The following is a 230,686-nucleotide window of genomic DNA, read 5'->3' as shown; positions in this document are numbered from 1 at the left end:
GCTGCCCATATCGAGCCTTTGACCACTCTTGAAGATTGGCATTCGCATCTTGGGCCTTCATCGAACCGTTTGATACTTCGTTTTTAAGCAAAGTAACTTGCTCGCTCATTTCGGATGTAAGCGTATCGTCAAGCTTAACCTTTGCCTCTTTCTCAGCCATTTGATTGTTAAATAGCTCTAATCGTTTGGCTGTTACTTCTGCTTCTCTTTGCTGTTCATCACGTGCTTGAACTACGCCACCAATGGATCGACCAATATCACTTAGACCTGTTAAAGGCGTTTGCTGTTGCAATGTGGGCTGTGGACCAACTCGACCCAGTGAACGAGGAATTAAAGCCATTATTTCCACCCTCCATAGGCTTGTGCAAAGGTGTCAATCACTGAACTTGTTGCTTTCAAGCCATAATTATTACGCTGCTGAGAACCTTGGCGGCGTATTTGTCTGGCTTGATTGGTTGCATCCTGCTCGGTCATTGATGCGTTATATGCCGCATCTGCTAAATGCTCGTCTTCAAATACAGTTGGAACACCGACATTCACATCTAAACCATTTTCAGCCGCAGCAGCACGAGCACTTGATGCATTCTTACGACCTTGATCTTTGATCTTTGCTGCATTGAGTCTAGCCATAGATTGCACGGTCTTTGCATTGCCCTTTGCTACCGCTTCCGCCGTAACCGCATTACTAAAGCCCTGCACAGCTTCCAGTGAACTAGAAATAGCACCACCTTTACACATGCTTATACCTCCATCTCTAAAACATAGCCGACCAATGAGAAGCCTAGACCTTCATAGAGACTGACAACTTTATCCGCATGAATGCCTGTCATAGTGCCAAGTTGAATACGATCTGCATTTTGAAGTTTCGCCCACTCAACAAAGGTATTAATCAAGCCTTTTGCTGTTTCGGAACGGCGATATTCAGGCAAAACGTAAACGCCTTGCTCAAAAGCAAGCTTATGGCCTGTGCGCCAATCTTTATCGATCACACCAATGATTGTGCCAATAGGGTTTTTATACTGGTCTACAGCTATAAATATTGATTCATACTTATTGATTAAATATGCGAATAAGTCCGCGGCGCTGTTCTCATCAAAGCCCTGTTTTAAAAACACTGGGGATTCTTGAGTTAGACGCTTGCCGAAATCAACAAGCGTAACCACATCTTCAAGTGTTGCTTTCCGTACTTGCATCTCATTTCTCATTAATAGAAACCATCATAGAAATAGATTGCATGTGAAAAGGCACAGGTTTGTCGTGTGTTATCTGCATCTTTAGATCATGAAGTTTTGACCAGCCTTGCAATTTTTCTGACGCATAACCTGTGTACGGAAGGTTTGTAAATGCACTTTGGTTATAAAGTTTTGTAGATAACTCCTTACCATTAATGAATCCACCAATTGAGCGATTTAAGAATATAGCCGCTTCATGCACGATGATTTTATGAAACATTGCCGTTGCTGGTACTTGGCTAAAATCAGGTGGCAATAAGTCAATTTCTGTTTGATATGGTTGCCCTAAATAGACTGTTTGACTTAAATCAGATACGGGTAAATTTATTTCTGTACCTGCAGTCGTATAGCTAGAATAAAAATACCCATCTTGGTTGTTGTAGCTAACCATTGGAGAATTGAGAACCTGAATATCTAAGTTAAGAATCGATCCAGTACCATTGATCACATCAATATCGAATTCACAATCACTCAAAGCTGCCTCGCTTAATTCTTCGAGCACTGTAGACCCATTGCGTTGTGTGAGCATGAAACACTGATCCTCTCCCAGCGCTGTAGGCAATGCACAGATTGAAAGAACACTACAACCAAAATCATGCTGTGCCCATGCATTCATTTCTTGATCACGATTTAAAGTAATACTGCAGACTGAACCATCACCGAGTACGCACCATACAATGCTATTTGGTGTTTGTTGGTAAGTAAGCTCTTTGATACCGCCGTGATCTTCTGGCACATGAGTAGCCACAGCCGAAAGCTCTGGCGATACAAGACCATCCACTTCATAGCGATAAGATAGCGCCCTTAGGCGTTCCCCACCGCGTTGCACGAACAATAATTCACTGCCTACTAAGCACGGACGCACATCTTTTTGTACGCCATAACTCGTATGCTGATCAATTTGCGCTGATGCTGGTGTTAATGCACCATTTGAGCTAATTAGAAACTCTGAACCACCTGTAAGCGCAACAACACCGCCACGCTGTGCAAGGTGCAAAATATTGTCTGATTGGGCTGAACTAGACGCGATACTAAAAGCATCTGCATCTTCTGTGGTTTCGAGAAAGTTTCCATCATCGCCAATTCGGCTAAACCACATTTGATTAGGACTAGTTTTTGTATTAGCAAACACTAAACGCTGTTTAAAGAAACATACTGCTTTCGGATAGCCAGCCGTTGCACTAAATGCAATGCTTTTTAGTGCCCAAGACTTAGCTATAGCCTGCACTGTAGAGGTCAGCTTAACCAAAACCTCACCATTCACTTTAGATGGATTGATGTATTCAGTTATTTTGACTTGTCCGCCGTTGATCTCGACAATTGATCCAACACTTGATGCTGTGAAAACACTTGCAGCTTCGTTGGTGACTTCTTCCCACTCTGGATTCGTCCCGCTCGGCTCCTTATCTTTATTGTCTATTGTGGCTAACCAAGTCTTACTAGCGTAAATAACACGCTCACCAGTGAGATAAGTTTCAGTGCTGACCCAATTTGGGAATGAAGCTGCAGTTAGAGATATAATCTTTCCAACGTCAGTACCAGAAGGCGTAAGCGCTACGTTAGGGCTACTGCCTAGCTCATCATTAGGGTGCACATTAAATGTGAACGACGCGAACTGCCAATTCGTAAAATCTGCTGAACAGATAAATCGGTGCACTGGTGAATCACCTTGCACAAAGAACATACGATATTTTGTATGGGCGAACTGGACCTCTTGAACTTTTTTTACTGTGTCATAAGGCGTAGAACTCTCAAACACAACCTCATGTGTTCTAGGGTTATAAACCTTCAAAAATGAAACACCAAGAATCAATAAATATGTGTTTTCTGAGTTAGCTATAAATGGGATTAGCCGTAGTGATCCAGCCAAAATAGATCTAAATTTAGTGCCTGGTCTTTTCTTTGCCCCACCCTCAACCAGAGGCAACGCATTAAGTAATTTCTTTGCCCCATTTGCATACTGCTGTACATCTGTACGAGTCCACAATAACGGCGATAGCTCCCCACTACTGAGATTGTTTTTTAATATCCAGCTTTTCATTAGTAACGATCTCCTAAATAGGAGGAGTCTGCATATTGCATATCTTGGCTTGGACGCTCTTGAGCATTAACAGATCGAGCACGCTTGATTAGTTTTTGATAGTTATATTCAGCCGTTTCACCTGCAGCATCACTACCTGTAATTGGCTTGCACATCTTCGATGCGAGTTTTAGGCTCATTGCTTCAGAAAGCATTGAATCCCAAGTGTCTTCGTTATCATTGTCAAATATATAAACCAATCTAATTTTATTTGTGTTGGCTAGAATGTGCCGACTTTCGACCTCATAGCAGTTCGTACCCGGATCGACTATAAGAATATAGTCCTTAGGCAAAGGGAATGCATGGTTATAACCAAAGCTTGGGTGTGTGGACACTGGCGATAGAATCGTGCGCTTGCGAGCACATGACCATGGATGGTCACGCAAAATGCTTCGACGCGTCTGATCGTAAATATCACGACAATGCTCAGCAAGTTCCGTATCTTCATCAAAACTAGCTATGACTCTTTCGCCTATCATGCGCAATGCGGCATTACAAATACTGACTCTTGTGACGGCCATAATAAAAAACCTCGGTAACTTTTGTTTATAGTTACCGAGGTTTTGATAGTGTTTGTTGGGTGTTAGAACTGTTTATCTAACTCAACTTGATGGAGATTTTCTTTCAATAGATAGCCTTCCAACTGCCAAATTTTTTCACGTGCATTTTGATAGGCAATTTTCTGCCCAATAATTCGATCAAAGTTTTCAGGGCTTGCACATGCAGACTCTCCCGTAACCGTGAACCCATTTTCAAGTGATAAAATGCAGATTGTTAATTGTGGTGACCCACATGTTTTATAATCATCTGCGCAGTAAGCTAGGTCGAATTTATCACCCGTACTGTAGCGAATTGCTTTGATTTTTTTATCAATAAGTTCAGGTGTTAATCGAGGAGCATTCAAACCTTTCTCTTGGATTTCTTGCTCGATTTGTTGTTCCGATTTGCTCATGATGATTCCTTAATTTTTGAGATAAAAAGCCCCACACCCTACCCAAGATGTGAGGCAAAACGATTAACGCAAGTAATCCAGTGCGATTACACATTCTTCAAGTGAACGTGCAGCACCATAGGATGCAATACCGCCGATTTGCTTAACGTTTGATTTATCAGCACGAACTGCAATATCAAAGTTGCTAATCATGTTGCGCCCAAAGTGAACCGCATTAGATGCTGTGAAGAATGTACGACCTTCAGTAGCACCACCAGCACCATCAGGCAATTCTTCATAAGGCAACCAAATAAAGCCTGCCCACTTCTTAGCAACATCGCCGTCTTGAATTGACTGAATGGTGTCACGATCCCATTTGGTTAGCTCGTCATCAATGAGGATTTGCTCAAGGATTTCCGAGTTATAAATCGCGTACATAGGACCGCGTTTATCCATTTTTGTTTTACGCATGATTGCACGCGCTTTAACAATCTTGACTTTGTTCATTGGCGTAGCACTTGCGCCAATGATCTGACTTGCTGGTAAAGGCGTTGCAGTATAGTCTTCACCGTCAGCGTTTTTACGCTGAACTGAAGCACCCAAAGCCTTAATGATCGTATTATCACGTTCATCATATTCAGCAGATAGACACGACTGCATATATTCAGATGTTGGATTAGCTGATAATTTAGGCTCATCACGTGGGTCGATAGGAACAAAAAGACCGAAGTCCTTCATTATCGCCAAACGTGTACCAGCCTCAGGAACAGACCAATCCGTGTCTTGGAATCGGCTTGTCATTTCCTTCATTTTAAGATCACCCATATCGTTGACCGTAAAAGAAGAACCGTTGATCATGCCGCGATCTTTCGCAAGAATCTGCAAAGTAGATGCAGTCGTACGAGCTTTAGTTTCAAAGGCTGTGTGAAACTCTCGCTTAAAAGCGGCGGTGATCATTTCATTATTGGTTGCAAAGTCTTGAGACATGCTTTAACCCTCATTCTGGTGTATTTTTTTGGAACCATTGACTTACACGCGCCGCCACACTCTTATGATCAGGATGATTAGCATTGCTGTACGCTTCTGTTAGCATTAATTGTTCTACCGTTTCAGCTCCATTTTGTTGGGTATTTGACGGCGGCAAATCTTCCTGTAGTTGCTTGCCAATCCATGCAGCCATCTTGATACCGAACATTGGACCATCGGCATCGTCCATATTCATGCCTGCCGCTTCGATTGCTTGCTTAGCAAAGCCGATATTTTTATTGAACTCTCCGCCCCATTCGGTTTGAAGTGATTCAACATTTACAGCATTGTTTGCTTCGTATGCTTCAAGAATTGCAGTCATTTGCTCGTTGGAAACACCCAAGCTGTGCGCCTTTTCAAGAAAAGCTTTATTGCCTTCATGAGCAGAAAACGCCTCCATATCAAAGCCTTCAAGCTCGACACTGTAAGCATCTGCATTTTCAGGAACAGTACCGCTAGGCTTTTCTTCTGTAGGTGGATTGCTATCTGCTGGTGGTTGTTGATTATCTACTGGCGGTTGCCCTGCATCATTAACAGGCACTTTCGTTTCTACTGGTGGCGCTTGCTCTACTAGTGGTGTGTTCGCCGTATCTATATTTTGATCTTCATTAGACATGTGTCTCTTTCTCCATAATTTCTAACTGTTCGCTATACCGTGGATCGTTAGCTGTGTTAATGCGGTTTAAAATGAAATCAACGACTTCGGCTCTACCGATACGCCTGCATGTTTCTCGCTCGTCATTGGTAAATACATTTCGTTTAAATCTCGCCGTCAGTTCTTCTAAAATTCGCTGGCCGTTTGGCTCAATATCGAAATGAATGCGATATGTCTGTGATGTAGGTTTCTTTGTCGAACGCCATTGAACATGGTTGCCAAAACCAAGCTCCTTACTTTGTTCAGTAGCCAAATCTCTGAAAGACTGCTTGAGTACTGTAATTTGTTCTTCAGCAATGTTTGCTCGTTCCCACTCATGATGCTTTTCATTTCGCAAAGCACTAGAAATGTCTAGTTCATTAAACCAACGTTGTTTAAACTTTTCTGAGCGACTGTGAAGCGAAAAAAGTCCAACGCAAGCGACAAATAAAGCAATTGTTAGGACTGCTAAAACTACAATCATGATCTAACCTCGCTAGTGATTTCGTTCTCGAGACCCTTAGCCATTGCCCCACCCATTTGCTGAGCCAGTACAGCCTCTTGTTCCTGAGCTGCAGCCTGTTGCTGTGCTTTTGCTTTAGCATCCCTAAATGATTTAAGTTGTTGATCAGTACGCATAACTGATGTCGGCACACCTAAGCGCTGTGCTAGGACCTGTGGAATAGCATCCATATTGACGTTATCCATTGCGTCAGGATCGGCCATAGTAATTGCCTCCATAGAACCCATAAAGCGTTCAATGGCTGCTACATCTTCAAGCTGTTGTGCTCGTGCTAAAGGAGAAGTGAATTTAAAAGACATATTGCGCTCTTGAAGTTCTTCAGGTGCTTCACCAAGCACACCTGCGCGATATGCAAGACCAAATGAGCGATCAAGAATGGGAACTAATAATTCAGCTTGTGAACGGCCATACAGCGGTCCAAGCTGCTGACGAATCATATCTACACGCGCGTAAATCTCTGCGGCGGTTGGAGGCGTGTTGTAGTGCTGAGTCAAACTATCCGCCATGAGCTTACGGCGTATGCCACTCTGCAAGCGATCTAAAAGATTTTCTGAGATTTGAAAGTTTGACCCTGAATCTAAGCGCTTCATTGAGTCAACGCTATCAGCCGTGATGATCTTCCCCCCACCTAAGCGCACAGTGCGAGGATTTAAGACGCCATCATCCTTTGCAATCCACATGCCTAGAACATCAATTTCAGCACTGCGCAAGGTATCTCGCATCAATGAATTAATTGTTTTTGCATCAGGTAATGCAATAGACATTAAACCTATGCCGTAAACGCTACCCGGTATTTTTCTAAATCGTGGCACTGCGCATGGGAACTCGTTATAACCTGAGGTTTTAAGAATATTCTTTTCCTGAACCTCAACATGGTATGAGGCAAAAGGCATATTCTTTGGCAATAAAACACGGCTATCACTTGGCTGTGTGCCTGTACGTGGCTCAATTACATGGACTAATTTAAAACGTTGATCAGGTGTTTTCTCAGATGCGTCTAGAACATTTTGACTGACTTTGTGCTTCCCAAATTGCTTAACTATTTGGGCTGCTGTCATTTCGTAATGACGATAAACCGTGTCCACAATTTGATCTTGACGAGTAGACGCAATAAAACATTCACCGATTGGCCATGTTTGGAACATGTATCCGCCGCCAGCTTCACGATTAATATCTTCGTAAAGCACACCCCAGCCAGCCACAGCGAAATCTAATATCAAATCAAATATTTCTGAATCAAAGTTAGCGCCGTGGATATTACGCCACATGAATTGACAGACTTGTTCAATCCAATGCTCTCCGGGTGTTAAGACGGCATCATCTCCCATTCCATCAATCATGCCTTTGAACCAAATCGCATTTGCTGGTGTTGTGCCAGCAATGAGACTTGATACAAACGTTAAAATTGACTCTGCGGCTGTAGAGTCTAGTAAATCTGCACGTTGTTTCTTACGAGTGTCTTGCAGTCCGCTACTACCACTGAACGATTGTTGACGCTCTGGCGCACCGTATTGATAGCATTCTGTCCAATGTGCCTCATACTTTGCACGTTCTGCTTTAAGCTCATCAAGCCGCTTACAAAGTCGGTCTGCTAGATCACTCATACATTAGCCCCCAAGTGTATTTTTCTTATCATCTTCTGACGTTGACGAAAGAACCTCTGAAGCCTTTCGCTTCTTACGTTGTGCTATTGAGACGTTCGCTTCTTCTTGGGCTTTTCGCTTTGCCTCCGAATCTGCGGCTTGAGCATCAAAACCCTTAGCATCGGCTTTGGTGTCTGTAAGACCAAATGCATTCGTCACAGAAGAAATAATTTTTCCAAATGATCCACCGCACATAGCTTATGCTTCCTTATATTCAAGACCTTTCTTGCCTTGTACCCAGCGTTTTTTAGTTGGCGCACTAATCCTACCAGCCGATAAGAGTTGATCTAATTTGTTTTCAATACGCTTCTGCCCTTCAAGAATTTTTTCTTGATTTTCTAAGATTGCTTCACTTGAGTGATTAAATTCAGGGAATGATTCTTGATCAGGCTCAACCTCTTGAATATCAGGCTGTTTCTCATCATCCGCATTGATTTGCGCCAACGCTTCATCAGCTTTTTCAGCAGTTGTTTTTGTTTCTTCGGGTGCAGCTTTAGCACCGGGTGTTTGTACTTGACGGCGAGTAGTCATAAAAAAGCCTCAATCGTTTTGATTAAGGCTTAGTGTGTTTGGTTATTTATCGGGGTTTGTTGGGTGTTTAATCTATCTTTCTTCAAAGAATTTAATAGCATCCTGTTCTAATTCTTGAATAACTCGATCTTTCTTCTCAATTTCCATGTCCATGTCCATGAGCCGAATATAATCTATGAACATCCATCGCAAGATGAAGAAACAAATAGTAATAATGACTGCATAATTGACTAATAAAATGGTCATAAGTCAACTCCGTTAATCTTTGCGACCGTGTAACAAATGACGCAAACGCTTAGGAATATGTAAAAGTATTTATCATTCATGACAACCACCCTTGAGCGCTTGCTCTCCCAACAGAATCTCTCTTAGATCGATAAACATTAAACCGCTCATACCATCACTTTCGTAATGTTCATTAATCGCATTGATCGCAGCATCCACTCGCTTTTGCAGCTCTGCATTTTTAACCAAGTAGTGTGCTACCTGTTCGCGCTGTCTGATTGTTTCGGTATTCAAAGCAACACTGATTTTATGAAGCTCACCCACTTTCGATTGTTGTTCCTTGAAGATTTCCCAAGCAAGCTGAACTGCTGCAATCTTGTATTTACCATCATCAAAGATAAAAAGGCGCTCACCGTGTTGATAAACAAGCTTTTCATAACTTGCAGACCACTTGATGCTGTTCTCAAATTCACTTCTCATGATCAATCACCTTGCAATTTTGGCTAATATGGTTTTCGGGATGGTCTAGCGTTTCGGTGTCGATGCGGTGACCTGCTGCGATTTCTTCTTCTGTAGCCAAGCGAATATCTTTTTTAAATACTGGACCAAATTGACCTGTAGCTAAAATCTTCACTCGGTGCATATTTGGTGTGTACATATGACTATCAATCTCTAGCAAGTAATCTTTAGTACCTTCACCAACAAGAACCACATTTTCCCCAACCTTAAACATGCTCACCTCCATAAATAGCCTCATAGTCTGCGATGGCTTGTACCAACCTTGGCTTGTTATCTACCCACGTTATTTGCTTTGCAGTCCTCAGTGAGCCGTACTCATTGACCAAATCCACGCTCTCAACTAAGCGCTTGAGGTCAGGATAAGTAAAACCATTAGCTGTGCGATGCCACATACCATTAATTACAGTGATTTGCATATCATCAGGACAACCAAGATTATGTAACCGAGCTAATAACTCCCTCGCCTTATCAACACCGTGCTGCTGAATGTATTTGATCGCGTTCATAGGCTTTGCTCCAAAAGTTCTTGATATCTTTCCTCGGTTACCTGAACAGAACGCTTAGCACTCTCCACAGCCCACTCAGCTCTCATCAGTTCCAATTTCTTAAAATCAAAGTCAATTAATTCGCCTTCATCATCAGGCTCAGTCATCACCAATGAGCCAGTATTTATCACTCGGCAAACCAGCATTCCAAAGCCATTAATCCCAGTGATAAAACACGCTGACGGCTCTTGAAACTTATTGCCTCTACGAATGCAAATCTTGCCTATGTAGTTTTTATTCATCACCCTTCTCCGTCACGGGTGGTCACGCCATCTAACTCACTAATCACTTGATCACACAGTCCGCCGTCTTCGAATATGTCGAGCTGCCCGATCTTGTATCTATACGTCAATTGCTCGCCCTCTCGTGGAAAACGATCAATACCTGTTTGATCTTGCCAAAGCATGATTAACTGCTCGCCATTCTCGAAAAACGGACGTGTACCAGTGGCCCATGCCGAAACTGTAGTCGAGCCGCTTACCTTCAAAAGCATGGCAATCTTCTCGTGTGAAAAATTTAAGTTACGCAGGTCCAAGAGCATTCGCCCGAAATCAGGTGCTTTGTAGTTGTTTCGCGCCTTAATGAATCTTTTGGCTTTTTTGTTAGCGTCAAAGAAACGCGCGCGCGCGCGAGGTGAGTCCTTGAAAACACTACTATCAACCGTTAAATCAAAACCTAAATTGCTCATAGACCAGCCCTCTTATAGTTCTAATACTTTGATTTTTACTAAGCCGCCTCTCACTACATTCCCACGTCTTACGATGAGTTCATCGAACTGTTCGTCATCAACGCATAGACCACATTTCACAAGACTGTCGATGGTTGCTTTCAGATAGTTGTCAATGTCTCGTGTTTGGTGGTTTGGAAAGTGAAAAGTGACATCAAGTTTTAATCTTGCTTCAGTCTGTTTCGGTGGTACTAACACTCGAACTAAGGCATGAAACGTTTTTGCTTTATCGCTCAAATATCGACGCTTACCTGAAACATCCCAATAGTGATTTACAGACGGCGGACAGGTTGCGATTTCACAGCTTAAAATTAGTTTTCCCTCATTATCGCCATTTAGCTCTGTATTGCGTTTTAATACACTGCCTTTAGCTTTACGTACCTTTGCATCATTTTCCGCTTTTAATCGCTCCTTGCTCAAATCTGCCCTGTTTCTGTGAGCATTTAAATGGGCTTCTAGCTGTTCTTGACTCCAACGCATGTTTTTATGCTCCCAACTCGAATAATTTATTCAAAAAGCTGTGATTCACTTTTCCAACGTATGTGGCCCATTTTTTAAAATGTGGGTTGTAGTGATACCAAGCGCCGTTTAAGTTCATCCAAAATGTGCCGTCAGATTCTCCATGTGTTGCGCCTTGTGGTTTTCTAAGTGATTGATTCGTCATATAGCTTTACCCCCACGCTTGCAGATCGATTTGAGCTGTGCAGCAAGTTCGGCTGGAATCGGTGTGCGCTTATGATGGCTTTGGGGTTGCTCTGTTTGGCTCTGCTGTGGCTTGATCCACATGACTTGAACACGACCAGCTTTTTTTGCTCTGTCGAGATAATCGTTGTAGATATCTCGGAATGCGAAATGAGCTGTTTTCTGCCCTTCTGTTTTCAAGATATGACGAACTTCATCAAGTGCTTGCTTTGCTAAAGTCGTGATTTTCTGTGTTTTATCAGCATCAAAATTTAAAGCTTTCGCCCATGCTTGTTCTGCCGTCCACCAGTCACCGTCATGCACACACCATGATCTAAATTCAGGAAGTGACGGACACCATTTTTCTGCGTTCATGCGCTCTAAGCCACGGCGTAGATCATTTGGGCTTAGTCCGTTCAACACCGTGCAAGCTGTTTGCTGTAGCTCAATTGCTTCGATTTCACCGTATTTTTTGTCGAATGCATCGCCGTACAGTTTTTGCATACGTGCCAAAACTTGATCAGCAACCTCAACTGGAAAATCAACTTCAAAAACTGATTTGAATTTAGAAATATTTCTCATGGGTTAATTACTCCCTGACCGTAGCGATGTACTTTTTTCGCTGCCGGTTTTGGTGAGTCAGCTTTCGGTTTTTTCGTCTCGATGTTCTTGAGCCAGTTCAACCAAGTCGTCATCCATTTTTGTGATGTGCGTTTTTCAGCCGTCACTGACCACTGTGCGAGTCTTTTGATCTCGTCCTCGATTTGAGCGACTGTGAGTTTTGGAAAGCTGATTTGAGCTTGTGCGATAAAATCTGATCGAACTGGGTAAGTTTGGGTAAGTTCTCTCAAAGTGAAATCAGAAAAGTTGTCAGCGTGGTATTCGATGAATTGCAACATCGAATTGTTTTGCGGTTCGAATTTTTCTTGCGCGCTATTCTTCTTATTATCTATATAATTCTTATTATCTATTGTGAGTGTAGTTACTACACTAGTTTCGGTGTAGTTAGTAAACTGGTTTTGGTGTACTAGGTGAACTGGTTTAGTTACTACACTAGTGTAGTTAGTAAACCGATCTATTAAAGAAATATCATTTAACTTGTATTTTTTTACGCCTTGTTTTCCTAATTCAGTGATGGAAATAACGCCTAAATCTAATAGCTCTTTTAATGCTTTTGAGACCGTTGGACGACTCATTAGGCGAGCATCCTGCAAGCTAGAATCACCTTGCAATTGAGAATAACTAACAAAATCTGACTCTTTATTGTGTCCGTTAATACGGTTTTCGAGTTCAGCATAAACATTACGTGCAGCATCGCTTAGAAACGGCCACACCTCTTTTCTATACAATCGGCTAGACATCACATAGCCATTTTCAAACTTATCGCTATACATGCTCTTTCCAGCCTCTTGTTTGGGCTGCGGATCAGTTTGTTTTGGAAACTGGATTACTTTTGCTGTATTCATTTCTTCACAGCCTCCGCAATACGTGTTAAATTCTTCATATCGATCTCGTTTACATATCTGTGTGAACGGCGAAAAAGCCCATCTGTTCCAGCAGTTGGGCTTTTTTCGTGCCTGTAGGTTTTGGGGTGACGTCAATCACTCTGTGGGGTGATACCAACTCGAAACTTGTATCTGACGTATCTGTGGTAAGACTGGTGAATGCTGCGAGAGAATTGATGTACTCCCGAACTTCAGTGATTTTTTTATTCATGCACTCCCGACTTAACTTTGATATATCCGTCTTTTCTGCACGTGCAATCGCTTCAAACTCTCGTTTTTCTTCATACGTGCATTTGAATGTGATGCTTTCGATTAATTTCTCTGACATGGCATCACCTAAGCGGAAGGTTGAACTTTTTGCTGATGAAGATTTATCAAACCCTGAGCGATTTGGTGCGAAAGGCGCTTGCCCTTCTTCCCTGTTTTTAAATCGCTGATGTAGTTCTGAGAGCAAGGAACGACTTTTGCAATTTCGTTTGCAATTTCTTGCTGGGTCATATTTCCTTTCTCTTTGTCCTGCAAATCATTAATTAATTGACTCCAAATAGTCATCGCAATCTCCAAAAAATTGTCATAGAGATAATTTATCGTGATTGCGATATTTAATCAACCGCCATTGCGATACTTTTTTAAATCACAATAGCGATATTCAGTAAAAGGAATATAGAGATGTCTGTAGGTGACCGTATTCGTTCATTGCGTAGAGAAAAGAAATGGTCTCAGCCAGTTCTTGCAAAGCAGGCTGGTGTTACTCAATCTACTATTTCAGATTTAGAAAATGATAAAAAAAGTACATCTGCTGCAAATATGCAGGCAATTGCAGAAGCTTTAGGCACAACATCAACTTATCTGATCAATGGTGGTTCTAAACCCAAATCCGTAAAGATAGAGGATTGGGATTCTATGACCCCACTTGAAGATGATGAGGTTGAGATTAAATTTTTTAAAAATTTTAAAGTAGCATGTGGTTCTGGAACGGTTGGAGAAGCATTGGAAAGTGAATGGCGTAGATTGCGTATTTCGAAATCTACTTTGAGAAATTTAGGGATAAGCAAAGATAATTGTGTTGCGATGACTGCTGAAGGCGGCTCTATGAAGCCAACTATCAATGACCGTGATACTGTCTATGTGGATTTGGGTAGAAAAATGGTAAAAGATGGCAAAGTTTATGCTATTTGTCACGGTGGTCTATTTAAGTTCAAGCGCTTATATAATCTGCCTTTTGGGGGTATTCGAGTAACAAGTGATAATCATGAAGAATATCCCGAAGAAAAATTGACTGCTGAACAAATTAAAGAAGAAGAATTTGAAATTATTGGCTGGGCATGGTCTTGGCAAACAACTGAGACTTGGTAAAAATTATGATTAATAAACTTCTTACGCAGGCTTTGGTTTTTAAACCCAAAAAACTTGTAAATACTTGGGAGCACAAACGGGGCTTTCAAGTAATTTTTGACTGTAATACAGCATTAAGGATTATTGAAAATAAGCGTTCAACTTTTGGACATGAAGAAGCCAAAAAAATGAATTACCACCTAGGTAAGGATTATGGAACACTAAGAGATTTAGCTGTAAAACGTCTATACAATATTGAATCAATTCAAAATAACTATATTGATTTTATTTGTTTGGTTTTTGGACTTATCATTTCCGTATATACTTTTGAACTTATGTATGAAATTTGGAATTACCCATCTCAATTTTCAGTTAGATTGTTTTTTATTTTGATTGCGATTTTAGTTTTCCTTCTATGGCTTTACAAAAGAAAATCAGCCCTAGAATCATATCTTGTTGTAGACTTTTTGAATATTGAAGATGCCCTTTTTTCTCTTGAAAATGGTGAAAGCCAATATCAAGTCAGACGAAAATAAATATTAAACCACCTTTGCGGTGGTTTTTTCATGTCAACTTGTATCATTTTAGCGATATTTTATCGCGATAACTATTGACACATAATATCGTTAATGCGATATTTACCTCGTAAGCAATAAAAAAGCACACCGACCCTTCTAACCTTCGATGTGCTTCAAACTACGAGGTCATTATGAAACAAAAGCCTATAAAGAGTCAAACGACTGCTCGTTTGTATCAGCACCCACCTGTGCCACGTATTCCACTTTGGGAACACTTCGTTGCAAATGTCATCGACACCCTAAAACTATTCGCATTTCTAGGCACTGGACTAGTGCTTTGGTATGTCCTCACCTTTTTTATTCACTCATTATTTTGGGGTAACTGACTATGAACTCATTAGTTACTATCGCTCAAGATAATCATTTAATTGCTGATATGAGCAATGATGAATATCACGCTCGCCCAGAGTACAGCTCAAGTCAGTTAAAAGACCTATTACGTAGTGCTGCACATTTTTACTCTTACAACATTGCTAAAGAGCATGAAAGAGAGTCAAAAAAACACTTAGATTTTGGAACACTTGCTCATACGTTGTTTTTAGAGCCTGAAAAGTTTGAAGCTGAGTTTGTTGTCTTACCTGCTGATGCACCAAAACCACCAACGGATGTGATGCGTAATGCTAAAAATCCATCTGCTGATTCGATTGCACGTGTCGAATGGTGGGATGCATGGGAAGCTCAAAACGGTCAGAAAATTACAATTTCAGATGAACAGTTATCAGGGGCACAACGCATTGTTCAAAGCTTACAAGCATTAAGCATGTATGCAGTGATGCAGAATAATCCTGGTATTCCTGAAGCAAGTATTTTCTTCACTGATCCAATCTATGATTTGCAGCTACGTGTGCGCCCCGATTATCACATTATTCCGTGTGACCGCTTTCCAAATGGACTGATTTTAGACGTTAAAACGGCGAATGATGCACGTCCTATGGCGTTCTCGAAAGCTTGTGGAAACTTTGCATACGATCTATCTGCGGCAATGTACCGCGAAGGCTTTCAACAGTATTACCAAACCGAAGATAAGCCCGACTTTATATATCTAGTTGGTGAGAGTGATGCGCCTTTTGTCGCTAAGCAATACAAGGCTTCTGACCTGTTTTTAAGCGTGGGTGAAGTACGTTATCGCAAAGCAAAAGAACTACTCGCTGAATCTCAATTAATGAACGAATGGCAAGGTTACTCACTCGAATTAGAAGAAATTTTCCTCCCTTCGTACATGACCAAACTCGCTCTACAAAACGATTTTAATTAATTTTAGGAATTTTTATTATGAATGCTCAAGCAAATCAAGTTGCTACTTCTTCTATCTCAGTTGGCTTATTGAATCTCGAAGCTTTCGAGTTATCTCAACGTGTAGCGAAGATGCTATCAAATTCAACGTTGGTACCAGAACAATATCGCGCAGTGACAAAAGTCAAGGCTGGCAAGGATAACAATGGCAATTGGCAATATCGTGAAGAACCAAACCCAAGCGGTTTATCTAACTGCATTATTGCTCTAAATATTGCTAATCGACTCGGTGCAGATGAATTAATGGTGATGCAAAACCTTTACATCATTGAAGGTCGTCCAGCTTGGTCATCACAATTTATTATGGCTGCAATTAATAGCTGTGGTCGCTTCACTTCATTACGTTTTGAGATGAAAGACTTGGGCGAAAAAGAAGTCGAGTATCAGGAAACTCAATGGAACAACGGACGTAAAAGCAACGTCACCAAAAAAGTTAAAATTCAAAACCTGTCTTGTTATGCATGGGTTGAAGAAAAAGGATCGGTTGACGAAAACGGCAAGCCTATCATTTTAAAATCTTCAACTATTTCTGTAGAAATGGCAGTGAAGGAAGGCTGGTACCAGAAGAACGGCTCTAAATGGCAAACCATGCCTGAGCAGATGCTGCGCTATCGTGCTGCTTCATTCTTTGGCCGTGTCTATGCACCAGAGTTATTGATGGGCCTACGTTCTGCTGAAGAAGAACAAGACCAGATCATTGACGTTACACCGGATCAGGAACTGGTAGTTAAGGCTGATACATCTCAATTAAAACGCGACATCCTTGCCGTTAAATCACCTGCCGAACTGAATGCTTTAGAAGAAAAAGTATTTGATATTACAGATGACTCGGCACGCAAAGAACTCACAAAACTGGTGAATGCTCAGGCTCAAAAGTTCCAGCCTAAGGTTGTCGAAGAAGTACCTGCAGAAGAAAAGCCAAAGCGCTCACGTCAACCTAAAGCCGTGGAAGACGCACCAGTAGAAGATATTCCGCCGGCTCAACAAGCTGAAAATGTCCAAAATCAAACATCAAATGATGTCGGAGATGGGGCGTTAAGCGTAGATGAATTGAAGCGCCTTCAAGCAGAAGCCGAAGCTATGGTTGAGCAGAAGAAACAGCCAAGCTCTGCGGAAATGAAAAAGGAATATGCCAAAGCTCTGAATGGTGCCAAGTCGCTGGCCGATGTACTAGATCTAGAAGAACAGATTGAGAATGACAGCGGATTGAATCAGACAGATGCCCAATACCTTCAAGCAAACATTGAGCAAGTACGTGCCAAGTTTGAGGCCTCACAAGCACCTGCTGTAGATCCTCTCAAAAGCGGATCAGTTAAAAACGGTCTTACCCTCCTGATCTCTGATGCCAAGAACGGTGAAGACATTCGACAAGTTGCACAGCAAATGAATGCAGCTAAGCCGAATTTGACCAATGAGCATCAACAGGAATTACTGCAAGCCTACGCGCAGAAAAAGAAATTGATCGAAGATCAGTTCGATATGTTCCAAAGCAACTAACACGGATCTGGCCACACCTTCGGGTGTGGTCTGAAATGGAACAATATTAGAGGAGTTAGTCTGATGGGGGCACTTAAGTACACCATTACTGTTGAATCTGATGCACCTCCGCAGCTTTTTTTAGGTGCAATCATTGGTGGTGCAACAGTAGTGGAAATGCGGCAGGAAAAGGTTGAATTGATTTCTGCTGCTGAGATTGCACAGCGTCATGGTGTTTCAGCTGCAACCGTTCGTAGAAAACTGGTAGCCATTAATCAGGGTACGGAAGGTAAATTTTTATATGATCCAACAGCAGCATCACAGATGCTCAAGGATTCAAAAACTAAGCGTGGAAGAAAGAGAGCTAACTAGGCTCTCTTTTTTTATGAATTGAACATTTCAACCAGTTCGGCTGCATCTGGATTGTAGTAAACATTTACCAGTACTTCGATTTTTCTGTGTCCAGTAATTTTAGCCAGCACCTCTACCGGTAATTTTCTTATCTTCACCATTCTTGAAATAGCTTCATGTCGGGTATCATGGAAGTGCAAATCTTCAATACCCGAATCAGCCTTTCTTCTTTCCCACAGCTTTCTAAATGCATCTGCTGACTGAGGAATAATTTTCTCATCTTCATGAGGAATCAATGCTATTAACTCTTTTGCGAATTTAGATAGGGGTACATTGCGCTTGGATCCGTTCTTGGTTCTAGGTAGATGCACATAACCATCATAAATTTCAGAACGCTTCATGCTGAGGATTTCACCCTTTCGCATAGCAGTCTCAATGGCAAATAAGAATCCCCATGCAACATAGTGTTGTGGCAATGTGGGTACCTGCCCTATTTCATACTCCAGTAGCTCAAGCATTTTATTTATTTCATGCTGAGCAATCCGTCGATATCGAGATTCAGGCTTAATTGGCTTAGTGATCTGCATCCATGCATTTACATCCAACAGGAACATTTCCTTTTGAGCATAAGTGAACATAGCGGAAAACAGTGAAATTTCCTTAAGAACAGTATTTTCTTTTACCTGGGTACTTCGCCTATTACGCCAAGCTGTTAAATCTTGGGGTGTGATGTCATAAATATTCTTATAAGCCAGTTCACCAAACTTATTTTCAAAAGTTTTGTATTGAACAAGGATCCAGTCTTTAGATTTTGAGTGGCGGCCTACTTTCTCGAAATATTCATCAAATAATTCTTTGAAGGTAAATACAGGCTTGGTTTCCTTTAATACGGATTCGCCAGCATTGGCCTTAAGTTCTAATATCTTTAAAGCAGCCCATTGCTCGCATTCTTTTGGAGTATCTCGGGTAGCTGAATAGCGCTTACCATCAAACATAAGTTCGATTCGGTAAGCATCACCTCTTTTTCTAGGTTTGGGTAATTTCATCGTATGGGTCTTGGCGTAATCTTGGCGTAAATTATGGCGTATTTTCACCAAAATGCACAACATTTGCGCCAACAGCGACAAATAGCAGATATTAAAAAAGGCCTACAAGTCATTGAATTGCTTGTAAGCCTTTGTTTTATCTTGGTAGGTATAAGCAGACTCGAACTGCTGACCTCTACGATGTCAACGTAGCGCTCTAACCAACTGAGCTATACACCTAGAATGAAAAGCATGATATGCATTTTTCTGACTGATCACAAGTTTTTTTGAGCCTGTTTGATTGCAATCGCACAGTCTTTAAGCAACTTCTTAAATTGCGCAAGATCTTTAGCATTGCCCTGCTCCAAAAATACGATTTTCTGATACAACACAACCACTTGTTCAAAAGCCTCATGATTTTCAAGATCAGCCGATAAACGTTGTATCCAAACCTGAAATGTCTCAGCGGGCATTTTCTGCATATGCTTGGGAACAGTTTTTTGAAATTTTAAAATCATTCGGTGGTATGGTGCTTGCTGTTGATTTCGTTGCCATAATGAGAAAAATATATAAAGAATTAATATTCCTGCTACGCCACAAATCAACATGACAACGTAACCATAAGTCGTATCTAATCCTATTTTAGATAACCAGTTTTTCTGTTTATCAACATCATAGCCGACAACTTTACTTTGCCATTGATAACCCAGATAATCGCTCCAAATACGGACATTCTTCAAAAATTTAAATTGTTGCATCTGCCAAGCTTTGGTCTGCTGATCTCCCCAGATCCGCTGATCCTGAGTTAAATAATCTTGCATACTGGTATCGAAGCGTTGTGGTGCGATGATTGCCGTTGGGTCTACCCGTTGCCACCGTCCATCCAGATACACCTCACTCCATGCATGTGCATCTAGCTGACGAACTTCCCAACTTTTTCCATCAAGAGCACGTTGTCCGCCTTGGTAACCTGTGACGACTCGCGCAGGAATACCCACATATCGCATCAACATGACGAAACTCGATGCATAATGCTCACAGAAACCTGTTCGACTAGAAAATAAGAATTGGTCGATGCGATTTCCGCTCAATGTACCGGGGGTTAAAGTATAAACAAAGCCATTTTGCCTATACCACGTCAATACTGCTCGAACGTATCGTTCAGGATGACGCTGACTCTGTTCAAACAATTCATTTGCTAATTCTTGCGCCTTTTTATCCAAATCCTCATTAAATCGAGTATTTAACTCAAATTGTTGGGCTGATAAAACGCGACGCTCTGCACTTGTACGACCCAACCATTGCATTTGTATAGGTTGGTTACGTTTGATCAATTTAATTGGACGAATACTATCATCGTGATAGAGCTGTAAATACCTTTCTTGCGGAATAGAATATTCCAACCCCATAATCCAGTTACTTTGCTCGTCTGCGGGTAAATATTGATATGTCACACTACGTGAACTGTTAGGTGTCCCTCTTATCTGTTGATTAACATAACTACTGGTCCAAGTTACACCATCATATTCATCTAGAACTAAAGCACGCCAATACAATTCTTGTCGTGTTGGAAGCTGCTGCATATCTGCAACAATCCGAAATGCCAACGCCGTAGATTGCGATAAACGTGCAATATCCCCAGGTGACATACGATCACTGATACCTGTTATCGCTTGGTCATTTTGAATCGGAATCGCCCAAAGTGGCGGAAGTCGAGGAAAGAAAATGAATAACAAAATAAAAAATGGTGTGGCAATACCAATGAACTTAAAAATCTGTTTAGCATCTTGCTTTAACTGATTTGAAGATAATCTATTTTGGTTAAACAAACCCGTTTGAATACGATATAACCCCATCAAACAAATGACAAATGTTACGAAGACAATCAAAGCCATCCAAAATGCTTGACTATGTAACAGCAAGCTTGCGCCTACAAATAAAGCAAAATTAAATACAATCAATAAATCACGTGTTGTTTTCGCTTCCAAACTTTTGGCAAATAAACACGTACTTAATAGAGCAACGCCGGGTTCCACTCCCAGCAAGCTTTTATAATGGAAATAAATTAGACCAAATGAGATGGCAATAAACCCAAGGAGGATAAGTTTAGATATCGGTGTTAAATCCTGCTTGTGATAACGCCACAACATTAATAGCCATACAATTCCCCAAAAACCACTCAAAGTGACAGGAATAAAAGCCAGTTGTCCAATCAAGATACAAATCAATACAGTCAAAACAGAAAAATAATTTTGCTTTGTCATCATGTCATTACGCCTGTGCCAACAAGCGTTTTGCTTGGATCAATTGCGTATTTCCCTGACCTCTATCCAAACGTACATGCGGCAAAATCACTGCATAATCATCACCATATTGCTCACATTGTTCGATCAAGCCCATCATAAAGCTCAGCTTCTCTTCGTGGCTCTGCGCAGGAATATGCTGATAATCAATTTCTAAATACTGTTGTGTTGCTTGTGCCTCAAACATTTTAATAAAAAATCCTTGCCCTCTAGCCACCTGTTTCCATGCAACATTTTGGTAAGAATCCCCATGCTGAAATGCTCTTAGCTCACGAAACTCATCTAAACGATCATGCGCAGCACTCGGCTGATTTTTATGTTCTTTTTGCCATTCATAAGCTTTGGGCGCAATCCAAACTTTTTCCATTAAATTTAAATATGTCCATGCACGCACCAATCCCAAAGGATAAGTCGAATAAATTTTAATTGCATCAAACTGATAAATGCCGCGCTGTTGTGGAAAAAATGCCAACTCAATACTCTGCTGAGTCTGATTTAAATAAAAGAGCTGTTGCTGTTGTTGCCATTGGATTTGTAAATATCGATTCGTCTTTGTTGGCTGTTTAAAGTTTAATTTCAATGTTAAAACCTGACCGACTTGCCCCACCTCTGCCGTTATTAGCTCAACATGTAGACCATATAATTGTTTAAAAGTGAGATAAAAACTAATGCATAAAATTGCACTCATTAAAAAACAAAGACCTAAAATCAGGTTATTTGCATAGTTAATGCCTGCAATAAAGGTAATCAGAATAAGAACGATATATAGCAGACCATGAGTATGAATAAATACCAAAACATCCTTTTGCAAGAAGGTTTTACTTTGTTCCACCTGAAATCGCTTTGATACCCACTGTTGTAGTCTGCGCTTTAATCTGTTCTGCATGTGTTCATTCTCGACTACAACACATTAACCGATTGCAAAATCCTTTCCACTTCTGCTTCCGACACCCCTAAACGATGCGTTACCACAGCAACAAATACAGCCTGCACATCGTCTGTACTCACAAAACTACGCCCCTCTACTAATGCATATGCTTGTGATGCAGCTTTCAAAGCCAGTACGCCACGCGTAGACAGTCCATGCGGTTGTTTTCTTGTTTCAGCAGCAAGATCTAAAATATATGTTAAAACAGCTTCACTAAGATAAACCTGCTGCGCAAGTTCACGTAACTGCAAAATATCGGCTTGATCAAAAACCGCATCTAATTGATGAATCAGCAATTGTCTTGAACTTTGCTGTAATAACAATTTTTCAGCCTGACGAGATGGATAGCCCAAAGATAAACGCATCAGGAAACGATCCAATTGCGATTCAGGCAAAGCATAAGTCCCACTTTGAAACAGTGGATTTTGAGTGGCCAAGACCCAAAAAGGTTGTGGCAATTCGTAATTGATACCATCAACCGTGACTGCGCCCTCTTCCATTGCTTCCAACAGCGCACTTTGCGTTTTGGGACTACAACGATTGATTTCATCACCCAACAATATCTGGGTAAAAACAGGTCCTTTTTTAAACTCAAAAACGTGTTCTTTTTGATTAAAAATATTAATACCAATCACATCACTGGCTAACATGTCATTGGTAAATTGAATACGTTGAAAATGCAGACCTGCTAGCCGTGCTAAAGCACTCGCCAATGTAGTCTTCCCCAATCCCGGTAAATCTTCAAATAGCACATGACCACCTGCCAATAAGCAAGTCAGTGCCAATTTGGTTTGTTGTGGCTTATCAAGAATCAGTTGATTCACTTCAACTAAAAAACGTTCGATTTTAGTGCCATAGCCCTGAATATCTTGTTTTATTTTTTGATGTTGCTGCATATGATCTTGAGCTGAAACTTTTTCCAGACCCCACATTATTCTATCTCCCCAAAAATAAAACAGTGCATGATTCAACATACACTGTTTTATAATTTTTTCAAAGAAATCAAATAATTTCTAGCAAGGACATTTTTTCATATTTCCCGAACTTGGGTAACGTGCATCGACACAATGACGATAAAACGTTTTTGCATCCATAGGGGTCAGATCTGGATGATGTGTTTTCATGTGCTGTAAATACGTTTCATAGTCAGGCACACCTACCATTAAACGAAAACTTTGCTGCAAACGTTGCCACAACACTGCGATCCGAGACCAATTTCGTGGGGATAACAACAATTGTTTTTGCGACATGATCGTAAATTTAATGATCTTTACAATGATCGAACCGCTTTTACGCGCTATCTTAAACTCCATCATGACCTCCTTTTAGACTATTTGCAGTCATTGGGGTTTCAGTAAATACCGCTGGCGCTTCTTTTGCTGTTGGCGTTGGGCTTGCCAAGGCTCTACGAACTGCACCAATTGACGCAATAATCATAACCACAGCAACAATCATAAAGAAGGCGCATAGTGCAGCATTGATTTGATTCGACAATACAATGGTTTGCATTTCAGCGATCGATTTTGCTGGTGCGAGAACTTCACCACGGGCGATCGCATCTGAAAAACGATTGGATTGAGCAAGGAAACCAATTTTGGGATTATCATGGAAAATCTTTTGCCAACCCGCAGTCATTGAGGTGATGACAAGGAAAATCGTTGGAATGATCGTCACCCAAACATATTTTTCCTTTTTCATCTTAAACAAAATCACCGTACCCAGAATCAATGCCATTGAGGCGAGGATTTGGTTACCGATACCAAATAATGGCCATAAGGAGTTAATCCCACCGAGAGGATCAACCACCCCTTGATAAACGAAATACCCCCATCCTGCAACAGCGACAAAAGTACCGATCAGATTTCCAACAAATGAACTTGAGTTTTTCACTGCTGGGACAACGATGCCCACTGTATCTTGAACCATGAAACGACAAGCACGAGTTCCAGCATCTACTGCTGTTAAGATGAATAGAGCTTCAAATAAAATCGCGAAGTGATACCAAAATGCCATCATCGAGCGATTATTGAAAATTTCTGAAATAATGTGCGCCATACCAATTGCAAATGTCGGTGCACCACCCGTACGAGATAAAACAGAATTTTCACCCACTTCTTGGGCCAAAACAGTCAACATTTCAGGCGTGACCACAAAGCCTAGATTGCGTACGGCCTCCGCAGCAGATTCGACACTTGTACCCAATACCGCAGCTGGTGCATTGATCGCAAAATAGATACCTGGATCTAAAACTGTGGCGCAAATCATTGCCATGATGCCGACAAAAGACTCCATCAACATACCACCATAACCAATCATGCGAATATTGACTTCGTTATCAACCAGTTTTGGGGTTGTTCCTGAAGAAACCAAAGCATGGAAACCAGAGATCGCACCACAAGCAATGGTAATAAATAAGAAAGGAAATAAACTTCCTGAAAAGACAGGTCCCGTACCATCAATAAAATGTGTTACCGCAGGCATCTTCAGTTCAGGCATTGCAAATAAGATACCAACAGCCAGACCCGCAATCACACCAATTTTAAGAAAGGTCGAGAGATAATCACGTGGCGCCAGTAACAACCAAACGGGCAACACAGAGGCAATAAAACCATAAATAATCAGTCCCCATGTGAGTTGCGTTCCAGTTAAGGTGAAAAACTCACCCCAATAAGGATGCTTTGCAACATCACCACCAAATACAATGGCAGCCATCATCAGGACAAAGCCGATAATTGAAACCTCTGCAATTTTCCCTGGGCGCAGATAACGCATATAAATGCCCATGAACAGAGCAATCGGAATAGTTGCTGCGATACTAAATACGCCCCATGGACTTTCAGCAAGGGCTTTGACCACAACTAAAGCCAGTACCGCAAGAATAATTACCATCACACCTAGCGTACCCAGCATGACGATCACACCTGCAAAGGTACCCAATTCCTGTTTTGCCATTTCACCCAATGAGCGACCATCTCGACGTGTTGAGATAAACAAAACAAGGAAATCTTGTACCGCACCAGCAATCACGACACCAACCAAAAGCCATATCGTTCCTGGTAAGTAACCCATTTGAGCGGCTAAAATTGGACCGACTAAAGGACCAGCTCCAGCGATTGCAGCAAAATGGTGTCCAAACAACACATATTTATTGGTTGGGACATAATCCAAACCATCATTTAAGCGATGCGCTGGGGTCAATCGCTTGGGATTTAATTCAAAAACCTTGTTGGCAATAAATAAACTGTAGAACCGATAAGCAATGCTATACACACAGACTGCAGCGAGCACTAGCCAAACTGCATTGACATGTTCACCTCGACTCACTGCAAGTATCCCAAATGAGATCGCACCTACAATGGCAACCAAACTCCATAAGAGCTTAGAGGGAAGTGATGATTTTGTTTGTGTTGTTTCCATTCAGAACCTCTCAAATACATAACTTTTCGTTAGCTGTTACATGGCTTTCCATACCTATATTTTCTCTTCGGAAATATCTTCGTAAGTTTATCGTTTTTAAAAGTTGATTTATCTAATACTTTGGCATAAAAAAAGGGATGATTTTTATCATCCCTTTCGATCATCGCATATTTAGAATCAATTATGCACGTTCTAAATAATCACCAGTACGAGTGTCTACGCGAACGCTTTCTTCTTGTTGTACGAATAATGGAACACGTACAACTGCACCTGTTTCAAGTTTCGCAGGCTTACCGCCACCGCCTGAAGTATCACCACGCACACCCGGATCAGTTTCAACGATTTTAAGCACAACGAAGTTTGGTGGGCTAACCGTTAAAGGTACACCGTTGAACAACATAATTGTACATTTTTCATTTGAATCATCTTTTAACCATTTCGCAGCATCACCCATCGCTGTTTTATCAGCAGCGATTTGCTCGAAAGTGACAGGATCCATGAAGTTCCACATTTCACCATCGTTGTAAAGGTAATCCATTTCAACTTCTACAATATCAGCAGCTTCTAAAGAATCACCTGATTTAAAAGTTTTTTCTAATACTTTACCAGAGCGAAGGTTACGCAATTTTACGCGGTTAAATGCCTGACCCTTACCTGGTTTTACATATTCATTTTCCATGATTGAACATGGGTTTCCATCAAGCATAACCTTAAGGCCAGCTTTAAAATCATTTGTAGAATAATAGGCCATGAAAGGCGCACTCCAAACTTAAAAATCAAATCTTATGGGCTTGTTTAACGTTCATATTTGGTTGCGACAGAGGAGATTTTTCAACGATACAAGGCATGGATGGTGAAATTTAGTTATTCTAAATGAACCATACATAACGCAGTAGCGACAAAAAGTCTCCCTGTCCCGTAGGGTTATGGCTAAAACTTCCTCATACTTCGTTATGAAACTTGGCAAGGGAATAGCCATTCCCTGCGTTTCACGCCTCGCATGATTAAATTTTAACCGATAACGCAATTCATATATGAACGTTAAACAAGCCCCAATGCTAGACTAAGCAAACAGCTGCGGCTAACACTATTTTAACGTATGGCATGATAAACTATTTACATCAAGAGCAAAACTGGCAATCACAACTCAGTGACCTAATTACTGATCCTTTAGAGCTGTTAAATCTGCTTAAGTTATCTACCGATCAACTATTATCAGGGGCAATCCTCGCCTCTGAACAGTTTAAATTGCGTGTCCCACGTGCATTCGTCGGAAAAATGAGCATTGGTGATCCACTTGATCCCCTATTACTACAAGTTCTACCGCATCATCTTGAACTGGAAGAACATCCCGAGTTTGTAACCGACCCTTTAGGCGAAGAAGCAGCCAATCAAATGGCTGGTGTTTTGCATAAATACCAATCTCGGTTTTTACTAACATTAACAGGTGCATGTGCGATTCATTGTCGCTATTGTTTTCGTCGTCATTTCCCCTACCAAGAAAACTTACCGAAAAACGATGATTGGGAAAATATAAAGCACTATATTGAACAAAATCCTCTCATCAATGAGGTAATTTTAAGTGGTGGCGATCCACTGACGCTGAACAATCGAAAAATTTCATTATGGTTAGAACGCCTAGCATCTCTCCCTCAAATTAAGATATTGAGAATTCATTCACGTGTTCCCATTGTTATTCCAAACCGCGTCGATGAAGAGCTGATTTCTATATTAGAAAACAGTAGGCTACGCATTATAGTAGTGGTACACTCAAATCACGCAGCTGAGCTTGATGATTTCACCTGCTCTAAGTTATTACAGTTATCATTACATCACATTACCGTGCTAAATCAGGCGGTTTTGCTCAAAGGTGTGAATGATTCTGCAAAAACTTTGACTGAGTTGAGTAACCGTTTATTTGATGCACGAGTAATGCCTTATTACTTACATGTTTTGGATAAAGTAAAAGGTGCTCAACATTTTGATCTAAGGTCTTCAGAGATAGACCATATATACAGTGATGTATTAGCAAGTTTGCCAGGCTATTTAGTGCCTAAACTTGTGAGGGAAATTGCGGGCGAAAAAAATAAAACACCGCTTTTTGGGGTTCAAACGTTCTGAGATTGATAACACAATGATGAATAATGCTTTTTCGGATATTTTTCAAATTCCAACTGTCTTAAGACGGGACAAACTCAGCTTTTGTGACACAAATACCAAAAGTTTAAATGAGTGGATTTCTAATCTATCGATTATGCAATTGGGTGATACATCAAAAGCCCTATTTGCCGCATTATTAGAACTCAGTGAGTTAGAGTGCTCTGAAACTTTACGTTTTGACTTGGTTCAAGTATTACATCCAACAATTGAAAATGTTCTAGGCAGTTTAGAGAAAAACTTTTTCAATCAAGGTGTGATTAGTTCTGATCGAAATGAACACATAATTGAGCTTGCGATGTTGTTAAGATGCTACTTCGCAGCAGTTTATATCAATATTGTCCGTCGCAGTAATGACCAACTTGATCAGCAAAAATTTTCGATTTTTGCATTGAGTCAAAAGAAGAACTTACAAACTGCGCGTACACTTGCGACCTTCCAAGCATTACAACAGTTGACTCAATTATTGTATCAACAGCATATGCTCTATAGTGAACCTGTTGCAGGACAATGGTTAATCGCTCATCAACTTTACGATGCCGCCGTTACACACAAATACCATCATAGTAATTTGGAGCAAGTTTTAGGCACACCTAATCCCTTGAGTACAATATCTCAGGCTTATGCTCAATTGATTCTGATGGATATTTTCAACACCAATCAAATTCGTCAATCTGAAATACAAGCTTTATTCCAATGTAGCTTTGATTGGGCAAAAATGGTTCAAGTTCTCTCTAAAGAAACTGAGTTAACCAAATATGTGATTGATACCAGTAAAGATCACCCACCCATTTATAATAAGAAACAAAGTTCTGGCTTTTTGCCTAATGTTTTTATCAGCACACATTCTTTATTAGATCATGTTACCGCTACACTGCATAAAAACCCTGAATATGTCTCTAAAAACGAGAAAATTTATTTAACACCTGCTTTAAAATTTCATGTGCAAACTATTTTAGGAACCATTGCCGAACGTCGCCATGAACGTTATGAATACAATGCTCAGCTACACATTTGTTTTGGTTTGCTCACCGCACATTTTTATTTATCAAAAGCAAAAAACTTTGCTGAAACTTTATTCTTAGAGCATAGCTATAATTTACAAAATGAATCACGCTTTATGTCTTCTTGGGATAAGAAAAATACAACTGAAAATCAAGAGTCTGCGATTCAACGCTTAAACCGCGAAAGTAAAACCGTTCATCAAGCCGATATACTCGATATTAGTGTCAACGGTTATCGTATTAAATGGTCAGGTGAAGCCCCTAAAAATTTAAGAACAGGAGAATACATCTTAGTTAAAGAAACATCACATGGGCATTGGCGCGGTGGTGTGATTCGTTGGCTGAAACAATCGACCGAGAAAAGCTTGGAACTCGGTTTAGAGGTTTTAGCACAAGAGATTTTCCCTTGTGCTGTTCGTATTCAAGCAGATCGACATATTAGTAATTATCACCCAGCGCTTTTATTAAAAAATCAAAATTTGGATGAAACCAAAACGACTTTAATATTACCAGGTTCACAAATTTTTCGAGAACACCAAGCTGTTCATTTAAGATTGGGGAAAGAGGAAGTAAAAGTGTATCTATTAAACGCACAATTAATCACCCAAAGTTTTGTTCAATTTGACTTTGAACTACTGAATGACGAAGAACAACCGGTTCTTCGCAAATTTATGGCACAAAGAAATATGGACAAAATTGATCAAGATTTATGGGAAGCATTAAAGTGAGAAATTCTTTACTCTCTAAAAAACTAAAACGGACTGAAACACGCTTATTAATTATTGATGATAACCAATTACGTTATAATCAAATTTTAGCTTTATTTTCGGCTCAAGATCATCAAGTTCAAGCGACTTTATTAGATGATCTAAAAACATTTGAAAAGCAGTTGAATTTACCTTGGGATATTGTGATTTTTGGACGTGCTTACGATTTAAAAATTGAACAAACCCTCTCTCTTATTCAAGCTTCGACTCAACCGAGCCTCCCAGTTTTATTACTTGAACCCGAAGATTTCAAAGCAGATCAATATCAGTCCTATATTCATAAAGGAATTTATGACGTATTAAATCTAGAATCATCTGAAAAGTTTTATATCCATATTGTTCGAGCACTTTCTTACAGTCGCTTGGTTCAAGGTGAACATCGCTTACTCAGCGAACTAGAAGCAGCTCAAACACAAGCGCAATCACTTGTCGCTGAAAGCCATAAAGCTGTAGCCATGCTTCAAGAAGGCATACATATCAGTGTAAATGCTGAATATGCGAATCTTTTTGGTTTTGAAAGGGCAGATGATCTGGTTGGTCTACCCATTCTTGATGTATTACAACCAGAAGACCTAGCCCAGTTTAAATTACGATTTAAAAAGATTTCACAAGGTCAATTTGATCAAGCACGTTTTGAACTTCGTACTCAAAATCCAACGATTCAAAACAATCCATTACAAGTTGAATTCTTACCTTCAGGCAACGAAGATGAAATACAACTCAATATTGAATGTGGAACTGCTAATCAACCTGCAATCGTTGCCAATACCGCATCGAATAGCACAGAGAAAAGTTCAAACTTATTTAATGCATTACAACAAATTAATCGCCAGATGCTGAATCATCCAGCCAATGACAATGCCTTGGTTTTATTTAGCTTGAATAACTTTCCAAATGAGGTGTTTCAAAAAGACTGGCGGGGCGCAAAAGCATATTTTTCTAGCATTCCTAACTTTATTAAAGAGCAGGTCAACGCCCCTGTCTATCAAATAGATACAGGTGTCTATGCGGGCTTATTTCAAGCTGAATCAAAAGCAGTTTTAAACTCATTATTGATCAGTCTGAACAACCTACAAAAACCCCAACTCCTCGCAACTGAACAATCTACATTTCCATTACATCTAAAATTAGGCTATTGCGAACTTAACAAGCAAATTCCTGATGAAGCTCATTTTGAGCAAATTATTTCTAAGGCATTCCTAAAATCACTGCCAGTCATCAATACGCCAAAAATTGATGCCAATATTGGTATAACCACGGAACACATTCCAAAGCAAGTTCAGTTGAGTTTATTACAAGATCTGAAACAAAAACTGGAAGCAGGTGATATCCATTTAAAATATCAGCAAACCTATGATAAACAGGATCAATATACGCACACTTATGAAGTTTCTAGCGGCTTTATACATAATAACCAATGGCAAGAAATCAGTGATCTTTCAGATTTAAAAGATGATCCTGAGTTATCAGTTCAATTGGATCGTTGGATCTTAGTCGAAGCGTGTAAACAGCTGCATAACTTCATTACGCAATATCCAAAAGCAAAATTGATTATTAATCTAAATCATCACATTTTGCTGAATGATAAGAAGTTACCTGAACTGGTTGCAAAGCTACTCACGATCATTGGTAGCAAACAGGCTCATCCAATTATCTTACAATTCTCCGAACAAGCACTCCAACAAAATCTATCTCAAGCTCAACCTCAAATCGCATTGTTACGTCAACATGGTGCTGAAGTTGCTATTCGTGGTTTTGGTAATTCTCTTTATAGCGACACGATCCTACAGCAAATCGATACGCAATATATTAGTTTTCATCCCAACCTTTCAAAGATGCTTTCTTCTGAGAAAGATATGGCCAACTTACAAGAGAAAGTTCTACATTTCATTGCACAGAAACCAATTGAAATATTCTTGACCGAATTGAACGATATGAATTTATTTGCCAATGCTTGGAATGTTGAAACACGCTTTCTGCAAGGAAATTACTTCCAGAAAAAACTCGATCGTCTAACAGATGTGCAAGATCAATAGAAAATCCTTCTCTACACAACTTGAAATGTTCCTCATCATTTATTAAATGGGTGAGGAACTCAGTAGGCATAAAAAAACGGGCATAAAGCCCGTTTTTTGTTTTTTGATATTAACGTTTGATAGAACGTGACATACCAGAAAAACGTTGTTTGAATTTGTCGATACGACCGCCAGTATCCACATTCTTTTGTTTACCAGTGTAAAATGGGTGGCAAGCAGAACATACATCTAGATAAAGTGTTTCTTTACCTAAAGCAGATTTAGTTTCGATAACGTTACCACATGAACAAGTAGCAACTAAAGTTTCGTATTTTGGATGAATATCGGCGCGCATGCTCGATGCTCCTAATAGTAAGAAAGGCTTAAGCTGTTATCGCAATTGATCACTCTCAAAATATGAGGAAGGCAAAGTGTTCTAAACTTGCAGACCAACACGACAACAGACCATTTCTTTTGACCCACCGAGACCCTAAAAGTCAGAGCAAAGCCAACAAGTGGCGAGTATTATACGCCAATAAATCAAATTTAGCGAATTATTCTTGTGTTGATTTTGACCAACGATTTGCAATTACACCACATACCATTAACTGGATCTGATGAAAAATCATGATCGGTAAAACAATCATCCCCAATGGTTGCCCAATAAATAAAATCTGCGCCATCGGCACACCACTGGCCAAGGTTTTCTTTGAACTGCAAAAGAAAATCGTAACCTGATCAGCTCGATTAAATCCAAACCATTTCGGGACATAAAAAGCCAATAGCATCACAATGGTCAATAACACTGAGCAAGCAATGATAAGGTAAAGTAAAGTTATACCACTGACCTGCTGCCACAATCCTGCAACGACAGCACTACTAAATGCGCCATAGACCACCATTAAGATCGACCCTTGATCAAATGCTTTAACTATACTCGGCACTTTGACCATATATGGAAAAATATAAGGACGTAATATCTGCCCGAGAATAAATGGGACTAATAATAGCAAGGTAATTTGTATAATTGATTTGGTAGGGTCAAAACCATGTTGACTCTGCCCTAGAATAAAAAAACTAACCAGAATCGGGGTAATAAACATCCCGATAATATTAGAAAAAGATGCACTACACACCGCACCAGCAACATTACCTTTAGCCATTGAAGTAAAGGCGATCGAAGACTGTACTGTTGATGGCAAGAAGCACATAAACAAAAAGCCCCAATACAATTGTTGCCCCAATAATGGTTCTAAAACAGGTTTAGCCATCAAACCAAGTACAGGGAAAATTAAGAAGGTAAAGGCAAAGACCAAGGCATGCATTTTCCAATGTAGCATTCCCTCCATCACAGCTTCGCGTGATAATTTTGCACCATGTAAAAAGAAAAGTATTGCGATAGCGACTGTGGTTAGGATATTGAAATAAGATGCTATTTGACCTGAAACGGGTAAAAATGTTGCAAGTACAACCATCGCCACCAAGAGAAGAGTAAAGCGATCCAATGCCAAAATTTTGAACATAACTTATTCCTATTCACCCATTAATTATGATAAAGCCCAATATGATATTGTTGACCATTTGATCGACACATCATACTGGGCTATATAAATAATACTAGCGCTTTTAAATGAGAAATCTTCAGCTTAAGATGAATTCAAATTAGTTATTACGAGCATTTTGATCCTGTTGAATGAGTTCAATTTTATAACCATCAGGGTCTTCAACAAAAGCGATAACCGTTACACCGCCCTTCATTGGTCCAGCTTCACGCACAACTTTACCACCACGCGCCTTGATCTCTTCACATGCTTTGTAAGCATCTTCTACACCAATCGCAATATGACCGTAGCCATTGCCTAAATCATAACTGCTGGTATCCCAGTTATGGGTTAACTCAAGTACGGTATTATTTTCTTCATCACCATAGCCAACAAAAGCAAGGGTAAAACGCCCCTCTTCATAATCACGTTGACGTAGCAATTTCATACCAAGTACCTCAGTGTAGAACTTTAAAGATTGTTCTAAATTACCTACTCGTAACATCGTATGTAACATGCGCATCGTTATTCACCTGTCTGCTGTTGTGTTGTTTGATTTTCATGATCACGTAATAATTTCGCGACCCAAACCACTAAAATTAAAATCGGAATACCAATTAAAGTCGTCATTAAAAAGAAATTCGGATAGCCCATATTGCTCACCATCGTACCCGAATAACCACCTAATAATTTGGGGGTTAAAGTCATTAATGAGCTAAAAATAGCATATTGAACCGCTGTAAAAGAGACACTGGTTAAACTCGATAAAAATGCAATGAATGCAGCACCAGCCAAACCTGCCGCAAGATTATCCACGATGATCGCGAAATATAGCCATAGCGAGCTGTATTGCTTGATCACTTTACCTGATAGCTCTGTATTACCTTGCTCATCTGGACTAATTGGTGCAATTGGCTGAATATCAACATCTAAAGTTGTCGCAACAGGAGTTGCTGACTCAACATAATACTGTCGCGTTGCGACGAAACTTTGTTCGCCAGAATTTTTCAAATTTGCGATTGCAGTGATCGTTTTACTGGTTGACGATTGTAGTATTTGCCCACTGATCACACCACTAAATAGGCCATACTGATCAACTTTAGCGATGAACTCTTGACCATCTAACTTCAATACAACAGGTCGTTCAACATCTAACTGATCGGCATCAATACCTGCCAACTGTCCTTTAATCACCAAACTCTGCTTTAATTCATTGATGTTAAGATGATCGTCATGACTAATCGGTAGCAATTGAATTTGAGGCTGCTGTGTTGCGATTAAGTATGGCAATTCTAGTTGAATTTTAGATTCAGCTTGGTTTTTGAATTGTGCAGCTACTTGCACCGAATCCGCCTGTACGAGTGCCTGTGTAGGCACATGGACTTTCCAATAACCGACTTCATCTGTTTCCGCTTGATAAGAATGTTGCCCAACCTGAATCTGAACCTGATCCAATGGCTTTCCAGATTTTACTAAACCAATAAAAATTAGATTTGTCGAACTTGCAAGTACCGCACCGATAAACATTAATTTCATAATGTTCATCCGTTGTGCAAGCAAGCCGCCTAAAAAGCCACCCAGTAAACTAAATAGTACGCCATATACTTTCACGGCTTCCGCTATTTGCTCTTTACTGAAATTCAGATCCTGATAGAACACATTGGAAATCACACCAGCAATAATATCGGATACGCGGAAGAAGCCGATCAACAGCAATAAAACTAATGCGAGTTTTACACCATAACGCTTAAAGAAATCTAGAATAGGCGCGACCCATGTTTCTTTTGCCATTTCTTGATTTACAACACCCATTTTAACAAGACTAAAGCCAATAAAAATAGCGGTTGCTGTCGCTGTCAAAAACCGCAGTGCTTCTAAACCAAAAAGTGCGGCAGTATCTTTAATCGCGGTTGCTTGAATCAATGCTTGTGTTAAATGACCAGAGTAAATATACGTCACTACAAAAGTTGTGACTGCTAGAAAAAATACCAATACCAAGCGGTAGTAATCAGTCTTCTTATAATCTTTATAGACACGATCAACTTTCGGTTCACGAACAACCAGTGTGGTAATAATCCCGACGACCATAACAGCCGCCATGGTCAAATAAGTATATTTCCATGCTTCGTATATATAATTACCTTTTGCTGTACCCAAATAGGCAGCTAAGAATAAAGCTCCAGCACCCGCGACAATCATCCCAATGCGATAACCTGCATTATAAGTTGATGCTAAAATGGTTTGCATCTCAGTTTCTGCTAGTTCAATACGATAAGCATCAATAACGATATCTTGGGTCGCAGCAGAAAAGCCCAATAAAACTGCACCAGCAGCCATTTGTACTAAATAACTTCGACCCAATGAAGGATCTGAAAATGCCATTATACAAATCGCACAGATAATCAAACACTGAGCAATTAATAACCATGCTCGACGACGCCCAAGCGTTCTGGTTAGAAATGGTACAGGTAGCTCATCGATCAACGGCGCCCATACAAATTTAAAAGAATAACCTAATGCCGCCCAACTAAAAAAAGTGACTGCTGTTTTATCGATTCCAGCCTCACCTAGCCATAAAGATAAGCTTGAAAAAATCAATAAAATTGGTATCCCTGCGGAGAAACCAAGAAATAACATAATCAGAGCGCGGCGGTCTAAAAATGCTTTAAATGCAGATGCCCACCCAGAGGCTTGTGTCGTCATTGCTTATTATTTTCCATGAACATGCGAGAATCTGCCTATTCAATCGTTTCTTGTCCTTGCTTGCAAGTTGCTTTATGCAACCATTGTTTTGTTTTGTCGATAAAAAACACAAGTTCGCTTGATCTTTGAGGTTAAACCCGTATAACGTTAATGACTTACATTTCGTTTTATTTGTTGGATAGCAACAGTGACCCAAAAACTTGATCAAATGACTGCAACAACTTTATCTTTAACACCAACAAACACGATTACAGCAAATATCACTGCAATTCCAAGTGCCTTTGAACAAGCAGATATACAAGCAACACTCACAAAAACAGCACTAAAAGCAAATCAGCTTACACATATTCCCGACTTGGCTAAAATTCCAAGCTCGACTAAACGGATCAAGCCGCTCAATAATTTTTTAGGGCAAGATCGCGCTCGGGCGTCAGTAGAGGCAGGTATCTCTTTACCTTATTCGGGCTATAACATCTTCGCAGTAGGAACGGCTGGTCTAGGCAAACGCACGATGATTAAACGTCTATTGCAACAGCATGCCAAAACCATGCAAACACCTGATGATTGGGTATATGTCAATAATTTCAAAAATCCAAGACAACCGATCGCCTTGCGTTTTCCAGCAGGACAAGGTTCAAAATTTCAAAATGCATTACAACAGACATGGCAAATCATCTTAAAACAGCTAGAACGTCGATTTAGTGCAGAAAGCTATCACAATCGCATCGAACGCATACGCCAAGCCACAGGTGAAGTACAACAACAAGCTTTAGCAGAACTAACAAAAGAAGGTGAAGGGCTCGACTTAAAATTAGTTTCTAGAAATGATAAGCATGTCTTTATTCCGATGTTACTTAAAGATGATGAGTATCATGAATTAACCCAACAAGACCTCAGTACGCTGAGTAGTAAAGAAAGATCTGACATTTCTTCCAATATTCGTTATATGGAGAAAAAACTTGAACGCTTAGGTCTTCATCTTGGTGATTTAGAAGATGATGCACGCGACCAAGTCTCCAGTTTAAATCGCGATATTGCTTCTCAGGTCGTAATGCCTCGTATTGAATCTATTCTAAATAAAAATAAAGAGGTCAAAGGTCTCGAATTATATTTAAAGCATTATGCTGAAGACATCATCGAAAATGTTGAATTAATTTTAGAACAAGAAGAGGATGACTTTACCCCTGCTTTGTTTAATCGCGTACCAGCTCGCTATCAAGCCAATGTCATCATTGCAAACAAACCAAATAGCGGCGCACCTGTCATTTTTGAAGACTTTCCAACCCACTACAATCTACTTGGACATGTCGAGCAACTCACGCACAACGGAACGATTACAACTGATTTCACACTAATTCGTCCAGGTTCCTTACATCGTGCGAATGGTGGTTTTTTGATGCTCGAAGCAGAGCAACTACTTGAACAACCATATGCATGGCAAGGCTTAAAGCGCGCATTAAAGTCAGGCCATCTAAAACTATCATCTTTAGAACATATGCTAACGTTGACGGGTAGTATTTCGATTGAACCTGCATCAGTACCATTAGAAATCAAAGTAGTCTTATTAGCTGAACCTGAGATTTATTATGAAATTTTAGAGGTAGAACCAGAGCTAGGCAGCGTCTTTAAAATACGTGCTGATTTCACTGATACATTACAACGTAATGACAGTAATGAACAAGCATATATGCAACTGATTGCTGACTACGTACAAGCAGATAAACTGTTACCATTTGATCGTTCAGCACTTGCTGCTTTGCTAACAGACTCAAGTCGTCAAGCCGAGGATCAAAGCTCCTTATCCTTACATGCCTCTACGCTGGGTGATTTAATTCGCGAAGCACATCATCATGCATTTAAAGCAGACGACAAAATTGTTACGCATGATCATGTTAATCAAGCATTACACCATCGCCAATATCGTTTAGGCTATTTACGCGAATTGTATTGGCAAGATTTATCTCGCGGTACACAACTGATCGAAACATCTGGACATCGTCTAGGACAAATCAATGCGCTTTCAGTGATTCATTATGCTGATGTAGAGTTTGGTTTACCTTCTCGTCTAACAGCGTCTGTCTACCAAGGTGGCGGCGATATTCTCGATATCGAGCGAAGTGTAGAACTTGGTGGTTCTTTACATGCCAAGGGTGTGTTATTGATGTCGAGCTTCCTTAAAGCACACTTTGGCCGAGAGCAAATCCTGCACTTCTCTGCTGCTTTAGCCTTTGAGCAAAGCTACGGACAGGTGGATGGTGACAGTGCCACCGTTGCTGAGTTATCTGCATTAATTTCTGCAATCTGCCAAATCCCAATCGACCAATCATGGGCAATTACAGGTTCAATGAATCAATTGGGTCAAGTCCAACCAATTGGAGGCGTCAATGCTAAAATTGAAGGCTTCTATGATGCTTGTAAACTTCAAGGATTAACAGGCAAGCAAGGTGTGATTATTCCACGTCAGAATATGCAACACCTCATGTTACGCCAAGATGTGATTGAAGCTGTAGAAGCTGGACAGTTCCATGTGCATGCGATTGATACAATTGATCAAGCATTAGAAATTCTGATGGCTCGACCAGTGGGAACACTCGATAAAAAAGGTCGATATAGTAAAAATTCCATCTATGCCGCAGTTATGGAGCAACTGGAATATTGGCAAGCAATTGAAGATGGCGAAGCTGTCGAAGATGATGAGCCTAAGAAAAAGAAAAAGCGTAAAAAAACCAAGAAAGACCAAACCGAGTCTAAATCTGTGGATGAAACAGTTGAAGTAAAATCACTTAAGTCTCATGCTAAAGTAAAAGCTAGACGCAAATAAGTAAGAAAGCCATGTTTCCAAGGAAACATGGCTTTTAAAATTTAGAGCGACATCTCGCTGATGACTAAGCAACTCCTTGTAAGGAACGTCCTCCTGGAAGTTGCGCAAAATATTGCTTCAGTGCATCAATGCAACGATGGACTTTGACTGGGTATTGTTCACGCTTTGAAGTTAATGCTTGTAATGTATACGTCGGTAATTGCCAATCAGGTAGAACTTCAACCAAAGAACCGCTCACTAATTCTTTTTGCACATCCATATACAGAATACGTGCGATCCCTAAGCCTTGCTGGCATAATGATTTAGCGACAAAAACATTATTTGTTCCTAAACGGGTTTGCATTTCCACATTCACATTTTCCCCACTCAAACCATGGCGAAAAGTGAAATGCTGAAAGTTCTGCATTAAAGTGACAGGCAGTAATTCATGGTGAATCAAATCTTCTGGTCGCGTAATCGGAGGCGATTGATTTAAATAGCTTGGGGAGGCAACCAAAATCTGATCTACACGTGCCAATGGAACGACCGTCAATTGTGGATCATCTACTTTAAGACTCATCCGAATCGCAATATCAATTCTTTCTGATATTAAATCAATATAGCGATGATCCGCTTCAAAATGAACCGCTAAACCTTTATGAGCGGACATCCAATGAGACAGCGCGGGAACCACATGCAATGCACCCAATTCTGGTGTTGTCGCAATACGTAAATCCCCAACAAGATCATCACGCAGCTCATTAATTCTAATTTTTCCACGCTCTGCTGCTGCCAACATTTCCTGACAACTTAAAAAAAATGCTTGTCCTGCCTCTGTTAAGCTCAACTTTCTAGTGGAACGATGAAGTAAGGTAACATCCATTTCTTGCTCTAATGAGCGAATTTGCTGGCTCACTGCGCTTGTTGTTATTCCTAAGTCTCTAGCTGCCCCGCTAAATGAACTTTTTTCTACAACGCAAGCAAAAACCCCCATTGCACGCAATTGATCTAACATACACATCCCTCTCAATTTATTAATATGCTTATTGTTCTAATAAAAGCAAACACATTGAGTATACAGAGAAGTCTATTGATAGACTAGTGATTATTAACAATTTGTTGAAAGTTTGTTAGGGCCTTTTAAAAGGCCCTAACAATAAAATTAGTTTGGTACAACCGTTGTTGGATTGATTGGTTTACCATCTAAACGGACTTGAAACTCTAGCATGACACGTGAAGCCCCAGATGACCCCATTTCGGCAATTTTTTGCCCTGCAGTCACATTATCACCGCTCTTGACCAACATTTTGCTGTTATGTGCATAGGCAGTGATGTAACCATCAACATGCTTCACCAAGACCAAATTACCGTATTCTTTTAAGCCGTCAGCAGCATAAACCACTTGTCCATTTGCAGCAGCAAACACAGGATCACCAACGTTGCCTCCATAGCGCGTACCTTTCACGTTACTCGCCAGATTAAATCCTTGAATCACTGGACCATTTGATGGTTTTACCCAACGTAGCCCACTTGCCAATGTTGATGGTGGTGTTACTGGAACAACAGGGCGTTGTTGTGTTGGGGTAACAGGTCTAACTGGTGGTGGCGCAACTTGCTGTTGTGTCGGAATATTAATACTTTGACGCTGAATAGGTGCTGCCTGATTCATTGCTTGTGTTGATGTGGTGCGTTGAGCGGCTGAACCTTTTAAACGTAAGGATTGATTAACATAAATTCGATATGGCGGTGCGATATCATTTATTGCTGCGATATCGAGATAGTTCATACCATAACGATTTGCAATCCCACTCAAAGTATCACCAGAACGAACTGTGTAATAGTTTGGAGCATTCACATGGCTCGCCCCACCACCACTTACTTGAGGTTTAGATGCACAACCGCTGACAATAGCCGCCGTAACAACAGCCATAGACAATACGATTGTTTTGACCATTTTTTTTGACTGAAAAATCGAGACGTGGTTTAAGTGCATCTTCGCCCTCATCGAAAAATCCTTAATCTATTTTCGCCTTAGAGTACCAAAAAAGTGAGAAAAAACGAGTATTCACGCACGATATTCACAAAGTTATAACATTCACATGACTAACCATTCACGTGATTATGCAAATTATCTAACACCTCATAGTTGGTTGCATCCATTTGAATCGGAGTAATACTGACATAGCCATTTGAAACAGCAAAAAAGTCAGATTGAATATGGCTGCTCGATGCAGGATGTCGCTCCAGTACAGCTTCTCCTGCCAAACCGATCCAAAATACTTGACGTCCACGAGGATCCACATGACTACTAATCGGCTTGGATTGTCCTCGGCGTCCTTGATAAGTTACTTTGGTGCCCTTAATTTGTTCAACATCAGGAATGTTGATATTAAAAATATGACGAGGCGGTAAAATCGGTAAGCCTTGGGCAATAAAATCATGTACCCATTGTGCAGCTCTAGCGTAATCTTGCGGCTGCTCATAAGAGCGTACATTTGAACCAGCAAGTGAGACAGCAATTGCAGGATGCTTCATTAAACGGCCTTCAAATGCAGCCCCTACTGTTCCAGAATACAATACATCATCACCCAAATTTGCACCGCTATTGATACCACTCACGACGAGATCAAATTCGAAATCAAATAAACCATTCATGGACAAATAAACACAATCTGCTGGTGTCCCATTTACTGCCCATACGTCTTTGGAAATCTGAACAGGTCGCAAAGGACGGTCGAGTGTTAAGGCACTTGAATAACCACTTCGCTCACTTTCAGGTGCAACTACAACAACACGGCCTAATGGTTTTAATGCATGAGCCAACGCTTGAAGCCCTGGGGCAAAAACACCATCATCATTTGCAATCAAAATATTCACTACGTTCTCATCTCTTCAATTTTGGGCGATTGCTACTTCAAACCTATCGGTAGAATATGTCAATAGCCCTTTTACTACTCAGTTTTCATAATTGAATTATTCCTTCAATTATATATATTTACCACTTCATAGTATTAGAAATTTATGCAGCCATGAGACATTTATCTAAATTTATTCGTATTATTGGGGTTAGCTTCTCACTTTTTACAGCTCAAGCAATTTTTGCAGAAGCAATTTCGGTTCAAGAAGCGGATGCGCTGATTAAAGATGATATCGCGAACGCTCAAGTTTTGATCGAGATGTGCCCAAAACTGATTGGGAAAAATGCTAAATTTGATCAAAACATCAATCAGATCATTGCATCGTATTTAGAAGGATATTCAAATAAATCAGCATCATTGCAAAGCCTTCAAACGGATAATGATTTTAAAATATCATTAAAAGAAGCACGAGCGGCAGCGAAAGAAGTTGATCAAGCTGAACAGAAGTCTGTTTGTGAAGATGTACTTAATTTTGAAGGTTAATTAACCTTGAATGTGGTAGCTTAGTTTAGCAATCTAAAACCAAGCTACCAATTTATATAAATAGAAAATCATATTTAAAATGCTTGATTATTTTTGATTCAGAATATTGAATCCAAGCCTTATTTATTCATCTCTTCAATTACCAAGCATTAGGTTCTCGAACCATGTGAATAATATTGGCTGGACTGCTAATCCATCCTCCTTTAAATCCTTCTGGCAAAGGTTCAATTTCATCACAGCGCGCAACGCCAGCATCATTAAGATATTTTGCAGCCTCTGAAAAATTATCAGTAAATAGTTCTAGCCAAAGCTCTGCCTGACTTATTTTAGGTGCCGTATCGATCCATAATTTTACTGGACCAAACTCAAAACCAATCTCTGATCCTTTATCCGTAATTGGTTTAAGACCAAGCACATCACGATAAAAAGCAACTGTTGCTTCAAATTGATGTGGTGGAAGCTTCAGTGCAATCAACACCACCACAAAATTTAGTTGTCATTATACTGCTCCTCATTAAGGTTTTTTTCTTGTTTTTACTAGGATTTGTCAATATCAAACGCCAAGATTGGATTTAAAATCACATTTCCTCCATTGTTCCTACAGCAAGTATACAATTTTATTTTTCGGCTATGCTAAGTTATGCAAACTATGTAAACCCTGATTTGAGTTTAGCTTGTTATGAAGAAAAATGTTTTTAAAACGCTAAGTTTGTCTTTGCTGATTGCGTCAAGTGCATTCGCATCAACTACTTTTGCAGCCAATGCAAAACAAGAGTCAGAAAATATTGATGTCACTTCAACGGTACAAAGTACAACGCAAGAAGAACTTGCAGCAATCTATGTACTTTCTGAAATTTGTCCAAAATTGATTGATGAGGATAAAAAATTTAGCCAAGGTTATGAACGCTTAGTTAAAGAATATTTACCTAAAGAATCTAAAGCTGTGGATGTATTAAATACACGAGCCAAAGCTAAAGATTTCCAAAAATTCCTCGTTGAAGCACGCAAAGATGCAAGTGCCGCAACTCAAGCGCAAAATCGTCAAATTTGCGAAGATGTTCAAAACTATAAATGAAATATTGATAACACCTTATCTGGAATCAGCGCTCCATAAGTCTTAGTTACAATACTGTATGAAAAAGCCGACTTCCCCCATAGAAGTCGGCTTTGCTTTGCCCTAAAATGCTAGGCTCATCTGCACCATATAAGATATTGGAACTACCTAGAATGACTCGAAAAAGCGCTCTTGCTGCATTATTACTTTTGCCAAGCTTTTCATATGCAGCGACTGTCCTATCTGCTCCACCAGAATTAAATAATAAATCCTATGTATTAATGGATTATGAAACTGGACAGATTCTCGCTGCAAAAAATGAAGATGAAAAACTTGCACCCGCATCTATGACAAAGATGATGACGAGCTTCATCATTGAACAAAAATTATTACAAGGCAAATTAACAGAAGACGAACATGTACGCATGAATGAATCAGCATGGTGCCGTGGCAGCAGCGCTGAATCTTGTATGTATGTTCCGTTGAATGGCACTGCGACTGTATTGGAAATGCTACGCGGCATTATCGTTCAATCTGGTAATGATGCATCAAAAGCAATGGCTGAACACATTGCGGGCAATGAAGGTACATTTGCTCACATGATGAACCAAGAAGCCAAACGTCTTGGCATGACCAATACCAACTTCGTGAACTCAACGGGTATGCCTGCGGAAGGTCATTATTCGACTGCTAAAGATATGGCGATCTTGGCTCAGCATATTATTAAAGATAGTTCGAAATATTACCCAATTTATTCTGAAAAAGAATTTACCTTTAATGGGATCAAACAAGGTAACCGTAACGCTTTGCTCTATACAGACCCAAGTGTTGATGGTTTAAAAACAGGTCACACCAGTGAAGCTGGCTTCTGCTTAACAACCTCAAGCAAACGTGGTCCGATGCGTTTGATCTCGGTGATCTTTGGTACACCAAGCATGAACGAACGTGCAAATCAAACACGTGCGTTGTTAGCTTGGGGCTTTGCGAACTTTGAAACTGCAAATGTCCAACCTGCCAACCAAGCAATCGCTAAAGCAAAAGTCTGGTTTGGTAAGGAAGATGAAGTACAGATTGGGCTAGCTGAAAACTTCAATGTGACGATGCCGAAAGGTCAAGCCGATAAAATCAAAACACAACTTGTGGTTCAACCTCAGCTCAATGCGCCTTTAGCACAAGGTCAAGTGATCGGGAAATTGGTTGCAAGTCTTGATGGCAAAGTCATCGCTGAAAAACCTTTGGTTGCACTAAAACCTGTTGAAGAAGCTGGCTTCTTTGCACGCATGATCGATCGTATCAAGCTATTCTTTAGCAGCTTTTTCTAAGCCCTGACTTTTGAATAGTTAATTTAAGCATTCAGGCTGTTTAGTCTGAATGCTTTTTTACTTTATAATTCCACTATCGTTTATCTTGGTTGATCCCATGACTAAAAACATTCGCTCTTATTTAGACCAAACACCAGATATTGATGCAAGCTGTTATATTGACGATATGTCTGTCGTGATTGGTGATGTCAAATTAGCTGAGAATGTTTCGGTTTGGCCTTTTGCGGTCATTCGTGGCGATGTGAACTCGATTCAGATTGGCAAAAATAGTAATGTACAGGATCATTGTATGTTGCATGTCAGCCATAAAAATCAATCTAAACCAAACGGTTCACCTTTAGTGATTGGTGAAGATGTGACTGTTGGGCATCATGTGACTTTACATGGTTGTACCATTGGTAATCGCGTACTAATCGGCATTAATACCGTAGTTTTAGATGACGTGATTATTGAGGATGATGTGATGATCGGTGCTGGCAGCCTAGTTCCTCCCCGTAAAGTTTTAAAAAGTGGTTATCTTTATGTTGGTAGTCCCGTGCAACAAGTTCGTCCTCTCACAGATAAAGAAAAAGCATTTTTACCCTATTCAGCACAGAATTATGTGAAAGTGAAGAATGATTATCTCTCAATAAAATAATTTTAGGCTAAATTAATGAATATTGGCAAAGAAGATTTTTATTTTTCTATTTTAGAGCAAAAAATTGAAAATAAATTCCTGTTTCCTATTAAAATTAATATTAATGGACTTTGTTTTGGCACCTTTGATTCACCTACATATATGCCGAGTTTTATTGCATCCTTAAAATCTTTAATTGAAAATAAATATTTATTAAACAATGAATTAAATAAAATCAACTTTTTAGATAAAATTTTTATAAACAATGATTTTATCGATAATTACTATTTTACTTTAGAAGAAACATTTGATGACTTCTCAAAAAGAGCAGCAAGAAATGACAGGTTTGTTTTCTTTCTATTTCAACTACATGAAGATCCTTTTTTTACATACCCTAACTTAGACGTTGGTAGAGTCTATGCCGAAAGTGTTCCAATCGATTCCGTTAAGTTTGCAGTTAAAGAGTTAATCAAATATAGAAATCAATATTTTTAGTTTTAATGCGCTAGTAGATTGAAAAGTTAATCAATACCATCCCGTAGCCAAAAACTCACAAATTTTGTAGAATACGTTTTTTAAAATCATGGTGCTTTCTATGACCGCTTGGACACCTCATGTCACAGTCGCCACTGTAGTCGAAAAAGACGGACGTTTTTTGTTTGTCGAAGAACACAGTGAGGGCTATGTACATACTGTGTTTAACCAACCTGCTGGTCATGTCGAATGCGGTGAAACCATTATCGAGGCAGCGATCCGTGAGACCTTAGAAGAAACAGGTCATCATGTTGAAGTTGATCACTTACTCGGTATTTATACCTATACACCTCCAATGTTTCCTGATCGTACCTATTACCGTTTTTGCTTTTTAGCACATGTCACTTCAGTTGAAGAAAATGCGCAACTGGATACAGGTATTGTCAGTGCAGTATGGATGAACTTGGATGAGCTACAAGAAACAGCTCGTGCACGTAGCCCATTGGTTTTAAAAGCTGTTCAAGATGCCCTCGCTGGCAAGAAATATCCTCTATCGCTTATTTATGAGCACCCTTTTTCTCCCTCATTAACTTCTCATTTGGATGCTTAATTAGATGCAACAACGTGTCATCGTCGGTATGTCTGGTGGTGTAGACTCCTCTGTTTCTGCCGCGCTTTTACTTCAACAAGGATATCAAGTTGAAGGTCTTTTCATGAAAAACTGGGAAGAAGATGATGGTACGGAATACTGCACAGCACTTGAAGACTTGGCGGATGCGCAAGCCGTAGCAGATAAAATCGGGATCAAACTGCATACAGCAAATTTTGCAATGGAATACTGGGATCGTGTATTCGAGCATTTCTTAGCAGAATATGCCGCTGGTCGCACGCCTAACCCTGATATTCTCTGTAATAAAGAAATCAAATTCCGCGCATTCCTTGATCATGCGATGACATTGGGTGCTGACTTCATTGCAACCGGTCATTACGCACGTCGTGGTACGAGTACGCAAAATTCACGTGGTGAAACTTACGCGCCATTACTACGCGGCGTTGATAATAATAAAGATCAAACCTATTTCTTACATGCAGTGCATGGCCGTGAAATCAACAAGACGCTATTCCCTGTTGGTGAAATTGAAAAACCTCAAGTTCGAAAAATCGCTGAAGAACTAGATCTCGCTACAGCCAAGAAAAAAGATTCAACAGGGATCTGTTTTATTGGTGAGCGTCGTTTTAGTGATTTCTTAAAACAATACCTCCCTGCTCAAGCTGGAAAAATTGTTTTAGACAATGGTAAAGAAGTTGGTGAACATCACGGCTTAATGTACTATACGCTGGGTCAGCGAGGCGGTATCGGGATTGGTGGTATGAAAGGTGCACAAGAAGGTGCATGGTTCGTATTACACAAAGATGTTGCCAATAACCGACTAGTGATTGGTCAAGGCCATGAACATCCATTGATGCAAAGTACGCAACTTTGGAGCGAGTCGATTGACTGGGTTGCTGGTGAACAGGAAATTCCAACATCAGGTTTCCGATGCACTGCCAAAACGCGTTATCGACAACCTGATCAAGCGTGTACAATTTACCGTGATGATCATAACGAAAATGGTATTCGTGTTGAATTTGACGAACCACAAAGAGCCGTTACTCCTGGGCAAAGTGTGGTGTTTTACTCAGGAGAGGTCTGCTTAGGCGGTGGCGTAATTCACCACACTAATGCACCTCAACCCGATTTTATCTAAGGATATTGGAAGCGTAGCATGGCGGAGTTCCCATTTCAGCCCAACCAAGCGTTGAATGTTCAACAAAACCGTGCTTTGGCATTGGCTGCAGTTTTTCAGGCAACCCAGTTGACACATATGACAGCCATGTCTGGTCAACAAAGTATTGGGGAAAGTGGTAACTTCTATTTTGAACTCCTCGTCAAAGCCAGCCTAAATATCCGTCCAACAAATAATAATGCAAAACAGACCTTAGATTTTTTTAACCAGCTTGCCGATATTTCCTTAGGATTAAAAACATTAGAAGGCTGTATTACCCAGCCTTTTAATACTGCACCAAAATCTCGAATTCCTAAACTTAGTAATACTAAACTGCCAATGTCTTATGCGATGGCATTGTTGCAGTTGGAAAAAAAGGTCTATAGCAATCCCGAATACGTTAAAATTATTGAAAAATCTCAACAAAAAATCCTCAAACAGTTGTCTTTTTTCGATAACAATTATTTGCATCCAAGTGTCATTGCCAGTTTGGCACAAACATATGTTGAAACTGCTGGGCAAATCAATCCACGTATTCTCGTTCGTGGTAATGCTGAAGCATTTAAAGATATTAATCATACCAATCGAATCCGAGCATGTTTGTTTACGGGCATACAATTGGCGCATTTATGGCGACAACTCGGTGGTAGTTCATGGACGATGGTTTTCAGAAAACGTAAGTTGTTGAACGATATTCAAGCTCTCGCTCGTTTGCAGTATCAGGTGGTTTAAACCGATGCTTCAACGAATTTATTTTTATGTTTATTCCAAGATTAAGGAATCTGTATGAATGCTTTAACCGCACTCTCACCACTTGATGGACGTTATGCAAGCAAATGCGATGCACTACGCCCTTTTTTGTCTGAGTTTGGTTTAATCCACGCTCGTGTCACTGTTGAAGTGCGTTGGTTACAAGCACTTGCAAATCGTGCAGAAATTATCGAAGTACCAGCTTTCTCTGCTGAAACCAATGCCGCTTTAGATGCGATTGTTGCTGATTTCTCTGAAGAAGATGCCAATCGTATTAAAGAGATCGAACGTACAACTAATCACGATGTGAAAGCAGTTGAATATTTCCTTAAGGAAAAAATTGCCAACATCGACGAATTAAAAAATGCAGGTGAATTTATTCATTTCGCATGTACTTCTGAAGACATCAACAACTTGTCTCATGCATTGATGCTTAAAAATGGTCGTGAAGTTTTAGTTGCAAGCATGAAGCAAATTCTGAATGCAATCTCTACTTTGGCAACCACACATGCTGAACAACCAATGTTGTCTCGTACACATGGTCAAACTGCTAGCCCAACAACTTTGGGTAAAGAAATGGCAAACGTTGCATATCGTTTAGCGCGCCAAATCAAGCAATTTGAAAATGTTGAATTATTGGGCAAAATCAATGGTGCTGTAGGTAACTACAACGCTCACCTTTCTGCTTATCCAGAAATTGATTGGGCTGCACATGCGCAAGCATTTGTTGAGTCTTTAGGTTTAAGCTTCAACCCATACACCACACAAATTGAGCCACATGATTACATGGCTGAATTGTTTGATGCATTGCGTCGTTATAACACGATCTTGATCGACTTTAACCGTGATGTTTGGGGTTATATTTCGCTTGGTTACTTCAAGCAAAAATTAAAAGATGGTGAAGTGGGTTCATCAACGATGCCTCATAAAGTAAACCCAATTGACTTCGAAAACTCAGAAGGTAACTTAGGTATCGCAAATGCGGTATTGGGTCACTTAGGTGAAAAACTTCCAGTTTCTCGTTGGCAGCGTGACCTAACCGATTCAACTGTTCTTCGTAACATGGGTGTTGGTTTTGCGCAAAGCTTGATTGCTTTTGATGCTTGCTTAAAGGGTATTGGTAAACTTGAACTCAATGCGAACCGTTTAAATGAAGATTTAGACCAAGCACAAGAAGTTCTTGCTGAGCCGATCCAAACGGTTATGCGTCGTTATAACGTTGAAAAACCTTACGAAAAACTAAAAGCGCTTACTCGTGGTCAAGCCATGACACGTGACATGATGGTGAACTTCGTAAATGGTGATGAGCTTCTTCAAGTTCCAGCTGATGAACGTGCTCGTTTAGCAGAGCTTACACCTGCAACATATACAGGTAATGCTGCTGAACAAGCAAAACAAATCAATGATTTGATCAGCAAAATCTAAGCTGACAACTCATTCATAAAAAAGCAAAGCCTCGGCTTTGCTTTTTTATTTTTCTATACTTAGGAAGTTTAAAAACTAAAACCAATATTTAAGTTGATACGATAAAGCCATTTATCACTGTTTGGAGAAACAGTTGAGGTAAAGCCCGTGGCATTGGTTGCACCACCGATAATATTGGCGTTTTTACCCCATGTATAATCCGCCCACACCATGAAAGGTGAAGCAATAAACATCATGCCAGTGGTATTCATTTGAGAATCTGACCAATCCTCACGTTTTTTATCGAAATAACTATAATCATTGTAGAAACGGATCGCTTTTAGTTTCCCCATGTCTTGTACAGGTAATGTATAAGCGAGGTTTAAACTCGCAATGGTTCCTTCGGAAGCAATGAAGTAAGCTGGCGTTAAACCATTCGCTCCCATTAAAGTCTTATCGTTGTTTACACCATCAGGATTTTTTGCATCATATTGATAATGAATCACTGAGCTTTGTAAATTAAAACGCTTGTAATTATTATCTGTATGCAGTCCCACAGCATAGTACTTACCATTTTTATCTGTGATCTTGTTGTGTAGCTGAGCAATAGCACCTGATACACCAAATTCTTGCTTGCCAAATTCGGTTTCTAACTTACGAACAATCCTTGTATTCACTTGATGACGTTTTTCATTTTGATAGCCTTGTTGTGTTGGGAATGCATTTTCAGCTAAATCATCATAGGTGGCACTTTCAGGAGAATAACGAAGATTGGTTGCGAGCATCTCAGGATAATAGCCTAGCTTCATGTCCCATTCTTTACTCTGAAAATTCCAATTCAAGCCTGGAGCGATGTTATTCCCATAACCCAAAAAGAATGGAATATGATAAGTCCAACCATTTTGTGGATAAGGATAAATTGCAAAGGGTTTATAGACAAAACCAGCTTCTATGCTGTTATTTTCATCCAAATGATAACCCACATAGGCTTTTTCTACCGAGCGCTTACCTTGATCTTGAAAGAGGTAACTGGCATTAAAATAGGCATCATCAAACTTGCCTTTCAGATCGACTCGGAAAATATCAAAATAGAGTTTTCCAAAACCACCATTTGGCCCCTCCCAATTTTCGTAACGTTGATTTAAACGCACTACGCCACCCAGTTTGACAGAATCCGTCCCATCTTCACTTTTCCATTCTAGTGCTGAACTTTGTGCAAATGCATGAGATGCTGTACCCAAATAACATGCAGTAAGCATCGCGACCATCATTGTCTTTTTCATATCATGTTCCTTCGCTTTGATACCAACCATCCTGTTGGTTCTGTTTTTTGTTTTACCTGTAAAACATAGTTTTTATCGATTTGTAGACAAAAATTTTTGCCTACAAATCATTCTTCAGCAGTGCTACTACCTAGCAATGCTGAGATGGATTAATACAATTTCTTCTGTGGAGGACCTGCAAAGTTGAGTGGCCCAATTGAATGCATATCCAGTTCAATCACACTTGGACCTTGGAAATCAACTGCTTGCTGAATCACTGTTTTAAACTCTTCTGCACTGCCGACTTTCCAGCTTTTCACGCCCATCGCCTCACCCAATGCTTGGTAATCAGGTGTGTGTAATTCGTTGAAATACTGACGACCACCGAAGTAATTATTTTGAATACCGCGCATAACCCCATAACCACCATCATTCATGACCATCAGCACCAAATTGGTATTTTCTTGCGCCATCGTCGCAATCTCACCAATACCCAACATCAAACCACCATCACCAACTAAACCGATCACTTTTTTGTCTGGATTGGCAATTGAAGCACCAATTGCTGTTGCTAAACCGAGACCAATCGCCCCTGCTAAAGAGTGAATATTTTGATTCGGTGCTTGCACTGGGAACAATCGACTGCCCCATGTACTACCTGACATCGTAATATCACGAACAAAAATTCCATCTTGTGGTAGTGCTGCACGAAGGTGATCACAGATCAACGCATATTGGTCAAGCTGTGTACGCAAAGCATTGATTGCTGCCTGTTTCGCATCGACAACAGCTGCATCATATTCAGTATCTATTTTAGATACACCTACTAAACCTGTGAGAATACGTTGCAATACATCTTTTGCATCACCACAAATGAAATTACGAATTTTGTAATTACGTTGTTGTGCAACAGGATTAGCATCGACCTGAATAATATTGTCAGGGAATTGCACTGAATAGGTCTTGGTTTCATTACTACGTAAGCGAGAACCAACAACAACCAATAAATCAGCATCTTTTAAAAGCTGTTCAACGCCTGCTGAGTTATGGAATGCACCTAGGCTACGTGGATGGTCATCTGCTAGCACACCACGCGCATGGGTTGAAGATACTACTGGAATACCCACGTCAGCAATCGCTTTGACTTCATCCACACTATTGAGCGTTCCACCACCGATCCAAAAAATTGGACGTTTGGCTTTTTTGATTTCATCAATGATCAAATCAACTTCAACTTGATCTGCTTGTGGCAATTCAAGTGCTTTGACTGGACCTAGATTCAGGGGTAAATCAATTTCTGCTGCTTGAACATCAATCGGTAGCTCAACACTAACAGGCCCCATTGGGACAGTAGTCGCTACACGAATTGCTTCACGAATCACGCCTACCGCATTGTCAGGGCTAGTAATACGAAAAGCAGCTTTGCTCGATGCACGTAAGAAAGTCAGTTGATCTTTGGTCTCATGAATAAAACTCGCATCTCGATCTAAATATTCACGTTCAACTTGACCTGTTAAATGCAATACTGGACTACCTGCATTCATCGCTTCAATCAATGAACCCACAGCATTCCCTGCACCTGCACCAGTACTGGTCAAGGCGACACCTAAACCTTTAAAGCGTGAATGACCATCTGCCATCGTCACCGCACCTGCTTCACCACGTGCTGCGACGAAACGAATTTTTTCACGACGACCGACTGCATCAGCAATTGGCAAGTTGTGAATTGAAATAACGCCGTAGATACTATCAACTTGGTGCGCCTCTAAAACACGAGCGATTGCTTCGCCTACATTTACACGTTCTGTCATTACTGTATTCCTCAAAAATTTTATTTCATTCCATGAATTTATTAATCGCACCAAGGATTTGGCTGTTCGCTTAATCCCATATAAATGCTTTTTTGTTGCATATACGCCAAGATGCCTAAACGACCTTTTTCACGCCCAATTCCACTTTCTTTGAAACCACCAAAAGGGGCAGAAATCGAGAATTTTTTGTAGGTATTGATCCAGACTGTTCCCACTTCCAAAGCACGTGCAAGTTGCCAAGCTTTACGATAGTTTTCAGTCCAAATCCCTGCGGCTAAACCAAAACAACTGTCATTGGCTTGTGCAATCAAATCGGCTTCATCGTCATATTTCATCACCACCAACACAGGACCAAAGATTTCTTCCTGACAGGTTTGAGCTGAGTTGTCGAGGCCTGTGATAATGGTCGGTAAATAGAAACTACCTTTTGCCAATTCACCATCCGTCAATGCCTGACCACCAACCAAAACTTGACCACCTTCTTTTTTGGCTAACTGAACATAAGCATCGACTGAGCCTAAATGTTTCGGATTGATCAAAGAACCTAAATGCACACCTGCGGTTTCAGGATGTCCTACGCGCAAGCCTTTGGTAATTTCAACTAGACGTGTTAAGAATTGATCATAAATACTGCGATGCACAAATAAGCGTGATCCAGCAATACATGCCTGTCCTGCTGAACTAAAAATGCCATAAGCCACACCTTTTGCTGCAAGCTCAATATCAGCATCTTGCATCACAATCGTTGGTGATTTTCCGCCAAGTTCTAAAGACGTTGTAATCAACTTGTCAGCGGCAATATGTGCTAAATGACGACCTGTACTGGTTCCACCTGTAAATGAAATTTTGCGTACTAATGGGTGCTTTACGATTGCATCACCAATCACAGAACCACGTCCTACGAGCACACTCAATAAACCTTTAGGCAAACCAGCTTCTTCAAAGATTTTTGCTAATTCCAATGCGATTAAAGAAGTCACTTCTGCTGGTTTCAAAATGACTGCATTACCGCCAGCAAGCGCAGGTGCTAGCTTCTGTACTTCGCTGGCAATCGGTGAGTTCCACGGTGTAATCGCTGCCACAACACCCACAGGTTCATGCACACTCACGGTCATAAAGTCTGGCGCACGTTGTGTGGTTAATTCATCATTTAGTGTCTCGCAGGCTGCTGCCACATAACGCGCTGTTGCCGCTGCACTTAGAGTTAAAGCGCGCGTTTCAGCCAATGGTTTACCATTATCACGGGTTTGTAGCTTGGATAGCTCATCCACACGCGCTTCAATAATGTCAGCCACTTTATACAAAATCCGCGCACGTTCATGCGGTAGACTGTTACGCCAGTCCGCCTGACGCCATGCCAAATCAGCCTTTTCAATCGCTTCATTGACATCATCTAAACTCGCCGTTGAAATCTCAGCATTTACAGATTGATCTGCTGGAAACAGACTTTGAATCGTGTCGCCTCGACCTAATCGCCATTCACCAGCGATATAAATTTCCTTTACCATGATCAAATCCTTTAAATCTGAATTGCTTGAACACTATTGCGACAGGCACGAATCACACTGAGTGCAGCCAATGTCGAGGTTTTCGGGTTACTCGCCAAAGGCACACCGACCAATTCAATCGTCATTTCACCAAATACACCTTCTGCCACGATGGTGTGCTTGTTTTTATTGATGTTTGGGTCAACCGTCAGTTCCACCATGGTTTCATCCATTCCCAAACCTGCAAGCGCAATCGTCGCCGCAACATTGGCATTGGCTGGAAACTTCAATGCAGCTTCACGCGCTGTACCACGGAAAAAAACGGTTGCTTCACTCACCTGATCTAAATCAACCAATTGCTCTGCATAACTGCCACGCCAACTTCTTGGACTCTTGCATCCTTTGTATGTGACCTTTTCCAAGCCACCTTCTTTAGCCGCTGATATCCCATCAATTCCGGCAATCGCACCTGCCAAAAGATGTAAATGGGCATCATGCTGTTCAGCGGTATTTTTTAACTGGATCAGAAACTCGTTATCCGCCAAAGTCCCAACCGAGATCAAGCCGATAGTCCAACCCTTTTCCAATACTTTTTGCGCATGCTCTTTCACCGCAGCTTGGCCGGCAACTTCAATCACGTAATCAGGTGTGCCCTGACATTGATCAATCGAGCTAATCACTTGCACGTCAGGAGCAACTTGCGCTTGAACTTTTTCAACACTCCGTGCTGGTACCACAATCCATTTAAGTTGTAAGTCTTGCGGCATATGGGCATACACTTCTGCTGCCATCGCGCCAAAACCAATCATCATCAACTGTTTCATGTGCACACCTTATAAATGCTTATTAAATCCACCAGAGACATCGAGTGTTGAACCTGTGGTATAGGATGCTAAAGGCGATGCGAGAAAGACCAAGGCACGTGCTGGTTCTTCAGGCTTACCTAAACGTTGCATCGGGATACCACGATTTTTAGCAATATTGCCGGTCCACTGTTCCCACGTTGCATTTGGATCAGAACGCGTTTCAAAACGGCGTTTCCACTGTGCTGACTCCACCATACCCAGTAAAATGGAGTTCACGCGGACACCATATTGGGTAAATTCATGTGCCAGTGAATGCGTTAAATTTAATAACGCTGCACGTGCAGATGAGGTTGCAATCATGTGCGGTTCAGGTTGCAACGCTAACAATGAGTTCACATTGGTGATTGAGCCACATGCAGACTGTTTTAAATCATCTAAAAATGCACGAACGGGATGTAATACACTGAAATACTTCAGCTCAATCTCTTTCATCCAATCTTCATCTTGGGTATTTTCAAAATTTGACACACGACCTTGACCCGCGTTATTGATCAACATGTCAACATTGCCTAAGTTTTGCTTGACATCTTGTGCAAATCGTTTGACATCTTCTTTGTCCAAAACATTGCAGATACTGGTGTAAATATTGGCATGAGGATATTTCTCTAAAATATAAAGTTTTGATACCGCTAGACGCGCTTCATCTCGACCACACCACGCGACCTTTGCACCTTCTGCAACTAAAATTTCCACAGCAGCCAAACCAATGCCTGAGGAGCCACCTGTTACAACTGCTACTTTTCCTTCAACTTGGAAGCTCATATCCATATCTCTCGTTTAATTAATTTGCCGATAAAACAATGTCGTTAAACTGATCAGGTTGATCGACATAACTCAGATGACCTGCATCTGTAATGAGATGACATCGGCTCAATTGCATTTCCACAGCCAGCTCCATGATGGCTTGAGCAGGCGTGATTTCATCCTTGTCACCAGCAATCACCACACATGGAACTTTGATATCTGTTAAATAATTTCTAATCTCGTCATACGCCAACAAATACGATGCTCGCGTAAAACCGTCTAAAGTGAGCTGCCCCATCACTTCACCAACCAATGCCAGTGCTTGAGGGTCTTGTTTATAAATTAAATGTGGACCACGGCTTGCCGCCATCCCCGCATTGCCCAAACTTTTCAATAGATTTGGGCGTTTCTGATAAACCTGTGCTTTGGTGTCTTCATCCGATCGTTGATAACCCTGCGCTGCATTGGCAATGATTAAGGTTTCAACACGTTCAGGATATAGATGGGCAAAAGCACTTGCCTGTAATGCACCTAATGAATGACCTACAATGATGGCTTTAGAAATCGCCAATGCATCCATGATCGCCAGCACACGCTGAGCATAATCGGTTGCATTTGGCTGTTCCGTATTTAAACCCTCAGATAAGCCATAACCCGGTGCATCCCAAGCAATGACATGAAAGTGATGACTAAGGACATTAAGCTGATTGACCCATGATGCAGAACCAGAGCTGATACCATGTAAAAGAATCAGCGTTTGGCCTTGTCCAGCTTCGCGATAGGCTTGCAGCTGACCATCGATCTCAATGGTTTTCACTGGGTATTGGGCTAATGTGTCAATCAAAGTCATCACTTCATTCCTTTTTACAGTTAATCGCGTTGATTAACGTTTGATTTGAGACAATGGATGCTCAGGTGGATAGTTTGGAATAGTTGGTTTTCCAGCACCCAACATCACACACATCAAGGCATCTTCCTGACCAGGGTTAAACAAGCCACGATAAATACCTGGCGGAATTGAAATCAGATCACGCTCTTTCAATTTGGTTTGAAATTTTTCACCGTTATGCTCAATGAACAGATCAATCTCGCCACGTAACATGAAAAACACTTCTTCAACATCGTGATGGATATGCAAAGGACCTTCACATTGCGCAGGTAAAACCATGGTTGAAAAAGTAAAGTTTTCAGCTGGAACCGTGTTGCCATCATTGACTACACCTGTTGCCCCCTGTTCCCATATAACGCATTTGAGCACGACGATATTTCGGGTCATAATCTGCTTGGAATTTCAACGCATCGAAATCATATTTACGTGTTTCAAAACGTGCGATACGTGTGTTTAACCAATCTTCCAAACTAGCGCCTTCAGGCTGTTTCCATGATTCAAATTGTTGAGTAGACATGTTTAACTCCTAGATTTTTGATGAATAGTTTGATTAATAACGTTTCAATAAAGGAAGCAAGAAGAACGACCCAATCACGGCAACTGCTGCTAAGAAGGTAATTCCTAAATTAAAACTGTTTGTTTGCATCACGATGTAACCGATAAGAACTGGGGCAATTGCACTGGCAAAATTGCCCATTCCATTGAATATTCCACCTGCGGTTGCACCGACATCCGCCGTCGTCACTCGTGCAAGTAATGCAAAGACTGCGGCGACACCAAAACCCCACGCCATTGCACTGAAAGACATCGCCGCGATGACCAAAAATGGATTGGTCATAATCACCATGACGTACATGAAAATACCTGCCACCAATAAGCCACCAAAAACTTGGATCGCACGGCGTCCGGTCTTGTCAGATAAGAATGCGCCGATGATTTCACCAATAAGCATCGCAATGAATGGAAAACTTGAATAAATACCAAACTCTTTAAGATTGAAGCCTTTGTCTTGGATTAGATACGATGGAACCCAACTGTTTAATCCCCACAAATACGTCATCAAAGCGATATTGAAGATACATACCAACCAAAATGCACGGTTTTGTAATAAGACTTTGGTATTCAGAATATGACCTTTGAAATTGACACGTTTGCTGGTCGATTCCAATTCAATCGTTTTCTTCAGCTGTAGATCACGCAAACCAATTACTATCGCAACCAAAGCAACAAGTGTTAGTGCAGCCATGACAAAGAATGTGGTATGCCAATCATATTTTGCTAATACAGCAGCTGTGATCGGGAAGCCTAGAAAAGCACCAATCGGCGTGCCTAATAAAAACATCGTTGACGCACGTGCTTGCTGACGATCGGTATAGGTCTGTTTAACAATGGTATATGCGAGTGCAAACAATGGACCTTCAGCCAAACCCAGTAAAACGCGTAAAAACAACATTCCTGCATAACTGGTGGTAAAGCCCATGCACAGCATCAGCACACCCCAAGATGCAACACTCCAAAACAGCATTTTCTTTGGGTCGAAAATATCACCTAGGAAACTGAGAAATACAGATGAAAAACCGTAAGCCAGCAAGAAACTGGTCATCAACCATCCTAGCTTCGCTTTGTTCTCCGCAATCTCCATTGCACCTTGGAAATGTGGATCAGCAAATAAAACCGCAATACTAATCTTGTCAAAAAATGCGAGTACAACACACACCATCAGGACAAAAGCAGGCACCCAATGCTTAAATCCACTTTTTTCTTCATTACTCATACTTCATTCCTTCGATTGAGTCATGAACCGGAATTTAATGTTTATGGTTTTAATTTCATGACATTAAATTCTGGGTCTGCTAATAGTTTTGGGTCTAATACGGTATTGGACTGCATCCAACGTTTTGCCAATTTGACCAATTTTGAGTCATTGATTGCGATCATATTGATTAAACAATTTTGATCATCCAGATACAGATAACTACATTGATCATCCGTACTTCTACGTACCACTGTCTGCTTGGTTCTTTCTGGTTGATAAGTCCCTAATATCTGAATATTGAAGTGATATTGATCCGACCATAACCATGGAATATCGGTATATTCTGTTTCTATGCCCAGCATCGATTTAGCTGCTGCAATCGCCTGGTTCTGCGCATTTGCCCATGACTGAATGCAATAACCTAAACTTGGATGAATCGCTACATCACCTGCAGCATAAATATCCTGATCAGAGGTTTGACCAAAACAATTCACCACGATACCGTCTTTGACATCCAAGCCAGCATTGACACCCAGCTCTTTTGCAATATCAGCACCAGCACCAACCACCACACAATCAAATAGTTCACTCGTATTGGGATGATTTACCACTTCAACTTTGTGATTGCCTGCTTCGATCAAATGTAAGTTTTTACTATTTAAATGAATTTTGGTACCTTGTTGTTCATGTATTGCTTTTAAGAATTCTGATACATCTGGGCTAACGCTCCGAGCACAAAGGCGATCTCCATATTCAAAAATATGAACCTCTTTGCCCTGTTTACGAGCAGTCGCTGCAATTTCTAAACCGATCCAACCACCACCAACAACTGCCAACTTTTGAGCATGTTGTAAAATTTCTGCAAGGCGTTCACAGTCTTGTACATTGCGAAGCGTGACAACATTTGGAATAAACTGCCATGTGTTAACTGGCACACGAGCACGACTTCCCGTTGCAATCAATAACTTGTCATAAGGCAATATTTGGCCACTTTCTAAAACCACTTGCTTCTGCTGACGGTCGACTTGGGTTGCCACATCAGGCTTATGCCATTGAATATTAAATTCTTGCACCTGCTCTGTTGAAAACAAATTTAAGCTTTCATAACTCGCCTCTTTCGAAAGTACTTGTTTTGAAAGTGGCGGACGTTCGTAAAACACCTGATCCTCATTGGAAACCACATGGATTTCACCTAAGAAACCATTTTGACGCAGCGTACTAACAGCCCAACCTGCGGCTTGTCCCGCCCCAACGATCACGATTCTTTCCATAGTATTTCTCCCTGCTTCATCGCGTTTTATGCAGGTTTAACCTGACGGCGGGTATGGTCATCTAAACCACCCTCGATCGCCCATTCAGTGAATAGTTCCAAGCGATGCTCTTCAACACGAGGCTGCCATTCTTCAGTCAAATAATCATCATTGGTGTAATACTCAAATGCACCACCCAATGGTGAATTGACATACCAGAAATAAGCCGAAGAAATTGGATGCCGACCAGGACCGATAAAAGTTGACCACTCAGAACGGTTCATATTCAAACCGCCACCAATCACTTCGTGAATATCACGAACCACAAAAGCAACATGGTTTAGACCAGCAGGTTTATTTGGAATCGACAATAGAAACAAGTCATGGTGAAAACCCTTGCCACGACAGCGTAAGAATGCACCACGTTTACGATAGGCATCAGATAGATAGAAACCTAGTTTTTCAATATAGAATTTCTCAGTTTTTTCTAAATCTGGAGTAAAGAACACCACATGACCAATCGCCACAGGTTGACCTTTCTCGTATACAGGACTAGCAGCATTAATACGATTTACACTGCCATATTGATTGATCCCTTCAGTTCTTAGTGCAGGTAACTCATGCGTGAAACTTTGTTGAAAACGAATCGTCATTCCATTTGGATCTATACATTGCACCAGATCAGTGGTGGCTTGGTATCCATCCACATCAGCCAAACGATCTGCTAAATCTGCTAAATCTTGTTCGGCGTCATCAAGCCCCCACGTCACTTCACGTAAGGTAGAGCCTGATTCAATGGCCTGAGGTAGACGTGTATCATCACAATCAAACAAATAAATCTTGCTACCATTTTGGGTTTGATAAAGATCAGTACCTTCAATATCTGAACTTCTCTGAGTTAATCCAAAGTCTGCCAAAAACTTATTGGAAGCAGCCCTGTCCTCAACACCAAACTTTAAAATCTCAATCCCTGTAATCATGAGATAAACTCCTTAATTAAAGACAAAACCGCCATTCACTGGAATATTTTGACCTGTCACAAATGAAGACAAATCCGACAGTAAATACAGTGCTGTTCCGTTTAAATCCTGTGGTAGTTGCTGACGCTGAATCGCACGACCATTCACATATAAATCATGACGTTCTTGCGGTACATATTCAGTCGCCTCTACCAGTGTTAAACCCGGTGAAAGCGTATTGATACAAATATTGAATTGCCCAAGCTCTCTCGCCATCGAGCGTGTCATGGCAACCAATGCACCTTTACTCGCAACATAAGCCATCAGATTCGGTGCGCCCCACAAAGCCGTATCCGAAGCGACATTAATCACTTTTCCAGCATCCGCCTGTTTGAGATATGGAACACATTCCTTAGTCACCAACCATGTACCTTTGACATTAATGTTCATGACCCGATCCCAAAGATCAGCGTCATAATCCATTAAACTTTTACCGCCAACATTGGTTGCTAGAGCAGCACAATTGACTAAACCGTCTACTCCACCTAAATATTCAACAGCCTGTTCTACAGCCTGCTGAATTGAAACAGCATCAGACAAATCAATTTTTACAGCCTCAACTTTTAAACCTCGTTGTTGAAGTTCAATCGCTTCTTTCTGAACAAGTTCATCTAAAATATCCGCCATGACAACTTGAGCACCTGCCTCAGCAATTGCTTGTGCAAAGTCACGTCCCAAGCCTCTTGCCGCGCCTGTGACAAGGACTTTTTTGCCTTGTAACAATGCAACATTAGCCATGCGCTTCTTCCTGCATTTCAATACGGTTTGAGGTATTCAAAGCTGCAATTTTCTTTAACTGCTTTTCTGCTTCTTTTTTCATTAAACGGCGTAAACGAGATAAACCGACATCATGCTGGTAGAGAAATTCTTGTTGACGTGCATTCGGTGCAAGGTTTTCTAAAATAATGCGATCTTGTTCCAATACATCCCAATGCAATTTTTCTAAATGATTGCGGTAAAGGAAGCGCCACACATTACGTTGCCAACCACTAACTTTACGACAACGCCAGAAGAATACACGGGTATTGTTAGCATCAATTGGTGTTGCATAGCCCACGATCCAGAACTCACCACCCGGCCCAAAATCTTTGCGATAAGGAATCGAGAGACGTAACCAGCTTGCACCTGTATTGGCATATTCAACCCAGTCGAAATTCACACCAATTTGACCTTCTTTCTCAAAAACAAAACCATGTTCAGTTGAACGGTGCTTCATTTCTGCAGTGCGGTCCCCTTCAGCCATTGAGTGCGAAGTACAATGCAAATAGCTACCATGCATTGGGTCCATGACATTATCAATCGCATATTGATGATTCACTTTCCAATCTGCTTGGCAAAGAAATGCACTCCAATCTTCACTCGCAAGTTGTTCAGGAAAATCGAGTGCTTTCGGTTCTTCATTTGGGTCGATCCCAAACCAAAGGAAAATTGCACCATGTGCTTCGATCACTGGATAGCTTTTAATACATTTTGTGCCTTTCATTGGACATTCATGTACCGCTGGTACATCTTCAACCACACCGTCATGGCGAACCTCAACACCGTGATACCAACAAGCCACACGATTTCCAAGATTCCAACCTAAAGAAAGACGTGCACCACGATGTGGACAACGATCTTCTAAAGCATGAACTTGACCTTGGTCATCACGCCAAACCACAATATTATCGCCCAAACGAGTGATACCCACTGGATTTGCGGCGACTTCCCAGCTTGCAAGCACTGGATGCCATTGATCACGTAAACCTAAATCTAAATATTCTTCGACACTCGGCGTAGCTGATACTGCTGCGTTCATAATCGTTCTTCCTTGAATCAATAACCTAAACGTTGCATTTCTTCTGAAAAACTTTCAGAAGTCCAAAGCTCACCAGACTCACAACGGAAACCTTGCTGATTTAAAGTCTGTACGAGATCATTCAGCTCAGTTACACCCGCTGAAAATGCTTTGATTAAATGTTGTACAAAGTCTTGCTCATAAACCGTTGGTTCTTTATAACGAGTTTGCCAAATTAATAATTCTGGCTGCCCTGGAACTTGGATATTGTTAATTCCTGCTTCGGTTGCTGGCACTGCATGGATCCAGTTAGCTAGCTTCTCATTAAATGTTTTCACGCGATTCCTTCCTTCTCATTAAGACCTAGAGTTGAATTTGAACTTCTTGCCCTTCAACACGTACAGGATAAGTGCATAGATCACGACATCCTGGTCCACTCTTTAGCTCACCTGTTTGAATATCAAAAATCGCCTCATGCAAAGGACATTCAACGGTCTGATCTTCAATAAAGCCTTCTGTTAATAATGCGTAGGCATGTGGGCAAACATTCTCGATGGCAAAATATTTTTCGTCGATGAAAAATACGCCAATTTTCTTACCGTCAACTTCTATGGCTTTTGGCTCGTCTTCGGTTACGTCATCTTGCTGACAAACTGAGATCCAACTCATCCTTGCATCCTCATTTGTTTTATATATAAAACATTATTTGATATAACAAACTTTAATTAAGAATACTCCTATGCTTATTTTTTTGTCAAACTATATATATTGTTTAAAATCATATGTTTGATATTTATTACACATTATTTTACGTTTTACTTAAAAAATTTTGTTTTATATATAAAACTATCTTTTGGCTCTGGTTTGCAGTTAGAATAGAACTCTAAGAAAATTAAATTTTTATTATTTGCGTTTTTTGTAGGAAAATTAAGCTGATGAACCCAACGATAGAAACAGACTCTCAAGAATCTGAACTCACAAAAAATGATGATCGCTATTTAGTACCCGGTTTGGTACGTGGTTTGGCAATTTTACAAGCCTTTAACCAGCAAACCCAAGAAATGACCATCACGGAAATTGCCGAAATATTAGACGTAAATCGTTCTAGCGCATTCCGTCTGATTTACACCTTAGAATCATGTGGCTTCCTCAGAAAAGCGTCTCAAAAAACCTATGCGCTTGATTCAAAAGTGATGGAGCTTGGTTTTAATAGCTTGTCGAAACAATCGCTCTTAGATCTAGCCACCCCTTTGATGAAAGAACTGCGCGATCAAACCAAACTTGCAGTACATTTATCTATTTTAGAGGGTACACATATTGTCTTTATCAATAATGTGCAATCCAATGGAACTTTTACCAGCAATATTGGTTTAGGAACGCGCTGGCCTGCGCACGCCACAGTGATTGGGCAAATGATGCTCGCTGACTTAAGTGAAAGTGAAATTCGTGAGCGATATAAACACTTTAATCAATGGGATACGTTTTCTGAATTAACACCGAAAAATATGAAAGAACTGCTTCAAAGACTAGGCTTTGTAAAAACACAACGATCAATGGTCAGTTGGGGACATTTCAATCATGATATGGCTGCTTGTGCTGCGCCTATTTTTAAACAATCGACTGGAAAAATGACCGCTGTTTTATCTGTCAGTTGTCCATTAGGCACCTATGATGAGCATTACTTTAAAAATGAAATTGCAGATTTGGTCATTCAGATGGCAGATAAAATTTCTAAGTTTATTTATTAACGCAATATAGAGTTAAAACAGTTGTGATTTTTCTACAACATCAAAAAAATCTCTCAACCATCGATAAGATAGTTGAGAGATTGAATGGAAAAGCTACTATAAAATCAACTGCCCAATGTTGCTCCACCATCAATGACCAAATCGTGCATTGTAATATGCGTTGATTGTTCACCAATAAAAAACAGAACTGCATTGGCAATATCACTCACTTTCGCAATTTTCTTTAACGGTATCCCCACCTTAAACTGCGAAAGATTACCCAGAATTGTATTCTGTTCACCCTGAGCATTTTCCCATAATTGATATTGCATAGCCGTCGCTGTTGAACCTGGGGAAATAATATTAACGCGTACACCATACTGAGCGAGCTCAAGTGCCACTGTTTTGGTGAAATATGTGAGTGCCGATTTTGATGCGCCATATGCGGACATATTCATGCGGGGTACTTTTGTTGAGTTAGAGGAGATGATGACTACATTTCCCATCTTTTTCTTTTTAAAATATGGGCTTAAATGGCGAAAAAAATGAAATGGTGAAAACAGATTGACCTCGAATGTTTCTCTCCATTGTGCAAACGAAATTTCATCATGTTCACCTAAATGTAAAACCCCAGCGATATGGATAAAATAGTCTGGAGGACTCTCTAACAATAAGGTGCGACAGAGTTTAGCGATTTGCTGTTCATCACGTATATCACAAACATGTATCATTTCCTTAAAATGCTCAGGGACTTGATCTTTTGCTTTATCTATACCGACCACCTGTATATTTTCAGCATATAAACGCTGCATGACTTCTAGTCCAATTCCTTGGTTTACTCCAACAACCCATGCAATCTTTTTCTCAGTCATATTCACAATCAAATTCTCATTATAAATTTTATACCCAGCGTGTACTGATCAGAACTCATCATCCAACAGCACTGTTTGCATTAAAAATATTTAACATCGTTTGCATTTTTGCTTCGGTTTCAAACCATTCTTCTTCAGCATCAGATCCCTTAACAATTCCTGCACCTGCATACACGCGCATTTTATTTTCACTGAGCAAACCACAACGAATAGTAACAACCCACTCTCCGTTACCATCTGCATCCATCCATCCCACCAAACCTGTGTAATAATGCCGATCATAACCTTCATGATCTAAGATAAATTGCTTAGCTACATCTGTGGGCGAACCGCATACTGCAGGTGTCGGATGCAACTCCAATGCAAGATTGAGTGCATTGGGTGCTTGTCTTTTGAGAACACCTTGAAACTCAGATGATAAATGCAACATGGTTGAGGTTTCTAAGATATCGGGAAATTCAGAAACTTTAAGCTCAACACAGTAACTCACTAGATTTTTAAGTATGTTTTCGACCACGATTCGATGCTCATTCTGATCCTTTTCCGAATGATGTAATTCTTGTTTACTGCACAAATCTTTTTCTGAAATATTGGATTTAGGTCTGGATCCTGCCAAAGGGTTACTACTTACAATGCGATCCTGTTTCGATAAAAGTAATTCTGGGCTGGCACCTAAAATATAATGATTATGCTCTACGGGGATCACAAAATTATAGGCATTTGGATTTTGTTTTAATAACGAACTTAACAAATTTTCAGGTTTTTGCTGATGATCAAATTCATACTCAACAGCTTGAGAAAGAACTACTTTTTCAACCTTTTTTGCCTCAAAAGCATTTAAAGCGAGCTGCACTGCTCCTTCAAATTTTTGACGTTGAATTAATAGTGATTTATTTACAACTTCAACTTGATCACGATCTCGCAACGGATGAAAATCCGATGTTTTCTGTGGCTTTTTTTGATAATCAGCGTAAAAATTCAGGCTACTTTTCTTTGTAATATCAAAAGGGATTGCGCCGATCAGAATCGGATTGCGACTACCCTGTTTTTTCATCTCATCAAAACACTTGGCAATTTCATCATTAAACAATGTGATATTTGCAGCAGGTGTATTGATTGTCTTAACAAAGTCTTTCACCGTTAAATGATAATTTTTCGTAGAAAAACATGAAAATTTATGTTGATCATTGTTCTCTAAGTTTTGCTCTGCGGATGTTGTAGTTTGCATCATGTTTAAGTTGCCTCTCGCATTGATATTTTCAAGCGGATTTAGTGTTGCTTCTTCTAAATATAGGAAATGTATAAGTGCTTAAACACATTAATATAAATGATTATCATTATCAATAATGTGTGATGTTTTAAATGCAAGAAATTGTAATTATCTCGTTATCTGTATCGAAAAAATGAACTTTGGTAACTATGGTATTCTTCAGTGAGGAACCGAGATGAATACGAAACCAGATAAAATCATCTACTATCCCATCAAAACGAATTGATTTAAAATCAATTATTTGCTTATATTTAATATAAAAGGCTTTGATCACACTTTCTTTTGCAGAAAATACGAGCAAATATAAATCAGGTTTTTTAAAGCCTGTATTTGCAAGTGCTGCTTGCTCATCTTCACTTAGAAAAACATGGTAAATTTCATCATTCTGTTGAAACAATGTTTGGCACTTTTTCGATTCTATGTCGATCCCAAATGTCTTATCAGCACAATTATGATTTTGAGCATATGCAATAGCACAACATAAACGCTGATGACTGACATGACTAATACTTCCAATAACAGCGTCAGGCCATATTGGTTCACCTTGGTGACCTTGGTGAATAATATAATCCTGCAAATTCAAATCATGTAAGGCATATTTCGCAGCCAGACGTCCCGTAAAAAACTCTAACTGTCGAATTAACCCTGCATTCTTTATATTAAGAGGAAAAAAAATATTAAAATGCTGATAAAGATCATCAAGCTGAGCTAGCGTTGTTAATGGCTCAACTTGAATATTATGTATTTCTAATCCGAAGCACGTTATTTTTTCATGTTGAATATTGAAATGACCCAAAGATTGTATGGACTGTGTATTCCAATCTGTTATGTCAGAAATTGCGTGCATATCAAGCAACATTCAACGTCAGTTTTTCTACTGTTTGTGAAATTTTTTTAAGCATTTTTATTCGTGTCTCGGGATCTAAAAAATAAAAATGATGTGTGCTTAAAAAACAGGAGGGTTTAACTTGGTAAACTATACATACTCATTAGGAGTTTACCATGAGCAAGAAACAGAAGACTTACACCGCAGAATTTAAAGCTGAAGCCATAAAAGCCATTGAAGAGAACCAAGGTAATGTATCGGAATCCGCTAGACAACTTGGCATTTCAATGCAAACCCTTTCGAACTGGAATAACAAAGCAAAGGCTGGAACTTTAGCAGGCACAAAACAGTATTCGCCCGATCTAAACGCCTTACTCGAAGAAAATAAGAAGCTTAAACAACAGCTCAAAACAGCTGAAATGGAACGTGAATTTTTAAAAAAGGCAGCAGCGTACTTTGCCAAAGAAAGTCAGTGAGGTACGCCTATATGAAATCGCAAAGCCACTTATTTCCGATTATTTTAATGGCTCGATTACTTCGTGTATCCGTTTCTCGCTTTTATGATTGGCTAAAGCGAGGCATGAGTAAAAGATCAATTCAGCGAAATCAGCAGACAATTTTGGTCAAAATAGCCCATGAAGAAACCAAACAAAGCTATGGCTATGTTCGATTAACCAAGCATTTACAAGCGCAAAGTATCAAAATAAGTATGTATGCTGTGCGCCAAATAAAAAAATCAAATCAGTTGTATTGTAAGCGCCATAAGCGTTTCAAAAGAACCACGGACAGTGATCACAACCGTTCTATTTATGACAATTTACTCAAGCAACAGTTTTCAATGACGAAGCCTAATCTTGCGTGGTCGAGTGACATTACCTACATTTGGACGGCTGAGGGCTGGTTGTACTTGGCAGCTGTCAAAGATCTTTACACGAAACAGGTTGTTGGCTATAGCTTAAATGAGCGCATGACAGCCAAGCTTGTTTGTGATGCATTGAATATGGCTATTCGCAATCAGAAACCTGCTAAAGATCTCATTGTACATTCAGACAGAGGCAGCCAATATTGCAGTAATGAATATCGAAACTTACTTGAGAAATTTGATTTTCAGGGTTCAATGAGCAAAAAAGGCGACTGCTTCGATAATGCACCGATAGAGAGTTTCTGGGGCATACTCAAAAATGAACTAGTCCATCATCGCAACTACAAAACAAGGGAAGAAGCCAAAGCGGATATTACAAAATATATAGAGTTATTTTATAATCAGCGAAGAATTCAAAAAGGCTTGGATTTTAAGACACCAAATCAAATGGCAGAAGACTTTTATCGGTTAGCTGCCTAGAATCTCCCAAGTGAAAGTCTCCTGCTAATTCAGCACACATCAAAATGATCTCCGTCCAACTCAACACTACCTAACCAATTGTCTGTGTGTTGCTGCCATGCATCCATCATTATTTTGTTTGGAATATCAGGATCATCTTTACCATAAAATGCGATGACAGGAACCTTCGTTTTACTCAGTTTTTCACCCAACAATTGACTACTTAGATAAAAATCATTACGAATAATTCTGAGGAAAAAAGTCAATGCCTCAGGATTATTTAGGATTTCATCGGGGAAATTATTATATCGCTTCAATTCATTTATAATTTCTTTATCCGTCAACGCATGCTTATAGCGCATATGTTGGATATAACTATGTTCTGGACGACCACTGATTGCAATCAATTTCAACTGATCAATCACTGGTTTTTCATTCAGATAATTGAGTACTTTCCAGATCAAACCGCCTCCCACACTATGTCCAAATAAAATAAACGCTGTTTCGGGGTAAGCTTGTATTTCATTGGCAATTTGCATCGCCAATAGATCAGGATCATCCATCAAGGGTTCATTTATTTTTAGTCCATGACCCGAATATTCAATAGGAATAATACGAATATTGTCAGATATCTGCTTCTTCCATGGATAATAAATACTCGCACTACTCCCTGCAGGCGGTAAGCAGAACATATTATATTGATCTTTATTCATTTTAATGATCCTACAGCCCCTAAGCACTGCACAAGACTCAGGGGTTGAACATTAATTAAGTCAGGTCGGTTAAAGTTAGGGTTTCGGTTGGTTGCCAAATCGTTGCATCACGATGGGTAACGAAAATAACGGTAGAAGACAGACTACGAATTTCGGCAACAATTGCTTGCTCAGTCTTTTCATCTAAAGCAGAGGTCGCTTCATCTAGTATTAAAATTGGCGCATCTTTGAGTAATGCGCGGGCAATCGCGACACGTTGACGCTCTCCTCCTGACAATGCTGCACCTTGTTGTCCGACTGATTGATTGATCCCTTCTGAACTACGATCAATAACCGTTCCCAATTCCACCCTTCTCGCCACAGTTTCCACTTCTTCTGGGCTGGCGTCAGGTTTTCCCAGCCTAATATTTTCCACGAGGCTTCCCGTGAATAGAATCGGCTCTTGCGTGACATAAGCAATGTTTGCGACCAAATCCTCATCATTCATTTGATCTAAAGCTATTCCACCAAATGTAATTTTTCCTTTTTGTGGATCATCGAACCGCATCAACAATTCTAATAATGAACTTTTACCACTCCCACTTGGCCCTGTTACCCATACTCTACTCCCGAATGGAATATCAAAAGTAATATGTTTAAGTGCAGGCGCATAACTGATGCTTTTTATCGAAATATCAAAACCAACAGGAGTTTGAGCTTGCAATGGCTTAGGTAACTCTGGTGGATGTGTGATCTGATTAAAGTTTCGTAAGGACGAAAGCAAATCGTTGATATGCAATCCTGCCACGGCGAGTTCAGCTAAAGGGGCTGACGCACGTCCGATCAATATCAACAGTGCCAGCACTAGCGCAGCATTAAGACTACCTGTCAGTACGAGAAAGATTGCCATCCCAGCAATAGGTAAAACACTTGCAAAGGTTGCAACAAAATTTGCAAATGCTGCAGCACGATTAATACGAAATAACGTCTCTTCTTGTTCTTGCCAACGATGCTCAATTCGTTGAACCGCACCGACTGGACCTGCTGCTGTTCGCAATAACTCAATATGATCCACCAACTCTAAAGTTGCTTGCGAAGCAGCTAAATCAACACGATTACGTTTTTCATCAGTACGCATCAGTGAACGTTGCGCAAGGAATTGTGCCAATAACGAGAGCAAAACCAAAACCAAAGCAACCAGTGCAGTTCGTAACCCCGCAAGTAATGCGATTCCAACCAATAAGAACAACGGCATAAATGGCGCATGTAAAAATGTTTGCAGTTGATGTGCAGGAACGCTCATAAATCCAGGTATTCCCTGACCTGCCATCGCCGCAACTTGAGTTCGCTGTTCATTGCTAAACCAAGAAAGTTTGGCACGAGCTAAAGATCGACCCAATTCTTCAAATAAATCTCCAGCCAAACGAACACCAGTAAGAAAACCTGCACGAGTAACCATCACTGTCACCAAAATAGCGACAATTGCACTAATTACAACGCCTATAGGAGACCAGTGATACACCATAGCAAATGCAAGTACGGTATAAGCAATTGCTTCAATTGCTGCAACAAAAACCCATCCCATTCCAACAGCAATTAATTTATGTCTGGCAGCAGGTGGGAGCTTTGAAAAAATCTGTTCATGGTTTAATTTAGCTACAGTATTCATAGAGTTCTCCCTGCATCATTGATTGCATCAAGCACTAACCTACTGTCTAAACCAGCAGCCAAAGCTAAATCATGTGTGACAATGACAATCGTTTTATTTTGTTTTTTGGCGAGATCATTTAATTCAAGCATTAACCTCTCAGTATTGGCATCATCTAGTGCACTTGTTGGTTCATCTAATAAAATAACCGATGCTGATGATAAAAATGCACGAGCAATGCCAATACGCTGTTTTTCACCACCTGAAAGTAAACTTGCATCTGCATCCAGATCGACTTTTAATTGAGCCTTGAACAACGCCTGTTCAAGCTGTTCATCAGTTGCATCAACTGCAGATAAAACCAAGTTTTGTCTGACTGTAGTTGCTAATACATCGCCACCTTGAGGGATAAATAAAATCTTTTGATGTCGCAACGTTTCATGTAATTCAGATAAGTCCGTTTCTGCAACTCGGACAACACCTTTTTCTAATACCGCTAAACCAGCAAGTGCTCTCAGAAGTGTTGTTTTTCCAACACCACTAGGTCCTGTAATTGCCGTGATTGATTGAGGTGGGAATGAATAACTCATTTTCTCAAACACAGATTGACCATCAATAACAAAGCTTGCCTCTACAATTTCAAGAGGGGCATTGCCTTTAAGCTGTTGAATATGTCCCGATGGGAGCGTTGGTTCCTTTAGAAATAGAGCTAACCGAGTAGCTGCTGCTCGTCCAGCAGCCACATAATCCAGTCCATGCCCTAAGCGCAATGAAGGTGTCACGATCGCCAGACTAAAAAAAAGTATTGCAGCCAATGTCATGCTGTCATATTGATAAGCTACAAGATATGCAATTGCAAAAGTTGCAACGGCCTGTAATAAGGCTATTGCCACAGCAGCAAGTGTTGCCACTTTGCTTACCCAAGAAACCATATTCTGAGTAAAATGTTGTGCAGACTGAGTATAGGCGGTTAAGGCACCAGACTGTTGACCATAGATTCGATTATCCCGTATACCACGCGCATAGTCATCAGCAGCCGCGATAATATCGAGCATAACTTGCATCCGCGCAGCACCATCTCGTTTCGATACATGGGGTACCACAATCAAATAATACAGGGACGCTATAGCACCGGGTAACAACACCCAAAGGGCCATTGGACCAACCAATAGCAACAGCAAAACAATTGAAGCCACAGGAATCACAACAAAAATTGCAATCTCTGAAGGTAAATGCGCCACCATATGATGTAAGGTCGCAATATCATCTGAAACTAAACGCTTTAATTTTTGATCACCTTGCTTGGCAAGTGTCGTTGCAGGCAAACGAGTAAGATGATGAACCACTTGACGGCGTAAACGAGCTGAAAATCCAGCTTCAGCATCGTGTACTAGCCAAGAAGAAAGTCCTGCGAATACTGCACCAACACCCCAAAACGTAACAGAAAAAATGACCCAATAAGCAGACAAATTACCAATGAGTTGCATCATTCCCCATAGTGCAGTTAGCATCGCTAAACCTGAAAGCACAGCAATTAAAGTTCCGATCAATAGTTTAGGAAATGCAGGTTTTAGTGCAGGGGCTAAAGATGGCTCTGTCATCACCTGAGATAACTTTAAATCACACATATTCAGCTCGCTTGATACTGAATAAAATAACCGCATTCTGAATGAGTTTGTCGTTGCCTCCATCCTCATGCATTCCTATTTTCATCCTGAATAATAAAGATATTAAAACGTCATTGAATAACTGTTTTTTTAGAAGATTTAATTGCATAAATTATTTCCTAGCGGTGCTATCCGCGTATTATTAGATGATTGGCTCTAGCTAAAAATAAAGATTGATTCGATCAGAACATATTCGTAGAGACGATTAAAAACCAACAGTACGTTTCGATGCGCCTTGAAGATCAAAAATGACGTCGTCAATTAAGCGATCAATCTGTCGAGTGTCACGATGGTGTGCTGTGGTAATTAAATGAGCTACATTTCCAGAAGTGGCCAGATAATGCTTCTTCCATACGCGCTCTGAAGGACATGGAAAAACCACAGTGATTGAATTGGGATTTCGCCAAGCTTGGATGCCCACAGCTCGGAAGCGATCAACTGCATACTGTGCCATTTTCAAGCAATGTTGAACTCTTTGCCGTCTCTGTAAAAATGTTTGGCTTCGAATTGCAGCCCACATAAGTAAAACCGTGTGTCCATTACGCGAACCACTAATCGTTTGATCACGAGTGGAGATATAGTCGACATCTACTGCAATACGTCCTACATTTTGACGTTTTGCCACGACAATGCCGCAAGGGATAGGTGAACCAATCATTTTATGACCAGAAACACAAATCGAGTCGACTCCATCAGCAAAAGAAAACGCCTGAGGATGATCAACAAAAGGTAAAATCATGCCACTAAGTGCAGCATCAGCATGGATATAATAATCTTGCCGCAAAAATCCAATTTGCTCTAATCGCGTTTGAATCAGCCCAATATCATCGATAGCACCTGTCATGGTTGTTCCAATATTGGCAAAAATAATGGGGTGCTTTTCTTTTGAGGTTTGGATTTTGTTGATCAAATCATCATAATTCATTTCACCATTATCTAATGACTCGATCACACAAGATTTCATTTGCAATAATTTAGCAATTTTCAAAACTGAATAATGCGTATCTTTTGAATAGTACAATGTGGCATCTGGGAATAACTCTCGTGCCAGATAGCACCCAAACATATTGCCCTCAGTCCCCCCATTGGTTACATATCCCCAGCTTTCTTCAAATGGAATTTGAAAAAACTCAGCAAAATAGCGCATAACATCCTTTTCAAAATCAAAGGAATTTAGGGCATAGTTACTGTCATCTTTCCAATCACCACAATTATTGATAGAGAATTTGAAAAACCGAAATAATGAGGAATAATCGAAATCTGCAGACTCAGGATAGCCAATATTAAAATATTGATGCTTCAAACAATAATTCCAAAAGTTTTCGATTCGGTCTTGATCAGCAGGCGATAAAATCATTTTTTGCTCCGTTGCTATGACGATTACAAGTCGTCTAAGGAGTCGCTATCAAAGATGTAAATTTTGTATATAAATTTAGCGACTAGGATTTGCCTCGTACCACATAAATCCAATCATTTATCCCGCAATCCTTTGCCTTGCATCAACCAATGACCACCAATTTGATAAGGTGGGCGTGCGTCCTAATTCTTCAAAACTAATATTGATTCCCTGTGCTTTGAGTTCCGAAGAAAACTGCATAATTCGTAATGAGTCCAATCCATAAAGAATCAGATTTTCTTCTGGATCTAATTCATCTTCTTCAATGAGCTGCTGGACTTTTTGCTCTAACCAAGGTCGTGTAATACCTGTTGCCACATGCCCCACTACAGATTCGGTATCCATGACTTGACCACAACGTGAAGATACATATTGCAATGCCAAACGGTGTTCTTCTTCTGAAAAATCGGCAACTGCATCTCCGACTAAAAATGGTTGTATATCACTCATGAAAGCTTCAACAGCTGTGATCATGCAACCAATATGTGCATACACACCACCAATAATGAGCTGATCACGGTTCCAATGTTGCATTCGCTCAAGCAAGTCTGAGCGTTTAAAAGCACTGTAACGCCACTTGGTTAAGACAATGTCTTGTTGATCTGGAGAGAGTTGATCAATAATTTTCTGCTGATCAATTGTAGAAGCTGGCAAACCAGGTCCCCACATTGCATTCAGTAATGCGCGATCTTCAGCTGATTGCTCATAAGGCTGTGCGGTGTAAACAACTGGAATATTGTGATGATGTGCCCAATTTTTTAATTGAATCAGATTATCAATCACTGTTTTAATCAACTCACTTTCAACATCATAAAAATTCAAAAAGTAACGTTGCATGTCATGAATTAATAAAACCGCTCTAGCTGGATCTAATTGCCAATCTGTTTTGTTATTTGGATAACTCTCTGGTTGAGGCATGAGATAGGTCGAAATTTTTGAAATAGCCATATGCTGCTCAATATTGATTTAAGATGTTATAGATGTATTTAAAATAGTGCGAAGTTGTTTTTTATCCACCTTACCTACGGCGGTAAGTGGCAAACTTTCAATGAATTGGATCTGGTCTGGAAGCTTATATTGTGCAATACCCAGCTCCATGAGATGACGCCTAAGCATGACGGCTTTGAGTTCAGGAGCACGAGAAACAATGAATGCACAGCTCTTTTCACCAAATTTCTCATCGCTGATTGCGACCAGTGCTGCATGAACAACATCGGGATGTAAAAGCATCAATTCTTCTACTTCTTCTGATGCAATCTTTTCACCACCGCGATTGATCTGGTCTTTAATCCGCCCTACTACACGCAAATTACCATCAGGAGTACGTTGAACAAGATCACCTGAGTAGTAATATCCGTCTTGATCGAACACCTGCCGATTGTGCTCAGGACTTTGATAATAACCACAAAAAGTATAAGGTCCACGAGTTGCAAGCATGCCAACCTCTCCCTCTGGAACCTCCCTAGACTGATCATCAACAATTTTGATTTCATCATCAGGACTGATTGGACGTCCTTGCGTGGTGAAAACTTGTTCATCTGTATCATCTAATCGGGTGTAATTAACCAAGCCCTCTGCCATTCCGAAGACTTGTTGTAATTGACAGCCCAAAACCTTAGGCACTTGACGTGCTAAAGATTCTGGAAAACTTGCACCACCAACCTGAAGCAAAGCCAAAGATTGGATTTGAGACTGATACTGAGGTGCTTTTTCCAACCACATAATGACAGCACTAGGGACTAAAGATGCCATATTGACTTGATGTTGTTGGATCAGTGCAAAGCAATTTAACGGTTCAGGATTAGGTGCCATCACAACACATCCTCCTGCATGTAAAACACCCAATGCACCTGGTGAACTCAACATAAAATTATGGGGTGCAGGCAGTGCACACAGTAACCGAGTAGCTGGGCTTAAACTACATATCTCAGCACTGGCTCTCACACTATAATCATAGTCATTATGTGTACGTGGAATCAGTTTCGGTGTTCCTGTGCTTCCACCTGATAGTTGAAAAAATGCAACCTCATCCGCAGCCGTAGGCGCAATATCCACAACGCTTGTCGCTGCGGTTTCAATCCATTCAATCAAGCTAAAATCAGTCGGCTGATGATTAAGCATGAGAACGATCTCAGGCGCTAAACAATGCTCATGAAGTGCATCAATAAAATGATTATTACGAAAAACTTCGTGCTGCCGTGAACCAATTAAAAGCTTGGGTTGAATTTGCCTAACAAATGCATTCAGCTCATATTGCCGATGACTATATAATGCATTTAGTGGTACAACACCAACCTTAAGCAATGCAAAAAAGACAATATAAAATTCAGCCACATTAGGAAGCTGTACCAAAGCGGTATCAGCTTTACCCAAGCCATTTTCAGCCAATCGCGAAGCCAAATTGCTTGATAGCTGATCTAACTCAGCATAACTAAACTGTCGTTCACCACAAATCACCGCAGGTGAATGTGGATGCAACTTAGCACCTACCGTCAAAATTCGCGTTAAAGGTTGGTCGATCCAGTAACCTTTGTTTCGATAACGCTGCGCCCTCTCCTTGGACCAGTAAACAAATTCAATCATCTGATTTTTCATATCATTCTAAATATTCAAAAACTGGTTTAATGGTTATCAAGCTATTGATTTTGTATACATTTCAATTTTTCTTAATTACTAAAATATAGTTCTAATCTATATCGCAGTAAAAGAAATACATTGAGACAAAACAAACGATCTGTTTTCTGCATCTAATTAAAAATGACTATCAAATGCAACTGGTAATCATTTTCATTTGTTTGTATGATGCTAAAACAAGATTAATTTGTCAACCGAGTTATCGTTCAATGTGTGAATTAACTTCGATGCAAGCTGCCTGCTGGTTTGGGCGGTCTACTAGTACTGATTTAGGTGGGGTTTCAGCCCATCTTTATGCTGAATTTGATGGTCAAATCATCGATCTACAAAAATTAAATTTAGCCATTCAAAGGCTTTATCAAGAACACGACCTGCTACGGTTAAATTTAAGTGTCGATGGCATCCCAAACATTATGTCTGAGACTCCCCATGCGATATTAGAAGTCGAAGATTTTTCGATGCTAAGCGAAAATAAACTTGAGCAAGCGCTGTTGCAAAAACGTGAGCAATGGACACATCAAAAACTAGATCTAAGTAATGGTCAAACCGCAAGGTTTTCTATCAGTGTATTGAAGAATGGGCATTTTCGTTTTCATATTGATACCGATATGATCGCAATTGATCCATCAAGTTTTCGTCGGCTGATGGAGGATCTATCGTTATTCTATGAAGATCCAGACATATCATACGTTCCACCCCCGAACTTTTTTGAATGGCATCACCAAACACGTACAGATCCCGATCTTAAAAAATTAAATCAACGAGATCGGTTATGGTGGAAACAGCGCTTACCCAATATGACTCCTGCGCCATCACTACCTATCACTCATGAAAAATTAGAAACAGCAAAAAGTTATCGTTTAAGTACATGGTTACAGCCTGAAATCCGCAAAGCGTTACAACAACTGGCACAAAAACAGCACATTACGATCTCTAATCTAATATTAGGGTTATTTGCATATACGCTTGGAAATGCGACCCAAGATCAAGCGTTTAGATTAAACATTCCAACCTTCTGGCGTGAGCCTATTTTAAAAAATATCGAACGGAGTATTGGTGATTTTGCTAATTTGGTAATCCTTGATGTTCACATGGAGCAAGCAGATAGTTTAGCAACACTGTGTAAGCAAATAGCAAATCAAATGCTCGATTTACTCGAACACTCGCATTATCCAGGTGTCAACATCCTACGTGATTTATCACGTTATCATGGACGTGCTGAACTTGCGCCAGTGGTATTTACAGCAGCACTCGATTTAGCAGATAGTGATTTATTTTCTGAACGTGTACATCGGGTTTTCGGTGAAATGAATTGGGTCATTTCACAAGGTCCTCAAGTTGCGCTTGATGCTCAAGTTGTCAATCTCAATGGCGGTATTTTAGTCAACTGGGATATCCGTTTGGATCACTTGCCCAAAACATGGATTAGCAGTTTATTTGAATCTTTCAGTGATTTACTTAGAAAGCTTGCAGCTGATCCTGAACAGCTTCATATCCCAATCACCGCATCAGAACAGCACCCAAAATCACATATAACATCGGTAAAACCACTAAATGCCTTACAACAAGCGTATTTATTAGGTCGTACTCAAACACTTCCGCTAGGGGGGGGCGCTATGCAAGAGTTTCGTCAATATCATGGCAACATGGATATTGTTTTATTAAGACAACGTTTAATCGAAATGGTACGGCGACATGAAAGCCTACGCACGCATATTGATAAAAATAAATTAACTCAATATCTAAGTGACCAAATTACAGTTAATCTAAAAGAAATAGATCTGCGGGCGTTATCGCTAGAACTCGCTTTTGATCAAATAGAATCTTATAAACATCAATATACACATGATCTCTTCGACTTAAACCAATCACCATGGAATATCACGGTCTTTTTATTAGAAAATAATCTATTAACGATTTTTGTTCGCTTTGATGCATTAATTTTAGATGGTCGATCTATTGCGACACTGATGTTAGAACTATTTGATGGTCAACAATATGATATTGAAACACAAACGCTAGAACATGAAATAGTCCATAACTCGTCTAAACAGCAATCTGATTTAAGATATTGGGAAGAAAAATTTTCCAAATTGACTGATATCCCACAACTTCCGTGGACGACCCCATTACAACAATTGATGACATCGCGTTACCAACGTAAAAAGCTAATCATTTCAAAAGATCAATTTAAAAAATTGTCCAAAATTGGAGCCAAACATTCACTGTTTAAAAACTCAGTCATTATGTCTGTCATTTTACAAGTGTTGTCTCATTGGAGTACTAATCAGGCGTTATGTGTTGCTATTCCTACCTTACCTTTATATACGGGGCCATTTGTAAATAGCTCCACATTTATTGCTGTGGAATGGAAATATACAGCGCAATTTGTTCAACAAGCCAATCAATTACAAACAGAAATATTAGCGGGTTTACAGCATCTATCATTTTCCGGTGTTGATCTCGCCCGACTCCTATTTGAAAAAACAGGTAAAGTCCCTGTATTACCTATCGTCATTACCAATGGTTTATCTTGGTCGGTACTGCCAGAATCACATGCTATTCAACTACAGGAAGGGCTTACTCAAACACCCCAAGTTGCAATCGATATCCGTTTTAGCACAGGAAATGATGAGACTTTAGTCTTCGATATTGATTATGCCGAAGATGCGCTTTCAGCAGAGATGATTGATGACTTTTTACATATGCTTCAATCCGCTATCTACCAAATCATCGACTCAAACATTTTTACATTTGATTTGACTGAGTTTGTTACTGCGCTTCAAAGCAACAGGCAATATTTCAAGAACAATGTCGCTCAATATCAATACAACTCACTTCAGAATAGTACAGTAAAGACAACTAAACAACGTCATCAACTATTGCAAATCTATTTAGAGGCATTGGGTCAATCTAATAATGACATAACCGATGATTCGATAAATTTCACTCATTTAGGACTTCGTCCACAGCATCTAAAGATCATTTCAAAGCGCATTCGTGAAACTTACGCGATTCAGCTTTCACCTGCTCAACTTATTCATTGTCGAAACATTTCAGATGTAGAAAAACTTCTCGTATCCCATTCACCCGTATTTTGAACATTAAACTTAGTGGAATTATATAAAGTATACTCATGAAAAATATAGATATTGCTGGAATTGGTATTGGACCATTCAATTTAGGATTAGCGGCTCTACTTTCACACCACCCTGAGATAAAAAGTATATTTTTGGAGCGTAAGCCAGAGTTCCGTTGGCATGAAGGATTACTTTTACAAGGTACCACCTTACAGGTTCCTTTTTTTGCTGATCTAGTCACCATGGCTAACCCTTGCCATCCATTAGGTTATATTAATTACTTACATCAACATGATCGTTTACATCAGTTTTATTATTACGACAGTTTTTTAATTCCTCGACGTGAATATGATCATTATTGTCGTTGGGCTTCAAAACAATTACCAGCTTGTCGATTTGGAGAAAACGTCACTGATGTTGAATATGACTCAAAGCTCGATAAATTTATTATAGAAAGTGAATCAGCCTCAGGCGAAAAACAAAAATATATCAGTCAAGATTTAGCGATTGGTATTGGGACTAAGCCTCGAATTCCTACGTGGCTTGAAACATGTAAACACCCTTTGGTAAAACATTCCGCGGAGTTTGCACAAATTCAGGAACAGCTTAAACAGTGCAAGCAAGTCACAATCATAGGTTCTGGCCAAAGTGCGGCAGAATGTGTACTTGCGCTATTTAATGCACTGACTCCAGAACAAGTCGAGGCAGGTGCATCTATTCGATGGGTGACACGCTCAGCAGGTTTTCATCCGATGGAGTATTCCAAACTTGGACAAGAGTGTTTTACACCAGCATATATGCAATATTTCCAAAGCCTACCTAGAGCAAAACGTCGTGACATAGCAGCCAGTCAGGGACTTATCTATAAGGGAATTAGTTTCTCGACCATCGGGGAGATCTATGACGTTCTCTATGAACGTTCCGTCGGCGGGAAAAAATCTGGACTAAGCTTATATTCAAGCTGTGAAGTTGAGTCAATCGAACAACTTGAATCAGGTTCTCTTCGTTTAACCTGTCTACATACTCAACTGAATCAACAGTGTAGTTTTGAAACTGATGCACTGGTTGCAGCGACAGGCTATGTCCATGATTGGCCTGAATGGTTTGAAAATATGAAAGGTTCTGTTTTAGCTGTTGATGAACAACAAGATTGTATTGTTCAAGAAGACTTCACAGCTTCACGCTGTGATCAGGGACAAGGGAGAATTTTCATTCAAAATGCTGAGATTTTTCAACAAGGTGTTGGCTCACCTGATCTAGGGATCGGTGCAACACGAAATTCAGTGATTATTAATCAGTTGTTAGGACGTAGTGCTTATCGAATTCCTAAACAGTCTTCTTTCCAGCACTATGGTTTACCGAGATAAAATATGAATATCATAAAAAAACCCGCGATTGCGGGTTTTTTATTCGTTTGAAGATTACAACAAATTAAAAGTCATATGATACAGATAGAATATACGTTCTTGGTGCGCCTAAAGCCAAATTCGATAGTTTAGGCATTCCCCAATAAGCTTTATTGGTCAAGTTATTGATGTCTGCTCTAAAAGTAATAGGATGATTTGAGATTGAGGTTTTATATCGTGTACCGACATCAATCAACGTGCGACCTGGAATATGCAATGTGTTTTCTTGATTGATATACTGTTTTGAAACAGCTGTTGCATTGCTAGATAAAGTTAAAACGCCTTGTGCAACTTCGCTATCCCATTCAACGCCCAATTTCCCTTGTGTTTTAGGGACACCTATGGCCATATTTCCTTCATTGCTTTGGATTGCTGTTTTAGTCACTTCAGGTTCGATATAAGATGCCCCCCCCATTAAACGTACATTTTCAATTGGCGAGCCAAAGAAGCTCCATTCAACTCCTCGATTACGCTGCTCTCCTCCAGATGTATATATATTAGTCACTAAATCAGTATAAGCACTTGGTTTTTTGATTTCAAACAATGACAAAGTATGTGCAAAAGTACCTTGATCAAACTTCACACCAAGTTCTGTTTGCTTCGTTTTGTAAGGTGCAAATATCGTTGGATAGTTTGCCGCAGTAAGGGGGGCTGCATCACCTTTGGTTAAGCCCTCGATATAGTTTGCATAAATCGAAACGTTATCTGTCGCTTTAAATAGAATTGCGGCTCCTGGTGTCGTTGCATTCTTTTTATATTTAGTCAAAGTCGATGTCGGTACAAACAAACTACTACTTTCCACCGCTTGATAACGTACACCTAAAGTTAACTGTAAGCGATCTTCAATAAAAGATAAGGTATCCGCCAAACCATAACTATTTAATTGCAATTCAGAATTAGATATTAGAGGCGTATTAAAAGGAACAGCTTTTCCCCAAATTGGATCATAAAGATTAGTCGTCCATTCAGCACCTGCCACATTTCTTACCCCATAATCATCTTGATTATGTTTGTAATATGTCGCATTGACTACCCATTCATGTCCTACAGCACCTGTATTAAATTTTCCTTTCAACCCCACATCGGCAGACTTTTTATCCACATCAAATGCCAGTTGACCAATATTTGTTTGGAATGTTCCAGTGTTATCTAAAACAGTTGCTGATATCGCACCATTATATTTATATTCTGTTTTACTTTGCCCATAGCTTACATACCCCATCACGTTGTTGGTAAGATCATATTCACCGCGTATCATCGCTCCCTTGTCTTTAATGTCAACAAAAGACCAATCTGGATTAAGTAAAGTCTCAGGTTTAGGTGGTTTTGGAATCGCAATATCTTTTCCAAGATTAATACCTCGTGTTACGCCATCAACTCGATCTTTGGCTGTATAAATATCTGTCGAAACTCGCGCACGATCACCACGCCAATCCATTCCTAATGAAAATAACTCTGTTTTCAAATCCTGCTTTTCTACTGGTCCAGAGCCATCTCGATATACCGCATTTGCTCGCACACCGAATTCTTTGTCCGCACCAAATCGTCGTCCAACATCTAAATGCCCACCAATCTGAGAATCAGACATATATGTCGTAGTCAAACGGGTTAATGGTTCATCCGTGGCACGTTTGGTCGTGAGATCAACTGTCCCACCTATAGAACCTGTTGGTGGCATGCCATTAAGTAGTGCAGATGGGCCTTTAAGTACATTTACTTTTTCAAACATTTCAGGTGAAGTTCGATAATATGGGCTTATACCAAACAATCCATTCATAGACATATCACTCGGGCTCGACTCAAAGCCACGGATATAATAGTTTTCACTCCAGCCACCACTTGCCCCATTGGTGAACACTGATGGATCCGTTTTCGCAATCACACTTGTTATATCTTTTGCCTGTTTATCTGCGATATATGTATCCGTATATGCAATGGTATTAAATGGATTTTCCGTAAAGGTTTTATCACCTAAAAAACCCAATGAGCTTTTAGATGAAACCTGCCCACCTGCGTAATGATCTTCTTGTTCGGCTTTTACAGTAATGATCGGTAACGATGCGACATTCGACTGAGCATTTTGTTGTTGGTCAATCCCCTTTGTCGAGACATTTGCCACATCAGCATGCGCATTTGATGCACAGATCATAAAGACTGTGCCCAATGCATAACCAAATCGTAACGCCATCCTTGCAGAGGCAATACCATTTAATGCAAATGAATGTTTTTTAAATATTTTACGATTTTCAGTTTCTAAATTACGGTTATATATAACATTATTCATTTGAAGACCTTTAATGTTGTGATTCATTGTTCTATGTACCATCTACTTGAAATACCAAGTAAAATAGTGAAAACTTATGCTTTTAAAATCTTATTCAGCTATTCTTGATGCAGCTTATTGGTAGCCTTTTTTCACGTCATCCATCACTATTTTGAGTGAGGTTGGGCTTGCAGCGGTGGTGTACCACGCATCCGCATCGACAAAAATAACGCGACCATTTTTCCAAGCCTTGGTTTGACGTAATAATGGATTCTCTACAGTTGCAGCATTAATTGTTGAGCGACGTTCCATCACGGCAGTTCGATCGACAATGTAAAGAATGTCTGGATCTGCTTGTTTAATAAATTCGCTCGAAATCGGCTGTCCATGCAAACTTGTATCTTTAGCCTTACTCGCTGGCTTTACCCCAAATGCATTAAAAACAAAGCCATATCTAGACTGAATACCAAAGTTGCTAAAAGCACCATTATTATGTAAAACGACCAGTGCCTTCTCAGGACGGTTGGCAGTCACTGACTGTACTTGCTTCACTTCCGCATCAAGTTCCAATGCTTTCTCACGAGCCAAATCTTCTTTATTGAATATTTGACCTAAAGTCATCAAATGATCTTTAACGAGATTGATATGATTACTCTCACTATCATTAAAATTAATGTCGTAATGAATAGTTGGAGCGATCTTAGATAACTCCTGATAGTGATTAACATGCAATGGTGTCATCAAGATCAAATCTGGTTTAAGTGCATAAATTCGCTCCATATTAGGCTGTACAATTGCACCTAAATCTTGAATTTGCTTATCACTTTTATACTTTTCCAGAAAGTGCGGAACATAATCTTTTGGCATCCCTAGGATCGGGATGTTTAATTGATCCAGAAAGTCAGCTTCATTCATATCAAGTACAGCAACACGTTGCGGAAGATAGTCAACGACTGTACTTCCAAGCATATGCTTCACCGTGATCGGTGCTGCTAACTTCTGTACATTTTGGGGAGTATCAGCAGCTTTTTGATCGCATCCTTGTAATGTTATAGCCGCTGTTATGATTAGGGCTAAACCCCAATACTTTCTTTTCCAGTTCATCTTTATTCAAGCTCCAAATGAGTTGAAGTAATTACACATACAGCCACGCTCACTGTATGTAATTTCAAAATCAAGCTCATACAGATCCGTTAATTGCGCCTCTGTAATGACTTGTTCTGTTGGTCCACTAAAATGAAGTTTGCCGTTCTTTAATGCGACAATATGGTCTGAGTAATTAGTGGCAAAATTGATATCGTGAATCACCAAAATCACCGTCCGACCTTGTTCATCGCATAAACGTCGCAATGCACGCATAATTTGAACGGCGTGTTTCATATCGAGATTATTTAGGGGTTCATCTAATAAAAGTACGTCTGTCTGCTGGGCAATCGTCATCGCTAAAAAAGCCATTTGCCGTTGACCGCCACTAATTTCATCAATATAAGATTTGCGTAATGGCTCTAAAGAAAGGAATGCAATCGCATCATCAATGATTTGATGATCTTGCTCAGTTAAAGCGCCACGGCTATATGGGAATCGACCAAATGAAATCAATTCCTCTACTGTTAAACGCAGATTAAATCCTGGGGCTTGGCGTAAAGTTGCAATCTTCTTGGCGTATGCCGCTGTACTTATATTGGCAATATTTTGATTATTTAAAAAAATATCACCTTTATCTGGTTCAACTAGACGTGCCATCATCATGAGTAAAGTCGATTTTCCCGCACCATTTGGACCAATCAGTGACGTCACTTGCTGTGTAGGAAACTCAACATTTACGTTAGAAAGTACAGGCTTTGCGCCATAGGATTTATGAATATTCTTGACCTGAATCATGTAACACCTCTGGCACGAACCATCAGCGTAAGGAAATAGATACCACATACGAGATTGACCAGAATACTGACAGTCGTTTTGTAATTGAAAACATGCTCAACCAAAATTTGAGCCGCAATAAAGATGGCTATCGTGACTGCACATCCGAGGGGTAAGGTTAATTTATGCTTATAATTGCCCGCCAATGCATAGGCGATATTTGCAACAAATACGCCCATAAATGCTGTAGGGCCAATCAAACTTGTAGATACTGCGACCAGAATCGCGATCATTGCCAAATAAAAGCTGACATAACGATGATGGTCAACTCCAAGTGATTTCGCCTGCTCACGACCTAAAACTAGAACATCCAGCACAGGCAATGTTTTTCTGCCCAGCCATAAAACCACTGCTACAGCTAAACAAGAATAAAAGAGTGTTTCTGGTTGGGAGCGATTAAACGTGGCATAGCTAAACCCTTGGAAAACAGAAAACTCCCCTGGACTGATTTTAAGCTGAATAAATTGAGTAATCGTTCCAACGACCATCGTAAGAACTAAACCCAGTAGCAATAGCAAAAAGACATCGTTTCGACCGAATGGCAATAACCACTTATGAATCACCCACGAATAGAGCAGCATTAAAATAAGAGAAATAAAAAAGTTGCCATTTAACCCCAATAGGGTTAATCCGTGCGTCCCGAGAACAAACAGCAGTAAAACCTGCCAGAATAAATAAATCGCTTCATAGCCCATAATTGAAGGGGTTAAAATACGATTACCAACTATTGTCTGGAAAACGATCGAGGAAACTGCAACACAAATACCGCCTAGAACAATTGTTGCAAGACGAACAAGTCGTTTAGGAATGACATAATCGAAATCCAATCCCGAATTTAGGAATACAAACACTAGAGCTAGACACAGCACTATCAGAAAAACGATCCATAGCTTCGCCATACGCATTATCGAAGCCCTCTCAAAATAAGGATCAGGAAGATAACGCCTCCGACACCTCCAGCCGTTAGCCCAATTGGAACTTCAAAGGGATAAATGATTGAGCGACCAATAATGTCACAAAGCAATAATAATGAAGCACCACCTAATGCGACGATTGGTAAGGTTTTAGATAAATTTTCACCGTATTTAAGTGCAACTAAATTTGGAACAACGAGCCCAACAAAAGGAATTGCTCCGACAGTAATGACCGTTGTTGACACAGTAATCGCAACGAGTATTAATCCTGTAGCAGCCATAACGGCATAACTCAATCCTAAACTCGAGGCCATCTCCTCACCCATTCCAATCACGGTAAAGCGATGAGCAAACAAATAAGTCAATAAAACAATCGGAAAAATGATGTAAATGATTTCATAATGACCTTGGACGATTCTTGAGAAATCCCCCATAAGCCACCCTTGCATACTTTGTAAAATATTGGTGCTATAAGCATAGAACTCAGCTAATGCACTCAGCACACTGCCATACATCAAACCGATCACAGGAACTAATACCGTATTTCTAAAACGGATACGGCGAATAATCGCAATATAGATTAAGCTGGCGATAAAACTAAAAATCATCGCAAACAGCATCTTACTGAACGTACTCGTCACTGGAACTAAAGTTAACGATACCAAAATACCCAATTTGGCCGCATCTAAACCACCTGAAGTTCCTGGTTCAACAAATTTGTTACGAACAATGTGCTGTAAAATGACACCACACACTGACAATCCAATACCTGTTAGCACAATCGTAATCAAACGAGGTATACGGCTTGCTGTGAGCGTCAGCCAGCTATCTCCAGAAAATGAAAGCAAGGCAGACCATTCAATTTGCTCAGCACCGAGCAACAATGAACCGATGCATAAAACAATAAAAAGACAGAATAAGCCCAGTTGCATTAGGGGCATGCCCCACTAATACGCGATAAAGCTGAAAAGAATCGCAAATCGAGCTGCATACAAAAATGATGATTGAAAATATGTTCAATATTTAATGTGTTTATTGACCTTTCATGATTGAATATTCTCATGAAAATTCCTTAATTTTGTCGTAAGTAAATAGCAAGCTCTCCCAAGAACAATGAATTAAGATCAATATTCATGGGTCTTTAAAATCATTTTCAAGCGGTATTAACTGTCCCAATTTAAAATAATTTCTTTACTAATCAATGTTTTATAAAATAACTAGCAAGATGTAGATTATTGTTACAGCTATTATTAAAAATGATAATCTTGATGTAAATGAGAATCAATTATAGTATGTTTTAAGTAAAATGTAACCCCTGTTACCACATGTAAAGCATTGAGGCGGTGATCAATTCATTCAAAATCTGGGGATTTTACACGTATGCAAATAAATAACATCATGAATTATATAAACTTTAATCTGATGCCTAAAATTTGCGAAATGAAAAATGATCAAAATAGTTTAATTTATAAAACGGGATTCACTTATGTTGGCACAACTTTCCGAAACTTCATCTCTCATGCCTGTTAGTGACTACGAAGAGCGCATCTGGATGTTGCAATTACAACAACCAGAGCAAGTAGCTCGTCACTTTAATCTATGGAAGCTAAATCAAGAATCTAATCTTCCACTTCTCAGCAAAACAATTCGAGAAATTGTTGAAACTACACCTGATTTGAATGTTCGTTATAAATTTAGCGATGACGGTGATTTATATAAATATCAGTTTGATGATTGGTCAGCTTGCTTAGAACTTAAAAATAGTAAGCTTGAAGAAATATTTGACCAAGTAACACTATTGAAAGCACAAGTTTGGAATGCTGAAATCAATCCACCTTTTTCAACTTATATTTTTGATACTGAACAAGGTTTTTTTCTGCTTTTAATCCTTCACCCCATTCTCGACCAATGCTATCAAACAGCCAATTTCATCGAGGCAATAAAAGATAAATACCTACAATACTCAAGAAACAACGTTTCACTCACCCTAACTGAAATTGAAATACCAAATCATCTTGTTGAAAACAAGACAGAAACTCAGGTAGAAACTGATCAAAGCTACGTTTCTCAGGTCATTTTGGAGGAGTTTAGAAATACACTCGCCGAGCCTGAGCTGACTCTAGATGATGACTTTTTTGATTTTGGTGGTCACTCATTATTAGCAACACGGATTATTGGGAATTTACTCAACAAACATGGGATTGAAATTCGATTTAATGATTTCTTTAAATCCCCATCTGCTGCAGGTTTGGCAACCTATGCCGTCATCAAAACCGATAGGATTAAAACCAATACATTAAAAAATCAAGCAAAAGCTCCGCTTACCCTGGCTCAAGATTTTCTTTGGCAAGCATATTCAAGTTTCGATTTCAGTCCAATTTATAACCTACCATTTGCAGTAGAGTTTTTGGAAGAAATAGATGAAGGTATCTTCTTTCAAGCAATTAAAGATGTTGTGGAGAGACATGCAGGCTTGCGTACAACATTCCATACTCATGATGGACAGACCTATCAACAGACTGTCCCAATTTCAGCGTTGGATCAAAAAAAATGGTTTTGGGGGAGTAATGAAAGCAAAAACATCACGCTTGCAAATGAAGCCTCATATAAATTTGATCTTCGCCATGAGCTACCAATCAGAATACGCTTACTTCGGAATGCACAAGGTCGACAAACATTATCATTTTTAGTCCATCACATGGTCATTGATGAGTGGTCTTTAAACACGATTATGTCAGACCTCAGACATGCTTATCTTGCTCGTTCAAATGAAAAAACACCTATGTGGGAAGCACCAGCTCACACAATCCATGATTTTTCGTTGCTTCAACAGAAACAAGGGATCAATCAGAATCACATTAATTACTGGACAGATATGCTAAAGGATGCAACCAAAGGATTACAACTCGCCACTCCAAATCAAGCGTTTGATATTTCGGAAAAAACACCTCAAGTCAAATGGCTAGAACTCAAGTTTGAATCAGAAATGCATAACAAGCTTGCTAAATTTGCCAGACAGCAAAACGCTTCTATTTTTACAGTTCTATATACCGCTATCGCAGATGCTTTGCATAAACAAGGACAACTCAAAGAAATCGTGATTGGTACATCTGCATCTGGACGAACTGATCCTGAATTTTTTGATACCGTGGGTTACTTCACAACAATGGTTGCTCACCGTACTGTATTTAATCCAATAGACTCATTCCAATCATTACTTCAAAATATTAGTACCATGATTAATGATTCAATGGCATATGCGGATATCCCGATTAACCATATACAAAAAGCTTTAGGCATGCATGCCGACGAAGGATTATTATTCGATGTGTTTATCCATATTCATTCAAATAATGCATTAAATGGTGCGTTAAAAGCACCGCATGGGCGGGATATTCCTTACCGTCAAATCTTGCCTGAACGCGAGGAATCTATGTTCGGCTTACATTTTGAAATCATGGAAAATGTCATTAATGGGCAACATCAACTTAGTATGATTATCACCTATCAAGCGCACCGCTTTCCCACTCCACTTGTTGAAAGTATTTGCGAAAAAATAAATGCAACCTTAGCAGAAATCTAAATTTCGTATAAAACGTATCACCGCAATCGTGTGCTTAAAAGAACGGATTACCCATCCAGCTTTTAAGCACATTGCGATCCTTTTCAATTCAAGGCTACTCAAACGAGCATTCATGCTACTGCAAAATGATCTAAGAATTTATTTGCTGCTGTACTCGATTCACAACATCTTGAACCGTTTTACATGAGATCAAAGTATAGAAATCAATTTGTGTATCAAGCTTTTGAGAAAGCTTTTGTGCAATAATCATCAGTTGTTTCGGCTTAATTCCAATATCCAATATCTCACTTCTATAGAAAATATCCATTTTTTCATCTTTATTTTCATCGATATATTCACGAAAAATCATCAAAACAGAATTTCCAACATTATCAAATCTAGATTGCGCTTTTGCAGAAGACGAGTAAATTTGATCTTGAGCCGATGTCTGCAACGTTTTTCGATCAACCTTACCATTTCGGGTTAATGGGATATGATCGACGGCTAAATATTTAGATGGGATATGTGAGTCAGGCAAATAAGCTTTTAAAAAACGCTTTAATTCTAAACCATTTAACTCAGTACTATTATTACGATCTGCTAATGTGTAAATCGCTACCAACTCCTGGGTTTCAGTGGTTGGATGCGTACACCCCACCACAACACAGTGATGAATGTTCGGATTCTTCAATAAAGTATTTTCAACTTCAACAGCCGAAATTCTCACGCCTTTTATCTTTAAATAGCCATCTTGACGCCCAGCAAAAATAATATTTTGATCAGCTCTGAAATAGCCTTGATCACTCATACGAAATGCAATTTGTCTCTCATTATCATTGACTTGAATTTCCATAAAATCTTGGTAATCAAGCTTTCCATCACGTAAATATCCATTTGATAAATTCATCCCCACCATATACATGGTGCCCACCTCACCCATTTGGCAAGGCTGCATATTTTCATTTAGGATAAAATATTGATTGTTCTTTAATGCTTTGCCATAAGGAATAACCGCCTGATCCGTATCACTAATTTCATGCCATATACTCCAAATTGTGGTTTCTGTAGGACCACCCAATGAAAATAAGCGCGCATTCGGCAATTGTTGTCTTAACTTGGATATTAGCGAAGGTTTTATATAGTCACCTCCTTGCGCGATTAAACGGAGCGACTGTAGTTGCTCAGTGCGGGTCACACTGACCAACATATCCACAATCGCTGGAACACTACTCCAAATCGAGACTTTATATCGTTCTACTAGCTCGGCCCAAACCAGAGCATTTTTACTCTGTTCAAATGATGGAACAATCAACGTTGCACCAACAGCCATGGTAGCAAATACATCAAACACAGACATGTCATGGTGAAAAGGTGTTATCGCTATAACGACATCGTCAGAACTGATCTTCCATTCTGCGATGGTATGCGAGAGTACATTTGCAGTTGCCAAATTGTTTAATACAACACATTTCGGCATACCAGTACTGCCAGACGTATATAAATAATACGATGGTAAACGATTGATCTCATAACGCCATTCTGGATCACATACGATGGTATTGAGTAAGGCCTCATTGATATTTAAATTCGGTATACCTTCTACCAACGAGTCACTGACCGCAATCTCAGCACGACTATTTAAGAGTAAATAACGAAGCCTTGATGATGGTGAATCCATATCAATCGGTAACCAAATCATCCCCGTTAACGCACAAGCTAAAGCGGTATAAATATGTTCAGGGCTTTTTCTCAAACAGATTGCGACCACTGATCCTATTCTTAAATCCTGCTTTTTTAATGCAGAAGCAATCTTAATGACATTCTGCCCTACTTCAGCATAGCTGATCTGCTGACCATTGAATATCAATGCTGTTTTATTCGAGTTTCTACCTGATATATTTTCATAAATTTTTTTCAGGTAATTCTCTAAATCTATATTTTTACTATTAAATTTTAGTAAATCTTGATTTAAATCTTTTTGCATACAGTTCAATCCTCAACATATTTTCTATTTCATACTTTCAAATCGAACATTCAAAAATAAAGTGATAAAAATACTGGAAAATGATCCTTTAAGGCATCATTGATTTTGATCCAGATAGCTCAAAATGGATTGTCAAAGTAACCATTAAAAATCTTATCTCTTATATTTTTTTGTTCGAGGTTTGATAGCTTAGTAAAATAATACAAATGATAATCATTTTTAATTATTAATTAATGAATCAACATGAACGCGACTCTGAATATTATTTATTAAAATAAATTATTAATATCAAATATATAAATTAAAAAGAAAACTCATTTAAAGACTTTTTACGGAGAATATTTCAACTCTACAAACACAATTGATAACAATTATCATTTACAATTATGGAGCACTTCGCTATCTTAGTAAATAAAGACTGTGATTACTTCACCTCACAACACCTATCATGATCGTTTAACTTAGGTTATATCAATGACAAAAATAGCAGAGAAATCGAAACAAAAATCCAGTAATTTACTGAAAGAGAAAGACCATTTACAAGATATGGAACAGCTGGAGATGACCGTTGTTTCAATCCAAGCTCCCTTTCCATCCATTATCCGAATTCAGGGCACGATACATACAACCCAACAAGAACTTTGGAAGTCTCCAAATTTGGCAATTCGTTTACTGGTTGCTCAGCACGCAGCCGGTCAACCCATCTCTCGTGTGTATACGATCCGTTCTTTTGATCCAATAAATGCTCAAATTGAAATTGATTTTGTCAAACATGAAGATTTAAGCCCTGCGATGCAGTGGCTTAATTCAGCACAAGTCGGCACAAAAATTGGACTAATTGGACCAAGACCTCATTTTATTCCAAATTTCTCATCTCAAAAGCATGTTGTTATTTTTGCAGATGATACGGCTGTTCCCGCTGTTTATTCGATACTTAAACATTGGCCACATGGCATCAGTGCGGATATCTATATAGAAAGTGCTGAAAAAAATATTGCTTGTGACTTCCCCAATCTCGATCAGATTCAGATCCACTTATTGCATAAAGATCATCACGCTCTAGAAAAAGGCCTCCTATTAAAAGCAGCATTTCAACTAGAAAACTATGAAAATGTAACGATCTGGGCGGCATGCGAACGCAATGAGGCAAGAGCATTACGTCATTTTTTCGTTGAAGATAAACAGTTTGATAAAAATGACGTACGTATTGCAGGTTATTGGAAAGATGGCGTATCTGGTTCAGAACTAGATCAACTACGCGCTCAACATTATCAAGAACACATTCAACGAGGGAAAACCTTACACGAATATGATGATCTTGATATGTCAATTTAACTCAATACGTTATAACAATTTAGAGGCTAAAACCATGTATGTAGCCTCTTGAAACAATAACAGCACGATTAAATACACAACAAAAAAGGCTTAAACCTTTTTGATTTAAGCCTTTCTTTATTTACATTGCATACTTGCAAAGTGGCAGAGGATCAAGGACTCGAACCTTGACGAACGGTTTTGGAGACCGTCATGCTACCATTACACCAATCCTCTATAACGCTGTGATTAACTCATTTCTGACTTAATCTTCAAAAAGTAAGTTCTTACTTTTTAATAATTTGGTGGGGGCGAAGAGACTCGAACTCTTACACCTTGCGGCGCTGGAACCTAAATCCAGTGCGTCTACCAATTTCGCCACGCCCCCGATGGATGTGTATATTAGTGATAAACCTTTCTGCTGACAAGTCCTTTTTTATAAAAAACTATGCATCTCAAGGCTAATGCTTTTTTCATATACAAATGAAAAAATACAGAAATAAAAAAAGGAACTTTAAAAAAGTTCCTTTCATATTTGGCAGAGGATCAAGGACTCGAACCTTGACGAACGGTTTTGGAGACCGTCATGCTACCATTACACCAATCCTCTATAACTTCATGATTAACTCATCTCTGATTTAACCATAAAAAAAGCAAGATACTCTTGCTTTTTAAATTTGGTGGGGGCGAAGAGACTCGAACTCTTACACCTTGCGGCGCTGGAACCTAAATCCAGTGCGTCTACCAATTTCGCCACGCCCCCGATGGCTATGCATATTAGTGAGAAAGCAGCTTTATGACAAGTCTTTCTGAGAAAAAACCCATTTAAATGAACATATAATATTCAAATCAATTATTTATGTTTATTTTTGCAGCAGATTAATATCATTTAACAAGACTTGTGCATCTAGAACAGAACATAAACGTTGCTCAGAATGTTTTTGAGTCAAACCTTTTAATAATGGCAAAAATGGCTCCAATTGCTTGGAAACTTGAAGTTGCAGCTGCTGACAGTGTAATACGGCCCAATCGTGATAGCTATTTGCTCTCAGTTTGGTCTGAGTCAACCATTCATATAGAATAATTCCCAAAGCATATAAATCACTCTGCACTGATTTATTTTTGCCATGAAATAGCTCAGGTGCCATATAGTGTGGTGTTGCGTTCAAATTATGAGTTTCATGATGCAATTGCAGACTTTGCTCGAAATCAATCAATCGACATGTATTTTTATATAATCGGAAATGTTCAACCTTTAAATCCCCATGAATCCATCCCATTTGATGTAATTCACCAAGCGCATATAAAGCTTGCTGGATCATTTGTTTAATTGTTTCAAGTGGTTGGCATGGATTCAAATCAGTAAAAAAAGGAACTGAATCCAATACGACTAAACCAATCCCCTCGCCTAAATCACGAAGAACTGAGCTTTGCTGTGCCAAAGAAATAATCCGATGATCAATAAGAAACGAAGCGTTATCGGATGAACACGACTGATAGAAACTTAACTCATGTTGAAAAGCAGCCTGTAAAATCGGGTTGGTATTGGTTAAATGGAATTTAAGCCAATACATCTCCTGACCCATTTGAAAAGTATATAGTCGTCGACCATACGCATAGCTTTGACTTTTAGTACGAAGCTTTAATTCATCAGGTTGGATATTTGAATCAAAGATCCACGTAGTAGAACTCATTTTGCTGCTTTTCTTCCTGCTTTCGCAATGATGCTAAGCAATGTTCAATGGTTTTACCAATGCGTGCATGGGTTTCTATTGAGGCAATTTTAGGCCATGTCGCACGCTCACCTTCTTGCTGTAAAACCTGAAAGAGTTTTGGACGTGGATTTTGTAGCATATAGCTATAATGTCTTAAACCATATTTGGCAATAATATTGACATCACCATAATAGCGCTGCCCTAAAATACCATAACCATGATCAAGCGCGCGACGTATAGGGAAAAAGCTTCCCAAAGAGTTACGTGTTAAATCCATCACATCCATCGCCACCGCTTTACCCTGATGCCTGATAATTCGTTCAGGCCAACTCAACACATCACGACGGAATCGCGCAGAATCACTTTGCATAAATGGAACAATATGTGGATTTACCTGACTCGCAATGGTGTAATTAATATTATACAGCCTTGCCATTTTTTCTTGAGGGAAGTCGCTGCGCATACTGCCATCTACCCACTTGGTATTCGACATATACGGCGTATGTTGTCCATCATAGCGTTTACTGGTCAAATGCACTGGTGGAAATAGGACAGGAACCGCACATGAAGCAAGCACAGCGCTCCAGACTAAAACATGAGGTGCTGTTAAAGCATTTAAAATGCGCGGATTTTGTGCGGTATTATACGGGGCGACAGCAATATTGATATGTAATCCTGAACGCTGATAAGCCTCGGCAAACGTCACATCGCCTAAGTTTTGTACCAAGAATTTTTTTAAGTACATCACATCAGCAATGCCACCATTACCCTTGATCAACTCTATAATTTTTCTAAAACGAAATGCTTTATGAAAAAAATGTTCCCCAGTGAGTAACTCTGGAATCTGGTCTGGTAAAGAGACACCGAGCATTCCCGTCATGATTGCCCCTGCACTCGAACCAGAAATAACCTTGGGGAGCAAATCACGCTCTAATAGTGCTTTACAAACACCCGTATGGAATAGCCCCAATGTCGCACCACCAGACAGCATCAATGCAGGTTGGCCATAGGCTTTTTGGCATTCTTCAAAAAACTGGATTTTTTCTTTAAGCTGGAACGTTATACATTCACTTGATGATAAATAGCGGAAGCATTCACTTACTTCTTCTACATAGTTTTCGATAATTTTTTTCGTGCCAATATAGGTTTCAGCAAACAACATCGGATGCCCGATATTGGCAAAATCATAAGATAAACCTTCTCGCAACACGTACATTAAATCTAATGTGCGATGCTGTGTTCGATATTTCTTTAACAGGTTGTGTCGCCTAGACAGAATTTCAGCATCGAAATAAGGTGATTCATTGTCATATTTCCATGCCTCAGTCCCCATTTCCTGATCTAATTTTAAAGCAAGCTCTTTCCACTCTTCATAACTACTTGTATGTCTTAAACGCTCTTGCAACACACCCACTCGATAAGTTTGGTATGTATTTCTTTTTCCTAAAAGCAGATTTGACATGGATGATCCCAATTTTTAATCGTATTTTTCGAATCGTGCACCTATACAATGCAAAAAGCTGTCGCAACAATCAAGGGTTAAATCGACGTATTGCAATATTTATGATGATATTTTCTTTTTTTCCGCGAAAGCAATGCTAGTATCCTTAATCATTGATTACTGAGTTTGGTTTGTATTCATTATGGCGATCCTCAATTTACCTGATTCTATTCTCCAATCATTATCGAGTGTTTTAACACAGCTTCAACAAGTTCTCCCTGCACCAAAACAACCCACCGATTTTTCTGCAATTGCCTTTCGATGGGAAAATCAACAATTGGTTGCAGTACAACAACCTAAAAAAATGTATTTAGAAGATCTCAAAGGAATTGAGCGCCAAAAAGATAAAATCATTCAAAATACGCTACAGTTTTTAAATGGTTTTCCTGCAAATGATATTTTACTGACAGGTTCGCGTGGTACAGGTAAGTCCTCAATTGTTCGTGCCTTACTGACAGAATACTCAGCACAAGGTTTGCGCTTAATTGAAATCGAACGTGATGATTTATCTGATCTGCCTAAGATCCAAAAACTGATTGAACATCGTCCTGAGAAATTTATCGTCTATTGTGATGATTTGGCATTTAATGCAGAAGATGAAAATTATCGTAGCTTAAAAAGTGTTTTAGATGGCTCACTACAGTCAGGATCAAGCAATTTTATTATTTATGCCACCAGTAACCGTCGTCACTTATTGCCCGAATTTATGCATGAAAATACCCCGGTGCGTAAAGTTGATGTACCCCAATATACAGAGTTGCATCCACAAGAAGCCATCGAAGAAAAAATCTCGCTTTCTGACCGTTTCGGCATGTGGCTGTCATTCTATCCAATGGATCAGCAACTGTACTTAGAAATTGTTGAGCATTACATTACTAAAGCAGGTTTGGAATATAACGATCTGGTTCGTGGCGAAAGTTTGAAATGGTGTCAGGCACGTGGTCAACGCTCTGGGCGTGCAGCCTATCAGTTCTCAAAGCATTGGATCGGCTCGCAAAACTTAGAAAAATTGTCCAACAAAACCAATCAATAAATGTCCTGAAAAGCTGTAGCGCTGTCCTTATTTCCGCTTAGCAATCGCAGTTGTTTTTCTTAACCTAAGTCTCAGCATAAGATGAGTATAGGAATAAAGATGAAAAAACAACTGCCACCCACTTCCCTGACCAGTAAAATCTTGGGCAAAAGCTTGTTGCTCGCACAAGGTACTTTGGATCAAGCTAAAAAATACTCAACGCTTCCATTTTCTGAACCTAAAATTATTATTCCAAGAACCAATGAGAAGTTTTATACGTGGACACATTATGGCATCTTCTTTCCACTACTACCTGAACCACACCGTTATTTGAATATTATGATTTTGTTGGGAACACCCGGTGCACTGGCTTTTGACCATGATGACATGACTTTAGGTGACCCAAGAAACACGGCAACGTTTTTTTCAAGTACAGCGGCATTAGATCAGCATCTCTTAAAAGCCTATATCATTTCAGATGAAACCAAGATTCTAGAAAATGGCACTCAGATTGAATTGGGTGAAGAAGTTTCGATTACAGGGACTTTACCTCATATTCATCTTCAAGGTGATTATCATGGTCTACATTTTGAATTTGATTTAGATGTCACTGATCAAGTCTCATGGTTTATCAAGACTCCTATTTATGATCATTTTAGCCTGTTGGCTAAATTCAAGGGTCAACTTGAATATCGAGGTGAAACGACTGTAGCAGAAGGTTTATGTACCTATGAATATGCACGTGCAGCTGGCGCACATGGTATTATTAAAAAACTATTGCCTGAGGCGTATAAGCTACCGCTTGATTTCTTTACCTATCAAATTATCAACCTAAATGAGACAACACAATTGTTGTTAACCAAAGCGGATATTTTAGGAAAGCCTGCTGCTTATTCTCTACATGTTAGACACACTGATCGACCAGCAGAAATCTATACCCATGTTGAATTTAGGGTCATCTCTCATCAAGTCGATGACTATGTTTCACCTAGTGGTAAGAAAATGCGTTTACCCCAGTTATTCTCATGGATGGTAAAAGACACTGCAGATCAAAAAATCTTAGAAATCTATGCTGAAATTGATAGTCCATTTCGTTATGGGCATGGCATTGGCTATGCTAGTGCCTACACTTTCACAGGTGAATATTTGAGTCAACCCGTTCAAGGACGTGGCTATATCGAATATATCGATGTAGAAGATCAAAAGCTGTTTAGTGAATAAACTCTTTTAGCTTTAATATAAAACATCATTAAACCTTTGATTGATAAAACTTAAAGGTTTAATGGTGATTCATCGGCTTTCATGAGAAAATGCATCCATAATTTGATCGATTGCATGTTTGATATCTTCAGCAACTTTTACATCATATCCTTCCACCAAAAAACGACTAATTAAACCCTCAATCAAGGTATAGATCGTTTCAATGCATATTTCAGCATGGATCGAGCCATCAAGATATTGTGCAATCAAATCTCTGATCCATCGTTTATGTTGCTGAGAAACTACAATAATGTCGTGATCACCTGAATGCGACTCAGCCACTGCCCGAACAAATAAACATCCTTTAAAATTATCCTCTTGAAACCATAGCAAATGCCATTCAATTAACTTATTCAGTGCTTCTCTACCTTTGGTATCAGCCACATAATTGAGCAAGCTCTGTCGGAACTTTTCGTCTCTTGCTTGCAACACAGATTTCACCAAATGATTTTTATTCTTAAAATAAGTGTACATCGTTGTTTTTGAACAACCTGATTCATCTCGAATTAAGTCAACACCGACACCAACAAAACTATTTTCATAAAATAATCGTTCTGCGGTATTCAAAATTTTATTCGCTGATTTTGACATAAAAATTTACTCAATTAAAAATAGTACAGATCTGTACTATTTTTAATTTTAGTTCTATTATTGATGGAAAGCAATCACCCTGTGAGATCAACATGCGATCACTATTTCATGGTAAAGAACATCTCGCTCCTTTACCTCATTCTATTGATATTTTAAGAAGCCTCATTGGTGGAACATTAAGTATTTTGATCTTAATTTTGCTCAGCAAATTAACTGATAACTTATTTATCATGGCACCTTTCGGAGCAAGCTGTGTGATCTTATATGCGGTATCACAATCCCCTCTAGCCCAACCTCGTAACGTAATTTTGGGGCATTTTGTCTCAGCATTTATTGGCTTAATCTTTTTAAAAATCTTTGGTGTTTCAGCGATAAGTATTGCATTATCCGTTGGTTGTGCGATTGCTGCCATGCAAATTTTACGTTGTGTTCATCCACCAGCTGGCGCTAATCCGTTGGTCATCTTACTCACCGCAAATAGCATCCAGTACGAATGGAGTTTTCTATTTTTTCCAGTGTTATTAGGGTCAATCGCTCTTGTCCTTGTAGCTTGGCTTGTCAATAACATTAAAACAGATAAGAAATGGCCCATCTACGGCTTAGCTTTTATCCATAGCAAAAAACCCAATGAATAACACAGCCCATCAATAATTTTTATCGCTTCATTTTCAATAAGTTGATTTTCAAATCAGAAGTAAAAAGCAATATATGCTTGCTTCAAATGTATGATCAACTTAATATTAGGTAGATCGGTATACCTAATAGATATTTTATGAGCACAAAATCTGCAAAACAAAAAATCTTAGAAACAGCCTCTGTATTGTTTTATAACGATGGGATTAACAATACAGGGATCAATAGCATTATTGAAAAAGCTAGCGTCGCCAAGATGTCGCTGTATAACAATTTCAAAACCAAATCCGAACTGGTGACTTACTATATCGAAGCTCGTCATCAGGAATGGTTAGATTTATACGAAAAAAGAAAAGCAACAATCCAATCACCGATCGAAGGCATTCTCGCTGTTTTTGATGCCTATCAAGATCATGCTGAATTTGCTTACGAAAATGGTTTTCGTGGTTGTGGACTACTCAATGCCGCAGCAGAATTTCCTGCTCACAGTCCAGAACGTTTAGCTGTGAAAAAACATAAAGATGAAGTTGAAAGTATCGTGGCACAGCATCTAAGCCAATTTATTGCCGATGATGAAAAAGTCAAACAGCTTTCTCTTTTACTTTCTTTTCTTTTAGAAGGCTCTATCGTCCTCGCCGGTTTGGAAAGTTCAAGTACAAAAGTTTTTGCTGCTAGACAAATGGCTCAGACCTTATTAGAACAAGAGATTTCAAATTGAAAAGCTCCACATTCAACTTAAGTTCACATTATGGATTTATCGCAGTTCTAGTTGCTTCAATTCTATGGGGAACAACAGGCACGGCTGCATCTTATGCACCTAATCTAAGTCCTTTGGCAATTGGGGCGATTGCAATGGGTGGTGGTGGCCTGTTACAAGCCTTACTCGCCCATAAAAATATTCTCGGTCATTTACCCCAGATTCGTAGCTACTTGCCCTTACTGTTAGTTGGTGTAGTTTCTGTTGCTATTTATCCATTGGCTTTCTATTCGTCGATGCGTATGGCAGGGATTACTATTGGCACAGTCATTTCAATTGGTTCAGCACCTTTATTTACAGCACTCCTGGAAAAGTTCTTTGATAAAAAATCACTTTCAAAGCAATGGTTTATCAGCTTCATTTTTGGCGTTATTGGTGTGTTTCTTTTGTCCATTGGTGAATCACATTCTCATGGGTCAACACAAAATATCTCCACAGATCAGAAAACGATTGGGATTATTCTTGGACTGATTGCAGCACTTACCTATTCTTTATATTCATGGGCTGCCAAGAAAATGATTGATCGTGGTGTCGACTCTAAAGCCTCCATGGGCTTAATCTTTGGGTTTGGCGCTTTAATTTTGTTGCCTACATTGTTTTTTACTGGGTCTAATCTATTTGATGAACCGATTAACCTCTATGTTGTCGGTTATATGATGCTTATTCCAATGTTTCTCGGTTATTTGTTATTTGGTTATGCTTTAAAAACAATTTTTGCCAGCACCGCAACCACGCTTACTTTATTTGAGCCACTTGTTGCAGCATTGTTTGCAGTATTGCTGGTCGGTGAGCGATTAGCACTGATTGGTTGGATAGGTATGATTTTGATTTTTTTGTGTTTGGCTGTGTTGTCTAAAAATAATTAACTAACCTATGCGAGTTTTTAATATGTGTGAATGCCTAATGGTAAAATCTTTTTTTGCATGCCCAGATGATTTCACTAATCTTTTTAGTTTTAATTTTAAGGCAGTTTATAACTTTCCAGAATACTTCAGAGAAGAACCTCCTACTAATGAAACAATACCAGATTTTAATTATTCTACAACATCCTACCAATGTTCAGAATGTCTGCAATGGTGGTATTTTGAGTGTTCGCCGACGGAACAGCCTTACCCGATCTTAGGTATTAAATTAAATACTAAAAACCATCTTTTATCAGAAAGTGAGGTTAAAGCGGTAAAACAATTTCTAGCTGTTCTTAGTCATGAAGGATTCTCAGCAGAAAAATGTATTCATCATGGATGCTCAAACTTAGCTCTTAAAAGCATTAAAATGTGTGTTAATCATTTTATTTAATATTAAATAGACCTCCTCAATAGGAATTTTTTGTATAAATACAGCTAAATAGGCTGACCAGAATCAGCTGATTTTTTCTTATTCATCAAAATATAAATCAAACATTGGATGAGACTATTTGACTTTCGATGCAGAAAATAAATTTCCTCTGCATCGTTTTCGCTCTACTATAGAACGTTAATATCAATACTCTTTTGCTAACTTCTCTAAAGTTGTCAGCATTTTTCTTACTACACTTCTTTTATGCTGCAACATATTTTTGATATTCGCTGGATTGAAACCCGTTAATTTCGCAATACCACGACTGGTCATGTATTCACCCGTCTTTTCAAAGTGTTTTTCACTTAGCTCAGTTTTTGCATTAGAAAATCGAACGGCTAACTTATAATCGTTAAACTCAGACCATGCACCCGTCTTATATTCATCCGCATCAAAGTCTTTTTTCTGCTGAGCTGGTTTTTCTCGAAGAATATTACTTAAACGATTAATGACAATTTTCTCTTCACTTTGTTCAATCAATTGATAAAGTTCAGTTTCTTCAAATGGACGCCCTAAAGCGATATCTTTTCTATATTGTTCAATTACTTTTTCTTTTGATGCAACCGCCTCCTCACCTTTTTGAGTAAGGCATAGAATCTTAAATAAAGATTCTAATCGGCCACAAGTAAAAATATAAGAAATTTTCAACGTCTATACTCCGCGATGAGTTTTCACTCATCAAAATAAATAATATATCCAATACTTTAATACGATAGCGTTAACAACAAACTCGCTATGGATATCAATCAAGAATCTGACTTTTAAATATAAGAATAGTTCAGTAAATCCAGAGACCTCTCTGATTTACTCATCGTCTCACAACCTATCAAAAGGATGCGTTTAATTTAGGTTGGTTTTAACTCGGTCATCGGCCAACGTGGCGTCGTCGTTACAGCTAAACCATCTTGCTGTCCAGCTTTTAAACGCTGATAACCTGCAAAAGCAATCATGGCACCATTATCAGTACACAGTGCAGGCTCGGCATAATAGACTTGTGCTTTGATCTTTGCCAGTGAAGTTTCTAATTGTTCACGTAGACGAACATTCGCACTCACACCTCCAGCAATCACCAATCGCTTTAAACCTGTTTGCTTTAACGCTTTTACTGATTTTTTAGTTAGCGTATCAACCACCGCTTCTTGAAACGAAGCTGCAATATCGGCATCACGATTTTCTTCACCAAGTTTTTTAAGTTGGACAGAAACTGCCGTTTTTAAACCACTAAATGAAAAATCTAAACCTTGATGTAAAATTGGGCGAGGAAAATCAAAAGCTTGAGCATCACCATTTAAAGCCAACTTGGCAATATTAGGTCCACCTGGATAAGGGAGCTTCATCATTTTCGCAACTTTATCAAAAGCTTCACCTGCGGCATCATCAATCGATTCACCCAGTAACTCATACTGACCGATGCCATAAGCCGCCATCAATTGTGTATGACCACCTGAAACCAATAAAGCCACAAAAGGAAATTCTGGTGGTGTTTCTGAAAGTAATGGTGCAAGCATATGACCTTCCATATGATGCACCCCAATTGCAGGTTTATTTAAAGCAAAAGCCAATGTTCGACCAAACAATGCACCTGTCATCAAGGCGCCCATTAAGCCAGGACCACGTGTATAAGCAACTGCATCAATTTCATGTTTTTGAACACCGCTTTGTTCAAGCAATTGATTCATTAAAGGAATCATTTTACGAACATGATCACGTGAAGCCAATTCCGGAACGACACCACCATATTCTGCATGAAGTTTAATCTGACTATAGAGAACCTGTCCTCGCAAGCCGAGTTCGCTATCATAGAGTGCTAACCCAGTTTCATCACACGAAGTTTCTAAGCCCAAAACTATCATTAAACTGCCTTTACAACGATCAAAAATAATATCGAAGCTATTATAGACTTGTGATCTGAGTTGTAAATGAGTAAAATACTGACCTTCACTTGCGATCTAGTGCATTGTGCGTTAGATCTTATCCATAATCTTAGAGGATTTTACATGCCACAAGTTAAGTTGAAAGAAGGCGAACCAGTAGACGTAGCTATCCGTCGTTTCAAGCGTTCATGCGAAAAAGCGGGTGTTTTAGCTGACGTTCGTAAGCGCGAATTCTATGAGAAACCAACTCAAGAACGTAAGCGTAAAAAAGCTGCTGCAGTTAAGCGTTACCAAAAGAAATTGTCTCGCGAATCTGTACGTACTACTCGCCTTTACTAATTAATTTGTGATTGACTGCTGAAAAGACTATGACGACTTTAAAAAACCAAATTACTGACGTATTAAAAAATTCAATGCGTGCCAAAGATATGGCAACAGTAACGGTAATTCGCGGTCTACAAGCAGCAATTAAGCAAATCGAAGTCGATGAGCGCATTGAGCTTGACGATGCTCAGGTTCTTGCGGTCATTGAAAAGCAAATTAAACAACGTAAAGAATCGATCAAAGCCTTTTCTGGCGCTGGTCGAGATGATTTAGCTAGTAAAGAACAAGCCGAAGTTGAGGTTATTTCTCAATTTCTACCAGCAGCTATGACTGAGGAAGAACTTGATTCTATCATTGAGCAAACGATTGCTGCTCAAGAAGCTACTAGCATGAAAGATATGGGTAAGGTGATGAATTCTCTACGTCCGATCATAGCCGGGCGTGCCGATCCTTCACAAGTATCTGCTAAAATTAAAGCAAAATTAAGCTAATCTACTTAACTCTCATTTATATTCCCTATTTTGTAAAATTGGATTCATTGCAATAATGAACCCAAAGTCTTTCGATTATTTAAATTCACACTGAATATTATATTTTTTCAGCATTTGCATTTCCTTTGACTCAGTGACTTGCTCAATCACATTTTGTTTGGTCATACTGGCATACTCTCTCGGTAATTGTGATCTATTCTTTTCAATTGCTGCATAAGAGTCTTGAACATATTGATTCACAATGGCACAGTATTTGGCTTGTTGTGCAGGCGTAAATTGTGAAAGTTGTGGATCTAAACTACGCAGAAAGTTCCGCATATCTTGCGCATAAGTTGTCGTTATTTTTTCTACTGTACGCACATATTGTTCAACTGAAGCCGCTGAACAAATCCCCATAAAACCAATTGCACAAATAAAAACAATAATTTTCTTCATCAATTTCTAACTTCTTTAACACTCAAGCCTGCCATATTATCTTACTTCAATAAATTTTGGCTTATGCTCGGTAAAAAATTCTTCTGTCGGCGCAGGAATATGCCCCTCAGTCACAGTGCCTAGACGCAATCGGATCACATTGGGCAAGTCAGTACGATACGAATAAATTGGACTACCACATTGCTGACAAAAAACGCGTGCTTTATTTGGTGTATGGAAATATTCTTTGAGTTGATCTCGCCCCTTCTCAAACTCAAACTTACTTTGATCAAGTGGGCTATTCCAACCTGCAAATGCACCTTGTGCTTGCTGACAGTGTTGACAATAACACAAGATACTATTTTCGATCTCTGCATGATATTGATATTGCACAGCCCCACATAGGCATTGCCCTTTAACCATTCGCTCCCCCAATTACACTTTTTCTAATAAGAATTAAATTTTTCTACGGCGGTCATCTTGCATTTGTTTTAAACGTGCATCAATTTTTGCAGACATTGCCATATTACCTTTTGCCAATCGTTGCGCATGAAGCAATGACTTAATCGCATTCTCTTCATAACCAGACCAATACTCAACCTCAGCACGATAACATAAGACATTGACAGCTTGTAATGGTAACTCTTTATCTAAATTTGCAGCACGTTGTAATAGTGCCCAACCTTGAATATCTCTCTGATTTTTATGGATGAAGCGCTGCACCAAACTTTGCGCTTGTGCTACCTGCCCCTGTCGAATCAATACTTCAGCAAACTTATAGGACAAAGCTCTATTTTCAGGCATAGTTTTTTGGATTGAACTAATCGCATCATGTGCTTGTGCTAATTTATTTTGACCCAGATAAATATCAGTTTGGATCAAAGGCACCAATACATGTGACTTTAATCTATTTTTGACCAAATCAAGATTTGCCTGAGCTTGAGTATAATCACCTTGTTCAAGATAAAATTTACTCAGTGCCAGTTGAGCTGCAGTATTTTTTTGATTTGCTAATGCTAATAACTGAATTTCGTTGGCTTGATTAGACGTAACGGTGGTATACCATTTCAGTATTTCAAAATCGAGATCATAAATTTTAGGTTTAACCCGAGGTAATTGATTGGCACGTAAACGAGCTTCACTCATACGTTCGGTGGTTAATGGATGGGTCAACCAGAAGTCTGGTAAAAAACTCACTCGACTAGTCGCGCGATGCATGGTTTCGAAATAATCTGCCATGCTCTGAGGGTTATAACCTGCGGCATACATAAATTGCATACCAATACGATCCGCCTCACGCTCCTGATTACGACTATAACTAAGCTGCTTATCGATCAATGCAGCTTGCGTTCCCATCATGACAGCAGATCCAACATCACCATCTGCCTGTGATGCAATCGCTGCGCCAACAAGAATCCCAGCGAGAGCAAGTAGTCCCTGCCCCTTAAATGCTTCTTGTGAGCGACTATAATGACGTTGAGTAACATGGGCAATTTCGTGCGCCATAACACCCGCAATTTCATCCAAATTTTTTGCTGATGTAATCAAACCTGTGTTCAGGGCAAATAATCCACCTGGCACAGCGAACGCGTTAATTTGAGGATCTTTAATAACGATAAGACCAATTGGTTGCCCAAGTTGAGTTTGACTAAGAATCCCTGAGAAAACCTGTAGAAATTGATCTTCTAACCAAGCATCTTGAATAGTCGGCATTTGTCGATGCACTTGTCGATATACTTTTTCACCAATAAATTTTTCTTTTTGTTGATCAAGCAAACCAACGCCGCTGCCAATATCAGGCACTTCTGTTTGTCCCGCTGTTTGAGATGGCAAGAAAATCTGAGTGTGGCTAATTTGAGTGGTGGCAATTAAGCCACATGCGAGTAGCAGCGATCTCAAGTGGTTTCTCTATGATTCTAATCGAGAAAATTAATATAACATCGAAAATGAGAAGAATTTGCAACAAAGTGTTATAGAAGACAGCTTTCCTGTCTTCTTTTATATCCGAACAATCAAATGTAGATTATTTGCTCGATGTATAACGTTGGTCAACACTAAATTTCTCTGGAAATTTTGCGTGAATATTTTCATAAAATGCCATGATCTCTGTCATATCTTTTTCGTAGTCACCCGAAGGATAGACAATTTTTCCAACCCCTGTTTTTTTCTTGGCATAGTCCATATAAGCCAGTGCAATTGGCACACCTGCTGCCACAGCCACATGGTAAAACCCTGTTTTCCATTGTTCTTGTTTAGCACGAGTTCCTTCTGGAGTAACAAGCATCACAAGTTTAGGATGGGTTTTGAACAAATCACTCATGAGCTGCACCATACTTGGTCGCTGTTGATCTTGTTGTTTCACACTGCGATCAATTCCTATCCCTCCCATTGCACGTACAAATGGGCCAAAAGGAAATTTCATATAACTATCTTTAATCGTTAGACGAACATTCACTCCTAACGCTTTAAGCGCTAAACGCGCATATAATGCATCCCAATTACTGGTGTGTGGTGCGGCAATCATGACACATTGATCAATATCCAAATCCCAATGATTGTCAATTTCCCACCCCATTAAGCCTAAACTCTGCTCAGCTAATTTCTCGAACACACGCACCCCAAGACCAAATCACAAAGGGCGCAAGTGTATCAATATTAAGCAGGCTTAAAAGATAGTTGAGTACAATTAATCAGCAATCAAGTTGTAAGCAATTATTCAAATTTTGGATTGACTAAATAACGGGGTACGCGATCTTCTAAAGCATCAATCAGGTTTTGATAAGCGAGATTCACCATCTTTTGGCGTGTTTCCAAAGTAGCTGAACCGATATGTGGTGCAGTGACTACATTTGCAAGCTCAAACAATGGGGAGTCTTGCAAAGGTTCTTTTGCATAGACATCCAAACCTGCTGCAAAGATTTTATTTTGTTGCAATGCCTGAATAAGTGCATCTTCATCGACAACGGAACCACGTGCAATATTCACAAACACCGCATGTTTTTGCATGAGATCAAATTGTGCCTCTCCGATTAGTGCTTTTGATTCACTATTTAGATCCACCGCAACCACGACAAAATCAGATTGTTGTAATAATTGATCTAATTCTCGATATTGTGCATTAACGGCTTGAGCAACTTCGATTTTTTCACGGCGGTTATGATACAAAATATTCATATTGAAACCATAAAAACCGCGACGTGCAATGGCTGCACCAATATGACCTAACCCAATAATACCAAGGGTTTTACCGAAAACATCCACACCAAATTGATCAATCGGTACAGTCCGTTTCCATTGTCCTTGCTTGGTCCAACTATCTAATTGCGGAATTTTACGTGCCGCACTCAGTAGCAAACTAAAAGCTAAATCCGCTGTTGTTTCAGTCAATACATGTGGCGTATTCGCAAGCCAAATTTTTCTTTGATTTAGATACTCAACATCATAGTTGTCATAGCCAACTGAAACAGTCGAAATGATTTTTAGTTTTTGTGCAGGTGCTAAATTACTTTCATTGAGTAAACGTCCTACACCAATCATGGCATCTGCGTCAACGACTTCAGTACGGATTTGCTCGTTAATATCCCCTAGTTTAGGGTTGAGAACCACAACCTGATAACTTTGTTGTAAGCGCGCTAAAACGTCTTGATCAATTTGACTAAATACAACGACTTTCTTCATTCTGAGCTTTCCATTTCCTACGACTGCATAAGCTGCCATAACCGTCTTTTTAATAAAGGTTGAACAATCATTTCCTCTAAACTTGCAAGATGCAATATATTGGTATGTTGAATAAAATCGAGCTGGCCAAGACAAAGAATTTTTTTATTGTTTGCTGTTGCATCTAAAAAGCCTTGAATATAAGACGAAAGTCCACGACTTTCCTGAAAAGCGGCCAGTGGAAATGGCCATTTCAATTCAGCATACTGACCAAGTCGAGCTTTTTGAATATTTTGCCATAGTTGTCGTTGCGCATCATTTAGCTGACTACTTTCCACTAAAAGAGCACAATTTTCTAGAACGTACATCTGCAACTCAAACGCTTGGACTGGTGCAGTGATGACGATTTGCTCTTTTTCTATAACCGAATCTTTAACAACTGGTTTTTCGTCAAGCTCAACCTGTTGTGAACTCTCTCGGACTATCGCGGGCTGAGTTTCCACAGATGCCATTGGAGCATCTTGAGTAATACGAGCATCATTGTTCTGTACAGGTTCACTGTATTGAGTCGGTTGATCAATGATCTGATCTCGCCACAGACTTGGTGCAGTATTTTTTTGACATACAACGTCTCTAGGAATCCAAACATCTATTCCCATCGCCGCTAATATGTTTCTCTGCTGCCCAATCATCTTATTTACTCATTTTATTCACAGTGATGAATACTGTTATCCACACATAGTCTAGCATAAACCACCTCCCGCTAATGGCTTCGTTTTGCTCAATCATGTCACCGCTGACTTACTTTTTTCAGCTTTGCATGATCACAATAAAAATTAAGCTATATCACGATCACGACATTTTCATTCATCGACTTTTTATCAATGTTTCATCATTTTGTCGCTTTTACTTTCTATTAATATTGACTATCGAATGCTCAAATAAAAGGTAATGCGATTTATGCTTATTGTTTTTGCTCTCGCTCTAAGCCTACTTATTTTTATCTGTTTTCTCTATACACGACACCCTCTTTTTGGAAGACTACCCTCTGGAGAACGACTACAACGTATTCAAAACTCTCCCAACTATAGACAAGGTCAATTTCGCAATCTCACCGAAAAACGAGGCATGACAGATTGCTCCCACACCTTCATTGAACTATATAGAACCTTTATTAAAACCATTCCGCATCGTCACCCCAAAGATATTATCCCTTCGGTTAAAACCAACTTACGGACACTCAATCCTCAACAGGATGTCATCATCTGGTTCGGGCATTCTTCTGTTTTTATGCAGCTCCACGGTAAAACTTTTTTAATTGACCCAGTCATGAGTGGCAAAGTCTCGCCTCTGCCTTGGGGAACTCGTGCTTATCAAGGAACTGATATCTATACCGTCGATGAATTACCTGATATTGATTATTTACTGATTTCACATGATCACTATGATCATTTGGATTATAAAACCATTTTGCAATTAAAGAACAAAGTCAAATATGTGATCACAGGGCTCGGTGTTGGTGAACATTTTGAATATTGGGGTTATCCCAAAGATATACTGATTGAAAAAGATTAGGGAGATCACATTGAGTTTGACGATGGTATTACTATCATCACCGAGACCACTCATCACGACTCAAGACGTGCTTTCGATGGCGGCAAAAATCTATGGATTTCATTTATTATTCAATCACCAAATAAAAAGATTTTTTACACTGGCGATGGTGGCTATAACAAACACTTTGTCGAAATCGGTGAAAAATATGGGCCTTTCGATTGGGCATTGATGGAAAATGGACAATATGATGCCGCTTGGCATGCGGTACATTGTCACCCGAATGAGGTTGCTCAAGCCACTGAGGAATTGAATGCACGTAATATGATACCTGTTCATCATTCCAAGTTTAGTTTAGCCAAACATCCGTGGTATGAACCAATTACTAGAATTACAGAATATTCAAAATCGAGAAAGTATCGACTTGCGACACCGATGATTGGTGAGTTAGTTGAACTCGATAACGATCATCAGCGCTTTAAACAATGGTGGGAAAATATTCGGTGAGCTCACTAACGAGTTTGAGCATTGAATATCAAACCATCATTTTTTATTTATGAGCATGTACTACAACTGAGTTACTGGGAAACTTAGCCTTTTGGATAAGTTTTTCTTGACTTGTGTTTTTTTTGAGCTAATACTTAGCTATATGGCTAAGTATGATTCGCAACTCGATCTTTTATTTAATGCTTTAAGTGATCCAACACGCAGAGCTATCTTGACTCGTCTGTCTCATGGTGACGCGACCACGACATCATTAGCAGAAGAACATGCGATGGCACTACCTTCTTTTCTGAAACACCTAAGAAAACTAGAAGAAGCTGGACTTATCACAACCCTAAAAAATGGCAGAGTCAGAACATATGCACTGAGCCCAAATGCATTAAATCCTGTGCAACACTGGTTACATCAACAACAAACCATGTGGGAAACACGCTTAAATCAATTAGAAGACTACGCACTCAATTTACAAAGGAAAAGAAAAAATGAACCTTGACCCTCAAACAGATCTAAAACTAGAGCGAACCATCAATGTACCACGTGAATTACTCTGGGAATGTTGGACTACGCCAGAGCATATTAAACATTTCTTTATTCCCAAGCCTCACGCAATTGTGTCTTGTGAAATTGATTTAAGAGTTGGTGGAAAATTTAATACGCTATTTGATGTCGATGGTAATCAGATTCCGAATCACGGCGTATTTTTAGAAATTATTGAGCATGAAAAATTAGTGTTCACTGATGCTTATACTGAAGACTGGAAACCAAGTGAAAATCCATTTATGACGGCGATTATTTTGTTTGAAGACCTTGGTAATGGCTCAACCAAATATACAGCGATTGCACGTCACCGCACACCCACAGCTCGACAACAACATGAAGACATGGGCTTTTTTAGTGGCTGGGGAACTGTGGTCGATCAACTCGAAGCCTATGCAAAAAGTTTATAGTCTATGCTTTATATCATCACCCTAGACAGGCTTCGACCTGTCTTTTTTTAATTTGAGTTAAGCTCCCCTCTAGGTACATCAGCATACTGACTTCAGTAAATCTATAAAAACATCTTTTGCACGATGTCCCTTAGATTTCTTATTCCAAATAAAATAGCTTTGGATAGATGGTATCTGTTCAAATGAGTACCCTCGTATCCCACCTATTCCTTTGAATTGCTCATAAACACTTTTGGGAACCAGTGATACCCCTGAACCAGCACTAATACATCCTAGAATTGTTGCATAACTTGCCATACTCGTAATTTGCACAGAGACATTATTAAGGCTCAACCAATGTTCTAAAGCGCTGCGGTAAGGACACCCTACTGGCCACATATAGATATCTTTATCAGATAAATCCTTTGGCTGCTTTAATTCACCCAAGGATGGTGAAGCAATTACAATCAACTCCTCCTTATAAATCTTCAGCCGTTCAATAGATGGATGCTTTTGATCAACTGCTATAATTGCTCCATCCAGTTTAAACTCTGAAACATCCTTGATCAGTTGTGGCCAAGTTCCTGTACTAAACTGAAGTTTAACCAATGGATATTCTTGATGGTATTGAGATAATAATTTCGGCAATCTACTGGTCGCAGATGATTCAATTGCACCAATTTTTAATACGCCAGAAGGCGGTGCGTTCATACTGATTGCACGACTCGCTTCATCGCATAAAAATAAGATTTCATTTGCATATTCAAGAAAAATAACCCCAGATGGACTAATGACTAATCCTCTCCCTTGTCGAATAAACAACTGAGTACCCAATTCTTCTTCAAGCAGTTTAATTCGGGTGGTTATATTCGAAGGGACGCAATGTAATAATTCGGATGCTCTGATAATGCTTCCAGTATCCGCAACCGTTTTGAACATTCTGATTTGGGCTAATTCCATTTTAACTATTCATTTTTATAGAATTTAAAACTCAATATAAGTCATTTGTAATCAGCATTCAATTATCGTAATTTCAACAATAACGACTACTTCTATGTATTAAGCGTTGAAGTTAAAAGTCTATTTATAACACCAATTTTTAAGATTTAAATACAATCTATTGGTTCACTATTATGATTGATGAAACCACCCTCATTATCTTGGGACTTTTTGCCTTTTGTGGTGGTTTAATTGATGCCGCTGTCGGTGGTGGTGGTCTAGTGCAAATACCAGCCTTACTAAATGCACTACCACAACATAGTATTGCCACCGTTTTGGGCACAAATAAATTGGCTGTATGGGCTGGAACAGCATCATCTTTCTTTCGATATGTACACAAAGTTAAGTTTGTTTGGAAACTTCTAATCCCCACAATGCTTTCAGCTTTTGTATTTGCATTTATTGGCGCTATGTCAATCGCTCATATCCCAAAGCAGTTTATGACATATAGCGTTTTATTCTTGCTCATCATCATGGCCGTTTATACTTTTCTAAAAAAAGATTTAGGAGCGTATAGCACTGATATCAAATGTGGTCATAAAGAAATTTTTTTAGGCATCGTTTTTGGTGGGGTTATTGGGTTTTATGATGGCATTTTTGGTCCAGGCAGTGGAAGCTTTCTACTTTTCCTTTTTGTCAAAGTACTTGGTTTTGATTTTCTCAGTGCCTCCGCATCCGCGAAGGTAGTGAACCTAGGTACATTTAGTGCAGCACTGCTATTTTTCATACCAACTGGTCATATCCTCTGGGAGATCGGTTTAATCATAGCATTCTGTAATATTCTGGGTTCTTTTGTCGGAGTTTTTTTAGCACTACATTATGGTAGTCAGTTTATTAGAATATTTTTCCTGATTTTGTTAATTTTCCTTATTATCAGAATGGGAATATCTATATTTTAAACCACTAAAATTTATATAAACTCTAAAACAATCTACCCAACCCTTAACACATCCTCCCACTTTGTTAGGTAGCTTGGTGATTTATGATTTTGGGTCATTCCCCACGCTCGCCCTTGTGGTCCAATCAAGCGTCCAAAAGTCATTACATCTCGCCCAAATCGCTCATTAATTTCATCAAACGCAACCGAAAGATTTTGTCGGGTCAGCATTTCTTCTGTGTTATAGAACAAATCAACAGCATGACGATGTTGAGGAATAATATCTAACAAAATCACCTCTGCTTTTTTATAGCGATGCCCCGCCTGATAAATCCGATCTAAGCCCTGTTGTACCGCTTTCATAATCACTAAACGGTCATCACTATAATCGACCAAATACACCACCGTAAAAGGCCGATAATACGCGTCTTTATTGAATCGATTGGTGCGGATACTTATACCCACGGCTTTACACAATAATTTTTGTTTCCGAAGTCGTTCAACTGCACGTAAAGCAAATTCGGTAAGTGCACCACTGAGGCTATTTTTATCTTCAATCGGTTGTCCAAATGAACGACTACTTAAAATTTGCTGACGATCAGAAATGACATCTTCGATTTCTAAACATGCAACGCCCTGAAGCTCTTTAACCGTATTTTCCAATACCACCGAAAAATGCTTACCCATCCTTTTCGGATCAGTTTGGAGCAAATCCATCACAGAGTAGATATTCATTTTTTCCAAACGCTGACGAATTTTTCGTCCCACCCCCCATACCTCTCCTACAGGGGTGTGCATTAATAAATCCTCGATGATGCAAGGATCCTCATCAACGAGATTACAAACTCCGTTAAAACTGGCATGCGTTTTTGCCAAATGATTTGCGAGCTTTGCTTGCGTTTTTGAATAACCAATCCCAATACAACAAGGTAAACCCAACCATTTCTTTACAGTAGACAGAATCTGAAATGCATATTTGCTTAGATCATAATGATGTTGATAAGCTGTAAGTTCTAAAAAGCACTCATCTATTGAATAGACTTCCTGCTCACAAGGATCAACAAAGCTTGCCAAGATATTCATAAATCGCCGAGACATTTCTGCATACAAAGCATAGTTACTTGAAAATACAGCAACATGATACTGGCGAATGATCTCTTCAATTTGGAAAAAAGGTACAGCCATTCGAATACCCAATTGTTTTGCCTCATACGAGCGGGAAACAACACAGCCATCGTTATTCGACAAAACCACCACAGGACGATTCTCTAGCTTTGGATTAAACACACGCTCACAACTAACATAAGCATTATTTACATCGACCAAAGCAAAAATACGTTGTGGTAATGGCATAAGTTTATCTCATTGGTTTCAAGTTATAGGTCACGACGCCCCAAATCACCAACTCCTGTCCTTCAGTGATATAAATATTTTGATAATCAGGATTTTCTGCTTTTAGCCAAACTTTTGGAGGATTAAAATGATGATCAATCATTAAACGTTTTACAGTAAAGTCATTATCAATCAAGGCAATTACAATATCACCTGACTTGGCAGGAATACTTCGATCCACCACTAAGGGATCATCAATGTCAATCCCAGCATCCAACATCGACAGTGAATTGGCTTTCACGATAAATGTTGAGTTTTCATTTCGAATTAAAAACTCATTTAAATCCAAAGCTTGCTCGACATGATCTTGAGCAGGTGAAGGAAAACCTGCTGCAACACGTTCAGTTGCTAGTGGAATATGATAAATTCGATCATTCTTTGCCTGCACGTTTTGGATTTTCATTGTCGACGTCAAATCATTCCGTGCGCCAGTTTTGACATTATTCAGTAACCATTTTTTGATGAAATCGACCTGAGATTCAGGAACACGAATCACTTTGGTCGGTTCACTGAATTGGGCTTTTCGTCCTGCATTGGCTCTGGCTCCACCATGCTCCGACTCAGTCTTTTTGGACATAACTCCCCCTTACCCAAGTTAAAAATGCTTTCAATTAATTTAACTTGAAAAAGTTACAAATTCAAGTTGACGAAAAATTAATTTTGCATAACAATGAATTTCATAGATCAGATTTTAGCTTGTTCAGTCAAAACAAGGATGTTGAACAAATTAAATTACTGTTTTAAATGAATAACTTAATATACAACTCTTGTATCAAAGACATTAAGTTATTGATCTAATTCACGAATATATTTGATCTAAATAGTAAGCTTTTATGCAAATATTTTTGATGTGGAGACATGAAAAATGAACAATCAACGCGATGCTATTCTTGGTTATGCTGACGAACAACATGCTTTCTTTATTCGTCTCATTGAGAACAATACTGTTCTTGGTAATAGCTATGGAATATTCTGTGAGAACGAAAATAGTGAAGCTGCTGAAAGTATTATGACGACGCTATTTTTAAAGAAATCTTTTTGGTTAAATGGTTCCGAGTTTAAAGATATTGTGAAAGGACTTAACCCCATTACTTAGTATATCCATGTAATACTCCCAAACATGAACTTCAGAATAATCAACAATGATAATGAATCAATTCAGTCAAATTAAATTAAAGCCCACTGATTTTATACAAATCAATGGGCATTTTTATTCGGACTAGAATAGATCATTTCATTATTACACTAGTCTTTTATCATTCACTAAAGCAACTAATTTATAAATTTTCCCATCGAACTCATCTTCAAATAGCAAATCCATATTTGGAAAGATCGCACGACCCTCTATTTCAATATGCTCTACTCGTTTGAAAAATGAAACCTCATGGTCCTCAAGTTCATTCAATTGTGCAATAACAATTGATTCATTTTCTTCTTGATCCTTTACCCTTACCGTGACCTTATTCATATTCATGAGTAATTCTCCCGATTCCCAATTTTATCTGTATAGAACTATGTAAAAATTTCGAATGCTTGTCGACTATGGCGTTGTAACAAGAGTTATAAGTATTATATTTTTATTGCCAACCTACATAAGACATTGAATTTTATTATTTAAAAATAAAATAAGTTGTATCTTTATTTAACCATCGGGTTACAAAGAAATGCTTTGTTTCACAAACACAAAAGTACATCCCTAAACCATATATCGATGCAGCTAACTTAATTCAACTTATCGAGTGACGATCAATTTTTCTTATCTAAACGAGTAATCGGCTAGATGCAATCTCCATATAACCAAGACCATCGTAATTCAAAATAATTCATAGCAATAACACCAATGTCCGCAAATACAAACCCAAAGAATTGAAAGTAATCTTTTTCATAATCATAAAAAAGGTCAGGAATCCTGACCTTTAAAAGAGCTTATTTCCGCATTTGTCTTTTGACAAATAAGTATTTTCTGACAAATGGTAAAATCAGAAGCAATCCTGACATCACCCACAAGCCTATACTTATATTGCTATCCCACAGAATGTTTAGCTCACCATGAGAAATAGAAAGAGCACGGCGTAGATTGGACTCCATTAATTCACCAAGGACAAAGCCTAAGATTAAAGGAGCCAATGGAAAATCAAACTTTCTTAATATATAGCCGACAACACCTAAACCAATACACAGTAATAAATCAAAAATCGTACTATGAATTGCATAAACACCGACGAAACTAACTGTTGCTTACAGGGATAAGAATATAGTTAGGAATATTAAGTAGTTTGGCAAAAAAACCAACTAATGGTAAGTTTAAAACCAAAAGAATAATATTCCCAACCATCAGCGAAGCAATCAAAGCCCAGACTAATACAGGTTGTTCTGCAAACAGTTGAGGGCCTGGTGTAATGTTATATAACGTCAAAGCTCCCATCATAACGGCTGTTGTACCCGATCCAGGCACACCCAAAGTTAGCATGGGAATAAATGATCCACATGCAGCGGCATTATTTGCACTTTCTGGAGCAGCCAATCCTCGCAAGTCTCCTTGACCAAACTTACCTTTTTCACCCGCCAGCTTACGTTCAGTGGTATACGCCATAGCACTCGCTACACTTGCCCCCGCCCCAGGTAAAATTCCTGAAAAAAATCCAATGAATGAACTTCGAATAATGGTTGCTAATGAGCTCAATAACTCTTTTAAATTAAATAAAGATCTTTTGCCTTGAGCAAGTACAACTTTTCCAACGGTTGTTCTTTCCAATAGTAGAAGAATTTCACTGACACTGAATAAACCAATTACGATGGTTGTAAAAGCAATACCATCACTTAACCCCACACTATCAAAAGTAAAACGATATACGCCTGTAATTGCATCCATACCAACCGTGGACAAACCCAACCCAATCAAAGCCATGATTAATGTTTTAAAGGGCTGAGTGCTCACCAAACCAGTTAGACACACAATCGCAAAAACCATCAAAGCAAAGTATTCTGCTGGCCCAAATGCAATCGCCCAGTTCGCTAAAATCGGTGCAAAAAAAACAATTCCAATAAAAGCAACCATACTTCCAATAAATGAACTCACTGAGGAAAGTGATAAAGCAATACCAGCTTTACCTTGCTGAGCTAAAGGATAGCCATCCATCGTGGTCATAATGGCACCAGCATCACCTGGAACATTAATTAAAATTGCCGAAATTCGCCCTCCATACTCACAACCCAGATAAACTGCAGCAAGTAAAATTAATGCGCTCTCAACTGGCAAACCCAATGCATATGCAAAAGGTAAAAGTATCGCAACACCATTAATTGGCCCCAAACCAGGAAGCAATCCCACAATAGTTCCAACAAATGCACCAATAAATGCAATTAATAAATTTTGTGGCTGCAGTGCAACCTCAAAGCCAGTCATTAAGAAACTTAATACGTCCATAAATTTGTCATCCTTAACCCAGCAATCCCATTGGTAATGGCACATCTAAAACACGATCAAATAAGTAGTAGGTTGTTACACCCAAAATACAGGCGGTGATAATGGTTGGTCTTGTTTTTCCTTTGAATAATTTGCCTATAGCTATTGCCATCAATGTTGTTGCAATAATGACCCCTAGTAACTCAAATAAAGCTGCATATAAAGTCAACGCAAATACACATAATGTAATTCTAAAAAGCAAATGCTTAGTCCAGCCTAACTCAACAGGTTCAAACATGATCGTGGGTCTAACAGTCAAATAGACAGCACTCACCGTGATCAGTCCCATAATCAAAAGAGGAAAGGCTTTTGGTCCCACAGAGTCATAGGAGATTGGCGCATCAAAGTTACTTGCATAAATCACCAAACCCAAACCACAAAGGGCAATAATCCCCGTTAGGATACGTTCTGATTTCATTGTTATTCCTTAACACGACGAAAAGTGCCAAATCATCGATTTGGCACTCATTCATTGATTATTTAGATAATTTATATTCAGCAGATAATTGATGCATTTGATCAGTTTGCTTGTAGACATAAGCTGTGATCTGATCGCCAGTCAGTGCAAATGGCAACAAATCCTGATTATTACGAACGGTTTCAAATTTTTTGTTTTCCATCATTTTATCGAATGATGTTTTCCACCATTGATAAGCATCATCACTGACTTTAGGTCCCATGTAAAAGCCACGAATCACAGGCCATTCAATATCATAACCCTGCTCTTTCGCAGTTGGTAAGTTTGAAAATTTGCCTTGTAAACGCTCATTTGCAAATACAGCAAGTACTCGTATTCTGCCAGCTTCTAAATTTGAACTGACTTCACTAATATTTCCAACTGCCACTTTGACATGCTGCCCTAAAAGCGCTGTCAGAACTTCGCCCCCTCCCTCTAAAGCAACAAAACTCATTGCCGAAGGATTTATTCCTGCTTTTTTTGCAAGCATTGCTGATTGCATCCAATCCTGACCACCAACACTGCCTGCTCCACCAAAACTGATTCCCTTAGGGTCTTTTTGTAGATCTTTTATCAGATCACCCAAGGTTTGATAAGGCGAATCTTTATGTACGGCAACTAAACCATAATCAACCGCAACACCTGAAAGCCATCTCACATCTTTTTCTGTGAAATTTCCAAATTTACCTTGGGCTAGATTGAGTAATGATCCAGTGGAAAATGCAATTACAGCTTCATTATTTGCAGAATCATTGCTCACAATTTTATTGTAGGCAACCGCACCTACTCCACCTGGCATATACGTTACGCGGATTGGATCATTTAAAACCTCAGTTTCTTTCAAACCTGCTTGGATTAATTTACAAGTCATATCCAAACCACCACCAGGCTTTGCTGGGGCAATACATTCAGGACGTTTAGGTTGTCCTGCCTCTTTTGCACCATTAGTATTACATCCAGTGAAAACCAGAATCGAACATGTAACTAGAGCAAATGAAAGTTTTTTCATTATAAAAACATCCTTATTGTTTAAGTGATCCATTAAAGTTTTCCCTACTACCATTGCAGAACCTCCTTGATCGTTGTTTAGCCTTGGTGATTTGAAAATTTTTCTAAACAGCGAGTTTCAATGTAAGCGTCGTGAGATAGAGCCTCATTCCAATAAAAACCTGAGTTATTACATGGTTTTAGACACAATCTAAGACAGCAAACACGATAAAATTCGTATGCATTTCAAAACTAACTTATTGTTATTTTCTGTTTATAATTCAAACCTAATTCATGTGATGATGAACATTCAAAAGCAAGCCAACATTTCTGATACAACGCGGCATTCCTGTTGCCAACAATGAGAACATCGTCCATCGATCTCTCTCCTCTCAAATTTTCCTTACTTTAAGTTGAAACAGCGAGCTGCTGTGATAGCGAAGAATTAAAGGGGTATTTAATTATTTTAAATAGTATTGAATTTCAGAGTGTTTTAGCGCCAAATTGCATATACGTAAAAAACAATTTAAACCATTGTTTTGATTTAAATAATATTAAAAACACTTGCTAAGGTATTTAAAAAAAATATAGGCTAAATCTTTAAAACTCAGAATTACGTTCTCTCTCCACCCAAGATCAGTATATTTTTTGCTTGAATAAGCATTAATTTTGTAGACACTATTAAAATAATATTACTTGATATGTTTAGTAATATTTTTAGAAATATTTAACATGGATGCTTAGAGAACTTTTTCATGGAAATTAAACAAATAAAATACTTTTTAACGGTGGTTGAAGCAGGAAGTATTGGAAAAGCAGCCCAGAAACTTGATATTGGTGCTTCGGCGATTAGTCAGCAAATTAGTAAGCTTGAGCAAGAATTAAGTATACGTTTATTACAGCGAAATGCTTTTGGAGTATCGCCAACACCAGCAGGGCTCGCATTTTTAAAACATTCACAATTAATTCTAAGACAGATCAACTTTGCAATTGATGCAGCACACTCAGCAAGGCTCTCAGGTCATGTCAGTATTGGTTTACCCCCCACAATTACAGCATTATTGGGCATACCATTAATGAAATTGATGTCAGAACGCTATCCTGACATTCGTCTTGAAATGATAGAAACCCTATCTGGCAATCTGATACAAGCAATTAACTCACGTCAACTTGATCTCGCTATTATTTTTACCAATGAAGTAGACAGGCAATGGTCTATACAACCGTTAGTTCGAGAGCAAATGTATTTAATGGGACGTAGAGAAATCTTAGAAAAACATCATCTTCATGACTGCCTCAAGAGCGGTGTGATTCAGTCTCAATACATTGGTGATATTCCCTTAGTTCTACCTCGCCAAAGACATAGTTTGAGAAAATTCTTAGAACATAAGATTGGTGTAGTAAACGTTGCTTATGAGATTGATGGGTTACATTTACTCATGGATAGTCTGATTCACCTAGATCTTGTAAGTATTCGTCCTGGGAGTGCTTGTCTACAAGAATATAAACATAAATTACAGCTACTTAAAATCGTAGATCCAGAAATTGAACGTATCAATTATTTAGTGAGCATCGCCGAAGAACAATTATCACCTGCTGCGTTAGCCGCTAAATCAGCAATCAAAGCCTGTGTTAAAGCGCTTGTACAGAACAAAAGCTGGCCATGTTCTGAATTAATTTTCTAGAACGCCATTAGTTTTTTTAAATACCTCATTAGATTTGACCTATCACTCCTTACTTTTATTTGGGTTTACATTCTTTATTGAGTCAAAGAGCTATTTCTAATTATTGAAATATTGATGGCATGTTCATACTAAGCATAAAACATCTCTCTTCTACTCAAAAGATTATCTTTGATCTCAGCTAAGTTGAAACTAATTAACTAAGAACCAGATCAGGTAAAACATAACAATATAGAACAAGGAGGTTTCTAAATGCCAATATATAAGAACTCAAGCTAATTTCCAGTCTGTGTCAGATCTCACACCTATTTTTCTTGTGCTATTCCATAACAACAGCGCTATGTCATAACATCGCCCAGAAAATAGCATCTGAAACAAGAAATTCTTTATTCATCAACAATATGGTGCTCTGTAGTCATTTTCCATACTGTACTCAATTTAAGCGATCTAACATGAAAAAATCTCCATTCTTAACAATTGTTTGCTTAGTAAGTTTTAGCTTCAGTCCGATTAAAGTTTATGCAGATACACTCAAAGTAATTAGTTCTGGTGGGTTTTATTCTTCTATGGAAAAACTCATCCCTCTTTTTGAAGAAAAAACAGGTCATAACATTGAGCTATCCTCAGGTTCATCTATGGGAGCCTCAAGTACATCTATCCCAAATCGGCTGGAGCGTGGCGAACAATTCGATGTCGTCATTCTAGCCTCACCTGAACTCAACAAACTAATAGACAAAGGTTATCTCAACTCAAATACGCATGTAGATTTAGTCAACTCTAGCATTGGCATGGCGATACCCAAAGGCACCAAAAAACCAGATATCAGTTCTGCTGAAAATTTTAAAAAAGCATTATTAGATGCACGACAAATTGGATATTCTGCAAGTGCGAGTGGTACACACCTTGAAAAGGATGTTTTCCCAAGTTTTCAGCCCGTAGAATATAAGATAATTCGTGCTAAAGCCGAAAAGGTTGTCGGTGATCGAGTTGCTAAACGTGTCGCGGAAGGACAATTTGACATTGGTTTCCAACAAATCAGTGAAATCAAACCATTTACAGGTAAATATGGACAGGTTGAATTAGTAGGACCTATTCCTGCCCCCTATCAAAAAGTGACCATATTTTCTGCAGGTATCGGGAAAAACTCTAAAAATGAAGTATTGGCTAAGGAGTTAATTCAATTTGTGAAATCACCACAAGCGAAACATATTATCGATGATCAAGGTTTAGAGCAGATCAAATAAAATCTTATGATCTTGGACAAAATCAAGGTTAAATTAAAAGGACTGAGCCCTGTAGAGTACAGAGCTCAGTCCTCAGAATAACCATCCAGCTTATTAGGCTAAGTCCAGATCGGGTTTTATAGCTGCTAAAATTTAATTTATATCTACAATATCAACAAATTGATAAATACGTCCATCTTTAGGGTTTTCGAAAAGTAATTCCATATTCGGTCTTAAGATTTCCCCTTCAATTTCAATATGCTCTATGCGCTTGAATAAAGGAATGTCGTGTTCATTCACTTTTTTAATAAACGCAACTGCAATATTTTCGGTTTCAAATTGGTCCTTCACTTTAATTTGTATATTATTCATTGAAACACTTCCTTTTTTAAATTAGAAAAAACATAACTGCACTGAGTCTAAATGGTATAATTGCAACAAAATGTATTGCAAAGTAAGAGAGTTACCGTAAAAGCAGTTATGCGTTATAAAAGTACACCGCTAACAACAAAAATAAGATGTACTAAGTTTTTGCTAGCAAAATATGACAAATATACAATAAGTTTGTCGACAAAAGCCTTGTAACCAAAAATGTAAAAACAATTAAAATATTATAAATCAAATATTTATTACAAAAACTATAACGTACAATTTATGAAGAATTTGCTTAAAGTTAAATTTAGATGAGTAAATAACACGCATATTGTCAAACTCATTTTTACCTTACCTCTCCTTTTGTTGTTTATTTCTTCAGCTAAACAAGGAATCTTTTTTTGTGAATCCAATCCGATTTGCTAAGATGTCAAACATGAGAAAATCACCTCATTTCTCATACTCGGTTGAAGAGTTTTTTGACATAAAAGAGGTACACTAAAACGTAAACTTTTTTGTTTTGTTTATTCATATGTACATCAAAGTTATTCACGTTTATTAGAAACCAAAATCTCATACTCTCATATTGACGCTTTATTTTTTAAGGATTTAATACGCATGAATAGTGACACAGTTATGGCTGATCTTTCATCCCACACACCGATGATGCAGCAATACCTCAAGGTCAAGATGGAATATTCACATGCGCTATTGTTTTATCGTATGGGTGACTTTTACGAATTATTTTTCGAAGATGCTCACCTAGCCGCCAAACTTTTAGGAATCACGCTAACCCATCGTGGTAAAGCCAATGGTCAACCCATTCCAATGGCTGGTGTACCTTATCACTCAGCAGAAGGTTATCTAGCACGTTTAGTTAAAGCTGGTCGTACTGTTGCGATTTGTGAACAGGTTGGTGAGGTTACAGGTAAAGGTCCTGTTGAACGCAAAGTTGTACGTGTTCTAACACCCGGTACACTCACTGACGACGCCTTGCTCGGAAGCTATCAATCTTCAAATCTTGTCGCACTTTGCATCCAACAAAATCAAATCGGGATCGCTTTACTTGATCTCAGTGCCAGTATCTTTAAAGTACAACAACAAGACTATAAACCTGAACAGCTCGCAATTGAACTGGCTCGTTTGATGCCAAGCGAAATCTTAATTGATGAGGATTTAATTGATCAAAACATTATTGAACATATTAAGAAGAACCTAGATTGCTCTGTCACCAAACGTCCCAATGTTGATTTTAATCTCAATAATGCCCAAAAAACTTTGTGCGATCAGTTCGCAGTTTCAACCTTGTCCGGGTTTGGTCTAGACTCATTACCTCTTGCCAAAGCTGCCGCTGCTGCATTGATTCATTATGCAAAAGAAACTCAAAAAACAGCATTACCTCATATTCGTTCGATTCAAATTGAGCAAAGTACCGATTTTATTGCACTCGACCCAATTACACGCCGCAATTTAGAAATTATCGAACCGTTATTTGAACATGGAACCTCATTATTCCAATTGATTAATGACTGCCAAACGGCTATGGGCGGGCGTTTACTCAGTCGTACGCTTATGCAGCCTATTCGTGATACTGCGATTCTCGACGCAAGACTGGATGCAACCGAACAATTGCTCAAAGGCTATCATGAATCCCCAGTCCGTTTAGTATTGAAAGAGATTGGAGATATTGAACGTGTGCTCAGTCGTGTTGCGTTAGGTAGTGCACGCCCTAGAGATTTAGTACAGCTTCGTCAAGCTTGCGCACAGATTCCATTTTTACGCCATGCTTTAGCACCTGTTTTGAAAACGCAGCAATCTAAGTTACTTCTTCAGCTTGATCAAGAACTTGGAGACTTCAAGAGCCTACATGAACACTTGATGGCTGCGATTGTAGAAAGCCCACCTGTATTACTACGTGATGGCAATGTAATTGCAGAAGGTTATGATGATGAGCTCGATGAATTACGTAAAATCCGTGATCACGCAGGACAATTCCTCATTGATTTAGAAATTAAAGAGCGTGAACGTACAGGTATTAATACGCTAAAAATCGGCTACAATCGTGTGAGTGGCTACTATATCGAACTCAGCCGGGCTCAAGCAGAACAAGCACCTGCTGACTATATTCGTCGTCAAACATTGAAAAATGCTGAACGCTATATCACACCAGAACTAAAAAGCTTTGAAGATAAAGTTTTATCGAGTGAATCACGTGCCCTCGCCCGTGAAAAGCTTTTATTCGAATCGTTATTGGATGAACTGCGCCAAAATATTGCCCAATTACAAATGATGAGTGCGGCGATTGCTTATATTGATGTATTGGCTAATTTTGCCCACCAAGCAAGATTAAATAATTGGGCAAGACCAGAATTTACACCTGAAACTTGCATTAAGATTCACGCAGGACGCCATCCTGTTGTCGAGGCTCTTAACAAAGCACCATTTACACCAAATGATACCTTTCTTGACCCTCAACATCGTATGGCGATTATCACAGGGCCAAACATGGGAGGTAAATCAACCTTCATGCGTCAAACGGCGTTAATTAGTCTTTTGGCATATTGTGGAAGCTACGTTCCTGCTAAATCAGCAAAATTAGGTTCAATTGATCGAATTTTTACCCGTATTGGCTCAGCCGATGATTTATCGACAGGTAAATCGACCTTCATGGTTGAAATGACTGAAACATCACAAATTTTACATCATGCGACCAGCCAATCTTTGGTACTCATGGATGAAGTTGGACGCGGAACCAGTACCTATGATGGACTATCTTTAGCTTGGGCCTGTGTACTCGATCTAACTAAACGTGTGAAATGTTTATGTCTATTTGCCACCCACTATTTTGAACTGACCGAACTAAGTAGTGAAACAGGTATTGATAACTACCACGTCACTGCACAAGAGTTAAATGGCAATCTCATTCTCCTTCACAAAGTCCAACAAGGACCAGCGAGTCAAAGTCATGGCTTACAGGTTGCAAAACTGGCAGGTATTCCAGCAAACGTCATTAAAGAAGCACAAAAGCGATTAAAAATCTTGGAAAAACAGCAACACCAACATTTTCAAAATACGGTTCAGAATGATTTGTTTAGCTCAATCGAACATGAGATAGAAACTCAAGTAGTTGAAAAAATTGTTGAGGTTGAAGTAGCCTCGCCTGCATTAGCTCTATTACATCAAATCGATGTTGACGATCTCACACCGCGTCAGGCACTTGAACAACTTTATTCGTTAAAAGCTGCTCTCAAATCCTAAACAGCAAGCTCTCAGAACAAGACCTCAATGCTTGTCTGAGAGCTTTTTCGAATAAGGTAATCCCTTATATGATCTATAAAATAGACGAAGACATCAATTGAAGGAACAAATGCTTAATATTGTGCTTAGAGAACTTAATACTTCAGAAATCGATTTAATTTGGCAGCAGATTAACCGCCGTGAATTGATCACTCAAATGTACGTTCAACAGGGGCAAGATTTAGATTTAATTGATTGTTTTTATGATGTTGAAAATTGGGATGCTTATCATCTAGAAAATGATCCACCATTATTAAAACAAATCTGCCAACAAGATGGATTATGTATCGGAGCATTTAACTCAGATCACCAGTTAGTTGGCGTACAAGTTGTTTCCAACCAAATGATCGTAGATTATCCAGACGCAAAATTATTGCAATATTTTTATGTTGATGCAGATCACCAAGGTCAAGGAATTGGAGCACAATTGATGTATTCTGCTATAGCGTCAGCGAAACGGTTGGGTGCAAAACAACTCTATATTTCAGCAACACCAAGTAAACGTACTGTGGACTTTTACCTCAGACATGGTGCCAAATTATTAACACAACCTGATCATCATCTATGGGAATTAGAACCAGAAGATATTCACCTTATTTATTCAATATAAGCATTGATCAAAAATAATTCTCTATTAACCCTTAAAGCAAAAGATAAACCAATTCATCATCAATACTTCTGTATATTATGTCTTTAAAATCAATGCACCAGCACAACATATTTAAATTTATCAATCAGTTACTATATTTTTCACATGTATAAATAAACAATATCAATAAAAGCAATTGTTTGTTTCCCCTATTTTTGCCTACAATAGCCTATTCCAAACAAAAACCGTATTTTTAGGTAGCTGTCGCCATGACCTTTGTTGTCACTGAAAATTGTATTAAATGTAAATATCAAGATTGTGTTGAAGTATGTCCTGTAGACTGTTTCTATGAAGGTCCAAACTTCCTTGTTATCAATCCAGATGAATGTATTGACTGCGCATTATGTGAACCAGAATGCCCAGCAAATGCAATTTTCTCTGAAGATGAATTGCCTGAAGGTCAAGAAGTCTTTATCGAGCTCAATGCTGAGTTATCTGAAAAATGGGCTGGCAATAACATTACTCAAATCGGCGAGCAACCTGCTGATCGTGAAGAATGGAATGGCAAACCAAACAAATTGCAATATCTAGAAAAATAATGAAAAAGACCAGTTAATCTGGTCTTTTTTAATACTCGAAACACACATTTCTTTGCAATTGATCCATTATATATGGGCTGTTTTGCATTAAAATAATAAGCCTATAGATTGTGAATTGCCGTTTATGTTGCGAAAAAAATTACAGGGTTTTTTATCATTCTTTATCGTCCCTGTGATGATGGTCGGTTGTGTTAGTTCTAAAACACAAGTAAATCAAGCTAAAAGAATTTATATTCCTCAGGAGCAGGTTACTCTAACACGCCCAGCTCCAGATAAAGTCGAACCTGCATCTTATCGTCAATGGTTAGGACAAGGTGATAACTACGCACGTGTTCGCGAATACGAACAATATTTAGCTCGCAATCAAGTCGCACATATTATTCCAAGTTTTGAGCTCTTACGTACTGCACGAGATTGGCAAAAGTGTGGTCGTTCTGAATACGCTGTTCCAAATCGTGAATTATGGGGCAACTCACTCTCTACATTACGTGTTTTCAAATATCTCATTTCAGCAAAAATCCTCACCGATTTCGAAGTGACTTCTGTCTATCGTGACCTCCCCTTAAACGAATGTGCCGGTGGAGCAAGTTCATCGCGACATTTGTTTAATTCCGCAATCGATTTTCGTATTGGTCCTCAATATCCTCAACCACAGGATTATGCTTATATTGAACAAACAAAATTTAAGCTCTGTCAGTTTTGGATACAACATGGTCAAAGTCTAAATCTTGGTATTGGGCTGTATCGTTCAGGTCAGATCCATATTGATACACAAGGATATCGAACTTGGGGACCAGATCTGAGCCGTAATAGCTCGATGTGTAATCTCTAATTTGAAGCACTAGACTTAAAGAGATCATCTGATCTCTTTTTCTTGCTGTTTACAATGAATAATTCAGCAATCAAATTGCACTCTGAATATAAATGTTTAAAATGCAGCTAACAGATTCAAAGGTAAAATTGATTATGCAACAGTTGTGGACTGACATTGATGACTATATCAATTCGCATTTAATTCCCACAGATCCAAAACTTCAACACGCATTAGATAATACAGATACACAAGGATTCTCTAATCATTTGGCTGTTGCACCTAATCAAGGTATGTTTTTACAAATGTTGATTCAAATGAATCAGTGTAAACGGGTATTGGAACTTGGAACTTTTGCGGCATATAGTACGATTTGGTTAGCGAAAGCTTTGCCTGAAGATGGTTATTTGTTGACAGTTGAAGGTCGAGACACTCATGTAATTATTGCGCAAGAAAATATCGATTTTGCCAATATGCCTACCAATATAGAGCTAAAAAAAGGGCGCGGCGCTGATGTGATGAATCAACTCATTACTGAGAATAGTGAACCTTTTGACCTCATTTTTATCGATGCAGATAAACAAAGCTATCCTGAATATTTAGAACTTAGCTTACAGTTAGCTCATTCAGGGACGATACTTGTTCTCGATAATGTGATTCGTGCAGGTGATATCTTGGATGATAATAACAAAAAGCCAAGTATTGAAGGCATTCGCGAAACCTTTACCGCACTTAAAAATCACCCAAAACTTTTATCATGTACAGCATTACAAACCGTTGGTTCTAAGGGGCATGATGGCTTTGCTATTGCCATCGTAAAATAGAGATTAAAAAACAACCTATTCAATTTAATTTTTAAATATCAATAAATTATCTTTATCCCTAGTGCTTTTCCATATAGTTATCCACAGTATTTGCGGATAACTATATGGAGTAAAATGAATCACTTAGCGACAAGTAAGGGCACATTAGCATTGCGGAAAATCGTTGTGGTAATACTACCCAAGAAGAACTGGTGGATTTTACTATGAATAAACGCCCCTAATACGATTAACTGTATGTTATGTTCTCGTTGATATTCAAGAATATTTTGTGCCACATCGCCATAACGATAGATTGACATAACTTCTAAACCCGCATCAGTTAAATACTTCTCAGGTTCGGCCAACATTTCTGGATGATCACCCACATAGAGCAAATGACATTGCAGGTTTTTTAATAAATCACTCTGCGCAATGCGTTGCAACATTTTTTGGCACGTTGGAGAATATTCATAAGCAAATATAAAACGTCTTGGTGGCTCAAAATGCTCACCCACCGTGATCACAGTACAATTTGCGCCTCGAATGAAATTTTCAACATTACTTCCGATCGGCTTATTCTTCTCGGCCGCACGTTCCCCAACACGTCCAATAATCACAACGTCATTTTCGTTCAATAAGTTAAAACTTTGCTCAAGAAAATCCCCTTTTTCCTGAATCTTACTGCTGGTTAGACCATACTGTTTCTCAATCAAATCAGAAATATGATTCAGTAAATTATTACTATAATCCAGCGCTAATTCGCTTTGCTTCTGTTCTAATTCAGCCAGTTCTTTGAGCAGCATTGCGTTGCTCTCAAAACCAATAACACCACTGATTTCACCTAAATGATAGCTTGCAGGATAATAATCCAAGATTTGCAACAGTACTAATTCTCTTTGCGTTTGCTTCGCAACCCATACCGCAGCTTCAGCAACAGCATCGATACAGGGTGAAGAATCAATACATGCAATTACGCGCTTCATGTTCGCCTCTCTTTAGGTTTAGCACCTTAGGTCTTTTACTTATTTTTAACTTAACACAGAAAAAAGCATGATGGGTTAAATTTATGTATCGAATCTCACAAGATTTTTAATGCTTTTTATTCAGTCCGATAGCGAATTAATTTCGCTGGATTCCCTGCCATAATCGCAAAATCAGCAACATCTTTAGTGACCATGCTATTCATTCCAATCACCGCATGATGACCTATTTTTATTCCATCTTTAATTCCAACATGGGCGCCTAACCATACATCTCGCCCGACTTCAATTCCCTTCGACGTAACTGGTTGCTGATAAATGGCTCGATCCATTTCCATACCATGATCAAATGCGTATAAATGACTATAAGCCGCGATCCTAACCTGATCATGTAATTTAATTCCAGCACGTCCACCATCCAAGATACAGTGGTGATTGATCGCCACTTCATTACCAATCTCTAATGGACCATGTAGAGTACAATCTGCCGCAATAAAAGTATAATAGCCGATACTGATTTTCCTTCCTGGTTCAGCAAAAATATGAGCTAAAGGGGAAATAAAACAGTTCTTCCCAATTTCAACCGTTTCCATTTCCATCAAATAAGCTTGATATTCAGCTTGCCATACCTCAGCCCATTCACGATGCTTTGGTTTCAATGACCAATACAACCAAGGCATATAATTTAAGCGTTGCTTATGTTGCTCTCTATATTTTAGTAAAGGATCATTCATCACGTTGTTCTTCTATTATTTTTAATTGCTCACGTCCACGCGTAATATCCTGAAGCTTACTTTTTAAAGCATCAATTTGATGAATCTGCAAACGTGCTTCAACCAATATACCCGTTTCATTATAACTTTCCTGATAGTCAATCTGTTGTTGCGTTAATTCATATTGAAGGATTGCCCATTCATTAAACCAGCAAGCAAATTGAATCTGCTTTTTCTGAATCAGCTCAATTTTCTCAGCCAACATCAAGCATTGACCAGCACAACCGCCATAAGCACGGACCAAACCTCCTGTGCCGAGTTTAATACCACCATACCAGCGATTGACCAATACAATTACATTGGTTAAATCATTTCCTTCAATGGTGGCAAGAATCGGTCGTCCTGCGGTACCAGACGGTTCACCATCATCATTGAATCGAACATTGTGCCCAATCTTCCACGCCCAGCATTGATGCGTCGTAGATAGATCTTTATTTTCTTCCAAAAAGTTTTTAACTTGTTGTTCATTTTCAACAATTGCAGCAATCGCTTGAAAACGACTTTTTTTAATTTCTTCTTCAAAAGTTACCGAAGTGGCAATGGTGAAAGGCATAAAACTGAAATACAAACTTAAAAACTGATTATAACGATTTCTAGCATAAATAAAAAACCTCGCCTAAGCGAGGTTTAGAGAGAAGAACAGAGATTAACGTTCGCGTAAAGCTTCTTTGGCTTTATTAAACGGTTTCAATAGATAATCTAATACCGTTTTTTGTCCAGTACGAATATCAACAGTGGCAACCATACCTGGTGTGATACTAAATTCTTTACCAGATTTATTATACAAACGATCAGAGTCGGTGCGAATATAAACACGATAGTAGAATTGGTCTTGCTTTACTTCATCACGTATCGTATCTGGTGAGATCACTGTCACTTTACCTTCTAGACCACCATAAATCGCATAATCATAGGCTGTGATTTTAACCAAAGCTTCTTGATTAGGACGAATAAAAGCAATATCTCTAGGAGAAATACGAGCTTCAATCAACAACTTATCCTCTAAAGGAACGATGGTCATAAGCTTACCGTTTTGTGGTACAACGCCACCTAAAGTAGTGACATCAATTTCTTTGACAATACCACGAACTGGCGCTCTAAAAACTGCACGCTGCAAGCTATCGGTTCGACCTTTAACAACTTGTTGTTGTGTTTGAATATCCGTATTGGCTTTAGAAAGTTCTTCACGTGCCTTTACATAATATTGGTTGCGGATGTCATTAATTCGATTTTGTAAGTCATTGGCTTCACGTCTTAAACGAAGTACTTCAACTTCACTTGCCGCACCTTTTGCCACCAGTGGTTCTGTCATCGCCAATTCTTGTTGAACTAATCTCAGTGCTTGCTGATTACCAGCAATAGATTCTTCTAAGTTAGCACGACGTGAATAATAAAGTGCTGTCTCCTCTTTCACCAATTTCGGCTCTTTTAGTACCTCTTCTGGGAAAGTCAGTGCAGTACCATTCACTTCTGCACGTAAACGTGCTGCCGTGGCCATAGCTGACATAAGCAAAGACTGTGATTCACCAACATTTGAAGCAAAACGAGTCGGATCTAACTGCGCTAAGATTTGCCCACTTTCAACAATATCCCCTTCCTTGACATCTAGCTTAGTTAAAATCCCGCCTTCAAGTGACTGAATAATCTGCTCTTTTGAAGATGGAATAACTTTACCTGTACCTGTTGAAACTTCTTCTAAACTAAATACCCATGCCCAAACGAGCAGTACCACTAAACCAATTCCAATCAACCATACAATGATGGATGAACTCGGCAATTTTGGCTCCTTATAAGTCACATTCATGGGACGGCTGCTTGTTTGTTCTTGATCACTCATGAATTTTCCTCTTTAAACTGTTTTTTGTTTTGCAGCTGATTGTTGTAATACTTTATCTGCTGGCCCATCCATGACGATTTTTCCATCATTCATGACGATAATACGGTCAACTAACTCCAGTACCGCACGTCGATGCGTTGCAACAATTAAAGTACGATAACCCAGCCAACCCCTTAAATGATCAATCAATTGTTTTTCTGCAACATCATCAATTGCGGCCGTTGGCTCATCTAACAATAAAATATTTGGCTGACGAATGAGTAAACGCGCTAATAATAATGCTTGTCGTTGTCCCCCAGAGAAACCAACCCCACCTTCTAACACCAAGTGGTCCAAACCTTCTTTCTTTTCATGCACAAAGCTTAATGCACCTGTAACTTTCAAGGCTTTTAAAATGTCTTCATCACGTGCTAATGGAGCACCTAGCGTTAAGTTTTCACGGATCGTTCCATAGAACAAATGCGCATTTTGATTTAATAAGCCCATATCACGACGCACATCCGCAGGATCAATCAAGCTAATATCTAACTCATCTAGATGTACTGAACCAGAGTTTGGCGTCTGCATTGCAGAAAGGATTTGCAGTAAAGTCGATTTACCAGCGCCATTACGCCCTAAAATTGCAATACGCTCCCCTGCACGAATTTTTAAATGTGGAATCATCAAACTTGGTCGAGGATCATCCTCGCCATATTGGAAGACTACATTTTTAAGCTCATAATCACCGTGTAATACTTCTTTATGCACAAGATGTGCATGGTCAGCTTGATCTACAGGACGCTGCATCAACTCATCCAAACTTTGTTTGGCAACTTTGGCTTGCTGCAAACGCCCTAATATACCTGTGATTTGAGAAATAGGTGCTAACATACGTGATGACAAAATAGAACATGCGACCAATGCACCCGTGGTCATTTCACCTTCCATTACCGCAAAACATCCGACGAGAACTACGATCGCATAAGTAAGCCCTTGTAGCTTTTGTGTCCATGCGGTAAGAACCCCTACAATTTTACGTTGCTGCATACTAATATCTGCAGAAACTTCATTCATATGATTCCATTGGTTTTGGAAACGAGATTCAGCACGTAACAGTTTAATATCTTCAATTCCCTGTACAGCCTCAACCAAAATTGCGTTGCGAATTGAAGATTCACGCATACCTTCTTGTGCAAGTTTAGCCAGTTTTTTCTGTACTAAAATTCCAGGTAAAATCATTAAAGGTACAATCGCTAGCATTACCCAGAATAAGTTTCCACCAATGATTGCAAAGATAAATAAGAATAAGAAGAAGAATGGAAGATCTGCTATCGCCCCTAAAGTGGTAGAGGTCACCAACTCTCTGACACCTTCAAGCTCTCGAATTTGAGAGATAAAAGTACCCGTTGACTTCGAACGTTCACTATTTTTAATTCGAAGTGCATGACCAAAGACACGGTCTGATATCCTTAGATCTGCACGTTTTCCAATAATGTCAGAGATATATACTCTTGAAATACGAAGTACGAACTCAAAAATCGCTGCAATCAATACACCACCAGCCAGTACCCACAGGGTAGGTATCGACTGCGAAGGAACGACACGATCATAAACCTGCATCGAAAATACAATCGTTGCCAGAGCCAATACGTTTGCAATCATAGATGCAAACATAATATCGATATAGCGCTTCCAATCACTTAAAACAATCGACCAAAACCAGCTCGGTTGGTAAGGCTTAATATATTCATCAATACGGGCATCTGGGACTGACTTTTCTGGTCGTAGAATAAATACATTTTTAACAATATGTTTTAAAGCACCTACAGCAAACTTTTGAGCTAATCCCTGATCACCACTCAGTTGAATGCTGACATGCCCAGTACCATCTGCTTTATCAATGACACCAACTTGCCCATCAGCCAGTTCAACAAGCACAGGCAAACGCCAAGGGTTAATAACATCATTGCTAAATTTCACTCTTCGTATACTTAAACCGACTTGGCGACCAATCAAAGTCAGAACCTCATCAAGATTTTGATTTTGATTCCAATCTAATTGTAATCGAACACGTTCTTCAGATGGTTCGATACGGTAATGCTTCGCAATGGTTAATATCGCCTGTAACCAAGGTTGGTAATCTACTTTTGTTATCATGGCTGCACCTCAAAACCTTGAATTTTTATATTATTCAGGTCATAGGCTTGGCGAGAACGCCCTGTGGCGGCAATATATTGGGCAATGCTGCTATAAATATCATAACGCGCTATTTCTACTTCTGAATTTGCACTATGAATAGCTTGCTCAGCATTTAATAAATCGACAAGTGTACGAGTTCCCAGTTTATATTGTTCTTGATAAAGCTCTTTGGTCCGTACAGTTGTAGCTTGTTGACCCGCTAATACCTGCAATTGACGCTGCTTACTCTCGATTTGTTCTCGACTGGTTCTGATCTGATCCAATACTCTTAAATATACCGCATTTACCTGTGCTTTGGCTGCTTCTTCTGCAAAACTCGCAGCACGCAAGCGTGAAGTGGTAGCACCGCCTTGATAAAACTGACTACTTGCCTCCAACATAATTGCACTATCAAAACCACCTCGTTTGTCATTATTCGGATTTCGACCATGCAATGCTTGGCTGACCTCACCCTTTACTGACAAAGTAGGATAATTACTCACCTGAGTCTGTCTTTTTTGATTTTTCGCAACTTCAATCCCCGCATACGCTGCAATCATTTGCGGAATGGTATTAAACTCAGGCTCTACATATAAATCTGATTGTTGAACAAAATCTTGCGGAATGGCCCATTGCACACTTCGCGCATCAAAACCTAATAAAGTATAGAGCCGCTGTTGCAATTGACTTAATATTGACTGCTGAGCAATTAAAGCAGACTGGGCCGATTGCACATAGGATTGTGCTTGTACAGGATCGGCTTGACTACTAATGCCTGCATTGGCTCGTAAGTTTGCCATTTCCTGAATACGTTTGATTCCAGCGATTTGCTGATTTGCAATCCTAATCAGCCTTTGTTGACGTTGAATATTAATAATAGTTTGTGCTACATCTAAAGAAATATCATCCACTTTAACCAACACATTGGCTTGTTCCAGCAGAAGTTTGGCTTCCTCAGTGGATACACCAGATTTCACCTTTCCAAAGTCATAAAGCATTTGAGTTGCATTCAAAGCTAATATTTGCCGCCCCCGCTCACCTTTTCGTGTCAGATCTCCAGTATTTACCCCACCTGATATCTGAGGGTAATAACCTGCTTTTGCGACGTCAATGTTGGCATTTTGAGCAGCCAGTGTTGCTAAGGTTTGAGAAATTTCGGGATTGCGTTGAACCGCAAGCTGTATTGCATCCTTTAAAGTTTTATTCTGATTTTGCCATACAACTGCAGGCGCCGATGTATCCATTGGACGTCCCGATCCAACAACGGGTAATTCAGTTACAGTTGAGTTAACCGAAAAGTTACTCAACTTTTGCATATTAGCTGTTTTAAACTCATCACTACTCTTGGGTGAGAACAATTGAGATATGTTGTTCTTTAAAGAATGGTATTGCTCACTTGGGGTTGAGGCCTGCGTAACGGGCACAGATGATAAAGTCGCTACACAAAATAGCCACTTAAAATCCATACATGCTTTACGTGTTCCCTCATCTATATCTTTATTAATGCTCATATTCTTATCATGTAATTATCGCCTAAAGCAAAACCATTCTACTCTTATTCTTGTGCAAAACACCACGTTTTAGATGCAAATTCAGCCAGTTATAAATGTTTATTTTTTGTAAATTAGGTCACACTTTATTGAAGTCAGATGCAAAAAAAGAACCCATTCTGGGTTCTTCTAACGCTGATATTAATCATTTTAAACTACGAAATCATCGCCAAGGTAAACCTTACGAACCTGCTCATTGTCTAAAATTTCTTGTGGTGTTCCTTCTGCGATCACTGAGCCTTCACTTACAATATAAGCTTTCTCACAGATTGCCAGAGTCTCACGAACATTGTGATCCGTAATTAACACACCGATCCCACGATCTTTCAGTGTTTGAATAATTTCTTTAATATCACCCACAGAAATTGGATCTACTCCTGCAAAGGGTTCATCCAATAACATAAATTTCGGATCAGCAGCCAATGCTCGCGCAATTTCAGCACGACGTCGTTCACCACCAGACACACTCATACCTAATGAGTCTTTGATATGACTGATTTTAAAATCACCTAACAACTCATTTAAACGTTGCTGGCGTTGCTGCTTGTTTAAATCTTTCCGTGTTTCCAAAATTGCCATAATATTTTCGGCAATGGTTAGCTTTCTAAAAATTGAAGCTTCCTGTGGTAAATACCCTATACCTTTACGTGCACGCTCATGCATTGCGAGATCAGATAAATCCAAATCATCTAAATGAATTTCGCCTTTATCCATTCGAACTAAACCGACAACCATATAGAAGCTCGTCGTTTTACCTGCCCCATTCGGACCTAATAACCCCACAATTTGTCCACTTTGCATGGTAAAAGACACATCTTTTACCACCCAACGTTTACTATAGTTTTTGGCTAAATGCTTAATACATAAGGTTTGTGGTTGTTGCAGCGATTGTTCCATTAATCACGCGCCCCTGGAAAACTTTTTGAACTAGATGGTGGAATGATAATTTGCACTCGATTTGATGAAGACCCTTGAGCTTCCACATCACCTTTATTCATACTATATTTTAGACTTTCACCACGAATGCTTGAGCCATCCTGATACAGATATGCACGCCCTGTTAAAGTCAGAATACCCGTGTCAGCATTGTAAACAATCTGTTGAGCCTCACCACGTGCCAAACCACGATTTGCATCAATTTGCTGTTGAAATTTAGCCAGTTGACCTTTGGCAGTGATAGTTTGGATTTCTCTTTTACTATTTAAAGTGGCTACGATTGAATCAGCTTGTAGTTTCATCGTACCTTGTTCAATCACAACATTACCAGTATATGTCGTAACACCTGTTTTATCATTATAAGTTGCGCGATCTGCAACCAACGTCAATTGTTGATTACGGTCTGAAGGCAAAGCAAAGCTTGTAGCAGAAGATAAAGCGATGACAGCCATACATGTGAATTGCTTTAAGGAAGTAAAGCGATTATTAAAATTAAGAGTTTGGCGCATACTTTCCTCGAACTTTAAAAAACTCATATTGCCCATCATTCAAATTGGCCTTTAAACCTTGGCTGATAAACTCTGACGATGGCGATTGGATAATCACTTGATGTTGTGTTTCTAACTCTCTAGTTTTTGGATAACCTGTAATTTCATCGGTACGAAATTCCATGTTACCTTGATCAGACAAATTGGTAACAACCACATCTCCTGTCAATATAATTTTATGGTTATCATCATAGCCATTCGCCTGTCGAGCCGAAAAAGTTGCGTCGGCTTTACCCTGCTTGTACATCACAGCACTCAGTTGATCAATCTGAGAGGTTTTTTGCTGCATATCTTGCTGTAATTGTTTAATTTCAGCACGAACATACAAGTTTCCTTGTTCATCCGTTTGAGTTAAATGAACACCGTGCGCCGAATAGGTCATATTCTTCGCAGTATCAACATCTAACTTTTTTGCTTTACCGCTAAAGTAATAAAAACCGCCGCTGACACTCGCAACGGCTATAGCGATAACGTATAAAACTTTGGTATCCATAAACAGGGTTACCTAACCTTGAGCATATCGACTCTATACTTGTATTAATGTGGCACAGCAAGATATTTTTCAAGCAGTTCTTGGTAAACACCTTTTGCCGTCAATAACATATCACATACTTCTCGAACTGCTCCACGACCACCCATCGCCTGTGTGACAAGATGTGCACGGCGACGAACTTCTTCGTGACCATTCGGCACTGTCACACACATACCAGAGATTGAAAATGCAGACAAATCTGGCCAATCATCTCCCATATATAGACAATCTTCAGGAAGAATATTGAATTGTGCACATGCTTCTCGCAATGCAACACCTTTGTCCTCACGACCTTGAAAGACTAAGTCAACACCTAAGTCTGACATACGTTTTTCAACGATATTACTCTTACGGCCAGTAATGATGATAACTTTCATACCAGCTTTTTGAACCAATTTCATACCTAAACCATCACGAATATCGAATGATTTAATTTCATCGCCTGAATTGGTCAATGTCACAAAGCCATCGCTTAAAATCCCATCCACATCCAGCACTAAGGCTTGTAAATGACGTGCTTGTTCTTGTAAAGCATACGATGCCATGGCTTAATTTACTCCAGCTTCAATAAGGTCGTGCATACTAATAACACCAATCACTTTTTTAGAATCATCAACAACAACGAATTGGTTAATTTTCTTCTCATGCATTTTTTCTAAAGCTTCAACCGCACGAGCCTCTTGAGAAATCGTGAGTGGATTCTCTGTCATCACATCAGCGACCACAGCAGTTACATCAAAGCCTTGTTGTCGGTCAATCATACGACGCAAGTCACCATCGGTAAAAATGCCTAACAAAGTATCTTGTTCATCTACGATCGTCGTCAAACCCAAACGTTTATCAGAAATTTCGTATAACACTTTATTCATCGGTGTATCTGGCTTTACTTTCGGTAATTCAGAGCCCGTATGCATCAAATGCTTCACATGTAACAACAATCGTTTACCCAAAGCACCAGCAGGATGTGAACGCGCAAAATCATCAGCGGTAAAGCCACGTGCTTCTAATAATGCAACAGCTAAAGCATCACCCAAAACCAGTGTAGCAGTAGTACTAGACGTCGGTGCCAAACCTAAAGGACAGGCTTCATCTGCCAAACCCAAGGTTAAAGCGACATCTGCATTCTGTGGCATCGGACCTTTATCATCACGACTAATCGTAATTAAAGGTACTCCCAAATGTTTGATCAATGGCATGAGCATCATAATTTCATCACTCTTACCAGAGTTTGAAATCGCAATCAGCACATCACCACGAACCAACATACCAAGATCACCATGACCAGCCTCGCCAGGATGCATGAAAAATGAGGGGGTCCCCGTAGATGCGAATGTCGCTGCCATTTTACGTCCGATATGGCCTGATTTTCCCATACCAGTAACAACGACACGTCCTGAACACTGCAATAGAATTTCACATGCACGATCAAAACGTTCATCGACCTGAGTTGCAAGCACTTCGATTGCTTGTTGTTCAATACGCAAAGTTTCCAATGCACTTTTCTGAAAATTTATAGCTTGTGACATGCGAGTCTGACTCAAAGTAATACTCTATCCACTTGATGATGGATGATTTTAATCGAAAGAATTGTGGAGATTCTAGCACAACTGTAAGTTATACACGTTTCCAAATGTATAAGTTTTCAAGGAAGATGGAGAGACATCTTTTCCAAAAATGAATAATCATAGATGATCAATCTCCCCTATCCATCGAATTAATCTTTTTTCTCTAGACAACTTTATGAAAAATGATGCATACGTTATGATGTAACGCTAATTTTGTAGAGTGTTTGAAAACCCTTATGCAACCTTTTGTTTTATATAACTCTGAGCAACGTAAAAAAGTTGAATTTGTCCCACGTAATGAAGGTCAAATCGATATCTATGTCTGTGGTATGACCGTATACGATTACTGTCACATTGGACATGCTCGCGTTATGGTTGCATTTGACTACATTATCCGTTTCTTACGTAGCCAAGGCTGGAAAGTACGCTATATTCGCAATATCACCGATATTGACGACAAAATCATTGCTCGTGCAAACGAAAATGGTGAAAGTATTCAACAACTCACCGCACGTTTCATTGATGCAATGAATGAAGATGCAGCGAACTTAGGCTGCGTTGCACCTGATGAGGCACCAAAAGCAACCGAGTACATCGATCAAATGCAAAATATGATTAGCACTTTAGTAAATAAAGGTGCTGCTTACCCTGCAAGCAATGGCGATGTCTATTTTGAAGTAAGTAAATTTGAAAAATATGGTCGACTTTCAGGTCGTAAACTCGATGATATGCAAGCAGGTGCTTCTGAACGTGTCGATGTTGAAGTTGAAAAGAAACATCCCTTTGACTTTGTGCTTTGGAAACATGCAAAGGAAAATGAACCTGCTTGGGCATCACCTTGGGGTAAAGGTCGTCCAGGTTGGCATATTGAATGCTCTGCAATGTCAACCTGCTGCTTAGGCAATCACTTTGACATTCATGGTGGCGGTTCAGATCTCATGTTCCCTCATCATGAAAATGAAATTGCGCAAAGCGAAGCAACTACTGGCGAACAATATGTAAATTATTGGATGCATGTTGGATTCATCAATGTCGATGGTGAGAAAATGTCTAAGTCTTTAGGCAATTTCTTTACGATTCGAGATGTGATGGAAAAATTCCATCCTGAAGTGATTCGTTACTTTATTGTCTCATCACATTATCGTAGTCCAGTCAATTTTTCTGATGTTGCTTTAAAAGAAGCTAAAACTGCGTTGAGTCGTTTCTATCATTCATTTAAAGCCTATCAACAAGTGTATGGTCAAAAAACTGTTGATGCTTTAGAGCAAAGTTTTGTTGAACGCTTTAATAATGCAATGTGTGATGATTTCAATACTGCTGAAGCGATGGCTGTTCTTTTTGAGCTGAATAAAGAGTTAAATCGTGCAGTGAAAGAAGAACAAGCAGAACAAGCAGAACAAGCAATGGTTCTCTACTCAACTTTACGCCAGCTCACAAATATTCTAGGTTTAGTTCAACACAATGTAGATGAATTCCTTAAATCTGATATTGGTCAAGATGCCCTTGCGCTTTCTGATACGGATATTGAGGACTTGATCCAACAACGTGTAGATGCAAAAAAAGCCAAAGATTTTGCAAAAGCCGATGGCATTCGTCAATCTTTATTGGATCAAGGTGTGGTTCTAGAAGATACACGTCAGGGAACAATCTGGCGACGTGCTGATTAATTCAACACTTAGCATTATAGAGAGTTGACAGTTGAACGAAACTCTCTATAATGCGTCCTATTGCGGGAATAGCTCAGTTGGTAGAGCATAACCTTGCCAAGGTTGGGGTCGCGAGTTCGAGTCTCGTTTCCCGCTCCAAAATTCAAAAAGCCCTAATCTTTTGATTAGGGCTTTTTTATTGTAGATAAATTTAAAATCATAATATTGATCTTAGATCTGTTTAGCGAATTTAATAGTAGCGATCAAAAGTTAAAATACCCCATGTTTACCAAAGGTTAAATAAACTTACATTCTCCAACTACCCTTTCACGTTAAAAACCCATAACTTAGGACACGAGCATTTCTCGTTATAAGGTTCAATTTAAAATGAAAAAATCAATTATAGCTCTATCTCTCGCCTCTGTTTTTTTAGTTGCATGTAGTAAAAACGACAACACAAAGAACGAGGAGCAGATGCCAACCACTGCTGCCAGCGAAGCAATTGTAGCAGATAACGCACATACAGCAGAAAACTCTTTAGATTGGAATGGCACCTACAAAGGTGTATTGCCTTGCGCTGACTGTGAAGGAATAGAAACAGAACTTGAGCTAAATTCAGATAAAACTTACGAATTAAAAGAAACTTATCTAGGTAAAGGTGATGGTAAACCATTTGAAAGTAAAGGTAGCTTCACCTTCAATAGCGCTAACACATCAATTATTGAGCTTGATCAATCAGGTGATGGACGTAAATATTTCGTTGCTGAAGGTTATTTAAAAGCTCTAGATTTAGAAGGTAATGAAATTACTGGTGAGTTAGCAGATAAATATCAATTAAAGAAAGAAGCTGAGTAGTAAATTTTTAATAAATTAAATTTTCTGAATACTCAATAAAAAAACCCTGCTTATGCAGGGTTTTTTTGAATCAATCAGAAGCGATTAGCCACCGAATTGGTTCATTGTGTTTTTGCTAGCGTCACCAGCTTTAAGTGCATTTTCACCAGCAAAGATTTCTTTGTGATCATCACCGATGTCAGAACCAGCCATTGCTTGGTGTTTAACACATGCGATACCACCGCGGATTTCTTTACGTTGTACGCCAGCAACATAAGCCAACATACCTTCTTCACCGAAGTAACCTTTAGCAAGCTCATGAGTAGAAAGAGCAGCTGTGTGGTAAGTAGGAAGAGTGATCAAGTGGTGGAATACACCTGCTTCACGTGCAGCATCAGCTTGGAAAGTACGGATCTTCTCATCAGCATCAGCAGCCAATTCAGAGGCATCATACTCAGCGCTCATTAATTTAGCACGGTCGTAACCAGAAACATCTTTACCTTCAGCAACCCAACGATCGTAAGCTTGTTGACGGAAGTTTAACGTCCAGTTGAACGATGGAGAGTTGTTATAAACAAGTTTCGCATTTGGAACTTGTTTTTTGATGTCGTTTACGAAACCAGCAATACCAGCAACGTCTGGAGTTGGAGTTTCGATCCAGATCATGTCAGCGCCGTTTTGTAAGCTAGTTACACAGTCAAGTACAACGCGGTCGTGCTGAGTGCCTTCGCGGAACTGGTATAAACCAGAAGCTAAACGAGTTGGACGGTGTAATTTGCCATCACGCTTGATCAGGATTTCATCATCAGCAGCTTCAGAAATATCAATTTCTTTAGTATCTAAGTAGCTGATGTATTGAGAAGCCAAGTCACCTTTCTCTTTAGATACAGGGATCTTTTGAGTTAAGTCAGCGCCTTCAGAGTCAGTACGTGCAACGATAACACCTTCATCAACGCCAAGCTCAAGGAATGCATAACGTACAGCATTGATTTTAGCTAAGAAGTCTTCGTGTGGTACAGTTACTTTACCAGCTTGGTGACCACATTGTTTAGCGTCAGAAACTTGGTTTTCGATTTGGATTGCACATGCACCCGCTTCGATCATTTGTTTAGTTAACAAATAAGTTGCTTCTTCGTTACCGAAACCAGCATCGATATCAGCGATGATTGGCACAACGTGAGATTCGAAGTTGTCGATTTGAGAAATGATTTCAGCAGCTTTAGCAGAATCACCAGCAGCTTCAGCTTTTTGTAAAGCACGGAATAAATCGTTTAATTCTTTCGCATCAGCTTGACGTAAGAATGTATAGATTTCTGCGATCAATTTAGGTACAGAAGTTTTTTCGTGCATAGATTGGTCAGGAAGTGGACCAAATTCTGAACGAAGAGCAGCAACCATCCAACCAGAAAGGTAGATATAACGCTTGCTTGTAGTACCGAAGTATTTTTTGTTTGCAATCATTTTTTGTTGCGCGATAAAACCGTGCCAGCAACCTAATGATTGAGTATATTTGCTATTATCAGCGTCATATTCAGCCATATCTTTACGCATGATAGCAGCTGTATATTTAGCGATGTCTAAACCAGTGTGGAAACGGTTTTGAACCATCATACGAGCAGCATCTTCTGGGCGAATCGCACCCCATGTGCCACCTAATTTTTCTTTAACGGCACGAACGTGCTCTAAAGCTGATTGATATGTCATGATATTTTCCTTTAAGGGATTGGCATCGATTGGACGCTGAAAATCATGCTTCTAATGTCGGCGAGATTTCGAGCAATGCATCAATATGAACACAGCTTAGTCTTTGCCAAGGGATTAATCCAATATTCTAGCTTAATTTTCGGTATTTTCTTAAAAAATATATGTGAGGGCATTTTTCAATACCGCATAAAAACACGAAATAAACATCTGTTTTTAAATTAATTTCAGAAATACGAAAAATCACTTTTTGGGCTAAATTAGCGTTCATTTTTTTTATTTCCAAACATTTTCAGCTTAGTCTCTATGCTTACAATGACACTAAAACTGCGTTGTTAAAGCTAAGTGTCCCCCCTATTTCCGCATTAGGCCAGACTCAGATGCGTCATCCAATAGACTTATCGCCGTCAACGTAAGTAGAAATTTCTAGCTTATTTGTACATCATCATTCGGCTGTTGTTTTTTGTAGTATTAAGTTACACAAATGACTTGAGATATGTCATAATTCATCACAATTCAAGGATTTTATTTTCGGTATTTTTTTTATGAATCTGGAGCGAGTCGATCTTAATTTATTAATTTATCTTGACGTACTTCTTCGTGAAAAAAATGTCACCCGAGCTGCTGAACAACTCGGTGTCACTCAGCCAGCTATGAGTAATATTTTACGTCGATTACGTAATTTATTTAATGATCCACTCTTGATTCGATCATCTGAAGGGATGACCCCGACAGAACGCGCATTGGAATTACAACCTCGTATTCGTGATGCGCTGTCTGATCTTTCCATGATTCTTGAGCCTCGAACAGAGTTTCGCCCATATACCAGTAATCGCGTATTCCGCATCATGACATCCGATTATGCTGAGGCGACTTTAGTTCCGCGTTTAGTTAAAGCATTACGTTCAGAAGCACCAAACGTAGTACTCGACTTTTTAACCCCAAGTGATGTGTCCTATCGTGACATGGAACAAGGTAAAGTTGATTTAGCGATTAATCGCTTCAATGAAATTCCACAAAGTTTCCATCAAGTTTTGGTATGGCGTGACAGCTTTAGTTGTATTTTAAATGATAAGCACCCTGCCGTTCAGCATTTAAATCTTAAAAGTTATTTAGATGCACAACATATTTGGGTATCGAAAACAGGTATGGGCGTCGGTTTCGGTGTCAATCCTGATAAACAAGCTGGTTTAGGTTGGATTGATCAAGCCCTTGAGCGAATTGGGCAACGCCGTAAGATTTCCGTGTTTACACGACATTATCAAATGCCAGCACTCTTAGCACAAAATGTAGATCTAATTGCAACCTTACCAACTCGTATGGCACAGCTTCAAACACAAAACCCAAGATTGGTCATCAAAGATCCTCCATTTTACATTCCTGAATTCGAATTAAAAATGGCTTGGTGTCCTTTACTTCATCATCACCCAGCCCATCGCTGGTTAAGACAACTGATTTTATTCGTAGCTCGCCAAATGATTGAGGAAGAAAATCGAGAATTTTTATTAAATAACTCTCAATTTTCACAGTACTAAAATTAACGATAAAAGATGAACAACGTCGAGTTAATCTAAAGATTAACTTGACAACTTTTTTATGTTAAAACATTAATATAATAATGATTCAAATTCAGGTGACGTGTGAGTCTCGTTCAAAATATCATTATCATCGCAATGCTGATTATTGCAGCTGGTTTCTTATCTCTCACCGAAATTGCACTAGCAGGTGCGCGAAAAGTTAAACTTAAAATTCTAGCCGAATCAGGTGAACATCGCGCGCAAAAGGTTCTGGATCTGCAAGAGCAATCCGCAGACTTTTTTGCTGCATCTCAAATTGGATTAAATGCAGTTGCAATCTTGGGCGGTATTTTAGGTGAAGCTGCCTTTCGCCCTTTTTTCGTAGATTTGATTGGTCGTTTTTATACAGGCGCATGGTTAGAAACCATAGGTTTTGCACTCTCTTTTACATTCGTTACTTCACTATTTATTTTATTTGCTGATTTAATGCCAAAACGTCTGGCAATGATTGCACCTGAAAAAATTGCAATTAGTGTGATTGAACCTATTCAAATTTTTATTAAAGTTTGCAAACCCCTGGCTTGGGGAATTAATGCCATCGCAAACCTATTGTTTAGGCTATTTAAGGTAAATACCACACGCGATGACAATATCACTTTCGATGATATCTCTGCTGTCATGGATGCAGGTGCTCAAGCAGGCGTTTTACAAAAGCAAGAACATCATTTCATTGAAAATGTATTTGAACTCGAAGAACGTACTGTACCCTCGAGTATGACCACACGTGAAAATGTTGTGTACTTTACACTCAAAGAAAATGAGAGCAGTATTCGCCAAAAATTAGCAGAATACCCTTATTCAAAATTTTTAGTATGTAATGAACACATTGATCAAGTCATTGGTTATGTTGATACAAAAGATATTCTTGTTCGTATTTTAAACAATCAATCCTTACTTCAGTTAAATGAATCAACGATTCGTAATGTTCTGATTATTCCAGATACACTCACTCTTTCTGAGCTACTTGATCGTTTCCGCTCGACTAAAGAAAAGTTTGCAGTCGTTATCAATGAATATGCATTGGTTGTGGGTGTTATTACGCTCAGCGATATCATGATTACCGTCATGGGTGATTGGGTTACACCTATGGAAGAAGACCAGCAAATTATTAAGCGCGATAACCATTCGTGGTTAATCGATGGAAGCACACCAATCGAAGATGTGAAACATGTCTTAGAGATAGAGGAGTTTCCCGAAAACGAGAACTATGAAACGATCGCAGGCTTTATTATGTACCGTCTTCGTAAAATCCCTCGCCCTGCAGATGCGGTCGAATATGCAGGCTTTAAATTTGAAGTCGTTGACATTGACCATTACAAAATTGACCAACTGCTTGTCACGCAAATTCTCTCAAACCAAGAGAATGACAACCTCCCAATAAAAGAAGAATAATCATTTGCACAGCAAGCTTTCTCCAAGCTTGCTGTGTTATTGCATTACAAACCAAATCAAAATGACCAGTATCAGAAAAATCACAACAAAAACTTTCAGCCCACTTTGACTTCGTTGAGTCAACTGTTCCTTAATTCGTGTTTGTTCTTGAGGATGATCATTTAGATATTGATCAATAAGATCTTTGGATTCTTTTAACCCCAGTCCAGTTTTCTCACGAGTGATCTTAATCGCGTGTATTAATTGCCCATCGCGCAGCATTTGCAGCGCTTCTGGAGGAATTTTATGAGGTAAGTTCATAAAGTTAACAATCCTTGTTATTTTAAATGAATCACTGATTGTCGTATGTTAATTCCCGCCATATAGCGAGATTAACTCATCTAAAGTGGCTTGGTAATGAATCAATATATCTTCAGCCAAAATCTTATAAGCATTGTCAAATTGAACCATTGGCCAACCTTCTTTCCAAAATGGAAAAATATTGTGTAAACCCTCAGTTACGATTGCATCTTCACGCGTGATTGCTTGTGCAATTTGAGCCAATACTTGTGCCGTTTCTGCTCCGTCAATTGCGAGATAATCGATACCACGTACTTTTAAAATGCGGATACGATCTTTCTTATAACGAATCTTTTTAGCCTGCCCTGCATTTAAACCTAAAGCTAAAGTAACAGCTTCAACAAATTTTTCTTCAAAGCTTGTATTTAATGCAACCAAAGCCAGTTTGTGCGCTTCTTGGCGACCTGCTTTCCCCCCATTACGAATGATCTCTTTGGCTTCAACATCTAGCTCATCTTTTTTCATAGACTGTAAAATGTCTAAAATTTCGATATCGCTTAAAGATTCAGGAGATTGCTCAGTCATGGGAGTCCAAATACAAAAAATATGAACTGATATTGTCTCATAAAAGCAACCGTAAAAGAAAATTAAAAGGTCAAACTTCTCGCTAAAATAGGCTCTCTACTTATTTGATCTATTTTATATATTTCCTCACCGTCAACTCAGGATCAAAAACAAAAAAAGCCCACCTAAATGGTGAGCTTTATTAAACTAACTTAATCAATTAAAGACGAACTAATTCGACTATTTTATCAGCAGCCTCTTCAGCAGTTTCAGCAGCAATATCGGTATCAGTTCCTTCAATAGTCGTAGTAATCACCACCACACCTGTTTCACGTAACAGATTGATTTGATCAATAGCTAAATTTGCTCTAGCAATCGCAACCACACCTTGTTGGATCAATAAGCTTTCTAATGCTTGTGCATTCTCGATTAACTGTGCAGAAACACCAATCACAGCAGGTTTCTGACCTAAACGAGCAGCACGATCTTCTGCAGTAACTGGATTGCTATGCGCAGTCCACTCAACAGCAGCTTCAACCATACCTGCACCAACGGTCACGTTGCTTAAACGGTCAATAAAGATAAATGAACCTGTATAACGACTGTCTTGGTATTGATCAAATACAACTGGCGCATCAAACTCAATCACAACATCCGCAATTGCATTCAACTCAAGCTCTTCAACCTGAGTGTGCTCAAGTGTATTTACATTGACACGGAAATTAATTGCAGTGACTTTTGCAGGAACAGTTTGAGTGCCGATTTTGACGTTGTAGAGCTTACCTTTAACCAAAGGGTGCTCGGTCATCCAAACCACTGATGCACGAACACTACGAGAAATTAACGGTTGCTCACCGGTACGAACCAATACATTACCGCGTGAAATATCAATTTCATCATTTAATGTTAAGGTAACAGCTTGACCAGCGCCTGCTTTTTCAAGATTGCCATCAAAAGTCACAATCTCTTTAACTGTTGATTTCTTCCCAGATGGAAGTGCAACAATTTCATCACCAATATTAATCTCACCCAGTGCGATCGTGCCCGCAAAACCACGGAAATCAAGGTTTGGACGATTCACATATTGAACAGGGAAACGAAATTCATGTTTATTCGATTCACGCTTAATTTCCACTGATTCAAGAATATCCATCAGCGTTTGACCTTTGTACCAAGGTGTACTTACAGATGGATTTACAACGTTATCGCCATTAAGTGCTGAAATTGGAACAAAGACAATATTTTCAGGACGACGGTTACCTAATTGATTTACAAACGCATCGTATTCAACTTGAATTTCATTGAATCGAGCTTCTGAGAACTCGACTAAATCCATTTTATTAATCGCAACTACGATATTTTTAATACCGAGTAAACTTGCAATAAAGGTATGACGACGTGTCTGTGTTTGCACACCATAACGAGCATCAATCAAGATAATCGCAAGGTCAGCAGTTGAAGCACCTGTTGCCATATTGCGGGTATATTGCTCATGGCCCGGTGTATCAGCAATGATAAATTTACGTTTTTCAGTCGAAAAATAACGATACGCGACATCAATGGTAATGCCTTGCTCACGCTCTGCTTGTAAACCATCTACAAGCAATGCTAAATCAGGTGCCTCTCCTGTCGTACCCACTTTTTTACTATCACGTGTTACCGCTTGCAATTGATCTTCGTAGATCAATTTTGAGTCATAAAGTAAACGACCAATAAGTGTTGATTTACCATCATCGACGTTTCCGCAGGTCAAAAAGCGCAGAAGGTCTTTATTTTCGTGCTGTTTTAAATATGCCAAAATATCTTGGCTAATAAGATCTGATTGATGAGACATTGCTCAAAACTCCACAAAATTTGAAATCGAATTTCCTAAACGAAATTAGAAGTAACCTTCCTGCTTTTTCTTTTCCATCGAGCCAGCTTCATCATGGTCAATCATACGACCTTGACGTTCTGAACTGGTGGCCAACAGCATTTCTTGGATAATTTCAGGTAATGTATCCGCCTCAGACTCAACTGCACCTGTTAATGGATAACAGCCTAATGTACGGAAACGTACCGATTTCATTTGTGGGACTTCACCTTCTTTCAAACGCATACGCTCATCATCCACCATGATAAGAGTACCACTGCGCTCTACCACTGGACGTACGGCAGAGAAATAAAGAGGAACGATTTGAATACTTTCTAGATAGATATATTGCCAAATATCTAACTCAGTCCAGTTAGATAACGGGAATACACGAATACTTTCACCTTTGTTTACTTTACCATTGTAAAGATTCCAAAGTTCTGGACGTTGGTTTTTAGGATCCCAGCGATGCTTCGTATCACGGAATGAATAAACACGTTCTTTCGCTCGTGATTTTTCTTCATCGCGACGTGCGCCACCAAAAGCAGCATCAAACTGGTATTTATCCAAGGCTTGTTTTAAGCCCTGAGTTTTCATGATGTCTGTATATTTAGAACTACCATGATCAAATGGATTGATGCCTGCCTCACGCCCTTCAACATTTTGATGAACGATCAGATCAAAGCCATGCGTTTTCGCCATGTTATCGCGAAAAGCAATCATGTCCTTAAATTTCCAACCTGTATCTACATGTAGTAATGGGAATGGGAGTTTCGCAGGATAAAATGCTTTAAGTGCAAGATGCAACATCACTGCAGAGTCTTTACCAATCGAGTAAAGCATCACAGGATTTTCGAATTCAGCCGCGACTTCACGAATGATATGAATACTTTCAGCCTCAAGTTGCTTGAGGTGCGTTAATCTATTCTCAGTCATGTACACTTACCTCCTTATCCATGTTACCCATAAAATCTATAAGTGGTTTTACACCACCACTTGGAAGACCGTGTGGAGGAACGAGTGCCATAACAACTCCAATTTTTCATGATATCAATATGCTTACTAACTTACTTTTTCATCAGCTAGCAAAGTTTATTCATTATAATAATTTAGAACGAGTTCTTTAGCTTGTTTTTTCATATAAATATGCAAAATTGTGATATGTAAAGAATAATAAAATCTACAAAATATTCCCCAATTCACATGATTCACTCCAAACAAAAAAGAGGCCTCTATAGACCTCTTTTCACAATACTTTCAAATTAGAAACAGAACATATTTTTTTCTAATGGAATTTCTACACCAACAGAAACACCACCATCACTACCATTCACATCAGAATCACTCACCCAACCATTTACCTTTAATGGGATTGTTGGTTTGACATAATGAGTCCAAGTGATATCTAAACCTTTGATCTTATCTGATTTAGGGAATGCTGCATTATTTAACTCTACGCGCTGTGTTTGGCTAACGTTTGCATACAACACTCGTCCACTTAAGCGATTCATCGTATCAAAACGAATATCCCCACCAACGGAATACATTTGTCCATCACCACCCATAGCATGCCCTAATGGGAAACCATGTTGGTAGTAGCCATCTCTGTAAATATGATGATTATAGGAAATGCCTTTTGCCTCTCCATTTGTACGCGTATCCGCCCATTCTGCATATAACTGGTACGGCATATTGTTATAGCTTGATGAGAAATCAGCACCACCTAGATACAGATATTTTGCAGGTAAACCACCAGCTTCATCTTCGCCAACGAATTGGGTATAGAAGCTAATTGGTACACCCCATAACGGCTGTAAGAACAAACGAGCATCAAAGCCTGCAATCTGATTGGCAGGATCAGGTTTACCTCGACCACCGTTATCTCTCGTTCCTAACATTGCATCCCATAAAGAACTAAAGCTCTCAGGACGCCCATCCCCACCCCATTGGATTGCACGTGAAGCACCAATTTCCAGAGCTTGGAACGGACGCGCTGTGAATCGAAGACCGATTAGCTTTGTATCTGGAATTGCTTCATAGTCATCTAATTGTCCTGCAAAGGCTTGATATTGCCATGGTCCAATCCAAGACAACCATTTCGTTTCAAATGCATTTTGTACTGCACGTTGAACCGTGACACCGTAAACTGGACGGCTGGCATCACCACGAATCAAGCTACCGTCGTGTCCTGGTCCCCAATATGTAGGAATTTGACCAGCAATGACCCATTGATTCCAAAGCTTTCCTGCAATATATGAACCTTCAACGTTGACATCATTACCATTGTCAATCAAAGGATCTTTTTCAGCATTCACCCGGATTTTTGCATCCCAATTTTCACCGCCAGCGTTGAACTCTAAAGCAGCTTGATACTGGGACTTTTGACTATCACCAAAAGCCTGAGGCACAGTTTTAAGATCAGTACCTGCATGTAACCCTACTTTTGCTGTTGCATTGTCCGCAGCAATCGCATGCATAACAGAGTCGATAACATTCTGTTGTGCTTTATTGGTTACTTGAGCTTGTGATAAAGCGCGTTTAATCTCATCTCCACTCATTGGCCAAGTTGAAGTACTGATTTGAATTACGCCTTGTTGGTTTAACCAATTCAAGTCTGTGCGTAAGTTTTCATCGTTTAACACAATACCTTGCGCAAATACAGCGGAAGAGAGAGACGCCAATAATGCGACATAAAGCGATTTTTTTAAAAACATATCCAGACTGTTCTCAAATTTATTTATGAGCACATCATCGTTTTTTTACAGGTTGTTTTCAATCACCAAACCGAACAATTACATTTCTTAACGTAGAATGCAAAAAAAGACCACTTATAAAAGTGGTCTTTGATGTTCCGCATAACTCGAAAATTAGTCTTTACGGCGCATATGTGGGAACAACAACACATCACGGATACTTGGTGCATTAGCAAATAGCATTACCAAACGGTCAATACCAATTCCTTCGCCCGCTGTTGGAGGTAAACCGTATTCAAGCGCTTCGATAAAGTCCGCATCGTAATGCATTGCTTCATCATCACCCGCATCCTTTTCCGCAACTTGAGCTTGGAAACGTTCAGCTTGATCAATTGGGTCATTTAACTCTGAGAAGCCATTCGCTAACTCACGACCGCCAATAAAGAATTCAAAACGATCAGTGATATGTGGATTCTCATCATTACGGCGCGCAAGTGGTGATGTTTCAGCTGGATATTCAGTGATGAATGTTGGCTGACGTAACTTGGTTTCTACAGTTTCTTCAAATACGATCGTTTGTAACTTACCTAAACCAAAACCTGGTTTCACTTGCTCTTTCAATACCTCTTGAGTAAATTTCGCCAAGAATTCACGATCATTGACATTTTCAGGTGTGAAATCAGGGTTATGCTCAAGAATGGCATCGAACATTGAAATCTTCTTAAATGGGCCTTTGAAGCTATAAACTTCTTCGCCATAAGGCACATCAGTTGTACCTAAAATATCAATTGCCAATTTCTCAAGCATGTTTTCCGTAAGTTCCATCAAGTCTTTATAATCTGCATAAGCTTGATAAAACTCAATCATGGTAAATTCAGGGTTATGACGTGTTGAAACCCCTTCATTACGGAAGTTACGGTTAATTTCAAACACACGCTCAAAACCACCTACAACCAAGCGTTTTAAATACAACTCAGGAGCAATACGCAAATAAAGTTCCATGTCTAACGCATTATGATGAGTCACAAATGGTTTTGCAGAAGCACCACCCGGAATGACATGCATCATCGGTGTTTCTACTTCCATGAAACGTTCATTTGTTAAGAATGCGCGGATACCTGCTACAACTTTGGCGCGAATCTCAAAAGTTTTACGTGTTTCTTCGTTTACGATCAAATCTAAGTAACGTTTACGATATTTCGCTTCAGTATCGGTTAAACCATGAAACTTATCTGGAAGTGGACGAAGCGATTTAGTAAGCAACTCAAAAGCTTCAAGGTGCACATATAAATCACCTTTCCCAGAACGTCCGATATAACCTTCAGCTGCAATAATATCACCAAGGTCTAAACTTTTAATTGTCTCTAGAACATCTGCTGGTAAACCTTTACGATCAACATAAAGTTGGATACGACCTGTCATATCCTGAATCACAATAAATGATCCACGGTTAAGCATGACACGACCAGCAACTTTTACATAAACTTTTTCAGCACCTTCGATTTGCGCTTTATCCTGATCTTTAAATTGTTCTTGTAAATCTGCCGTATAGTGTTCACGTTTAAATGTATTAGGCCAAGGACTCTTACCTGTTTGTTTAGCAGTCTCTTGAATTTGCTTTAATTTGGCATGACGCTGTGCGATTAAATCGTTTTCGGAAAGTGTTTGTTCAGAAGTCGATTGAGCGTTTTGTTGCGTCATCTCTGCCTCGGTTTAAGTAAAAATAAAGGCACATAGAATAGCAGATCGCAAAACATTTTCGTATCTTTTCGACCTGACATTCTTGAAAAAAGCGTATATTTATCAGTTTTTCTTGTTTTTTCCACGAGGATTTTTAGCGATATCTATACTCTAATTTTACTTAACTTTCTGACATTTGTTTAATCGCTTCCAAGCCTTGCTTAAACCCTTTATCCATCATTTCAATGTATTCAGGCTGCACATCCACTTCGACATGTAGTTCAGTATCTGCGCCTGATTCAAGCAGAAAATATTTTTCCAAAGTTCCAGCCCATGACTTTACCTCATCACTCTCTAAGTCTTCTTGACCATTTTGAATGATACCGAGATGCTTAAAGATCAATTGTTTCGGTTCTTCAATGCTTGCAATTGTCGAAATCATTCCATTGCCTTCCCCATCTAAGAAATAGGTCTTACCATCAACCTTCCAATCACTTTGCATCGTTGAACTGGGTGAAAAGAATTTTGTCCAAGCCTGATAACTGTCAAGAGTCCAAAGTACATCCCATACTTTTTGTTGAGGGGCATGAATTTTTATGCTGTATACCAAGGTTTCCATATGTTTAATTCTCTAATAATTAACACTCAAAATATGATACCGCTTGTTCAAATGTTTATTTTTTATTCACACCAATTTTATACGTTTCGATATTTTCAATTACATTCACGAAGAATGACACGAATAAATTTAGAGCAATTGCTCAAATAACAAGACTTTCGGCTTGAATTGCCATATCTCTTTTTTTATAAATGATTAAACTCTTGCATTTACTTTACTTAAATGTCGTTCTGCGTAAAAATCTAACTCCCGATCAACACAAGTTAGTACTATATTGCAGCGATCGTAGCGACATTATGGAACAGTTTTACTGAAAGGCAATTTGAGCATACCTATCAGTTTGGAGAGTCACATGAAAAAATATCAATGTATCGTTTGTGGTTGGATTTACGACGAAGCAGAAGGTTGGCCACAAGACGGCATTGCAGCAGGTACTAAATGGGAAGATATTCCTGATGATTGGACTTGCCCAGATTGCGGTGTTTCAAAAGCCGATTTTGAAATGATTGAAATCTAAGATTGTCAAAAAGACCATGCTTACATGGTCTTTTTTCTTTAGTTTAATTTTTATATAAAAAATGTTGGAGAATCTCATGCATCCTATCGTCATCATCGGATCTGGTATGGCTGGTTATACCGTTGCTCGTGAATTTCGCAAACTGAGCCCAGAACAAGAACTTGTTATGATCTGTGGAGATGATGCGGTAAATTATGCAAAACCAACATTATCCAATGCTTTCGCAGGCAATAAAGCACCTGAGCAAATTGCTTTAGGCGATGCTAATAAAATGGCAACTCAACTCAATATGCGTATCGAGGCAGAAACGTGGGTCAAAGAAATTCACGCCGAAGCACATGAAATCGTATTAGAAAAAAATGGTGAAACGATTACGCAACCCTACTCTAAACTTGTACTTGCAGTCGGTGCGAATCCAATCCGTCTAGCTATTTCAGGTGATGGCAGTGATGATATTCATGTCGTTAACTCATTAATCGACTATCGCAACTTCCGTGAAAACCTTGCTCAACGTAAAGATAAACGCGTTGTTATTTTAGGTGCAGGCTTGATTGGATGTGAATTTGCCAATGATTTATTACATAGCGAATATGATATTACGGTAATCGATCTTGCCCCACAACCATTGGGACGTTTATTGCCTAGTCATGTTGCAGACTTATTCAAAAACAACTTAGAACAAGCTGGAATTAAATTTGTCCTTTCAACAACAGTTGAAAAAATTACCAAAATTAATGATGGTGAAGATTACGCTGTAACACTTGCAAATGGACAAACCTTGATTGCGGATATCGTTTTATCAGCAATTGGTTTACAACCAAATACAGCCCTAGCAAAATCAGCAGGGATTCAAACAAGTCGTGGCGTCATCACAAATACTTTATTAGAAACCAATCAAGCAGATATCTACGCGGTTGGTGACTGTGCTGAAGTCAACGGAACTTTACTTCCTTATGTGATGCCAATCATGCAACAAGCTCGAGCATTGGCTAAAACTTTAAGTGGTCAAAACACTGCCGTACACTATCCAGCGATGCCTGTTGCAGTAAAAACCCCTGCAGCACCACTCACTGTTTTACCTGCCCCATTAGATATTGATGTGACTTGGGAGATGGAAGACTTTGAAGATGGAATGTTAGCAAAAGCAGTTGATGCAGAAGGCACATTAAGAGGCTTTGTACTTTTAGGTGCAACAGCTGCAAAACAGCGTTTGACACTGACCAAACTTGTGCCTGACTTGATTCCTGCACAAAATTAAGGTTTATTAAATATAGCGAGTTTGTTGAAAAATGAGGTTTCTGCAAACTCAATACCGACAAAAATAATTCAACTTGGAACGAGCAGCATGAACAGTGCCCTTCAATTTAATGTGTCGCCTTATACTGCATTTATGCAAGAGACCAAAGTAAGTTTGGGCAATGGTATCGAACTCCATGTTGAAATCGGCGGAAACCCTGAACATCCAACAGTTCTGCTCATCATGGGATTAGGTGCACAAATGTTATTTTGGCCTGATTTCTTTTGTAAAGCGCTGATTGACCAAGGGTTTCGTGTGATTCGTTTTGATAATCGTGATATTGGTTTATCTTCAAAAATTAGAAATAAAGGTAAAAGACTCAATACAATGAAACTCATGGGACGTTTCATGTTTGGGCTTGGCAATGAAGGTGCGCCCTATACACTGTATGATATGGCAGATGATGTCGCCATGCTCATTGACCAATTGGGTATTGAAAAAACCTATCTACTAGGTGCATCGATGGGCGGCATGATTTCTCAAATCGTTGCGGCGAAATACCCTGAAAAGGTAGAAAAAGTTGGACTATTGTTTACGAGTAACAATCAACCTTTCCTTCCTTTCCCTTATCCAAAACAACTTTTCAGTTTATTGGGAAGGCCTCCAGCACGTGATGAAGAGTCAATTGTTAATCATAGTCTAAGAGTATTTCAAATTATTGGTTCACCTGGTTATGTGAATCAGGTTGAAGCAATTCAAACCATTCGAAAATTATATCGCCGTAGTTTTTATCCAGCGGGTGTACTTCAACAATTTTTAGCAATATTATGTACAGGTTCTTTGTTACCATTGAACAAGAATACCACTCAGCCCACTTTGGTTGTGCACGGTTCAAAAGATCGTTTACTACCACCAAGTCATGGTAAAGCGGTTGCAAAAGCAATTACGGGTGCTAAGTTTGAATTAATTCATGGAATGGGGCATGATATTCCTGCACATTTCATCCCGCAACTTAGCGATTTGTTTGTTCATCATTTTAGATCATCACACTAGGACACTATGGCTGCATTACCCTCATTAAGACAGCTATCATATTTAGTTACGTTGTCAGAAACATTACATTTTACTGAAGCAGCACGCCGTTCGTTTGTTACCCAGTCCACTTTATCTGGGGGAATCATGGAACTAGAGCGTCTGCTAGGTGGCGTCTTAGTTGAACGTGATCGTCAAAACGTCCGTTTAACCCCTCTAGGTGAACAAGTTGTTGCTCGTGCACGTGTGTTATTAGCTGATGCACAAGATCTTATGCGTTTAAGCCGAGAAATGAGTGAGCCGCTAACAGGTGACCTGCATCTTGGTATTATCCCAACAATTGCACCTTTTATCTTGACGCAACTCTTGGATGAAGTGCATCAACAATTGCCAAAAATTCAACTCCATCTACATGAAGCACAAAGCGAAAAGATTGTAGAAAAACTGGAACATGGCAATCTAGATATGATTGTTCTTGCACTGCCGTTTGATACACGCGGTTTAAAAGTTGCTGAAATCGCAAAAGAGCATTTATCACTGGTTTACAATAAAAATGACAGCAATGCTGCCAATGCAAACTCTTTAGATGATCTTGATCTGTCACGATTGATGTTACTTGAAGAAGGCCATTGTTTACGTGATCATGCATTGAGTGCCTGCCCTGTTGGTGAACGCAAAAATGATCATCGCTTAAAAGCAAGTTCACTACCAACATTGGTCGAAATGGTATCTTCTGATTTAGGTTTCACACTTTTACCTGAAATTGCGATTAAAAATAGCATGTTGAATGGTAATGAAACGATTTCTATTAAATCCATCGAAGATGCTCCAAGTCGTACTTTAGCTTTAGTGACACGCAAAAGCACTCCACTTCAAAGTGAGTTTGATGTGATCTTGCAAATTTTGCAGAAAATTACAGCTCATTTAGCATAATAAAAAGCCTGTAATTCAAATCGAATTACAGGCTTTTTCAAATACGCAAATTCTGGTTATTTAATCTCTAACAAATTTACTTGTTCAACTTGTACATCACTCATTCGCTGACCGAGATCAAGTAATTGATCAAAATAGGCTTCAACGACTTTTGCCTGATCCGCGGTACTTTCAACCTTGTACATATTCTGCCGAAATTCATTACTTGAACGTAAACCCTTGGTGTACCAAGCAATATGTTTACGGGCAATACGGCAACCTGAATATTCACCATAAAATTGATAAAGTTCAGATAAATGCCCCAACAAAACGGCTTTAACTTCAGCGATGTCAGGCGTAGCGAGATGTTCACCTGTTTTTAAGTAATGTCCAATTTCTCTGAAAATCCAAGGTCGCCCCTGTGCTGCTCGTCCAATCATAATGGCATCTGCGCCAGTATAATCTAATACATATTTTGCTTTTTCTGGACTATCAATATCACCATTCGCAATCACTGGGATGCCGATGAGTTGTTTCACCTGTTTTATGAGTTCATAGCGAGCATGATTTAAATACATATCTTCACGCGTACGTCCATGCAGAGCCAAAGCAGCAATCCCCGCCTCTTCAGCTCGTTTCGCCACACGTAAAATATTTTCTTGACCATTTAAAAAACCAAGACGAGTTTTTAATGTTACTGGAACATCAACAGCAGCAACGACTGTATCCAAAATACGTGCAACCAGATCTTCATCTTGCAACAAAGCAGAACCCGCCAGTTTGTTACAAACCTTCTTTGCAGGGCAGCCCATATTGATATCAACAATTTGCGCCCCATTGGCAACTTGGTAGCGTGCCGCCTCAGCCAATTGCTCAGGATCAGAACCTGCTATTTGTGCCGAAATTGGTGCTAATTCACCATCAAAATTTGCACGATACAGACTCTTTTTGCTCATACGCAAGGTTTTATCAGCGGTCATCATTTCACTAACCGCGTGCCCAGCACCAAAGTATTTACACAATGTTCGAAATGGTCGGTCTGTAACCCCGGCCATCGGAGCAACGATCAAATTATTTGACAGTCGATATGAACCAATATACATATATTTTCTTACAATTTCTGATCACCATAGTATACTTCATTCACCCATTCGACTCATCTTTTTATGTGGTGTTGTCCTGATCATGAACAAATCATACTCATCTCGTCCGCTATTAAAAACACTTAGCCTAATCATCAGCTGTGTCAGTCTCACCGCTTGTGGTGATTTTGCATGGTGGGCAAATGATAAGGAACCTGTACTGAAAGCAGATCAGATTAAAAGTGTGATTCCAGCACGTGTACGTGATCGTGACGCTTGGGCACAAGATATTCATGACATTATGCAAGAACTTAATATCCCACAATCTAAACAGAATGTATGCACGATTGTTGCCGTGGTGGATCAAGAGTCAAATTTTGTTGCAGACCCACAAGTCGCAGGTTTAGGTGAAAAAGCAGTTCAGGAAATTAATACGCGTTTAAATGAAAAATTTGAAGCAAAACTTGGGGAGACAATCGGTGGTACCGTCGCAGGTTACTTCGAGGAAGTCCTAAAAAATCAACCCTCTCCTGAAGACAACTATATGCGCCAAATGCGTAGAGTTAAAACAGAACGTGAGCTTGATCTACTTTATCGTGAAATTTTTGATTACATGGCGAAGCATTACCATATTAGTGCTTTAACTGGCGCTGCAAAACTTGTAGGCCAAGATATTAGTGAGAAAATGAATCCGATTACCACCCTAGGATCGATGCAAGTTCATATTAATTATGCCAAAGAACATAAACGTATCGGTATGAGCACTGCAGAATTACGCAATGATCTCTATACCCAATACGGTGGCCTATATTATGGCATCCATCGTTTAATGGTTTATCCTGCAGATTATGATCGCGCAATTTATCGCTTTGCTGACTATAATTCTGGCATGTATTCCAGCCGTAATGCAGCCTTTCAAAGCATGTTAGATGCATTAACTGATATTGAAATTGATTTAGATGGTGATCTACTTATCTATAATAAAGAAGGTAATGTTCGTCCAACTCAAAGCCAAACCGAAAAAGCTTTGATTTCAGTATTTGCTGAAAATGGGGTTTTAGTTACCCCACGTCAAATTCGAAGTGACTTGAAAAAGGAAAAATCAAAGAAATTCGAAAATACACAGACTTATACTGCGCTACAAAATTTATATCAAAGCAAAACAGGCAAAGATGCAAAATATGCGATCATGCCTCAAGTCGTAATTTCCGGTCCAAAATTGAGCCGTGATTATAATACCAATTGGTTTGCAAGCCGTGTAAATGGACGATATGAAACATGCATGCAAAGAGCAAAACAACTAAAACTGTAAATCTTGCTTTATTTGATTTTGATGGCACGCTTTATCCCAAAGACAGTTTTACCCGATTTATTTTTTTCGCCCTCCCGAAACATCATGTTATTTTAAAAGGCTTGAAAATCCTTCCTTGGATTCAGGCCTACTATCTAGGTCTATATCCTGCACATGCGATGAGACCTCGATTATTTCAAACGATGTTTAAAGGCGTGACAGCGAAGCAAATACAAAGTATCGCAATCAATTATGCACAACAAATTATTAAAGAATTAGATCCAGATCTACTTCAACAACTTTATTTACACCAACAACGTGGCGATCATGTTGTGCTTGTTTCCGCTTCAATTGACTTATATTTAGCGCCGATCTGTGAATTATTAAATATCGAATTGATTTGTACAGAAACAGAAATTATTAATGGCACTCTCTCTGGCCATTACCAGTCTTTGGACTGTAGCTGCGAACAGAAAAAAATCAGAGTACTGCAACAATACAATCTGAATGAGTACCATCAAGTTTATGCCTATGGTAATAGCCATGAAGATCTTGAAATGTTCAGCTTGACAGATCACGCTTACATGGTTGGACAAGATTTAACACTTCCACACGTTATACATCCACAACATGTTGATGAAAAGCAACCGCAAAAGAAATTAGAAAAAGACTCTACATGAGAAGAATTATTAGTTATTATTTGCTCAAATAAATTGTACTGTGAATTGACCATGAATGCTCATACTGCACCTCAGGCCAATGTCTTAACCATCCAACAATTGAGCAAGCAATATGGAGCTCGATTTGCGGTCAATCAGGCAACATGGTCTGCTACTCGCGGACAGATTATCTGTTTACTCGGACATTCAGGATGTGGCAAAACGACGATGCTACGGTTGATTGCGGGTTTAGAAACGCCTAGCAGTGGTTCAATTCAACTTGAACAAGACATTTTATGGAATGCACAACAACAAGTGCCGGCAGAAGAGCGAAATATTGGCCTAGTGTTTCAGGATTATGCACTGTTCCCTCACCTTAGTGTGTTGGAAAACGTCATGTTTGGTTTAAGAAAATTACCCAAACAACAGCGACAAACGATTGCAGAACAAGCATTGAAACACGTCTCTATGCATCATCATCTACATAGTTATCCATATACCCTATCCGGTGGTGAGCAACAACGTGTTGCTTTGGCGCGTGCTCTTGCACCCAAACCGCAAGTTCTACTGATGGATGAACCCTTTTCTAATTTAGATCATCGTTTACGTGATCATATTCGCCAAAGCACCATCGAAATCTTAAAGAAGACAGCTACAACGACCGTCATCGTAACCCATGATCCAGAAGAAGCTTTGCAAATCGCGGATCAAATTATTTTGATGCATCAAGGCAAAATCATTCAGATCGGGACACCAAAACAGCTTTATTTACAACCTAAAACCTTATTTGCGGCACGTTATTTTTCTGCACTCAATGAAATATCTGTACAAATAGAAAATGGTCAACTTCATACAATTTTTGGGGCAATCCCAACACCTCCACACTTAAAACAAACAGAGCAAGCAATTCAATGTTGTTTTCGTCCGCACCAGATTCACATTTTCAAAGACGCTGCTGACAATAGATTACCTGCAAAGGTCATTTCTTCAAGTTTTATGGGACATACTCAACAATTACGTCTACAAATTGAGAATGAAAATAATATCTTATTGGCACAAGTTGACTATCAACAGAATTTTAGTACAGCTGAACAAGTGTATATCCACGTAGATTTGACTACATGCTTCTTCTACACTTTAGATGATCAAACACCGATCGAAAATATTCGCACCAAACAAACTTTCAATGTTTAAACTTTGTGATTAGGGATGAAATAAATGAAACAACTGTCAAAGCTTCATATTGCTTTAGCTGGACTAGTGGCATTAGGAAGTAGCTGGGCTAATGCCGCTCAAGTAAACCTATATACCACTAGAGAACCTGTTTTAATTCAACCACTTTTACAAGAATTTAGTGAAAAAACAGGCGTTAAAGTAAATACTGTTTTTATCAAAGATGGATTACTTGAGCGAGTAAAAGCGGAAGGACGACGTTCGCCTGCTGATGTGATGCTGACTGTTGATTTTGGTAATTTAGTTGATTTAGTTGAAGGTGGGTTAACTCAACGTATTAACTCAAAGGTTCTGAATACTGCTATTCCTGGAAACTTACGTGCGGCAAATGGCCACTGGTATGCATTATCAATGCGTGCACGTGCCGTTTATGCATCTAAAGAACGCACGCCTTTAACTGCAATCAATTATGAAGATTTAGCTGATCCAAAATGGAAAGGAAAAATCTGTATTCGTTCAGGTAGTCATGCATATAACACCAGTTTAATTGCAGCTTATATTACCCATCATGGCGAAAAAGCAACTGAACAATGGCTTCGTGGTGTGAAAGCAAATTTGGCACGACCAGCAAGTGGCGGTGACCGCGATGTAGCCCGTGATATTCTAGGTAAAATTTGTGATATCGGGGTAGCGAATACTTACTATGTTGGTACGATGCGTACTGGAGATGCTGAGCAACAACGTTGGGGCAATGCCATCAATGTCGTATTACCGCGCTTTAAAAATGGCGGTACACATGTCAATGTCTCAGGAGCTGCTGTCGCTAAATACGCGCCGAATCCTAAAGAGGCTGTTCAATTACTTGAATTCTTAGCTTCTGACCATGCTCAAGCAATTTATGCACAAAGTGGCTTTGAATATCCTGTAAAAGCAGGTGTTAAAGTTGATCCAATTATTGCGAGCTTTGGTAAACTGGAAGTCGACAAAATTCGTTTAAGCGATATTGCACGTCATCGTAAAACAGCCAACCTTTTAGTTGATAAAGTTCAATTTAATCACTAAGCCTCACAATGCGTAAACAGGCGATCATCAAGATTGCCTGTATACTGATTTGTTTTGCCTTTTTCTCACTTAGCCCCAATATCCTCGATGATCAAAAAGAAAGACTCACCTCGTTTACTATTTTCGCTTAGTGGTATTTTGACCCTACTGGCTTGTTTACCTGTACTGGCACTAATTTGGACAGCATTACAAGGCAATAGCGATATTTGGGGACATTTGCTGCGCTATGTTCTTCCACCAACCTTAGTTGATACCACCATCCTTTTATTGGGGGTCGGTCTACTGACCATTTTAATCGGTACTGGTAGTGCATGGCTGGTGACGGCTTATCAGTTTCGAGGACGTGCTTTTTTAGATTGGGCATTGCTACTTCCACTCGCTGTCCCTACTTATATTATTGCCTATAGTTATATTGATATTCTGCATCCAATTGGTCCTGTACAAACAGTCTTAGGTGCTTGGTTTGGTTGGGAAGCACAGCCTTGGTGGTTTCCTAATATTCGATCAGTTTGGGGTTGTATTTTCCTTTTAAGCTTTGTGTTATATCCCTACGTATATCTCAGTACGCGTGCCATGTTCTTGATGCAATCAGCTAGTTTGATTGAAGTCGCACGAAGCCTAGGACTAAAACCCAATCAAGTTTTTTTAAGAGTTGCCATTCCTCTAGCTCGACCTGCGATTGCTGTTGGTGCAAGTTTGGCATTGATGGAAACCATCAATGATATTGGAGCAACCGAATTTTTAGGCGTTAAAACCCTTACGTTATCCATCTACTCTACATGGATAAACCAATCCGATCTCGCCAGTGCAGCACAGATTGCTATTTTCATGCTAATGATCATTACTTTATTGGTGATCGTAGAACGACTTGGACGACGTAAACAGCGCTATATGAATTCGGCCCAACGTAGTCGATTGATGCCTGCACAACAAGTCACAGGAAGCAAAGCATGGCTATTTCTAGGTTTAGGGTTAATTCCAATCTGTATCGGTTTTCTGATTCCGATTAGCCATCTACTCGTAGAATCATATAAACGATTTCAATATGCAGGGTTTTCTGATTATTTGCTACAAGCCTCAATCAATACGCTAAGCCTAGCCAGCCTTGCAACAGTGATCACCATTTTTATTGGTTTTCTTATCGTTAGTGCGGCTCGTTTTACTCAAAATACATGGTTTAGCCGTATCTCTAGCTTAGGCTATGCGATTCCTGGAACCGTTCTAGCAATTGGACTCATGCTATCACTAGGCAAAATAGATCATGCTGTTGCCGACTTCTTGGAATTTAAACTTGGAATTCACACGGGCTTATTATTTCTAGGTACTACATTTACCTTGATCTATGCATATTGCGTCCGTTTTCTAGCAATTGCCATCGGTGGAATAGAATCAGGTTATAATCGTATTCATGGTGTCTTTGACGACGCTGCACGTAACTTAGGGCAAAATCGTTTTTCTATTTTATGGCGTGTACATTTACCTTTATTACGTCCTGCCATTATTTCAGCAGCACTCCTTATTTTCGTAGATTGCATGAAAGAACTTCCTGCAACCTTATTGCTCAGACCACTCAATATGGAAACGCTGGCAACTCAACTTTATGCTGAAGCAGCTAGAGGAACATATGAAGATGGTGCGATCGCAGCTTTGCTAATTGTCTTAGTTGGACTGATTCCAGTCATTTTACTGGCAAGAATGGGTAAGAATATTCAACAACAAAAATAATTCAAAAATTTAAGCCAAAAAAAGACTTCCCGAAAGAAGTCTTTTTTGTTTTATAGGGTCGAGACAATGTTTGATCAGTAAATCGCCATATGATTACGGTGAATCATTTCCAAAGAACGTGCCTCACCTAAGACCTGATGGACTTTATCTGATGACAATCCTTTTACAAGATCAGCAGAGCGTGAACTAAAATTGACACGTCCAACTGCGATACGTTGTCCTTTTTTATCCACACACTCAACCACATCACCGCGATCAAAATGCCCTTCTATCGCTTTCACGCCCACGGGTAATAAACTACGATGTTTCAGTTTAATCGCCTCTACAGCACCATCATCGATGACCAAACGTCCAGCAGTTTGTAGATGAGCCGCTAACCATTTTTGGTGTGCGGTAACACGATCATTGTCAGTGGTAAATAACGTTCCCATCATCTCACCCGACATTAAACGAGCGAGTACATTTTCACTTTCACCACTTGCAATCAATGTTGGACAACCAGAACGAGCAGCTAAACGAGCAGCACGAACTTTTGTCACCATACCGCCACGTCCTAACACGCCACCGCCACCTGCCATTTCAAACAAGCGATCATCAAGTGCGCGAACTGAAGAGAATAGCTTGGCATTTGGATTACTACGTGGATCTGAGTCAAACATACCTTGTTGATCCGTTAAGATAATCAACAAATCAGCCTGTACCTGACCTGCAACCATTGCCGCCAAGGTATCATTATCCCCAAAACGGATTTCGTCTGTAGATACGGTATCATTTTCATTGATGACAGGAATGACACGCCAATCAATCAAGTTCTGCAATGCATCACATGAGTTGAGATAACGACGGCGATCAGCAAGATCATCATGAGTCAAAAGAACCTGAGCAGTGCGGATGCCATGTTGATCTAATACACTTGACCATGTATGGATCAAGCCCATTTGACCGATCGCGGCACAAGCCTGCAAACTGGGTAGATCAGTGGGTCGACTCGCAAGTTTCATGCGTACCATCCCTTCTGCTACTGCACCAGAGGACACTAAAATAATTTCATGTCCAGCATTGTGTAGATCTGCAATTTGTTTCGCCCAATGCGAAATTGCCTGTAGATCTAAACCTTGCCCATTTGCAGTCAGTAAAGATGATCCGATTTTAACAACGATTCGTTTACACGCATTGAGCTGACGTTGCCCATCGACCACTTCTATCATTTTTTCCTCAAATTATTTTTCCTGTTGCACAGCGACGATTGCTGTACAACAGGAATTAAAAGGGAGTTTAACAGTCTAATTAATCACGAACGTAGACGCTTTCTACGCCGCCATCATCATCTTCATCGTCAAAATCATCTTCGTCATCTTCTAGTCCTGCTTCACGCTGGGCCTTACGCAATGCACGATAAGCTTCTTTTGCTGCGATGGTTTGTTCACGTGTTTCAGCTTCAAGCTGATCACGGAATGCTTTAACTTCTGCTGCGTACTCAGGATCTTCAACTTCACGCTCGCGTTGTTGCTCGATTTGATCCATGAGGTAATACACAACCTCCTTGGTTCCTTCAGACATAAGACCAGAAGTTTTAAATACTGGACCTTTCCATTGCAATTCATCAAGAATGTGCTGACACCATTCTTCTCGTGACTCTTCTGGCAATTGATCTAATTTATTCAACACCAACACCACAGGAAGCTTCGCCAATGTTGGAGAGAATTTCTCTAACTCAGCCAAAATCGCTCTGGCATTGTGTGCTGGATCAGATCCGTCGATCGGCTGAACATCAACAATGTGCAAAAGAATACGTGTACGCGCCAAATGCTTAAGGAAACGAATACCAAGACCTGCACCTTCTGCAGCACCTTCAATCAATCCAGGAATATCGGCCATCACAAATGAGCGATGACGATCTGCATCAACGACACCTAAGTTTGGCACCATTGTTGTAAATGGATAATCGGCAACTTTTGGTTTTGCAGCACTCACCGCACGGATGAAAGTTGATTTACCCGCATTTGGCATACCCAGTAAGCCAACATCAGCAAGCACTTTTAACTCTAAACGTACTTCACGATATTCACCTTTGATACCATGCGTGCATTTACGCGGTGCACGGTTCGTTGATGATTTAAAGTGTGTATTGCCTAAACCACCATCACCACCATTGGCGACTTTGACACGCTGACCATCTGCAACCAAGTCACCAATAATGTCACCAGACTCAGTATCAACAATCGTGGTACCTACAGGCACTTTTAAAATGACATCTTCACCGCCACGACCAGAACAGTTCGCACCCGAACCATTCTTACCACGTTCTGCACGATAGCGACGTGTATATCGGTAATCTACAAGTGTGCTGGTATCATCATCTGCTTGGATGTAAATACTTCCGCCACGCCCTCCGTCACCACCATCTGGGCCACCAAAAGGGACAAATTTTTCACGGCGAAAACTGGCTACGCCATTGCCACCGTCGCCAGCCTCTACGGTAATGACTGCTTCATCAACAAAGCGCATGTGCCAATCCTCTAAATTCTTTAAAACGGGCTATTTTGCCACATTTTAATAAAATTCTCGAATAGAAAAATCAGCAAATAGGATTTTGGCTTTAAAAAAACAGATTTTATTGGCTTTAAGGTCTTACATTTCTTAATGGCAGGTCCATTTGCATTTCTAAATTTGCTTTTGTGTCTTGCACTGAGTTAAACATGATTGCATTGAACGATGAAATCGAACTCATATTGATCTCATCATTGATATTTAAACGTGGATAGAACTGATGCTTCACCGGCAAATGAATAGACTCATTAAATGCAAAATGTACAGGTCCTTCAAACACGATTTTGACAGGAACGGTATAACTTCGTTTGAGTTCAAACGGTATGTCTAGCTTTACGGGTATATTTAGACTTAAAGGGAATTTAGGCAGTAACTTATTCTGATAAATGAGATCAGTGGTGGTCTCTATCGGCATGACCTCATCTACTTTAAGCATTGTTTGATAATCAATATCCACTGTAATTGGCGTTTCAACTTCAAAACTTAAATCTGCTAAATATTTGCCTTGCAATGGTAATTCCAGAGTACGATCAATGAGTAAATCCGTGTTTAACTCACCTTTGGATCTTACTTGTAAATGCTACCCAACTTGGATCTGAGTGGCTAAAGATTCGGGCAAACGTATATCCGCCTGCTGTGCTGAAACCATGAGCGATGCTTGAATATTCAAATAAAACCAAAACAAGATTGCGACCAATGTGGTCAAAATCACAAAACTAATAAAGGCGCTTTTGTATGTTTTAAGCATCTGACTCATTCACCTACTTTTATTTCTGTTTTATGAGGTGTCTTTTCACTCGTTGTAGAAACAACGCGATCCAGATACATACTTGATAGCGGAATCTTGAGTTCACCTTCTGCGATTTTGACAGGTAAGGTATTTTTGACATCTACAGCTGCATTCAAGTCAGAAGTGATTGGAACATTCAGCTTGCCTTGTACAGGAATATTGGCATTGAGCTGTGTCTTCAATGGAATATTTAGATTTTCTTTCAATACTGTTTTTACAGGCGCATCAAACTTTAAGTGCACTTTTTGTTGTAGCGGCACTTTGATATCAATCGGCACATCAAGCTGTAGTGGAATAGAACCTTTTAAAGGTAACGTGACGTCTCTACCAAGAATCTTTACTTGAACTTTGGTATCGATTGGGAGTTCTTGATGAACCTTTATAATTTCCTGAACAGGAATAATCGTGCTGATTGGGACCTGACTATCAAAGTAAACACGGGGAGTTAATGTTTGAGTTAAAGGCACACTAAGTTGTTCGTTAATTGGAATTTTTGCATCAACACGACCATTTACTTCAACATCCAGTGCTTCCTTCACTTTGACTCGAACCTGTAACGGTTCTTGTAAATCAATCGCAACTTTTTGATCTTTTAATGGAATGTAAATATTGAAATGCTTAAACACCCACATTGCGATATAAACGCCACACAAGTTGGCAACAACTATCAAAGCAAAAACTGCAAACAAACGTCTAAACTGCAACAATGAAGTATTCCTAACCAAATCTTTCCCTTTGTCGTTATTCTCTTCGATTTTTTTGTTTTAATCTGCATAGATTCTGTACAGTCAATAAAAAAGCCCAGTGGGAACTGGGCTTTTTTTGTATAGCTTTACTAACAAATATTATGCATTTGTTTCAGCTGGAACTTTTGTATAGCTCACACCACACATTTGCTCAGCGATACGTAATACTTGGCAGCTATAACCTACTTCATTGTCGTACCAAACATAAGCAGTTAAACGTGTACCAGAAGTAATGGTTGCTTGCGCATCAAATACGCCCGCAGTACGCGAACCAATGAAGTCACTCGATACCACTTCAGATGAGTTGGTATAGCCAATTTGACCTTGTAAGTTAGAGTTGATTGAGATTTGACGAATGTATTCGTTCACTTCTTCACGATCAACTTCTTTCTCTAAGTTCAAGTTCAAGATTGCAAGAGAAACGTTAGGTGTTGGAACACGTACAGAATTACCTGTTAACTTACCTTTAAGTGCAGGCAATGCTTTAGCAACTGCTTTCGCTGCACCAGTTTCAGTAATTACCATGTTCAGTGTTGCAGCACGACCACGGCGATCAGCTTTATGGTAGTTATCAATCAAGTTTTGGTCATTTGTGAACGAGTGAACAGTTTCCACGTGACCATTTAATACTTTGTATTTATCGTCTAAAACTTTTAATACAGGTGTAATTGCATTTGTTGTACAGCTAGCAGCAGAGATGATTTTGTCTTCATCCAAGATGTCAGTATTGTTTACACCGTAAACAACGTTTTTCATTTCACCTTTACTTGGTGCTGTTAACACTACGCGTGCAACACCTGGGCATTTCAAGTGTTGGCTTAAACCTTCAGCATCACGCCATTTACCAGTGTTGTCGATTAAAAGTGCGTTTTCAATACCGTATTCTGTATAGTCAACTTCACTTGGGCTAGATGCATAAATCACTTTAATGAAGTTACCGTTAGCAATGATTGCTTCGTTTTCTTCATCAACAGAAATTGTACCAGCAAAAGTACCGTGAATAGAGTCACGACGTAATAAAGAAGCACGTTTCGCCAAATCACCGTCAGAAGACTTGCGTACAACAATTGCTTTAAGGCTTAAACCACGACCTAAACCTGATTGGCTAATGATTAAACGAGCCAAGATACGACCAATACGACCAAACCCGTAAAGAACTACATCTTTAGACTCAACCGCAGTTGCCTTACCTTGAATCGAAGCAACAGCTTTAGCAACAAAAGCGTCTACATCACCGCCTTCATTTTTATATTCAACCGCGAGTTTACCGATATCAACTTCCGCAGAACCAATGTTTTCTACTTTCATTAACGCTTCCAAGATTGGGAAGGTATTTACAACTGAAAGCTCAACATCAAGCATACGTGTGCGGCGGTGTGATTTTAAGATTTGGATTACTGAACGGTTAATTAAAGAACGTCCGTAAACAGAAACAACAATATTTTTCTCACGGTACAATTGACCAATCAAGGCAATCATACGTTCCGCGATTTCCTCACGATTTTTCCAACGACCTTGGTGTTCTGCATGTAGGGCAACGATAGTGTCTTTGCTCACAGTTACGTCCTCTAATTTAATATCTATACTGGGCGTGAAATTTTAAAACGCCATAATTGTAATGGAATTATCATCAAGATTGAATCAAAAGCTGCTAAACGAGCTAAGATTTTGCCCCAATTGACTATAAATTCATAAAATACCTATAATTATTTTTGTGATTTTGGTTAAAAATCTTTCTCTATCATTGTAATAGCCATCCCTATAAAAATGCTTGATGATCATTTTACAAATATGATTGCGATTTTTGGGTTAATCTTCCGCATTATTAAGCCGCTTGGGATAATGTTTTAGATTTAACTCAAGCTGCTGTTTTCGTCGTTTTTGCTGGACAAGATGATTAGCGCCTTCAATCACGAGTACTAAGACAGCCAACCAGATAAGAATATACGTCAACCACTCTTCTTCACCAATTTTTTCACCAAGTGCAAATGAGACCAATGCCAACAAAACGGGTTCCAAATATCCCAACAAGCCAAAAAGAATTAACGGCAAATAGCGACTCGCCAAAAGATAACAACCTAGACCAATCGCACTAGACAGGCCAAGTCCCATCACGACCAAAGCTAAACTTGGTTGCTCTAGAAACTTGAAATATGGTGTATCGCCTGTTTGAGTGAAGAAAATCGCAACAGGTAGAATAATGATCATATCCCACCAAAATCCACCCAAGTTATCTGTTTTAATTTGCTTTCGAATCACAAAATATGCGGTATAACCAATCGCAACTAACGCTGTCTCCCAAGCAATACTGCCCAGTCTCCATATTTCATGCCCAACGCCCAACATAGCAAGAAATACAGCAAGCGCCTGAAACTTTGAAAGCTTTTCCCCATACAGAACACTCCCCGCTAACACCAACACTAAAGGCAAAAGAAAGTAACCTAAAGATACTTGCAATCCACGACCATGCATCGGCCCCCATAAAAATATCCATAATTGCACGGAGGTGAGCACAGAGGTAATCATCAAAAGTAATAATAAACTAGGGGCAGCAATCACTCTTTTTAAAATGGCTTTGATATGAAACAAATCGCCACTAAACCACATAAACAAAGTTAAAAATGGCAAGGTCGCAATAATACGCCAACCAAAAGTTTGTTCGCTATCAAAGGCGCCAAGCAATTGAGTATAGTAGTACAGAACCCCAAAAGTTACAGATGCCAAAACTGAATAAGCAATTCCTTTAAACATCATAAACCTCTAAACTGGGGAAATTTTATAAAGAACTTGATTTATCCACTATATGAAAATAAAAAAACCATGCAAGCATGGTTTGAATAAATTTAACGTCTTTAACGATGCTCTGGATAAATGATATCGCCAATATCATAACCAACCGACTTTGCATAATTTAAATATTCAAGGATAACTTCTTTATTTGGATTTGGGGTTCTTGATAACACCCATAAATATTTTCGACGTGGCTCACCTACCAGTACCGTTTGATACTCTTCATCTAGCTTTAGAACCCAATAATCGCCACGACCTATTGGAATCCACCGCACCCCTTCGGGTAAAAAACTGACTTTTAACTTACTATTGAAAGGTGCATTCGCAACAAAGGCTTCCCCTAAACTTTGTTGTAAATTTCCATCACCGTCATAACATTTATTATCAACAATAATATTACCGTTTTCATTGACTGTATAAGTGGCGGTAATGTTATAGGCGCATTTTCGATCAAAATAGATAGGTTTCCGAGCAACCTCATACCAAACCCCGAGATACTTATCTAATTCAACTTTTTCAATGGTTGCTAAGGGCTTAGCTTGTGCGTAGGCAATTGTGCCTACGGCCAACCCTGTTAAAACAACGCCACCGATTGCGATTTTTGCTAGACGCCAACTGGCTTTTGGGAAATTTTTAATTAATGGCATGAGAAATCCTCAAAACAGAATTTGTTATAAGTAGTCATATAGTTAACTAATAAAACTAGTCTATTTTATAAACAAAAACTGTTGAGATATGTATCACTTTTGAGGAATTCGCTTCACTGTTTAAGATTTCAACATGTGTGCTTTCAAACGAACAATTTCATCACGTAACCTAGCGGCTTGCTCGAACTGTAGCTCTTTCGAGGCTTTCAGCATTTCCTTTTCCAATTTGCCGATATGTTTTGCAAACAACTTTGGATCAGAAAGTAGATGTTGTTCATCTGCACTGATTGATTGAGCTTGTTGTAGTGCATTTTCATCAATTTGATCATCTGTGAGAACTTCACCTGTATCGATTTCTTTGATGGTTTGACGCACTGCACTTCGTGGCGTAATGCCATGTAACTCATTAAACTCAATTTGTTTATTACGGCGTCGATCTGTTTCATCAATCGCTTTACGCATAGAGTCGGTAATACGATCTGCATATAAAATGGCTTTACCCTTTACATTACGCGCAGCACGCCCTATCGTTTGAATCAGTGAGCGTTCTGAACGTAGAAACCCTTCTTTATCTGCATCGAGAATAGCAACCAAAGAAACCTCAGGCATGTCCAAACCTTCACGCAATAAATTAATTCCTACGAGGACATCATGCACACCTGTCCGAAGTTCGTGAATAATTTTAACGCGTTCAACCGTATCAATATCAGAATGGAGATAGGCAACCTTTACACCATACTCTTTCAGATATGAAGTTAAATCTTCAGCCATGCGCTTGGTTAAGGTTGTAACCAAAACCCGCTCATTCAACTGTCTGCGGATATTAATCTCAGACAATACATCATCTACTTGCGTCAGTACTGGACGAACTTCAATCTCAGGATCAATCAATCCTGTTGGACGCACCACCTGTTCCACCACCTGCTCAGATTTTTCCAGCTCATATAATGCTGGTGTTGCACTCACGAATACAGTTGTCGGAACAATACGCTCCCACTCTTCAAACTTCATCGGACGATTATCTAAAGCACTCGGCAAACGGAATCCGTAATTCACCAAATTTTCTTTACGTGAACGGTCACCTTTATACATTGCACCGATTTGTGGAACCGTCACATGCGATTCATCAATAATCAACAAAGCATCTTCTGGTACGTAGTCAAATAAAGTAGGTGGCGCTTCACCTGCTGTACGACCAGAGAGGTGTCGTGAATAGTTTTCAATACCGTTGGTATACCCCAACTGTTGCATCATTTCTAAATCATAGCGTGTCCGTTGTTCAATACGCTGAGCTTCAAGTAATTTATCATTGTCTTTAAAAAATTTAAGCTGATCTTTCAATTCATCTTTAATCGTATCAATGGCACGAGTTAAGTGATCTTTGGGTGTAACATAATGACTCTTAGGATATATGGTCACACGCGGAACTTTACGAACAAGCTTTCCGGTCAAAGGATCAAACCAACGAATCGAGTCAACCTCATCATCAAATAGCTCAACACGAATCGCATCCTGATCTGATTCAGCAGGGAAAATATCAATAATCTCACCACGAATACGATATGTACCACGTAAAAACTCTAATTCATTACGGGTATATTGCATTTCAACTAAGCGACGAATAATGTCATCACGGCTCACGCGATCACCTTGTACAATATGCAGAAGCATCTGCATATATGCATTTGGATCACCCAAACCATAAATTGCTGAAACGGATGCAACGATGATCGCATCACGACGTTCTAATAATGCGCGTGTCGCTGAGAGTCGCATTTGATCAATATGATCATTAATTGCCGAATCTTTTTCAATGAAAGTATCTGACGAAGGGACATAAGCTTCAGGTTGATAGTAGTCATAATAACTAACAAAATATTCAACAGCATTGTTGGGAAAAAATGCTTTGAATTCACCATAGAGCTGTGCAGCAAGTGTTTTATTGTGCGCCATCACAATCGTCGGACGTTGCGTTTTGGCAATCACGTTCGCCATGGTGTAAGTTTTACCAGACCCTGTAACCCCCAGTAGCAATTGATTACGAAAACCGTGCTCAATACCATTCACCAATTTTTCAATTGCTTGGGGTTGATCACCTGCAGGCTGATAATTGGTGACTAATTCAAATGGCTGACCAGTCTCTTGTTCTTGCATATCGTTCATCTTGCTACACTCTTATCGTTGTATGATATTGAGATTAATCTTGCAGATACAACCCTAAATCTTAATGTGGCGAAAAATTGCTACAATTTTCAAGCAACCTCACACTCTCCTCGTTATAAAATTTGGCTAACGTTTTTTTAACTTTGATCAAGCCAACGTGCCACACGTCAGATTTTTAACTCGAATTAACGTTGATCACTAAAATATCAACCACATCTAATAAGTTGATCTAACAAAATAATTTCAAAAAACGAGACACAATACACACTTTAATTAAATTAATGTTACAAATTGCCGATTTATGCAATTTTAGATCAGCTTAAGATCACAAGAATAATAAATATCACAATGCGCTTAGAAATGAGAAATCACATAAGCATGGAGGCTTATCTTGAAAACAAAATATAAGATTGCTATGGCTACCACTATACTTGCTGTAATTACTTTTGCAGCAACCCATAAAGCTCCTGTCAAAATACTAAACACTGATGCTCAAACCAATGCCGTTGAATTTCATCATGAATTATTAAAACAAACTAAACTTACAGAAACTTTACAACAAATCCGCTCAACCTCTCAGCCAACTCCTTTAGCATTGCGACATTATATCGTTGTATTTAAAGACCAATCAGGACAATCCGCTCAACTGTCCCAAACCATCCAAACACAGTACGGCGGTCAGACGAGATATCGTTTTGATCAAGCACTCAAAGGTATCGCGATTAGCATACCAGAGGTTGCCAGTCAGGCATTTATAAATGCCATGCTACGCCATCCATTGGTCAATTACGTTGAAGAAGATCAAGTCATTCAAATCAGTGCAATCCAAAGTAATCCTTCATGGGGACTCGATCGAATTGATCAACGATCACTTCCGTTAAACCAAAGTTATCAATATGAAAATACAGGTGCTGGGGTAAATTTATATGTTCTTGATACGGGAATTTTAGCAACCCACCAAGAGTTTACAGGTCGAGTAAAAAAAGGCTTTTCAGCGATCTCAGACTTTAATGGTACTAATGATTGTAATGGGCATGGTACGTTTGTCGCGGGATTGGCTGGAGGTACAACCTATGGTGTCGCCAAGCAAATTAATCTGATCCCTATACGAGTCGTCGGTTGCTCTGGTTCAGGGTTGATGAGTAATATGATTGCAGGAATTGACTGGATATTGAAAAATGGGCAAAAACCAGCCGTTGTCAATATCTCCATGGGAGGGCCTGCATACGAACCGTTGGATACAGCAATCCATAATCTATCTACTCAAGGCTTTATCCCTATTGTTGCCGCTGGAAATTCCAATACCAATGCATGTGATCTGTCTCCTGCACGTTCGGCAAATGCCATAACTGTTGCTGCAACAGACAAAACAGATACTCGTGCCAGCTATTCGAACTATGGTGCATGCGTTGATATTTTTGCCCCAGGTAGTGGTGTTACTTCCGCTTGGAACAGAAGTAACAGTTCAGTTGGTACAGGCAATGGGACTTCAATGGCTGCACCTCATGTTGCAGGTGCTGCTGCTCTGATATTGCAGCGAACCCCAACCGCTACTACAAAAATGGTTACTGATCAAATCCTTGCGACGTCTACACCTAATGTTGTCAAAAATGTAGCAGGTAGTTCAAACCGTTTATTATTTACTGCAACTGCATCTGATAGTACGCCGTCTAACCAAACAATACAGCAATCTACCAATACTCTAGCGAGCATTAACCAACTGATCGGCGCTACTACTCGAAATTGGTTATTTGGCACATGGAAAGCAACGGTCAACGTTAAAGTTGTCGATCAAAATCAAAAAGCTGTCAGTAATGCCACAATTACCGGAGGATTTAGTGTTGGTGCCTCTGCCATCAGTTGTATAACCAATAGTATTGGGGAATGTCAGCTAAATAGTGGAACTCTTTCACGAAACGTAACCAGTACAACATTTAACGTGGTAAATATAACGGGTACAAATCTAACTTACGCAGCAAATCATAATCAGGTCAGTCATATTACATTGACACCTTAAAATCACTTGACCCATACCAGAAACGCATTCAACATGAGCTGATACTTAATTACTTATGATAAAAAATATGTCTTACCAATATCATGATGAAACGATTGTCACTGAACTCCCAGAAGATACAGTATTTGTTTTTGGTAGTGATTTAGCAGGAAGACATGACAGTGGCGCTGCTCGTGTTGCTGCTCAGCACTTTGCGGCAGTAAAAGGTGTCGGACGTGGATGGGCTGGGCAAAGCTTTGCGATTCCAACGCTGAACGAACATATGCAACAAATGCCCCTGTCACAAATAGCTCATTATGTCGATGATTTTAAGATTTATGCAAAGAATCATCCCAAAATGAAATATTTCTTAACGGCATTAGGTTGTGGTATCGCTGGATATAAAGTCTCTGAAATAGCGCCTTTATTCAAAGGTATACATTCAAATGTGATTTTCCCTGAATCATTTCGTCCATTTATCGAGGAAGATGCCGTATCAAAATTCCCCGATTTAACTGCAGAAATCGTGCACGCTTTTATTAAAGATGAGGTTATTTTCTACTTCGATCATGGTTATGAATCTTTCGAAGAAGCTTTATCAAAAACGAATTTAACAACCAATGAAAAAGCAATTGCTTTGATTGTACTGAATGAAGAACTTTATCCACGCGACCGCTATGGGCGGGGTAGAGAACATGAAATTAAAGATATTTTGGGTAAGCTAAATGGGAAAATATTTAATTTTCAAAGCAATTCCGAAGGTGCCATGATTTTCGTCAGCGTGATTATTGCATTGATGGAACTGTACGATATCGACGAGCAAGACTTTATTAAATTATGGCGTGGTGATTTAACCATTCAACACCCAGTTAATCGCTGCTAAATCCACATAAACCACTGAGCAAAAGGAGATAAACTAAAAAAACTATAAATTAATAGGATAGAAAAAATAAAAACTCAGTACAGAAAAACAGACATCGTATAAAAATGGAGATTCAAGTGAATATTCAGCAACCTTTATTTGCCTTAATTTTTACGACTTGCGCAAGCTTTACTTTTGCAGCCCCAACCACCCCATCATCCAAACATGGTCCAATCAAAGATCAATACATTGTAACCTTTAATAAGGCACAAACATCATCTAAAGACTTAGCAGCGACACTGGCCAAATCTCATGGCGGAAAAGTTTTACATACCTATGAATCTGTACTAAAAGGATTTGCAATTTCACTTCCCAGCAACGCAGGTCAAGCATTTGTGGAAGCTATGAAAAAGAATCCCAATGTACTGTCTGTTGAACCAGATACTGTAATGAGTATTCATAGTAACGTTCAGAATAATGCAGTGTGGGGATTAGATCGTACTGACCAAAAGAATCTCCCACTTGACTCCAATTATAGCTATACCCAGACAGGTGCAGGTGTTACAGCTTATATTGTAGATACAGGCATACTTACTTCTCATCAACAATTCTCAGGTCGAGTCAAATCAGGATATACCGCGATCAGTGACGGTAAAGGAACTACCGACTGCAATGGACATGGCACACATGTAGCTGGCACAGTCGGTGGAACAACTTATGGTATTGCGAAAGATGTAACCTTAGTACCAATTCGTGTTTTGGGCTGTGATGGTGCGGGTACGTCCAGCGGAGTTTTGGCTGGGTTAGATTGGGTCGTCCAGAATGGTAAAAAACCAGCAGTGGTTAATATGTCACTAAGTGGTGGCGTCAGCTCATCTTTGGATAATGCAATCGTCACACTTTATGATCAGGGCTATACCCCTGTCGTTGCTGCGGGTAATTCAAATACGGATGCGTGTAATTCCTCACCTGCTAGAGCAAGCAAAGCGATTACCGTTGCGGCAATCGACAATACCGATACGCGAGCAAACTTCTCTAACTATGGCAGTTGTGTGGACATTTTTGCGCCTGGAACACAAATTACATCGGCTTGGTACGATAGCAATACTGCAACCAAACTCTCAAATGGCACTTCTATGGCGACACCGCATGTAGCTGGTGTTGTTGCTGAAATGTCACAAAGCACCCCCACTGCATCACCGCAAACAATTACAACCAATTTGCTGAAACTAGCAACAACGAATATTGTTAAATATCCAGCAGGTAGTCCAAATCGTTTGCTTTATAAAGCACCTTAATTGAATAGCCCTTAAGAAAAAAGGATATCTTTTAAGATATCCTTTTTTCTTCGATTTAACGTTTTCCCATCGAACGACGCGTGCCACGCGGTGGCATCCAAGTTCGATCTGCATATTGCTCAGGTTTTGGACGCACCTGATTATGCGTTGCATCTTCAGAATCATCCTGAGCAGATGGCATCGGAAATGGCAATTTAACCAAAGCTTTTTTTGCCTTGGGTGATTGAGTACTCATTGAAATTCTCTCGAAATCTAAATTTCTAAACGCTATTGTAATAGATTTTTTGTGATTTTTATAAAAATAAAATGTGTAAAAACAAAAGCTGTCTTCTACCCTATAATTTGGTAACTTTTTATACGATTAAGGCAAGTTTTGACCACAAAAAGTTCTATTTAAGCTAAGATAACCTGCTTTTATTTTTTAATCCCATAAGAAGGAATAATGCCGTGGACGTACGTCTCTCTGATCGTGTCAATGCCATCAAACCGTCCCCTACACTTGCAGTAACCAACAAAGCTGCTGAGCTTAAAGCTGCGGGTAAAAATGTGATTGGTTTAGGCGCAGGCGAACCAGACTTTGATACCCCTCAACACATCAAAGATGCTGCAATTGAAGCGATTAACAACGGCTTTACGAAATACACGGCTGTCGATGGCACTCCAAGCCTCAAAAAAGCAATTATTGCAAAATTGAAACGTGATAATAACTTGGACTATCAAGCAAATCAGATTTTGGTTTCTTGTGGTGGTAAACAAAGTTTCTTTAACTTAGCACTGGCTTTACTCAACAAAGGTGATGAAGTCATCATCCCTGCGCCATTCTGGGTAAGCTATCCTGATATGGTGATTATTGCTGAAGGTACACCAGTGATTGTGAAATGTGGTGAAGAACAACGCTTCAAAATCACACCTGAACAATTAGAAGCTGCGATCACGCCAAATACACGTTTAGTGGTATTGAACAGCCCATCGAACCCGACAGGTATGATCTACACCAAAGCTGAGCTCGAAGCTTTGGCTGAAGTTCTTCGTCGTCACCCACAAGTTTTTGTTGCTTCTGATGACATGTATGAACCAATTCGCTGGGAAGATGAGTTCTACAACATTGCAACCGTTGCACCAGACTTATATGACCGTACTATCGTTTTAAATGGTGTATCTAAAGCCTATGCAATGACAGGCTGGCGTATTGGCTATGCGGCTGGTCCTGCAAAAATCATTGGCGCGATGAAAAAGATCCAGTCTCAATCAACCTCTAACCCAACGTCGATTTCACAAGTTGCAGCAGAAGCCGCATTGAATGGTCCACAAGACGTTTTACAACCAATGATTGAAGCATTCAAACGCCGTCATGATTTAGTTGTGAATGGCTTAAATGACATCAAAGGTATTTCATGCTTACCTGCCGATGGTGCATTCTATGCGTATGCAAACATCCGCCCATTGATTCGTGCCAAAGGCTTAAAATCTTGCACAGAATTCTCTGAATGGTTGCTTGAGGAAACTGGCGTTGCAGTCGTTCCAGGTGATGCATTTGGCTTAGGCGGTTTTATGCGTATCTCTTACGCAACTGCTGATGAAGTTCTAGTCGATGCTTTAGCTCGTATCAAAAAAGCAGCTGAATCTATTGATGGTGTTGATGCCGCAATTGCATCAATCAAAGCTGAAAAATAATAAGCTTAGTTAAGATGAAGAAGCTTCAAAATGAAGCTTCTTTTTTTATACTCTAACTTTAATTCATATCTCAGCTTTCCTATTCTCCAGCCTCACCGTTAAATAACGCTACAACTTCAGCCTCGGTCATTTTCTTAGTTGAATTTTGGAAAGCATAAAATTCAGGTTTATTATCAATAAAAATTTCAAGATCTAGCTTTAAATCTTGAGGTGATTCATTTAGAGAAAACACGTTAATATTGCAATAGTTCTGATCCTTGGTACGCCAAAATATATTGGTACCACACGCATTGCAGAATCCACGTTCTCCCCATTCTGATGAATTATAAACTGTAAGATGATCTTGCTTTAAAAACGCTAGACTCCCTTGTTCTACATCAACCGTCATAATCACACCACTGGTCTGTCTGCGACAGATAGAACAATGGCAAACATGAACATCATGGTTTTTTAATTTCACCTCAAAAGTAGTTTCACCACAAACACATTGTCCATTCATTTTAAAATTTACCTTTTGTTTAAATTATTATTCAAGAATAAATAGATTAAAACACTTCGCCTCTTTCGCAATGAATAATTTGTAAATATAGTTTTAGCTCATCATCAACTTAGCTTTACCAAATAGGGCTGTCCATATGCTTCTAATATTGCTACAGAGCGATAAACCTTAATGGTAACCTATCGCCCCCTTCCCCCAAAATCCTCAATTAATTGCAACAGCTAAAATGATCAATCGCAGCAATTGATTGAGAGTTTAGTGAAGGCAAATATGGATGGATCCCCAGATTAAATTTTAGACTTATACAACTACAACTTGCATGATCATACGACCTTAAAAACTTAAAAATAAGCTAGGGCAATTATGCAATTGCCTTACTACTTTTGACATGTTTTGGGCGATCACATAAATGACTAAAAACGGCGTATTGCCAAATACTTTTCACATGTACCGTAACCACTTTCTGCTCAGCAACAGACCACGCTAGCGCAGTATTAGCACCGAGGATGAGTTCTCCACCTAGTTGAAACAAATATAATGGAGATTGAACACTGACTAAAAGTGGATTCTTTTGACTTAACAAGTTACGAGCGTTCTCAATTTTCCACTTATTTCCAAACCATAGCTGTAGCAAATCACCTAAATACAAAGTATTTTGCTTAAACGGAAAAGTATTTAAGAATGAATTTTCTACAGGGGTGTAATAATGCTCAGGATCCTGCAAAATATCGAGATAGTTTTGTTGATAAAAAGAAAAATTTGAGAAAATAGTTTCAATATTTAGAATAGTCATTTCGACCTCCGATTTAGCCATTTTAGTGCTGGCAAGTAGGGTTAAATCCACACTGTTTAGGTCTTACCTAAACGCTCTTTCTGATTCGAATCTAGCAACAGCCAAATCAAAGTTCAAGTTTTTTTTGCTTTTTACTATCAATTGTGCAAATAAAAAGCATATGGTATCAAAATGAAAGAAACATGACATTTTTAGCTTGACCGATTTCAAAAGCTGCCTATAATGGCTCTCAGATTCTCCCATAGCTCAGTCGGTAGAGCGACGGACTGTTAATCCGCAGGTCCCTGGTTCGAGCCCAGGTGGGAGAGCCAAGATTCAAAAAAGCCCATATCAATGATATGGGCTTTTTTACGCTTTAAATTTAATGCAAAAAATACCCCTATCGATTAGAGGTATTTTCTCTTCCAAGAAGCTAAGCGATAACCTTCGCAGGTACACCACTATGAAAACGGAAAGTATCATCTGGGCTTAAAATCAAGTTCTTTTCGACTTCACGAATGTGATCAATCCGTTGTTGAATATTTTCTTCTGGATCTTTAAGTTTAGCTGTTTTTGCAACATCCAAAGCCAAAGCCAAATAATCTTCGAAATGACGAGATTCCGATTTAAGCAAATAGCGATAATAACGCCCTAGCTCATCATCGACTATGGGCGCAAGCGAATAGAATCGCTCACAAGAACGCGCTTCCACAAATGCACCAATGATCATGACATCAATTAAAGCCTCAGGCTCATATGTACGGATTTCTTTACGTAGTTCACCCGCATAACGACCTGCACTCAAACCTTTCCACTCTTGACCACGTTTGGTCATAAATTCTAAAACTTGCTCATAATGCAGCATTTCTTCACGTACAAGCTGTGCCAACTTCACTTGCAAGTCAGTAAAAAAACTATAACGAAACATCAAATTCATTGCTGTTCCGGCTGCTTTTTTCTCACAATTCGCATGATCCTGCATGAGAATATCCAAATTATTGATGGCTTCATCTAACCAAGCTTGAGGTGTAGTACAACCTAAAAACTTGATCACAGGTTGCATCAACTCATCATAATTCACACTACTCATTTACTTATCTCGCAGCAGCCTGAATCGCTGCTTTCATATCTTTCACAGCCTGGGTCAAACCAACAAATACACTATCAGCGATAATTGAATGCCCAATGTTGAGTTCATGGATTTGTGGAATTGCGGCGATAGGTGCCACATTGTTCAAGTTTAATCCATGACCCGCATTAACCACTAAACCTTTAGAGGCAGCATATTCCGCACCTTTGATAATCCGTGCCAATTCAGCTTGTTGCTGCTCATCTGTTTCAGCATCTGCATATGCGCCTGTATGGATTTCTATTGTTGGCGCGCCACATGCCACCGCTGCATCAATTTGAGCAAGATCAGCATCAATGAAAAGTGACACATCACTACCAATTGCTTTCAATGCTTCTGTTGCAGCCTTAACTTTTTCAAAGTGCCCCACTACATCTAATCCACCTTCAGTGGTGACTTCTTGACGACGTTCAGGTACGAAACATACATGTTGAGGTTGAATTTCTTGAGCAAATGCGACCATTTCATCAGTAACAGCCAACTCAAGATTCATTCTTGTTTTCAACAATGGACGCATACGGCGAACATCGTCATCTTGTATATGGCGGCGATCTTCACGTAAATGTAAGGTAATCCCTTCTGCACCTGCTTGCTCACAAACCAGAGCTGCTTGTACAGGGTCAGGGTAGACAGTACCTCGTGCTTGTCTTAATGTTGCAACATGATCAATGTTTACACCCAAGATTGCAGCCATATAAATATCCTATTATTTATCAAATTAAAGCAATCAATACTTTAAATAGATTAAGTTTGTGTATTTTGAATCCAAAGTTGACGACTTTTTAGTGGTCGATCACCCAACAAAGAACTGATCATTTGGCGGTATAGTTTAGCCAATAATTGCAATTGTTCGTGAGTAAAATCTTGCCCTTGCTCATAATTTTGCATAGTCGCAATAAGCCGTCCAGACATAGATGAGCGTGAGGCTTGAGCAACAGGCATAAAACCATCATTCAATTGAAACTGATAGTTTTGTTCATGCTGGATAACTTGTTGATTAGCATCAATTGAAAAATCAATGGCATAACCTAGTTCTTGCAATAACACATGTTCAAACTGTCGTAAAATTTGTCGAAGAAACAACGGTGCGTGTTCATGCGTTGCCAATAATTGAAGTTGCAAAAGAATTAACTGATATTGTTGAAAAGTTTGCGGCATCGCCTCCTCTAAAGGACAAAGACGCAACACAATTTCATTTAAATAAAAACCTGCAAAAAAAGCATCACCATGAAAAAATACGGGTTGATTCAAAATTTCCAGTTTAGTGAGATTTTTGAGCTCTGATTTTCCTGTCGCTTGCAAACGAATCGGCTGATATTGTGGTGGAGGAATTTGTCTTAAAATTCCATCCACCCGACCATATTCTTGCGTAAATAAATGCACAATATGGCTCTTTTCCCGATATCTACGATGATGAATCAAATAACCATGTAGGACTTCATTACGCATCATAAGACGATACTAATCCTTCTTTTTATGGTCCTTTTTATCCTCATCATCACCATCGGGAATGACGGCACCCATACGGCAGCCGTGCCCTTCACAACACCTTTGGTGGTCTTATAAGCGACTTTAACAGGCACAGTGACAACTTTATGAATACAGCCTTGTAGCATTGACATACAGACTACAATTGCGAATACATGGATTGCTGTTTTCATACCTGACCTGTTCAATTAAATATCGCTATAACCTAGACTTTTAAGAGCACGCTCATCATCAGACCAACCACCTTTCACTTTTACCCAAAGCGTTAGCATGATCTTTTGTTCAAACATTTTTTCCATGTCTGCACGTGCATCCATCCCAATACTCTTGAGTTTGGCGCCTTTATCACCAATTACAATCGCTTTTTGACCTTGGCGCTCTACAAAAATTGTCGCATCAATATATGTACAAGGTGGTTTTAGACGACCTGTTTTTTCATTGACTGTGGCTTCTTCTGTCTTAAATGACTCAATTTGCACAGTTAAATCATATGGAAGCTCTTCACCCAACTGACGCATGATTTTTTCACGAATGATTTCACTCGCAAGGAAACGCTCAGAACGATCGGTGATTTGATCTAATGAGTACAATGGCGGTTGATAAGGCAGGTACTTTTCAATCGTGTCACGCAAATGTTCTAAATTTGCACCACGCAAAGCTGACACAGGAACGATTTCAGCAAAGTTCATTAACTTGGCACGCTCTTGAATCAAAGGTAAAGCTTCATTTTTATTTTCAAATGTATCTAGCTTATTAATCACCAGAATCACAGGCATATCTGCATTTTTGAGTTTTTCCAAAACGAGTTCATCATTTTGGGTCCACTTCTGAGCATCCACCACAAATAAGACTAAATTTACATCTCGCAGTGCTGAATGTGCGGCGCGATTCATCATCTTGTTAATCGCACGCACTTCTTTTTTATGCATCCCAGGTGTATCTACAAATACAGCCTGTGATTTCTCACGTGAATCAATACCAACAATCTTATGACGGGTGGTTTGTGGTTTACGCGATGTAATTGATAACTTTTGACCGAGTAAGTGATTCATCAGGGTCGATTTACCCACATTTGGGCGACCTACAATTGCAACAAAACCGCTCTTAAAATCAGAAGGAATGGTAGTTCCTTGAGAACTAAAGAATTGATCAATTAAGTTATTGCCGTCTTGCTGTTCAGTTGCTTCTGGCTTATTGTCATTTGAATGAGACATCAGGTTATTGCTCCAATAATTTTAAAATTTCAGCCGCTGCCGTTTGTTCGGCGAAACGACGACTTGAGCCCTCGCCTTGAATTTTCGGCAATCCATCAACCAAGCATTCCACCTTGAAATGTTGATTTGGTGCATCGCCTTGAATATCTACAACCTCGTAAACTGGGAGAGGTTTTTTACGTGCTTGTAAATACTCTTGTAGCCGTGATTTTGGGTCTTTCAGTTGGTCCGTCGGTTCGATATGGTCGAAGTAAGGTTCATACCATTTTAACACAATGCCTTGTAGCAAGTTGAGATCATTACTGTCTATATATATCGCACCGATAATGGCCTCAACCGTGTCAGCGAGAATAGACTCACGATGATGACCACCTGATTTTAATTCACCAGTGCTTAAAATTAATGACCGACTCAATTGTAAGTCATTCGCTATTTTACCTAGTGCCTCTTGTCGAACCAAAGTTGCACGCATACGCGTCAAGCGACCTTCGTTTTCAGTGGGGTAAGTATGATATAAATAATTTGCAATGATCATCCCCAATAACGAATCGCCTAGAAATTCTAGGCGTTCATAATTGTGTTTATGACTAACAGAGCGGTGCGTTAAAGCCAATTTCAACAAATCAATTTGTTGAAATTGGTAACCTATCCTTGCTTGCAGTCTTGTATCATTGAGCTTGTTTGGCAGATTTTTGGTCAAAAGTCTTCTCAAAAGTCATCACTAAACTGATATTCAGCATGAAAGGCTTTCGCACTTCATACTTTTTCACGACGATCAAATCATCTTTATATGTAGCTTGTGCGATATCCTTAAAACGAAGATCTCGTACACCATTCATATCCAAACGTTGATCCATCTGAGATGCAAACTTGGTTGGCGTCGTATTTTGAGGACTATCTTTCAATAAGCCTTCAATCTGACTGTCAATAATTTTGTCATCCCAATATGCTGGCCATATTGCAATCGCTGCTTTCACAGCAATTGCAAATAAAACCACCCCAAATAAAATTGCAATATACGAAGTCCCCTGCTGAGATTTACGCATTTTTTCTTTCCTATGTGTTTTTATTTATTAATCAATTTTACCATTTCGGCTAAAACTTGGAAGTTTTAGACCAGGTTCTTTATGCATCCATACATAAAAAGCACGACCTGTTAAATTCTGTTCAGGCACAAAGCCCCAAAAACGACTATCTGCACTTTGATCACGGTTATCACCCATCGCAAAATACTGACCTTCTGGTACAGTTACATCCCAATCACGCCCTTGTGTATTAATAAATACATCATTGGTTTTTGCAACAAATGGAATAAACGAATCCGCACCTTTAGCTTGAGCAAACTGATACGCTTCAACAAGTGTATTACGTCCATCTAAGTAGCGCACTGAATACTGATGATCACCCAAAGTTTCTTTAAAATATGAAACTGCTGGTGTCTCTAATGCGTCTTTCTCACGGCTCACCTCAGTTACAACTTTAGCAACACGTTCACCGTTTACGACCAATTGACCATCTTTAAACTGAATATGATCACCAGGTAAACCAACCACACGTTTGATATAACTGATACTAGGTTGTGGTGGGTAACGGAAAACAATCACTTCACCACGCTTAGGCTCACCAACATCAATAATCTTGGTATTAACAATCGGTAAACGCACCCCATAATCAAATTTATTCACCAAAATAAAATCACCTGTCTCTAAGGTTGGTACCATCGAGTCAGAAGGGATATTAAATGGCTCATACAAGAAAGAACGTAAAACGAGCACAACCGCCAACACAGGCCAAAAATCATACGCCCATGTAATGATAAAATTTTCTTGGTTACGCCCACGATTTGCACGTTGTTTGAGTACAAACTTATCAAGCAACCACACCAAGAAAAAAATCAGTGTCGCTGGTACTAGAATCAAATTAAAATCAAAATCCACAAACCCTCACTCGCAGCCTGACTGCTCGTCTTAGGGCTAGGTTAAGCAATGCTTACCCAGCCTGATCTTTCTTTATCTATCTACTTTCAATACAGCTAAGAAGGCTTCTTGTGGAATTTCGACACTTCCCACTTGTTTCATACGCTTCTTACCTTCTTTTTGTTTCGAAAGAAGTTTCTTCTTACGAGACACATCACCGCCATAACATTTTGCTAAAACGTTTTTACGCATCGCTTTAACAGTAGAACGAGCAATAATTTGCGCACCAATTGCCGCTTGAATCGCCACATCATACATTTGACGAGGGATCAGATCCTTCATCTTTTCGACCAAAGCAATACCACGATGACGAGCATCTTGGCGGTGACAAATCATCGCTAAGGCATCTACCTTTTCGCTATTAATTAGCACGTCTACCTTAACTAAGGCTGAACTTTCAAAACGTACAAAATTGTAATCGAGTGACGCAAAACCACGTGAGCAAGATTTCAATTTATCAAAGAAATCCATCACAACTTCAGCCATTGGGATTTCAAAAGTAACAGAAACTTGGTTCCCTAAAAATTTCATGTCTTTCTGCACACCACGACGCTCAATACATAGCGTCATCACATTACCTAAGTATTCCTGCGGTACAAGAATATGGCATTCTGCAATCGGTTCACGTAGATCTTCAACCGTTGAGCCATCTGGCATTTTTGATGGGCTATCAATGTAAATAATGTCGCCTTTTTTGGTTAAAGCTTCATAAATTACAGTAGGTGCAGAGCTAATTAGATCAAGATCATACTCACGCTCTAAACGCTCTTGTACAATCTCCATGTGCAGCATACCTAAGAAGCCACAACGGAAGCCAAAACCTAAAGCATCTGAACTTTCAGGCTCAAAGAATAATGCCGAATCGTTGATCTGTAGCTTTTGCAAAGCTTCACGGAACGGTTCAAAATCACTTGAATCAATCGGGAACAGACCTGCATAGACCTGTGGTTTTACCTTTTTAAAACCTGGTAAAGTTGCAACTTCAGGTGTAGATGCAAGCGTAATGGTATCGCCGACTGGCGCACCAAAGATATCTTTAATCCCTGCGATTACGAAGCCAACTTCACCCGCTTCAAGGATGTCAGTTTCAGTATGCTTTGGATTAAATACACCCACAGAAGTAACAGGATGAGTCTGTCCAGTTGACTTGACCAACATTTTATCACCCTTACGGATGCGACCTTGTTTGATTCGAACCAACGAAACAACACCAAGATAATTATCGAACCATGAGTCAATAATCAAAGCTTGAAGTGGCGCATCACGATCACCTTCAGGTGCTGGAATCACATCAACCAAACGCTCTAAAACGCCTTCAACACCTAAACCAGTTTTTGCAGAACAGGTAGGTGCATCAGTTGCTTCAATTCCAATAATTTCTTCAATTTCATGGATCACACGCTCAGGCTCTGCTTGCGGCAAATCAATCTTATTTAAGATCGGTAATACCTCTAAGCCCTGTTCAATAGCGGTATAGCAGTTTGCTACAGATTGAGCTTCAACACCTTGTGCAGCATCAACGACCAATAAAGCACCTTCACATGCTGCTAAAGAACGTGATACTTCATAAGAGAAGTCTACGTGTCCTGGAGTATCAATAAAGTTCAACTGATACTCTTGGCCATTTGGATGCGTATAGTACAACGTCACCGATGCAGCTTTAATGGTAATCCCACGCTCACGCTCAAGCTCCATAGAGTCTAGTACCTGAGCTTGCATCTCACGATCTTGTAGACCACCACACATTTGAATAAAACGGTCAGCCAAAGTTGACTTTCCATGGTCAATATGAGCAATGATCGAGAAATTGCGTATATTTTTGATATCTACGGATTTTTTAGCTTGCGCCATGGGTTACCTTGAGAAAATAAATCGCCCTATACTTTTAAAAAGTTATGAGCCAAAACGGTTTAACAAAATTGTTGGCGATTATAACAGAACGACCATTCAAAGTATTCAAAATAATTATTACCAATCTAGACCGCACTGTCATGATTTTATGGTTTATATCTGCGCATATAGAGCAGAAAAATCCAATGGATTTAAATCAGTTGGAACCGGTTGATAAGCTTGGATAAAACTTGGAGACATACGTTTTGGACGGCCAGTGGCAATCTCAATGCATGCCCACTTGGTATTTCCCAAAAATAAAATGCTTTGATCTTTTTCACGATAAAATGCGTACTGCCTAAAAGAATACAGCGCATTAATATCATCTAGCCAAGTGCGTAGAATAATTTCGTCACCTGCAAGCGCAGCTTTACGATATTGAACATGATGTTCCACCGCAACCATAGCATGTTTAAGCTCCAAATATTGAGCCACACCTAAACCCAAAGTTTCAATATGTGCTGCCGCTACATCCTGCATCCATTGAACATAGATCACATTATTCACATGACCTAGAACATCAATATGTTCAGGTTGAACGCTTATTCTTAAATCAAAAATCGTACTCATTTCTTGCCATACTTGATTTACCAATCTGCTGCATACAGTATTAGAAACAAATCTAGATTACAAAATAAAAACCACTCTAAATAGAGTGGTTCTTATGACGTTATACAATGTTACTGTAGACGTAGGCCTAAGATCGCACGTTGTCCTTGACGGATAATCGCCACACGAGCCACGCTGCCTTTTGGCAATCCAGCAATTACTCTAGCAAAACCTGCACTATCATTAATTGCAGTGCCATTAACTTGTAAAATAACATCACCAGCTACGATATTAGATAGAGATGCTAAGCCACCACGCTGTACTTCTTGTACGAGAATCCCTCCACGAACATCTAAACGAGATTGCTCAGTTGGTGTGAGGTTTCGGATGCTCATCCCTAATCCACTGGTCGGACTATTTTTATCACCTGTTGCAGGGGTGTCATCAGGTGCTGTACCTAATGTTGCAGAAACAGTACGAACTCTTTCATCACGCAAAATTTCTAATCGAATGGTTTGATTCGGAGAAATACGATTCAAGGTATAAAGTAAATCACTGGTACGCGAAATTGGCGCACCATTAATTTTCAAAATCACATCCCCAGATTTCAATCCCGCTTTTTCAGCAGGTGACTTCGGTGCAACTTGAGTAATTAATGAACCCTCAGGTTTTGGTAGTTTATAAGCCTCGGCTAGGTTGCGATCTATATCTTGCAGCATAATACCAAGATAAGAACGAGTCACTTTACCATTAGCTTTCAGTTGCTGAACAACATCCATCGCAACATCGATTGGGATAGAGAACGACAGTCCCATATACCCGCCCGTACCACTAAAGATACGAGAATTTACACCAACAACCTCACCTCTTTGATTGAATAATGGACCGCCAGAGTTACCTGGGTTCAAAGCAGCATCTGTCTGAATAAAGGGAACAGATGTTTCACCACTCATATTCCGTGACTTCGCACTCACAATCCCTGCCGATGCCGAATAATCGAATCCAAATGGTGATCCAATTGCGAGAACAGGCTCACCTACTCGCAATTGATTAACATCCCCTACTCTTAATTCTGGGAAATTCGCCCCTTCAACTTTTAGTACGGCCACATCGGTACGCTCATCGCTCCCGACCAAAGTTGCATCAAATTCACGACGATCATTCAACGTAATACTGATACGTGACGCATTGGCAATCACGTGATGGTTGGTCACGAGGTAGCCATCTTTACTGATAAAAAAAGCACTACCAAATGCAGTCTTCTCTTGAGGTCCTTGTCGCTGTGGAATGATGACTTGATTGCCAAAAAAGCGCCTTAAAATCTCTGGTACTTGTTGCTGCAACAACTCTTCCTGAGTCATTTTTTTCACAACATTGACACTCACAACAGCAGGACTCACCTGCTCAACGAGATTTGAAAAATCTACTGGCGCAGCAGCGTTCACATGAGCAGCTGCAACCGTAAATACCGCAGCATACATTCCTTGTTGTAAATAGCGACTTTTCATGAAGCAAGAACCTACAGATGAATAATCAAAAAATTTAGACTATGTTTTTAGCATAAGCCCAGATTTTTTTTCGTAAAAATATGTTTATATTTTCAATGCATACAACAGAATGCAGCAATCAAATATGAATAAATTATGGAGAAGCCGAAGTTTATAAATGCCAACCGATAATGTATTAAAACAATTTGTTAATTTTTCTAGATTTATTTAAGAAAATATTGATATTGGATGTACCACTATCTCTCGTTTCATTTGCTAAAAAATCACTCAATTCTAGGCAGATTAGCTCTTGCCTTTTTAGTCAAAAAGCGTTGTCATTAGCAAACGTTTAAAACTGAAGCAGATTGACATGCCTGATTTAAAAACAATTCACCATTTTGATGTGATTATTGTGGGCAGTGGCGGTGCGGGTTTAAGTCTTGCGCTCTCTTTACCAAGTCATTACAACATTGCGATTTTAGCAAAAGCAGCCTTGACAGAAGCCAGTACTTTTTATGCACAAGGTGGTGTCGCTGCGGTATTAGACGAAACAGACTCCATTCAACAACATATTAATGACACTATGATTGCAGGCGGACATCTATGTGAATTAGATGCTGTCAAACATACAGTTGAAGGCGGCAAACCTTCTGTTGATTTCCTTCTTGGACAAGGCGTGCAATTCACTTTAGACGATGATGAACAACTTCACCTCACTCGTGAAGGTGGTCACTCTCAACGTCGTATCATTCACTCTGCCGATGCAACAGGTAAAGCTATCTCAACAACCTTAGTTGAGCGCGCTAAAGAGCGTGAAAATATTACAATATTTGAAAATTACATTGCGATTGATTTAATCACCCTGCACAAACTGGGTCATCAAGATCAAAAGAATCGTGCGATTGGTCTATATGCACTGCATGAAGATAGCGAACAAGTTCATACCTTTTTAGCACCATTTACTGCCCTCGCCTGTGGCGGTGCAATGAAAGCATATCTGTATACTTCAAATCCTGATATTGCAACTGGTGATGGTATTGCAATGGCCTATCGTGCAGGTTGCCGTGTGGCCAATATGGAATTTAACCAATTCCATCCAACTTGTTTATATCATCCGAAAGCGCGTTCTTTTTTAATTACCGAAGCAATGCGTGGTGAAGGTGCATATCTGCGTTTACCAGATGGCGAACGTTTTATGCTGCGTTTTGATGAACGTGCCGAACTTGCACCGCGTGATATTGTGGCACGTACTATTGACCATGAAATCAAGCGCTTAGGTATTCGTCACGTTTGGTTAGACATTACGCATAAATCACCTGAGTTTATTACCGAACACTTCCCGACACTTTATGCACGTTTGCTTGAGCTTGGGATCGACATTACCAAAGATATGATTCCTGTGGTTCCTGCGGCTCACTATACCTGTGGTGGTGTGGTCGTCGATGAACATAGCCAAACAGATTTAGATGGCTTATATGCGATTGGTGAAACCTCTTATACTGGTTTACACGGCGCAAATCGTATGGCGAGTAACTCACTGCTTGAATGTTTTGTCTACGGTATGAGTGCAGCAGAAGATATTCAGAGCAAACACAACACAAGCTTTGAGTTTCCAGATGTACCATCTTGGGATGAATCTCAAGTCACCGATGCCGATGAAGATGTTGTGATTCTGCAAAACTGGGATGAACTACGTTCAACCATGTGGAACTATGTCGGTATTGTTCGTACGACTAAGCGTTTACAGCGTGCTTTACACCGTATCGAAATGTTGAAGCGTGAAATCAATGAATACTATCGAGATTATCGTGTCAGTAAGAACTTGATCGAATTGCGTAACCTAGTTCTAGTTTCGGAAATGATTGTACGTTGTGCGATGGAACGCAAGGAATCACGTGGTTTGCATTACACACTGGATTATCCTGAGCTTTCTAATGAAATTCGCAAGACAGTGTTGACTCCACCAAATTTTAAGGTGGAACAGCCGTTGGTGAATGAGTGATATTTTAAGGCTATTGATTTTCTTAAGCTTTATAAGTGAGTTTGTAGTTGTTATTTACTATCGTGGTAGGCGACATGGATGTCGCCTGTTGCGCTGCGGTATCAAGGATGTACCGTCAGCGCAACAAAGGATTTTTGTTACTTTTCATCCCTGAAAAGTAAGGAAAGACCAATACAAAAAGCATTCATTTACCTGCATTTTTATGAGACAGGGCAAACTCATTATCAAGGCTCTTCTTTCAGATATTGCAGCGCCTCTCCAAACACAACATCCGCATTCTGTGTTGCATCCAAACGTTTGATCCGTTCCGGCTCTGCTTGCCATAAAGTCTCATAACCTGCACGAACTTTAGCAAAGAAACTCAATTTCTCTTGCTCAAAACGATCCAAGGCACCACGCTCTCGCGCACGTGTCATCCCCAACTCAATTGATGCATCCAGCCAAAAAGTAATATTCGGCATTTTCGCCACAAAAGTTTGATTTAACAGTTGCAACTTTTCCTGACTTAAGCCACGACCAGAACACTGATAAGCAAAGCTGGCATCGGTAAAACGATCACTCAACACAATCTTGCCCGCCGCTAAGGCAGGTAAAATCACTTGTTGTAAATGTTGAGCACGCGCAGCATAAATCAATAACAGCTCGGTATCATGACTCATTTGCTCTTCATGATTCACTGCCAATAATAAAGAGCGAATTTGTTCCGCCAAAGGCGTACCACCCGGCTCACGAGTTAATACAACTTCTTTACCTTGCTGTTCAAAATACTGATGAATTTTACGAATCAGCGTGGTTTTACCTACGCCTTCGGTACCTTCAAAGCTAATAAACATTTACTGTTGCTCCTGCTTCTTGGCACGTAAAACCGCCAAATACTCTTGTACTGCACGATTATGATCTTGCAAATTGGTTGTAAATTTATGCCCACCTGTGCCTGTTGCAACAAAATAAAGGTTCTGTGAATCATCAGGATGCATAGCTGCCTCAATTGCTTTTTTACTTGGCAAAGCGATTGGCGTTGGAGGTAAACCGAAAATGGTATAGGTGTTATATGCTGTTGGTGTCCGTAGGTCATTACGTGTGATATTACCTTTGTAATTATCTCCCATACCATATATGACGGTTGGATCAGTTTGCAGGCGCATGCCTATTTTTAATCGACGAACAAACACACCAGATACTTGCTGTAACTCGCTATCCAAACTAGTTTCTTTTTCAATAATCGAAGCCATAATTAATGCTTCATATTTATTTTTATATGGCAGATTAGCCGCCTTATTGGCCCATGCTTCATCCAATGCTTTCATTTGACGACGATATAAATCCGTCAAAATTTTCTTGTCTGTTTCGCCTTTCGCAAAAAAATATGTATCAGGTGCAAATAATCCTTCAGGATGAGCATAGGAAATATCTAAAGCTTTTAGTAATTGATCTTGAGGCAAATCTAAAATTGTATTGGTCACATTCGGATCATTTTTCAACTTCTGTACAAGTTGCTTGAAGTTTGTCCCTTCGATGACCAATATTCGATTCATTTGGGCATTATCTGCATTGGCAAGCATATCCAGCACTTGACGAACACTCATCCCTTTCGTTAGCTCATATACACCAGCTTTCATACTGTCATGTATCATAAATTTCTGATAGAGCTTTAAAATGATCGGGAAACTTACCTTCTGTTCTTCAGCCAATCGATCAATGAAACGTGAATATGTATCTCCAGATGAAATCACTAATAATTGTTTTTTATTCTCCATTGGATAAGGCTTAAATAAATTTGCCCATATCACGCCAAAGACCACCATCGTAAAAACACAGATAAATACAAGAAATGCTTTAAAGGTAAATCTTGATTTCGGCTTTGCTTTCGGTTTTTTCTTACTTTTGCTTGAGTTTGGTGGCTTTGGCATATTAATCAATCTGGCTAAGTTTTAAAGTTTCAAATAAATCAAGGTATGGTTGTTGCGCTAACGCGCGATCATTCAATCGTACAACCGCTCGCATTGGATGCAATGCATTGCAAAAAAACAGGTTTTGAATACGATCAATCTCATCCATGCAAATACAACGTTGTTCGCATGACACATTGTATTGTTGCATTCGAGATAAGATTTTGGCTCGCATCACACCGTGGACGCCATTATAACGAAGTTCAGGCGTAATCCACTGATCATTTATACGAATAAAACAATTACTGCTCACCCCTTCTACGATATAACCCTGCACATCACTGACTAAGGCTTCTAGCCACCCCCGTTGATCCGCTTCTTGCTTAAGCAAAACTTGTTCAAGACGATTCAATGTTTTTAAACCTACAAGGTGTGGCATGTTTAAACCCAAGGCATGATTGAGTAAACCACTCTCAATCCATTCAGGCTGAAAAGCTTGCATTACTTTAGGGTAATACCACACATAAAGATCAGCAGCATGTAAAGGTAAACTGTAACCACGATCACCTTCACCGCGGCTAATCACAACTTTGAGTGTGCCATTTAGGCTTTGAAATTGCTGTTGTAATTGTTCAAAAACCATGTCGATCAAGGATAAATCAGTTTTTAGACTCAAATGCTGGCAAGCCAGTTGTAAACGTGCAAAATGCAGTTCTTTTAACTCAAAACACCCATCAAAAATACGCGCAGTTGTAAAACAACCATCTCCATAATGAAATGCCCGATCAAGTAAAGGAATGGAATCAATTAACTGTCCATTTTTATAGCATTGCATGATCTAAGCACCTTTTCAGTTTATAAGAAACAAAGTTTAAAAGTGAATAACTCTTTGATTCTAAAAAATTATAACAACTAAAACACTGAAATAAAAATTTATTATTTATCAACGATTCAGCATAACTTATCACATTTATATATTTCTCTTTTTTTCATAACAAATGCTTTTTTTATTATTTTTTTTGCAAAAAAACCAGCGTTATGCTGCATCCATATTCTAAATGCTTATGTAATTTCAAGGGGTTTTTATGCGTTTATCTCAACTCAAAGTTGGTCTTTTGGCTGCTTTACTTTCAGCATCCAGTTTGGCTGCTCAAGACTTTTTAAATGTCTCTTATGATCCAACACGCGAGCTATATACAGATTTTAATAAACAATTTGGTAGCTTTTGGAAACAACGTACTGGACAAGATATTAATTTCAAACAATCACATGGTGGTTCTGGTAAACAAGCACGTGCCGTTATTGATGGTCTAAATGCCGATGTTGTAACTTTAGCTTTGGCTGCGGATATTGATGAAATTGCCAAAAATGCAAAATTGCTACCTAATGATTGGCAGAAAAAATTACCAAATAACTCAACGCCGTATACGTCTACCATCGTATTTTTAGTACGAAAAGATAATCCTAAGCAAATTAAAGATTGGGGTGATCTGATTAAGCCGGGCGTAGAAATTATTACGCCGAATCCAAAAACGTCAGGTGGTGCCCGCTGGAATTATTTAGCAGCTTGGGCTTGGGCAAAACATCAGCCCAATGGTAACGATGCCAAAGCACAAGAATTTGTCCGCCAAATCTATAAACAGACCAAAGTACTTGATTCTGGTGCACGTGGTGCAACAACCACATTTGCTGAGCGCGGCATTGGTGATGTTTTATTGGCTTGGGAAAATGAAGCATTCCTTGCAATACGTGAACAACCAAACAAATTTGAAATTGTCGTTCCTTCGCTCTCGATTTTGGCAGAGCCTCCCGTTGCAGTGGTAGAAAAAAATGCGACTAAAAATGGCAACCTACAAATTGCACGTGGTTATTTGAACTACCTCTATTCACCAGCAGGTCAGGAAATCGCTGCACGTCATTTTTACAGACCACGTAATGCCGATGTGCTGAAAAAATACCAAAGCGTATTTAAGCCGCTCAAACTGATCACCATCGACAAAGAATTTGGCGGCTGGACCAAAGTGCAGAAACAGCATTTTGATAATGGCGGGATCTTTGATCAGATTGTTAAGGCAAACAGCCGATAAGAATTACTTTTAGAAGAAATTCTCAGGAGAGCAGACATGGTTCACACTTTAATTGTTCCGGGTGTAGGTGGTAGCGAAGCACAGCATTGGCAGTCTTGGTTACAGCAACAACTGGTGTCTAGCTCTCGTGTACAACAAAAATATTGGGATCGACCAGTATTAAGTGAATGGGTTACCGAGTTTCTCAGCGCATTAGAAGCAATCAACTCTCCAGTCCAAGTTGTTGCACATAGTTTTGGTTGCTTAACCAGTGTCGCAGCACTTGCAGAACATCCTGAATTGAAAGCTAAAGTAAAAAATCTAGTGCTAGTCGCTCCAGCAAATCCTGCACGTTTTGGTGAAAGTGGTTTTGCACGCCACAGTTTGACTGACTACAAACAATATTTTCATCAACTTCAAATTGATTTACCGACGACTTTATTGATCAGTGAAAATGATCCATGGTTAGGTTATGTCGATGCTTTACAACTCGCACAAGCATGGAAACTCACCCCGATCAATTTAGGTGCTGTCGGTCATGTCAATGTGGCATCAGGATTTGGTCCGTTTCCAGAAATTCTGAACTACTTATTGCCTGAAAAAAACATGCAACCGCGAACTCGAATGCCTCAGGCAAATTTTAATGTGAAATTTGCCTAACTCTCGCTCCTTATATTTTTATATTTAGCTTATTTGCTTGTTTAGCAAACATTTCTCTTTGAGGAAATATCATGTCGCAGCGTTCCCGAGTGCTGCCTGGGTTTGGCCTATCCTTAGGCTTTACCCTCGCTTACGTGTCTTTAATCGTACTGATTCCTTTATCAGCAGTCTTTATCAAATCTTTTGGAATTGGTTGGGACGGGTTATGGGAAATTCTAACGTCAGAGCGAATCTTAAAATCATTACAACTCAGCTTTAGCGCTGCGCTGATCGCTGCTTTTGTCAATGTGATCTTTGGTTTACTCCTAGCGTGGTGCTTAGTTCGCTATAGCTTCCCTGGTAAAAGAATAGTAGATGCTTTAGTCGATTTACCCTTTGCCTTACCTACAGCAGTTGCAGGTATTGCGCTCACCTCACTCTATTCCAAAAATGGATGGATTGGACAATATCTTGAACCATTAGGAATTCAGGTTGCCTATACTCCGATTGGTATCACGTTGGCATTGATTTTTATTGGTTTACCGTTTGTTGTTCGTACTGTACAACCTGTTTTGAGTGATATTGAAACCGAATTGGAAGAAGCTGCTTCCGCATTGGGTGCAAATCGTTGGCAAACCATTACCAAAATCATTTTACCGATTTTATTTCCTGCCTTACTGACTGGTTTTGCTCTGGCCTTTGCTCGTGGCGTAGGAGAATATGGCTCTGTGATTTTTATTGCGGGCAATATGCCTTATAAAACTGAAATTGCGCCTTTAATGATTATCTCTCGTTTAGAAGAATATGATTATGCTGGTGCAACCACCATTGCTGTGGTCATGCTGATTCTCTCTTTTGCCATTTTATTCTTAATTAATTTAATACAGGCATGGGCGAGCCGTCGCACAGGGAGAGTTGCACAATGAGTTTAAATAATAATAGCAATGCTTTAGCACTCAAATTACAAGCGCGAGATGCAACTCGTGAGCCGACTTGGGTCCGCTATAGCTTGATTGGCATTGCACTTATCTTTTTTCTAAGTTGCTTAATCTTGCCACTCATTTTGGTTTTTGCAGAAGCATTTAAGCAAGGTCTAGCCGTTTATATCAATGCTTTAACCGATGCAGATACCTTATCAGCAGTGAAACTAACTTTATTGACAGCAGCGATTGCCGTACCAATTAATGTGATATTTGGTGTTGCTGCAGCGTGGTCTGTCGCTAAATTTCAGTTTCGTGGTAAAGCCATATTAACCACCATTATCGATATGCCCTTTTCAGTATCACCGGTCATTGCTGGTTTAATGATTGTTTTAATTTTTGGCTCACAAGGCTGGATCGGTGGTTGGCTCATGGATCATGACATTAAGATTCTATATGCCGTACCTGCAATTGTCCTCGCCACAATCTTTATTACCGTTCCTTTTGTGGCTCGGGAACTCATTCCATTAATGGAAGCACAAGGTACTGAAGAAGAAGAGGCTGCAATCGTATTGGGTGCCTCTGGTTGGCAAACCTTTTGGAGAGTGACACTACCGAACATCAAATGGGGTCTTATCTACGGTGTCATTCTGTGTAATGCCCGTGCGATGGGTGAGTTTGGTGCAGTCTCTGTTGTTTCAGGACATATTCGCGGGGAAACCAATACTTTGCCTCTACACGTTGAGATTCTCTACAACGAATATACCTTTAGTGCTGCATTTGCTGTGTCTTCATTACTGGCATTTTTAGCAATCATCACCTTGATCTTGAAAACTTGGTTGGAAATCCGCCAAGAACAAGCAAACAGCCAACCCATTAAGGAATGAACACATGAGTATTCAAGTTAAAAATATTGAAAAACACTTTGGTGCATTCCATGCGCTAAAAAATATCTCTTTAGATTTTCCTGAAGGTGAATTAGTTGCATTACTGGGTCCTTCAGGCTGTGGAAAAACCACATTATTACGCATTATTGCAGGCTTAGAGTCAGCAGATGGCGGTCAAGTGTTACTTGAAGGTGAAGATGCAACCGACATCCACGTACGCGAACGCCAAGTAGGTTTTGTGTTTCAGCATTATGCACTATTCCGTCACATGACTGTTTTTGACAATATCGCATTTGGTTTACGTGTCCGCCCGAGAGCAACTCGACCATCAGAAGCCGAAATTAAAAAACGTGTAACGCGTTTACTTGACCTCGTTCAACTAGGCTTTTTGGCGGATCGTTACCCTGCTCAGCTTTCGGGTGGGCAACGCCAACGTATTGCTCTTGCACGTGCGCTTGCAGTTGAACCCCGTGTGTTATTACTTGATGAACCTTTTGGTGCTTTAGATGCTAAAGTTCGTAAAGAACTACGTCGTTGGTTACGTACCCTACATGATGAACTACATATCACGTCTATCTTTGTAACCCATGACCAAGAAGAAGCATTGGAAGTTGCTGATCAAATCATCGTCATGAACAAAGGAGATGTTGAGCAAATTGGTTCTCCCCGTGAAGTCTATGAAAAACCAGCGACGCCATTTGTATTTGATTTCTTGGGTCAAGCAAACCGCTTCGAAGGCGAACATACTGGCGGTATTATCCGTATCGGTGATGATCGCATTCAACTACCAACAACGGTACAAGCACCTCAAGGTAAAGTGATTGCATTTGCAAGACCAAATGAATTGCATATTCACGCTCAACCTCAAGCAAATACCATTGAAGCAACATTTTTACGCGAAGTATGGATTGCAGGTAAAGTTATCGCTGAATTACAAGATCGCAGTGGACGTACTATCGAAATTTTATTAAGTGTAGAGGAAGCAAACTTACATCAATTCAAACCGAATCAAACGGTTTGGATTAGTGCTGCTCAGCTTCATTTATTTGCAGATCAAACAAGCATACAAGTTGCTTAAGAATCACTCTCCCCACCGTCCGTTGAAAGGAAGGTGTCCACAAAAGCAATAAATCCCATGCTTTTGTGGAATTTTTCCTTTATTAAATGAGGATTTAGGGAAATTTAGAGATAAAATGCTTTCGAATTACCATGCTTTTGCAAGGAACAAATATTTATGAACTTTCAACAACTCAGAATTATTCGAGAAACTGTTCGTCAAAACTTTAATCTCACTGAAGCATCAGCAGCACTTTACACCTCACAATCTGGCGTGAGTAAACATATTAAAGATCTGGAAGATGAATTAGGCGTACAGCTCTTTGTCCGTAAAGGAAAACGTTTATTAGGCTTAACTGAGCCCGGACAATCTTTACTGAATATTGTTGAACGTATGTTAGTCGACGCAGACAATATCAAGCGTCTTGCAGATGACTTTAACAAAGTGGATGAAGGAACACTTACCATAGCCACTACACATACGCAGGCACGTTACGTACTCCCGCCGATCGTAAATCAATTTAAAAAACTATTTCCTAAAGTTCATTTGGTTTTACAACAAGCAAGTCCTGTAGAAATCGCTGAAATGCTTCTTCAAGGTGAAGCCGATATTGGTATTGCCACTGAATCTTTAACCACAGAAGAAAACTTAGCAAGTGTTCCTTATTATGAATGGCACCATAGTATCATCACACCTAAAGATCATCCTTTAAGTAAATTAGATCACATCAGCCTAGAACTGTTGGCTGAGTATCCATTGATTACTTATCATGGGGGCTTCACAGGTCGCTCTAAAATTGATAAAGCATTTGAAGATGCACATTTACATGCCGATATTGTGATGTCTGCCTTGGATGCGGATGTAATCAAAACTTATGTTGAACTCAATATGGGCGTCGGTATAGTCAACGATGTCGCTTATGATGCAGAGCGAGATTATCGTCTTCAACAAATTAAAACGGATATGTTTGGCGTGAATACAACTTGGATCGCCGTTCGCAAAGGCCATCTACTACGTGGCTATGGTTATGAGTTTATCTCTCTTTGCTCCCCAACTACAGATATTAAAGCACTAAAAAAAGTTGCTTATCCTGAAGAGTAAATTTGTATAAGTATCTTGTAATTGGAAAAATCATAAATAAAAAACGAGCATAGCGCTCGTTTTTTTATGATGAATGTATAGGTTAGAACTTGAAGCTCACACCAACTTTAGCCACAGGCATCCATTCATATTTACCTTTGTTTTCAATGTTATGCTGCTCTTTCGCTACAGCACTTTCTAAAGTGTTGCCGTTACTACCAATGATTTGATCATCACCAGAAGTTTTTAAGCTTACAGTTGGATTACCAGTATAGTAGGCACCCATTTCACCGAACAAACCAATATTTTTATATACAGGCGCGTTTATACCAACACCTAAGTATGGTGAAATATTGTTATCATATTTCATTTTACCATCAATGTTAGCAGTTTGAGTGTTATCCGTGGTAAAACGCTCTCCATCAACACGAACTAAACTATTGGTACCAATACGCTTTTTCAAGTCATACTCGTTATCTAAGTATGCAACACCTGCTGCCACATAAAGCGAACGAACAAATGTATTTTGACTTGTACCCCATGGATAAATCTCGGCATTTAAATAAGTGTTGTTATTATCCATGTCCATATCATACTTGGTACCGTCGATTTTTAACTCATCAGACCAAGAGATATCACCGCCGTTATAACCTAAGGTTACACCAACGTATGGATTAACACGGTAAGACACCGCACCACCATAACCAGTAGTACCGACTTCAGCACGTACAGATACTGGGTTTAAAAATGAAGGAAATGCATATGCCGATTCTCTTACGACTTGCTCGTCAGCAAATGTAGTACCTGCAATCGCTGTAAGTACACCTGCAGCAAGAATAACACGCAAAGTTTTCATTGAGGTCTCCTTAAAAAATACTTCTATTTCAATTTCGATATAATTGTTTCTGTGAATTCATATTAAAAGAATGCCTGACAACTTTTTATACATAAACTGATTACTTTTTGTTATTTTCTGATACAAATTAGAAGTAATTGTGTATTCGGAAATAATTTATAAAAAACAACATATTTCATTTTATGACAAATTTATTGCATAAAATTCCAACAATTTATTGTAACGACTTTTTTCAAAGATTCTTCGATCAAATTAGTGTAAAATCTTTAAAATTTTTTTTGGAAGAAGGAAGATCATGTCTCAGCTTTCTACAATCATCGAGCAAGCATTTGAAGACCGTGCCAACTTTAGCGCAGCGGACTGCCCTACAGAAATTCGTCAAGCTGTAGAAGAAGCATTAACAGGTTTAGACAATGGCTCACTTCGCGTTGCTGAAAAAATCGATGGTGAATGGGTTGTTCATCAATGGTTAAAAAAAGCCGTTTTACTTTCGTTTAAACTTAACGATAATCAACCAATCGAAGCATGTGATCTACAGTTCTATGACAAAGTAGCAACCAAATACTCGGGTTGGACTGAAGAACAGTTTAAAGCTGCTGGTGTACGTGTTGTTCCTCCTGCGGTTGCGCGTCGTGGTAGCTTCCAAGCGAAAAATGTCGTATTAATGCCGTCTTATGTCAATATCGGTGCGTATGTTGACGAAGGTACCATGGTAGATACATGGGCAACTGTTGGCTCATGCGCTCAAATCGGTAAAAATGTTCACTTATCTGGTGGTGTTGGGATTGGTGGTGTTTTAGAGCCATTACAAGCGAATCCGACAATTATTGAAGATAACTGTTTTATCGGTGCACGCTCTGAAATCGTTGAAGGCGTGATCGTTGAAGAAGGTTCTGTGATTTCAATGGGTGTTTTCATTGGTCAATCAACCAAAATCTTTGATCGTGAAACTGGTGAAGTTCATTATGGTCGTGTACCAGCGGGCTCTGTGGTCGTTGCAGGTAGCCTTCCATCAAAATGTGGTACCTACAGCTTATATGCTGCGATCATCGTAAAAAAAGTGGATGCGAAAACTCGCGCTAAAACAAGCTTGAACGATTTGTTACGTGCAGACTAATTTGTAATATTTATTGCGGAACTTGATCGTTCCACGGAGCTTCAATTGCTCCTGGGAACTTGATCATTCCTCGTCTCTACGATCAGTCATGGTCGTAGAGATTTTGTTTTTTATATAGCATGCTGCTTATGTAGCATTTGTTTGTGGTAAATGTTTATGGCTTCCTTACGTTCTTCTGCAATTCCTGTCTCTGATCCTGCGGCTGGTTTACGTATCACAGAGATCTTTTATTCTTTGCAAGGCGAAGCGAATACTTTTGGTTTGCCAACAGTTTTTATTCGTTTAACAGGCTGTCCATTACGTTGTAGTTATTGTGATACCACTTACTCCTTTGAAGGAGGTGAACGTTTATCACTAGAACATATCATCGAAACAGCAAGCCAATACAAAACACCATATATCTGTGTCACTGGCGGTGAACCTCTTGCTCAACCCAATTGCTTAATATTGTTACAGCGTTTATGTGATTTAGGGTTTCAAGTATCACTTGAAACCAGTGGTGCGTTGGATGTATCAAAAGTTGATTCGCGTGTTTCTAAAGTTCTTGACTTAAAAACACCTACATCTAAAGAAGATCATCGTAATTTGCTAACCAATCTCGACTATCTGACCCAACATGATCAAATCAAATTTGTGATTTGTAATCGTGCTGACTACGAATGGTCTAGACAACAACTTGAACAATTCCAATTGCAAGATAAAGTGAGCACCGTCTGGTTCTCTCCTGCTTTTGCTGTTGAAAAAGGCGCTGTTGCCCTCCCTGCTTTAGCACGTGATTTGGCTCAGTGGATTTTAGACGACCATCTCCCTGTTCGATTTCAACTCCAGTTACACAAGCTACTCTGGAATGATGAATCAGGTCGTTAAAATTTCAGAATTGGTTTGTGTCAATGTCACATCCGTTCTTAATCAATATTTTTAGGTTGAATCATGGAAAATAATATGCGTTCTCGTGCCATCGTATTATTGTCTGGTGGCTTAGACTCAACAACATGTCTCGCTTGGGCACAAGCGCGTTATGATTGTGTTGCTATCAGTTTTATGTACGGTCAACGTTCTACCACAGAGTTAGATGCAGCCAAAGCACTAGCACAACGTGCAGGTGTAGAGCATCGTGTCATTAATATTGATTTAGGTAATCTTGGCGGTTCTGCACTTACAGATCATAACATTGATGTCCCAGAACAATTACAAGAAGGTATTCCTGTAACTTATGTTCCAGCACGTAACACAATATTCTTGTCTTACGCCCTCGCTGCAGCGGAAGTTTTTGATGCTGAAGCCATCGTGATTGGGGTCAATGCTGTTGATTATTCAGGATATCCTGACTGTCGTCCAGAATTTATTGACGCTTTTGCCAATTTGGCTCGTCTTGCAACAAAAGCTGGCGTTGAAGGAAAACCTCTTAAAATTGAAACACCTTTGTTACATTTATCCAAAGCGAATATTATACGCTTAGGTATCGAACATGGCGTAGACTATAGTCAAACGGTATCCTGCTATCAAGCAGATGCTCAAGGACGTGCATGTGGCAAATGCGACAGTTGCCGTTTACGTCAACAAGGTTTTATCGAAGCAGGTATTGCGGATCCTACGCGTTATACCAACTAGACGATATTAGGGTAATAATTAGGTACATATATGAAGTTTTTAAAATCAAATCTTATTCTTTCTACAATGATGGCGGCGACTGCTTTAGTTGCAACTGCAACTCAGGCAAACACCAACCCACTCGAAGCTGCATATAAAAGTACCAATGTAAAATCAGCGTTGGTCAACGTATGTAAAGACCAAACGGCTAAAGGCGGTAAATTAACTGCTGCAGAAGTAAGCAAATTCTGTGGTTGCCAAATTGATGCTCAAGGTAAAGTAACTGAGGCACAAAAATGGGAAATCCAAAGCGCAATTAACGCCAAGAAAAGCCCAAGTTCTTTAGCTTTTGTACAGCAACAAAATAAAGACCTACAAGCTTGTTTAGGTGCTCCACTGGTTAACAAGTTAGAAAAGTTAACTGAAGAAGCAATGAAAGCTGCTCAACAGCAGCAGCAAGCTCCTAAAAAGTAAGCTTATATTGCTAAATCAAGCCTGCATTTATGCAGGCTTTTTTGTAACTCTGTTAAAATCGAACTTATCATTTTATTTAAATCGGCTGAACCATACCATGTATGATCAATGGAAAAATAATGCAACCAATAGCCGATCAGTCGTCTCTTTTAGTGGAGGTAAAGATAGCTCTCTCGCTTTGTATCATGCTATGCAAACTGGCACTGTCATCGGGCTAATTGTAATGCTGGAAGAGCAAGGACAACGCTCACGTTCACATGCGATGCCACTCGATATCATCCACGCTCAAGCTAATGCAATTGGTCTACCCGTGTTTATGGCATCTTCGAGTTGGGCTGATTATGAAACTAAATTTATTACACTACTTGAACAAGCTAAACAGCAAAATGCAGAAGTATTAGTTACAGGTGATTTGGATATGCCTGAGCATGGGTGCTGGCATGATCGAGTGACTCAACAAGTTGGGCTAAAACTAGGTATGCCTTTGTGGTTGCGCCCACATCGTGAAGTGGTTGAAGAATTTATTAATTTGGGATTTCAAAGTGTAATCGTCACCGTAAATCTTAAATTAGGAATGAAGATAGAAGATTTAGGCAAAACCTTAACTCTAGAATATATCCAAGAACTTGAAAATCGTGGGATTGATCCATGTGGTGAAGGTGGTGAGTTCCATACAACTGTGATTGATGGACCAATTTTTAACAAAGCTATTCCTGTACGCCGCGGCGATATTGTTTATCATGAAGAATATGCTTTTTTACCACTTGAATTAGACCAAATTGAAGGATGAAACATGTCTGAGACTATCCAACTACCGAATCAAACATTCCCGACCACAAATGGTGAGTTAAACCTCACTGAACTCACCAATGAATGGCTAATTTTGTATTTCTACCCTAAAGATTCAACGCCAGGTTGCACGACTCAAGCGGTAGGTTTTTCATGCCTAAAAGATCAATTTGACGCCTTGAATTGCCAAATAATCGGGGTGTCACGCGACTCTGTAAAAGCACATCAAAATTTTACTGAGAAACAAGCACTGACAATCGATCTAATCAGCGATAAGGAAGAAATTCTTTGTAAGCATTTTGATGTGATCAAAGAGAAGAACATGTATGGTAAGCAAGTCATGGGGATCGAACGCTCAACATTCATTTTTCATAATCAAAAATTGGTTAAAAGCTATCGAAAAGTCAAAGCGGCTGGCCATGCAGAACAAGTGTTAGCAGATCTAAAAGCACTTCAGGCTGAAATGTAATCTCAAGCCTTCATAAAGCGGGGGTTAAATCCCGCTTTTTACATAAAGAAGCATATTCAATCTTAATGCCATAAAGTATTATTAAAAAATCATAATAATTAAAGTCTAAGCAATCACATGAATATTTCTAAGCCATCTATATTGATACCATTTGGGATTGTAATCTCAGCTTGTAGCAACTCTGGCACTCCTCATCTGCCAAACAATCAAATTAGCCAAACACCTGTAACACAAACACCCAAAGCAAGTATAAATATCACTTGTCAGGATCTATCAAATCCAGCCTATCAACAGGCAATCATGAATGCAATCAACCATATACGTAGTCAATCTCGCCAATGCGGACAACAACATTATGCTGCTGCAAAGCCATTAGTTTGGAATCAACATTTATATAAAACAGCTTTAACGCACTCCAAAGACATGTCAACACACAATTTTCTAGGTCATGTCAGTTCGACGGGGCAAGATTTAAGAACTCGCTTAAAGCAATCCCAATTTAACAGTCGCGGTGGTGCCGAAAATGTCGCCCGTGGACAGAAAAATCTTGAAGAGGTTCTAGCATCATGGCTTAAAAGCCCAGCACATTGCAGCAATATGATGCACCCAAAATTTACAGATTACGCGATCGCTTGTACTCCTGATCAATCACCTCAACAACGTCACTACTGGACTCAACAATTTGGCATCCGCTAGAAGGTTAATTATGTACTCTGGATCGATTACTCCTATTTTACGTATTTTTGATATTGATGTAGCTCACACTTTTTATATGGAATATCTCGGTTTCCATATCGACTGGCAGCACAAATTTGCAGATAATTTTCCTTTATATCTACAGATCTCAAAAGGTGACTGCATTATTCACCTATCTGAACACTTTGGTGATGCTAGTCCACATAGTGCAATCCGCATTTACTGGGAAAATCTAGATGCCCTGCACACAGAGTTAATTCAAAAAGATTATAAATATGCAAAACCACAAGTTGAAAAAACAGATTGGGAAACACTTGATTTAAGCATTACAGATCCATTCTCTAATCGACTAATTTTTTGGGAAGATGCCTAGACTTCGGATCTAATCAAGCAATTGATAACTAAAAACTTTGCTGATAATTTTCCATTGATCATGATCTAATGTAAATGTGAGTGCATCATAAAAATACTTAGGCTCAATCACGCATTCAACATGTACGATTGCTAACTGATCATGGATTAAATCAATAGATTTCACTTTATCTTGTCTAATCTGATTTTTTAAAGCAGGAGAAGTTCTGCTTTCAACAATCGAAAAATACTCAGCCATATCCAATCGTAATATTGGCTGTTCAGTTACATTCATATAAATCGCATCAGCATGAAAAACTTGTTTTAAAAGCGCCAGATCACAGAAATATAAAGCATCAAAATATTTTTCTATTTGCTGCTGAATATCAAATATTGCATGTTTCTTCATTTTATTGATCCAAACTTTGTAAGTACTTTTGGCGTATCACAGATACAGATTCACCTGCTACTCCCCAATTATCAGTTTCAACCTCATCAATCACGACAAAGGTCGTGGCTGGATCTTTATCCAGTACATTGACCAGCAAATCGGTTGCACCACGAATCAATTGTTGTTTCTGTGCTGTTGTCACACCTTCTTTAGTGACTTGAATCAAAACATAAGGCATCGCTATTTCCTCATTTAGAAATTATTGGTTGAAATAAACTGGCTAGGGTTATTGTTCATCGTATTATTTACATCAATGTGATTAAATAGCCTTTAGATCAAATCATTTTTTACATGGTGTAATAAATGACACAACAACTAAAAAATGTGATGTTGAGTAGTGTTGAATTGTTCTGTGCTGTCGCTGAGTATAAAAGTTTTACTCAAGCAGCCAAAATTGCTGGCCTGACACCAGCTGCTGTCAGCCGCTCTATTGCGCGTCTAGAGCAACGTCTCAATACGCAATTATTTGTTCGAAGTACACGTCAAGTTCGCTTGACCCATGCAGGTGAAATTTACTTTCAACAATGTCAACAAGGCTTAACCCAAATTATTGAAGCTGAACAATTATTAAGAAATCAAAGTCAGCAACTCAATGGTCGAATTCGCATCAGCCTCCCTACTCCTTATGGACATTATCGAGTATTACCGCTAATTCCAATTTTTAAACAAAAATACCCAAACATTCAGATTGATCTTCAATTAACCAATAAAAATGTCGACTTCATTGCGGAGGGTTTTGACTTAGCAATTCGTGGCAGATACTTCAAAGACTCCAATCTAATCGTTCGTACCTTAGAACATGCTGAATTAGTTGTGGTTGCTGCAGCAAGCTATATTGATTCATATACAATACCAACAGATATCGCAGCACTAGATCAGCACGAATGCTTGCAATTCATCTTACCCAGCACGGGGAAAAGTGTTCCTTGGCTGTTTAAAGTCAACAATCAGATCCATGAATATACCACCAAGGGATCATTACATTGTCTAGATGACATCTTAGGGACAGTTACGCTTGCGAAACATGGTGCAGGATTATTACAAACCTATCGGTTTATCGTTGCGCAAGACATTCAAAATGGACAATTCGTAGAACTGTTGCATCCATTTGCTGGAGCAAGTCGTCCATTTTCTTTAGTTTACCCCTCACAAAAATATGCATCAGCACATATTCGTACCTTCATTGATTTTTTAATAACACATTTAAAAACAGACGTTCTTTAAAGGTTCATCAACTCACTTTATTCCGTAAGGTCTAAATTACTCGTGTCACCTGCCAAAAACTTTTGTTGTAACGCTGCATAAATAGGCGTTTTTTGAAAGTTCTCTAAAAATTGAATACTACCTTTTGGAAAAGCTTGAGTTTTGATTTCGCCGCGATAATAAGCTTCACGCATCGGTGTTGCTGACATTGAGGCTTTTAAACTCTCAAGTTCAACCATTGTCCACTCTGGAAATAATTTTAAATAATAAGATGATTCATCTTTAAAGTGACCAATTAAGCCAACATTGGAATGCGCAGGAACAACCTGATTTACCAGTTGTTTGACTTGTTTTACCCATTTTTCATCATTATAAACATCAATAACATGCACAAAATGAATACGTTTTTGATCTTCCTCAGAAAAATTAGAAAGAATCATCTGCTCGCGTTCCGTAGCCAAAAATGGATTCTTGGTATTTCGTTCTGGTTGTGCTGAGCCTAAAGCAAGGATCACATGCTGACTCTGTCTCAGTGCAATTTCAATGGTCAGCATATGTGCCAAATGAAAAGGCTGGAAACGTCCAATAAAAACGAGATAGTCAAATGTGTACATAGGCTTAATTTCACTTTTTGTGAACTCATCAGTTGCACTATAAAAATAAATATGCGACATAATGAGACCACTTTAAAAATCAATCTGGATTAAAGCAAGGATAGTACGATGACACTTAGCTGTATTCAACAACCTCATCAACATTTGCAAGCAAATTTAGAAGATGGCGTACTCACCTTAGCCATTAACCGTTCAGAAGCCAAGAATGCACTTTACGGCGAACTTTATCTTTGGATCGCAAAAGCTTTAGATGAGGCAGATGCAAGTAAAGAAGTTCGTGTGGTTATTTTCCGTGGAGCAGAACAAGACTTTACTGCGGGTAATGACATGAAGGACTTCATGGGCTTTATTCAAAAGCCACATGAGGGCAAAGCAGGTGATCAACCACCATTTGTTTTATTAAAAGCTGCAGCTCGTTTTTCTAAACCACTGATTATTGCGGTGAAAGGCGTTGCGATTGGTATTGGTGTAACGATCTTACTCCATGCTGATCTTGTATATGCTGACAACACTGCCCTATTCCAAATTCCATTTGTCAGCCTTGGTCTTTCTCCAGAAGGTGCAGCAAGTCGTTTACTCGTGAAACAGGCTGGCTATCAAAAAGCTGCTGAGTTATTGTTTACTGCCAAGAAATTTGATGCTGCAACAGCAGTGAAAGCAAATCTAGTGAATGATGTTGTTGAAGATGTATATGCAACGGCTCAACAAACGGCTCAACAGTTAGCTGCATTACCATTGGCATCAATTAAGCAAAGTAAGGCTTTGATGAAAAAAGACTTAGCTGAAATCATTGCATGTGTTGATGAAGAGGCTGAAATCTTTATGCAACGCGTACGCTCTCCTGAGATGATGGAAGCAGTTCAAGCCTTTATGCAAAAGCGTAAGCCGGACTTCTCACAGTTTAATTAAGCAAATATAAACGGCATAGATGTTTATAAAATGTATCCTCAGAGGAATTTGTAAGATTTTCACCTCGATATCTTTTTGAGCATCTGTTAAAGTTTAAATTAAGAAGCTAAACCATGATTGTCAGAGACATGAAATGGAAATTAGCTTCTTTTTTTTATCTTTGACGTGTGCTGTTGATCGTTTGCAATTGCCTGCGACATATACGGTTAATTTAAAAAAATATCTCTGCTGTTATATCGAAGTATAGACTTAACAGAGATTATTATTTTCATCATTAAAGGATGTTTTATGTTTGTACTTGAGCCACAACATGTACATATGAATCAATCTGCTAAGGATAAGGCAGAAGCTCTCGAATGTTTAGCCAATATTTTGGTTCAAGATCAATTAGTCAAAGCAGATTACTTATCTGGATTACATGCACGTGAAGCTCAAAGTGCAACCTATTTGGGTCAAGGGATTGCAATCCCTCACGGCTCTCCGCAATCCCGTGAATTTATTTTAGAAACGGGCATTCGTTTAGCACATTTCCCAAAAGGTGTGGTTTGGGACGGTGAAAACACAGTTTATTTAGCTGTTGTGATTGCAGCAAAGTCTGATGAACATTTACAAGTTTTGCAAATTCTGACTCGTGCACTTTCTCAAGATGTTTCTGATCAAGTCCAACACGCTAAAAATGCAGCGCAAATTATTGAGATTTTACAAGCTCAACCCGAAACATTAGTTTTACATGAAAACCTAATTGAAACTCAAATTCAAGTTACTGATATTGATGATTTTTTATGGTCAGCAAATAAACTCCTCAAACAACAAAAATTAGTTGAGGCTGGTTTCATCAGTCAACTTGATCCTAAAAATCTCATCCAAATTCAAGATACGCTTTGGTCTATTTCTGCAAAAAACTATGTTTCACAATCTGCAGTGAGTATCGTCAAAGCTGATCAAACCATCGATTTTAAAAACGGACAAATTCAAACCTTGATTTGTATTGCCCAGCACGAACAATTAGATTACCAACAATTACAACGTTTACTCGATTTATTATTCCAACCACAAATCCAGCAACAACTCAGTGATCAGCATAATCGTCAAGATATTGCCAAACTGGTTGGCGCGGAAACGATCCCAGATTGGCCATCACAACGTATTGTGTTGGCAAATGCGCATGGACTACATGCCCGCCCTGCAACTCAACTGGTTAATATTACCAAAACTTATCAAGGCGAAATTCGAGTTGCTGTGGATGATGGACAATTCATCTCTGCAAAAAGCTTAACCAAACTACTCGCAATGGGTTGCAAATATGGGCAAACACTTACTTTCATTGCTGAACCGGATACAGATGCTGTAGAAGGCCTTTCGAAAATTATCCAAGCTGTTCAACAAGGTTTAGGTGAAGAGGTCGAAGCAATTGAACATAAAATTGACAGTCAACAGACCAATACTCTTGAGTTTGAAGAAGAGATTACAACACCAACAACAGGTATTCCTGCATCCACAGGACTCGCTTTTGGCCCAGCTCATGTGATCAAACCGAAACATTTCCAATATGAACGTTTTGGAAATAATGTAAAAGCAGAAAAGGAAAAACTAGAAATTGCACTACATAGTGTAAAAAACACACTTCATCAGCTCATAGCCAAAACTGAAGCCAATGAAATCAAACAAATCTTTATGGCACATTTGGAAATGCTGGATGACCCTGATCTCATTCAGCAAGTTCACCAGTCTCTGAATCAAAACCTAAGTGCACCTGCAGCATGGCATCAATATATTGAAAAAGCAGCTCAAGCCCAAGCTGCTCTACCCGATCGTCTGCTCGCAGAACGTGCCGCTGATCTACGTGATATTGGTGACAAGGTCTTAGCTGTTTTATGTAATGAGGTTGCAGTTCAAGAACCTGAGCAACCCTATATTTTAATCATGCATGATGTAGGGCCAAGCGATGTTGCACGCCTGAATAAAGACCGTGTCGCAGGTATTCTGACTGCTGTGGGTGGTGCAAGTGCACATAGTGCGATTGTTGCCCGTGCTTTGGGAATTCCGGCGATTGTAGGTGCAAGTGACGCGGTGCTTAACATCACACCTCATACAACGGTATTAATTAATGGTGATACGGGTGCATTCGAAATCAATCCATCTCAAGCACAGATTGACGATGCCATCCAAGAACGTGAGTTACAACAACAACGTCGTCATGAAGCTGAGCAACATTGTCACGAGCCAGCGATTACCTTAGACCAGCACCAAGTCGAAGTCGCGGCCAATCTCGGCAAAATTTTAGATACTGAAAAAGCAGTAAACTATGGGGCAGAAGCAATTGGTTTATTGCGCACTGAATTAGTCTTTATGGCGCATCGCCAAGCACCAGATGAAGATGTACAAGAAAAAGAATACCGTCATGTATTAGATACGTTGGCTGGTCGACCATTGGTGGTACGTACCTTAGATGTCGGTGGTGATAAACCATTACCATACTTACCAATCGATGTCGAAGAAAACCCTTTCTTGGGCGTGCGTGGTATCCGTTTAACCTTACGTAAACCACAACTATTACGTCAGCAACTCACTGCTTTGGTTCGTGCTGCAGATGATCGTCCTTTAAGAATCATGTTCCCGATGGTCGGACGTATTGAAGAATGGCGCGCTGCTAAAGCAATTTTAGATGAGGTTTTGCTCAAGCATCCCTGCCCAAATCTCGAAGTCGGTATTATGATTGAGGTTCCATCAGCTGCATTAATCGCGCCCTTGCTTGCAAAAGAAGTCGACTTTTTCAGTATTGGTACCAATGACTTGACCCAATACACCTTAGCGATCGATCGCGGACATCCAGTTTTGTCTGGCGAAGCTGATGGGCTCCACCCAAGTATTTTAATGTTAATTGATCAAACTGTACGTGCAGCTCATGCACAACAAAAATGGGTCGGCGTCTGTGGTGAGCTTGCTGCAGATCCCAAAGCTGTGCCTGTTTTACTGGGTTTGGGTGTGGACGAACTCAGTATGTCAGCGTCCAGTATTCCGCTAGTGAAAGCACAAATTCGTCAGCTTAATTTTGCTGATTGCCAACAGCTTGCCCAACAAGCACTCAAATGTGAAAGTGCATTTGCCGTTCGATCATTCGTGGAGCAAACACATGGCTAAAATTTTAACCATTACTCTCAACCCTGCCATTGATGCCACCATCGAACTTGAACAGTTACGTATTGGCGAAGTCAATCGTCAGCAGAACATTCAGTACCACGCCGCAGGTAAAGGGCTCAATGTTGCTCAAGTGCTACATGATTTAGGGCATGAGTTAATTGTGTCTGGTTTTTTAGGTACAAAAAATCAAACGCTCTTTAAACAGCATTTTCAAACTATGCAGTTTGATGACCAGTTTATTTATATCGAAGGTGAAACCCGCCAAAACATCAAAATTGCTGAACAGTCTGGACGAATGACCGACATTAATGGTCAAGGCTTTCAGGTGTCTACTGAAGATAAACAAGCATTGTTCAAACGTATTCAACAATGTAGTGACTCTGTAGATTATGTGGTGATTGCGGGTAGCCTACCGTTGGGCTTTGGCGTGGATGATTTAAAACAACTCATTCAAATTCTACACCTACAAAACAAGCCTGTTGCTGTAGACACGAGTGGCAAAGCTTTAACTGCTGCGATCGCTATGAATCCGTGGATGATCAAACCCAATACCGATGAATTACAAGAAAGTTTTGGCGTGCTAGCTGAAAGCCTTGAAGATCAACAACAATTATTTAAATCACTCAATTCTCAAATTGAACATATCGTCATTTCAATGGGTGAACATGGCGTACATTGGCTTCATCAAAACAAAGCTTATGCTGCACACCCCCCTCAAGTACATGTGAAAAGTACAGTAGGTGCTGGAGATTCTCTTTTGGCAGGCATGATTCATGGACTAGCATGTCAGTTACCGACAGACGATATCCTAGTAACAGCAACGGCGATTGCCAGTCATGCCGTAACTCAGGTGGGCTTTCGTGTTCCACCCCCTGAACTTTTAGCTGATTTAAAACAACACACCACGATCAAAATCTTGAGTGAATCTGATGCAAACCCTTAACTCTCTCTTATTGGTCATCAATCATCCTCAAAATCCTGTTGATGCATTGATTCTGACAAAAAAATTAGCGCAACTTGCGAAACAACAAGGTTTTGAAAGTCATACTATTTCAGTAAAAGATCAAATTCCTGACATTGCATTTAGTAAAGTTGTTTTTATTGGTCAAACACCGACTCAACTTGACCCATTTAAAGCCTATTCTGTTGTAACTATTTCACTGGAACAAGCGAACCAAGATATTCAGCAGGCCTTTGAATACGCTTTAACGCATGCACAACCGATTGATCAACTCAAAGCTGAAACTCAATTGAACAACACACAGCAAGCGCAACGTTTTGTTGCGATTACCGCTTGCCCAACGGGTGTTGCTCATACGTTTATGGCTGCCGAAGCATTGCAACAAGGTGCAAATAAACTTGGCTATCAGATTGATGTTGAAACACAAGGCTCTGTAGGTGCAAAAAACATCCTCACAGATGAAGCCATTGCTGCAGCTGACATTGTTATTCTAGCCACTGATATTGAAGTAAATACCGATCGTTTTGTAGGTAAACGTGTTTATCGCTGCAGTACAGGCTTTGCCCTCAAGCAAACAGATAAAGCATTTGCCGAAGCAATCAGTGAAGCAACCGTTCTTGAATCATCCAAACAAAGTAAACAAACGGCAGAAAATAAAAGCCAAGAAAAAACTGGCGTTTATAAGCACCTACTAACAGGTGTGTCTTTCATGCTGCCTATGGTTGTGGCAGGTGGTCTTTTAATTGCGCTATCACTTTGTTTCGGGCTGAATGCATCAGAAGAAACAGGAAGCTTAGCTTATATATTAAAGCAAATCGGTGCAGCAGCATTTACCTTAATGGTGCCAATGCTTTCGGGTTATATTGCCTATTCAATTGCTGACCGTCCCGGTTTAGCACCAGGTTTGATTGGTGGATTAATTGCCACACAACTTGAAGCTGGATTCCTCGGTGGTATCGTTTCAGGTTTCCTTGCAGGTTACATTGCCCTATTTCTCGCCAAAAGAATCAAATTGCCAACCAGTTTGGAGTCATTGAAACCTATTCTGATTGTTCCGCTTTTAGGCACACTATCGGTAGGTTTGATTATGTACTATGTGGTTGGACAGCCAGTCGCACATATCTTTGAAATGATGAAAGATTTTCTCAACAATATGGGCACAACCAATGCTGTTTTGATGGGTATCGTACTCGCATCAATGATGTGTATTGATTTGGGCGGTCCAATTAATAAAGCAGCTTATGCCTTTACCGTAGGACTACTCACGACAAATACCTATATGCCAATGGCGGCGACCATGGCTGGCGGTATGGTTCCAGCCATTGGTATGGCGATTGCAACCTTGTTAGCAAAAAATAAATTCAATCAAAGTGAACGAGATGCTGGCAAAGCTGCTTTTGTATTAGGTCTATGTTTTATTTCGGAAGGTGCAATTCCCTTTGCAGCTAAAGATCCGATGCGTGTGATTCCTGCTTGTATTTTAGGTGGTGCTGTTACAGGTGCATTGGTTGCCTTATTCCACTGCGAACTGGTTACACCACATGGTGGCGTATTTGTTTTACTGATTCCAAATGCGATTAATCATGCGTGGCTATATCTCGCTGCAATTACAGCGGGGAGCTGTATTACAGGCATTAGTTATGCATTACTCAAACGTCCTGAGCAGAAACTAGAAACCGCCCCTGTCTAAATCGTCCTTCCATTCTGATTTTACAAGCAAGTTATTCCAATCGAGTAACTTGCTTTTCTATTTAGATGAGCTTTGATTCTAAAAATTTAATGATTCTATATTTTATAAAAAAGTAACTTCTACACCACATCAGTTGGTTTTTTCAGATACATCCCAATAGAAGAATAAACATTTTGGAAAATATCGAACTCATGACCACTTCAAATGCAACCGCCGAAAAGAAACGCTACTACGAACCTGCCCCACAGGATATTGATGTTGCCAATTTCCGTAAAGTCGTTGAAAGCCGTCGTTCAGTACGTAAGTTCACTGATAAACCGATTCCAAGTGAAATTTTAGATGAATGTTTAGATTTGGCACTTCTTGCACCCAACTCATCAAACTTACAACCTTGGACGTTTTATGTCGTACAAAACCCAGCCAAGAAAAAACAACTGGTTAAAGCGTGTTTAGGGCAACTTGCTGCTAAAACAGCATCTGAATTGATCGTCTGTGTTGCTCGTACAGATCGTGTGGATGAAATGGCAAAATTAAATATCAGTGAGTTCCCATTTCCCGAAGCACCACCAGCGGTTCAAAAGTACTACCGCTTTATCCCATACAACTATAAAACAGGTTATTTCAATGCATTAGGTAACTTTAAAAAAGTTGCATTTAAAGTTGCCCGCACACTCGATAAACAACTTCCTGTGACTGCATTTAACCCTGCTGATGCCAAATTATGGGCGACTAAAACCACAGCGCTTGCTTGTGAAAACCTAGTATTGGCTTTACGTGCTTATGGTTTTGATAGTTGTATGATGGAAGGCTTTGATGAACCTTTAGTGCGAAAAATCTTAAAACTCAATGATCAGCAACATCCTGTGATGGTAATTGGTGCGGGCGAACGTGCCAATGATGGCGTGTTCTTCCCCCAATATCGTTTTGATCGTGATTTATTTATTCAAAAAGTCTAAATTACTCTATATCTAATATTTGGATAAGCTCAAAGGCAGGTTCTTCATAAGGATGGCTTGCCTTTAATGCCTTTGCCACAGCACTGGCTTTTTCTTCAGGCACAATCGTTTCAACACGCCATTCTTCGAGTTGTTCTAGTTCATCTAACTGCCCTAAAAATGGATTTGCACCTTTAACCGGCTTAAATTGCCCGATGCCTTTCACTTGCCATGCACAGTGTTCATAATTCCCTATCCCACCTGCACCCGCTTCAAAGATAGCAAGTTTAGTTGATTCAAGATGTGATTCCGGCACGTAATAAATAAGTTTTAGCATAAGTTGAATGGCTGAGTAAGTTAAGCTGTACTCAAATCATAGCTTTAAAAAAGGTTAAGAATCAAAGTTAAATCTTGATTAGGACATAACTCAAACTTATGAATAAGATTTGGAGAACCACTGTTAAACCAAACCAAAACCAGCCTTTTCCTTTGCTATGGATCGTCCTCATGTAATTTTCGTTTTTCATCATGTTGTTCTCCGATTTTTATGATCATTATTGAGAAAGCAAAAATTGAACCAACCATCCCCTCTATACTAAACCTCTTTCATAAATACATTAATTTAAAACTGATTTTTCGAAATACTAGTGGTTTGTAGATTACCATTTTCTTGTTTAACCAACTCTATTGTATAACCACTGTATTGATAACCGTCAAAATCAAATGCTAAGATCTTATCAACTTTTGCATATTCTGTTTTATCACCAAATAACAACTCGATACCATACCATTTTGGACCATAGGCATATTTAATTACATAACTACCCAGTGGTAACTCCACATTCAAATCATCACCTGACTGAATAAAATAAGTTGCCAAATTTTTATTAGTATATGCATTATCAATCTTAACAAAATAATTCATTCCATCATATGGAGTTTTTATTTGTAATGGGGCCACACCGTATAAATTAGTCTCCCCCATAATACCTGTATTAGGTAAAGGTTTTGGACTTATTTTTTTACCTAAAGAGCTAACATTAACATGACCAGTTTCTGCAACTCTGGTTAATATAGTTTTTTGATTTGCAAACCAAACTTCCAAACATGCTTTATCTATACAATTTTTTTCTCGATCATTCCATTGATTACGAACAAGCTGAGTGAAATCTTTTTTGTTTACGGCTGCCTCTCTGGCTTTATGAAAAATCTCTGCTAGTTCTCGATCTAAAGCGGCCAAATTAGCATTATAACAAATCAAATTCTCTGGAATAGATTTTGCCTTAGTACAGTCAAAACTCGTTTGATAAGTCATAATTAAGGACTCAGAAGCCTCTGAATCAATTTCAGTTATATCAACACTAGAATAATTCTGTGTATAATTATGCTCATTTTCAGAAGAAAATTTACTAAATACTTCGGGTAATAAAAATAAAACAAAAATCCCCATTAAAGTTATAAAAAACAGCCAGCTAAATCCTTTTAATATTTCTTTTTTATTTCCTGTAAGAGTTGATCTCGAGTCAACAGAGTTTTGCTCATTTTTTATCTTATTTGAGTTTCTATCCTGTATTTTTCTAATTTTCTCTTCTTGAGCTTCAATCCAACTATCATGTTCAGCACGTTTGATTGGATTAGATAATACCTCATAAGCCTCGTTAATCAATTTCATAATACGAGCAGCTTCTGGGTTATTTGAGTTCCGATCAGGATGATACTTTTGGGCTAGAATTTTATAAGCTGCTCGAATTACCTCCAGAGGTGCAGTACGAGATACTTTTAAATTATCATAGTAAGTATGGAGCTTATTCATATTCTATATCTTTTTACATTAGTTAACATCTAGACCCAAATAACTCAAAAACGAATATACGCTTTTAAATCAAACAACTAAAATACAACACTTAGGAAATTTTCCAAACCATAATAAAGAATTCATATTCGTGAAAAAGCCACCTTACGGTGGCTTATTTTTTTATTTCATATCAACCAATAAATTTACGTGCATTGCGGAACATACGCAACCAAGCACCATCTTCAGCCCAATCTTCAGGCTTCCAAGAATGCTGTAAAGCACGGAAGTTACGCTCAGGGTGCGGCATCATGACTGTCGCACGACCATCTTTAGAGGTTTGACCTGTAATCGCTTCAGGCGATCCATTTGGGTTTAATGGATAATGTTGAGTTGGATTACCCAAGCTATCTACATAACGTAACACCACTTGATGCTCAGCATTTAATGCAGCAAGTTGTTGTTCTGTCGCAACTAAACGACCTTCACCATGCGCAACTGCGATCGGTAAAATTGAGCCGTGCATATCTTCAAGCAACACAGAAACAGATTTCTCTACACGAACGTTCACTGCACGCGCTTCAAATACTTCTGAAATGTTACGGTGGAAACGTCCCCAATGCTCTGCACCCGGAATCAGTGGTGCAAGTTGTGACATCATTTGACAGCCGTTACATACGCCTAGGCTGAATGTATTTTCACGATGGAAGAATTGTTCGAACTGATCACGTAATTTCGCATTGAACAATACTGATTTCGCCCAGCCACCACCAGCACCCATCACGTCACCGTATGAGAAGCCACCACACGCCACTAAACCTTCAAAGTCACTTAAGCTCACACGACCTGCAAGCAAGTCACTCATGTGTACGTCGATGGTATTGAAGCCCACTTTGTCAAAAGCAGCAGCCATTTCCACATGACCATTTACACCTTGCTCACGCAAAATTGCCATATTTGGACGACGTGTATTGATAAACGGCGCTTCAACTGGCTCATTTAAGTCATAAGTTGGTTGAGCAATTAAACCTTTGTGGTTTTTATCTGCAATTAAGGCAAACTCTTGATCAGCTGTTTCAACGTTGTCACGTAAACGTTGGATCTGGTGAGATACTTCAGCCCAAGCTTGTTGTAGTTCAGCACGCTCAAGTGTTAAACCATTTACAACCAATTGATCAGTTGAATTCACACGACCAACAACTGCAATGGCATCTTTCAAGCTAGATGCTGCAACTTCAATTTCTAACTGTGCCCAATCAGCAGCCGTAATTTGAAGCACTGCACCAATTTCTTCAGCAAATAAGCTTTCAGTACTTTGGGTTTCTAAAGCCACACCTAAGCGCGAAGCAAACATCATTTCCGCAACAGTTGCGAGTAAACCACCATCACCGATGTCATGGTAAGCCTTGATTAAACCACGATTGTTCCAATCTTGAATCAAGGCAAAGAATGCTTTGAAGTCATCAAAACTATCAACATCTGGGGTAACCGAACCGATTGCTTTATATACTTGCGCAAGGATCGAACCACCTAAACGGAATTGACCTTTAGATAAATCAATACGTACAAGTACTGAATCTGCTAAGTCCTTAAGTTCAGGTGTTAATGTTTTACGCACATCTAAAACAGGTGCAAATGCGGTGATTACGCCTGTCATTGGAGAAGTAACGGCTTTATCCTCGCCATCATTCCAAGTGGTACGCATTGAAAGTGAATCTTTACCAACAGGAATAGCGATACCCAATGCAGGACACATTTCCATACCAATCGCTTTCACGCCTTCAAACAGAGCTTGGTCTTCACCTTTTTGACCAGCAGCAGCCATCCAGTTTGCAGAAAGTTTGATATCGCTAATTTGTTCAATGTTAGCACATGCAATATTGGTAATTGCTTCCGCAACCGCTAAACGTGCAGATGCAGCAGGATTTAACAAAGCAACTGGTGGACGTTCACCCATCGCCATTGCTTCACCCGTGAAGCCTTGCAAGCTAGTGGTGGTCACTGCTGCATCAGCAACAGGAACCTGCCAACGACCAACCATTTGATCACGTGCAACCATACCGGTAATCGAGCGATCACCAATTGTGATCAGGAATGATTTAGACGCAACTGTTGGATTTTTCAATACGCGGAAAATCGCATCTTTCAAATCAACTTTTGATGCATCAAAGTCATTACCTTTACGTTCAATCGTTTCATATGAACGTTGCATACGAGGCGTACCACCCAACATCACTTGCATTGGGATATCGACTGCATTGTTTTCAAACAATGGATCTTCAACAGTCAAATGACGTGCTTCAGTCGCTTCACCCAATACAGCAAACGGACAACGCTCACGTGCACAAATTTCTTCAAACTGTTCTAAAGATTCTGGACGAATCGCTAACACATAACGTTCTTGCGCTTCATTTGACCAGATTTCCATCGGGCTCATGCCTGGCTCTAAAGATGGAATCTTACGAAGGTTCAATACAGCACCTAACTCGTGATCATTCACTAGTTCAGGCATCGCATTTGATAGACCACCCGCACCAACGTCGTGTACAGACACGATTGGGTTAAAGTCTTCTAAGCGCCAGCATGTATCGATCACTTCTTGGCAACGGCGTTCCATTTCTGGATTTTCACGTTGTACCGAAGCAAAGTCTAAACTCTCGCCCATGGTACCGCTATCTACAGATGATGCAGCACCACCACCAAGACCGATCAACATGGCAGGACCACCCAATACGATGAGCAAGTCACCTGATTGAATCGCATCTTTTTCAACATGGTCAGGACGAATGTTGCCGTAACCACCAGCGATCATAATTGGTTTATGGAAGCCTTTAACTTCACCATTCACATTCTGTTCGAAGGTACGGAAATAACCATTCAATGCAGGACGACCAAACTCGTTGTTAAACGCCGCACCGCCCAATGGACCTTCAATCATGATTTGTAATGGCGATGCCATACGTGAAGGTTTACCGTAGTTTTCTTCCCAAGGTTGTTCAAAACCTGGAATATTCAAGTTAGAAACCGTAAAGCCTGTTAAACCTGCTTTTGGTTTACCACCACGACCTGTTGCACCTTCATCACGGATTTCACCGCCCGAACCTGTTGCAGCACCCGCAAATGGCGCAATTGCAGTTGGATGGTTATGGGTTTCCACCTTCATCAGGATATGAGCAGCCTGGCTCTTATATTTATAAACGAAGTGGCCATTTTCATCCGCTTTCGGATAAAAACGCATCGTGTCATAACCCACGATCACAGACGCATTATCTTTATATGCCGATAACACATCGGTTGGCGATTCTTTATAGGTATTCTTAATCATTTGGAACAATGATAATGGTTGTTTTTCACCATCAATTGTCCATTCAGAACCAAAGATTTTATGACGACAATGTTCAGAATTCGCCTGAGCAAACATCATCAATTCGATGTCATTTGGATTACGACCAAGCTTAGTGAACGCTTCGGTTAAGTAATCAATTTCTTGCTCAGATAAAGCAAAGCCAAACTCATTATTCGCTTTAACTAATGCTTCTTTGCCTTGCCCCAAAATATCAATTGAGTTGAGTGGCTTCGGCGCAGTTTCTGAGAATAAAGCTTTTGCCTCTTCAATTTGAGCAAAAACTGTTTCTGTCATACGGTCATGAAGTACTTGTTTAACTTCATTCGTAATTTCAGTGACACCTTTTAACGTAAATAAAAGACCACGTTCTAAACGGTGCACTGGTGTATTACAGTTTTGGAAAATATCAGTTGCTTTCGACGACCACGGAGAGATTGTGCCAACACGTGGAGTTACTAAAATTTGGATTTCATCACTTGCAGCTTGGCGAAGTTCGAAAGATTGACCATCGTTTAAAAGTTGTAATGCCGATTGATGTTGCTGCTCGTTGAGCGCTTGATCAAACAAATAAACCCACTGGCTGTCAAAAGATTGAACAGAACTCATTGACGCTAAACGGTTTAAGAGTTGAGCTTTCTTAAAAGAAGAATGTGCTGATGCACCGGCCACGATAAACATGTTGACTTTGGCTCCACGGGCAGATCGAACAGACCCACCGCAATGTGACTTATGAAAGAGCGCATATTCTACTGTGAAAGCCTCTTTTCAGCTAGCCATATCCAACTTAAAAATCAGAGTTTTCGACGATGAATGCCCTATTTCTGTCTCACCTGAACCATTTTACTTTATTCGTAACAATTCTTGTATTTTGCAGAACAAATCACATTTCAGTTTTTTAAATATTTGACCGATTATTTTAGTGATTATTCTGATTTAGTTTTCTATCAACAAGACAATCTATGTCGCCCTACGCTAGTGCTTTCATCTTTTTTTTGGCATGATGAAGCGAACTTAGTTTGAATAATGATAAATGGAACAAATGCGTTGGTTGGAATTGCTATCCGCAATTCGTTTAGGTAGTAAAAAAAGCAGTAATGAGTTGGCTCGAAGCCCATTCCACAAAGACTACGACAGAATTATATTTTCCCAAAGTTTTCGTCAACTGAATAGAAAAACACAGGTTCACCCTCTGACTCAACATGATGGGATTCATACACGTCTGACTCATTCACTTGAAGTCTCCTGTATTGGTCGTTCACTCGGTATGCTAGCTGCAGAAAAAATCAAAGATGAATTACCGATGTGGATTTCCCCTGCCGATGTTGGTGCAATTATTCAAGCAGCATGTTTAGCTCATGACATTGGAAATCCCCCTTTTGGTCATGCAGGTGAATATGCCATTCGTGAATGGTTTGATGATGCCTCACATCGAGACTTTCTGACCAAACTGACTCCAGAAGAAGAAGCTGATGTAAGACAGTTTGAAGGCAATGCGCAAGGACTTCGTCTACTCAGCCGTATTGACTATCATCCTGATGATGGTGGTATGCGCCTCACCTGCGCGACACTGGGTGCTTATCTCAAATATCCGTGGTTATCCAAAACCATTAATGAACAAGGTGACACACCTTCACATCAACGGGCAAAATTCGGTTGTTATCAATCCGAAAAAGAAATCTTAAAACAGCTTGCGGAACAACTCGGTTTGATTCAACTCGGTGACTATCATTATTGTCGTCATCCATTGACCTACTTATTAGAAGCTGCTGATGATATTTGTTATGCACTGATTGATTTAGAAGATGGCATTATTCTTAATATGTTGGATTATGATGAAGTTGAACCTATCTTTCTGAATTTAATCGCCGATTTTGGTCGCCCAGAAGAACTGCATTTACCACATACCACTTGGCAACAAAAAATTGCCGCTTTGCGTGGGCGAGTCATGAAACGCTTAGTTGACGAAGTAACGACTGCTTTTGCAAAGCATCATTATGAGATTATTACAGGTCAACTCAAAGGCAGTCTTTTACAATATTGCTCACCAGATATTGAAGCAGGCATTCAAACGGCAAAAAACCTTGCACGCGACCGTATTTTTGAACATCCACAAAAATCTGGTTTAGAAATTATTGCACATCAAAGTTTGCAAACCATTTTGGATGCTTTTGTTCCACTAACAATGCCTCATAAAACATTAAGTTTTAAAGAACAGCGTTTACTTTCTATTTTGCAGCACTCAGGCGCAAACTTCCAAAGCAATCATTATCAAAATATCATGCAGGTTTTGGATATTATTAGTAAGTTCTCTGACCACCAAGCCTATAGCTTGGCGCAAGAGTTGAAAGGTAATAAAGTTGGATTCTTTTAATCAAAGAACTTACTTAGGCTATTTTATACTGTTTTATTTGCATAATAGTCATGCAAAATTCTAAAAGCCATTTTGCGTTTAGAACAAATGGCATCTACTATTCAACCATCAACAACTAAGTGAAAAGACTCAATGATCGGATGTTTAATTGGCGAAGTGTTTGCCTTAGAGACCCCAACTGTCTTACTCAATGTAAATGGTGTTGGCTATGAAATTGACACGCCACTTTCAACATTTTGCCAATTACAAAAAGGACAGAAAGTGACTTTATGGACACACCTTGTGGTTCGTGAAGATGCCCAACAACTTTATGGTTTTAGTGATGCACAGGAAAAGACAATTTTCCGAACCTTACTAAAAGTCAATGGTGTTGGTCCTAAAATGGCTTTAGGTATCTTATCGACATTGAGTGTTGAGTTACTGATTCATACGATTGAGCATGATGATATCAATACACTGATTAAAGTTCCTGGTGTCGGTAAAAAAACTGCCGAGCGTTTAATGATTGAATTACGTGATCGTTTTAAAGCTTTGGCAAATTCAACTGGCGGCACAACAAATACGGCAGCCGCTCAAATTCAATTTATGGCAAACTCACCTGTTGCCGAAGCCGAAGCCGCATTACAATCGTTGGGTTATAAACCTGCTGAAGCACAAAAAGCTGTTGCTGCTGTGAAAGCAGACTATACTGAGTCTGCCGATATTATTCGTGCTGCGCTTAAATCCATGATGAAGTAATTGATATATGCAAGATCGTCTTATTAGCGGAACAGAAAAACCAGAAGATCATTTTGATCGCGCCATTCGCCCTACGTCATTGGCTGACTATATTGGTCAACCTGTAGTCCGTGAGCAAATGGAAATCTTCATCGGCGCAGCTCGCGGTCGTGGTGAGGCCTTAGACCATACCCTGATTTTTGGTCCACCAGGTTTGGGTAAAACCACACTGGCAAACATTATCGCGCGAGAAATGGGTGGCAATTTAAAGTCAACCTCTGGCCCAGTACTGGAACGCGCTGGTGACTTAGCTGCAATGCTGACCAATCTTGAAGAAGGCGACGTTCTGTTTATTGACGAAATTCATCGTCTCTCACCCGTGATTGAAGAAATTCTCTATCCAGCAATGGAGGATTATCAACTCGATATTATGATTGGTGAAGGCCCTGCTGCCCGTTCAATTAAGCTTGATTTACCACCATTTACACTCGTAGCTGCAACCACACGCGCTGGCTTACTGACCTCTCCTCTACGCGATCGTTTCGGTATTGTACAGCGTCTTGAGTTTTACTCTGTCGAAGACTTAACTCATATTGTTACTCGTTCTGCAAACCTCATGGATGTGCCAATCACGCATGATGGCTCAATGGAAATTGCACGTCGCTCACGTGGTACACCTCGTATTGCCAACCGCCTGTTACGTCGAGTTCGTGACTATGCTCAAGTCAAAGGGACTGGTGAAATTACTCAAGACATGGCGCAACGCGCCTTAGATATGTTAAATGTTGATAAGGATGGTTTAGATACACTAGACCGCCGTTATTTGTCTATGCTTTTAGAACGTTTTGAAGGTCGTCCGACTGGGGTTGAGGCTTTAGCTGCGGCAATGGCTGAAGACAGTGGAACACTGGAAGATGTGATTGAACCTTATTTGATCCAGCAAGGCTATGTGATGCGTACTGCACGTGGTCGTATTGCAACCAATATGGCTTATTTACAATTTGGTATGACACCGCCTGAATCATAATTGGATAAATAATGAATTCAACTGCTGATGAGTTACAACTTATAGAAAAAATTAAAGCATCTTATCAAGATGTTATTTCTGATTTACCACCTACCGAAGTGTTACCTCGACATGTCAAATTCTCGGAATACTGCCAAGAGCAAAGACATTTTTTAGATGCACTTCTCAAAGCTCATTCTGCATTGTCACTTTCTTGCCAACTAATCGATTCAAAACAACAAGCTGTTTCCCTTTCTAGTGAGCAGCTTGAACAATTCAACAGCACCACACATTTGGATTGGTCACTCAGATCGCTTTCCTTTGACCTTACGCATGCTGCAATCTTTATTTCATTATGCTTTCAAGACGATCTAAAGCAGATGGTCGAGGAGCATCGCCCACCGCGCAAACCGATACTGAGTTTTAAAAACTTGGCAATTTTATTGATCAGTTGCTGTATGCTCGGCATTTCACTTTACTTATTTAACCAAGCCCCTGAATGGTTGGTATTTATCATTTTTGCAGTTGGTTTTTTAGGTTTATGTATGCTATACGACAGTATAAAAGATTACGTTCAATACAATAAAGTAAAAGATGATCCTCTAAAAACCTTGATTGTTGCAGGCTATTTTGCTGAACATTTAGAAGATTATGCAACGCAGACTTTAATCTTAGATAAAAACTCAAACGAATAGCTTGCTTGATCTGTTGTGCCATTTGCCCCAAAAATCAATATGCTAAACTGCGACACTATTCAACACCTTGTATCAAGAATGGATTTTTATCATGGCAAATCATTTTGAATTTAATATCCGTGTATACATCGAAGACACTGACGCAGGCGGTATTGTTTACCATGCCAATCATATCCGTTTTATGGAGCGTGCCCGTACCGAGTGGTTACGCGCAGCAGGCGTTGACCACTACTGGCACCAACAAGACTACAACTTCGTTGTGCATCAAATTCAAGTCAAATATGTACGCCCTATATTAATGGATGATTTGATTACCGTTACAGCACGTGTTATTTCGTGTAAAGCTGCATCTTTTGTGTTGCAACAAAATATTTATCGTGGTGAAATCTTGCTGGCTTCTGGTGAGGTTGTGTTGGCATGTTTAAACAAAGAGTTAATGCCTCGACGACTTCCTCAAGAAATTCGTGATCTGATTCAAAAAGAATTAGCACAGGACGAAAAATAAACTTTTGGCACAGTGACTTATGGCAACTAATTTAGAATCTTCAATGCACATTTCTGACCTTATTTTACAAGCAAGCCCTGTTGTACAACTGGTCATGCTGATCTTATTACTTGCCTCAATCTATAGTTGGTTTGTGATTGCTAAATTGCATATGAGCTTTAAAAAAACGGGGCAAGATGATGAGCATTTTCAAAAAATGTTCTGGTCTGGTGCTGAGCTAAATACCCTATATAACAATGCCCAATTGAACTCTAAACGTAACGGTTTAGAAGATGTTTTTTATCAAGGTTTATCTGAGTTCTTTAAACTTAAAAAACGTAAAGCTGACACAGCTCAAACCATTGAAGGTACTGAACGTATGTTACGCGTTGGTCTAAGCCGCGAACAAGGCGGTTTAGAGCAAAACCTAGGCGTATTAGCAAGCATTGGTTCTGTCGCTCCATACATTGGTTTATTCGGTACCGTTTGGGGCATCATGAATGCCTTTATTGGTCTTGCTGCAGTTGATCAAGTGACTTTGGCCACTGTTGCCCCAGGAATCGCAGAAGCATTAATTGCAACTGCAATTGGTCTATTTGCTGCGATTCCGGCAGTACTTGCATTTAACCATTTTACAGCGAAAGGTGAAGCCATCTATTCAGATCGTGCTCTTTTTGCGGAAGAAATGGTGGCGCTGTTACAACGTCAATCGATTGGAACGGCTCAGGAAGATGCATAATGGCGATTCAACGATCAGGGCGTTTTGAACGCATCAAAAAGCCGCTCAAAAGCGATATGAATGTCGTTCCTTATATTGACGTCATGCTTGTGCTGTTAGTCATTTTTATGGTTACAGCACCGATGATTACCAGTGGAATCAAGGTTGATTTGCCACAAGCCAATAACAATCCAATTGAGTCAAAAGAGCGACCACCAATCGTTACGCTCGGTAGCAATGGCAATATTTATTTAGAATATAAAGAGCATGATAAAAATCAGGTTCTGTCATTTCAAGAGTTAGAAAGTATTCTAAATGATGCTCAAACCCAAGCCGAGCAAGAAAATAAAACGCTGACCGTTTTGGTAAATGGTGATCAATCACGTCCTTATGGTGATGTGATTGCTCTAATGGCAAGTTTACAAAATGCGGGTCTAACTGAAGTAGGCCTGCTGACTAAGCCGTTAGAATAAACTATGAAAAAATTCCAAAAGCCGCCTTTTAAAGAAAAACAAAATGCGATCGCACTAGCTTTTACGCTAGGTATTCATGCTGTGGCTATTGTTGGCTTGTTGTATTTAGGTATGAGCAAACCTCTTGAGCAACCAAAAAAAGTAAAAACGATTTTGGTCAATCCAGATGACTTACCTCAAACAATCGATTATGAAACCACAGCTGAAAATCAAGCCGAAGAGATTCAAAGCCCTATTGTAGATGAAACGTTGCCACAAAATTTACCAGCAACGCCATCACAGCCGACTGAACAACAGCTTGCAGCTGAAAAACAGAAGGCAGAACAAATCCAACAAGAAAAACTAACTGCTCAAGAACGTCAAGCCGAAGCAGATGCTAAACGTAAAGCTGAGGCAGATGCTAAACGCAAAGCCGAAGCAGATGCTAAACGCAAAGCCGAAGCAGATGCCAAAGCAAAAGCTGACGCAGATGCTAAACGTAAAGCCGAAGCAGATGCTAAACGTAGAGCCGAAGCAGATGCCAAAGCAAAAGCCGAGGCAGATGCTAAACGCAAAGCCGAGGCAGATGCTAAAGCAAAAGCCGAAGCGGATGCTAAACGCAAAGCCGAGGCAGATGCTAAACGCAAAGCCGA

At 39.5% G+C, this 230,686-nt stretch carries 222 protein-coding genes, 7 tRNA genes and 8 pseudogenes (1 of these 237 only partly in view); 93 read left to right on the top strand and 144 right to left on the bottom strand.

The features are described 5' to 3' along the window. From F927_RS11725 to F927_RS11615, 23 genes are all read right to left on the bottom strand, one after another. Nucleotides 1-340 carry the 5' end (the start) of a hypothetical protein gene (locus F927_RS11725; RefSeq protein WP_005084917.1) on the bottom strand. It extends 1,706 nt beyond the left edge of the window, so 340 of the gene's 2,046 nt are visible here — the first part of the coding sequence; it begins with the start codon at nt 338-340; the stop codon falls past the left edge of the window. Then, complete coding sequence (locus tag F927_RS11720; protein WP_005084915.1) at nt 340-738, bottom strand: hypothetical protein; 399 nt, start codon at nt 736-738, stop codon at nt 340-342. The genes F927_RS11725 and F927_RS11720 overlap by 1 nt, the downstream gene beginning before the upstream one ends. A gap of 2 nt (nt 739-740) precedes the next feature. Then, entirely contained in the window at nt 741-1,193 is a 453-nt protein-coding gene (locus F927_RS11715) for a GNAT family N-acetyltransferase (protein WP_005084913.1), read from the bottom strand. 1 nt (nt 1,194) lies between these two features. Continuing rightward, a complete protein-coding gene (locus F927_RS11710) occupies nt 1,195-3,273 on the bottom strand; it encodes a phage nozzle protein (RefSeq protein ID WP_005084910.1) in 2,079 nt (692 codons plus the stop codon). Further along, nucleotides 3,273-3,833: a phage connector family protein gene (locus tag F927_RS11705; protein ID WP_005084907.1), complete on the bottom strand. Its 561-nt coding sequence runs from the start codon at nt 3,831-3,833 to the stop codon at nt 3,273-3,275. Before F927_RS11705 ends, F927_RS11710 begins: the two co-directional genes overlap by 1 nt. A gap of 62 nt (nt 3,834-3,895) precedes the next feature. Beyond that, nucleotides 3,896-4,264, bottom strand: a complete 369-nt coding sequence (locus F927_RS11700; RefSeq protein ID WP_005084905.1) for a Gp49 family protein — start codon at nt 4,262-4,264, stop codon at nt 3,896-3,898. Between the two features lie 63 nt (nt 4,265-4,327). Continuing rightward, nucleotides 4,328-5,230, bottom strand: a complete 903-nt coding sequence (locus F927_RS11695; RefSeq protein WP_005084903.1) for a phage capsid protein — start codon at nt 5,228-5,230, stop codon at nt 4,328-4,330. 10 nt (nt 5,231-5,240) lie between these two features. Continuing rightward, a complete protein-coding gene (locus F927_RS11690) occupies nt 5,241-5,885 on the bottom strand; it encodes a hypothetical protein (protein ID WP_005084902.1) in 645 nt (214 codons plus the stop codon). Beyond that, on the bottom strand, nt 5,878-6,387 hold the full coding sequence (locus F927_RS11685; RefSeq protein WP_005084900.1) for a Bbp19 family protein: 510 nt from the start codon (nt 6,385-6,387) through the stop codon (nt 5,878-5,880). The genes F927_RS11690 and F927_RS11685 overlap by 8 nt, the downstream gene beginning before the upstream one ends. Next, nucleotides 6,384-8,030, bottom strand: coding sequence for a portal protein (locus tag F927_RS11680; protein WP_005084898.1), 1,647 nt, complete (start codon nt 8,028-8,030; stop codon nt 6,384-6,386). The genes F927_RS11685 and F927_RS11680 overlap by 4 nt, the downstream gene beginning before the upstream one ends. 3 nt (nt 8,031-8,033) lie before the next feature. Continuing rightward, nucleotides 8,034-8,264, bottom strand: a complete 231-nt coding sequence (locus F927_RS11675; RefSeq protein ID WP_005084897.1) for a hypothetical protein — start codon at nt 8,262-8,264, stop codon at nt 8,034-8,036. 3 nt (nt 8,265-8,267) lie between these two features. Then, on the bottom strand, nt 8,268-8,600 hold the full coding sequence (locus F927_RS11670) for a hypothetical protein (RefSeq protein WP_005084895.1): 333 nt from the start codon (nt 8,598-8,600) through the stop codon (nt 8,268-8,270). Between the two features lie 318 nt (nt 8,601-8,918). Beyond that, nucleotides 8,919-9,305 carry a hypothetical protein gene (locus F927_RS11665; protein ID WP_005084890.1) on the bottom strand — a complete coding sequence of 129 codons (387 nt, stop codon included), beginning with the start codon at nt 9,303-9,305 and terminating at the stop codon, nt 8,919-8,921. Then, a complete protein-coding gene (locus tag F927_RS11660) occupies nt 9,295-9,558 on the bottom strand; it encodes a hypothetical protein (RefSeq protein ID WP_005084888.1) in 264 nt (87 codons plus the stop codon). The genes F927_RS11665 and F927_RS11660 overlap by 11 nt, the downstream gene beginning before the upstream one ends. After that, a complete protein-coding gene (locus F927_RS11655) occupies nt 9,551-9,850 on the bottom strand; it encodes a hypothetical protein (RefSeq protein WP_005084886.1) in 300 nt (99 codons plus the stop codon). The genes F927_RS11660 and F927_RS11655 overlap by 8 nt, the downstream gene beginning before the upstream one ends. Beyond that, on the bottom strand, nt 9,847-10,131 hold the full coding sequence (locus tag F927_RS11650; protein ID WP_005084884.1) for a hypothetical protein: 285 nt from the start codon (nt 10,129-10,131) through the stop codon (nt 9,847-9,849). Before F927_RS11650 ends, F927_RS11655 begins: the two co-directional genes overlap by 4 nt. Then, complete coding sequence (locus F927_RS11645; protein ID WP_005084882.1) at nt 10,131-10,577, bottom strand: hypothetical protein; 447 nt, start codon at nt 10,575-10,577, stop codon at nt 10,131-10,133. The genes F927_RS11650 and F927_RS11645 overlap by 1 nt, the downstream gene beginning before the upstream one ends. Before the next feature lie 12 nt (nt 10,578-10,589). Then, nucleotides 10,590-11,096 (bottom strand): RusA family crossover junction endodeoxyribonuclease, encoded by a 507-nt coding sequence (locus F927_RS11640; RefSeq protein ID WP_005084880.1) that lies wholly within the window; start codon nt 11,094-11,096, stop codon nt 10,590-10,592. 4 nt (nt 11,097-11,100) lie between these two features. Beyond that, entirely contained in the window at nt 11,101-11,280 is a 180-nt protein-coding gene (locus tag F927_RS11635) for a hypothetical protein (protein ID WP_017394747.1), read from the bottom strand. Beyond that, on the bottom strand, nt 11,277-11,879 hold the full coding sequence (locus F927_RS11630) for a hypothetical protein (protein WP_005084878.1): 603 nt from the start codon (nt 11,877-11,879) through the stop codon (nt 11,277-11,279). Before F927_RS11630 ends, F927_RS11635 begins: the two co-directional genes overlap by 4 nt. Continuing rightward, nucleotides 11,876-12,763, bottom strand: coding sequence for a hypothetical protein (locus tag F927_RS11625; protein ID WP_005084876.1), 888 nt, complete (start codon nt 12,761-12,763; stop codon nt 11,876-11,878). Before F927_RS11625 ends, F927_RS11630 begins: the two co-directional genes overlap by 4 nt. 49 nt (nt 12,764-12,812) lie before the next feature. Then, nucleotides 12,813-13,130: a hypothetical protein gene (locus tag F927_RS11620; RefSeq protein ID WP_005084873.1), complete on the bottom strand. Its 318-nt coding sequence runs from the start codon at nt 13,128-13,130 to the stop codon at nt 12,813-12,815. A gap of 8 nt (nt 13,131-13,138) precedes the next feature. After that, entirely contained in the window at nt 13,139-13,354 is a 216-nt protein-coding gene (locus F927_RS11615; protein WP_005084871.1) for a hypothetical protein, read from the bottom strand. A gap of 117 nt (nt 13,355-13,471) precedes the next feature. Here F927_RS11615 and F927_RS11610 point away from each other — a divergent pair, with 117 nt between their 5' ends. The 6 genes from F927_RS11610 to F927_RS11585 all read left to right on the top strand — a co-directional run bounded on the left by F927_RS11610 (nt 13,472) and on the right by F927_RS11585 (nt 17,856). Beyond that, nucleotides 13,472-14,158, top strand: a complete 687-nt coding sequence (locus tag F927_RS11610) for an XRE family transcriptional regulator (RefSeq protein WP_005084869.1) — start codon at nt 13,472-13,474, stop codon at nt 14,156-14,158. A gap of 5 nt (nt 14,159-14,163) precedes the next feature. After that, nucleotides 14,164-14,673 carry a hypothetical protein gene (locus F927_RS11605; protein ID WP_005084866.1) on the top strand — a complete coding sequence of 170 codons (510 nt, stop codon included), beginning with the start codon at nt 14,164-14,166 and terminating at the stop codon, nt 14,671-14,673. Between the two features lie 173 nt (nt 14,674-14,846). Beyond that, nucleotides 14,847-15,041 carry a hypothetical protein gene (locus F927_RS11600; protein WP_005084864.1) on the top strand — a complete coding sequence of 65 codons (195 nt, stop codon included), beginning with the start codon at nt 14,847-14,849 and terminating at the stop codon, nt 15,039-15,041. A gap of 2 nt (nt 15,042-15,043) precedes the next feature. After that, the gene (locus tag F927_RS11595; protein WP_005084862.1) at nt 15,044-15,970 is read left to right on the top strand and encodes a PD-(D/E)XK nuclease-like domain-containing protein; all 927 of its coding nucleotides are present in this window, start codon (nt 15,044-15,046) and stop codon (nt 15,968-15,970) included. Nucleotides 15,971-15,987: 17 nt separating this feature from the next. After that, the gene (locus F927_RS11590) at nt 15,988-17,505 is read left to right on the top strand and encodes a hypothetical protein (protein WP_005084860.1); all 1,518 of its coding nucleotides are present in this window, start codon (nt 15,988-15,990) and stop codon (nt 17,503-17,505) included. A 63-nt stretch (nt 17,506-17,568) separates the two neighbouring features. Then, nucleotides 17,569-17,856 carry an HTH domain-containing protein gene (locus F927_RS11585; RefSeq protein ID WP_005084857.1) on the top strand — a complete coding sequence of 96 codons (288 nt, stop codon included), beginning with the start codon at nt 17,569-17,571 and terminating at the stop codon, nt 17,854-17,856. A gap of 11 nt (nt 17,857-17,867) precedes the next feature. Here the strand turns inward: F927_RS11585 and F927_RS11580 are convergent, their stop codons facing one another. The 8 genes from F927_RS11580 to efp form a co-directional block, all read right to left on the bottom strand. Next, the gene (locus F927_RS11580) at nt 17,868-18,881 is read right to left on the bottom strand and encodes a tyrosine-type recombinase/integrase (protein WP_005084854.1); all 1,014 of its coding nucleotides are present in this window, start codon (nt 18,879-18,881) and stop codon (nt 17,868-17,870) included. Between the two features lie 142 nt (nt 18,882-19,023). Then, nucleotides 19,024-19,100, bottom strand: a tRNA-Val gene (locus F927_RS11575). A 35-nt stretch (nt 19,101-19,135) separates the two neighbouring features. Then, nucleotides 19,136-21,127, bottom strand: a complete 1,992-nt coding sequence (locus F927_RS11570; RefSeq protein WP_005084852.1) for a transglutaminase TgpA family protein — start codon at nt 21,125-21,127, stop codon at nt 19,136-19,138. Between the two features lie 4 nt (nt 21,128-21,131). Continuing rightward, on the bottom strand, nt 21,132-22,049 hold the full coding sequence (locus F927_RS11565; protein ID WP_005084849.1) for a DUF58 domain-containing protein: 918 nt from the start codon (nt 22,047-22,049) through the stop codon (nt 21,132-21,134). A gap of 14 nt (nt 22,050-22,063) precedes the next feature. Next, nucleotides 22,064-23,023 carry an AAA family ATPase gene (locus tag F927_RS11560; RefSeq protein ID WP_005084848.1) on the bottom strand — a complete coding sequence of 320 codons (960 nt, stop codon included), beginning with the start codon at nt 23,021-23,023 and terminating at the stop codon, nt 22,064-22,066. Nucleotides 23,024-23,104: 81 nt separating this feature from the next. Then, nucleotides 23,105-23,407 carry a YbdD/YjiX family protein gene (locus F927_RS11555; protein WP_008941998.1) on the bottom strand — a complete coding sequence of 101 codons (303 nt, stop codon included), beginning with the start codon at nt 23,405-23,407 and terminating at the stop codon, nt 23,105-23,107. After that, nucleotides 23,394-25,508, bottom strand: a complete 2,115-nt coding sequence (locus F927_RS11550; protein ID WP_005084844.1) for a carbon starvation CstA family protein — start codon at nt 25,506-25,508, stop codon at nt 23,394-23,396. Before F927_RS11550 ends, F927_RS11555 begins: the two co-directional genes overlap by 14 nt. A gap of 181 nt (nt 25,509-25,689) precedes the next feature. Then, a complete protein-coding gene (efp, locus tag F927_RS11545; protein ID WP_004639622.1) occupies nt 25,690-26,259 on the bottom strand; it encodes an elongation factor P in 570 nt (189 codons plus the stop codon). 353 nt (nt 26,260-26,612) lie between these two features. Here efp and epmB point away from each other — a divergent pair, with 353 nt between their 5' ends. Genes epmB through F927_RS11530 form a run of 3 tightly spaced genes read left to right on the top strand, consistent with a single transcriptional unit; the run spans nt 26,613 to nt 31,472 of the window. Beyond that, nucleotides 26,613-27,629, top strand: a complete 1,017-nt coding sequence (gene epmB, locus F927_RS11540) for an EF-P beta-lysylation protein EpmB (RefSeq protein ID WP_005084841.1) — start codon at nt 26,613-26,615, stop codon at nt 27,627-27,629. Nucleotides 27,630-27,642: 13 nt separating this feature from the next. Beyond that, a complete protein-coding gene (locus F927_RS11535; RefSeq protein WP_008941999.1) occupies nt 27,643-29,397 on the top strand; it encodes a hypothetical protein in 1,755 nt (584 codons plus the stop codon). Continuing rightward, entirely contained in the window at nt 29,379-31,472 is a 2,094-nt protein-coding gene (locus F927_RS11530; protein WP_005084836.1) for an EAL domain-containing protein, read from the top strand. The genes F927_RS11535 and F927_RS11530 overlap by 19 nt, the downstream gene beginning before the upstream one ends. A 109-nt stretch (nt 31,473-31,581) precedes the next feature. Here F927_RS11530 and rpmE read toward each other — a convergent pair whose 3' ends face one another. The 4 genes and pseudogenes from rpmE to F927_RS11510 form a co-directional block, all read right to left on the bottom strand. Next, nucleotides 31,582-31,806 (bottom strand): 50S ribosomal protein L31, encoded by a 225-nt coding sequence (rpmE, locus tag F927_RS11525; protein WP_004639630.1) that lies wholly within the window; start codon nt 31,804-31,806, stop codon nt 31,582-31,584. A 199-nt stretch (nt 31,807-32,005) separates the two neighbouring features. Then, nucleotides 32,006-32,974 (bottom strand): bile acid:sodium symporter family protein, encoded by a 969-nt coding sequence (locus tag F927_RS11520; RefSeq protein WP_005084835.1) that lies wholly within the window; start codon nt 32,972-32,974, stop codon nt 32,006-32,008. A gap of 139 nt (nt 32,975-33,113) precedes the next feature. Continuing rightward, nucleotides 33,114-33,515 (bottom strand): lactoylglutathione lyase, encoded by a 402-nt coding sequence (gene gloA / locus F927_RS11515; RefSeq protein ID WP_004639634.1) that lies wholly within the window; start codon nt 33,513-33,515, stop codon nt 33,114-33,116. Nucleotides 33,516-33,517: 2 nt separating this feature from the next. After that, nucleotides 33,518-35,712, bottom strand: a pseudogene (locus F927_RS11510) (AmpG family muropeptide MFS transporter). Between the two features lie 170 nt (nt 35,713-35,882). Here F927_RS11510 and F927_RS11505 point away from each other — a divergent pair. Beyond that, nucleotides 35,883-38,516, top strand: a complete 2,634-nt coding sequence (locus tag F927_RS11505; RefSeq protein WP_005084830.1) for a Lon protease family protein — start codon at nt 35,883-35,885, stop codon at nt 38,514-38,516. Nucleotides 38,517-38,580: 64 nt separating this feature from the next. Here the strand turns inward: F927_RS11505 and F927_RS11500 are convergent, their stop codons facing one another. The 3 genes from F927_RS11500 to surE form a co-directional block, all read right to left on the bottom strand. Next, on the bottom strand, nt 38,581-39,510 hold the full coding sequence (locus tag F927_RS11500) for a LysR family transcriptional regulator (protein ID WP_005084828.1): 930 nt from the start codon (nt 39,508-39,510) through the stop codon (nt 38,581-38,583). 147 nt (nt 39,511-39,657) lie between these two features. After that, nucleotides 39,658-40,488: a peptidoglycan DD-metalloendopeptidase family protein gene (locus tag F927_RS11495; RefSeq protein WP_005084826.1), complete on the bottom strand. Its 831-nt coding sequence runs from the start codon at nt 40,486-40,488 to the stop codon at nt 39,658-39,660. A 110-nt stretch (nt 40,489-40,598) separates the two neighbouring features. Continuing rightward, complete coding sequence (gene surE / locus F927_RS11490; RefSeq protein WP_004639644.1) at nt 40,599-41,372, bottom strand: 5'/3'-nucleotidase SurE; 774 nt, start codon at nt 41,370-41,372, stop codon at nt 40,599-40,601. 152 nt (nt 41,373-41,524) lie between these two features. On the opposite strand from surE, the gene F927_RS11485 reads away from it, so the two are divergent. Beyond that, on the top strand, nt 41,525-41,896 hold the full coding sequence (locus tag F927_RS11485) for an MCR_0457 family protein (RefSeq protein ID WP_005084823.1): 372 nt from the start codon (nt 41,525-41,527) through the stop codon (nt 41,894-41,896). Nucleotides 41,897-42,035: 139 nt separating this feature from the next. Here F927_RS11485 and F927_RS11480 read toward each other — a convergent pair. After that, nucleotides 42,036-42,396, bottom strand: a pseudogene (locus F927_RS11480) (hypothetical protein). Between the two features lie 179 nt (nt 42,397-42,575). On the opposite strand from F927_RS11480, the gene F927_RS11475 reads away from it, so the two are divergent. The 8 genes from F927_RS11475 to purB all read left to right on the top strand — a co-directional run bounded on the left by F927_RS11475 (nt 42,576) and on the right by purB (nt 49,303). Further along, nucleotides 42,576-42,971, top strand: coding sequence for an MCR_0457 family protein (locus tag F927_RS11475; RefSeq protein WP_005084819.1), 396 nt, complete (start codon nt 42,576-42,578; stop codon nt 42,969-42,971). A gap of 152 nt (nt 42,972-43,123) precedes the next feature. Beyond that, complete coding sequence (gene dacC / locus F927_RS11470) at nt 43,124-44,272, top strand: D-alanyl-D-alanine carboxypeptidase PBP5/6 (protein WP_005084817.1); 1,149 nt, start codon at nt 43,124-43,126, stop codon at nt 44,270-44,272. A 97-nt stretch (nt 44,273-44,369) separates the two neighbouring features. Next, the gene (locus tag F927_RS11465) at nt 44,370-44,909 is read left to right on the top strand and encodes a gamma carbonic anhydrase family protein (protein ID WP_005084814.1); all 540 of its coding nucleotides are present in this window, start codon (nt 44,370-44,372) and stop codon (nt 44,907-44,909) included. Between the two features lie 15 nt (nt 44,910-44,924). Then, a complete protein-coding gene (locus F927_RS11460; protein ID WP_005084811.1) occupies nt 44,925-45,383 on the top strand; it encodes a hypothetical protein in 459 nt (152 codons plus the stop codon). A 100-nt stretch (nt 45,384-45,483) separates the two neighbouring features. Beyond that, nucleotides 45,484-45,972, top strand: a complete 489-nt coding sequence (locus F927_RS11455) for an NUDIX hydrolase (RefSeq protein ID WP_017394746.1) — start codon at nt 45,484-45,486, stop codon at nt 45,970-45,972. 4 nt (nt 45,973-45,976) lie between these two features. Then, a complete protein-coding gene (mnmA, locus tag F927_RS11450) occupies nt 45,977-47,110 on the top strand; it encodes a tRNA 2-thiouridine(34) synthase MnmA (protein WP_005084808.1) in 1,134 nt (377 codons plus the stop codon). 18 nt (nt 47,111-47,128) lie between these two features. Continuing rightward, nucleotides 47,129-47,860 carry a high frequency lysogenization protein HflD gene (hflD, locus tag F927_RS11445; RefSeq protein ID WP_004639780.1) on the top strand — a complete coding sequence of 244 codons (732 nt, stop codon included), beginning with the start codon at nt 47,129-47,131 and terminating at the stop codon, nt 47,858-47,860. Nucleotides 47,861-47,914: 54 nt separating this feature from the next. Beyond that, nucleotides 47,915-49,303: an adenylosuccinate lyase gene (gene purB / locus F927_RS11440; protein ID WP_005084804.1), complete on the top strand. Its 1,389-nt coding sequence runs from the start codon at nt 47,915-47,917 to the stop codon at nt 49,301-49,303. 68 nt (nt 49,304-49,371) lie between these two features. On the opposite strand, the gene F927_RS11435 is transcribed toward purB, so the two are convergent. From F927_RS11435 to F927_RS11370, 14 genes and pseudogenes are all read right to left on the bottom strand, one after another. Then, nucleotides 49,372-50,565 (bottom strand): hypothetical protein, encoded by a 1,194-nt coding sequence (locus F927_RS11435; protein WP_005084802.1) that lies wholly within the window; start codon nt 50,563-50,565, stop codon nt 49,372-49,374. Nucleotides 50,566-50,714: 149 nt separating this feature from the next. After that, nucleotides 50,715-52,355 carry a thiamine pyrophosphate-binding protein gene (locus F927_RS11430; protein WP_005084799.1) on the bottom strand — a complete coding sequence of 547 codons (1,641 nt, stop codon included), beginning with the start codon at nt 52,353-52,355 and terminating at the stop codon, nt 50,715-50,717. A 41-nt stretch (nt 52,356-52,396) separates the two neighbouring features. Next, a complete protein-coding gene (locus tag F927_RS11425) occupies nt 52,397-53,863 on the bottom strand; it encodes an aldehyde dehydrogenase (RefSeq protein WP_005084797.1) in 1,467 nt (488 codons plus the stop codon). An 11-nt stretch (nt 53,864-53,874) separates the two neighbouring features. Next, nucleotides 53,875-54,666 (bottom strand): aspartate dehydrogenase, encoded by a 792-nt coding sequence (locus F927_RS11420; protein WP_005084794.1) that lies wholly within the window; start codon nt 54,664-54,666, stop codon nt 53,875-53,877. Nucleotides 54,667-54,675: 9 nt separating this feature from the next. After that, nucleotides 54,676-55,470 (bottom strand): SDR family oxidoreductase, encoded by a 795-nt coding sequence (locus F927_RS11415; RefSeq protein WP_005084791.1) that lies wholly within the window; start codon nt 55,468-55,470, stop codon nt 54,676-54,678. 19 nt (nt 55,471-55,489) lie between these two features. Further along, nucleotides 55,490-56,305 carry an alpha/beta fold hydrolase gene (locus tag F927_RS11410; protein WP_026057327.1) on the bottom strand — a complete coding sequence of 272 codons (816 nt, stop codon included), beginning with the start codon at nt 56,303-56,305 and terminating at the stop codon, nt 55,490-55,492. A gap of 30 nt (nt 56,306-56,335) precedes the next feature. Beyond that, nucleotides 56,336-56,858 (bottom strand): annotated as a pseudogene (locus tag F927_RS11405) (cupin domain-containing protein). A gap of 33 nt (nt 56,859-56,891) precedes the next feature. Continuing rightward, nucleotides 56,892-58,115, bottom strand: a complete 1,224-nt coding sequence (locus F927_RS11400) for an MFS transporter (RefSeq protein WP_005084782.1) — start codon at nt 58,113-58,115, stop codon at nt 56,892-56,894. Between the two features lie 41 nt (nt 58,116-58,156). Further along, nucleotides 58,157-59,368: an NAD(P)/FAD-dependent oxidoreductase gene (locus tag F927_RS11395; protein ID WP_005084780.1), complete on the bottom strand. Its 1,212-nt coding sequence runs from the start codon at nt 59,366-59,368 to the stop codon at nt 58,157-58,159. 26 nt (nt 59,369-59,394) lie between these two features. Beyond that, a complete protein-coding gene (locus F927_RS11390; protein WP_005084778.1) occupies nt 59,395-60,327 on the bottom strand; it encodes a VOC family protein in 933 nt (310 codons plus the stop codon). A 12-nt stretch (nt 60,328-60,339) separates the two neighbouring features. Further along, on the bottom strand, nt 60,340-61,104 hold the full coding sequence (locus F927_RS11385) for an SDR family oxidoreductase (protein ID WP_005084776.1): 765 nt from the start codon (nt 61,102-61,104) through the stop codon (nt 60,340-60,342). After that, nucleotides 61,097-62,164 carry an aromatic ring-hydroxylating oxygenase subunit alpha gene (locus F927_RS11380; RefSeq protein WP_005084774.1) on the bottom strand — a complete coding sequence of 356 codons (1,068 nt, stop codon included), beginning with the start codon at nt 62,162-62,164 and terminating at the stop codon, nt 61,097-61,099. Before F927_RS11380 ends, F927_RS11385 begins: the two co-directional genes overlap by 8 nt. Before the next feature lie 17 nt (nt 62,165-62,181). Next, nucleotides 62,182-62,481 carry a recombinase-like helix-turn-helix domain-containing protein gene (locus tag F927_RS11375; RefSeq protein WP_004639801.1) on the bottom strand — a complete coding sequence of 100 codons (300 nt, stop codon included), beginning with the start codon at nt 62,479-62,481 and terminating at the stop codon, nt 62,182-62,184. 25 nt (nt 62,482-62,506) lie between these two features. Beyond that, on the bottom strand, nt 62,507-62,812 hold the full coding sequence (locus F927_RS11370; RefSeq protein ID WP_005084771.1) for a non-heme iron oxygenase ferredoxin subunit: 306 nt from the start codon (nt 62,810-62,812) through the stop codon (nt 62,507-62,509). 266 nt (nt 62,813-63,078) lie between these two features. On the opposite strand from F927_RS11370, the gene F927_RS11365 reads away from it, so the two are divergent. Continuing rightward, entirely contained in the window at nt 63,079-63,891 is an 813-nt protein-coding gene (locus F927_RS11365) for an IclR family transcriptional regulator (RefSeq protein ID WP_005084768.1), read from the top strand. Between the two features lie 104 nt (nt 63,892-63,995). Here the strand turns inward: F927_RS11365 and dhbA are convergent, their stop codons facing one another. The 3 genes from dhbA to F927_RS11350 all read right to left on the bottom strand — a co-directional run bounded on the left by dhbA (nt 63,996) and on the right by F927_RS11350 (nt 66,871). Beyond that, nucleotides 63,996-64,742 carry a 2,3-dihydro-2,3-dihydroxybenzoate dehydrogenase gene (dhbA, locus tag F927_RS11360; protein WP_017394744.1) on the bottom strand — a complete coding sequence of 249 codons (747 nt, stop codon included), beginning with the start codon at nt 64,740-64,742 and terminating at the stop codon, nt 63,996-63,998. Nucleotides 64,743-64,800: 58 nt separating this feature from the next. Beyond that, nucleotides 64,801-65,973, bottom strand: a complete 1,173-nt coding sequence (locus tag F927_RS11355) for an isochorismate synthase (RefSeq protein WP_005084764.1) — start codon at nt 65,971-65,973, stop codon at nt 64,801-64,803. A 127-nt stretch (nt 65,974-66,100) separates the two neighbouring features. Next, nucleotides 66,101-66,871 (bottom strand): 4'-phosphopantetheinyl transferase family protein, encoded by a 771-nt coding sequence (locus F927_RS11350; RefSeq protein ID WP_005084761.1) that lies wholly within the window; start codon nt 66,869-66,871, stop codon nt 66,101-66,103. Between the two features lie 143 nt (nt 66,872-67,014). Here F927_RS11350 and F927_RS11340 point away from each other — a divergent pair. Continuing rightward, nucleotides 67,015-68,180 (top strand): IS3 family transposase gene (locus F927_RS11340; protein ID WP_100223926.1). Its coding sequence is split into 2 segments (ribosomal slippage): nt 67,015-67,273 and nt 67,273-68,180, totalling 1,167 coding nucleotides; the frame shifts between segments, so codons are not numbered across the junction. A 29-nt stretch (nt 68,181-68,209) separates the two neighbouring features. Here the strand turns inward: F927_RS11340 and F927_RS11335 are convergent. From F927_RS11335 to basE, 6 genes are all read right to left on the bottom strand, one after another. Next, a complete protein-coding gene (locus F927_RS11335) occupies nt 68,210-68,872 on the bottom strand; it encodes a thioesterase II family protein (protein WP_005084758.1) in 663 nt (220 codons plus the stop codon). A 55-nt stretch (nt 68,873-68,927) separates the two neighbouring features. Further along, complete coding sequence (locus F927_RS11330) at nt 68,928-70,520, bottom strand: ATP-binding cassette domain-containing protein (RefSeq protein ID WP_005084756.1); 1,593 nt, start codon at nt 70,518-70,520, stop codon at nt 68,928-68,930. Beyond that, on the bottom strand, nt 70,517-72,127 hold the full coding sequence (locus F927_RS11325) for an ATP-binding cassette domain-containing protein (protein WP_005084754.1): 1,611 nt from the start codon (nt 72,125-72,127) through the stop codon (nt 70,517-70,519). The genes F927_RS11330 and F927_RS11325 overlap by 4 nt, the downstream gene beginning before the upstream one ends. Before the next feature lie 244 nt (nt 72,128-72,371). Further along, entirely contained in the window at nt 72,372-73,523 is a 1,152-nt protein-coding gene (locus F927_RS11320) for a histidine decarboxylase (protein ID WP_005084750.1), read from the bottom strand. A 117-nt stretch (nt 73,524-73,640) separates the two neighbouring features. After that, nucleotides 73,641-74,510, bottom strand: coding sequence for an isochorismatase (locus F927_RS11315; RefSeq protein ID WP_005084747.1), 870 nt, complete (start codon nt 74,508-74,510; stop codon nt 73,641-73,643). Between the two features lie 18 nt (nt 74,511-74,528). Beyond that, entirely contained in the window at nt 74,529-76,157 is a 1,629-nt protein-coding gene (gene basE, locus F927_RS11310; RefSeq protein ID WP_005084745.1) for a (2,3-dihydroxybenzoyl)adenylate synthase BasE, read from the bottom strand. Between the two features lie 173 nt (nt 76,158-76,330). On the opposite strand from basE, the gene F927_RS11305 reads away from it, so the two are divergent. Beyond that, nucleotides 76,331-79,297 carry a condensation domain-containing protein gene (locus F927_RS11305; protein ID WP_017394388.1) on the top strand — a complete coding sequence of 989 codons (2,967 nt, stop codon included), beginning with the start codon at nt 76,331-76,333 and terminating at the stop codon, nt 79,295-79,297. Nucleotides 79,298-79,332: 35 nt separating this feature from the next. Next, nucleotides 79,333-80,643, top strand: coding sequence for a putative histamine N-monooxygenase (gene basC, locus F927_RS11300; protein WP_005084742.1), 1,311 nt, complete (start codon nt 79,333-79,335; stop codon nt 80,641-80,643). 64 nt (nt 80,644-80,707) lie between these two features. Here basC and F927_RS11295 read toward each other — a convergent pair whose 3' ends face one another. The 5 genes from F927_RS11295 to F927_RS11275 form a co-directional block, all read right to left on the bottom strand. Beyond that, nucleotides 80,708-82,993, bottom strand: coding sequence for a TonB-dependent receptor (locus F927_RS11295; protein WP_017394389.1), 2,286 nt, complete (start codon nt 82,991-82,993; stop codon nt 80,708-80,710). An 87-nt stretch (nt 82,994-83,080) separates the two neighbouring features. Next, complete coding sequence (locus F927_RS11290; protein WP_005084737.1) at nt 83,081-84,049, bottom strand: siderophore ABC transporter substrate-binding protein; 969 nt, start codon at nt 84,047-84,049, stop codon at nt 83,081-83,083. A 6-nt stretch (nt 84,050-84,055) separates the two neighbouring features. Then, entirely contained in the window at nt 84,056-84,826 is a 771-nt protein-coding gene (locus F927_RS11285; RefSeq protein WP_005084735.1) for an iron ABC transporter ATP-binding protein, read from the bottom strand. After that, nucleotides 84,823-85,770, bottom strand: a complete 948-nt coding sequence (locus F927_RS11280) for an iron chelate uptake ABC transporter family permease subunit (RefSeq protein ID WP_005084733.1) — start codon at nt 85,768-85,770, stop codon at nt 84,823-84,825. The genes F927_RS11285 and F927_RS11280 overlap by 4 nt, the downstream gene beginning before the upstream one ends. Further along, nucleotides 85,770-86,711 (bottom strand): ABC transporter permease, encoded by a 942-nt coding sequence (locus tag F927_RS11275; RefSeq protein ID WP_005084732.1) that lies wholly within the window; start codon nt 86,709-86,711, stop codon nt 85,770-85,772. The genes F927_RS11280 and F927_RS11275 overlap by 1 nt, the downstream gene beginning before the upstream one ends. Before the next feature lie 554 nt (nt 86,712-87,265). Between F927_RS11275 and F927_RS11270 the strand changes: the two genes are divergently transcribed. Beyond that, nucleotides 87,266-89,362 carry a condensation domain-containing protein gene (locus tag F927_RS11270; protein WP_005084730.1) on the top strand — a complete coding sequence of 699 codons (2,097 nt, stop codon included), beginning with the start codon at nt 87,266-87,268 and terminating at the stop codon, nt 89,360-89,362. Nucleotides 89,363-89,492: 130 nt separating this feature from the next. Here the strand turns inward: F927_RS11270 and F927_RS11265 are convergent, their stop codons facing one another. Further along, entirely contained in the window at nt 89,493-91,325 is a 1,833-nt protein-coding gene (locus F927_RS11265) for an AMP-binding protein (RefSeq protein WP_005084729.1), read from the bottom strand. A 474-nt stretch (nt 91,326-91,799) separates the two neighbouring features. Here F927_RS11265 and F927_RS11260 point away from each other — a divergent pair, with 474 nt between their 5' ends. Then, on the top strand, nt 91,800-92,660 hold the full coding sequence (locus F927_RS11260) for a siderophore-interacting protein (RefSeq protein ID WP_005084728.1): 861 nt from the start codon (nt 91,800-91,802) through the stop codon (nt 92,658-92,660). Between the two features lie 142 nt (nt 92,661-92,802). Here the strand turns inward: F927_RS11260 and F927_RS11255 are convergent. The 6 genes from F927_RS11255 to F927_RS11230 form a co-directional block, all read right to left on the bottom strand. Then, nucleotides 92,803-92,876 (bottom strand) — tRNA-Trp (locus F927_RS11255). Between the two features lie 66 nt (nt 92,877-92,942). Further along, nucleotides 92,943-93,027 (bottom strand) — tRNA-Leu (locus F927_RS11250). Between the two features lie 148 nt (nt 93,028-93,175). Further along, nucleotides 93,176-93,249: transfer RNA gene (locus F927_RS11245), tRNA-Trp, on the bottom strand. A gap of 68 nt (nt 93,250-93,317) precedes the next feature. After that, a tRNA-Leu gene (locus F927_RS11240) sits at nt 93,318-93,402 on the bottom strand. A 100-nt stretch (nt 93,403-93,502) separates the two neighbouring features. Beyond that, on the bottom strand, nt 93,503-94,333 hold the full coding sequence (locus F927_RS11235; RefSeq protein ID WP_005084726.1) for a protein kinase domain-containing protein: 831 nt from the start codon (nt 94,331-94,333) through the stop codon (nt 93,503-93,505). After that, nucleotides 94,308-95,816, bottom strand: coding sequence for a DUF3336 domain-containing protein (locus F927_RS11230; protein ID WP_005084723.1), 1,509 nt, complete (start codon nt 95,814-95,816; stop codon nt 94,308-94,310). The genes F927_RS11235 and F927_RS11230 overlap by 26 nt, the downstream gene beginning before the upstream one ends. A gap of 181 nt (nt 95,817-95,997) precedes the next feature. Between F927_RS11230 and F927_RS11225 the strand changes: the two genes are divergently transcribed. Together F927_RS11225 and F927_RS11220 are read left to right on the top strand one after the other, a co-directional pair. Further along, complete coding sequence (locus tag F927_RS11225; RefSeq protein WP_005084721.1) at nt 95,998-96,888, top strand: ATP-binding protein; 891 nt, start codon at nt 95,998-96,000, stop codon at nt 96,886-96,888. Between the two features lie 99 nt (nt 96,889-96,987). After that, entirely contained in the window at nt 96,988-98,088 is a 1,101-nt protein-coding gene (locus tag F927_RS11220; RefSeq protein ID WP_005084717.1) for a DUF6670 family protein, read from the top strand. Nucleotides 98,089-98,157: 69 nt separating this feature from the next. Here the strand turns inward: F927_RS11220 and F927_RS11215 are convergent, their stop codons facing one another. Beyond that, on the bottom strand, nt 98,158-98,718 hold the full coding sequence (locus F927_RS11215; protein ID WP_004639856.1) for a TetR/AcrR family transcriptional regulator: 561 nt from the start codon (nt 98,716-98,718) through the stop codon (nt 98,158-98,160). A gap of 92 nt (nt 98,719-98,810) precedes the next feature. Here F927_RS11215 and F927_RS11210 point away from each other — a divergent pair, with 92 nt between their 5' ends. The 4 genes from F927_RS11210 (at nt 98,811) to F927_RS11195 (ending at nt 101,404) form a co-directional block, all read left to right on the top strand. Then, a complete protein-coding gene (locus tag F927_RS11210; RefSeq protein ID WP_004639857.1) occupies nt 98,811-99,353 on the top strand; it encodes an HPP family protein in 543 nt (180 codons plus the stop codon). Nucleotides 99,354-99,490: 137 nt separating this feature from the next. Further along, complete coding sequence (locus tag F927_RS11205; RefSeq protein ID WP_004639859.1) at nt 99,491-100,069, top strand: TetR/AcrR family transcriptional regulator; 579 nt, start codon at nt 99,491-99,493, stop codon at nt 100,067-100,069. Further along, nucleotides 100,066-100,974, top strand: coding sequence for a DMT family transporter (locus tag F927_RS11200; protein ID WP_005084714.1), 909 nt, complete (start codon nt 100,066-100,068; stop codon nt 100,972-100,974). The genes F927_RS11205 and F927_RS11200 overlap by 4 nt, the downstream gene beginning before the upstream one ends. A 22-nt stretch (nt 100,975-100,996) precedes the next feature. Continuing rightward, entirely contained in the window at nt 100,997-101,404 is a 408-nt protein-coding gene (locus tag F927_RS11195; protein WP_005084712.1) for a hypothetical protein, read from the top strand. A gap of 183 nt (nt 101,405-101,587) precedes the next feature. On the opposite strand, the gene F927_RS11190 is transcribed toward F927_RS11195, so the two are convergent. Together F927_RS11190 and tsaD are read right to left on the bottom strand one after the other, a co-directional pair. Beyond that, entirely contained in the window at nt 101,588-102,091 is a 504-nt protein-coding gene (locus F927_RS11190) for a hypothetical protein (protein WP_004639863.1), read from the bottom strand. A 197-nt stretch (nt 102,092-102,288) separates the two neighbouring features. Beyond that, nucleotides 102,289-103,296: a tRNA (adenosine(37)-N6)-threonylcarbamoyltransferase complex transferase subunit TsaD gene (gene tsaD, locus F927_RS11185; RefSeq protein WP_005084709.1), complete on the bottom strand. Its 1,008-nt coding sequence runs from the start codon at nt 103,294-103,296 to the stop codon at nt 102,289-102,291. Between the two features lie 144 nt (nt 103,297-103,440). Here tsaD and rpsU point away from each other — a divergent pair, with 144 nt between their 5' ends. Next, nucleotides 103,441-103,656 carry a 30S ribosomal protein S21 gene (gene rpsU, locus F927_RS11180; protein ID WP_005084707.1) on the top strand — a complete coding sequence of 72 codons (216 nt, stop codon included), beginning with the start codon at nt 103,441-103,443 and terminating at the stop codon, nt 103,654-103,656. A 29-nt stretch (nt 103,657-103,685) separates the two neighbouring features. After that, nucleotides 103,686-104,132 carry a GatB/YqeY domain-containing protein gene (locus F927_RS11175; protein ID WP_004639869.1) on the top strand — a complete coding sequence of 149 codons (447 nt, stop codon included), beginning with the start codon at nt 103,686-103,688 and terminating at the stop codon, nt 104,130-104,132. Between the two features lie 75 nt (nt 104,133-104,207). On the opposite strand, the gene F927_RS11170 is transcribed toward F927_RS11175, so the two are convergent. The 6 genes from F927_RS11170 to F927_RS11145 form a co-directional block, all read right to left on the bottom strand. Next, a complete protein-coding gene (locus F927_RS11170) occupies nt 104,208-104,567 on the bottom strand; it encodes a hypothetical protein (protein ID WP_005084704.1) in 360 nt (119 codons plus the stop codon). Nucleotides 104,568-104,603: 36 nt separating this feature from the next. Next, complete coding sequence (locus F927_RS11165) at nt 104,604-104,969, bottom strand: GFA family protein (protein ID WP_004639873.1); 366 nt, start codon at nt 104,967-104,969, stop codon at nt 104,604-104,606. Between the two features lie 33 nt (nt 104,970-105,002). Then, nucleotides 105,003-106,445, bottom strand: a complete 1,443-nt coding sequence (locus tag F927_RS11160; RefSeq protein ID WP_005084702.1) for a M48 family metalloprotease — start codon at nt 106,443-106,445, stop codon at nt 105,003-105,005. A gap of 124 nt (nt 106,446-106,569) precedes the next feature. Beyond that, a complete protein-coding gene (locus tag F927_RS11155) occupies nt 106,570-107,157 on the bottom strand; it encodes a 1-acyl-sn-glycerol-3-phosphate acyltransferase (protein ID WP_008942019.1) in 588 nt (195 codons plus the stop codon). A gap of 101 nt (nt 107,158-107,258) precedes the next feature. Further along, nucleotides 107,259-108,224, bottom strand: coding sequence for a 2-hydroxyacid dehydrogenase (locus tag F927_RS11150; RefSeq protein ID WP_017394478.1), 966 nt, complete (start codon nt 108,222-108,224; stop codon nt 107,259-107,261). A 17-nt stretch (nt 108,225-108,241) separates the two neighbouring features. Next, the gene (locus F927_RS11145) at nt 108,242-108,895 is read right to left on the bottom strand and encodes a hypothetical protein (RefSeq protein WP_005084694.1); all 654 of its coding nucleotides are present in this window, start codon (nt 108,893-108,895) and stop codon (nt 108,242-108,244) included. A 268-nt stretch (nt 108,896-109,163) separates the two neighbouring features. Here F927_RS11145 and F927_RS11140 point away from each other — a divergent pair. The 3 genes and pseudogenes from F927_RS11140 (at nt 109,164) to F927_RS11130 (ending at nt 111,208) form a co-directional block, all read left to right on the top strand. Further along, nucleotides 109,164-110,264, top strand: a pseudogene (locus F927_RS11140) (MBL fold metallo-hydrolase). Nucleotides 110,265-110,406: 142 nt separating this feature from the next. Next, nucleotides 110,407-110,754 carry an ArsR/SmtB family transcription factor gene (locus F927_RS11135; RefSeq protein ID WP_017394480.1) on the top strand — a complete coding sequence of 116 codons (348 nt, stop codon included), beginning with the start codon at nt 110,407-110,409 and terminating at the stop codon, nt 110,752-110,754. Continuing rightward, complete coding sequence (locus F927_RS11130; RefSeq protein ID WP_005084688.1) at nt 110,744-111,208, top strand: SRPBCC family protein; 465 nt, start codon at nt 110,744-110,746, stop codon at nt 111,206-111,208. Before F927_RS11135 ends, F927_RS11130 begins: the two co-directional genes overlap by 11 nt. Before the next feature lie 78 nt (nt 111,209-111,286). Here F927_RS11130 and F927_RS11125 read toward each other — a convergent pair whose 3' ends face one another. Beyond that, entirely contained in the window at nt 111,287-112,147 is an 861-nt protein-coding gene (locus F927_RS11125; protein WP_005084686.1) for a LysR family transcriptional regulator, read from the bottom strand. A 173-nt stretch (nt 112,148-112,320) separates the two neighbouring features. On the opposite strand from F927_RS11125, the gene F927_RS11120 reads away from it, so the two are divergent. Next, nucleotides 112,321-113,085 carry a sulfite exporter TauE/SafE family protein gene (locus F927_RS11120; RefSeq protein WP_005084684.1) on the top strand — a complete coding sequence of 255 codons (765 nt, stop codon included), beginning with the start codon at nt 112,321-112,323 and terminating at the stop codon, nt 113,083-113,085. 32 nt (nt 113,086-113,117) lie between these two features. Here the strand turns inward: F927_RS11120 and F927_RS11115 are convergent, their stop codons facing one another. Together F927_RS11115 and F927_RS11110 are read right to left on the bottom strand one after the other, a co-directional pair. Next, entirely contained in the window at nt 113,118-114,416 is a 1,299-nt protein-coding gene (locus F927_RS11115; RefSeq protein ID WP_005084682.1) for a Y-family DNA polymerase, read from the bottom strand. 4 nt (nt 114,417-114,420) lie between these two features. Beyond that, complete coding sequence (locus tag F927_RS11110) at nt 114,421-115,032, bottom strand: LexA family protein (RefSeq protein ID WP_004639896.1); 612 nt, start codon at nt 115,030-115,032, stop codon at nt 114,421-114,423. A 288-nt stretch (nt 115,033-115,320) separates the two neighbouring features. On the opposite strand from F927_RS11110, the gene F927_RS11105 reads away from it, so the two are divergent. Continuing rightward, entirely contained in the window at nt 115,321-115,551 is a 231-nt protein-coding gene (locus tag F927_RS11105) for a hypothetical protein (RefSeq protein ID WP_004639899.1), read from the top strand. A 144-nt stretch (nt 115,552-115,695) separates the two neighbouring features. On the opposite strand, the gene F927_RS11100 is transcribed toward F927_RS11105, so the two are convergent. The 4 genes and pseudogenes from F927_RS11100 to F927_RS11085 form a co-directional block, all read right to left on the bottom strand. Further along, a complete protein-coding gene (locus F927_RS11100; RefSeq protein WP_026056278.1) occupies nt 115,696-115,923 on the bottom strand; it encodes a hypothetical protein in 228 nt (75 codons plus the stop codon). A 458-nt stretch (nt 115,924-116,381) separates the two neighbouring features. Continuing rightward, nucleotides 116,382-117,882 (bottom strand): annotated as a pseudogene (locus F927_RS11095) (tripartite tricarboxylate transporter permease). Nucleotides 117,883-117,895: 13 nt separating this feature from the next. Next, complete coding sequence (locus F927_RS11090) at nt 117,896-118,339, bottom strand: tripartite tricarboxylate transporter TctB family protein (RefSeq protein WP_004639905.1); 444 nt, start codon at nt 118,337-118,339, stop codon at nt 117,896-117,898. Nucleotides 118,340-118,397: 58 nt separating this feature from the next. Beyond that, nucleotides 118,398-119,441 (bottom strand): Bug family tripartite tricarboxylate transporter substrate binding protein, encoded by a 1,044-nt coding sequence (locus F927_RS11085; protein WP_005084679.1) that lies wholly within the window; start codon nt 119,439-119,441, stop codon nt 118,398-118,400. 679 nt (nt 119,442-120,120) lie between these two features. Between F927_RS11085 and F927_RS11080 the strand changes: the two genes are divergently transcribed. Together F927_RS11080 and F927_RS11075 are read left to right on the top strand one after the other, a co-directional pair. Next, complete coding sequence (locus tag F927_RS11080; RefSeq protein WP_004639911.1) at nt 120,121-121,050, top strand: LysR family transcriptional regulator; 930 nt, start codon at nt 120,121-120,123, stop codon at nt 121,048-121,050. 449 nt (nt 121,051-121,499) lie between these two features. After that, nucleotides 121,500-122,291: a substrate-binding domain-containing protein gene (locus F927_RS11075; RefSeq protein WP_005084673.1), complete on the top strand. Its 792-nt coding sequence runs from the start codon at nt 121,500-121,502 to the stop codon at nt 122,289-122,291. Between the two features lie 132 nt (nt 122,292-122,423). Here F927_RS11075 and F927_RS11070 read toward each other — a convergent pair whose 3' ends face one another. Next, on the bottom strand, nt 122,424-122,642 hold the full coding sequence (locus F927_RS11070) for a hypothetical protein (RefSeq protein WP_005084671.1): 219 nt from the start codon (nt 122,640-122,642) through the stop codon (nt 122,424-122,426). 618 nt (nt 122,643-123,260) lie between these two features. On the opposite strand from F927_RS11070, the gene mutS reads away from it, so the two are divergent. The 5 genes from mutS to F927_RS11045 all read left to right on the top strand — a co-directional run bounded on the left by mutS (nt 123,261) and on the right by F927_RS11045 (nt 128,762). Continuing rightward, nucleotides 123,261-125,900 (top strand): DNA mismatch repair protein MutS, encoded by a 2,640-nt coding sequence (gene mutS / locus F927_RS11065; RefSeq protein ID WP_005084669.1) that lies wholly within the window; start codon nt 123,261-123,263, stop codon nt 125,898-125,900. A 109-nt stretch (nt 125,901-126,009) separates the two neighbouring features. Further along, nucleotides 126,010-126,549, top strand: a complete 540-nt coding sequence (locus F927_RS11060; protein ID WP_005084667.1) for a GNAT family N-acetyltransferase — start codon at nt 126,010-126,012, stop codon at nt 126,547-126,549. Nucleotides 126,550-126,797: 248 nt separating this feature from the next. Further along, on the top strand, nt 126,798-127,127 hold the full coding sequence (gene fdxA, locus F927_RS11055) for a ferredoxin FdxA (RefSeq protein ID WP_004639922.1): 330 nt from the start codon (nt 126,798-126,800) through the stop codon (nt 127,125-127,127). 124 nt (nt 127,128-127,251) lie between these two features. Then, on the top strand, nt 127,252-127,959 hold the full coding sequence (locus F927_RS11050; protein WP_005084666.1) for a D-Ala-D-Ala carboxypeptidase family metallohydrolase: 708 nt from the start codon (nt 127,252-127,254) through the stop codon (nt 127,957-127,959). Between the two features lie 134 nt (nt 127,960-128,093). Then, the gene (locus tag F927_RS11045) at nt 128,094-128,762 is read left to right on the top strand and encodes an O-methyltransferase (protein ID WP_005084663.1); all 669 of its coding nucleotides are present in this window, start codon (nt 128,094-128,096) and stop codon (nt 128,760-128,762) included. A gap of 119 nt (nt 128,763-128,881) precedes the next feature. Here F927_RS11045 and F927_RS11040 read toward each other — a convergent pair whose 3' ends face one another. From F927_RS11040 to F927_RS10990, 11 genes are all read right to left on the bottom strand, one after another. Beyond that, nucleotides 128,882-129,724: a universal stress protein gene (locus tag F927_RS11040; protein ID WP_005084661.1), complete on the bottom strand. Its 843-nt coding sequence runs from the start codon at nt 129,722-129,724 to the stop codon at nt 128,882-128,884. Between the two features lie 116 nt (nt 129,725-129,840). Next, nucleotides 129,841-130,455 carry an acyltransferase gene (locus F927_RS11035; RefSeq protein ID WP_005084658.1) on the bottom strand — a complete coding sequence of 205 codons (615 nt, stop codon included), beginning with the start codon at nt 130,453-130,455 and terminating at the stop codon, nt 129,841-129,843. Further along, on the bottom strand, nt 130,448-131,047 hold the full coding sequence (locus tag F927_RS11030) for an IMPACT family protein (protein WP_005084657.1): 600 nt from the start codon (nt 131,045-131,047) through the stop codon (nt 130,448-130,450). Before F927_RS11030 ends, F927_RS11035 begins: the two co-directional genes overlap by 8 nt. Before the next feature lie 93 nt (nt 131,048-131,140). Then, nucleotides 131,141-132,331, bottom strand: a complete 1,191-nt coding sequence (locus F927_RS11025; RefSeq protein ID WP_004639933.1) for an HlyD family type I secretion periplasmic adaptor subunit — start codon at nt 132,329-132,331, stop codon at nt 131,141-131,143. 12 nt (nt 132,332-132,343) lie between these two features. After that, nucleotides 132,344-134,467 (bottom strand): type I secretion system permease/ATPase, encoded by a 2,124-nt coding sequence (locus F927_RS11020; protein ID WP_005084655.1) that lies wholly within the window; start codon nt 134,465-134,467, stop codon nt 132,344-132,346. Beyond that, nucleotides 134,464-135,954: a TolC family protein gene (locus F927_RS11015; RefSeq protein WP_035367796.1), complete on the bottom strand. Its 1,491-nt coding sequence runs from the start codon at nt 135,952-135,954 to the stop codon at nt 134,464-134,466. Before F927_RS11015 ends, F927_RS11020 begins: the two co-directional genes overlap by 4 nt. 234 nt (nt 135,955-136,188) lie before the next feature. After that, on the bottom strand, nt 136,189-136,935 hold the full coding sequence (lptB, locus tag F927_RS11010) for an LPS export ABC transporter ATP-binding protein (RefSeq protein WP_005084652.1): 747 nt from the start codon (nt 136,933-136,935) through the stop codon (nt 136,189-136,191). Further along, nucleotides 136,935-137,483 (bottom strand): lipopolysaccharide transport periplasmic protein LptA, encoded by a 549-nt coding sequence (lptA, locus tag F927_RS11005; RefSeq protein ID WP_005084650.1) that lies wholly within the window; start codon nt 137,481-137,483, stop codon nt 136,935-136,937. The genes lptB and lptA overlap by 1 nt, the downstream gene beginning before the upstream one ends. Further along, on the bottom strand, nt 137,467-138,015 hold the full coding sequence (gene lptC, locus F927_RS11000) for an LPS export ABC transporter periplasmic protein LptC (protein WP_005084648.1): 549 nt from the start codon (nt 138,013-138,015) through the stop codon (nt 137,467-137,469). Before lptC ends, lptA begins: the two co-directional genes overlap by 17 nt. 44 nt (nt 138,016-138,059) lie before the next feature. After that, the gene (locus F927_RS10995; RefSeq protein ID WP_004639946.1) at nt 138,060-138,599 is read right to left on the bottom strand and encodes a KdsC family phosphatase; all 540 of its coding nucleotides are present in this window, start codon (nt 138,597-138,599) and stop codon (nt 138,060-138,062) included. A 3-nt stretch (nt 138,600-138,602) separates the two neighbouring features. Continuing rightward, complete coding sequence (locus F927_RS10990) at nt 138,603-139,580, bottom strand: KpsF/GutQ family sugar-phosphate isomerase (RefSeq protein WP_005084646.1); 978 nt, start codon at nt 139,578-139,580, stop codon at nt 138,603-138,605. Between the two features lie 275 nt (nt 139,581-139,855). Between F927_RS10990 and cysS the strand changes: the two genes are divergently transcribed. The 3 genes from cysS to F927_RS10975 all read left to right on the top strand — a co-directional run bounded on the left by cysS (nt 139,856) and on the right by F927_RS10975 (nt 142,120). Beyond that, on the top strand, nt 139,856-141,286 hold the full coding sequence (cysS, locus tag F927_RS10985; protein WP_005084644.1) for a cysteine--tRNA ligase: 1,431 nt from the start codon (nt 139,856-139,858) through the stop codon (nt 141,284-141,286). A 62-nt stretch (nt 141,287-141,348) separates the two neighbouring features. Continuing rightward, nucleotides 141,349-141,424 (top strand) — tRNA-Gly (locus F927_RS10980). A gap of 228 nt (nt 141,425-141,652) precedes the next feature. Next, nucleotides 141,653-142,120: a copper resistance protein NlpE gene (locus F927_RS10975; protein ID WP_026057262.1), complete on the top strand. Its 468-nt coding sequence runs from the start codon at nt 141,653-141,655 to the stop codon at nt 142,118-142,120. A gap of 84 nt (nt 142,121-142,204) precedes the next feature. Here F927_RS10975 and F927_RS10970 read toward each other — a convergent pair whose 3' ends face one another. Continuing rightward, nucleotides 142,205-143,806, bottom strand: coding sequence for an isocitrate lyase (locus tag F927_RS10970; RefSeq protein WP_026057263.1), 1,602 nt, complete (start codon nt 143,804-143,806; stop codon nt 142,205-142,207). Nucleotides 143,807-144,345: 539 nt separating this feature from the next. Here F927_RS10970 and F927_RS10965 point away from each other — a divergent pair. Together F927_RS10965 and F927_RS10960 are read left to right on the top strand one after the other, a co-directional pair. Beyond that, nucleotides 144,346-145,335 (top strand): LysR family transcriptional regulator, encoded by a 990-nt coding sequence (locus tag F927_RS10965; RefSeq protein WP_005084639.1) that lies wholly within the window; start codon nt 144,346-144,348, stop codon nt 145,333-145,335. A 105-nt stretch (nt 145,336-145,440) separates the two neighbouring features. Beyond that, nucleotides 145,441-146,769 carry a polyamine export protein PaeA gene (locus F927_RS10960; protein WP_005084636.1) on the top strand — a complete coding sequence of 443 codons (1,329 nt, stop codon included), beginning with the start codon at nt 145,441-145,443 and terminating at the stop codon, nt 146,767-146,769. A gap of 36 nt (nt 146,770-146,805) precedes the next feature. Here the strand turns inward: F927_RS10960 and F927_RS10955 are convergent, their stop codons facing one another. From F927_RS10955 to F927_RS10925, 7 genes are all read right to left on the bottom strand, one after another. Further along, nucleotides 146,806-147,069 (bottom strand): ribosomal protein L7/L12, encoded by a 264-nt coding sequence (locus F927_RS10955; RefSeq protein ID WP_005084635.1) that lies wholly within the window; start codon nt 147,067-147,069, stop codon nt 146,806-146,808. A 48-nt stretch (nt 147,070-147,117) separates the two neighbouring features. After that, nucleotides 147,118-147,633 (bottom strand): hypothetical protein, encoded by a 516-nt coding sequence (locus tag F927_RS10950; RefSeq protein WP_004639959.1) that lies wholly within the window; start codon nt 147,631-147,633, stop codon nt 147,118-147,120. A 199-nt stretch (nt 147,634-147,832) separates the two neighbouring features. After that, on the bottom strand, nt 147,833-149,446 hold the full coding sequence (gene cysN / locus F927_RS10945) for a sulfate adenylyltransferase subunit CysN (protein WP_005084633.1): 1,614 nt from the start codon (nt 149,444-149,446) through the stop codon (nt 147,833-147,835). Nucleotides 149,447-149,491: 45 nt separating this feature from the next. Continuing rightward, complete coding sequence (cysD, locus tag F927_RS10940; protein WP_004639965.1) at nt 149,492-150,400, bottom strand: sulfate adenylyltransferase subunit CysD; 909 nt, start codon at nt 150,398-150,400, stop codon at nt 149,492-149,494. A gap of 326 nt (nt 150,401-150,726) precedes the next feature. Further along, on the bottom strand, nt 150,727-152,178 hold the full coding sequence (locus F927_RS10935; RefSeq protein WP_005084628.1) for a capsule assembly Wzi family protein: 1,452 nt from the start codon (nt 152,176-152,178) through the stop codon (nt 150,727-150,729). A 153-nt stretch (nt 152,179-152,331) separates the two neighbouring features. Beyond that, nucleotides 152,332-153,858 (bottom strand): lysine--tRNA ligase, encoded by a 1,527-nt coding sequence (gene lysS / locus F927_RS10930; RefSeq protein ID WP_005084627.1) that lies wholly within the window; start codon nt 153,856-153,858, stop codon nt 152,332-152,334. 160 nt (nt 153,859-154,018) lie between these two features. Beyond that, a complete protein-coding gene (locus F927_RS10925; RefSeq protein ID WP_005084625.1) occupies nt 154,019-154,456 on the bottom strand; it encodes an SRPBCC family protein in 438 nt (145 codons plus the stop codon). Nucleotides 154,457-154,808: 352 nt separating this feature from the next. On the opposite strand from F927_RS10925, the gene rubA reads away from it, so the two are divergent. The 4 genes from rubA to oxyR all read left to right on the top strand — a co-directional run bounded on the left by rubA (nt 154,809) and on the right by oxyR (nt 158,175). After that, entirely contained in the window at nt 154,809-154,973 is a 165-nt protein-coding gene (gene rubA / locus F927_RS10920; RefSeq protein ID WP_000760495.1) for a rubredoxin RubA, read from the top strand. 76 nt (nt 154,974-155,049) lie between these two features. Continuing rightward, nucleotides 155,050-156,231, top strand: a complete 1,182-nt coding sequence (gene rubB / locus F927_RS10915) for a rubredoxin reductase RubB (RefSeq protein WP_005084622.1) — start codon at nt 155,050-155,052, stop codon at nt 156,229-156,231. Nucleotides 156,232-156,318: 87 nt separating this feature from the next. Next, the gene (locus tag F927_RS10910; protein WP_004639976.1) at nt 156,319-157,263 is read left to right on the top strand and encodes an alpha/beta fold hydrolase; all 945 of its coding nucleotides are present in this window, start codon (nt 156,319-156,321) and stop codon (nt 157,261-157,263) included. A 6-nt stretch (nt 157,264-157,269) separates the two neighbouring features. After that, on the top strand, nt 157,270-158,175 hold the full coding sequence (gene oxyR, locus F927_RS10905; RefSeq protein WP_004639978.1) for a LysR family transcriptional regulator OxyR: 906 nt from the start codon (nt 157,270-157,272) through the stop codon (nt 158,173-158,175). A 56-nt stretch (nt 158,176-158,231) separates the two neighbouring features. Here oxyR and dusB read toward each other — a convergent pair whose 3' ends face one another. Beyond that, nucleotides 158,232-159,257, bottom strand: a complete 1,026-nt coding sequence (dusB, locus tag F927_RS10900) for a tRNA dihydrouridine synthase DusB (RefSeq protein ID WP_005084620.1) — start codon at nt 159,255-159,257, stop codon at nt 158,232-158,234. Between the two features lie 82 nt (nt 159,258-159,339). Between dusB and F927_RS10895 the strand changes: the two genes are divergently transcribed. The 5 genes from F927_RS10895 to F927_RS10875 all read left to right on the top strand — a co-directional run bounded on the left by F927_RS10895 (nt 159,340) and on the right by F927_RS10875 (nt 165,146). Then, nucleotides 159,340-160,548 (top strand): DUF1615 domain-containing protein, encoded by a 1,209-nt coding sequence (locus F927_RS10895; protein ID WP_005084618.1) that lies wholly within the window; start codon nt 159,340-159,342, stop codon nt 160,546-160,548. Next, nucleotides 160,515-161,207: an HAD-IB family hydrolase gene (locus F927_RS10890; RefSeq protein WP_005084615.1), complete on the top strand. Its 693-nt coding sequence runs from the start codon at nt 160,515-160,517 to the stop codon at nt 161,205-161,207. Before F927_RS10895 ends, F927_RS10890 begins: the two co-directional genes overlap by 34 nt. A 51-nt stretch (nt 161,208-161,258) precedes the next feature. Next, nucleotides 161,259-162,380 (top strand): ABC transporter ATP-binding protein, encoded by a 1,122-nt coding sequence (locus F927_RS10885; RefSeq protein ID WP_005084613.1) that lies wholly within the window; start codon nt 161,259-161,261, stop codon nt 162,378-162,380. A 24-nt stretch (nt 162,381-162,404) separates the two neighbouring features. Next, the gene (locus F927_RS10880; protein WP_004639985.1) at nt 162,405-163,421 is read left to right on the top strand and encodes an extracellular solute-binding protein; all 1,017 of its coding nucleotides are present in this window, start codon (nt 162,405-162,407) and stop codon (nt 163,419-163,421) included. 87 nt (nt 163,422-163,508) lie between these two features. Then, a complete protein-coding gene (locus F927_RS10875; protein WP_005084611.1) occupies nt 163,509-165,146 on the top strand; it encodes an ABC transporter permease in 1,638 nt (545 codons plus the stop codon). Between the two features lie 74 nt (nt 165,147-165,220). Here the strand turns inward: F927_RS10875 and proB are convergent, their stop codons facing one another. The 8 genes and pseudogenes from proB to uvrB form a co-directional block, all read right to left on the bottom strand. After that, complete coding sequence (gene proB / locus F927_RS10870) at nt 165,221-166,354, bottom strand: glutamate 5-kinase (RefSeq protein ID WP_005084609.1); 1,134 nt, start codon at nt 166,352-166,354, stop codon at nt 165,221-165,223. A 79-nt stretch (nt 166,355-166,433) separates the two neighbouring features. Then, nucleotides 166,434-167,654, bottom strand: a complete 1,221-nt coding sequence (gene cgtA / locus F927_RS10865) for an Obg family GTPase CgtA (RefSeq protein ID WP_004639989.1) — start codon at nt 167,652-167,654, stop codon at nt 166,434-166,436. Between the two features lie 115 nt (nt 167,655-167,769). Beyond that, nucleotides 167,770-168,444: pseudogene (locus tag F927_RS10860) on the bottom strand (hypothetical protein). 5 nt (nt 168,445-168,449) lie between these two features. Next, nucleotides 168,450-169,193, bottom strand: coding sequence for a hypothetical protein (locus F927_RS10855; protein ID WP_005084603.1), 744 nt, complete (start codon nt 169,191-169,193; stop codon nt 168,450-168,452). A 138-nt stretch (nt 169,194-169,331) separates the two neighbouring features. Beyond that, nucleotides 169,332-170,789, bottom strand: a complete 1,458-nt coding sequence (locus F927_RS10850; RefSeq protein ID WP_004639993.1) for a glyceraldehyde-3-phosphate dehydrogenase — start codon at nt 170,787-170,789, stop codon at nt 169,332-169,334. Between the two features lie 252 nt (nt 170,790-171,041). Beyond that, a complete protein-coding gene (rarD, locus tag F927_RS10845; RefSeq protein WP_005084600.1) occupies nt 171,042-171,983 on the bottom strand; it encodes an EamA family transporter RarD in 942 nt (313 codons plus the stop codon). Between the two features lie 101 nt (nt 171,984-172,084). Continuing rightward, nucleotides 172,085-172,669, bottom strand: coding sequence for a lipocalin family protein (locus tag F927_RS10840; protein WP_005084598.1), 585 nt, complete (start codon nt 172,667-172,669; stop codon nt 172,085-172,087). Nucleotides 172,670-172,789: 120 nt separating this feature from the next. Next, a complete protein-coding gene (gene uvrB / locus F927_RS10835) occupies nt 172,790-174,823 on the bottom strand; it encodes an excinuclease ABC subunit UvrB (RefSeq protein ID WP_020846163.1) in 2,034 nt (677 codons plus the stop codon). A gap of 424 nt (nt 174,824-175,247) precedes the next feature. On the opposite strand from uvrB, the gene F927_RS10830 reads away from it, so the two are divergent. The 3 genes from F927_RS10830 (at nt 175,248) to F927_RS10820 (ending at nt 178,988) form a co-directional block, all read left to right on the top strand. Next, the gene (locus F927_RS10830) at nt 175,248-176,849 is read left to right on the top strand and encodes a S8 family peptidase (RefSeq protein ID WP_017394493.1); all 1,602 of its coding nucleotides are present in this window, start codon (nt 175,248-175,250) and stop codon (nt 176,847-176,849) included. 67 nt (nt 176,850-176,916) lie between these two features. Next, on the top strand, nt 176,917-177,711 hold the full coding sequence (locus F927_RS10825; RefSeq protein WP_005084593.1) for an A1S_2505 family phage non-structural protein: 795 nt from the start codon (nt 176,917-176,919) through the stop codon (nt 177,709-177,711). A gap of 116 nt (nt 177,712-177,827) precedes the next feature. Next, nucleotides 177,828-178,988, top strand: a complete 1,161-nt coding sequence (locus tag F927_RS10820; RefSeq protein WP_005084591.1) for a S8 family peptidase — start codon at nt 177,828-177,830, stop codon at nt 178,986-178,988. Between the two features lie 55 nt (nt 178,989-179,043). On the opposite strand, the gene F927_RS10815 is transcribed toward F927_RS10820, so the two are convergent. Beyond that, nucleotides 179,044-179,223 (bottom strand): hypothetical protein, encoded by a 180-nt coding sequence (locus F927_RS10815; RefSeq protein ID WP_004640006.1) that lies wholly within the window; start codon nt 179,221-179,223, stop codon nt 179,044-179,046. Between the two features lie 212 nt (nt 179,224-179,435). On the opposite strand from F927_RS10815, the gene F927_RS10810 reads away from it, so the two are divergent. Continuing rightward, complete coding sequence (locus F927_RS10810; protein ID WP_004640008.1) at nt 179,436-180,662, top strand: pyridoxal phosphate-dependent aminotransferase; 1,227 nt, start codon at nt 179,436-179,438, stop codon at nt 180,660-180,662. A gap of 79 nt (nt 180,663-180,741) precedes the next feature. On the opposite strand, the gene F927_RS10805 is transcribed toward F927_RS10810, so the two are convergent. Together F927_RS10805 and F927_RS10800 are read right to left on the bottom strand one after the other, a co-directional pair. Next, entirely contained in the window at nt 180,742-181,161 is a 420-nt protein-coding gene (locus F927_RS10805) for a GFA family protein (protein WP_004640010.1), read from the bottom strand. A gap of 361 nt (nt 181,162-181,522) precedes the next feature. Beyond that, on the bottom strand, nt 181,523-181,954 hold the full coding sequence (locus F927_RS10800) for a hypothetical protein (RefSeq protein ID WP_005084589.1): 432 nt from the start codon (nt 181,952-181,954) through the stop codon (nt 181,523-181,525). 235 nt (nt 181,955-182,189) lie between these two features. Here F927_RS10800 and F927_RS10795 point away from each other — a divergent pair. Continuing rightward, nucleotides 182,190-182,265: transfer RNA gene (locus F927_RS10795), tRNA-Asn, on the top strand. Nucleotides 182,266-182,366: 101 nt separating this feature from the next. On the opposite strand, the gene miaE is transcribed toward F927_RS10795, so the two are convergent. The 11 genes and pseudogenes from miaE to F927_RS10740 all read right to left on the bottom strand — a co-directional run bounded on the left by miaE (nt 182,367) and on the right by F927_RS10740 (nt 191,687). Then, a complete protein-coding gene (gene miaE, locus F927_RS10790) occupies nt 182,367-183,023 on the bottom strand; it encodes a MiaE family protein (protein ID WP_005084587.1) in 657 nt (218 codons plus the stop codon). A gap of 4 nt (nt 183,024-183,027) precedes the next feature. Then, entirely contained in the window at nt 183,028-183,756 is a 729-nt protein-coding gene (gene pdxJ / locus F927_RS10785) for a pyridoxine 5'-phosphate synthase (protein ID WP_005084585.1), read from the bottom strand. A 50-nt stretch (nt 183,757-183,806) separates the two neighbouring features. Beyond that, complete coding sequence (gene recO, locus F927_RS10780; RefSeq protein WP_005084584.1) at nt 183,807-184,514, bottom strand: DNA repair protein RecO; 708 nt, start codon at nt 184,512-184,514, stop codon at nt 183,807-183,809. Between the two features lie 9 nt (nt 184,515-184,523). Further along, nucleotides 184,524-184,723, bottom strand: a pseudogene (locus F927_RS10775) (NF038104 family lipoprotein). Nucleotides 184,724-184,738: 15 nt separating this feature from the next. Further along, entirely contained in the window at nt 184,739-185,764 is a 1,026-nt protein-coding gene (gene era, locus F927_RS10770) for a GTPase Era (protein WP_004640023.1), read from the bottom strand. 4 nt (nt 185,765-185,768) lie between these two features. Further along, a complete protein-coding gene (rnc, locus tag F927_RS10765; RefSeq protein ID WP_004640024.1) occupies nt 185,769-186,464 on the bottom strand; it encodes a ribonuclease III in 696 nt (231 codons plus the stop codon). Then, nucleotides 186,433-186,810, bottom strand: coding sequence for a DUF4845 domain-containing protein (locus F927_RS10760; RefSeq protein ID WP_004640026.1), 378 nt, complete (start codon nt 186,808-186,810; stop codon nt 186,433-186,435). Before F927_RS10760 ends, rnc begins: the two co-directional genes overlap by 32 nt. Nucleotides 186,811-186,837: 27 nt before the next feature. Then, complete coding sequence (lepB, locus tag F927_RS10755) at nt 186,838-187,701, bottom strand: signal peptidase I (RefSeq protein WP_005084579.1); 864 nt, start codon at nt 187,699-187,701, stop codon at nt 186,838-186,840. Between the two features lie 72 nt (nt 187,702-187,773). Beyond that, nucleotides 187,774-189,591 (bottom strand): translation elongation factor 4, encoded by a 1,818-nt coding sequence (lepA, locus tag F927_RS10750; protein WP_004640031.1) that lies wholly within the window; start codon nt 189,589-189,591, stop codon nt 187,774-187,776. 153 nt (nt 189,592-189,744) lie between these two features. Further along, a complete protein-coding gene (locus tag F927_RS10745) occupies nt 189,745-190,200 on the bottom strand; it encodes an acyl-CoA thioesterase (protein WP_005084577.1) in 456 nt (151 codons plus the stop codon). 110 nt (nt 190,201-190,310) lie between these two features. After that, nucleotides 190,311-191,687, bottom strand: a complete 1,377-nt coding sequence (locus F927_RS10740) for a Do family serine endopeptidase (protein WP_005084574.1) — start codon at nt 191,685-191,687, stop codon at nt 190,311-190,313. A gap of 343 nt (nt 191,688-192,030) precedes the next feature. On the opposite strand from F927_RS10740, the gene nadB reads away from it, so the two are divergent. Then, entirely contained in the window at nt 192,031-193,668 is a 1,638-nt protein-coding gene (gene nadB / locus F927_RS10735; protein WP_171057130.1) for an L-aspartate oxidase, read from the top strand. A gap of 224 nt (nt 193,669-193,892) precedes the next feature. Here the strand turns inward: nadB and tmk are convergent, their stop codons facing one another. Genes tmk through pabC form a run of 3 tightly spaced genes read right to left on the bottom strand, consistent with a single transcriptional unit; the run spans nt 193,893 to nt 196,392 of the window. Next, nucleotides 193,893-194,501 (bottom strand): dTMP kinase, encoded by a 609-nt coding sequence (gene tmk / locus F927_RS10730; protein WP_005084569.1) that lies wholly within the window; start codon nt 194,499-194,501, stop codon nt 193,893-193,895. After that, a complete protein-coding gene (gene mltG, locus F927_RS10725) occupies nt 194,502-195,578 on the bottom strand; it encodes an endolytic transglycosylase MltG (protein ID WP_005084566.1) in 1,077 nt (358 codons plus the stop codon). 1 nt (nt 195,579) lies between these two features. After that, entirely contained in the window at nt 195,580-196,392 is an 813-nt protein-coding gene (gene pabC, locus F927_RS10720; protein ID WP_005084564.1) for an aminodeoxychorismate lyase, read from the bottom strand. A 250-nt stretch (nt 196,393-196,642) separates the two neighbouring features. Here pabC and F927_RS10715 point away from each other — a divergent pair, with 250 nt between their 5' ends. The 6 genes from F927_RS10715 (at nt 196,643) to F927_RS10690 (ending at nt 202,227) form a co-directional block, all read left to right on the top strand. Next, the gene (locus F927_RS10715; RefSeq protein ID WP_005084562.1) at nt 196,643-197,644 is read left to right on the top strand and encodes a sulfate ABC transporter substrate-binding protein; all 1,002 of its coding nucleotides are present in this window, start codon (nt 196,643-196,645) and stop codon (nt 197,642-197,644) included. A 36-nt stretch (nt 197,645-197,680) separates the two neighbouring features. Next, complete coding sequence (locus F927_RS10710; protein WP_004640044.1) at nt 197,681-198,283, top strand: RBBP9/YdeN family alpha/beta hydrolase; 603 nt, start codon at nt 197,681-197,683, stop codon at nt 198,281-198,283. A 71-nt stretch (nt 198,284-198,354) separates the two neighbouring features. After that, nucleotides 198,355-199,188 (top strand): sulfate ABC transporter permease subunit CysT, encoded by an 834-nt coding sequence (gene cysT / locus F927_RS10705; RefSeq protein WP_004640046.1) that lies wholly within the window; start codon nt 198,355-198,357, stop codon nt 199,186-199,188. Beyond that, a complete protein-coding gene (gene cysW / locus F927_RS10700) occupies nt 199,185-200,069 on the top strand; it encodes a sulfate ABC transporter permease subunit CysW (protein ID WP_005084559.1) in 885 nt (294 codons plus the stop codon). The genes cysT and cysW overlap by 4 nt, the downstream gene beginning before the upstream one ends. A 4-nt stretch (nt 200,070-200,073) precedes the next feature. Beyond that, nucleotides 200,074-201,147: a sulfate/molybdate ABC transporter ATP-binding protein gene (locus F927_RS10695; RefSeq protein WP_005084558.1), complete on the top strand. Its 1,074-nt coding sequence runs from the start codon at nt 200,074-200,076 to the stop codon at nt 201,145-201,147. Nucleotides 201,148-201,303: 156 nt separating this feature from the next. Next, a complete protein-coding gene (locus tag F927_RS10690) occupies nt 201,304-202,227 on the top strand; it encodes a CysB family HTH-type transcriptional regulator (protein WP_005084556.1) in 924 nt (307 codons plus the stop codon). Nucleotides 202,228-202,309: 82 nt separating this feature from the next. Here F927_RS10690 and carO read toward each other — a convergent pair whose 3' ends face one another. Next, nucleotides 202,310-203,062 carry an ornithine uptake porin CarO type 5 gene (gene carO / locus F927_RS10685; protein WP_004640054.1) on the bottom strand — a complete coding sequence of 251 codons (753 nt, stop codon included), beginning with the start codon at nt 203,060-203,062 and terminating at the stop codon, nt 202,310-202,312. Nucleotides 203,063-203,357: 295 nt separating this feature from the next. Between carO and dapD the strand changes: the two genes are divergently transcribed. The 8 genes from dapD to F927_RS10645 all read left to right on the top strand — a co-directional run bounded on the left by dapD (nt 203,358) and on the right by F927_RS10645 (nt 208,570). Beyond that, on the top strand, nt 203,358-204,179 hold the full coding sequence (gene dapD, locus F927_RS10680; protein ID WP_004640056.1) for a 2,3,4,5-tetrahydropyridine-2,6-dicarboxylate N-succinyltransferase: 822 nt from the start codon (nt 203,358-203,360) through the stop codon (nt 204,177-204,179). A gap of 156 nt (nt 204,180-204,335) precedes the next feature. Further along, nucleotides 204,336-205,046, top strand: coding sequence for a 7-carboxy-7-deazaguanine synthase QueE (gene queE, locus F927_RS10675; protein ID WP_017394497.1), 711 nt, complete (start codon nt 204,336-204,338; stop codon nt 205,044-205,046). A 75-nt stretch (nt 205,047-205,121) separates the two neighbouring features. Then, nucleotides 205,122-205,790 carry a 7-cyano-7-deazaguanine synthase QueC gene (gene queC, locus F927_RS10670; protein WP_017394498.1) on the top strand — a complete coding sequence of 223 codons (669 nt, stop codon included), beginning with the start codon at nt 205,122-205,124 and terminating at the stop codon, nt 205,788-205,790. A 30-nt stretch (nt 205,791-205,820) separates the two neighbouring features. Beyond that, nucleotides 205,821-206,243: a hypothetical protein gene (locus F927_RS10665; RefSeq protein ID WP_004640060.1), complete on the top strand. Its 423-nt coding sequence runs from the start codon at nt 205,821-205,823 to the stop codon at nt 206,241-206,243. A gap of 97 nt (nt 206,244-206,340) precedes the next feature. Beyond that, a complete protein-coding gene (locus F927_RS10660; protein WP_005084553.1) occupies nt 206,341-207,033 on the top strand; it encodes a Dph6-related ATP pyrophosphatase in 693 nt (230 codons plus the stop codon). A gap of 3 nt (nt 207,034-207,036) precedes the next feature. Next, nucleotides 207,037-207,501: a peroxiredoxin gene (locus tag F927_RS10655; protein ID WP_005084549.1), complete on the top strand. Its 465-nt coding sequence runs from the start codon at nt 207,037-207,039 to the stop codon at nt 207,499-207,501. A 117-nt stretch (nt 207,502-207,618) separates the two neighbouring features. Continuing rightward, the gene (locus F927_RS10650; RefSeq protein WP_005084547.1) at nt 207,619-208,197 is read left to right on the top strand and encodes a CAP domain-containing protein; all 579 of its coding nucleotides are present in this window, start codon (nt 207,619-207,621) and stop codon (nt 208,195-208,197) included. A 10-nt stretch (nt 208,198-208,207) separates the two neighbouring features. After that, a complete protein-coding gene (locus F927_RS10645; protein ID WP_005084543.1) occupies nt 208,208-208,570 on the top strand; it encodes a glyoxalase superfamily protein in 363 nt (120 codons plus the stop codon). Nucleotides 208,571-208,579: 9 nt separating this feature from the next. Here the strand turns inward: F927_RS10645 and F927_RS10640 are convergent, their stop codons facing one another. After that, entirely contained in the window at nt 208,580-208,957 is a 378-nt protein-coding gene (locus F927_RS10640) for a nuclear transport factor 2 family protein (protein WP_005084542.1), read from the bottom strand. Nucleotide 208,958: 1 nt separating this feature from the next. Further along, nucleotides 208,959-209,177: a 2-hydroxymuconate tautomerase family protein gene (locus F927_RS10635; RefSeq protein WP_004640070.1), complete on the bottom strand. Its 219-nt coding sequence runs from the start codon at nt 209,175-209,177 to the stop codon at nt 208,959-208,961. A 125-nt stretch (nt 209,178-209,302) separates the two neighbouring features. Here F927_RS10635 and F927_RS10630 point away from each other — a divergent pair, with 125 nt between their 5' ends. Continuing rightward, on the top strand, nt 209,303-210,223 hold the full coding sequence (locus tag F927_RS10630; protein WP_005084540.1) for a LysR family transcriptional regulator: 921 nt from the start codon (nt 209,303-209,305) through the stop codon (nt 210,221-210,223). 17 nt (nt 210,224-210,240) lie between these two features. Here F927_RS10630 and F927_RS10625 read toward each other — a convergent pair whose 3' ends face one another. Continuing rightward, nucleotides 210,241-210,816 carry a nicotinate-nicotinamide nucleotide adenylyltransferase gene (locus tag F927_RS10625; RefSeq protein ID WP_161404488.1) on the bottom strand — a complete coding sequence of 192 codons (576 nt, stop codon included), beginning with the start codon at nt 210,814-210,816 and terminating at the stop codon, nt 210,241-210,243. A gap of 108 nt (nt 210,817-210,924) precedes the next feature. Here F927_RS10625 and F927_RS10620 point away from each other — a divergent pair, with 108 nt between their 5' ends. The 5 genes from F927_RS10620 to F927_RS10600 all read left to right on the top strand — a co-directional run bounded on the left by F927_RS10620 (nt 210,925) and on the right by F927_RS10600 (nt 218,473). Continuing rightward, nucleotides 210,925-211,725: an enoyl-CoA hydratase-related protein gene (locus tag F927_RS10620; protein WP_005084536.1), complete on the top strand. Its 801-nt coding sequence runs from the start codon at nt 210,925-210,927 to the stop codon at nt 211,723-211,725. Between the two features lie 288 nt (nt 211,726-212,013). After that, complete coding sequence (ptsP, locus tag F927_RS10615; protein WP_005084532.1) at nt 212,014-214,866, top strand: phosphoenolpyruvate--protein phosphotransferase; 2,853 nt, start codon at nt 212,014-212,016, stop codon at nt 214,864-214,866. Next, on the top strand, nt 214,859-215,809 hold the full coding sequence (pfkB, locus tag F927_RS10610; protein ID WP_005084530.1) for a 1-phosphofructokinase: 951 nt from the start codon (nt 214,859-214,861) through the stop codon (nt 215,807-215,809). The genes ptsP and pfkB overlap by 8 nt, the downstream gene beginning before the upstream one ends. Then, nucleotides 215,796-217,517: a fructose-specific PTS transporter subunit EIIC gene (locus F927_RS10605; protein WP_005084528.1), complete on the top strand. Its 1,722-nt coding sequence runs from the start codon at nt 215,796-215,798 to the stop codon at nt 217,515-217,517. Before pfkB ends, F927_RS10605 begins: the two co-directional genes overlap by 14 nt. A 191-nt stretch (nt 217,518-217,708) precedes the next feature. After that, a complete protein-coding gene (locus F927_RS10600; RefSeq protein ID WP_005084525.1) occupies nt 217,709-218,473 on the top strand; it encodes a nitroreductase family protein in 765 nt (254 codons plus the stop codon). Between the two features lies 1 nt (nt 218,474). On the opposite strand, the gene F927_RS10595 is transcribed toward F927_RS10600, so the two are convergent. The 4 genes from F927_RS10595 to purL all read right to left on the bottom strand — a co-directional run bounded on the left by F927_RS10595 (nt 218,475) and on the right by purL (nt 224,268). Next, a complete protein-coding gene (locus tag F927_RS10595) occupies nt 218,475-218,789 on the bottom strand; it encodes a YqfO family protein (RefSeq protein WP_005084523.1) in 315 nt (104 codons plus the stop codon). A gap of 67 nt (nt 218,790-218,856) precedes the next feature. Beyond that, a complete protein-coding gene (locus tag F927_RS17410) occupies nt 218,857-218,982 on the bottom strand; it encodes a KGW motif small protein (RefSeq protein ID WP_004640092.1) in 126 nt (41 codons plus the stop codon). Nucleotides 218,983-219,074: 92 nt separating this feature from the next. Then, entirely contained in the window at nt 219,075-220,265 is a 1,191-nt protein-coding gene (locus tag F927_RS10590; RefSeq protein WP_005084520.1) for a DnaJ domain-containing protein, read from the bottom strand. 172 nt (nt 220,266-220,437) lie between these two features. Further along, entirely contained in the window at nt 220,438-224,268 is a 3,831-nt protein-coding gene (gene purL, locus F927_RS10585; protein ID WP_005084518.1) for a phosphoribosylformylglycinamidine synthase, read from the bottom strand. Between the two features lie 352 nt (nt 224,269-224,620). Here purL and F927_RS10580 point away from each other — a divergent pair, with 352 nt between their 5' ends. From F927_RS10580 to tolA, 8 genes and pseudogenes are all read left to right on the top strand, one after another. Further along, nucleotides 224,621-225,961: a deoxyguanosinetriphosphate triphosphohydrolase gene (locus F927_RS10580; RefSeq protein WP_005084516.1), complete on the top strand. Its 1,341-nt coding sequence runs from the start codon at nt 224,621-224,623 to the stop codon at nt 225,959-225,961. Between the two features lie 132 nt (nt 225,962-226,093). Further along, nucleotides 226,094-226,699, top strand: coding sequence for a Holliday junction branch migration protein RuvA (gene ruvA, locus F927_RS10575; RefSeq protein ID WP_005084515.1), 606 nt, complete (start codon nt 226,094-226,096; stop codon nt 226,697-226,699). 7 nt (nt 226,700-226,706) lie between these two features. Beyond that, the gene (gene ruvB / locus F927_RS10570; protein ID WP_005084513.1) at nt 226,707-227,705 is read left to right on the top strand and encodes a Holliday junction branch migration DNA helicase RuvB; all 999 of its coding nucleotides are present in this window, start codon (nt 226,707-226,709) and stop codon (nt 227,703-227,705) included. 11 nt (nt 227,706-227,716) lie between these two features. Next, entirely contained in the window at nt 227,717-228,379 is a 663-nt protein-coding gene (locus F927_RS10565) for an MntP/YtaF family protein (protein WP_005084511.1), read from the top strand. Between the two features lie 91 nt (nt 228,380-228,470). Next, the gene (gene ybgC, locus F927_RS10560; protein WP_004640100.1) at nt 228,471-228,884 is read left to right on the top strand and encodes a tol-pal system-associated acyl-CoA thioesterase; all 414 of its coding nucleotides are present in this window, start codon (nt 228,471-228,473) and stop codon (nt 228,882-228,884) included. A gap of 19 nt (nt 228,885-228,903) precedes the next feature. Beyond that, a complete protein-coding gene (gene tolQ / locus F927_RS10555; protein WP_005084509.1) occupies nt 228,904-229,602 on the top strand; it encodes a protein TolQ in 699 nt (232 codons plus the stop codon). Then, nucleotides 229,602-230,054 (top strand): protein TolR, encoded by a 453-nt coding sequence (gene tolR, locus F927_RS10550; protein ID WP_004640103.1) that lies wholly within the window; start codon nt 229,602-229,604, stop codon nt 230,052-230,054. Before tolQ ends, tolR begins: the two co-directional genes overlap by 1 nt. A gap of 3 nt (nt 230,055-230,057) precedes the next feature. Beyond that, a pseudogene (tolA, locus tag F927_RS10545) lies at nt 230,058-230,686 on the top strand (cell envelope integrity protein TolA); the annotation flags it as partial.

Source organism: Acinetobacter haemolyticus CIP 64.3 = MTCC 9819, assembly GCF_000369065.1.
Classification (GTDB): domain Bacteria; phylum Pseudomonadota; class Gammaproteobacteria; order Pseudomonadales; family Moraxellaceae; genus Acinetobacter; species Acinetobacter haemolyticus.
Note: the sequence above shows the minus strand (reverse complement) of the source record. Positions and strands in the feature narration are given on the sequence as shown.

Bases quoted from the DNA above. Each gene is read 5' to 3' on its own strand.
- rarD (WP_005084600.1), bottom strand. From the start codon at position 171,983: ATGTTTAAAGGAATTGCTTATTCAGTTTTGGCATCTGTAACTTTTGGG.
- tsaD (WP_005084709.1), bottom strand. From the start codon at position 103,296: ATGATAGTTTTGGGCTTAGAAACTTCGTGTGATGAAACTGGGTTAGCA.
- F927_RS11040 (WP_005084661.1), bottom strand. From the start codon at position 129,724: ATGAAGCGCGTAATTGCATGTATTGATTCTTCACCCTGTATCGATGCT.
- F927_RS11720 (WP_005084915.1), bottom strand. From the start codon at position 738: ATGTGTAAAGGTGGTGCTATTTCTAGTTCACTGGAAGCTGTGCAGGGC.
- ybgC (WP_004640100.1), top strand. From the start codon at position 228,471: ATGGCAAATCATTTTGAATTTAATATCCGTGTATACATCGAAGACACT.
- F927_RS11615 (WP_005084871.1), bottom strand. From the start codon at position 13,354: ATGACTATTTGGAGTCAATTAATTAATGATTTGCAGGACAAAGAGAAA.
- F927_RS10630 (WP_005084540.1), top strand. From the start codon at position 209,303: ATGACACAACAACTAAAAAATGTGATGTTGAGTAGTGTTGAATTGTTC.
- epmB (WP_005084841.1), top strand. From the start codon at position 26,613: ATGATAAACTATTTACATCAAGAGCAAAACTGGCAATCACAACTCAGT.
- F927_RS11050 (WP_005084666.1), top strand. From the start codon at position 127,252: ATGTTGCGAAAAAAATTACAGGGTTTTTTATCATTCTTTATCGTCCCT.
- F927_RS11175 (WP_004639869.1), top strand. From the start codon at position 103,686: ATGACGACTTTAAAAAACCAAATTACTGACGTATTAAAAAATTCAATG.
- F927_RS11555 (WP_008941998.1), bottom strand. From the start codon at position 23,407: ATGATGGAGTTTAAGATAGCGCGTAAAAGCGGTTCGATCATTGTAAAG.
- F927_RS10805 (WP_004640010.1), bottom strand. From the start codon at position 181,161: ATGAATGGACAATGTGTTTGTGGTGAAACTACTTTTGAGGTGAAATTA.
- uvrB (WP_020846163.1), bottom strand. From the start codon at position 174,823: ATGCAAGAACAAGAGACTGGTCAGCCATTTGAATTAGTCACCAATTAT.
- mutS (WP_005084669.1), top strand. From the start codon at position 123,261: ATGAATAGTGACACAGTTATGGCTGATCTTTCATCCCACACACCGATG.
- F927_RS11595 (WP_005084862.1), top strand. From the start codon at position 15,044: ATGAACTCATTAGTTACTATCGCTCAAGATAATCATTTAATTGCTGAT.
- proB (WP_005084609.1), bottom strand. From the start codon at position 166,354: ATGATAGAAGTGGTCGATGGGCAACGTCAGCTCAATGCGTGTAAACGA.
- F927_RS11270 (WP_005084730.1), top strand. From the start codon at position 87,266: ATGTTGGCACAACTTTCCGAAACTTCATCTCTCATGCCTGTTAGTGAC.
- F927_RS10990 (WP_005084646.1), bottom strand. From the start codon at position 139,580: ATGTCACAAGCTATAAATTTTCAGAAAAGTGCATTGGAAACTTTGCGT.
- F927_RS11570 (WP_005084852.1), bottom strand. From the start codon at position 21,127: ATGATGACAAAGCAAAATTATTTTTCTGTTTTGACTGTATTGATTTGT.
- F927_RS10975 (WP_026057262.1), top strand. From the start codon at position 141,653: ATGAAAAAATCAATTATAGCTCTATCTCTCGCCTCTGTTTTTTTAGTT.
- carO (WP_004640054.1), bottom strand. From the start codon at position 203,062: ATGAAAACTTTGCGTGTTATTCTTGCTGCAGGTGTACTTACAGCGATT.
- mnmA (WP_005084808.1), top strand. From the start codon at position 45,977: ATGCAACAACGTGTCATCGTCGGTATGTCTGGTGGTGTAGACTCCTCT.
- F927_RS11520 (WP_005084835.1), bottom strand. From the start codon at position 32,974: ATGTTCAAAATTTTGGCATTGGATCGCTTTACTCTTCTCTTGGTGGCG.
- F927_RS11285 (WP_005084735.1), bottom strand. From the start codon at position 84,826: ATGATTCAGGTCAAGAATATTCATAAATCCTATGGCGCAAAGCCTGTA.
- F927_RS10740 (WP_005084574.1), bottom strand. From the start codon at position 191,687: ATGAAAAGTCGCTATTTACAACAAGGAATGTATGCTGCGGTATTTACG.
- F927_RS11710 (WP_005084910.1), bottom strand. From the start codon at position 3,273: ATGAAAAGCTGGATATTAAAAAACAATCTCAGTAGTGGGGAGCTATCG.
- lptA (WP_005084650.1), bottom strand. From the start codon at position 137,483: ATGCGCCAAACTCTTAATTTTAATAATCGCTTTACTTCCTTAAAGCAA.
- F927_RS11150 (WP_017394478.1), bottom strand. From the start codon at position 108,224: ATGAAGAAAGTCGTTGTATTTAGTCAAATTGATCAAGACGTTTTAGCG.
- oxyR (WP_004639978.1), top strand. From the start codon at position 157,270: ATGGCTGCATTACCCTCATTAAGACAGCTATCATATTTAGTTACGTTG.
- F927_RS10815 (WP_004640006.1), bottom strand. From the start codon at position 179,223: ATGAGTACTCAATCACCCAAGGCAAAAAAAGCTTTGGTTAAATTGCCA.
- rpsU (WP_005084707.1), top strand. From the start codon at position 103,441: ATGCCACAAGTTAAGTTGAAAGAAGGCGAACCAGTAGACGTAGCTATC.
- F927_RS10745 (WP_005084577.1), bottom strand. From the start codon at position 190,200: ATGAGTACGATTTTTGATTTAAGAATAAGCGTTCAACCTGAACATATT.
- F927_RS11105 (WP_004639899.1), top strand. From the start codon at position 115,321: ATGAACAATCAACGCGATGCTATTCTTGGTTATGCTGACGAACAACAT.
- F927_RS11415 (WP_005084791.1), bottom strand. From the start codon at position 55,470: ATGAGCTTCCAAGTTGAAGGAAAAGTAGCAGTTGTAACAGGTGGCTCC.
- F927_RS10650 (WP_005084547.1), top strand. From the start codon at position 207,619: ATGAATATTTCTAAGCCATCTATATTGATACCATTTGGGATTGTAATC.
- F927_RS10625 (WP_161404488.1), bottom strand. From the start codon at position 210,816: ATGTACACATTTGACTATCTCGTTTTTATTGGACGTTTCCAGCCTTTT.
- efp (WP_004639622.1), bottom strand. From the start codon at position 26,259: ATGGCCTATTATTCTACAAATGATTTTAAAGCTGGCCTTAAGGTTATG.
- F927_RS10875 (WP_005084611.1), top strand. From the start codon at position 163,509: ATGATCAAAAAGAAAGACTCACCTCGTTTACTATTTTCGCTTAGTGGT.
- F927_RS11390 (WP_005084778.1), bottom strand. From the start codon at position 60,327: ATGATTACAGGGATTGAGATTTTAAAGTTTGGTGTTGAGGACAGGGCT.
- F927_RS11080 (WP_004639911.1), top strand. From the start codon at position 120,121: ATGGAAATTAAACAAATAAAATACTTTTTAACGGTGGTTGAAGCAGGA.
- F927_RS11425 (WP_005084797.1), bottom strand. From the start codon at position 53,863: ATGGTAAAGGAAATTTATATCGCTGGTGAATGGCGATTAGGTCGAGGC.
- queC (WP_017394498.1), top strand. From the start codon at position 205,122: ATGCGTTCTCGTGCCATCGTATTATTGTCTGGTGGCTTAGACTCAACA.
- F927_RS11355 (WP_005084764.1), bottom strand. From the start codon at position 65,973: ATGATGCAAACTACAACATCCGCAGAGCAAAACTTAGAGAACAATGAT.
- F927_RS11680 (WP_005084898.1), bottom strand. From the start codon at position 8,030: ATGAGTGATCTAGCAGACCGACTTTGTAAGCGGCTTGATGAGCTTAAA.
- F927_RS10590 (WP_005084520.1), bottom strand. From the start codon at position 220,265: ATGAATAAGCTCCATACTTACTATGATAATTTAAAAGTATCTCGTACT.
- F927_RS11115 (WP_005084682.1), bottom strand. From the start codon at position 114,416: ATGCCATTACCACAACGTATTTTTGCTTTGGTCGATGTAAATAATGCT.
- F927_RS10955 (WP_005084635.1), bottom strand. From the start codon at position 147,069: ATGAACTTACCTCATAAAATTCCTCCAGAAGCGCTGCAAATGCTGCGC.
- F927_RS11620 (WP_005084873.1), bottom strand. From the start codon at position 13,130: ATGTCAGAGAAATTAATCGAAAGCATCACATTCAAATGCACGTATGAA.
- F927_RS11675 (WP_005084897.1), bottom strand. From the start codon at position 8,264: ATGTGCGGTGGATCATTTGGAAAAATTATTTCTTCTGTGACGAATGCA.
- F927_RS10995 (WP_004639946.1), bottom strand. From the start codon at position 138,599: ATGGCATCGTATGCTTTACAAGAACAAGCACGTCATTTACAAGCCTTA.
- F927_RS11640 (WP_005084880.1), bottom strand. From the start codon at position 11,096: ATGCGTTGGAGTCAAGAACAGCTAGAAGCCCATTTAAATGCTCACAGA.
- era (WP_004640023.1), bottom strand. From the start codon at position 185,764: ATGTCTCATTCAAATGACAATAAGCCAGAAGCAACTGAACAGCAAGAC.
- F927_RS10690 (WP_005084556.1), top strand. From the start codon at position 201,304: ATGAACTTTCAACAACTCAGAATTATTCGAGAAACTGTTCGTCAAAAC.
- lptC (WP_005084648.1), bottom strand. From the start codon at position 138,015: ATGGATACCAAAGTTTTATACGTTATCGCTATAGCCGTTGCGAGTGTC.
- F927_RS11590 (WP_005084860.1), top strand. From the start codon at position 15,988: ATGAATGCTCAAGCAAATCAAGTTGCTACTTCTTCTATCTCAGTTGGC.
- miaE (WP_005084587.1), bottom strand. From the start codon at position 183,023: ATGAGTAGTGTGAATTATGATGAGTTGATGCAACCTGTGATCAAGTTT.
- mltG (WP_005084566.1), bottom strand. From the start codon at position 195,578: ATGCCAAAGCCACCAAACTCAAGCAAAAGTAAGAAAAAACCGAAAGCA.
- F927_RS11430 (WP_005084799.1), bottom strand. From the start codon at position 52,355: ATGACAGAACGTGTAAATGTAGGCGAAGCAATCGCTCGTGTTTTAGAG.
- F927_RS11335 (WP_005084758.1), bottom strand. From the start codon at position 68,872: ATGAATAAAGATCAATATAATATGTTCTGCTTACCGCCTGCAGGGAGT.
- F927_RS10895 (WP_005084618.1), top strand. From the start codon at position 159,340: ATGAACAAATCATACTCATCTCGTCCGCTATTAAAAACACTTAGCCTA.
- dhbA (WP_017394744.1), bottom strand. From the start codon at position 64,742: ATGACTGAGAAAAAGATTGCATGGGTTGTTGGAGTAAACCAAGGAATT.
- F927_RS11655 (WP_005084886.1), bottom strand. From the start codon at position 9,850: ATGAACGCGATCAAATACATTCAGCAGCACGGTGTTGATAAGGCGAGG.
- F927_RS11035 (WP_005084658.1), bottom strand. From the start codon at position 130,455: ATGAATGATCCTTTACTAAAATATAGAGAGCAACATAAGCAACGCTTA.
- F927_RS11670 (WP_005084895.1), bottom strand. From the start codon at position 8,600: ATGACTACTCGCCGTCAAGTACAAACACCCGGTGCTAAAGCTGCACCC.
- cysS (WP_005084644.1), top strand. From the start codon at position 139,856: ATGCAACCTTTTGTTTTATATAACTCTGAGCAACGTAAAAAAGTTGAA.
- F927_RS11565 (WP_005084849.1), bottom strand. From the start codon at position 22,049: ATGCAGAACAGATTAAAGCGCAGACTACAACAGTGGGTATCAAAGCGA.
- F927_RS11170 (WP_005084704.1), bottom strand. From the start codon at position 104,567: ATGAAGAAAATTATTGTTTTTATTTGTGCAATTGGTTTTATGGGGATT.
- F927_RS10715 (WP_005084562.1), top strand. From the start codon at position 196,643: ATGCGTTTATCTCAACTCAAAGTTGGTCTTTTGGCTGCTTTACTTTCA.
- F927_RS10950 (WP_004639959.1), bottom strand. From the start codon at position 147,633: ATGACTGAGCAATCTCCTGAATCTTTAAGCGATATCGAAATTTTAGAC.
- F927_RS11320 (WP_005084750.1), bottom strand. From the start codon at position 73,523: ATGATTTTATCGCCTGCTGATCAAGACCGAATCGAAAACTTTTGGAAT.
- F927_RS10660 (WP_005084553.1), top strand. From the start codon at position 206,341: ATGTATGATCAATGGAAAAATAATGCAACCAATAGCCGATCAGTCGTC.
- gloA (WP_004639634.1), bottom strand. From the start codon at position 33,515: ATGCGCATGTTACATACGATGTTACGAGTAGGTAATTTAGAACAATCT.
- ruvA (WP_005084515.1), top strand. From the start codon at position 226,094: ATGATCGGATGTTTAATTGGCGAAGTGTTTGCCTTAGAGACCCCAACT.
- F927_RS11585 (WP_005084857.1), top strand. From the start codon at position 17,569: ATGGGGGCACTTAAGTACACCATTACTGTTGAATCTGATGCACCTCCG.
- F927_RS11060 (WP_005084667.1), top strand. From the start codon at position 126,010: ATGCTTAATATTGTGCTTAGAGAACTTAATACTTCAGAAATCGATTTA.
- hflD (WP_004639780.1), top strand. From the start codon at position 47,129: ATGGCGGAGTTCCCATTTCAGCCCAACCAAGCGTTGAATGTTCAACAA.
- F927_RS11145 (WP_005084694.1), bottom strand. From the start codon at position 108,895: ATGATTGGGCAGCAGAGAAACATATTAGCGGCGATGGGAATAGATGTT.
- F927_RS10605 (WP_005084528.1), top strand. From the start codon at position 215,796: ATGCAAACCCTTAACTCTCTCTTATTGGTCATCAATCATCCTCAAAAT.
- F927_RS11560 (WP_005084848.1), bottom strand. From the start codon at position 23,023: ATGTGGGGTCTGGAAAAAGTTTCAGCTCAAGATCATATGCAGCAACAT.
- pabC (WP_005084564.1), bottom strand. From the start codon at position 196,392: ATGCAATGCTATAAAAATGGACAGTTAATTGATTCCATTCCTTTACTT.
- F927_RS11635 (WP_017394747.1), bottom strand. From the start codon at position 11,280: ATGACGAATCAATCACTTAGAAAACCACAAGGCGCAACACATGGAGAA.
- F927_RS11435 (WP_005084802.1), bottom strand. From the start codon at position 50,565: ATGAAAAAGACAATGATGGTCGCGATGCTTACTGCATGTTATTTGGGT.
- pfkB (WP_005084530.1), top strand. From the start codon at position 214,859: ATGGCTAAAATTTTAACCATTACTCTCAACCCTGCCATTGATGCCACC.
- F927_RS10890 (WP_005084615.1), top strand. From the start codon at position 160,515: ATGCATGCAAAGAGCAAAACAACTAAAACTGTAAATCTTGCTTTATTT.
- F927_RS11715 (WP_005084913.1), bottom strand. From the start codon at position 1,193: ATGCAAGTACGGAAAGCAACACTTGAAGATGTGGTTACGCTTGTTGAT.
- F927_RS11530 (WP_005084836.1), top strand. From the start codon at position 29,379: ATGGGAAGCATTAAAGTGAGAAATTCTTTACTCTCTAAAAAACTAAAA.
- F927_RS11045 (WP_005084663.1), top strand. From the start codon at position 128,094: ATGCAACAGTTGTGGACTGACATTGATGACTATATCAATTCGCATTTA.
- F927_RS11400 (WP_005084782.1), bottom strand. From the start codon at position 58,115: ATGAGTAATGAAGAAAAAAGTGGATTTAAGCATTGGGTGCCTGCTTTT.
- basE (WP_005084745.1), bottom strand. From the start codon at position 76,157: ATGAAAAATCAGATGATTGAATTTGTTTACTGGTCCAAGGAGAGGGCG.
- ruvB (WP_005084513.1), top strand. From the start codon at position 226,707: ATGCAAGATCGTCTTATTAGCGGAACAGAAAAACCAGAAGATCATTTT.
- F927_RS11580 (WP_005084854.1), bottom strand. From the start codon at position 18,881: ATGAAATTACCCAAACCTAGAAAAAGAGGTGATGCTTACCGAATCGAA.
- F927_RS11030 (WP_005084657.1), bottom strand. From the start codon at position 131,047: ATGCCTTTCACCATTGCCACTTCGGTAACTTTTGAAGAAGAAATTAAA.
- F927_RS11370 (WP_005084771.1), bottom strand. From the start codon at position 62,812: ATGAGTTGGATCTCAGTTTGTCAGCAAGATGACGTAACCGAAGACGAG.
- F927_RS17410 (WP_004640092.1), bottom strand. From the start codon at position 218,982: ATGATGAAAAACGAAAATTACATGAGGACGATCCATAGCAAAGGAAAA.
- basC (WP_005084742.1), top strand. From the start codon at position 79,333: ATGAAAAATATAGATATTGCTGGAATTGGTATTGGACCATTCAATTTA.
- F927_RS11075 (WP_005084673.1), top strand. From the start codon at position 121,500: ATGAAAAAATCTCCATTCTTAACAATTGTTTGCTTAGTAAGTTTTAGC.
- F927_RS11070 (WP_005084671.1), bottom strand. From the start codon at position 122,642: ATGAATAATATACAAATTAAAGTGAAGGACCAATTTGAAACCGAAAAT.
- F927_RS11605 (WP_005084866.1), top strand. From the start codon at position 14,164: ATGATTAATAAACTTCTTACGCAGGCTTTGGTTTTTAAACCCAAAAAA.
- F927_RS11535 (WP_008941999.1), top strand. From the start codon at position 27,643: ATGATGAATAATGCTTTTTCGGATATTTTTCAAATTCCAACTGTCTTA.
- F927_RS11420 (WP_005084794.1), bottom strand. From the start codon at position 54,666: ATGAAACAGTTGATGATGATTGGTTTTGGCGCGATGGCAGCAGAAGTG.
- F927_RS10710 (WP_004640044.1), top strand. From the start codon at position 197,681: ATGGTTCACACTTTAATTGTTCCGGGTGTAGGTGGTAGCGAAGCACAG.
- F927_RS11645 (WP_005084882.1), bottom strand. From the start codon at position 10,577: ATGAGCAATTTAGGTTTTGATTTAACGGTTGATAGTAGTGTTTTCAAG.
- F927_RS11695 (WP_005084903.1), bottom strand. From the start codon at position 5,230: ATGTCTCAAGACTTTGCAACCAATAATGAAATGATCACCGCCGCTTTT.
- F927_RS10620 (WP_005084536.1), top strand. From the start codon at position 210,925: ATGACACTTAGCTGTATTCAACAACCTCATCAACATTTGCAAGCAAAT.
- F927_RS11550 (WP_005084844.1), bottom strand. From the start codon at position 25,508: ATGGAAACAACACAAACAAAATCATCACTTCCCTCTAAGCTCTTATGG.
- F927_RS10800 (WP_005084589.1), bottom strand. From the start codon at position 181,954: ATGACTATTCTAAATATTGAAACTATTTTCTCAAATTTTTCTTTTTAT.
- lepA (WP_004640031.1), bottom strand. From the start codon at position 189,591: ATGGCGCAAGCTAAAAAATCCGTAGATATCAAAAATATACGCAATTTC.
- F927_RS11330 (WP_005084756.1), bottom strand. From the start codon at position 70,520: ATGAATACTGTAGCTAAATTAAACCATGAACAGATTTTTTCAAAGCTC.
- F927_RS10640 (WP_005084542.1), bottom strand. From the start codon at position 208,957: ATGAAGAAACATGCAATATTTGATATTCAGCAGCAAATAGAAAAATAT.
- F927_RS11275 (WP_005084732.1), bottom strand. From the start codon at position 86,711: ATGCAACTGGGCTTATTCTGTCTTTTTATTGTTTTATGCATCGGTTCA.
- F927_RS11295 (WP_017394389.1), bottom strand. From the start codon at position 82,993: ATGAATCACAACATTAAAGGTCTTCAAATGAATAATGTTATATATAAC.
- F927_RS11365 (WP_005084768.1), top strand. From the start codon at position 63,079: ATGAACCCAACGATAGAAACAGACTCTCAAGAATCTGAACTCACAAAA.
- F927_RS11625 (WP_005084876.1), bottom strand. From the start codon at position 12,763: ATGAATACAGCAAAAGTAATCCAGTTTCCAAAACAAACTGATCCGCAG.
- F927_RS11385 (WP_005084776.1), bottom strand. From the start codon at position 61,104: ATGGCTAATGTTGCATTGTTACAAGGCAAAAAAGTCCTTGTCACAGGC.
- F927_RS10880 (WP_004639985.1), top strand. From the start codon at position 162,405: ATGAAACAACTGTCAAAGCTTCATATTGCTTTAGCTGGACTAGTGGCA.
- F927_RS10925 (WP_005084625.1), bottom strand. From the start codon at position 154,456: ATGGAAACCTTGGTATACAGCATAAAAATTCATGCCCCTCAACAAAAA.
- F927_RS11475 (WP_005084819.1), top strand. From the start codon at position 42,576: ATGAAGAAAAATGTTTTTAAAACGCTAAGTTTGTCTTTGCTGATTGCG.
- F927_RS11235 (WP_005084726.1), bottom strand. From the start codon at position 94,333: ATGAGTTCTACTACGTGGATCTTTGATTCAAATATCCAACCTGATGAA.
- lysS (WP_005084627.1), bottom strand. From the start codon at position 153,858: ATGACGCAACAAAACGCTCAATCGACTTCTGAACAAACACTTTCCGAA.
- F927_RS11125 (WP_005084686.1), bottom strand. From the start codon at position 112,147: ATGGAATTAGCCCAAATCAGAATGTTCAAAACGGTTGCGGATACTGGA.
- F927_RS11650 (WP_005084884.1), bottom strand. From the start codon at position 10,131: ATGAATAAAAACTACATAGGCAAGATTTGCATTCGTAGAGGCAATAAG.
- purL (WP_005084518.1), bottom strand. From the start codon at position 224,268: ATGTTTATCGTGGCCGGTGCATCAGCACATTCTTCTTTTAAGAAAGCT.
- tolQ (WP_005084509.1), top strand. From the start codon at position 228,904: ATGGCAACTAATTTAGAATCTTCAATGCACATTTCTGACCTTATTTTA.
- cysN (WP_005084633.1), bottom strand. From the start codon at position 149,446: ATGTCTCATCAATCAGATCTTATTAGCCAAGATATTTTGGCATATTTA.
- F927_RS10580 (WP_005084516.1), top strand. From the start codon at position 224,621: ATGGAACAAATGCGTTGGTTGGAATTGCTATCCGCAATTCGTTTAGGT.
- F927_RS10645 (WP_005084543.1), top strand. From the start codon at position 208,208: ATGTACTCTGGATCGATTACTCCTATTTTACGTATTTTTGATATTGAT.
- F927_RS11460 (WP_005084811.1), top strand. From the start codon at position 44,925: ATGAATATTGGCAAAGAAGATTTTTATTTTTCTATTTTAGAGCAAAAA.
- F927_RS11215 (WP_004639856.1), bottom strand. From the start codon at position 98,718: ATGTCAAAATCAGCGAATAAAATTTTGAATACCGCAGAACGATTATTT.
- F927_RS11225 (WP_005084721.1), top strand. From the start codon at position 95,998: ATGGCGATCCTCAATTTACCTGATTCTATTCTCCAATCATTATCGAGT.
- F927_RS11100 (WP_026056278.1), bottom strand. From the start codon at position 115,923: ATGAATAAGGTCACGGTAAGGGTAAAGGATCAAGAAGAAAATGAATCA.
- dapD (WP_004640056.1), top strand. From the start codon at position 203,358: ATGTCTCAGCTTTCTACAATCATCGAGCAAGCATTTGAAGACCGTGCC.
- F927_RS10825 (WP_005084593.1), top strand. From the start codon at position 176,917: ATGTCTTACCAATATCATGATGAAACGATTGTCACTGAACTCCCAGAA.
- tmk (WP_005084569.1), bottom strand. From the start codon at position 194,501: ATGTTTATTAGCTTTGAAGGTACCGAAGGCGTAGGTAAAACCACGCTG.
- F927_RS11230 (WP_005084723.1), bottom strand. From the start codon at position 95,816: ATGTCAAATCTGCTTTTAGGAAAAAGAAATACATACCAAACTTATCGA.
- F927_RS11500 (WP_005084828.1), bottom strand. From the start codon at position 39,510: ATGTTAGATCAATTGCGTGCAATGGGGGTTTTTGCTTGCGTTGTAGAA.
- F927_RS10965 (WP_005084639.1), top strand. From the start codon at position 144,346: ATGAATCTGGAGCGAGTCGATCTTAATTTATTAATTTATCTTGACGTA.
- F927_RS10695 (WP_005084558.1), top strand. From the start codon at position 200,074: ATGAGTATTCAAGTTAAAAATATTGAAAAACACTTTGGTGCATTCCAT.
- F927_RS11705 (WP_005084907.1), bottom strand. From the start codon at position 3,833: ATGGCCGTCACAAGAGTCAGTATTTGTAATGCCGCATTGCGCATGATA.
- F927_RS11380 (WP_005084774.1), bottom strand. From the start codon at position 62,164: ATGAACGCAGCAGTATCAGCTACGCCGAGTGTCGAAGAATATTTAGAT.
- F927_RS11015 (WP_035367796.1), bottom strand. From the start codon at position 135,954: ATGGATTTTAAGTGGCTATTTTGTGTAGCGACTTTATCATCTGTGCCC.
- F927_RS10665 (WP_004640060.1), top strand. From the start codon at position 205,821: ATGAAGTTTTTAAAATCAAATCTTATTCTTTCTACAATGATGGCGGCG.
- F927_RS11660 (WP_005084888.1), bottom strand. From the start codon at position 9,558: ATGTTTAAGGTTGGGGAAAATGTGGTTCTTGTTGGTGAAGGTACTAAA.
- F927_RS10565 (WP_005084511.1), top strand. From the start codon at position 227,717: ATGAATTCAACTGCTGATGAGTTACAACTTATAGAAAAAATTAAAGCA.
- F927_RS11265 (WP_005084729.1), bottom strand. From the start codon at position 91,325: ATGCAAAAAGATTTAAATCAAGATTTACTAAAATTTAATAGTAAAAAT.
- rubA (WP_000760495.1), top strand. From the start codon at position 154,809: ATGAAAAAATATCAATGTATCGTTTGTGGTTGGATTTACGACGAAGCA.
- F927_RS11120 (WP_005084684.1), top strand. From the start codon at position 112,321: ATGATTGATGAAACCACCCTCATTATCTTGGGACTTTTTGCCTTTTGT.
- F927_RS11395 (WP_005084780.1), bottom strand. From the start codon at position 59,368: ATGGAAAGAATCGTGATCGTTGGGGCGGGACAAGCCGCAGGTTGGGCT.
- F927_RS10600 (WP_005084525.1), top strand. From the start codon at position 217,709: ATGACCACTTCAAATGCAACCGCCGAAAAGAAACGCTACTACGAACCT.
- F927_RS10885 (WP_005084613.1), top strand. From the start codon at position 161,259: ATGAATGCTCATACTGCACCTCAGGCCAATGTCTTAACCATCCAACAA.
- F927_RS11485 (WP_005084823.1), top strand. From the start codon at position 41,525: ATGAGACATTTATCTAAATTTATTCGTATTATTGGGGTTAGCTTCTCA.
- F927_RS11465 (WP_005084814.1), top strand. From the start codon at position 44,370: ATGACTAAAAACATTCGCTCTTATTTAGACCAAACACCAGATATTGAT.
- F927_RS10760 (WP_004640026.1), bottom strand. From the start codon at position 186,810: ATGCGTAAATCTCAGCAGGGGACTTCGTATATTGCAATTTTATTTGGG.
- F927_RS10655 (WP_005084549.1), top strand. From the start codon at position 207,037: ATGTCTGAGACTATCCAACTACCGAATCAAACATTCCCGACCACAAAT.
- F927_RS11130 (WP_005084688.1), top strand. From the start codon at position 110,744: ATGAACCTTGACCCTCAAACAGATCTAAAACTAGAGCGAACCATCAAT.
- F927_RS11685 (WP_005084900.1), bottom strand. From the start codon at position 6,387: ATGATTGTAGTTTTAGCAGTCCTAACAATTGCTTTATTTGTCGCTTGC.
- F927_RS11110 (WP_004639896.1), bottom strand. From the start codon at position 115,032: ATGTCCAAAAAGACTGAGTCGGAGCATGGTGGAGCCAGAGCCAATGCA.
- cysW (WP_005084559.1), top strand. From the start codon at position 199,185: ATGAGTTTAAATAATAATAGCAATGCTTTAGCACTCAAATTACAAGCG.
- F927_RS11220 (WP_005084717.1), top strand. From the start codon at position 96,988: ATGAAAAAACAACTGCCACCCACTTCCCTGACCAGTAAAATCTTGGGC.
- F927_RS11165 (WP_004639873.1), bottom strand. From the start codon at position 104,969: ATGGTTAAAGGGCAATGCCTATGTGGGGCTGTGCAATATCAATATCAT.
- F927_RS11135 (WP_017394480.1), top strand. From the start codon at position 110,407: ATGGCTAAGTATGATTCGCAACTCGATCTTTTATTTAATGCTTTAAGT.
- queE (WP_017394497.1), top strand. From the start codon at position 204,336: ATGGCTTCCTTACGTTCTTCTGCAATTCCTGTCTCTGATCCTGCGGCT.
- cysT (WP_004640046.1), top strand. From the start codon at position 198,355: ATGTCGCAGCGTTCCCGAGTGCTGCCTGGGTTTGGCCTATCCTTAGGC.
- F927_RS11665 (WP_005084890.1), bottom strand. From the start codon at position 9,305: ATGAGAAGTGAATTTGAGAACAGCATCAAGTGGTCTGCAAGTTATGAA.
- F927_RS11280 (WP_005084733.1), bottom strand. From the start codon at position 85,770: ATGCGTATGGCGAAGCTATGGATCGTTTTTCTGATAGTGCTGTGTCTA.
- F927_RS11290 (WP_005084737.1), bottom strand. From the start codon at position 84,049: ATGAACTGGAAAAGAAAGTATTGGGGTTTAGCCCTAATCATAACAGCG.
- F927_RS11090 (WP_004639905.1), bottom strand. From the start codon at position 118,339: ATGAAATCAGAACGTATCCTAACGGGGATTATTGCCCTTTGTGGTTTG.
- F927_RS11350 (WP_005084761.1), bottom strand. From the start codon at position 66,871: ATGTTGCTTGATATGCACGCAATTTCTGACATAACAGATTGGAATACA.
- F927_RS11085 (WP_005084679.1), bottom strand. From the start codon at position 119,441: ATGGTAGTAGGGAAAACTTTAATGGATCACTTAAACAATAAGGATGTT.
- F927_RS11600 (WP_005084864.1), top strand. From the start codon at position 14,847: ATGAAACAAAAGCCTATAAAGAGTCAAACGACTGCTCGTTTGTATCAG.
- F927_RS10830 (WP_017394493.1), top strand. From the start codon at position 175,248: ATGGCTACCACTATACTTGCTGTAATTACTTTTGCAGCAACCCATAAA.
- F927_RS11610 (WP_005084869.1), top strand. From the start codon at position 13,472: ATGTCTGTAGGTGACCGTATTCGTTCATTGCGTAGAGAAAAGAAATGG.
- F927_RS11195 (WP_005084712.1), top strand. From the start codon at position 100,997: ATGTGTGAATGCCTAATGGTAAAATCTTTTTTTGCATGCCCAGATGAT.
- F927_RS11690 (WP_005084902.1), bottom strand. From the start codon at position 5,885: ATGTCTAATGAAGATCAAAATATAGATACGGCGAACACACCACTAGTA.
- rpmE (WP_004639630.1), bottom strand. From the start codon at position 31,806: ATGCGCGCCGATATTCATCCAAAATACGAAACTTTAGTTGCTACTTGT.
- dusB (WP_005084620.1), bottom strand. From the start codon at position 159,257: ATGTATATTGGTTCATATCGACTGTCAAATAATTTGATCGTTGCTCCG.
- tolR (WP_004640103.1), top strand. From the start codon at position 229,602: ATGGCGATTCAACGATCAGGGCGTTTTGAACGCATCAAAAAGCCGCTC.
- F927_RS11630 (WP_005084878.1), bottom strand. From the start codon at position 11,879: ATGAGAAATATTTCTAAATTCAAATCAGTTTTTGAAGTTGATTTTCCA.
- purB (WP_005084804.1), top strand. From the start codon at position 47,915: ATGAATGCTTTAACCGCACTCTCACCACTTGATGGACGTTATGCAAGC.
- F927_RS11305 (WP_017394388.1), top strand. From the start codon at position 76,331: ATGCAACTGGTAATCATTTTCATTTGTTTGTATGATGCTAAAACAAGA.
- cysD (WP_004639965.1), bottom strand. From the start codon at position 150,400: ATGACTGAGAATAGATTAACGCACCTCAAGCAACTTGAGGCTGAAAGT.
- F927_RS11025 (WP_004639933.1), bottom strand. From the start codon at position 132,331: ATGAGTGATCAAGAACAAACAAGCAGCCGTCCCATGAATGTGACTTAT.
- F927_RS11020 (WP_005084655.1), bottom strand. From the start codon at position 134,467: ATGATAACAAAAGTAGATTACCAACCTTGGTTACAGGCGATATTAACC.
- F927_RS10635 (WP_004640070.1), bottom strand. From the start codon at position 209,177: ATGCCTTATGTTTTGATTCAAGTCACTAAAGAAGGTGTGACAACAGCA.
- F927_RS10910 (WP_004639976.1), top strand. From the start codon at position 156,319: ATGAACAGTGCCCTTCAATTTAATGTGTCGCCTTATACTGCATTTATG.
- recO (WP_005084584.1), bottom strand. From the start codon at position 184,514: ATGATGCGTAATGAAGTCCTACATGGTTATTTGATTCATCATCGTAGA.
- ptsP (WP_005084532.1), top strand. From the start codon at position 212,014: ATGTTTGTACTTGAGCCACAACATGTACATATGAATCAATCTGCTAAG.
- F927_RS11700 (WP_005084905.1), bottom strand. From the start codon at position 4,264: ATGAGCAAATCGGAACAACAAATCGAGCAAGAAATCCAAGAGAAAGGT.
- F927_RS11260 (WP_005084728.1), top strand. From the start codon at position 91,800: ATGACAAAAATAGCAGAGAAATCGAAACAAAAATCCAGTAATTTACTG.
- F927_RS11210 (WP_004639857.1), top strand. From the start codon at position 98,811: ATGCGATCACTATTTCATGGTAAAGAACATCTCGCTCCTTTACCTCAT.
- F927_RS11325 (WP_005084754.1), bottom strand. From the start codon at position 72,127: ATGTGTGATTTAAAGTTATCTCAGGTGATGACAGAGCCATCTTTAGCC.
- lptB (WP_005084652.1), bottom strand. From the start codon at position 136,935: ATGGAACAATCGCTGCAACAACCACAAACCTTATGTATTAAGCATTTA.
- F927_RS10595 (WP_005084523.1), bottom strand. From the start codon at position 218,789: ATGCTAAAACTTATTTATTACGTGCCGGAATCACATCTTGAATCAACT.
- F927_RS11495 (WP_005084826.1), bottom strand. From the start codon at position 40,488: ATGCACTTAAACCACGTCTCGATTTTTCAGTCAAAAAAAATGGTCAAA.
- F927_RS11315 (WP_005084747.1), bottom strand. From the start codon at position 74,510: ATGGCTATTTCAAAAATTTCGACCTATCTCATGCCTCAACCAGAGAGT.
- pdxJ (WP_005084585.1), bottom strand. From the start codon at position 183,756: ATGGCTGCAATCTTGGGTGTAAACATTGATCATGTTGCAACATTAAGA.
- fdxA (WP_004639922.1), top strand. From the start codon at position 126,798: ATGACCTTTGTTGTCACTGAAAATTGTATTAAATGTAAATATCAAGAT.
- F927_RS11455 (WP_017394746.1), top strand. From the start codon at position 45,484: ATGACCGCTTGGACACCTCATGTCACAGTCGCCACTGTAGTCGAAAAA.
- F927_RS10840 (WP_005084598.1), bottom strand. From the start codon at position 172,669: ATGCCATTAATTAAAAATTTCCCAAAAGCCAGTTGGCGTCTAGCAAAA.
- F927_RS11205 (WP_004639859.1), top strand. From the start codon at position 99,491: ATGAGCACAAAATCTGCAAAACAAAAAATCTTAGAAACAGCCTCTGTA.
- F927_RS10935 (WP_005084628.1), bottom strand. From the start codon at position 152,178: ATGTTTTTAAAAAAATCGCTTTATGTCGCATTATTGGCGTCTCTCTCT.
- rubB (WP_005084622.1), top strand. From the start codon at position 155,050: ATGCATCCTATCGTCATCATCGGATCTGGTATGGCTGGTTATACCGTT.
- dacC (WP_005084817.1), top strand. From the start codon at position 43,124: ATGACTCGAAAAAGCGCTCTTGCTGCATTATTACTTTTGCCAAGCTTT.
- cgtA (WP_004639989.1), bottom strand. From the start codon at position 167,654: ATGCGCTTTGTTGATGAAGCAGTCATTACCGTAGAGGCTGGCGACGGT.